The 230686-nt window shown below is 51.1% G+C and carries 220 protein-coding genes, 2 tRNA genes, 1 other RNA gene, 9 pseudogenes and 2 riboswitches (2 of these 234 cut by a window edge); of the genes and pseudogenes, 103 read left to right on the top strand and 129 right to left on the bottom strand.

Annotation, left to right across the window (positions count from 1 at the left end):
• Positions 1–163, top strand: partial view of a flavodoxin FldB gene (gene fldB / locus NMD08_RS05030; protein WP_151218318.1) — the end only. Its footprint begins 359 nt before the window's first position; 163 of the gene's 522 nt are visible here — the last part of the coding sequence; the start codon falls outside the window, past its left edge; it ends in the stop codon at positions 161–163.
• Between the two features lie 44 nt (positions 164–207).
• Here fldB and NMD08_RS05025 read toward each other — a convergent pair whose 3' ends face one another.
• The gene (locus NMD08_RS05025; protein ID WP_151218319.1) at positions 208–615 is read right to left on the bottom strand and encodes a protein YgfX; all 408 of its coding nucleotides are present in this window, start codon (positions 613–615) and stop codon (positions 208–210) included.
• The gene (gene sdhE, locus NMD08_RS05020) at positions 596–862 is read right to left on the bottom strand and encodes an FAD assembly factor SdhE (RefSeq protein WP_016154349.1); all 267 of its coding nucleotides are present in this window, start codon (positions 860–862) and stop codon (positions 596–598) included. The genes NMD08_RS05025 and sdhE overlap by 20 nt, the downstream gene beginning before the upstream one ends.
• A 256-nt stretch (positions 863–1118) precedes the next feature.
• Here sdhE and ygfZ point away from each other — a divergent pair, with 256 nt between their 5' ends.
• Positions 1119–2099, top strand: a complete 981-nt coding sequence (gene ygfZ, locus NMD08_RS05015; protein ID WP_370619666.1) for a tRNA-modifying protein YgfZ — start codon at positions 1119–1121, stop codon at positions 2097–2099.
• 93 nt (positions 2100–2192) lie between these two features.
• Here the strand turns inward: ygfZ and NMD08_RS05010 are convergent, their stop codons facing one another.
• A complete protein-coding gene (locus NMD08_RS05010; protein ID WP_187253170.1) occupies positions 2193–2852 on the bottom strand; it encodes a hemolysin III family protein in 660 nt (219 codons plus the stop codon).
• Positions 2853–3015: 163 nt separating this feature from the next.
• The gene (gene yqfB, locus NMD08_RS05005; RefSeq protein ID WP_003026949.1) at positions 3016–3327 is read right to left on the bottom strand and encodes a N(4)-acetylcytidine aminohydrolase; all 312 of its coding nucleotides are present in this window, start codon (positions 3325–3327) and stop codon (positions 3016–3018) included.
• A 52-nt stretch (positions 3328–3379) separates the two neighbouring features.
• Between yqfB and NMD08_RS05000 the strand changes: the two genes are divergently transcribed.
• Together NMD08_RS05000 and bglA are read left to right on the top strand one after the other, a co-directional pair.
• Positions 3380–4108 (top strand): MurR/RpiR family transcriptional regulator, encoded by a 729-nt coding sequence (locus NMD08_RS05000; protein ID WP_187253347.1) that lies wholly within the window; start codon positions 3380–3382, stop codon positions 4106–4108.
• Between the two features lie 120 nt (positions 4109–4228).
• The gene (gene bglA / locus NMD08_RS04995; protein ID WP_187253171.1) at positions 4229–5662 is read left to right on the top strand and encodes a 6-phospho-beta-glucosidase BglA; all 1434 of its coding nucleotides are present in this window, start codon (positions 4229–4231) and stop codon (positions 5660–5662) included.
• 41 nt (positions 5663–5703) lie between these two features.
• On the opposite strand, the gene NMD08_RS04990 is transcribed toward bglA, so the two are convergent.
• The 8 genes from NMD08_RS04990 to NMD08_RS04955 all read right to left on the bottom strand — a co-directional run bounded on the left by NMD08_RS04990 (position 5704) and on the right by NMD08_RS04955 (position 15990).
• Complete coding sequence (locus tag NMD08_RS04990; protein WP_187258971.1) at positions 5704–6447, bottom strand: SDR family oxidoreductase; 744 nt, start codon at positions 6445–6447, stop codon at positions 5704–5706.
• Between the two features lie 61 nt (positions 6448–6508).
• Positions 6509–9382: an aminomethyl-transferring glycine dehydrogenase gene (gene gcvP / locus NMD08_RS04985; RefSeq protein WP_278238372.1), complete on the bottom strand. Its 2874-nt coding sequence runs from the start codon at positions 9380–9382 to the stop codon at positions 6509–6511.
• A gap of 124 nt (positions 9383–9506) precedes the next feature.
• Positions 9507–9896 (bottom strand): glycine cleavage system protein GcvH, encoded by a 390-nt coding sequence (gcvH, locus tag NMD08_RS04980; protein ID WP_005123344.1) that lies wholly within the window; start codon positions 9894–9896, stop codon positions 9507–9509.
• A gap of 25 nt (positions 9897–9921) precedes the next feature.
• Positions 9922–11016 carry a glycine cleavage system aminomethyltransferase GcvT gene (gene gcvT, locus NMD08_RS04975; RefSeq protein WP_278238373.1) on the bottom strand — a complete coding sequence of 365 codons (1095 nt, stop codon included), beginning with the start codon at positions 11014–11016 and terminating at the stop codon, positions 9922–9924.
• A gap of 452 nt (positions 11017–11468) precedes the next feature.
• Complete coding sequence (ubiI, locus tag NMD08_RS04970) at positions 11469–12671, bottom strand: FAD-dependent 2-octaprenylphenol hydroxylase (protein WP_370619664.1); 1203 nt, start codon at positions 12669–12671, stop codon at positions 11469–11471.
• A 215-nt stretch (positions 12672–12886) separates the two neighbouring features.
• Positions 12887–14065, bottom strand: coding sequence for a 2-octaprenyl-6-methoxyphenyl hydroxylase (ubiH, locus tag NMD08_RS04965; protein WP_151218323.1), 1179 nt, complete (start codon positions 14063–14065; stop codon positions 12887–12889).
• Entirely contained in the window at positions 14062–15387 is a 1326-nt protein-coding gene (gene pepP / locus NMD08_RS04960) for a Xaa-Pro aminopeptidase (RefSeq protein WP_187258974.1), read from the bottom strand. The genes ubiH and pepP overlap by 4 nt, the downstream gene beginning before the upstream one ends.
• Before the next feature lie 24 nt (positions 15388–15411).
• Complete coding sequence (locus NMD08_RS04955; protein WP_086523442.1) at positions 15412–15990, bottom strand: YecA family protein; 579 nt, start codon at positions 15988–15990, stop codon at positions 15412–15414.
• 167 nt (positions 15991–16157) lie between these two features.
• Here NMD08_RS04955 and zapA point away from each other — a divergent pair, with 167 nt between their 5' ends.
• The 3 genes from zapA (at position 16158) to NMD08_RS04940 (ending at position 17328) form a co-directional block, all read left to right on the top strand.
• Entirely contained in the window at positions 16158–16487 is a 330-nt protein-coding gene (zapA, locus tag NMD08_RS04950) for a cell division protein ZapA (protein WP_003026980.1), read from the top strand.
• 41 nt (positions 16488–16528) lie between these two features.
• A non-coding RNA gene (ssrS, locus tag NMD08_RS04945) (6S RNA) lies at positions 16529–16712 on the top strand.
• 19 nt (positions 16713–16731) lie between these two features.
• On the top strand, positions 16732–17328 hold the full coding sequence (locus NMD08_RS04940; RefSeq protein ID WP_151218325.1) for a 5-formyltetrahydrofolate cyclo-ligase: 597 nt from the start codon (positions 16732–16734) through the stop codon (positions 17326–17328).
• Between the two features lie 51 nt (positions 17329–17379).
• Here NMD08_RS04940 and serA read toward each other — a convergent pair whose 3' ends face one another.
• Together serA and rpiA are read right to left on the bottom strand one after the other, a co-directional pair.
• On the bottom strand, positions 17380–18612 hold the full coding sequence (gene serA / locus NMD08_RS04935) for a phosphoglycerate dehydrogenase (RefSeq protein ID WP_151218326.1): 1233 nt from the start codon (positions 18610–18612) through the stop codon (positions 17380–17382).
• Positions 18613–18882: 270 nt separating this feature from the next.
• Entirely contained in the window at positions 18883–19542 is a 660-nt protein-coding gene (rpiA, locus tag NMD08_RS04930) for a ribose-5-phosphate isomerase RpiA (RefSeq protein ID WP_016154364.1), read from the bottom strand.
• A 170-nt stretch (positions 19543–19712) separates the two neighbouring features.
• On the opposite strand from rpiA, the gene argP reads away from it, so the two are divergent.
• The 5 genes from argP (at position 19713) to NMD08_RS04905 (ending at position 26258) form a co-directional block, all read left to right on the top strand.
• Positions 19713–20606 carry a DNA-binding transcriptional regulator ArgP gene (gene argP, locus NMD08_RS04925; protein ID WP_003026988.1) on the top strand — a complete coding sequence of 298 codons (894 nt, stop codon included), beginning with the start codon at positions 19713–19715 and terminating at the stop codon, positions 20604–20606.
• Positions 20607–20838: 232 nt separating this feature from the next.
• The gene (scpA, locus tag NMD08_RS04920; RefSeq protein WP_151218327.1) at positions 20839–22983 is read left to right on the top strand and encodes a methylmalonyl-CoA mutase; all 2145 of its coding nucleotides are present in this window, start codon (positions 20839–20841) and stop codon (positions 22981–22983) included.
• Entirely contained in the window at positions 22976–23971 is a 996-nt protein-coding gene (gene meaB, locus NMD08_RS04915; RefSeq protein WP_151218328.1) for a methylmalonyl Co-A mutase-associated GTPase MeaB, read from the top strand. The genes scpA and meaB overlap by 8 nt, the downstream gene beginning before the upstream one ends.
• 10 nt (positions 23972–23981) lie before the next feature.
• Complete coding sequence (gene scpB, locus NMD08_RS04910) at positions 23982–24767, top strand: methylmalonyl-CoA decarboxylase (RefSeq protein ID WP_005123332.1); 786 nt, start codon at positions 23982–23984, stop codon at positions 24765–24767.
• A 24-nt stretch (positions 24768–24791) separates the two neighbouring features.
• Entirely contained in the window at positions 24792–26258 is a 1467-nt protein-coding gene (locus NMD08_RS04905; protein WP_187253176.1) for an acetyl-CoA hydrolase/transferase family protein, read from the top strand.
• On the opposite strand, the gene NMD08_RS04900 is transcribed toward NMD08_RS04905, so the two are convergent.
• The 7 genes from NMD08_RS04900 to epd all read right to left on the bottom strand — a co-directional run bounded on the left by NMD08_RS04900 (position 26255) and on the right by epd (position 33345).
• Positions 26255–27151 carry a LysR family transcriptional regulator gene (locus NMD08_RS04900; protein ID WP_151218329.1) on the bottom strand — a complete coding sequence of 299 codons (897 nt, stop codon included), beginning with the start codon at positions 27149–27151 and terminating at the stop codon, positions 26255–26257. The genes NMD08_RS04905 and NMD08_RS04900 overlap by 4 nt on opposite strands.
• Before the next feature lie 123 nt (positions 27152–27274).
• Positions 27275–28021, bottom strand: a complete 747-nt coding sequence (locus NMD08_RS04895; RefSeq protein WP_151218330.1) for an oxidative stress defense protein — start codon at positions 28019–28021, stop codon at positions 27275–27277.
• A gap of 93 nt (positions 28022–28114) precedes the next feature.
• The gene (argO, locus tag NMD08_RS04890; RefSeq protein WP_003027005.1) at positions 28115–28750 is read right to left on the bottom strand and encodes an arginine exporter ArgO; all 636 of its coding nucleotides are present in this window, start codon (positions 28748–28750) and stop codon (positions 28115–28117) included.
• 149 nt (positions 28751–28899) lie between these two features.
• Positions 28900–29760: a small-conductance mechanosensitive channel MscS gene (locus NMD08_RS04885; protein WP_151218331.1), complete on the bottom strand. Its 861-nt coding sequence runs from the start codon at positions 29758–29760 to the stop codon at positions 28900–28902.
• A 185-nt stretch (positions 29761–29945) separates the two neighbouring features.
• Positions 29946–31025, bottom strand: coding sequence for a class II fructose-bisphosphate aldolase (gene fbaA / locus NMD08_RS04880; RefSeq protein ID WP_252838618.1), 1080 nt, complete (start codon positions 31023–31025; stop codon positions 29946–29948).
• Positions 31026–31113: 88 nt separating this feature from the next.
• Positions 31114–32277, bottom strand: a complete 1164-nt coding sequence (pgk, locus tag NMD08_RS04875; protein ID WP_003027032.1) for a phosphoglycerate kinase — start codon at positions 32275–32277, stop codon at positions 31114–31116.
• A 39-nt stretch (positions 32278–32316) separates the two neighbouring features.
• A complete protein-coding gene (epd, locus tag NMD08_RS04870) occupies positions 32317–33345 on the bottom strand; it encodes an erythrose-4-phosphate dehydrogenase (protein WP_003027035.1) in 1029 nt (342 codons plus the stop codon).
• 374 nt (positions 33346–33719) lie between these two features.
• Here epd and NMD08_RS04865 point away from each other — a divergent pair, with 374 nt between their 5' ends.
• The 5 genes from NMD08_RS04865 to NMD08_RS04845 are packed head-to-tail and all read left to right on the top strand — an operon-like array spanning position 33720 to position 36798.
• Entirely contained in the window at positions 33720–34145 is a 426-nt protein-coding gene (locus NMD08_RS04865) for a PPC domain-containing DNA-binding protein (protein ID WP_187253178.1), read from the top strand.
• A 24-nt stretch (positions 34146–34169) separates the two neighbouring features.
• Positions 34170–34748 carry an ECF transporter S component gene (locus NMD08_RS04860; protein ID WP_003027040.1) on the top strand — a complete coding sequence of 193 codons (579 nt, stop codon included), beginning with the start codon at positions 34170–34172 and terminating at the stop codon, positions 34746–34748.
• A complete protein-coding gene (locus tag NMD08_RS04855) occupies positions 34749–35456 on the top strand; it encodes an energy-coupling factor transporter transmembrane component T (protein ID WP_151218339.1) in 708 nt (235 codons plus the stop codon).
• Positions 35444–36121 (top strand): ABC transporter ATP-binding protein, encoded by a 678-nt coding sequence (locus tag NMD08_RS04850; protein ID WP_151224310.1) that lies wholly within the window; start codon positions 35444–35446, stop codon positions 36119–36121. Before NMD08_RS04855 ends, NMD08_RS04850 begins: the two co-directional genes overlap by 13 nt.
• The gene (locus NMD08_RS04845) at positions 36115–36798 is read left to right on the top strand and encodes an ABC transporter ATP-binding protein (protein WP_252838617.1); all 684 of its coding nucleotides are present in this window, start codon (positions 36115–36117) and stop codon (positions 36796–36798) included. Before NMD08_RS04850 ends, NMD08_RS04845 begins: the two co-directional genes overlap by 7 nt.
• On the opposite strand, the gene NMD08_RS04840 is transcribed toward NMD08_RS04845, so the two are convergent.
• From NMD08_RS04840 to tkt, 7 genes and pseudogenes are all read right to left on the bottom strand, one after another.
• Positions 36755–37465: a nucleoside/nucleotide kinase family protein gene (locus tag NMD08_RS04840; protein ID WP_151218342.1), complete on the bottom strand. Its 711-nt coding sequence runs from the start codon at positions 37463–37465 to the stop codon at positions 36755–36757. The genes NMD08_RS04845 and NMD08_RS04840 overlap by 44 nt on opposite strands.
• Positions 37462–37971, bottom strand: coding sequence for an MltR family transcriptional regulator (locus NMD08_RS04835; RefSeq protein ID WP_016154381.1), 510 nt, complete (start codon positions 37969–37971; stop codon positions 37462–37464). The genes NMD08_RS04840 and NMD08_RS04835 overlap by 4 nt, the downstream gene beginning before the upstream one ends.
• A gap of 15 nt (positions 37972–37986) precedes the next feature.
• Positions 37987–38956, bottom strand: a pseudogene (gene glpX / locus NMD08_RS04830) (class II fructose-bisphosphatase).
• Positions 38953–40230 carry a zinc-binding dehydrogenase gene (locus tag NMD08_RS04825; RefSeq protein ID WP_370619660.1) on the bottom strand — a complete coding sequence of 426 codons (1278 nt, stop codon included), beginning with the start codon at positions 40228–40230 and terminating at the stop codon, positions 38953–38955. The pseudogene glpX and the gene NMD08_RS04825 overlap by 4 nt, the downstream one beginning before the upstream one ends.
• Before the next feature lie 24 nt (positions 40231–40254).
• A complete protein-coding gene (locus NMD08_RS04820; protein ID WP_151218345.1) occupies positions 40255–41634 on the bottom strand; it encodes a PTS mannitol transporter subunit IICB in 1380 nt (459 codons plus the stop codon).
• A gap of 27 nt (positions 41635–41661) precedes the next feature.
• Complete coding sequence (gene cmtB / locus NMD08_RS04815; RefSeq protein ID WP_151218346.1) at positions 41662–42105, bottom strand: PTS mannitol transporter subunit IIA; 444 nt, start codon at positions 42103–42105, stop codon at positions 41662–41664.
• Between the two features lie 315 nt (positions 42106–42420).
• Positions 42421–44412: a transketolase gene (gene tkt, locus NMD08_RS04810; RefSeq protein ID WP_370619658.1), complete on the bottom strand. Its 1992-nt coding sequence runs from the start codon at positions 44410–44412 to the stop codon at positions 42421–42423.
• Positions 44413–44691: 279 nt separating this feature from the next.
• Here tkt and NMD08_RS04805 point away from each other — a divergent pair, with 279 nt between their 5' ends.
• Positions 44692–45450, top strand: coding sequence for a M48 family metallopeptidase (locus NMD08_RS04805; protein WP_151218347.1), 759 nt, complete (start codon positions 44692–44694; stop codon positions 45448–45450).
• Between the two features lie 54 nt (positions 45451–45504).
• Here NMD08_RS04805 and speB read toward each other — a convergent pair whose 3' ends face one another.
• The 4 genes and pseudogenes from speB to NMD08_RS04785 all read right to left on the bottom strand — a co-directional run.
• Positions 45505–46425 carry an agmatinase gene (gene speB, locus NMD08_RS04800; RefSeq protein ID WP_003027056.1) on the bottom strand — a complete coding sequence of 307 codons (921 nt, stop codon included), beginning with the start codon at positions 46423–46425 and terminating at the stop codon, positions 45505–45507.
• Positions 46426–46662: 237 nt separating this feature from the next.
• The gene (speA, locus tag NMD08_RS04795; RefSeq protein WP_151224317.1) at positions 46663–48639 is read right to left on the bottom strand and encodes a biosynthetic arginine decarboxylase; all 1977 of its coding nucleotides are present in this window, start codon (positions 48637–48639) and stop codon (positions 46663–46665) included.
• 8 nt (positions 48640–48647) lie between these two features.
• Positions 48648–48779 (bottom strand): acid stress response protein YqgB, encoded by a 132-nt coding sequence (gene yqgB, locus NMD08_RS04790; RefSeq protein WP_151218349.1) that lies wholly within the window; start codon positions 48777–48779, stop codon positions 48648–48650.
• A gap of 258 nt (positions 48780–49037) precedes the next feature.
• Positions 49038–49139: pseudogene (locus tag NMD08_RS04785) on the bottom strand (hypothetical protein); the annotation flags it as partial.
• A 419-nt stretch (positions 49140–49558) separates the two neighbouring features.
• On the opposite strand from NMD08_RS04785, the gene metK reads away from it, so the two are divergent.
• The 8 genes from metK to ruvX all read left to right on the top strand — a co-directional run bounded on the left by metK (position 49559) and on the right by ruvX (position 56739).
• The gene (gene metK, locus NMD08_RS04780) at positions 49559–50713 is read left to right on the top strand and encodes a methionine adenosyltransferase (protein ID WP_151218350.1); all 1155 of its coding nucleotides are present in this window, start codon (positions 49559–49561) and stop codon (positions 50711–50713) included.
• A 399-nt stretch (positions 50714–51112) separates the two neighbouring features.
• Complete coding sequence (gene galP / locus NMD08_RS04775; protein WP_069324803.1) at positions 51113–52507, top strand: galactose/proton symporter; 1395 nt, start codon at positions 51113–51115, stop codon at positions 52505–52507.
• 75 nt (positions 52508–52582) lie between these two features.
• Positions 52583–53080 carry a SprT family zinc-dependent metalloprotease gene (locus NMD08_RS04770; protein ID WP_151218352.1) on the top strand — a complete coding sequence of 166 codons (498 nt, stop codon included), beginning with the start codon at positions 52583–52585 and terminating at the stop codon, positions 53078–53080.
• Between the two features lie 94 nt (positions 53081–53174).
• Positions 53175–53882, top strand: a complete 708-nt coding sequence (endA, locus tag NMD08_RS04765; protein WP_151218353.1) for a deoxyribonuclease I — start codon at positions 53175–53177, stop codon at positions 53880–53882.
• Positions 53883–53956: 74 nt separating this feature from the next.
• Entirely contained in the window at positions 53957–54688 is a 732-nt protein-coding gene (rsmE, locus tag NMD08_RS04760) for a 16S rRNA (uracil(1498)-N(3))-methyltransferase (RefSeq protein ID WP_187253186.1), read from the top strand.
• Between the two features lie 12 nt (positions 54689–54700).
• Entirely contained in the window at positions 54701–55648 is a 948-nt protein-coding gene (gene gshB / locus NMD08_RS04755; protein ID WP_003027083.1) for a glutathione synthase, read from the top strand.
• A 111-nt stretch (positions 55649–55759) separates the two neighbouring features.
• Positions 55760–56323: a YqgE/AlgH family protein gene (locus tag NMD08_RS04750; protein ID WP_003027086.1), complete on the top strand. Its 564-nt coding sequence runs from the start codon at positions 55760–55762 to the stop codon at positions 56321–56323.
• Positions 56323–56739, top strand: a complete 417-nt coding sequence (ruvX, locus tag NMD08_RS04745) for a Holliday junction resolvase RuvX (RefSeq protein WP_006686843.1) — start codon at positions 56323–56325, stop codon at positions 56737–56739. The genes NMD08_RS04750 and ruvX overlap by 1 nt, the downstream gene beginning before the upstream one ends.
• Here the strand turns inward: ruvX and NMD08_RS04740 are convergent.
• Complete coding sequence (locus NMD08_RS04740; protein WP_151218354.1) at positions 56736–57716, bottom strand: type IV pilus twitching motility protein PilT; 981 nt, start codon at positions 57714–57716, stop codon at positions 56736–56738. The two genes, ruvX and NMD08_RS04740, sit on opposite strands and share 4 nt — an antisense overlap.
• A 17-nt stretch (positions 57717–57733) precedes the next feature.
• On the opposite strand from NMD08_RS04740, the gene NMD08_RS04735 reads away from it, so the two are divergent.
• The 8 genes from NMD08_RS04735 (at position 57734) to NMD08_RS04700 (ending at position 64188) form a co-directional block, all read left to right on the top strand.
• The gene (locus NMD08_RS04735; RefSeq protein ID WP_151218355.1) at positions 57734–58438 is read left to right on the top strand and encodes a YggS family pyridoxal phosphate-dependent enzyme; all 705 of its coding nucleotides are present in this window, start codon (positions 57734–57736) and stop codon (positions 58436–58438) included.
• A gap of 18 nt (positions 58439–58456) precedes the next feature.
• A complete protein-coding gene (locus NMD08_RS04730) occupies positions 58457–59023 on the top strand; it encodes a YggT family protein (protein WP_003027097.1) in 567 nt (188 codons plus the stop codon).
• Positions 59020–59310 carry a DUF167 family protein YggU gene (yggU, locus tag NMD08_RS04725; protein ID WP_005123286.1) on the top strand — a complete coding sequence of 97 codons (291 nt, stop codon included), beginning with the start codon at positions 59020–59022 and terminating at the stop codon, positions 59308–59310. Before NMD08_RS04730 ends, yggU begins: the two co-directional genes overlap by 4 nt.
• 7 nt (positions 59311–59317) lie before the next feature.
• The gene (locus NMD08_RS04720) at positions 59318–59911 is read left to right on the top strand and encodes an XTP/dITP diphosphatase (protein ID WP_370619656.1); all 594 of its coding nucleotides are present in this window, start codon (positions 59318–59320) and stop codon (positions 59909–59911) included.
• The gene (hemW, locus tag NMD08_RS04715) at positions 59904–61040 is read left to right on the top strand and encodes a radical SAM family heme chaperone HemW (protein WP_151224320.1); all 1137 of its coding nucleotides are present in this window, start codon (positions 59904–59906) and stop codon (positions 61038–61040) included. The genes NMD08_RS04720 and hemW overlap by 8 nt, the downstream gene beginning before the upstream one ends.
• A 312-nt stretch (positions 61041–61352) precedes the next feature.
• Complete coding sequence (locus NMD08_RS04710; protein WP_151218358.1) at positions 61353–62339, top strand: TRAP transporter substrate-binding protein; 987 nt, start codon at positions 61353–61355, stop codon at positions 62337–62339.
• Positions 62340–62383: 44 nt separating this feature from the next.
• Positions 62384–62887 (top strand): TRAP transporter small permease, encoded by a 504-nt coding sequence (locus NMD08_RS04705; protein ID WP_151218399.1) that lies wholly within the window; start codon positions 62384–62386, stop codon positions 62885–62887.
• Positions 62887–64188 (top strand): TRAP transporter large permease, encoded by a 1302-nt coding sequence (locus tag NMD08_RS04700; protein WP_151218359.1) that lies wholly within the window; start codon positions 62887–62889, stop codon positions 64186–64188. Before NMD08_RS04705 ends, NMD08_RS04700 begins: the two co-directional genes overlap by 1 nt.
• A gap of 73 nt (positions 64189–64261) precedes the next feature.
• Here NMD08_RS04700 and ansB read toward each other — a convergent pair whose 3' ends face one another.
• From ansB to trmB, 4 genes are all read right to left on the bottom strand, one after another.
• The gene (ansB, locus tag NMD08_RS04695) at positions 64262–65308 is read right to left on the bottom strand and encodes an L-asparaginase 2 (RefSeq protein WP_286543945.1); all 1047 of its coding nucleotides are present in this window, start codon (positions 65306–65308) and stop codon (positions 64262–64264) included.
• A gap of 188 nt (positions 65309–65496) precedes the next feature.
• Positions 65497–66216, bottom strand: coding sequence for a DUF2884 domain-containing protein (locus tag NMD08_RS04690; RefSeq protein ID WP_370619653.1), 720 nt, complete (start codon positions 66214–66216; stop codon positions 65497–65499).
• Between the two features lie 49 nt (positions 66217–66265).
• Positions 66266–66592: a YggL family protein gene (locus tag NMD08_RS04685; protein ID WP_016154406.1), complete on the bottom strand. Its 327-nt coding sequence runs from the start codon at positions 66590–66592 to the stop codon at positions 66266–66268.
• Positions 66592–67311, bottom strand: coding sequence for a tRNA (guanosine(46)-N7)-methyltransferase TrmB (gene trmB / locus NMD08_RS04680; RefSeq protein WP_151218360.1), 720 nt, complete (start codon positions 67309–67311; stop codon positions 66592–66594). Before trmB ends, NMD08_RS04685 begins: the two co-directional genes overlap by 1 nt.
• A 160-nt stretch (positions 67312–67471) precedes the next feature.
• Between trmB and mutY the strand changes: the two genes are divergently transcribed.
• The 4 genes from mutY to NMD08_RS04660 all read left to right on the top strand — a co-directional run bounded on the left by mutY (position 67472) and on the right by NMD08_RS04660 (position 71460).
• Entirely contained in the window at positions 67472–68524 is a 1053-nt protein-coding gene (gene mutY / locus NMD08_RS04675) for an A/G-specific adenine glycosylase (protein ID WP_187253190.1), read from the top strand.
• A gap of 27 nt (positions 68525–68551) precedes the next feature.
• Positions 68552–68821: an oxidative damage protection protein gene (locus NMD08_RS04670; protein WP_003027126.1), complete on the top strand. Its 270-nt coding sequence runs from the start codon at positions 68552–68554 to the stop codon at positions 68819–68821.
• 86 nt (positions 68822–68907) lie between these two features.
• Positions 68908–69993 carry a membrane-bound lytic murein transglycosylase MltC gene (gene mltC, locus NMD08_RS04665; protein ID WP_187253191.1) on the top strand — a complete coding sequence of 362 codons (1086 nt, stop codon included), beginning with the start codon at positions 68908–68910 and terminating at the stop codon, positions 69991–69993.
• A gap of 210 nt (positions 69994–70203) precedes the next feature.
• Entirely contained in the window at positions 70204–71460 is a 1257-nt protein-coding gene (locus NMD08_RS04660) for a nucleoside permease (protein WP_003027130.1), read from the top strand.
• Positions 71461–71512: 52 nt separating this feature from the next.
• Here NMD08_RS04660 and NMD08_RS04655 read toward each other — a convergent pair whose 3' ends face one another.
• Entirely contained in the window at positions 71513–73648 is a 2136-nt protein-coding gene (locus tag NMD08_RS04655) for an ornithine decarboxylase (protein WP_151224323.1), read from the bottom strand.
• A 468-nt stretch (positions 73649–74116) separates the two neighbouring features.
• Between NMD08_RS04655 and NMD08_RS04650 the strand changes: the two genes are divergently transcribed.
• The 3 genes from NMD08_RS04650 to NMD08_RS04640 all read left to right on the top strand — a co-directional run bounded on the left by NMD08_RS04650 (position 74117) and on the right by NMD08_RS04640 (position 76428).
• Positions 74117–74824: a DUF554 domain-containing protein gene (locus NMD08_RS04650; protein ID WP_370619651.1), complete on the top strand. Its 708-nt coding sequence runs from the start codon at positions 74117–74119 to the stop codon at positions 74822–74824.
• Positions 74825–74929: 105 nt separating this feature from the next.
• Positions 74930–75005, top strand: a tRNA-Phe gene (locus NMD08_RS04645).
• Between the two features lie 163 nt (positions 75006–75168).
• Positions 75169–76428, top strand: a complete 1260-nt coding sequence (locus NMD08_RS04640) for a tyrosine-type recombinase/integrase (RefSeq protein ID WP_370619649.1) — start codon at positions 75169–75171, stop codon at positions 76426–76428.
• A 180-nt stretch (positions 76429–76608) separates the two neighbouring features.
• Here the strand turns inward: NMD08_RS04640 and NMD08_RS04635 are convergent, their stop codons facing one another.
• From NMD08_RS04635 to NMD08_RS04625, 3 genes are all read right to left on the bottom strand, one after another.
• Positions 76609–77490: an integrase domain-containing protein gene (locus NMD08_RS04635; RefSeq protein WP_370619647.1), complete on the bottom strand. Its 882-nt coding sequence runs from the start codon at positions 77488–77490 to the stop codon at positions 76609–76611.
• 934 nt (positions 77491–78424) lie between these two features.
• On the bottom strand, positions 78425–78640 hold the full coding sequence (locus tag NMD08_RS04630; RefSeq protein WP_370619645.1) for a helix-turn-helix domain-containing protein: 216 nt from the start codon (positions 78638–78640) through the stop codon (positions 78425–78427).
• Positions 78637–79098, bottom strand: coding sequence for a hypothetical protein (locus tag NMD08_RS04625; RefSeq protein WP_370619643.1), 462 nt, complete (start codon positions 79096–79098; stop codon positions 78637–78639). Before NMD08_RS04625 ends, NMD08_RS04630 begins: the two co-directional genes overlap by 4 nt.
• A gap of 379 nt (positions 79099–79477) precedes the next feature.
• Between NMD08_RS04625 and NMD08_RS04620 the strand changes: the two genes are divergently transcribed.
• Positions 79478–79804 (top strand): hypothetical protein, encoded by a 327-nt coding sequence (locus NMD08_RS04620; RefSeq protein ID WP_370619640.1) that lies wholly within the window; start codon positions 79478–79480, stop codon positions 79802–79804.
• 17 nt (positions 79805–79821) lie between these two features.
• Positions 79822–83127: a hypothetical protein gene (locus NMD08_RS04615; protein ID WP_370619638.1), complete on the top strand. Its 3306-nt coding sequence runs from the start codon at positions 79822–79824 to the stop codon at positions 83125–83127.
• 114 nt (positions 83128–83241) lie between these two features.
• Here the strand turns inward: NMD08_RS04615 and NMD08_RS04610 are convergent, their stop codons facing one another.
• Positions 83242–84384: a Fic family protein gene (locus NMD08_RS04610; protein WP_370619636.1), complete on the bottom strand. Its 1143-nt coding sequence runs from the start codon at positions 84382–84384 to the stop codon at positions 83242–83244.
• An 874-nt stretch (positions 84385–85258) separates the two neighbouring features.
• Between NMD08_RS04610 and NMD08_RS04605 the strand changes: the two genes are divergently transcribed.
• From NMD08_RS04605 to NMD08_RS04570, 8 genes and pseudogenes are all read left to right on the top strand, one after another.
• The gene (locus NMD08_RS04605) at positions 85259–86185 is read left to right on the top strand and encodes a PAAR domain-containing protein (RefSeq protein WP_370619635.1); all 927 of its coding nucleotides are present in this window, start codon (positions 85259–85261) and stop codon (positions 86183–86185) included.
• Complete coding sequence (locus tag NMD08_RS04600; RefSeq protein ID WP_370620200.1) at positions 86186–86938, top strand: S-type pyocin domain-containing protein; 753 nt, start codon at positions 86186–86188, stop codon at positions 86936–86938.
• A 35-nt stretch (positions 86939–86973) separates the two neighbouring features.
• On the top strand, positions 86974–87402 hold the full coding sequence (locus NMD08_RS04595) for a DUF6392 family protein (protein ID WP_370619633.1): 429 nt from the start codon (positions 86974–86976) through the stop codon (positions 87400–87402).
• Positions 87403–87501: 99 nt separating this feature from the next.
• Positions 87502–87795 (top strand): JAB domain-containing protein, encoded by a 294-nt coding sequence (locus tag NMD08_RS04590; RefSeq protein WP_370619631.1) that lies wholly within the window; start codon positions 87502–87504, stop codon positions 87793–87795.
• A gap of 321 nt (positions 87796–88116) precedes the next feature.
• Positions 88117–88192: riboswitch (Fluoride riboswitch) on the top strand.
• Positions 88193–88234: 42 nt separating this feature from the next.
• Positions 88235–89197: a DHHA2 domain-containing protein gene (locus tag NMD08_RS04585; RefSeq protein WP_151218363.1), complete on the top strand. Its 963-nt coding sequence runs from the start codon at positions 88235–88237 to the stop codon at positions 89195–89197.
• Between the two features lie 3 nt (positions 89198–89200).
• Positions 89201–89629, top strand: a complete 429-nt coding sequence (locus NMD08_RS04580) for a universal stress protein (protein ID WP_151218364.1) — start codon at positions 89201–89203, stop codon at positions 89627–89629.
• A gap of 15 nt (positions 89630–89644) precedes the next feature.
• Complete coding sequence (eno, locus tag NMD08_RS04575) at positions 89645–90931, top strand: phosphopyruvate hydratase (RefSeq protein WP_151218365.1); 1287 nt, start codon at positions 89645–89647, stop codon at positions 90929–90931.
• Positions 90932–91305: 374 nt separating this feature from the next.
• Positions 91306–91398 (top strand): annotated as a pseudogene (locus NMD08_RS04570) (restriction endonuclease subunit M); the annotation flags it as partial.
• Positions 91399–91486: 88 nt separating this feature from the next.
• Here NMD08_RS04570 and NMD08_RS04565 read toward each other — a convergent pair.
• The 6 genes from NMD08_RS04565 to NMD08_RS04540 form a co-directional block, all read right to left on the bottom strand.
• Positions 91487–92083 carry a hypothetical protein gene (locus tag NMD08_RS04565; protein WP_286543948.1) on the bottom strand — a complete coding sequence of 199 codons (597 nt, stop codon included), beginning with the start codon at positions 92081–92083 and terminating at the stop codon, positions 91487–91489.
• A 97-nt stretch (positions 92084–92180) separates the two neighbouring features.
• Positions 92181–92630 (bottom strand): AfaD family invasin, encoded by a 450-nt coding sequence (gene afaD / locus NMD08_RS04560; protein ID WP_151218367.1) that lies wholly within the window; start codon positions 92628–92630, stop codon positions 92181–92183.
• Positions 92627–95215 (bottom strand): fimbria/pilus outer membrane usher protein, encoded by a 2589-nt coding sequence (locus NMD08_RS04555; RefSeq protein ID WP_370619629.1) that lies wholly within the window; start codon positions 95213–95215, stop codon positions 92627–92629. Before NMD08_RS04555 ends, afaD begins: the two co-directional genes overlap by 4 nt.
• A gap of 14 nt (positions 95216–95229) precedes the next feature.
• Positions 95230–96081, bottom strand: a complete 852-nt coding sequence (locus NMD08_RS04550; protein WP_370619627.1) for a fimbria/pilus periplasmic chaperone — start codon at positions 96079–96081, stop codon at positions 95230–95232.
• A gap of 140 nt (positions 96082–96221) precedes the next feature.
• Positions 96222–96923: a sigma factor-like helix-turn-helix DNA-binding protein gene (locus NMD08_RS04545; protein WP_151218370.1), complete on the bottom strand. Its 702-nt coding sequence runs from the start codon at positions 96921–96923 to the stop codon at positions 96222–96224.
• Between the two features lie 1018 nt (positions 96924–97941).
• Positions 97942–98139 (bottom strand): hypothetical protein, encoded by a 198-nt coding sequence (locus tag NMD08_RS04540; RefSeq protein WP_151218371.1) that lies wholly within the window; start codon positions 98137–98139, stop codon positions 97942–97944.
• A gap of 138 nt (positions 98140–98277) precedes the next feature.
• On the opposite strand from NMD08_RS04540, the gene NMD08_RS04535 reads away from it, so the two are divergent.
• The gene (locus NMD08_RS04535; RefSeq protein WP_370607973.1) at positions 98278–99057 is read left to right on the top strand and encodes a YoaK family protein; all 780 of its coding nucleotides are present in this window, start codon (positions 98278–98280) and stop codon (positions 99055–99057) included.
• Positions 99058–99550: 493 nt separating this feature from the next.
• Here the strand turns inward: NMD08_RS04535 and NMD08_RS04530 are convergent, their stop codons facing one another.
• The 4 genes from NMD08_RS04530 to NMD08_RS04515 form a co-directional block, all read right to left on the bottom strand.
• Positions 99551–99832, bottom strand: coding sequence for a hypothetical protein (locus NMD08_RS04530; protein ID WP_151218372.1), 282 nt, complete (start codon positions 99830–99832; stop codon positions 99551–99553).
• A 56-nt stretch (positions 99833–99888) separates the two neighbouring features.
• A complete protein-coding gene (locus NMD08_RS04525; RefSeq protein WP_151218373.1) occupies positions 99889–100827 on the bottom strand; it encodes a LysR family transcriptional regulator in 939 nt (312 codons plus the stop codon).
• A gap of 28 nt (positions 100828–100855) precedes the next feature.
• Positions 100856–101995 carry a cyclopropane fatty acyl phospholipid synthase gene (cfa, locus tag NMD08_RS04520; RefSeq protein WP_187253229.1) on the bottom strand — a complete coding sequence of 380 codons (1140 nt, stop codon included), beginning with the start codon at positions 101993–101995 and terminating at the stop codon, positions 100856–100858.
• Between the two features lie 463 nt (positions 101996–102458).
• Entirely contained in the window at positions 102459–102581 is a 123-nt protein-coding gene (locus tag NMD08_RS04515; protein WP_255588854.1) for a hypothetical protein, read from the bottom strand.
• Between the two features lie 39 nt (positions 102582–102620).
• Here NMD08_RS04515 and NMD08_RS04510 point away from each other — a divergent pair.
• The 3 genes and pseudogenes from NMD08_RS04510 to NMD08_RS04500 form a co-directional block, all read left to right on the top strand.
• Positions 102621–102889, top strand: a pseudogene (locus NMD08_RS04510) (DUF4942 domain-containing protein); the annotation flags it as partial.
• 600 nt (positions 102890–103489) lie between these two features.
• The gene (locus tag NMD08_RS04505) at positions 103490–104164 is read left to right on the top strand and encodes a methyl-accepting chemotaxis protein (protein ID WP_370619625.1); all 675 of its coding nucleotides are present in this window, start codon (positions 103490–103492) and stop codon (positions 104162–104164) included.
• Positions 104161–104565 (top strand): CZB domain-containing protein, encoded by a 405-nt coding sequence (locus NMD08_RS04500; RefSeq protein WP_370619623.1) that lies wholly within the window; start codon positions 104161–104163, stop codon positions 104563–104565. Before NMD08_RS04505 ends, NMD08_RS04500 begins: the two co-directional genes overlap by 4 nt.
• Positions 104566–104741: 176 nt before the next feature.
• Here NMD08_RS04500 and NMD08_RS04495 read toward each other — a convergent pair whose 3' ends face one another.
• The 29 genes and pseudogenes from NMD08_RS04495 to NMD08_RS04355 all read right to left on the bottom strand — a co-directional run bounded on the left by NMD08_RS04495 (position 104742) and on the right by NMD08_RS04355 (position 139330).
• On the bottom strand, positions 104742–105329 hold the full coding sequence (locus tag NMD08_RS04495) for a VasL domain-containing protein (RefSeq protein WP_370619621.1): 588 nt from the start codon (positions 105327–105329) through the stop codon (positions 104742–104744).
• A pseudogene (gene tssF, locus NMD08_RS04490) lies at positions 105329–106120 on the bottom strand (type VI secretion system baseplate subunit TssF); the annotation flags it as partial. The gene NMD08_RS04495 and the pseudogene tssF, both read right to left, overlap by 1 nt.
• 22 nt (positions 106121–106142) lie before the next feature.
• On the bottom strand, positions 106143–109181 hold the full coding sequence (gene tssA / locus NMD08_RS04485) for a type VI secretion system protein TssA (protein ID WP_370619619.1): 3039 nt from the start codon (positions 109179–109181) through the stop codon (positions 106143–106145).
• Positions 109153–109431, bottom strand: coding sequence for a hypothetical protein (locus tag NMD08_RS04480; protein WP_370619617.1), 279 nt, complete (start codon positions 109429–109431; stop codon positions 109153–109155). The genes tssA and NMD08_RS04480 overlap by 29 nt, the downstream gene beginning before the upstream one ends.
• A complete protein-coding gene (locus NMD08_RS04475; RefSeq protein ID WP_370619615.1) occupies positions 109413–110336 on the bottom strand; it encodes a type VI secretion protein in 924 nt (307 codons plus the stop codon). Before NMD08_RS04475 ends, NMD08_RS04480 begins: the two co-directional genes overlap by 19 nt.
• Before the next feature lie 4 nt (positions 110337–110340).
• Positions 110341–110607 carry a PAAR domain-containing protein gene (locus NMD08_RS04470; protein ID WP_151218381.1) on the bottom strand — a complete coding sequence of 89 codons (267 nt, stop codon included), beginning with the start codon at positions 110605–110607 and terminating at the stop codon, positions 110341–110343.
• 446 nt (positions 110608–111053) lie between these two features.
• Positions 111054–111344: a DUF6392 family protein gene (locus NMD08_RS04465; RefSeq protein WP_370619613.1), complete on the bottom strand. Its 291-nt coding sequence runs from the start codon at positions 111342–111344 to the stop codon at positions 111054–111056.
• A pseudogene (locus NMD08_RS04460) lies at positions 111341–111850 on the bottom strand (DUF6392 family protein). Before NMD08_RS04460 ends, NMD08_RS04465 begins: the two are co-directional and overlap by 4 nt.
• Before the next feature lie 23 nt (positions 111851–111873).
• A complete protein-coding gene (locus NMD08_RS04455) occupies positions 111874–112272 on the bottom strand; it encodes an SUMF1/EgtB/PvdO family nonheme iron enzyme (RefSeq protein ID WP_370619611.1) in 399 nt (132 codons plus the stop codon).
• Positions 112269–113156, bottom strand: a complete 888-nt coding sequence (locus NMD08_RS04450) for a formylglycine-generating enzyme family protein (RefSeq protein ID WP_370619609.1) — start codon at positions 113154–113156, stop codon at positions 112269–112271. The genes NMD08_RS04455 and NMD08_RS04450 overlap by 4 nt, the downstream gene beginning before the upstream one ends.
• Positions 113153–114040, bottom strand: coding sequence for a formylglycine-generating enzyme family protein (locus NMD08_RS04445; protein ID WP_370619607.1), 888 nt, complete (start codon positions 114038–114040; stop codon positions 113153–113155). Before NMD08_RS04445 ends, NMD08_RS04450 begins: the two co-directional genes overlap by 4 nt.
• Positions 114040–114918, bottom strand: a complete 879-nt coding sequence (locus NMD08_RS04440; RefSeq protein WP_370619605.1) for a formylglycine-generating enzyme family protein — start codon at positions 114916–114918, stop codon at positions 114040–114042. Before NMD08_RS04440 ends, NMD08_RS04445 begins: the two co-directional genes overlap by 1 nt.
• A 14-nt stretch (positions 114919–114932) precedes the next feature.
• Complete coding sequence (locus NMD08_RS04435; protein ID WP_370619603.1) at positions 114933–117212, bottom strand: hypothetical protein; 2280 nt, start codon at positions 117210–117212, stop codon at positions 114933–114935.
• A gap of 28 nt (positions 117213–117240) precedes the next feature.
• Positions 117241–119727: a type VI secretion system Vgr family protein gene (locus NMD08_RS04430; protein ID WP_370619601.1), complete on the bottom strand. Its 2487-nt coding sequence runs from the start codon at positions 119725–119727 to the stop codon at positions 117241–117243.
• A 600-nt stretch (positions 119728–120327) separates the two neighbouring features.
• On the bottom strand, positions 120328–121080 hold the full coding sequence (locus tag NMD08_RS04425; protein WP_151218386.1) for a hypothetical protein: 753 nt from the start codon (positions 121078–121080) through the stop codon (positions 120328–120330).
• A gap of 113 nt (positions 121081–121193) precedes the next feature.
• A complete protein-coding gene (locus NMD08_RS04420) occupies positions 121194–121946 on the bottom strand; it encodes a hypothetical protein (protein WP_210905357.1) in 753 nt (250 codons plus the stop codon).
• Complete coding sequence (locus NMD08_RS04415; RefSeq protein ID WP_370619599.1) at positions 121943–122542, bottom strand: hypothetical protein; 600 nt, start codon at positions 122540–122542, stop codon at positions 121943–121945. The genes NMD08_RS04420 and NMD08_RS04415 overlap by 4 nt, the downstream gene beginning before the upstream one ends.
• Positions 122543–122613: 71 nt before the next feature.
• Positions 122614–124347, bottom strand: a pseudogene (locus NMD08_RS04410) (type VI secretion system Vgr family protein); the annotation flags it as partial.
• A gap of 54 nt (positions 124348–124401) precedes the next feature.
• The gene (locus NMD08_RS04405) at positions 124402–124803 is read right to left on the bottom strand and encodes a hypothetical protein (protein WP_210905361.1); all 402 of its coding nucleotides are present in this window, start codon (positions 124801–124803) and stop codon (positions 124402–124404) included.
• A gap of 6 nt (positions 124804–124809) precedes the next feature.
• Positions 124810–125502: a hypothetical protein gene (locus tag NMD08_RS04400; protein ID WP_151217907.1), complete on the bottom strand. Its 693-nt coding sequence runs from the start codon at positions 125500–125502 to the stop codon at positions 124810–124812.
• Positions 125495–128119, bottom strand: a complete 2625-nt coding sequence (gene tssH, locus NMD08_RS04395) for a type VI secretion system ATPase TssH (protein WP_370619597.1) — start codon at positions 128117–128119, stop codon at positions 125495–125497. Before tssH ends, NMD08_RS04400 begins: the two co-directional genes overlap by 8 nt.
• 162 nt (positions 128120–128281) lie before the next feature.
• Positions 128282–128773, bottom strand: a complete 492-nt coding sequence (gene tssD, locus NMD08_RS04390; RefSeq protein WP_003024437.1) for a type VI secretion system tube protein TssD — start codon at positions 128771–128773, stop codon at positions 128282–128284.
• 16 nt (positions 128774–128789) lie between these two features.
• Positions 128790–130454, bottom strand: coding sequence for an OmpA family protein (locus NMD08_RS04385; RefSeq protein WP_370619595.1), 1665 nt, complete (start codon positions 130452–130454; stop codon positions 128790–128792).
• A gap of 3 nt (positions 130455–130457) precedes the next feature.
• Positions 130458–131099 (bottom strand): type VI secretion system protein TssL, short form, encoded by a 642-nt coding sequence (gene tssL / locus NMD08_RS04380; protein WP_151217704.1) that lies wholly within the window; start codon positions 131097–131099, stop codon positions 130458–130460.
• A 5-nt stretch (positions 131100–131104) separates the two neighbouring features.
• Positions 131105–132442, bottom strand: a complete 1338-nt coding sequence (gene tssK / locus NMD08_RS04375) for a type VI secretion system baseplate subunit TssK (protein WP_252838761.1) — start codon at positions 132440–132442, stop codon at positions 131105–131107.
• Between the two features lie 23 nt (positions 132443–132465).
• The gene (gene tssC / locus NMD08_RS04370; RefSeq protein ID WP_187253245.1) at positions 132466–133995 is read right to left on the bottom strand and encodes a type VI secretion system contractile sheath large subunit; all 1530 of its coding nucleotides are present in this window, start codon (positions 133993–133995) and stop codon (positions 132466–132468) included.
• A 65-nt stretch (positions 133996–134060) separates the two neighbouring features.
• Entirely contained in the window at positions 134061–134558 is a 498-nt protein-coding gene (gene tssB, locus NMD08_RS04365) for a type VI secretion system contractile sheath small subunit (protein WP_151217707.1), read from the bottom strand.
• 467 nt (positions 134559–135025) lie between these two features.
• The gene (gene gss, locus NMD08_RS04360) at positions 135026–136888 is read right to left on the bottom strand and encodes a bifunctional glutathionylspermidine amidase/synthase (protein WP_151217708.1); all 1863 of its coding nucleotides are present in this window, start codon (positions 136886–136888) and stop codon (positions 135026–135028) included.
• A gap of 153 nt (positions 136889–137041) precedes the next feature.
• Positions 137042–139330, bottom strand: coding sequence for an FdhF/YdeP family oxidoreductase (locus NMD08_RS04355; protein ID WP_370619592.1), 2289 nt, complete (start codon positions 139328–139330; stop codon positions 137042–137044).
• A 217-nt stretch (positions 139331–139547) separates the two neighbouring features.
• Here NMD08_RS04355 and yghU point away from each other — a divergent pair, with 217 nt between their 5' ends.
• Entirely contained in the window at positions 139548–140414 is an 867-nt protein-coding gene (gene yghU, locus NMD08_RS04350; protein ID WP_278238336.1) for a glutathione-dependent disulfide-bond oxidoreductase, read from the top strand.
• 94 nt (positions 140415–140508) lie between these two features.
• Here the strand turns inward: yghU and hybG are convergent, their stop codons facing one another.
• The 11 genes and pseudogenes from hybG to NMD08_RS04295 all read right to left on the bottom strand — a co-directional run.
• Positions 140509–140757 (bottom strand): hydrogenase maturation factor HybG, encoded by a 249-nt coding sequence (gene hybG / locus NMD08_RS04345; protein ID WP_003024459.1) that lies wholly within the window; start codon positions 140755–140757, stop codon positions 140509–140511.
• A 30-nt stretch (positions 140758–140787) separates the two neighbouring features.
• On the bottom strand, positions 140788–141129 hold the full coding sequence (hypA, locus tag NMD08_RS04340) for a hydrogenase maturation nickel metallochaperone HypA (protein ID WP_003024462.1): 342 nt from the start codon (positions 141127–141129) through the stop codon (positions 140788–140790).
• On the bottom strand, positions 141122–141610 hold the full coding sequence (hybE, locus tag NMD08_RS04335; RefSeq protein ID WP_151217711.1) for a hydrogenase-2 assembly chaperone: 489 nt from the start codon (positions 141608–141610) through the stop codon (positions 141122–141124). The genes hypA and hybE overlap by 8 nt, the downstream gene beginning before the upstream one ends.
• Positions 141603–142097 (bottom strand): HyaD/HybD family hydrogenase maturation endopeptidase, encoded by a 495-nt coding sequence (locus NMD08_RS04330; RefSeq protein WP_003024473.1) that lies wholly within the window; start codon positions 142095–142097, stop codon positions 141603–141605. Before NMD08_RS04330 ends, hybE begins: the two co-directional genes overlap by 8 nt.
• The gene (gene hybC / locus NMD08_RS04325) at positions 142097–143800 is read right to left on the bottom strand and encodes a hydrogenase 2 large subunit (protein ID WP_003024476.1); all 1704 of its coding nucleotides are present in this window, start codon (positions 143798–143800) and stop codon (positions 142097–142099) included. Before hybC ends, NMD08_RS04330 begins: the two co-directional genes overlap by 1 nt.
• Complete coding sequence (gene hybB, locus NMD08_RS04320; RefSeq protein ID WP_003024479.1) at positions 143797–144975, bottom strand: Ni/Fe-hydrogenase cytochrome b subunit; 1179 nt, start codon at positions 144973–144975, stop codon at positions 143797–143799. The genes hybC and hybB overlap by 4 nt, the downstream gene beginning before the upstream one ends.
• On the bottom strand, positions 144965–145951 hold the full coding sequence (gene hybA / locus NMD08_RS04315; RefSeq protein WP_187253248.1) for a hydrogenase 2 operon protein HybA: 987 nt from the start codon (positions 145949–145951) through the stop codon (positions 144965–144967). Before hybA ends, hybB begins: the two co-directional genes overlap by 11 nt.
• 2 nt (positions 145952–145953) lie before the next feature.
• On the bottom strand, positions 145954–147072 hold the full coding sequence (gene hybO, locus NMD08_RS04310) for a hydrogenase 2 small subunit (protein ID WP_040233985.1): 1119 nt from the start codon (positions 147070–147072) through the stop codon (positions 145954–145956).
• Between the two features lie 190 nt (positions 147073–147262).
• Positions 147263–147550: a DUF2623 family protein gene (locus tag NMD08_RS04305; RefSeq protein WP_151224347.1), complete on the bottom strand. Its 288-nt coding sequence runs from the start codon at positions 147548–147550 to the stop codon at positions 147263–147265.
• An 85-nt stretch (positions 147551–147635) separates the two neighbouring features.
• Positions 147636–149276, bottom strand: a complete 1641-nt coding sequence (locus NMD08_RS04300; protein ID WP_187253249.1) for a methyl-accepting chemotaxis protein — start codon at positions 149274–149276, stop codon at positions 147636–147638.
• Between the two features lie 197 nt (positions 149277–149473).
• Positions 149474–149659, bottom strand: a pseudogene (locus NMD08_RS04295) (dienelactone hydrolase family protein); the annotation flags it as partial.
• Positions 149660–149890: 231 nt separating this feature from the next.
• Between NMD08_RS04295 and NMD08_RS04290 the strand changes: the two are divergent.
• Positions 149891–150931, top strand: coding sequence for an aldo/keto reductase (locus NMD08_RS04290; RefSeq protein ID WP_187253250.1), 1041 nt, complete (start codon positions 149891–149893; stop codon positions 150929–150931).
• Between the two features lie 69 nt (positions 150932–151000).
• Here the strand turns inward: NMD08_RS04290 and NMD08_RS04285 are convergent, their stop codons facing one another.
• Positions 151001–151504, bottom strand: coding sequence for an ESA_00282 family adhesion-associated protein (locus NMD08_RS04285; protein WP_151217713.1), 504 nt, complete (start codon positions 151502–151504; stop codon positions 151001–151003).
• 104 nt (positions 151505–151608) lie between these two features.
• Between NMD08_RS04285 and NMD08_RS04280 the strand changes: the two genes are divergently transcribed.
• Both NMD08_RS04280 and NMD08_RS04275 read left to right on the top strand, forming a co-directional pair.
• Entirely contained in the window at positions 151609–152013 is a 405-nt protein-coding gene (locus NMD08_RS04280; RefSeq protein WP_187253251.1) for a hypothetical protein, read from the top strand.
• Position 152014: 1 nt separating this feature from the next.
• The gene (locus NMD08_RS04275; RefSeq protein ID WP_187259009.1) at positions 152015–152422 is read left to right on the top strand and encodes a cytoplasmic protein; all 408 of its coding nucleotides are present in this window, start codon (positions 152015–152017) and stop codon (positions 152420–152422) included.
• A gap of 69 nt (positions 152423–152491) precedes the next feature.
• On the opposite strand, the gene exbD is transcribed toward NMD08_RS04275, so the two are convergent.
• Positions 152492–152917 carry a TonB system transport protein ExbD gene (exbD, locus tag NMD08_RS04270; RefSeq protein ID WP_151217715.1) on the bottom strand — a complete coding sequence of 142 codons (426 nt, stop codon included), beginning with the start codon at positions 152915–152917 and terminating at the stop codon, positions 152492–152494.
• Positions 152918–152923: 6 nt separating this feature from the next.
• Positions 152924–153658, bottom strand: coding sequence for a tol-pal system-associated acyl-CoA thioesterase (exbB, locus tag NMD08_RS04265; protein WP_151217716.1), 735 nt, complete (start codon positions 153656–153658; stop codon positions 152924–152926).
• Positions 153659–153908: 250 nt separating this feature from the next.
• On the opposite strand from exbB, the gene metC reads away from it, so the two are divergent.
• Entirely contained in the window at positions 153909–155096 is a 1188-nt protein-coding gene (gene metC, locus NMD08_RS04260) for a cystathionine beta-lyase (RefSeq protein WP_252838758.1), read from the top strand.
• Positions 155097–155227: 131 nt separating this feature from the next.
• Positions 155228–155887 (top strand): DedA family general envelope maintenance protein YghB, encoded by a 660-nt coding sequence (gene yghB / locus NMD08_RS04255; RefSeq protein ID WP_187253254.1) that lies wholly within the window; start codon positions 155228–155230, stop codon positions 155885–155887.
• Between the two features lie 90 nt (positions 155888–155977).
• Here yghB and NMD08_RS04250 read toward each other — a convergent pair whose 3' ends face one another.
• Positions 155978–156877, bottom strand: coding sequence for an AraC family transcriptional regulator (locus NMD08_RS04250; protein WP_029139662.1), 900 nt, complete (start codon positions 156875–156877; stop codon positions 155978–155980).
• A 193-nt stretch (positions 156878–157070) separates the two neighbouring features.
• Here NMD08_RS04250 and yqhD point away from each other — a divergent pair, with 193 nt between their 5' ends.
• From yqhD to NMD08_RS04230, 4 genes are all read left to right on the top strand, one after another.
• Entirely contained in the window at positions 157071–158234 is a 1164-nt protein-coding gene (gene yqhD, locus NMD08_RS04245; protein ID WP_151217719.1) for an alcohol dehydrogenase, read from the top strand.
• A 103-nt stretch (positions 158235–158337) separates the two neighbouring features.
• Positions 158338–159165, top strand: coding sequence for a 2,5-didehydrogluconate reductase DkgA (dkgA, locus tag NMD08_RS04240; protein WP_151217720.1), 828 nt, complete (start codon positions 158338–158340; stop codon positions 159163–159165).
• Positions 159166–159353: 188 nt separating this feature from the next.
• On the top strand, positions 159354–160808 hold the full coding sequence (locus NMD08_RS04235; RefSeq protein ID WP_370619589.1) for a DASS family sodium-coupled anion symporter: 1455 nt from the start codon (positions 159354–159356) through the stop codon (positions 160806–160808).
• A 43-nt stretch (positions 160809–160851) separates the two neighbouring features.
• A complete protein-coding gene (locus NMD08_RS04230; protein ID WP_151217721.1) occupies positions 160852–161307 on the top strand; it encodes an HIT family protein in 456 nt (151 codons plus the stop codon).
• Positions 161308–161364: 57 nt separating this feature from the next.
• Here the strand turns inward: NMD08_RS04230 and NMD08_RS04225 are convergent, their stop codons facing one another.
• Complete coding sequence (locus NMD08_RS04225) at positions 161365–163536, bottom strand: YgiQ family radical SAM protein (protein ID WP_370619587.1); 2172 nt, start codon at positions 163534–163536, stop codon at positions 161365–161367.
• A gap of 199 nt (positions 163537–163735) precedes the next feature.
• Here NMD08_RS04225 and NMD08_RS04220 point away from each other — a divergent pair, with 199 nt between their 5' ends.
• Positions 163736–165211 carry a TrkH family potassium uptake protein gene (locus NMD08_RS04220; RefSeq protein ID WP_151224351.1) on the top strand — a complete coding sequence of 492 codons (1476 nt, stop codon included), beginning with the start codon at positions 163736–163738 and terminating at the stop codon, positions 165209–165211.
• Positions 165212–165227: 16 nt separating this feature from the next.
• Here the strand turns inward: NMD08_RS04220 and ftsP are convergent, their stop codons facing one another.
• The 4 genes from ftsP to NMD08_RS04200 all read right to left on the bottom strand — a co-directional run bounded on the left by ftsP (position 165228) and on the right by NMD08_RS04200 (position 170419).
• Positions 165228–166640, bottom strand: a complete 1413-nt coding sequence (gene ftsP / locus NMD08_RS04215; protein WP_151217723.1) for a cell division protein FtsP — start codon at positions 166638–166640, stop codon at positions 165228–165230.
• A gap of 71 nt (positions 166641–166711) precedes the next feature.
• Entirely contained in the window at positions 166712–167449 is a 738-nt protein-coding gene (gene plsC / locus NMD08_RS04210) for a 1-acylglycerol-3-phosphate O-acyltransferase (protein WP_060854968.1), read from the bottom strand.
• A 197-nt stretch (positions 167450–167646) separates the two neighbouring features.
• Positions 167647–169905, bottom strand: coding sequence for a DNA topoisomerase IV subunit A (parC, locus tag NMD08_RS04205; RefSeq protein ID WP_370607925.1), 2259 nt, complete (start codon positions 169903–169905; stop codon positions 167647–167649).
• Between the two features lie 118 nt (positions 169906–170023).
• Positions 170024–170419 (bottom strand): YgiW/YdeI family stress tolerance OB fold protein, encoded by a 396-nt coding sequence (locus tag NMD08_RS04200; protein WP_005123105.1) that lies wholly within the window; start codon positions 170417–170419, stop codon positions 170024–170026.
• Positions 170420–170571: 152 nt separating this feature from the next.
• Here NMD08_RS04200 and qseB point away from each other — a divergent pair, with 152 nt between their 5' ends.
• The 4 genes from qseB to NMD08_RS04180 all read left to right on the top strand — a co-directional run bounded on the left by qseB (position 170572) and on the right by NMD08_RS04180 (position 173613).
• Positions 170572–171231, top strand: a complete 660-nt coding sequence (gene qseB / locus NMD08_RS04195) for a quorum sensing response regulator transcription factor QseB (protein WP_187253258.1) — start codon at positions 170572–170574, stop codon at positions 171229–171231.
• Positions 171228–172577: a quorum sensing histidine kinase QseC gene (gene qseC, locus NMD08_RS04190; protein WP_187253259.1), complete on the top strand. Its 1350-nt coding sequence runs from the start codon at positions 171228–171230 to the stop codon at positions 172575–172577. Before qseB ends, qseC begins: the two co-directional genes overlap by 4 nt.
• Positions 172578–172686: 109 nt before the next feature.
• Positions 172687–173268 (top strand): NAD(P)H-dependent oxidoreductase, encoded by a 582-nt coding sequence (locus tag NMD08_RS04185; RefSeq protein WP_151217727.1) that lies wholly within the window; start codon positions 172687–172689, stop codon positions 173266–173268.
• A 30-nt stretch (positions 173269–173298) separates the two neighbouring features.
• On the top strand, positions 173299–173613 hold the full coding sequence (locus NMD08_RS04180) for a putative quinol monooxygenase (RefSeq protein ID WP_003024557.1): 315 nt from the start codon (positions 173299–173301) through the stop codon (positions 173611–173613).
• 72 nt (positions 173614–173685) lie between these two features.
• Here NMD08_RS04180 and NMD08_RS04175 read toward each other — a convergent pair whose 3' ends face one another.
• Genes NMD08_RS04175 through NMD08_RS04165 form a run of 3 tightly spaced genes read right to left on the bottom strand, consistent with a single transcriptional unit; the run spans position 173686 to position 177999 of the window.
• Positions 173686–174876, bottom strand: a complete 1191-nt coding sequence (locus NMD08_RS04175) for a glycoside hydrolase family 88 protein (protein WP_187253260.1) — start codon at positions 174874–174876, stop codon at positions 173686–173688.
• Positions 174877–174899: 23 nt separating this feature from the next.
• Positions 174900–176168: an oligosaccharide MFS transporter gene (locus tag NMD08_RS04170; RefSeq protein WP_151217729.1), complete on the bottom strand. Its 1269-nt coding sequence runs from the start codon at positions 176166–176168 to the stop codon at positions 174900–174902.
• A 10-nt stretch (positions 176169–176178) separates the two neighbouring features.
• The gene (locus tag NMD08_RS04165) at positions 176179–177999 is read right to left on the bottom strand and encodes a DUF2264 domain-containing protein (RefSeq protein ID WP_187253261.1); all 1821 of its coding nucleotides are present in this window, start codon (positions 177997–177999) and stop codon (positions 176179–176181) included.
• Between the two features lie 165 nt (positions 178000–178164).
• Between NMD08_RS04165 and NMD08_RS04160 the strand changes: the two genes are divergently transcribed.
• A complete protein-coding gene (locus tag NMD08_RS04160; protein WP_151217731.1) occupies positions 178165–179016 on the top strand; it encodes an AraC family transcriptional regulator in 852 nt (283 codons plus the stop codon).
• 40 nt (positions 179017–179056) lie between these two features.
• Here NMD08_RS04160 and parE read toward each other — a convergent pair whose 3' ends face one another.
• The 5 genes from parE to nudF are packed head-to-tail and all read right to left on the bottom strand — an operon-like array spanning position 179057 to position 183462.
• Positions 179057–180949, bottom strand: coding sequence for a DNA topoisomerase IV subunit B (gene parE, locus NMD08_RS04155; RefSeq protein ID WP_003024571.1), 1893 nt, complete (start codon positions 180947–180949; stop codon positions 179057–179059).
• 28 nt (positions 180950–180977) lie between these two features.
• Positions 180978–181559: an esterase YqiA gene (gene yqiA, locus NMD08_RS04150; protein WP_003024575.1), complete on the bottom strand. Its 582-nt coding sequence runs from the start codon at positions 181557–181559 to the stop codon at positions 180978–180980.
• Entirely contained in the window at positions 181559–182386 is an 828-nt protein-coding gene (gene cpdA, locus NMD08_RS04145) for a 3',5'-cyclic-AMP phosphodiesterase (RefSeq protein ID WP_286543440.1), read from the bottom strand. Before cpdA ends, yqiA begins: the two co-directional genes overlap by 1 nt.
• Positions 182387–182410: 24 nt before the next feature.
• Entirely contained in the window at positions 182411–182833 is a 423-nt protein-coding gene (locus NMD08_RS04140) for a DUF1249 family protein (protein WP_151217734.1), read from the bottom strand.
• Complete coding sequence (nudF, locus tag NMD08_RS04135; protein WP_151217735.1) at positions 182830–183462, bottom strand: ADP-ribose diphosphatase; 633 nt, start codon at positions 183460–183462, stop codon at positions 182830–182832. Before nudF ends, NMD08_RS04140 begins: the two co-directional genes overlap by 4 nt.
• Before the next feature lie 205 nt (positions 183463–183667).
• On the opposite strand from nudF, the gene tolC reads away from it, so the two are divergent.
• The 3 genes from tolC to NMD08_RS04120 all read left to right on the top strand — a co-directional run bounded on the left by tolC (position 183668) and on the right by NMD08_RS04120 (position 187150).
• Positions 183668–185149, top strand: coding sequence for an outer membrane channel protein TolC (gene tolC / locus NMD08_RS04130; protein ID WP_151217736.1), 1482 nt, complete (start codon positions 183668–183670; stop codon positions 185147–185149).
• Between the two features lie 157 nt (positions 185150–185306).
• A complete protein-coding gene (locus NMD08_RS04125) occupies positions 185307–185984 on the top strand; it encodes a DUF1190 family protein (RefSeq protein WP_003024591.1) in 678 nt (225 codons plus the stop codon).
• A gap of 5 nt (positions 185985–185989) precedes the next feature.
• Entirely contained in the window at positions 185990–187150 is a 1161-nt protein-coding gene (locus NMD08_RS04120; protein ID WP_151217737.1) for a glutathionylspermidine synthase family protein, read from the top strand.
• 43 nt (positions 187151–187193) lie between these two features.
• Here NMD08_RS04120 and ygiD read toward each other — a convergent pair whose 3' ends face one another.
• Positions 187194–187982: a 4,5-DOPA dioxygenase extradiol gene (gene ygiD / locus NMD08_RS04115; RefSeq protein WP_370619583.1), complete on the bottom strand. Its 789-nt coding sequence runs from the start codon at positions 187980–187982 to the stop codon at positions 187194–187196.
• Positions 187983–188129: 147 nt separating this feature from the next.
• Here ygiD and zupT point away from each other — a divergent pair, with 147 nt between their 5' ends.
• The 9 genes and pseudogenes from zupT to NMD08_RS04080 all read left to right on the top strand — a co-directional run bounded on the left by zupT (position 188130) and on the right by NMD08_RS04080 (position 196661).
• Entirely contained in the window at positions 188130–188903 is a 774-nt protein-coding gene (gene zupT / locus NMD08_RS04110) for a zinc transporter ZupT (protein ID WP_151217739.1), read from the top strand.
• A 650-nt stretch (positions 188904–189553) separates the two neighbouring features.
• On the top strand, positions 189554–190249 hold the full coding sequence (locus NMD08_RS28345) for an aryl-sulfate sulfotransferase N-terminal domain-containing protein (RefSeq protein WP_373276873.1): 696 nt from the start codon (positions 189554–189556) through the stop codon (positions 190247–190249).
• Positions 190138–190692 (top strand): aryl-sulfate sulfotransferase, encoded by a 555-nt coding sequence (locus tag NMD08_RS28340; RefSeq protein WP_373276872.1) that lies wholly within the window; start codon positions 190138–190140, stop codon positions 190690–190692. The genes NMD08_RS28345 and NMD08_RS28340 overlap by 112 nt, the downstream gene beginning before the upstream one ends.
• Positions 190679–191233 (top strand): aryl-sulfate sulfotransferase, encoded by a 555-nt coding sequence (locus NMD08_RS28335; RefSeq protein ID WP_373276871.1) that lies wholly within the window; start codon positions 190679–190681, stop codon positions 191231–191233. The genes NMD08_RS28340 and NMD08_RS28335 overlap by 14 nt, the downstream gene beginning before the upstream one ends.
• A pseudogene (locus tag NMD08_RS04100) lies at positions 191173–191331 on the top strand (disulfide bond formation protein B); the annotation flags it as partial. The gene NMD08_RS28335 and the pseudogene NMD08_RS04100, both read left to right, overlap by 61 nt.
• 436 nt (positions 191332–191767) lie before the next feature.
• Positions 191768–192331: a fimbrial protein gene (locus tag NMD08_RS04095; protein ID WP_151217740.1), complete on the top strand. Its 564-nt coding sequence runs from the start codon at positions 191768–191770 to the stop codon at positions 192329–192331.
• A gap of 67 nt (positions 192332–192398) precedes the next feature.
• On the top strand, positions 192399–194846 hold the full coding sequence (locus NMD08_RS04090; protein WP_370619581.1) for a fimbria/pilus outer membrane usher protein: 2448 nt from the start codon (positions 192399–192401) through the stop codon (positions 194844–194846).
• Positions 194847–194859: 13 nt separating this feature from the next.
• Complete coding sequence (locus NMD08_RS04085) at positions 194860–195591, top strand: molecular chaperone (protein ID WP_278238324.1); 732 nt, start codon at positions 194860–194862, stop codon at positions 195589–195591.
• Positions 195588–196661, top strand: a complete 1074-nt coding sequence (locus NMD08_RS04080) for a type 1 fimbrial protein (protein WP_187259018.1) — start codon at positions 195588–195590, stop codon at positions 196659–196661. The genes NMD08_RS04085 and NMD08_RS04080 overlap by 4 nt, the downstream gene beginning before the upstream one ends.
• Positions 196662–196721: 60 nt before the next feature.
• On the opposite strand, the gene ribB is transcribed toward NMD08_RS04080, so the two are convergent.
• Positions 196722–197375, bottom strand: coding sequence for a 3,4-dihydroxy-2-butanone-4-phosphate synthase (gene ribB / locus NMD08_RS04075; protein ID WP_370619579.1), 654 nt, complete (start codon positions 197373–197375; stop codon positions 196722–196724).
• 105 nt (positions 197376–197480) lie between these two features.
• Positions 197481–197630, bottom strand: a riboswitch (FMN riboswitch).
• Positions 197631–197762: 132 nt separating this feature from the next.
• Here ribB and ubiK point away from each other — a divergent pair.
• Positions 197763–198059, top strand: coding sequence for a ubiquinone biosynthesis accessory factor UbiK (gene ubiK, locus NMD08_RS04070; protein ID WP_151217743.1), 297 nt, complete (start codon positions 197763–197765; stop codon positions 198057–198059).
• A 32-nt stretch (positions 198060–198091) separates the two neighbouring features.
• Here the strand turns inward: ubiK and glgS are convergent, their stop codons facing one another.
• A complete protein-coding gene (gene glgS / locus NMD08_RS04065) occupies positions 198092–198298 on the bottom strand; it encodes a cell surface composition regulator GlgS (protein WP_086523459.1) in 207 nt (68 codons plus the stop codon).
• Between the two features lie 261 nt (positions 198299–198559).
• On the opposite strand from glgS, the gene NMD08_RS04060 reads away from it, so the two are divergent.
• The gene (locus tag NMD08_RS04060) at positions 198560–199189 is read left to right on the top strand and encodes an OB-fold-containig protein (RefSeq protein WP_151224363.1); all 630 of its coding nucleotides are present in this window, start codon (positions 198560–198562) and stop codon (positions 199187–199189) included.
• A 24-nt stretch (positions 199190–199213) separates the two neighbouring features.
• Entirely contained in the window at positions 199214–200875 is a 1662-nt protein-coding gene (locus tag NMD08_RS04055) for a flotillin family protein (protein WP_151217745.1), read from the top strand.
• Positions 200876–200923: 48 nt separating this feature from the next.
• On the opposite strand, the gene hldE is transcribed toward NMD08_RS04055, so the two are convergent.
• From hldE to NMD08_RS04040, 3 genes are read right to left on the bottom strand one after another with little or no spacing between them, the layout of a single operon-like run.
• Positions 200924–202357, bottom strand: coding sequence for a bifunctional D-glycero-beta-D-manno-heptose-7-phosphate kinase/D-glycero-beta-D-manno-heptose 1-phosphate adenylyltransferase HldE (hldE, locus tag NMD08_RS04050; RefSeq protein ID WP_187259021.1), 1434 nt, complete (start codon positions 202355–202357; stop codon positions 200924–200926).
• 59 nt (positions 202358–202416) lie between these two features.
• The gene (gene glnE, locus NMD08_RS04045; RefSeq protein WP_370607921.1) at positions 202417–205257 is read right to left on the bottom strand and encodes a bifunctional [glutamate--ammonia ligase]-adenylyl-L-tyrosine phosphorylase/[glutamate--ammonia-ligase] adenylyltransferase; all 2841 of its coding nucleotides are present in this window, start codon (positions 205255–205257) and stop codon (positions 202417–202419) included.
• A 39-nt stretch (positions 205258–205296) separates the two neighbouring features.
• Positions 205297–206598: an inorganic triphosphatase gene (locus NMD08_RS04040; protein WP_151217748.1), complete on the bottom strand. Its 1302-nt coding sequence runs from the start codon at positions 206596–206598 to the stop codon at positions 205297–205299.
• Positions 206599–206839: 241 nt separating this feature from the next.
• Here NMD08_RS04040 and NMD08_RS04035 point away from each other — a divergent pair, with 241 nt between their 5' ends.
• Both NMD08_RS04035 and NMD08_RS04030 read left to right on the top strand, forming a co-directional pair.
• Positions 206840–207460: a TIGR04211 family SH3 domain-containing protein gene (locus NMD08_RS04035; RefSeq protein ID WP_048232822.1), complete on the top strand. Its 621-nt coding sequence runs from the start codon at positions 206840–206842 to the stop codon at positions 207458–207460.
• Between the two features lie 61 nt (positions 207461–207521).
• Positions 207522–208763, top strand: a complete 1242-nt coding sequence (locus NMD08_RS04030; protein ID WP_370619577.1) for a multifunctional CCA addition/repair protein — start codon at positions 207522–207524, stop codon at positions 208761–208763.
• A gap of 60 nt (positions 208764–208823) precedes the next feature.
• Here the strand turns inward: NMD08_RS04030 and bacA are convergent, their stop codons facing one another.
• The gene (gene bacA, locus NMD08_RS04025; RefSeq protein ID WP_151224367.1) at positions 208824–209642 is read right to left on the bottom strand and encodes an undecaprenyl-diphosphate phosphatase; all 819 of its coding nucleotides are present in this window, start codon (positions 209640–209642) and stop codon (positions 208824–208826) included.
• A gap of 86 nt (positions 209643–209728) precedes the next feature.
• Positions 209729–210097: a bifunctional dihydroneopterin aldolase/7,8-dihydroneopterin epimerase gene (gene folB, locus NMD08_RS04020; RefSeq protein ID WP_151217750.1), complete on the bottom strand. Its 369-nt coding sequence runs from the start codon at positions 210095–210097 to the stop codon at positions 209729–209731.
• A gap of 106 nt (positions 210098–210203) precedes the next feature.
• Here folB and plsY point away from each other — a divergent pair, with 106 nt between their 5' ends.
• The gene (gene plsY, locus NMD08_RS04015; RefSeq protein WP_151217751.1) at positions 210204–210821 is read left to right on the top strand and encodes a glycerol-3-phosphate 1-O-acyltransferase PlsY; all 618 of its coding nucleotides are present in this window, start codon (positions 210204–210206) and stop codon (positions 210819–210821) included.
• 31 nt (positions 210822–210852) lie between these two features.
• Here the strand turns inward: plsY and NMD08_RS04010 are convergent, their stop codons facing one another.
• Positions 210853–211794 carry a LysR family transcriptional regulator gene (locus NMD08_RS04010; protein ID WP_151217752.1) on the bottom strand — a complete coding sequence of 314 codons (942 nt, stop codon included), beginning with the start codon at positions 211792–211794 and terminating at the stop codon, positions 210853–210855.
• Between the two features lie 212 nt (positions 211795–212006).
• Here NMD08_RS04010 and ttdA point away from each other — a divergent pair, with 212 nt between their 5' ends.
• The 10 genes from ttdA (at position 212007) to ureG (ending at position 220082) form a co-directional block, all read left to right on the top strand.
• Positions 212007–212915 (top strand): L(+)-tartrate dehydratase subunit alpha, encoded by a 909-nt coding sequence (ttdA, locus tag NMD08_RS04005; RefSeq protein WP_187253269.1) that lies wholly within the window; start codon positions 212007–212009, stop codon positions 212913–212915.
• On the top strand, positions 212912–213517 hold the full coding sequence (gene ttdB, locus NMD08_RS04000; RefSeq protein WP_187253270.1) for a L(+)-tartrate dehydratase subunit beta: 606 nt from the start codon (positions 212912–212914) through the stop codon (positions 213515–213517). The genes ttdA and ttdB overlap by 4 nt, the downstream gene beginning before the upstream one ends.
• 48 nt (positions 213518–213565) lie before the next feature.
• Positions 213566–215029 (top strand): anion permease, encoded by a 1464-nt coding sequence (locus tag NMD08_RS03995; RefSeq protein ID WP_151224372.1) that lies wholly within the window; start codon positions 213566–213568, stop codon positions 215027–215029.
• Between the two features lie 123 nt (positions 215030–215152).
• Positions 215153–215977: an urease accessory protein UreD gene (locus tag NMD08_RS03990; RefSeq protein WP_222841024.1), complete on the top strand. Its 825-nt coding sequence runs from the start codon at positions 215153–215155 to the stop codon at positions 215975–215977.
• A gap of 10 nt (positions 215978–215987) precedes the next feature.
• Positions 215988–216290 (top strand): urease subunit gamma, encoded by a 303-nt coding sequence (locus NMD08_RS03985; RefSeq protein ID WP_003024678.1) that lies wholly within the window; start codon positions 215988–215990, stop codon positions 216288–216290.
• 9 nt (positions 216291–216299) lie between these two features.
• Positions 216300–216620 (top strand): urease subunit beta, encoded by a 321-nt coding sequence (locus tag NMD08_RS03980; RefSeq protein ID WP_187253272.1) that lies wholly within the window; start codon positions 216300–216302, stop codon positions 216618–216620.
• A complete protein-coding gene (gene ureC / locus NMD08_RS03975) occupies positions 216613–218316 on the top strand; it encodes an urease subunit alpha (RefSeq protein WP_370619573.1) in 1704 nt (567 codons plus the stop codon). The genes NMD08_RS03980 and ureC overlap by 8 nt, the downstream gene beginning before the upstream one ends.
• A gap of 9 nt (positions 218317–218325) precedes the next feature.
• Entirely contained in the window at positions 218326–218784 is a 459-nt protein-coding gene (gene ureE / locus NMD08_RS03970; RefSeq protein ID WP_187253274.1) for an urease accessory protein UreE, read from the top strand.
• Complete coding sequence (locus tag NMD08_RS03965) at positions 218784–219455, top strand: urease accessory protein UreF (protein WP_187253275.1); 672 nt, start codon at positions 218784–218786, stop codon at positions 219453–219455. Before ureE ends, NMD08_RS03965 begins: the two co-directional genes overlap by 1 nt.
• A gap of 9 nt (positions 219456–219464) precedes the next feature.
• Complete coding sequence (gene ureG / locus NMD08_RS03960; protein ID WP_151217758.1) at positions 219465–220082, top strand: urease accessory protein UreG; 618 nt, start codon at positions 219465–219467, stop codon at positions 220080–220082.
• A gap of 71 nt (positions 220083–220153) precedes the next feature.
• Here ureG and tsaD read toward each other — a convergent pair whose 3' ends face one another.
• Positions 220154–221167 carry a tRNA (adenosine(37)-N6)-threonylcarbamoyltransferase complex transferase subunit TsaD gene (gene tsaD / locus NMD08_RS03955; protein ID WP_370619571.1) on the bottom strand — a complete coding sequence of 338 codons (1014 nt, stop codon included), beginning with the start codon at positions 221165–221167 and terminating at the stop codon, positions 220154–220156.
• Between the two features lie 236 nt (positions 221168–221403).
• Between tsaD and rpsU the strand changes: the two genes are divergently transcribed.
• The 3 genes from rpsU to rpoD all read left to right on the top strand — a co-directional run bounded on the left by rpsU (position 221404) and on the right by rpoD (position 225590).
• Positions 221404–221619, top strand: a complete 216-nt coding sequence (rpsU, locus tag NMD08_RS03950; protein ID WP_001144069.1) for a 30S ribosomal protein S21 — start codon at positions 221404–221406, stop codon at positions 221617–221619.
• A gap of 234 nt (positions 221620–221853) precedes the next feature.
• Positions 221854–223596, top strand: a complete 1743-nt coding sequence (dnaG, locus tag NMD08_RS03945; protein ID WP_151217759.1) for a DNA primase — start codon at positions 221854–221856, stop codon at positions 223594–223596.
• 149 nt (positions 223597–223745) lie between these two features.
• The gene (gene rpoD, locus NMD08_RS03940) at positions 223746–225590 is read left to right on the top strand and encodes an RNA polymerase sigma factor RpoD (protein WP_151217760.1); all 1845 of its coding nucleotides are present in this window, start codon (positions 223746–223748) and stop codon (positions 225588–225590) included.
• A gap of 45 nt (positions 225591–225635) precedes the next feature.
• On the opposite strand, the gene mug is transcribed toward rpoD, so the two are convergent.
• Entirely contained in the window at positions 225636–226142 is a 507-nt protein-coding gene (gene mug / locus NMD08_RS03935; RefSeq protein ID WP_187259032.1) for a G/U mismatch-specific DNA glycosylase, read from the bottom strand.
• A 125-nt stretch (positions 226143–226267) separates the two neighbouring features.
• Between mug and NMD08_RS03930 the strand changes: the two genes are divergently transcribed.
• A tRNA-Ile gene (locus NMD08_RS03930) sits at positions 226268–226343 on the top strand.
• A gap of 102 nt (positions 226344–226445) precedes the next feature.
• On the opposite strand, the gene NMD08_RS03925 is transcribed toward NMD08_RS03930, so the two are convergent.
• The 9 genes from NMD08_RS03925 to NMD08_RS03885 all read right to left on the bottom strand — a co-directional run.
• Positions 226446–227291 carry a DUF4942 domain-containing protein gene (locus NMD08_RS03925; protein ID WP_025799009.1) on the bottom strand — a complete coding sequence of 282 codons (846 nt, stop codon included), beginning with the start codon at positions 227289–227291 and terminating at the stop codon, positions 226446–226448.
• An 81-nt stretch (positions 227292–227372) separates the two neighbouring features.
• Positions 227373–227576, bottom strand: a complete 204-nt coding sequence (locus tag NMD08_RS03920; protein ID WP_025799007.1) for a DUF957 domain-containing protein — start codon at positions 227574–227576, stop codon at positions 227373–227375.
• Between the two features lie 28 nt (positions 227577–227604).
• The gene (locus NMD08_RS03915) at positions 227605–228096 is read right to left on the bottom strand and encodes a DUF5983 family protein (RefSeq protein ID WP_045888216.1); all 492 of its coding nucleotides are present in this window, start codon (positions 228094–228096) and stop codon (positions 227605–227607) included.
• Positions 228093–228470 (bottom strand): TA system toxin CbtA family protein, encoded by a 378-nt coding sequence (locus NMD08_RS03910; protein WP_025799003.1) that lies wholly within the window; start codon positions 228468–228470, stop codon positions 228093–228095. Before NMD08_RS03910 ends, NMD08_RS03915 begins: the two co-directional genes overlap by 4 nt.
• A 49-nt stretch (positions 228471–228519) precedes the next feature.
• Positions 228520–228879 carry a type IV toxin-antitoxin system YeeU family antitoxin gene (locus tag NMD08_RS03905; RefSeq protein ID WP_025799001.1) on the bottom strand — a complete coding sequence of 120 codons (360 nt, stop codon included), beginning with the start codon at positions 228877–228879 and terminating at the stop codon, positions 228520–228522.
• A gap of 23 nt (positions 228880–228902) precedes the next feature.
• Complete coding sequence (locus tag NMD08_RS03900) at positions 228903–229124, bottom strand: DUF987 domain-containing protein (protein ID WP_045888217.1); 222 nt, start codon at positions 229122–229124, stop codon at positions 228903–228905.
• Positions 229125–229137: 13 nt separating this feature from the next.
• Positions 229138–229617, bottom strand: a complete 480-nt coding sequence (gene radC, locus NMD08_RS03895; protein ID WP_025798999.1) for a DNA repair protein RadC — start codon at positions 229615–229617, stop codon at positions 229138–229140.
• An 11-nt stretch (positions 229618–229628) separates the two neighbouring features.
• Entirely contained in the window at positions 229629–230093 is a 465-nt protein-coding gene (locus NMD08_RS03890) for an antirestriction protein (RefSeq protein WP_025798997.1), read from the bottom strand.
• A gap of 189 nt (positions 230094–230282) precedes the next feature.
• Positions 230283–230686: the 3' portion of an AIDA repeat-containing protein gene (locus NMD08_RS03885; RefSeq protein WP_049015608.1), read on the bottom strand. Its footprint extends 2749 nt past the window's final position; only the last 404 of its 3153 coding nucleotides appear in the window; its start codon lies off the right edge, out of view — the gene reads right to left on this strand; the stop codon is at positions 230283–230285.

Here is a 230686-nt window from a genome sequence, read left to right as displayed (position 1 = left end):
AACTGAAGGCTATGAATTCACCAGCGATAAACCCGTCATTGCCGATGGACAGCTGTTTGTTGGTCTGGCGCTGGATGAAACGAACCAGTACGACCTCAGCGATGAACGCATTCAGGCCTGGTGCGAGCAAATTCTTGGTGAAATGGCCGAGCACTGGTCCTGAGTTGCTGCCGACTGACGGTTAAGGTCGCAACCTTACCGTCAGTGCTACATCTGCTTCGCCTGTTGCAGTATTAACCGCCGTAAATCCCGCCATTCTGCGTCATCCATACTGTCTGCCGCCAGCCATAGATGCTGACGTTTTCCGGTATCGGAACGCAAACGCAGCATCATGCCTGTTTTTACCATCCAGGGGGCGCTAACGATAGACCACTCTTGCCCCTGCCAGCGCAGACGACCGTTCATCAACAGCCGAATCTCGCCCTGACAGGCGTTAATTCGGCGCTGGCTTCGTACGCTATCGAACACCACCAAAGACAGCAAAACCAGCCATAATGGGGTGTAACTCAATGGCCAGGGCATCAATAAAATAAATACCGCGACCAGCCCATGAATGAGCAGTGAAAGCCATTGCGCGCGCCATGAAACGCGTAAATCAGATTGCCACTGGACCACGTTCCCGATTCCGTGTCTGGATAAGTCGCACCATCTGCTCCAGCTGAGCATCAGCTGGTTTCCCATGATTCATCAACCAGTTAAACAAATCTGGATCATCACATTCTAGCAGACGAATAAAGATACGTTTTTCTTCGTCACTTAAGCTGTCGTATTCATGTTCGAAAAACGGCATGATCGAGATGTCCAGCTCGCGCATACCACGGCGGCATGCCCAATGAATACGTGCTTTGTTGTTAATATCCATGTTCTTCTCCCTGTCTCGCGAAAACGAAGTATCCGGCTATTGTAACGTGTTTTTCCCGCGCATTGACGGGAATATCAGTAATCGGAAGCTTGTTCGCGAAATAAAACCGCATTAAGTCAAAGGATTCAGCATTTTTGGATGTCTCCTCGCAAAGCTTAATATATGGCACAAATAGCCTGTTTAAACCGCTTGCAATGGGCCATAGCTCTTTTACCATTAGTCATTATCACTGCGTTAAGCAAATCAGGACATTATTATGGCTTTTACATCTTTTCCTCCTCGCCAGCCTTTCGCGTCAACGCGTTTGCCTCTGACGCTAATGACGCTCGATGACTGGGCGCTCGCCACCATCACCGGTGTCGACAGTGAGAAGTATATTCAGGGTCAGGTCACGGCGGATGTCAGCCAGATGACTGAACATCAGCACGTGTTGGCGGCACATTGTGACGCCAAAGGTAAAATGTGGAGCACCCTGCGTCTGTTCCGCCAGGGTGACGGTTTTGCCTGGGTTGAGCGCCGTAGCCTGCGCGATGCGCAGCTTACTGAACTGAAAAAATACGCGGTCTTTTCGAAAGTGGCGATTGCCCAGGACGACGAGCGCGTCCTGCTGGGCGTAGCGGGATTCCAGGCTCGTGCGGCACTGGCCAATCTTTTTAGCGAATTACCGGGCAGTGATAAGCAGGTTATTACCGAAGGCTCTTCCACAATATTGTGGTTTGAACACCCAGCCGAACGCTTCTTACTAGTGACCGATACTGCCACAGCGGAAACGCTGGCAGAGAAACTGCGTGGTGAAGCGGAGTTAAATAACAGCCAACAGTGGCTGGCGCTGGATATCGAAGCGGGTATTCCTGTTATTGATTCTGCCAACAGCGCGCAGTTTATTCCGCAAGCCACCAATCTGCAGGCATTAGGCGGCATCAGCTTTAAAAAAGGGTGCTATACCGGTCAGGAAATGGTTGCCCGCGCAAAATTCCGCGGAGCCAACAAACGCGCCATGTGGACTCTGGCAGGAGCGGCCAGTCGCGTACCGGAAGCGGGTGAAGACCTGGAGCTGAAAATGGGTGAGAACTGGCGTCGTACCGGCACCATACTCGCCGCAGTGCAGCTGGCTGATGGGCAAGTGCTGGTGCAGGTTGTGATGAATAACGATATGGAAGTCGACAGCGTGTTCCGCGTTCGAGACGACGCAAAAACGCTGCATATCGTACCGCAGCCGTATTCGCTGGAAGAGTAAATGAATAATGCCTGATTGCGATGCGTCTATCAGGCATGCTGGCTTTTGTTTTGTAGGCCGGATAAGGCGCTAGCCGCCATCCGGCATCAATGATTACGCCTGACCAACGTACAGATAGATTGCCAGGAAGTGGCAAACGCTGCCGCCCAGCACAAAGCCGTGCCAGATCGCGTGGTTGTAAGGAATACGCTTACAGACGTAGAAAATAACACCCAGCGAATAGACTACGCCGCCAACGGCCAGCAGCGTCACCCCCCCCACCGCCAGCTTAACCGCCAGTTGATACACCACAATCAGCGATAGCCAGCCCATTGTCAGGTAGGTCACCAGCGACAGAACCTTAAAGCGGTGCGCAATAGTCAGTTTGAATAAAATACCGATTAGCGCCAGGCTCCAGATAACAATCATCAGTCCGCGTGCCAGCGGCGAATCCAGCCCCACCAGCAGGAATGGCGTGTAGGTCCCGGCAATCAGCAGATAAATCGCGCAGTGGTCGAATTTTTTCAGCCAGACTTTCGCTCTCTGATGGGGGATCGCATGATACAAGGTTGAGGCAAGGAACAGCAGGATCATGCTGCCACCGTACAGGCTGTAGCTAGTAATGGCCATAGCGCTGGCGTTGGTATCCACTGCCTGAACCAGTAACAACACCAGTCCGACAATCCCAAACACCAGCCCGATACCATGGCTGATGCTGTTGGCTATTTCCTCTGCCAGCGAATATCCCTGCGCGATTAATGGCTTCTGAACCATAAGTTACTCCCCAGAAACGAACACTTTCGTTATTGCGCCTCTAGCGTAACTGAGAATGGTTCCAGTGAACACCTGTTAGCTAAAATAAATATCACATTAAGATTAATCATTTAAAATCATGACGTTGCAACTATTTTTTTCAACTAACAGATGTTTCTTTAAATCAAAGGCATTTAAAATCAATCACATAAAATTGCGTCTGATTCGGGTAAATCTCGGCAATCACATGTTTAAGTTCTTCAAGCGTCATGTTTTCCTGCTGGGCATGTTTATCCGTTAGCGTATCCAAAGTAACAGTTGAGGTGCCAACAACCTCAATCGTGCAGAAGTAACCGTCATCTTCGAAGCGCCCAACCCGTAAAATGTCCCCGGCTTTGAAGTGTGATTCGGACTCGTCACGAATGGTGATGGTTTTGCGTCCGGCCAGAATGTCATCCTGGAAACGCTGAAAAAAAGTGATGTCATTTGGCTGCATGTTATTATTCCTTGTAGATGAAGTCTGATGAGTGAGTTTTGCCATTGTGAGTATGTTCTCCCACGCTGCCATCGCCAGTCTCAACAATCTTGAGATGCTGGTCTACAACTATGTCATCAAAAACCGTGACAAAGTCATGTACATGACCATTCGCGAGCTGGCTGATGCCGTGGGCGTTTCCACCACTACCGTACTGCGCTTTTGCCGCAAGCTTAAGTGTGAAGGTTACTCAGAATTCCGCGTACGCTTCAAATTATATTTAGAGCAGAATGAACCACAACAGGCTAATTTCGGTGCCAGCGAAATTATTAGTTTCTTTAAAGGCGTCAATAACGACGAGTTCGATAAACTGCTCGATCAGGCTGTTGATATTATATTATCTTCCGAGCGTATTATATTCGTTGGGGCGGGAACGTCTGGAGCTCTGGCGAAATATGGCGCACGTTTTTTCTCAAACGTCGGTAAATTCAGTAATCACATTGATGATCCTTATTTCCCGGTAACTAACGATATGGCCAGAAACGCGCTGGCGATCGTGCTTTCCGTGTCTGGTGAAACAGAAGAGATCCTGCGCTTTGCCAGCCAGTTTAGTCTGCACAACTGTAAGGTTCTGTCGGTCACCAGCCATGAACACTCTCGCCTGGCGAAGCTGGCAGACTTTAATATCTCCTGGCACGTTCCACAAACACGTATTGCCGGGGTATACGATATAACCACGCAGATCCCCGTTATTTATATTCTGGAATCACTCGGGCGCAAGCTGGCGAAAATAATAGCGTAAAAAAACAATGTGTTTTTTTGATGTAACAAATCACATTTACGCTATTTTGTTATACCGTGACATTTATCTTTCCTTTGTTAGACTCAAAATCAGATTGTATTAATTTGAGACTGAGCGCAGATGAAAAAACTTACCTTACCAAACGATTTTTTATGGGGCGGCGCTGTGGCGGCGCATCAGGTTGAAGGCGGCTGGAACAAAGGTGGCAAAGGTCCCAGCATTTGCGACGTCCTGACCGGTGGGGCTCACGGCGTTCCGCGAGAAATTACTCAGGACGTCGTGCAGGGTAAATACTATCCCAACCACGAAGCAGTCGATTTTTACGGTCATTACAAAGAAGACATTAAGCTGTTTGCCGAGATGGGTTTCAAATGCTTCCGTACGTCAATTGCCTGGACCCGCATCTTCCCGAAAGGAGACGAAACCCAGCCAAATGAAGAAGGATTAAAATTCTACGACGACATGTTTGATGAACTGCTGAAGTACAACATCGAACCGGTCATCACCCTCTCCCACTTCGAAATGCCACTGCATTTGGTTCAACAGTACGGTAGCTGGACCAATCGTAAAGTCGTCGATTTCTTTGTCCGTTTTGCTGAAGTCGTTTTTGAGCGCTACAAGCACAAGGTCAAATACTGGATGACCTTCAACGAGATCAACAACCAGCGTAACTGGCGCGCACCGCTGTTTGGCTATTGCTGCTCGGGCGTGGTGTATACCGAGCATGAAAACCCGGAAGAGACCATGTACCAAGTGTTGCATCACCAGTTTGTCGCCAGCGCACTGGCGGTAAAAGCGGCACGTCGCATCAATCCTGACATGAAAGTCGGCTGCATGCTGGCGATGGTCCCGCTGTATCCCTTCTCTTGTAAGCCTGAAGATATGATGTTTGCGCAAGAATCGATGCGTGAGCGCTACGTCTTCACCGATGTCCAGTTGCGCGGTTACTACCCCTCTTATGTTCTGAATGAGTGGGAGCGTCGTGAATTCAACATCAAAATGGAAGCAAACGACGAACAGATCCTGCGCGAAGGTACCTGTGACTATCTCGGTTTCAGCTACTACATGACCAACGCCGTTAAAGCGGAAGGTGGCAGCGGTGATGCGATTTCCGGCTTTGAGGGCAGCGTACCGAACCCGCACGTCAAAGCATCCGACTGGGGCTGGCAGATTGACCCCGTCGGTCTGCGCTATGCCTTATGTGAGCTGTATGAACGCTACCAGAAGCCGCTGTTTATCGTTGAAAACGGGTTTGGCGCTTATGACAAAGTAGAAGAAGACGGTAGCATCAACGACGACTATCGCATCGACTATCTGCGCGCCCACGTCGAAGAGATGATGAAAGCGGTAACGTATGATGGCGTAGACCTGATGGGCTATACGCCCTGGGGCTGCATCGACTGCGTGTCGTTTACCACCGGTCAGTACAGCAAACGCTACGGGTTTATCTACGTAAACAAACACGACGACGGCACCGGCGATATGTCGCGTTCGCGGAAGAAGAGTTTTGAGTGGTATAAAGCAGTGATTGCCAGCAACGGCGAGAACCTGTGATTTTTTGCCGGATGGCGCAGCGCCATCCGGCAATCAAGTCCCTACTTACCGCCTGCCAGCTCCAGAAAACTCCCCGTAACGTAAGATGCTTTCTCGCTCAACAGCCAGGTAATCGCCTGCGCGACCTCCTCCGGTTGTCCACCGCGCTGCATAGGTAACAGCGATTTCACGCGATCGACTCTTCCCGGCTCGCCGCCTGATGCATGCATTTCAGTGTAAATCAGACCCGGCCGCACACAGTTCACGCGGATCCCCTGCGCTGCAACCTCCAGCGCCAGACCGGTAGTGAGCGTGTCCACCGCGCCTTTTGAGGCGGCGTAATCAACGTACTCGAAAGGGGCGCCTAGCCGTGAGGCCGCTGAAGAGACATTCACAATCGCCCCGCCATGACCACCATGCTTAAACGACATGCGCTTTACCGCTTCTCTACAGCACAGAAAATAGCCAGTAACATTGGTCGCCAGAACACGATTAATTCTTTCAGCGGTTAGGCTTTCCACCGTGCTCTGTTCAAACAAAATCCCGGCATTATTCACCAGGGCAGTCAGCGGCTCGCCTGCACGGTCAATAGACTCAAACATTGCTACCACCTGGCTTTCATCGCTGATATCTGCCCGTAAAGCAAACGCCTTCCCTCCAGCAGCGGCGATGCTGTTCACCACCTCCGTTGCCGCACGAATATTGTGATGAAAGTTCAACGCGACCGTGTAGCCCTCTTGCGCCAGTTGCAGTGCGGTTGCTCGACCAATGCCACGACTGCCGCCCGTCACCAATGCTATAGCCATAACGTTTCTCCCAAAAAATAAAGGCGCCGAAGCGCCTTTAAAAGATAGTCGAATCAGCAGATTACTGATATTCGCTCATCGGTACGCAGGAGCAGAACAGGTTACGGTCACCGTAAACATCATCAAGACGCTTCACGGTTGGCCAGTATTTGTTCGCCACACCCGCCGGGAAGACGGCGATTTCGCGGCTATAACCGTGGTTCCACTCCGCGACCAGCTCGTTTTGCGTGTGCGGTGAGTTAACCAGTGGGTTATCTTCCAGTGACCATTCACCCGCTTTCACACGGTCGATCTCCGCGCGAATTGCCAGCATCGCATTGATAAAGCGATCCAGTTCCACCTTGCTTTCAGATTCAGTCGGTTCCACCATCAGCGTACCCGCTACCGGGAACGACATGGTCGGTGCATGGAAACCGTAATCGATCAGACGCTTGGCAATATCCAGTTCGCTGATGCCGGTCTCTTCTTTCAGTGGGCGAATGTCGAGAATACATTCATGCGCCACGCGACCATCACGACCGGTATACAGCACCGGATAGGCATCTTTCAGACGGCTGGCAATATAGTTAGCGTTCAGGATCGCCACCTGGCTTGCCTGCTTCAGACCTTCTGCGCCCATCATACGGATGTACATCCAGCTGATTGGCAGAATAGATGCGCTACCAAACGGAGCGGCAGAAACTGCGCCCTGACGGGTCAGCATCCCTTCAATCTGTACCACGCTGTGGCCCGGCACAAACGGTGCCAGATGCGATTTCACGCCGATCGGCCCCATACCCGGGCCGCCGCCGCCGTGCGGAATGCAGAATGTTTTATGCAGGTTGAGATGTGATACGTCCGCGCCGATAAAGCCCGGCGTGGTGATCCCAACCTGAGCGTTCATGTTCGCGCCATCAAGGTAAACCTGACCGCCAAACTGGTGCACAACGTCGCACACTTCACGGATTGTTTCTTCATATACGCCGTGCGTGGATGGGTAGGTCACCATGATGCAAGAGAGGTTGTCGGCATGTTGTTCTGCTTTTGCACGCAGATCGTCTAAGTCGATGTTACCGTTCTTATCACAAGCGACCACCACCACCTGCATACCCGCCATCTGAGCGGAAGCCGGGTTAGTACCGTGGGCAGAGGCGGGGATCAGGCAGATATCACGATGGCCTTCGTTACGGCTTTCGTGATAATGGCGAATCGCCAGCAGCCCCGCATACTCCCCCTGTGCGCCGGAGTTCGGCTGCATGCAGACTGCGTCATAACCGGTCAGTTTTACCAGCCACTCGGAAAGTTGGCCGATCATCTGGTGGTAACCTTCCGCCTGCTCTGGAGGACAGAACGGATGAAGCTCAGCGAATTCCGGCCAGGTGATCGGGATCATCTCGGCCGCCGCGTTCAGCTTCATGGTGCAGGATCCCAGCGGGATCATCGCCTGGTTCAGCGCCAGATCTTTGCGCTCCAGCGAGTGCATGTAACGCATCATCTCGGTTTCGCTATGGTAGCGGTTGAACACCGGATGGCTGAGGATCGCATCGTCACGCAGCATACTGTCCTGAATGGAACGGCTGTCGAGCGCCACGTCTTTATCCAGCGTATCAATGTTCAGGCCGTGGCTGTCGCCCAGCAGAATATTGAACAATTGCACAACATTTTCACGGGTAGTGGTTTCGTCGAGGGTAATACCTACCGCGTTATGAATATCGCTACGCAGATTGATTTCTGCCGCTTCGGCACGCGCCAGTACTGCAGCTTTATCGGCTACTTCAACGCACAGGGTGTCGAAGTAATGCGCATGACGCAGCTTCAATCCTTTCTGTTGCAGGCCGACTGCCAGGATATCGGTCAGGCGGTGGATGCGATTAGCAATGCGTTTCAGGCCAACCGGACCATGATAAACGGCATACAGACTGGCGATGTTGGCCAGCAGTACCTGCGAGGTACAAATGTTGGAGTTCGCTTTCTCGCGGCGGATATGCTGCTCACGAGTCTGCATCGCCATGCGCAGTGCGGTATTGCCCGCCGCATCTTTGGAGACGCCGATAATACGGCCTGGCATAGAGCGTTTGAATTCGTCTTTAGCAGCAAAAAATGCCGCGTGTGGACCGCCGTAGCCCATCGGTACGCCGAAGCGTTGTGCAGAGCCGAAAACGATGTCCGCCCCCTGTTTGCCCGGCGCAGTCAGCAGTACCAGCGCCATAAAATCGGCCGCGACGCTGACCACAACTTTGCGGGATTTCAGCTCAGTAATCAGTGCGCTGTAGTCGTGCACTTCACCGGTAGTGCCAACCTGCTGCAACAGCACGCCGAACACATCCTGATGATCCAGCGCTTTTGCCGCATCATCGACAATGACGTCAAAACCAAAGGTTTCTGCACGGGTGCGCACAACATCCAGCGTTTGCGGATGGACATCTGCGGCCACAAAGAAGCGGTTGGCGTTTTTCAGTTTGCTGACGCGTTTTGCCATCGCCATTGCTTCAGCCGCTGCGGTGGCTTCATCCAGCAGAGAGGCAGAGGCCATGTCCAGACCGGTCAGATCCAGCGTCACCTGCTGGAAGTTGAGCAGCGCTTCCAGGCGACCCTGAGACACTTCTGGCTGATACGGCGTATACGCAGTGTACCAGCCCGGGTTTTCCAGCATGTTGCGCAGGATAACCGGTGGCAACTGCACGGCGGTGTAGCCCATGCCAATGTAGGACGTGAAGCGCTTGTTACGCCCGGCGATGGCTTTTAATTCAGCCAGCGCAGCGTATTCGGTCGCCGCCTCGCCCACCTGCGGCGGGGTTGCGAGCTGAATGTCTTTCGGCACAATCTGGCCGATCAGCGCGTTTAACGACTCGGCGCCAACCGCATTTAGCATCTCTCGCTGCTGCGCGGCGTCCGGTCCGATGTGGCGTTCAATAAAAGCGCCGCTGTTTTCAAGCTGGCTTAACGTCTGTGTCATGGGCGATGGTTCCTGAAACGTGCAGTGAATCGTAGGTGTCTCTACTACCTGAATACGCGAAATAATTCGCGTTGCAGGTATGCGGGCAAGCCAACACACCTGCAACGTGAAAAATGAAGCGTATTTACTCGTCTTCTAACAATGCTTCGTATGCGGTCGCATCCAGCAGCGATTCAATTTCGCTTTCATCGCTGGCTTTGATTTTGAAAATCCAGCCACCCGCATACGGCTCGCTGTTAACCAGTTCCGGAGAGTCGCTGAGCGCGTCGTTGACCGCAACAATCTCACCGCCTACTGGCGCATAGATATCGGAAGCCGCTTTTACGGACTCCGCAACAGCGCAGTCATCGCCCGCGCTGACGGTTGAGCCAACTTCAGGCAGGTCAACGAAAACCATGTCACCTAACAGCTCCTGAGCGTGTTCGGTGATACCAACGGTGTAGGAACCGTCAGCTTCTTTGCGCAGCCATTCGTGTTCTTTGCTGTATTTCAGTTCTGCAGGTACGTTGCTCATCAATCAATCTCCAAAAAAGGATGAATTACGCGACGGCTTTGCCGTTACGCACAAAAACAGGTTTAGTCACTTTTACCGGCATTTCGCGGTTACGAATCTGAACGATTGCGGTCTCACCAATACCCGCAGGGACACGTGCCAGCGCGATGCTGTAACCCAGAGTTGGGGAGAATGTCCCGCTGGTGATAATGCCTTCCTGCTGGTTGCCGGAAGCATCAGTGAAACGCACCGGCAGTTCATTACGCAGCACGCCCTTCTCTGTCATCACCAGCCCGACCAGCTGTTCGTGGCCTTTTTCACGCTGCATTTCCAGCGCATCCCGACCGATAAAGTCGCGATCGGTCGGTTCCCACGCGATGGTCCAACCCATGTTAGCCGCCAGCGGTGAAATGCCTTCGTCCATCTCCTGACCGTACAGGTTCATGCCCGCTTCCAGACGCAGCGTGTCACGCGCCCCCAAACCACAAGGTTTTACGCCTGCTTGTACCAGCGCACGCCAGAAATCTGCCGCCTTTTCATTCGGCATAGCAATTTCATAACCTGCTTCGCCGGTATAACCGGTGGTTGCGATGAACAAGTCACCCGCCTGAACGCCGAAGAACGGCTTCATGCCTTCTACCGCATGGCGCTGCTCGTCAGTAAACAGGGTAGCGGCTTTTTCCTGCGCGTTTGGCCCCTGTACCGCAATCAGCGACAGGTCGTCACGAACGGTGATGTCGATGGCGTAAGGTTCAGCGTGTTGGGTAATCCAGGAGAGGTCTTTTTCGCGGGTGGCGGAGTTTACAACGAGGCGGAAGAAATCTTCAGTGAAGTAATAAACAATCAGGTCATCTATCACGCCGCCCGAAGCGTTGAGCATACCGGAGTAGAGGGCTTTGCCCGTCTTCGTTAGCTTCGCGACGTCGTTTGCCAGCAGATAACGCAAGAACTCCCGGGTGCGGCTACCGCGCAGGTCGACGATGGTCATATGCGACACATCAAACATTCCGGCATCGGTGCGAACAGCATGGTGTTCATCAAGCTGAGAACCGTAGTGCAGTGGCATCATCCAGCCATGAAAATCGACCATGCGCGCGCCACATAGCGTGTGTTGTTCGTACAAAGGAGTCTGTTGAGCCATCTTTTCCTCGTTGAATAAGCGGGGCTATCAACTCTTTCGCGGTGAATTCTTCACCACGAAACCCAGCACCGCAGCCGCTCCAGGGGCTACGACGCAAACGTTCTCTTTGTCCTGAACTTACCACCGAAACAGACGCTAAACCATAAGGCAAAATTAACCATCACATTAGCTTATGACCAAAAATCGCCAAATCGTCGGCAGAATAAAAACCCAAAATCATAGCGACAAATTAGAATAACAAACAAAGATAAGCTGAAATTCGCCGCATTAATCAACATTAAATGTGGAAAAAATGTCAAAAATGGCGTTATGAAAAAAACGTAATATAAAAAAAACTAATGCGAAAAAAGGCGTGGAATTAGATTATTTCAAATGAGAGAAGCATCCCGGCGCGCAGGCCGGGAGAGGAAAGTGTGACGGGTCTCAAACTCTTAAGATTGTCCTTACGGACGCTAGCGCAACCATTCAGGAAGATCGTTCAGTCCCATCGCCTGGCGGATGAGCTGTGGTTTTACGCCTGGCAGGGTATCAGCCAGTTTCAGACCAATATCACGCAGCAGTTTTTTTGCCGGATTCTCGCCAGCAAACAGTTCACGAAAACCCTGCATACCAGCCAGCATCATCGCTGCACTGTGCTTACGGCTGCGCTCGTAACGGCGTAGATAGAGATACTGACCAATATCTTTGCCCTGACGCTGTAGCCGCTTAAGCTCGTCGATCAGCTCTGCCGCATCCATAAAGCCAAGGTTAACCCCCTGCCCCGCCAGCGGATGGATGGTATGCGCCGCATCCCCCACCAGCGCCAGGCGATGGGCAGCAAACTGCCGTGCGTAGCGTCCCGTCAGCGGAAACGCCTGACGTTCGCTTTCAAGGCTGCACAGCCCCAGACGATTATCAAAAGCGATATTCAGCGCCTGATTGAATTCGTCTTCGCTTGCCTGCTGCATACGTTCAGCTTCCTGCGGCGAGAGCGACCAGACGATAGAACACAGGTGCGGGTCATTGAGCGGCAGAAATGCCAGGATACCCTCACCATGAAACGCCTGACGCGCAACCGCACCGTGGGCTTCCTGCGTACGGATAGTCGCCACCAGCGCATGATGGCGGTAATCCCAGAAGGTGAGCGGAATATCCGCTTTGTTGCGCAGCCAGGAGTTAGCGCCATCGGCGCCGACTACCAGACGAGCCGTCAGCATCGCACCATCTTTCAGGGTCAGAAACGCCTCGTTCTCACCCCAGGCCACCTGCTGTAATTCAGCAGGTGCCAGCAACGTAATATCCGCTGAACGCTGCGCCTTTTGCCACAGCGCGTAATGAATCTCTGCGTTTTCGACAATGTGCCCCAAATGGCTGTAGCCCATACTCTGGTCATCAAACACAATACGGCCAAAGCTGTCTTTGTCCCAGACTTCCATGCCGTGGTAGCAGCAAGCGCGACGGGCTACAATATCGGACCAGACGCCAAGACGGGTAAGCAGTTTTTCACTGGCGGCATTAATAGCCGATACGCGAAGCTGAGGAGGTGAATCCGCCGCCAAAGGCTGCGGAACATGTTGTTCCAACACCGCAACGCGCAACCCGCTGCCCTGCAAGCCGCAGGCAACCGCCAGTCCCACCATGCCGCCACCCACAATTGCTACATCAACACTTTGCACAATCCACTCCTGATGCCTGGCTCAGCAGGCGTAATTGTTGCAGCCAGTTTGGACACGGACAGCGCGGAACAACCGAAGCGTACACGCAGTACGTGAGGATGATTCGCTTTGCTCCCCCTTCGGGCCGCCCTGAAGGGCGTTCAAAACTCTGTCGAGTTTTGTGTGAGCACTGCCCTGGTCCAAAGTGGCAAATAAAATAGCCTGCTGTGACAGGACTATCGCGCAACCCAACCGAGGGTTCGCTCCGCCAGCGCATCGCGCGCAGGGGTAAATAATTCCATCGCCATCAGCCCGACATTTCGTCCAACAACCAGCGGGGTCCAGCGATTGGCAAACAGATACACCAAATTGTTAGTCACGCCAATCGTCGTTTCGCGATCGCGTTCGCGGCGCTGCTGATAGCGTGCCAGCACCGCATAATCACCAACATCTTCCCCGCTGCTCTGCGCCTGGGTCAAGGTTTCAGCCAGGCTCATCACATCACGCAAACCAAGGTTGAAACCTTGTCCGGCAATAGGATGCAGCGTCTGGGCTGCGTTCCCTACCAGCACGGTACGATGGGTAATCGCTTTTTGCGCCGAGGTTAACGAAAGCGGATAGGCGTTGCGTTTACCCGCCTTGATAATACGCCCCAAGCGCCAGCCAAACGCGGTTTGCAGTTCACGACAAAACCGTTCGTCGGACCAGGCCAGAATCTCATCGCGCCGTTCCAGCGGATGACACCACACCAGCGAACAGCGACCGTCAGACATGGGCAACATTGCCAGCGGGCCATATTGCGTGAAACGTTCAAACGCTCGCCCGTCGTGCACAATGGAGGTCGTGACGTTGGCAATCACCGCCAGTTGCTCATAGGGCTGTTGCTGCCAGTCAACGCCGCAAGCGGTAGCCAGTGCGGAGCGCGTACCGTCGGCGGCCACCAACAGGCGACCATCAATCATCTCACCATTTTCCAGCGTTACTTCTACGCGCTCCTGCGTGCGTGACACGCTGGCTACGCGGTCGGGGCAGTGCAGCGTTACACCCGGCGCTTTACGCAGCAGCGCAAACAGACGCAGCCCGACATCGTGCAGCTCTACGACCTGCCCCAGCGCCGGAATACGGTATTCCTGCGCATCCAGCGTTACAAATCCGGCATGGCCGCGATCGCTGACATGAACGGTTTTGATCGCCGTTGCACAATCGGCAATCGCCTGCCATATGCCAATTCGCGCCAGCTGTTGGCAGGTCCCTGCCGCCAGCGCGATCGCCCGGGCATCAAACCCTGGATGGCGATCAGTGTCGGGTGCGCTCGCTTCTATCAGATGTACCGGCAGAGTTCCATGGCTAAGCTGAGAAATGGCCAACGCCAGCGTCGCGCCAACCATACCACCGCCGACGATAATCACACTCATTGCAGTCTCGCCGCGGCCATTAAGGCTTCAATGTCATCCGCTTTCTTCACTACGCTGGCGGTCAGGTTTTCATTGCCGTCTTCGGTGATGAGGATGTCATCTTCAATACGAATGCCGATACCACGATAAGCAGGCGGTACATCGGCGTCCGGCGCGATATAGAGTCCCGGTTCAACAGTAAGCACCATTCCCGGCTCGAGAATGCGTGAGCGGTCCTGACCATAAACGCCAACGTCATGTACATCCAGACCCAGCCAATGGCTAAGACCATGCATAAAGAATGGGCGATGCGCATTTTCGGTGATCAGTTGGTCGACCTCACCGCGCAGAATGCCAAGCCTTACCAGGCCCGTAATCATGATACGCACCACTTCGCCGGTGACTTCCTGGATGGACGTCCCGGGACGATACAGGCGCAGGCTGGTCTCTAAAGATTCCAGTACGATGTCGTAGATTTCACGCTGGGCAGGAGTAAATTTGCCGTTTACCGGGAAGGTACGCGTAATGTCGCCCGCATAGCCTTTGTATTCACATCCGGCGTCAATCAGCACCAGATCGCCATCGCGCATTACACTTTCATTTTCAGTGTAATGCAGGATACAGCCGTTTTCACCGCTGCCGACAATCGTGTTATAGGATGGGTAACGCGCGCCATGGCGGGTAAATTCGTGGTGAATCTCACCTTCCAGCTGGTATTCAAACATTCCCGGACGGCATTTTTCCATCGCCCGGGTATGCGCCAGCGCGGTGATCTCTCCGGCACGGCGCATGACCGCAATTTCTTCCGCTGATTTGAACAGGCGCATTTCATGCACCATTGGGCGCCAGTCGATAATTGCGGCGGGCGCATGCAGATTTTGTCTGGAGCCTTTACGCAGTTTATCCAGTGCCGTACACACAATCTCGTCTGCCCAGGCATATTCGCCCTGTGCGTGATACACCGCGTCCAGGCCATTGAGTAACAGGTGAAGCTGTTGGTTGATTTCGCTGAAGGCCAGCGCCCGATCAACGCCGAGTTTTGCCGGTGCGGCATCCTGGCCCAGACGACGACCAAACCAGATCTCCGCCGTCAGATCGCGAACCCGATTGAACAAAACGCTATGGTTATGAGTGTCATCGCTTTTAATCAGCACCAGCACGGCTTCAGGTTCGTTAAAACCGGTGAAGTACCAGAAATCACTGCTTTGGCGGTACGGATATTCACTGTCCGCGCTGCGCGTCGCTTCAGGCGCGGCAAAAATCAGCGCGGCGCTGCCGGGCTGCATTTGTGCCAGAAAAGCCTGGCGGCGGCGCTGGAATTCTTGCTGAGATATTTCGCTCATCACACTCTCCTTGGCGTTTTGTTCTTAATGCAGGGTCGGTTTACGGACTTCCGGCGCGGTCGGCTGCTGACGCGTAAATGTGTCATGACACAGCAAGGCGGCTACGCGCACGTATTCGATGATCTCTTCGAGCGACATTTCCAACTCTTCCTGATCTTCGTCTTCGTCATATCCCAACTGAGCGATATTGCGCAAGTCGTCAATCGCTTCCCCGGTTTCGCCTGTCACTTTGTCGAGCTTCGGCTGGGTAACGCCAAGCCCCAGCAAAAAGTGGTTTACCCACCCCGCCAGCGCATCGGCGCGATCAAACACACTGACGTCATCGCCTTCAGGCAGATAAAGCTGAAAAAGGAAGCCATCGTCCTCGAGAGCATCGCTGGTGGCAGAGTGCATTTTCAGCAGTGCCTGAGCCAGCTCGTGACCAAAGGCCAGACCTTCGTTCGTCAGATCGTGCAGCAGCGGCTGCCATGAGCTGTCGTTGTTGCCACCGCAAATCATTCCGCTGATTAAGCCGTGCATTTCGGCCGGGGTTAATCCAGCCCCTTGTTGGTTCAAAAACTGGCTAACGTCGTTGTAGCCAGGCATTTCGTTCTGTATAGACATAAGCATTCGTCATCAAAGGGAGGAATATTCATGGTATGCTACCACTTTGGACCCTGGTGAACCAGAAAAGGGCTTGTATCTTAATACCAGGGTAGCTATAGTGTCGCCCCTTCGCGGACCCAAGGTCTGGAGACGAAGGCAGCGCAGTCAATCAGCAGGAAGGTGGCATGTCTGCACAACCCGTCGATATCCAAATATTTGGCCGTTCACTGCGAGTGAATTGCCCGCCTGAACAAAGGGATGCGTTGAATCAGGCTGCGGACGATCTTAATCAGCGATTGCAAGATCTGAAAGTTCGCACTAGAGTCACAAATACTGAGCAGTTGGTTTTCATCGCCGCGTTGAACATCAGCTATGAATTAACTCAGGAAAAAGCGAAGACGCGTGAGTACGCGGCGAGCATGGAACAACGTATTCGGATGCTACAACAGACCATCGAACAGGCGTTGCTTGATCAGGGTCGCATAACCGAAAAAACGGGCCAAAACTTTGAATAACACTTTTCGGTTTACTGTGGTAGAGTGACCGTGAAGACAAAATTTCTCTGAGATGTTTGCAAGCGGGCCAGTCCCCTGAGCCGATATTTCATACCACAAGAATGTGGCGCTCCATGGTTGGTGAGCATGCTCGGCCCGTCCGAGAAGCCTTAAAACTGTGACGACACATTCACCTTGAACCAAGGGTTCAAGGGTTACAGCCTGCGGCGGCATCTCGGAGATTCCCTTCTACCTGGCAACAGCCATGACGCTACTATCTGAACTCCCTTTATCCCGGCAAGAAATTCGTCAACTGATTCGTCAGCGTCGACGTGCGCTTACCTCTGAGCAGCAACGACAATACGGTCAGCAAGCCGCGACCCGAATGCTCAGTTATCCCCCTGTTGTACTCGCGCATACCGTGGCGGTGTTTCTCTCGTTTGATGGCGAACTCGATACCCAGCCGCTAATAGATCAGCTGTGGCGAGCGGGCAAGCGTGTCTATCTTCCGGTGCTTCATCCCTTCAGCCCCGGTAATTTACTCTTCCTGCACTATCATCCGCACAGCGACCTGGTGACTAATCGCTTAAAAATTCAGGAACCGCGGCTTGATGTACGCGACGTATTGCCGCTATCAAAGCTGGATGTGCTGATTACACCGTTAGTGGCGTTTGATGAATACGGGCAACGCCTGGGCATGGGCGGCGGATTTTATGACCGTACGCTACAAAACTGGCAGCAGCATAAGATCCAACCCGTGGGTTACGCGCATGACTGCCAGTTAGTCGAGAAGTTGCCAGTTGAAGAGTGGGATATCCCGCTGCCAGCGGTGGTGACGCCTTCCAAAATTTGGGCGTGGTAGGAAAACCGGGAACATGCCGGGCAGGCCAGCAGCCTGCCCGTTAAAAGGAAATCAGTACAGCAGACGAGCGCGAATGGTTCCCGGAAGAGCTTTCATCGCCTGCAGCGCTTTCTCCGCCACATCTTCATCCGCTTCAATATCGATAACAACGTAACCTACCTGCGCGGAAGTCTGCAGATACTGCGCGGCAATGTTGACGCCCTGCTCGGCAAAAATCTGGTTCAGCGCCGTCAGTACGCCGGGACGATTTTCGTGAATGTGCATCAGACGACGGCCACCGTGCAGCGGCAGCGATACTTCCGGGAAGTTCACCGCAGACAGCGTAGAACCGTTGTCGGAATACTTGGTCAACTTACCAGCTACTTCCAGACCGATATTTTCCTGTGCTTCTAACGTTGAACCACCAATGTGCGGCGTCAGGATCACGTTGTCGAAATCACACAGCGGCGAAGTGAAAGGATCGCTGTTGGTTGCCGGTTCGGTTGGGAATACGTCGATTGCCGCCCCCGCCAGATGCTTGGTCGCTAGCGCGTCACACAGCGCAGGAATATCAACCACCGTCCCACGCGCGGCGTTAATCAGTAGCGCGCCCGGTTTCATCAGTGAAATCTCATGCGCGCCCATCAAGTTTTTGGTGGATGCATTTTCCGGCACGTGCAAACTCACCACATCGCTCATATTGAGCAGATCGGAAAGATGCTGGACCTGCGTGGCATTACCTAACGGCAGTTTATTTTCAATATCATAGAAGTAAACATGCATCCCCAGCGATTCCGCCAGAATGCCCAACTGAGTGCCAATATGGCCATAGCCGATGATCCCCAGTTTTTTGCCACGCGCTTCAAAAGAACCGGTAGCCAGTTTATTCCACACGCCGCGATGTGCTTTGGCGTTCGCTTCGGGTACGCCGCGTAGCAGTAGTAGCAGTTCGCCAATCACCAGTTCAGCAACGGAACGCGTGTTAGAGAATGGCGCGTTAAACACAGGGATCCCGCGCTTTGCCGCAGCAGTCAGATCCACCTGGTTGGTGCCGATGCAGAAGCAGCCAATCGCAACCAGTTTCTCTGCGGCGGCAATCACATCTTCAGTCAGATGGGTACGGGATCGCAGGCCAATGAAGTGGGCATCACGGATGGACTCTTTGAGTTGTTCAGTGTCCAGAGCACCTTTGTGAAACTCGATGTTGGTATAACCTGCTGCACGAAGGCTTTCGAGCGCTTTTTGATGCACGCCTTCAACCAGCAGAAATTTAATCTTCTCTTTCTCCAGTGATACCTTTGCCATTTCCCCGACCCTGTCTTTTTTGTTCAAACTAATGTGTTGTGTGTGGGATTTTCATCCTCCTCTTCAACATATCAAAAAATAATATTGCGGCAATATGAACGTTTGCGTCGCCGTGCTGAGGAAATGTCATTCAAAGGGGATTGTCAGAGGAATATACTGGCGATAACTTTTTCTTTGGAGAGATCGGCAGGACAATATTATAAACGTGACACAAGTCACCAAATTTGCCCTGCCAAAATTTTTTTAACCGGAGAAGACGCTCCCGTCAGATCATTTTACGATAGTTTTCACGCCGTCTGGCGTGCCGATCAGCGCAACATCCGCACCACGGTTGGCAAACAGGCCTACGGTTACCACACCTGGAATCGCATTGATGGCGTTTTCCAGCGCGATGGCGTCGAGGATTTCCAGACCGTGCACATCGAGGATTACGTTGCCGTTGTCCGTCACCACGCCCTGACGATATTCAGGACGACCGCCCAGCTTCACCAACTGGCGAGCCACTGCGCTGCGCGCCATTGGGATCACTTCAACCGGCAGTGGGAAGTTACCCAGAATATCGACTTCTTTGGACGCATCCGCAATGCAGATAAATTTCTTCGCCACCGAAGCAATGATTTTTTCACGGGTCAGCGCTGCGCCGCCGCCTTTAATCATCTGCATGTGGCCGTTGATTTCATCCGCGCCGTCGACGTATACCCCAAGGCTGTCCACTTCGTTAAGATCGAACACGTGGATGCCAAGGCTTTTGAGTTTTTCGGTCGAGGCATCCGAACTGGACACCGCGCCTTCAATCTGACCTTTCATTGTGCCCAGCGCATCAATAAAGTGTGCGGCTGTTGAACCTGTACCTACGCCCACAATGGTACCGGGCTGTACATACTGAAGTGCCGCCCATCCTACTGCTTTTTTCAGTTCATCCTGCGTCATGATCGTTTCGCCTGTGGTGTGAATATGGTGGGAAAATTCACGCGCATTATAGAACATTGTGCAGAAAAATGTCCCCACACCCGCTCCCAAGCGGCGGATTTCGTCTTTACCCAACCTAAATTTGTGTCATAGTGCAGAACAAGCAAAAATTTCAGGAGTGCGTCAAAGCAATGAAACGTCCGGACTACAGAACACTACAAGCACTGGATGCGGTTATTCGTGAACGGGGATTTGAGCGCGCGGCGCAAAAGCTGTGCATTACGCAATCCGCAGTTTCACAACGCATAAAACAGCTTGAAAATATGTTCGGACAACCGCTGCTGGTGCGTACCGTACCACCACGCCCTACCGAACAGGGGCAGAAACTGCTGGCGCTTTTGCGTCAGGTTGAACTGCTGGAAGACGAGTGGTTGGGCGATGAACAAACCGGCTCGACGCCGCTGCTGCTCTCGCTGGCGGTGAACGCCGACAGTCTGGCGACCTGGTTACTTCCGGCGTTAGCCCCGGTACTGGCCAATTCACCGATTCGCCTGAACCTGCAAGTTGAGGATGAAACGCGCACCCAGGAACGTCTGCGTCGCGGTGAAGTGGTCGGTGCGGTGAGTATCCAACATCAGGCACTGCCAAGCTGTCTGGTGGATAAACTTGGCGCGCTGGACTACCTGTTTGTTGGCTCCAAACCTTTCGCCGAGCGTTATTTCCCTAACGGCGTCACCCGCTCCGCCCTGCTGAAAGCCCCGGCGGTAGCGTTTGACCATCTTGATGATATGCACCAGGCGTTCTTGCAACAAAACTTCGACCTGCCGCCGGGAAGCGTGCCGTGCCACATCGTTAACTCGTCTGAAGCCTTCGTGCAGTTGGCGCGTCAGGGCACCACCTGCTGCATGATCCCGCACTTACAGATTGAGAAAGAGCTGGAAAGCGGCGAGCTGATCGACTTAACGCCAGGTCTGTTCCAGCGTCGGATGCTGTACTGGCACCGTTTTGCACCGGAAAGCCGCATGATGCGCAACGTTACCGACGCGCTGCTGGAATACGGGCACAAGGTGTTGCGTCAGGATTAAACCGTTTATTGCGCCAGAGTGCCGGATGGCGGCGTAACGCCTTATCCGGCCCACAAGCCTTTACCCTCTATTCATGCTATTCCGGCCACTTCTTTGAAATACATCACAAAATAAAATATTCCACGCGGCAAAAAACGACGCCCTGTTGGCTATTTTTTGCTGGCGACAAGCCAAATGAAAAAGCACACCGTATTCGCAAAGATTCAACTTATTGCGTAATACGGAGCAGAAAATGGCAAACGTGCAGGAGTGGCAAACACTCGCCAACAAAGAACTCAGTCGACGGGAAAAAACCGTTGAGTCCCTGGAAAAACAGACGGCGGAAGGGATTGCCATCAAGCCGCTGTACACCGAAGCGGACCTCGATAATCTGGAAGTAACAGGCACCCTCCCCGGTCTGCCGCCTTACGTGCGCGGTCCACGCGCCACCATGTATACCGCGCAGCCGTGGACCATTCGCCAATACGCCGGTTTCTCTACCGCCAAAGAATCCAACGCTTTTTACCGCCGCAACCTCGCCGCCGGGCAGAAAGGGCTTTCCGTCGCCTTTGACCTTGCCACCCATCGTGGTTATGACTCAGACAACCCGCGCGTGGCGGGTGACGTCGGCAAAGCGGGTGTGGCGATCGATACCGTCGAGGATATGAAGGTACTGTTCGACCAGATCCCGCTGGATAAGATGTCGGTATCAATGACCATGAACGGCGCTGTGCTGCCGGTGCTGGCGTTTTATATCGTCGCTGCTGAAGAACAAGGTGTAACGCCGGAACAGCTCACCGGGACCATTCAGAACGATATTCTGAAAGAGTACTTGTGCCGCAACACCTATATTTATCCGCCAAAGCCCTCCATGCGCATTATCGCCGACATCATCGCCTGGTGTTCCAGCAATATGCCGCGCTATAACACCATCAGCATCAGCGGTTATCACATGGGCGAAGCCGGGGCAAACTGCGTACAGCAAGTGGCGTTTACACTGGCTGACGGTATTGAATACATCAAGGCCGCACTTTCCGCCGGGCTGAAAATTGATGACTTCGCACCGCGTCTGTCGTTTTTCTTCGGCATCGGCATGGATCTGTTTATGAACGTCGCCATGCTGCGCGCGGCGCGATATTTGTGGAGCGAAGCAGTCAGCAGTTTTGGTGCCACCAACCCGAAATCTCTCGCTCTGCGTACCCACTGCCAGACGTCCGGCTGGAGCCTGACTGAGCAGGACCCCTACAACAACGTGGTGCGAACCACCATTGAAGCGCTCGGCGCCACGCTTGGCGGTACTCAGTCCCTGCATACCAACGCCTTTGATGAAGCGCTCGGTCTGCCCACCGATTTCTCCGCCCGTATTGCGCGTAATACGCAGATCATCATTCAGGAAGAGTCAGAGATCTGCCGCACTGTTGATCCACTGGCCGGATCGTATTACGTCGAATCTCTGACCGACCAAATCGTGAAGCAAGCGCGCACGATCATCAGGCAGATAGATGAGGCTGGCGGCATGGCGAAGGCGATCGAAGCCGGATTGCCTAAACGGATGATCGAAGAAGCCTCCGCACGTGAACAGTCGCTGATCGACCAGGGTAAGCGCGTCATCGTCGGGGTGAATAAGTACAAACTGGATAAAGAAGACGAGACGTCGGTGCTGGAGATCGACAACGTGAAGGTGCGCAACGAGCAAATTGCCTCGCTGCAGCATATCCGCGCTACCCGCGACAATAATGCCGTTAACGCCGCACTGTCCGCGCTAACCCACGCCGCGCAGCATAATGAAAACCTGCTGGCAGCCGCCGTCAACGCCGCCCGCGTTCGCGCCACGCTCGGTGAAATCTCCGACGCGCTGGAAGCCGCCTTTGACCGATATCTGGTTCCCAGCCAGTGCGTCACTGGAGTGATTGCGCAAAGCTACCACCAGTCCGACAAATCCGCCGATGAGTTCGATGCCATTGTTGCGCAAACAGAACAGTTTCTCGCAGAAAATGGCCGCCGCCCGCGCATTCTGATCGCCAAGATGGGGCAAGATGGTCACGATCGCGGCGCGAAAGTGATCGCCAGCGCCTACTCCGATCTCGGCTTCGATGTCGATCTCAGCCCGATGTTCTCCACACCAGAAGAGATCGCCCGCCTGGCGGTAGAAAACGATGTACATGTAGTTGGCGCCTCATCGCTGGCGGCGGGTCATAAAACATTAATCCCGGAACTGGTCACCGCGCTCAAAGGTTGGGGACGCGAGGATATATGCGTCGTCGCCGGAGGGGTAATTCCACCACAGGATTACGCTTTCCTGCACGAGCATGGCGTGGCCGCAATTTATGGCCCCGGCACACCAATGCTCGACAGCGTTCGTGATGTGTTAACCCGAATCAGTCAGCATCATGATTAACGCCGCCACGCTTGAGGATACCGTCCGCCGCTTGCGACTTGGCGAACGGGCTACGCTCGCCCAGGCAATGACGCTGGTCGAAAGTAGTCACCCGCGCCACCAACCGCTGAGTACGCAATTGCTGGATGCGATTATGCCGTTCACCGGTAACGCCCTGCGCTTAGGGATCACCGGCACGCCGGGTGCGGGTAAAAGTACCTTTCTGGAAGCCTTCGGCATGCTATTAATTCGCCGGGGGTTACGCGTGGCGGTGATCGCCGTGGATCCCAGTAGCCCGGTCAGCGGCGGCAGTATTCTCGGTGATAAAACCCGCATGACGGAACTGGCCCGCGCAGAATCTGCGTTTATTCGCCCGGTTCCGTCCAGCGGGCATTTAGGTGGCGCCAGCCAGCGTGCCCGTGAATTAATGCTGCTGTGCGAAGCGGCTGGCTTCGACGTGGTGATTGTGGAAACCGTCGGCGTTGGGCAGTCAGAAACCGAAGTCGCAGGCATGGTGGATTGCTTTATCTCACTGCAAATTGCCGGCGGTGGAGACGATTTGCAGGGCATCAAAAAAGGCCTGATGGAGATGGCGGATCTGATTGTCATCAACAAAGACGACGGTGATAACCGTACCAGCGTTGCCATCGCCCGTCATATGTACGAATCCGCCCTGCATATTCTGCGCCGCAAATATGACGAGTGGCGGCCACAGGTTCTGACCTGTAGCGCCCTGGAAAAACGCGGTATTGAGGAGGTCTGGCAGGCGATAACCGACTTTAAAACATGCATTACCGCCAGCGGTCGACTGGAAAAAGTCCGCCAGCAGCAGGCGGTGGACTGGTTACACCATCAGGCTGAAGAAGAAGCACTGCATCTGCTGTTTGCCCGTACTGATTTTGACCGCTATTTCCAGCAGACGCTACAGGCCGTCAAAAATAACGATCTGTCGCCGCGCACCGGTCTGCGGCATATCAGCGAATTTATCCAGCATCATTACTTTCACTAAAGAGAACATTATGTCTTATCAATACGTCAACGTGGTCATCATCCAGAAAGTCGCGGTTATTGAGTTCAACTACGCCCGCAAGCTCAATGCCCTGAGCAAAGTGTTTATTGACGATCTGATGCAGGCGCTGAGCGACCTCAATCGTGCGGAAATTCGCTGCATCATTCTGCGCGCACCGAGCGGGGCTAAGGTGTTCTCTGCCGGACATGATATTCATGAACTCCCCACCGGACGTCGCGATCCGCTGTCTTATGATGATCCGTTGCGTCAGATCACCCGCATGATCCAAAAATATCCGAAGCCGGTGATCTCTATGGTCGAAGGCAGCGTCTGGGGCGGCGCGTTTGAAATGATCATGAGTTCCGATCTGATCATCGCTGCTGAAACCTCCACCTTCTCGATGACTCCGGTCAACCTCGGTGTGCCGTATAACCTGGTAGGCATTCACAACCTGACGCGCGACGCCGGTTTTCACATCGTTAAAGAGCTGATTTTTACCGCTTCGCCCATCACCGCTCAACGCGCCATGGCGGTCGGGATCCTCAACCATGTTGTTCCCGCCGAGGAACTGGAAGATTTCACCCTGCAAATGGCGCACCACATCTCGGAAAAAGCGCCGCTGGCAATCGCCGTCATCAAAGAAGAACTGCGCGTGCTGGGGGAAGCGCACACCATGAACTCAGACGAATTTGAGCGTATTCAGGGCATGCGCCGCGCGGTGTACGACAGCGAGGATTATCAGGAAGGGATGAACGCGTTTATGGAAAAACGTAAACCTAATTTTGTCGGCCATTAATCACGTCCGAGGAAGGAGACGGCCATGAAACGGATGAGCGCAGAACAAGCGGCAGAAATTATCCAGCACGATGATATGGTGGCGTTCAGCGGCTTTACCCCCGCGGGTTCGCCAAAAGCGTTACCCACCGCAATTGCCCAACGCGCCTGTGAGCAACATCAGACCGGGCAGCCTTTTCAGATCCGCCTGCTGACCGGAGCATCAATTGGTGCCGCTGCTGATGATGCCCTGTCTGCGGCGGATGCCGTTTCCTGGCGTGCGCCTTATCAAACATCCTCTGGCCTGCGAGAGAAAATTAACCAGGGCCAGGTGAGGTTTGTCGATCTCCATTTGAGCGAGGTCGCACAGATGGTTAATTACGGCTTTTTTGGCGAGATCGACGTTGCCGTTATTGAAGCCTCCGCTATTGCGCCAGACGGCCGGATTTGGCTTTCCAGCGGTATTGGTAACGCGCCCACGTGGCTTCTGCAGGCCAAAAAGGTGATTATCGAGCTGAATCATTACCATAATCCGCGCGTGGCAGAGTTTGCCGACATCGTAATACCCGGCGCACCGCCGCGGCGTAACAGCGTGCCCATTTTTCATACCATGGATCGCGTGGGTAGCCAGTGCGTGCAGATAGACCCCAGGAAAGTGGTTGCGGTGGTGGATACCGAACTGCCCGATGCCGGAAAAGCGTCAGATAAAACCAATCCGGTCAGCCAACAAATTGCCGATAACGTGGTCACTTTTCTGTTGGCAGAAATGGCGCACAAACGCATTCCAGCTGAGTTTCTGCCCTTACAAAGCGGCGTGGGTAATATCAACAACGCGGTGATGGCGCGACTGGGGGAGAATCCGGATATCCCGCCCTTTATGATGTATTCGGAGGTGTTGCAGGAGTCGGTGGTACATCTGCTGGAAACAGGCAAGATAACCGGCGCCAGCGCTTCCAGTCTGACCATTTCAGCCCCGTCGCTACAGAAGATTTACGACAACATGGACTTCTTCGCCAGCCGAATTGTGCTGCGCCCGCAGGAGATTTCCAATAACCCGGAAATCATTCGTCGACTGGGGGTCATTGCGCTCAACGTTGGCCTGGAGTTTGATATCTACGGCCATGCCAATTCCACGCACGTTGCGGGCGTGAACCTGATGAACGGCATCGGTGGTAGCGGGGATTTCGAGCGCAACGCCTACCTTTCTATCTTTATGGCGCCGTCGATTGCCAAGGGTGGGAAAATCTCAACCATCGTACCGATGTGTAGTCATGTCGACCACAGCGAACATAGCGTTAAGGTGATTGTGACCGAACAAGGGATTGCCGATCTGCGCGGGTTATCTCCGATGCAGCGGGCGCACACGATTATTGATAACTGTGCGCATCCGCTTTACAGAGATTATTTGCACCGCTATCTGGAAAAAGCGCCCGGCGGGCATATCCATCACGATCTCAGCCATGCGTTCGATCTGCATCGCAACCTTCTGGAAACAGGCTCAATGCTCGGTTAGCTTGCCGTACCGTCACGATCTTCAGCAATATGCTGGAGCATGGTGGCGGTATAGCGATGATTTTTCAGCGAATAAAGAAACTCCTGCATGTACATTGGGTTACCTGGCGCATCGAAATATTTCAGCGTAGACGGGTTCACCAGGCGCCAGGCGAAATGCGGGATCACCGTCAAAAACTGCCCACGCTCCACCGCGCTAATCTTGGCCATGAAGCTGTACGGACGGTAGATAATCGTCGGGTTGATCCCACAGGGTCGCATGTAAGCATCCAGCATCGCCTCAAAGTTGGCGCGATTCTGGAAGCGCATTTGCAGCCAGGGAAGCTCGCGAAGTAGGTCCTGCGGCTGTTTTTCTTCGTAGCGCCGGGAAACGAGGAACCCCAGACGCAGCGGAGACAGTTCGCTGATCGCCAGATTTTCCAGCTCCTGCACGCGCGGAGAAACATGCTGCGGTGAGATAATAAAATCCAGTTTACGGTCGAACAAGTTATCAATTACCCCATTCTCGCTGAATTCAACGGCCTGGGCCGTCACGCCATCATACTTATCGCCAAGGCTGATCAACTGGTCAAAAATAATCGTCGGGTAGGTATTGTCGATGCCGATGACGATTTCCCGCGAGCGGCGAGAAGCGTTATGGATTTCGTTATCAATGGCAGAAAGGCGCTGATAAACGGGAAACAGCTTCTGATACAGCTCCTGTCCGGCTTTATTCAGGCTGATGTTGTTGTCTTTGCGGGTAAACAGCGTATAGCCGATTTGATCTTCCAGTGCGGCAATGCTTTTACCGAAAGGTGATGCGGTCATATGTATTTTTTCTGCCGCTCTGGCGATGTTATTGGTTTGCGCCAGCAGAATGAAATTACGCATCTTTTTTGAGATAAAAATATCCATAGCATCCCCTTAAAAATCGCTATGGCCTATCCTCATTACGGCGAAAAAAAAGACCGGATGTGAAGTCTCATTTTTACAGTTGCTCACAGAAAAAACCCGGCTGGAAAGCCGGGTCTGGAACGATTACTGAGTTTTAGCAGGCGTTGAGGCTGGCTGCCCCGCCGTCGGCTCAATCTGGAAGACGACATCAACCTGATCGTCAAACTGAATAACCGGCTGTTCGTAAGTTTCCTGAGCAGAGACAGCAGGCGCGGCATCGGCTTTCATCATCCGAACCATTGGGCTCGGCTGATAATTGGAAACGTGGTAGCGTACGCTGTAAACGGGACCCAGTTTGCTGTTAAAGCCCGCAGCCAGCTGTTCAGCCTGGTGAATTGCATCATCAATTGCCGCTTTACGCGCTTTATCTTTGTAAGCATCCGGTTGGGCAACGCCCAGCGATACCGAACGGATCTCATTCAAACCTGCTTTCAGCGCGCCATCGAGCAGAGCGTTGAGCTTGTCCAGTTGGCGCAGTGTGACTTCAACGGTACGCACCGCACGATACCCTTTGAGAATACTTTTACCATTCTGGTAGTCGTAGTCCGGCTGGGTACGCAGGTTGGCCGCGCTAATATCTTTCTTCGCTATCTGGTTCTGTTCAAGGAAGGACAGATATTGCGCCACGCGCTCATCGGCCTGCTTCTTCGCTGAAGCCGCATCCTTGGCGGCAACATTCACTTCAATTGCCAGCGTGGCGATGTCTGGGGTCGCATCCACGCTTGCCGTTCCGGAAGTCACGATGTGCGGTCCATTTGGCAACTCATTTGCCTGTACCGATAGTGCGCTGAATCCGACTAATGCCGCCAGGGCCATTATTTTGAACTTCACGGTCGTTCCTCCATGTTTCATTAATTACCCCGAAACTCAGGGCACATGCAGGCAAGCTTAGCCGATCTCGCCGCGTTGTCCATCAGACAACACTTAGTTGAACAACGCATGAACGTGCGCAACACCTTCTTTTGCCAGTTGAAAAGCGATAAACCACATCACTAATCCTACCAGCGTATTGATGATGCGCTGCGCTTTAGCAGTACGCAGACGCGGAGCCAGCCAGGCCGCCAGCAATGCCAGACCGAAGAACCACAGGAAAGATGCGCTAACGGTACCCAGCGCAAACCAGCGCTTTGGCTCCACGTCCAGTTGCCCCCCCAGACTCCCCAGCACCACAAAAGTATCCAGATAAACGTGTGGGTTGAGCCAGGTCACCGCCAGCATGGTGGCGATGATTTTCCAACGCCCCTGCTTCATTACTTCGGCGCTGGCCAGTTCCAGATTACTGCTCATCGCCGTTTTTAGCGCACCAAAACCATACCAGAGCAGAAACGCCACACCGCCCCAAGTGACCAGCGCCATCAGCCACGGCGACTGCATCAGCAAGGCGCTACCGCCAAAGATCCCCGCACAAATCAGCACTAAATCGCTTATAGCGCAGAGTAAAGCAATCATGATGTGATACTGGCGACGAATCCCTTGGTTCATCACGAAAGCATTTTGCGGACCAAGCGGAAGTATCATGGCCGCACCAAGCGCAAGCCCTTGAAAGTAATACGATAACACGTTAATTATCCCGAACTATTTCTCTTAGGAGCAGACTATAGCGCGAGAAAATCATTAGCGGAAATTGATAATTTTAATCGGAGATTAGGGAAATTAATGGAAAGGAAGTTTTGTCGGCCCGGAAAGCGAAAGCGCCTCCGGGCGCGTAATTACTCTACAGCGCTCTCTTTCACGCGTTTGAAATTCACATCCATCTGCGGATACGGGAAGCTGATACCATTGGCATCGAACTCGCGCTTAATGCGTTCCAGCACGTCCCAGTAGACGCTTTGCAGATCGCTGCTGTTGCTCCAGACGCGTACGACAAAGTTAATTGAGGAAGCCCCCAGCTCATTCAGGCGAACCGTCATTTCACGGTCTTTAAGAATGCGATCTTCCGACTGGATGATATCGGTGAGAATTTTTTTCACCTGATCGATATCGGAGTCGTAAGCCACGCCGATAATAAATTCGTTACGACGAACCGGCTCGCGAGAGAAGTTAATGATGTTCCCGGCAATAATTTTACCATTCGGGATCACTACAATCTTACCGTCAACAGTACGCATGGTGGTGGAGAAAATCTGCACGTTGAGCACGGTTCCCGCTACGCCGCCGAGATCGACATACTCACCCGCACGGAACGGACGGAACATCACCAGCAGCACGCCTGCAGCGAGGTTGGACAGCGAACCTTGCAACGCCAGACCGACGGCTAAACCTGCGGCACCGAGAACGGCTATCACCGAGGCAGTTTGCACCCCAACACGGCCCAAAGCGGCAATCAGCGTGAAAGCGATAATACCGTAACGCACCAGTGCAGAAAGGAAGTCGGCAACGGTGGCATCAATTTTACGCGCCAGCATCAGGCGGTTAACGGTATTTGATACAATGCGTGCCACGATCATACCGATAATGACAATCGCGATAGCCGCAACGATGTTGACGGCATAGCTCAACAGCAGTTCCTGGTTCCGCACCAGCCAGGTGCCCGCACCGTTTATGCTGTCGACAACATTCAAATCTTCCATTTACTATTCCTTTTTTGCTTACCCAAACGGGAGAAATAAAGCCGCCCTGACGGGACTGGCAACCTGACAAGGGTAAACAATAAACTCGGATTTTGCCAAACAGATCACAGAATCCTCTGCCAGCAGCACATTGAAATAAAAAAGGCCCGCATTTGCGGGCCTCATGTCACGTGGAACGGCGTAAATTACAGAACGTCAACCGCGTTCAGTTCTTTGAAAGCCTGTTCCAGACGGATGATCATGGTTGCCTGACCAGCACGCAGCCATACGCGCGGATCGTAGTATTTCTTGTTCGGCTGATCTTCGCCTTTCGGGTTGCCCAACTGGCCCTGCAGGTAAGCTTCGTTTGCTTTGTAGTAGTTCAGAACGCCTTCCCAGGTAGCCCATTGGGTATCGGTGTCGATGTTCATTTTCACTACGCCGTAGCTTACGGAGTCTTTAATTTCCTGAGCAGTAGAACCGGAACCGCCGTGGAAGACGAAGTTCAGGCTGTTGTGCGGCAGGTTATGTTTCTTAGAAACATAGTCCTGAGAGTCGCGCAGGATGGTCGGGGTCAGAACGACGTTACCTGGCTTGTAAACGCCGTGTACGTTACCGAAGGACGCAGCGATGGTGAAACGCGGGCTGATTTTGCTCAGCTCAGTGTACGCGTAATCAACGTCTTCCGGCTGGGTGTACAGTGCAGAAGCGTCCATGTGGCTGTTATCCACACCGTCTTCTTCACCACCGGTGCAACCCAGTTCGATTTCCAGAGTCATGCCCATTTTGGACATGCGTGCCAGATATTTGGAGCAGATTTCGATGTTCTCTTCCAGAGACTCTTCAGACAGGTCGATCATATGAGAAGAGAACAGCGGTTTGCCGGTTGCTGCGAAGTGTTTTTCACCCGCGTCCAGCAGACCGTCGATCCACGGCAGCAGTTTCTTCGCGCAGTGGTCAGTGTGCAGGATAACCGGAACACCGTAGTGCTCAGCCATCTGGTGAACGTGATGCGCGCCAGAGATAGCACCCAGGATTGCAGCACCCTGAGGAATGTCGGACTTCACGCCTTTACCCGCGATGAAAGAAGCACCACCGTTGGAGAATTGTACGATTACCGGCGCTTTAACTTTTGCAGCAGTTTCCAAAACGGCGTTGATGGAGTCGGTACCCACGCAGTTAACAGCTGGCAGAGCAAAGTTGTTTTCTTTAGCTACCTGGAAAACTTTCTGTACGTCATCACCAGTGATTACGCCTGGTTTTACGAAATCAAAAATTTTAGACATTTTACGAGTCCTGTATCTTCGGCCTTGGAAAGGGCGCGCGCCCTAAAGCGCGCTAAAATAAGGGCAGGTTTCCCTGCCCATTAAATTCTTACTTTTTAGCACGCTCTTCGAGCATGGCTACTGCTGGCAGTACTTTACCTTCGACGAATTCGAGGAATGCGCCGCCGCCAGTAGAGATGTAGGAGATTTTGTCAGCAATGCCGAACAGGTCGATTGCTGCCAGGGTGTCACCGCCGCCTGCGATAGAGAACGCTTCGCTGTCTGCGATGGCATTAGCAACGATTTCAGTACCTTTGCGGAAGTTCGGGAATTCGAACACGCCAACCGGGCCGTTCCACAGAATGGTTTTCGCATTCTTCAGGATGTCAGCCAACTGCTGTGCAGAAGCGTCGCCGATGTCCAGGATCTGTTCGTCTTCTTTAACGTCGCTAACGGATTTCAGAGTAGCCGGTGCGGTTTCAGAGAATTCAGTCGCTACGCGAACGTCGGTCGGAACCGGAATGTCGCAAGTGGTCAGCAGACGCTTAGCTTCGTCAACGAGATCTGCTTCGTACAGAGATTTGCCCACGTTGTGGCCTTGAGCAGCAACGAAGGTGTTCGCGATACCACCGCCAACAATCAGCTGGTCAGCGATTTTTGACAGGGAGTCCAGAACGGTCAGTTTGGTAGAAACTTTAGAACCACCAACGATAGCAACCATCGGACGAGCAGGTTCTTTCAGCGCTTTACCCAGTGCATCCAGCTCGGCAGCCAACAGCGGACCTGCACAAGCTACATCGGCGAATTTACCGATACCGTGAGTAGACGCCTGCGCACGGTGAGCGGTACCGAAAGCATCCATAACGAATACGTCGCACAGAGCAGCATATTTTTTGGACAGCGCTTCGTCGTCTTTCTTCTCGCCTTTGTTAAAGCGAACGTTTTCCAGAACAACCAGTTCACCGGCAGCGACTTCAACGCCGTCCAGGTAATCTTTTACCAGGCGAACCGGAGCAGACAGTTTGTCTTTCAGGTAGTTAACAACCGGCAGCAGAGAGAATTCTTCGTTGTACTCGCCTTCGGTAGGACGACCCAGGTGGGAAGTTACCATCACTTTAGCACCCTGTTTCAGGGCCAGTTCGATGGTCGGCAGGGAAGCACGAATACGTGCATCGCTGGTTACTTTCCCTTCTTTAACTGGTACGTTCAGGTCCGCACGGATAAAAACGCGTTTACCAGCCAGATCCAGATCGGTCATCTTAATTACAGACATGGTGAATCCTCTCGTTGATTCATAAAGTTTTGTCGACGCTCAAGCGTCGAGCCTGAAACCAATAGCAGCCATCGCTAACGTCGTGTCGAGCATACGGTTAGCAAAGCCCCATTCATTATCACACCAGACCAGCGTTTTGATCAGGTGAGCGCCACTCACGCGCGTTTGCGTACCATCAACGATGGCGCTGTGCGGGTCGTGGTTAAAATCTACAGAGACCAACGGTAATTCCGTATAGTCAACTATACCATGAAATGCACCCTGTGCTGCTTTTTGCAGCAACTGGTTGACTTCACTGGCTTTTACTGGTTTTTTCACCGTCACGCTTAAGTCGATCGCCGTCACATTTATGGTTGGTACACGCACCGCAATCGCTTCAAAACGATCGTTAAACTGCGGGAAAATTCTCGTGATGCCCGCCGCCAGTTTAGTATCAACCGGAATGATCGACTGACTGGCCGCTCGTGTGCGACGCAAGTCAGGATGATAAGCATCAATAACCTGCTGATCGTGCATCGCGGAGTGGATCGTGGTGACGGTACCAGACTCAATGCCGTAAGCATCATCCAGCAATTTAATGACGGGTATTATACAATTCGTAGTGCAGGAGGCATTGGAAACGATCCGGTGCTCAGCGCGCAGCTGATCCTGATTAACGCCAAACACAACGGTTGCGTCGATGTCGTGACTACCAGGATGTGAAAAGAGCACTTTCTTTGCGCCGGCGGCAATATGCGCCTCTCCGTGTTCGCGACTGCCGAAGACCCCCGTACAATCCAGCACAACGTCGACACCCAGTTCGCGCCATGGAAGCGCATCGAGCGTTCGCTCATGCAGAATGCGGATCGCATCATCGCCAACGATGAGCTGGTCTCGTTCCTGACGAACATCCCAGGCAAAACGCCCATGGCTGGTGTCATATTTCAACAAATGCGCCATGCCTGCAGCATCCGCCAGTTCGTTGATTGCCACCACGGTGATTTCCGCCCGACGCCCGGATTCATACAAAGCACGAACCACGTTGCGTCCGATGCGACCGAAACCATTAATCGCTACGCGTACGGTCATAGGTCTCCTGCAAGGATTTCTCAGAAACGATGTGGCAGACAGAGTAATGCAGCAAATCGCTCAGGGAAACCTTACCTGTCGCAAACTGCGACTAATTGGTTAATTGTCGAACATTTAATCGACTGAAACGCTTCAGCTAGAATAAGCGAAACGCGGAATAAAAGGAATGATTGTCCAGCAACAGAACACAGTTATCTGACTTACGTCACATTTTAACGTCCTTCAACGCGACTTTTATTCCATATTCCAGAATTACGAATAACCGTAGCAAGATTATTTCATTGCCATGTCACAAATCCTGATTTATATCAGAAAGCGCCTTAACCCGCGTCTATATTATCAGCGCTACGTCCGAGTCTCGGAGTTCCTCAACTATGACAACATTCTATTCCCAACCATCTGAAGCTCGCTTTCATGCGCTGCGTTTACTACCCGGCGAGGAAGTCTTTTCAGCGCTACATGCGTTTATCCAGCAACATCAACTACAGGCAGCCTGGATAGCGGGTTGCACCGGCAGTTTGACCAACGTTGCTCTGCGCTTCGCCGGATGTGAAGAAACCACCTTACACACGGGGACGTGGGAAATTATCTCTCTGAACGGCACGCTGGAACTTACCGGCGAGCATCTCCATCTGGCGATTGCCGACCAGCACGGCGCGATGCTGGGCGGACACATGATGCCGGGTTGTACCGTGCGAACCACGCTGGAACTGGTGATTGGCGAGTTGGCGTCTCTGGCATTCAGCCGACAGCCCTGCGCCGTCTCCGGTTATGACGAACTGGTTATTTCATCCCGCTAACGCTTCACTTATTCGAGGTCTTCTATGGCGCGTCGCCAATTTTCCAGCCAGTCTCTGGTACTTATTGTCATTGCTATCGCCATCAACATGGTCGGCGGGCAACTCATCAGCATGTTGAAATTGCCTATTTTTCTCGACTCGATTGGCACGTTGATCAGCGCGGTGCTGTTAGGCCCGGTCGTGGGGATGCTAACCGGATTACTCACTAACCTGTTATGGGGGCTTTTGACCGATCCTATTGCCGCCGCCTTCGCGCCTGTGGCGATGGTTATTGGACTGGTTGCCGGTTGGCTGGCACGGGCTGGATGGTTTCGCACCTTACCCAAAGTCGTGGTCAGCGGCGTGATCATCACACTTGCAGTGACCCTCGTTGCCGTGCCGATTCGCACGACCCTGTTTGGCGGCGTCACTGGCAGCGGTGCCGATCTTTTTGTTGCCTGGATGCACTCGGTCGGTCAGAACCTGGTGGAGTCCGTCGCCATCACCGTCATCGGAGCGAATCTGGTCGATAAAATCCTCACGGCAATCATCGTCTGGGTGCTGCTGCGACAACTTCCGCTGCGCACCACGCGTCATTTCCCTACGATGTCTGCCGTGCGCTAAATGCATCCGTTTACGTCGTTAACTCTGTGGGCGCTTGCCGCCTGCTCCACGCTCCTGCTGCCAGCCGGAGTGCCGCTCAGCTTGTACGGCGCCGCGACGTTCGTCAGTTTGTTATGTATGAAGGCTACGCGGTCGCGAGCGAAATACGTACTTTGGCTGATGATCCCCTTAGGGCTGGGGCTATGGCTGGTACACGGCGGATGGCTTACCGAGTGGATTAGCGGACAGCCACGCACGCCAGAGCGCTGGGCCAATGCCGTTACGCTCTGGCTGAGGATCCTGGCCATTGTGTCGACATCGCAGATATGGATGCAGTACGTACCGGTTTCGCGCTTTATGCGTGCCCTGTTCGCTTCCCGTCTGCCACCAGGCGTTGCCTACCTGTTTGCTGGCCCGCTGCTGGTGGTTGAACAACTCAAACGACAGCTGGCAATAATTCATGAGGCTCAGCGCGCACGCGGCGTACCGCTGGATGAGTCCTGGTACCAGCGTTTACGCGCCATGCCGGCATTGATTGTGCCGCTTACCCATAACGCGCTCAATGACCTGGCCGTTCGCGGTGCAGCGCTCGATATGCGGGGATTTCGCCTGCATCGCACTCGCACCACGCTTTGGGCGCCGCCAGACAGCACCTTACAACGTCTGGCCCGCTACGGCATGGCAGTTCTGATGGCGGTTGAGACCGGAGTCTGGATATGGTTACGTTAGAGCAGTTTCGCTATATTCCAACGCACGCTATGCGGCTATCCGTCTGTTACGACTTCCATTACGCCAGACCGGGTATGGTGGCTGTTTTTGGCGAGAACGGCAGCGGGAAAAGCACACTGGCGCAGCTGATGGCTGGCTGGTACCCCGATTTCCTTCCGGGAGATATTGAAGGCACAGGCACGCTCCTAGGTAATCCCATCGGGCAACTGTCGCTGGTCGAGCAGTCGAGTACCATCCAGCTTGTGCAGCAGTCACCTTACCTGCAGCTTTCAGGTTGTACTTTCAGCGTGGAGGAAGAAGTGGCATTTGGCCCGGAAAATCTCTGCCTTACTGAGGTTGAAATTATGCAGCGCATAGATGCCGCCCTGACGCTGACAGAATGTCAGCCCCTGCGCCATCGTCATCCCGGTACCCTTTCCGGCGGGGAAACCCAACGGGTAGTCATTGCCAGCGCACTCGCCATGCAGCCGAAAATATTGATTCTGGATGAAGCGTTCAGCCGCCTGACGGCGCAAGCCACGGCAATGCTGCTGGCGCGACTGCAACAATGGGCACAGGAACGACATGCTTTGGTAATACTTTTCGAACGCAACCCTTCACCTTTTCTCAGCTACTGTCAGCAGGCATGGCAGCTGCGCGACGGAGCATTGTCACCACTATGCTAACGCTAGACCAGGTCAGTTTTCGCTGGCCGAACGCCGCCGATGACTGCTTACACAATATTTCGCTGGAACTCCAGGAGGGTGAATGGCTGGCGCTAACGGGCGATAATGGGGCAGGAAAATCCACGCTTATGCGCATCATGGCCGGGCTACTGACGCCTTCATCCGGCACAATAACCGTGCAGAATCGCGCGATTGCGCAACTGAAAAATCGGGAGCGTGCCAGGGTGCTCGGCGTATTGTTTCAGGAGGCGGAGAATCAAATTTTTCACAGCAAGGTTGCAGAGGAAGTCGCATTCGGATTACGGCTACAGAAGCTTCCGGCGACTGAAATTGCGCAACGCACAATGGCGGCGCTGCGATTATGTCAGTTAGAGGATGTCGCCGGCGTGCACCCGCTCGATCTGCATACTGCACAACGACGCATGGTTGCCGTCGCCAGCCTGGAAGCCCTCGCCCCCACTATTCTAATGCTGGATGAGCCCAGCCGGGACTTTGATGCGCACTGGCTTGGCGCCTTCGAAAACTGGCTGGCAGTGTGTCGTGCGCGTGGTGCCAGCGTTGTAGCGATCAGTCATGACGCTGCATTTACGCAGCGCCATTTTTCGCGCGTAGTACGGCTACACAACAAAAATCTCACGCCGTCCGATATGCGCCCTCAAGCGACATCTCCAGCATAAGATCTGCTGGCAGGCTATCTTCCAGCACCCGACGAACATTCGGTCCGTCGGTACGCTCATAAAATGCCTCAGCGTCAGCTTGTGAGAGTCCGCCAGCCAGTTTACGGCCTACCAGTCGCGTACGCAGCGCATTGGCTGGAGCGCGAATAAACAACGAGTAATCACAAAACTCGGCTAACGCTCGCCATCTGTCATCATTGCGCAATAACCAGTTTCCCTCCACAATCACCATCGGCGCAGTCACCCGTATGGCCTCTTCGACCGGATCGTGCTTTTGCCTATCGTATTGCGGCCAGAAGCCTTCCCCTTCCCTTATCTGGCGTAGATTCTGCGCAAGCTTATCCACATCAAAGGTTTCCGGCGCACCTTTGTATGCCCGCAGGTTATGGGCATCCAGCCAGCTGTTGTAGTGATGGAAGCCATCCATCGGCAGCGTCTGGATCTCCGGCAGACAAGGATCCTGAGCGCAGAGATATTCCCAGAAGGTGGTCAGCGTCGATTTACCCGTACCCGGTGGCGCGCAGAGAAAAACTATCGTACGTCGCTGCGGATTAGCGGCCTGTATTTTTGCCAGTTGCTGTAATAACGGTTTGTGGACGTTCTCTATCTCATCATCATGGTAATGTGCTTCAACCTGGAGCCCATTCACCGTTAGTTCGATTTTCACGGCGTTAATTCCTTTAAAATCGCCGTCACCGCCAGCGTCATTGCCGTCTTGACCATTGCGCTAAAGCGCACCTCGGACCACGCAGCAAAGTCGGCAAATTTCATTGACTCCAGCGCGCCGTACAGCGTTGCGTTGCGGGTAATACTGTTCACGTTGCTGACAAAATCCCAGGTGATGTCATCGGCAAAACCGGGAATATTATCCTGCTCGTTCAGGTACTGATAAAACTGGGAAAAATGGGTGATGTCGGCATAAAGCCATTTATCCATTTTTCCCAGCGCATAAATCAGACGTAACGCAACGTCGATATCGTCAAGCGGTCCACTCTGAGCGAGCAACGGCTTCACTGCATATTCCACGATCTCTTCATCGTTATTAACGAACAGCGACGGCAGAAAGCGCTTAATGCCCTGGAGCAAAATGTTATGTGCCGTCGTCATAAACGAAAGTAAATTATTTTGAGCATCCAGTTGCTCAAGCACATCGTCTTCTGTCAGCGTCGTCATTAGTTATCCGATAAATCACCATGAATGCAGAGAGTCTATTATATTACACGTTCGATCCGCGCCGCCGATCAGTAAAGTTTGCGTGCGCACACCATTCGCAACCTGTTGGATCCCTTTCACAAGATCGCCGCCCGTGACCCCCGTCGCGCTGAAGAGGATCTTATTTCCCCCTACCAGTTCGTCGAGCGCATAGATACGGTTAATCTCGACGCCCATTTCCATGCAGCGCTGACGTTCCTGTGCCGCAATCAGACGATTATCTGCGCTATCTCCTTTCGCCGCGCAAAAATCAATCAGTTCAGCCTGCATGTCGCCCCCAGCGCTTTAACTGCACAAGCTGAAATAACCCCTTCAGGTGCCCCCCAATGGTATACATCAGGTCATAGGGATTTTCCTGCATACAGGCCAACACGCTTGCGGCTACATCGCCGTCGGGCAGCGCAAAGACTTTGACGCCAAGTCTTGTCGCTTCGGCAATCGCCGGTTGAAGACGCGGTTTATCCAGCGTCACCATCCGCAGTCGCTCCAGCGGTTTATCCAACACCTCAGCCACATTGCGCAGATTGTCTGCCAACGGCAGCGCCAGATTAATCGCCCCTTTTGCATACCGATTAACAACCAGTTTTTTCATGTACATATCAGGGGCGTGTAACAAACTGCCGCGAGGGGCAAACGCCATGACAGCCAGCGCATTGCATTGCCCCATCGCCACCATTCGCGTGCCTTCAATAGGATCGACGGCAATATCGACCTCAGGTCCAGCGCCAGTTCCCACTTCCTCACCAATCCACAGCATCGGGGCGCGATCAATCTCCCCTTCGCCAATGACGATTCGTCCGCGGATGGCAACACTGTTCAATGCTTCGCGCATTGCCGTCACGGCCAGACCATCAATCTTGTTTTTATCGCCGCACCCGGTTTGCGGCCAGGCTGCCAGCGCAGCCTGCTCCGTGATACGAAATAGCGGCCATGCCAGCGACATCATATCGCCGCCTCCCCGATATCAACGCCGAAGTGTGCCAGCAGGTATTTTTCTGCCTTTTCGTTCCAGATGCCGTGCGTTTCCTCCACCAGCAGCGCCAGCTCTTTGAATAATGGGTCAGTTTTCCCTTTCTCGGCAAAATCAGCAATGGCGGTTAGCGGCATGGTTACGCCGTTATATATCAGCTTTTTACCGCCAGGAATTGCCGGTAAATTCAATACGGTTTCCGGAACCGCATCAAGGCCGCCAATGTGCGTCACCATAAACGAGGGTTGTAGCTGGCCGGTTGCACTGAGCGCAATAGCCTCCTTCATATCATCCGTTGAACCACCAGAGGTTCCGACAACGTGAGTGCTGTTGTAGTGCACGTTGTAAAAATTAAACGGCACTTTAAAGTTGCTGTCCGTCGGACCAGCAAAGAAATTCAGGCAGCCATCTTCCGCGAGTAAATCATCGGCCATTTCAATGACTGCAGGTACTGCCGCATATACAAAGACATCATCAAAACCTTCGTCATGAGTTAACGCACGCAGCATCGTGGTCGGAGAATCCATGCCGGTCGTGTTCACATAGATAAGTTCAATCCCTTTTTCTGCCGCCAGCTCAACCGGCAACAGTTTTTTAGCCTGCGCCAGTCGTGCTTCATCAATATCGACCACCACCACACGTGACGGCTGAATACTGCCGTTAATGGCATAATCAATTGCGCCGATACCCATCGGCCCGGCGCAGGCCAGAAGCGCAATGCTTCCGCCTGGCTTAATCCCCATGCGATGCTCATAAACGTAAGGTGTGGTGTGAAAATTCGCGTTATACGCGCCAATAATGCAGCACATTGGTTCTGCCAATGAGGCGGCGGCAAAATAAGAGCCGTGGTAAGGTAAAACGCATCCCAGATTAATCGCTACTTCCGGGATAATCATATATGTCGCATTACCGCCAAAATATTCGTAGCTGTATCCCGCGGAATATCCACTTGGCAATCCCATCGCGGGTTGCAACACAAAACGCTGACCTTTCTTATATTTATCCGTCAGTTTTTTTCCTACCTCAACAATGATACCTGCACATTCATGTCCGGTAATAACCGGATGATTTTCCAGATCGTCCGGCACGCGTTTATGCTCGCTCCCCAAAGCCGCCGCTTTCCATGTGGATAAACAAACGCTATCGGATATTACGTTTACTAACAATTCGTTATCTGTAATTGCAGGCAACTCAAATTCGCGGATCCGAATATCCTGCTTACCATATATGGCAGCCACTTTCGTTTTCATACTTACTCCAAAAATAGAAGAAGGCTAGTTCGCAGTAATGCGTTTAAATAAATCGTCCAACAGAGGATCACCAATATAGTTTTTAATCAGCACTAATGGCTTTTCACTCACACGTTTAACACGACCTTCAAGACTGGCATGGGTTACAATAATATCTGCATCTTGCGGAACGTTTTCGATAGCATAGTGCGTTACATTAATATTCAATCCCGCTTTCTCCAGACGCTTACGAAACGTTGTAGCCCCCATCGCGCTGGAACCCATTCCCGCATCACAGACGAAAGCAACGCGTTTAATATTTTTATAAGAGAACTTACCTTCCTGTTTCATCGCCTTGACGGTTCTGGCTGATTCAGCGAAGTCATCTTCAGTTTCTGTTTCTACACTCTTTTCCATTTTCAGGATTACAGAGGTAATCACAAAAGTAACAATGGTTCCCGCTGTAACGCCTGCAATGGTCGCGAGGAAAGAACCTTTTGGCGTTAATGCCAGATAGGCAAATATTGATCCTGGGCTCGGCCCTGCAACCAACCCACCGTCCAACAGGTGGAATACCCACGTCCCGCTCATTCCCCCGGCAATCATCGCAATCAGGGTTAAAGGCTTCATCAGCACATACGGGAAATACAGTTCATGAATACCACCAAGGAAGTGGATAATCATGGCGCCTGGCGCGGATTTTTTACTCATCCCTTTACCAAAAATGGCAAAGCTGAGTAACAGGCCTAACCCCGGCCCAGGGTTGGATGCCACCATGAAGAAAATCGATTTTCCCGTTTCAGAAGCTTGCTGCATTCCCAACGGATAATAGACACCCTGATCGATAGCATTATTCAAAAAGAGGATTTTCGCGGGCTCATTGATTACAGACAGCAACGGCAGGTAACCCGCATGAACCAACGCTTCAATACATTCCTTCACAAAATTGTTGGCAATGAGAACCGCCGGGCCAATAACTTCGAATCCCAGCAAACATAAGAGCATTCCCGCAATACCCAGAGAGAAGTTATTGATAACCATCTCGAAACCAGCGGGGATGCGTTTTTCCAGCAGGCGGTCGATATGCTTAATCACCCAACCGCCAAGCGGCCCCATCACCATCGCGCCAAGGAACATCGGGATATCCGCGCCAACAATAACGCCAATAGAACCAATGCCTCCCATTACCGCGCCACGTTTCCCACCAACCAGATGCCCACCGGTGGAGCCAATCATGACGGGCAGTAAATAAGTAATCATCGGGCCGACAATTTTGGCGAAATGCTCATTCGGCATCCAACCAGTAGGAATAAACAATGCGGTTATAAAACCCCAGGCAATAAATGCGCCGATGTTGGGAATGACCATTGCAGTCAAAAACCCACCAAAAGCCTGGACTTTGGCACGAGCAGACTTGTTTTCCATAATAATATCCTGAAAGGAAACGATGAATTATGCGAAGGCGATAATATCCGCCAGTTGTTTTTCTGATTTAGCCGCTAACAAAGCGGTTAGCGCTTCCTCTTCACATAATAATTCACTTAAAGCCTGAATAGCGCCAATGTGAGAGTCAGCATTTGCCGCCGACAATCCGATTAATAATCTGATGCCTTCATCTTCTTCGGAAAATTTCACTTCCTGTTTGAGAAGCGTTAATGACATTCCGGTTTTTAACGCACCACATTCCGGACGAGCGTGTGGCATAGCGACACCAGGCGCTAAAATATAATAAGGACCATTGTTAATCGTTGAGTCTTTGATCGCCTGAATATAATTTGAATTGACATAATGATTGGCGAGCAAGGACGACATAGAAAAGTCAATTGCCTCCTGCCAGTTCTTTGCTGAATCTTTTATTGAAATAGATGATTCGGGAAAGTAATCAATCAGCCGCATACATTTTCCTTATTTTATTTTTAGGGTACGAGTTAACGTTAAAAATAAAATACGCGTACGGCAAAATGAAATCAATCGAGGGGGAAAATACGTGCAGCGCGGAATGTCTTTTTGTGAAGCCTTTAAAAACAGTTAGTTGAGAATATAAAAACAAAATGCAACATTAATTATGTGATATGCATTGCAAATTCCAAATAACACTAAATATCATATTTGTGACTCAGATCCACAACGGGGAGTTGCACAGAGGAAATTAAATTTAATCCGATTAAAAAACGGGCCGCCTGAGCGTCCCGTTTTCACCTGTAATCGAAGTTACAGCAGTTCTTTTGCTTTCGCGACCACGTTGTCTACGGTGAAGCCGAATTCTTCAAACAGCAGTTCTGCCGGTGCAGACTCACCAAAAGTGGTCATCCCGACGATGGCACCGTTCAGACCCACGTATTTGAACCAGTAGTCCGCAATGCCAGCCTCGATAGCGACGCGAGCAGAAACGGCTTTCGGCAGTACGGATTCGCGGTAGGCGGCATCCTGTTTGTCGAACGCATCGGTAGACGGCATGGAGACCACACGCGCCTTCACACCTTCGGCAGTCAGTTTCTCCCATGCCGCAACAGCCAGTTCAACTTCAGAACCGGTGGCGATGAAGATCAGCTCCGGCTGGCCCGCGCAATCTTTCAGCACGTAGCCACCGTGAGCGATATTCGCCAGTTGCTCTGCGGTACGTTCCTGCTGTGCCAGGTTCTGGCGGGAGAGGATCAGCGCGGTCGGGCCGTCCTGACGCTCAACGCCGTATTTCCACGCCACTGCGGATTCAACCTGATCACACGGACGCCATGTGCTCATGTTCGGAGTCACACGCAGAGAAGCAACCTGCTCTACCGGCTGGTGAGTCGGGCCATCTTCACCCAGACCGATGGAGTCGTGGGTGTAGACCATCACCTGACGCTGTTTCATCAGCGCAGCCATACGCACCGCGTTACGAGCATATTCCACGAACATCAGGAAGGTGGAGGTGTACGGCAGGAAACCACCGTGCAGGGAAATGCCGTTTGCGATAGCGGTCATACCGAATTCACGTACACCGTAATGGATGTAGTTACCGGCGGTATCTTCGTTGATGGCCTTAGAACCAGACCACAGAGTCAGGTTAGATGGCGCGAGGTCAGCGGAGCCGCCGAGGAATTCAGGAAGCCATGGACCGAAGGCTTCAATCGCGTTCTGAGACGCTTTACGGCTGGCGATTTTCGCCGGGTTAGCCTGCAGCTTAGCAATGAACTCGTTGGCTTTCGCGTCGAAATCAGACGGCATTTCACCTTTCATACGACGGGTGAATTCAGCAGCTTCCTGCGGGAAAGCTTTGGCATAAGCAGCGAACTTCTCGTTCCATGCGGCTTCTTTTGCCTGGCCGGCTTCTTTCGCATCCCACTGCGCGTAGATTTCAGACGGGATTTCGAACGGCGCGTATTTCCAGCCCAGCTGTTCGCGGGTCAGCGCGATTTCTGCATCACCCAGCGGCGCACCGTGAGAGTCGTGAGTACCGGCTTTGTTCGGGGAACCGAAACCGATGATGGTTTTGCACATCAGCAGGGATGGTTTGTCGGTTACTGCGCGAGCTTCTTCAACTGCGCGTTTAATCGCGTCAGCATCGTGACCATCTACGCCACGAACCACGTGCCAGCCGTAAGCTTCGAAACGCTTCGCGGTGTCATCGGTGAACCAGCCTTCAACGTGACCATCGATAGAGATGCCGTTGTCATCATAGAACGCAACCAGTTTACCCAGCTTCAGCGTACCAGCCAGGGAACATACCTCGTGAGAGATACCTTCCATCATGCAGCCGTCGCCCATGAAAGCATAAGTGAAGTGATCAACGATGTCGTGACCAGGACGGTTAAACTGCGCCGCCAGCGTTTTTTCAGCGATAGCCATACCCACTGCATTCGCAATGCCCTGACCCAGAGGACCGGTCGTGGTTTCAACACCCGCGGTGTAGCCCACTTCCGGGTGGCCCGGCGTTTTGGAGTGCAGCTGACGGAAGTTCTGCAGCTCGGACATCGGCAGATCGTAGCCGGTGAGGTGCAGCAGGCTGTAAATCAGCATTGAGCCGTGGCCGTTAGACAGCACGAAGCGGTCACGGTCAGCCCAGGACGGGTTAGTCGGGTTGTGGTTCAGGAAATCACGCCACAGGACTTCGGCAATGTCAGCCATACCCATCGGGGCACCCGGGTGACCGGATTTGGCTTTCTGTACTGCGTCCATGCTCAGCGCACGAATAGCATTGGCAAGCTCTTTACGTGAGGACATTTTGACTCCAGATCGGATAATGAAGGCCACGCCCTAAACGACTTGACGACAGCGCGTTTTGGGCTACGCCGGAAAAAAGTGCCAACAATGTAACCCAAGCCGCGTGTCATGTACATGGAGCATCCTTTTACCGCTTCAGAAATCTCTGGATCATGCGTGAAAGTTGCGCAATCTTCTCGCCCGCTTATTGTTCTTTTCTTTATACTTAGGCCGAGCGTCGGTTCACCTGTAAACGACGCATTTTTTAGAATAATCCTGACCTTGTGCGGAAGAGAAAAAATGAAAATTCGCGCTTTACTGCTTGCTACGAGCATGGCAGCGGCTTTGACCGGCTGCCAGAACATGGACTCAAACGGGCTGCTTTCTTCGGGCGCGGAGGCTTTTCAGGCCTACAGTCTGAGCGATGCTCAGGTAAAAGCGCTGAGCGATCAGGCCTGTAAAGATATGGACAGCAAGGCTACTATCGCTCCGAGCGGCAGCGAGTACGCTACGCGTCTTGGCAAAATAGCCGCCGCGCTTGGCGATAACATTAACGGTCAGCCGGTGAACTACAAAGTGTATATGGCGAAAGATGTGAATGCCTTTGCCATGGCGAACGGCTGTATCCGCGTATACAGCGGCCTGATGGATATGATGACCGACAACGAAGTCGAAGCGGTGATCGGCCACGAAATGGGCCACGTTGCGCTGGGTCACGTGAAAAAAGGGATGCAGGTTGCGCTGGGTACGAACGCCGTGCGGGCAGCAGCGGCTTCCGCTGGCGGTATTGTCGGCAGCCTGTCGCAGTCGCAATTGGGCGATATCGGCGAAAAGCTGGTGAACTCACAGTTCTCCCAGCGCCAGGAGTCCGAAGCGGATGATTACTCGTATGATTTGTTGCGCAAACGTGGGATCAATCCAGCCGGCTTAGCCACCAGCTTTGAGAAACTGGCAAAACTGGAAGCAGGACGCCAAAGCTCAATGTTTGACGATCACCCGGCATCCGCAGAACGTGCGCAACATATTCGCGATCGCATGAGCGCAGACGGGATCAAATAATCTGTTAACAGTGCCGGATGGCGGCGCAAACGCCGCCATCCGGCAAAAAACAGCTTACTCGCCTTTTTTCGCCGCCTGGATATACAGCATCTCCAACGCTAACGTAGCAGCCGCCAGTGCGGTGATCTCTGACTGGTCGTAGGCCGGAGCCACTTCAACAACATCCATCCCGACGATGTTCAGATCTTTCAGACCACGTACCAGTTTAATTGCACGATCGGAAGTCAGACCACCGATCACTGGCGTACCGGTTCCGGGTGCAAACGCCGGATCCAGGCAGTCGATATCAAAAGTCAGATACACTGGCATATCACCGACAATCTGCTTAACCTGGGCGATAATGTCATCAACGCTGCGGTCGTTAACCTGGCACGCATCCAGCACGGTAAAACCATTATCTTTGTCGAACTCGGTACGAATACCGATCTGCACAGAGTGATTCGGATCGATCAGACCTTCGTTAGGCGCAGTGTAGAACATCGTGCCGTGGTCGAATTCGCAGCCGTTCGCGTAGGTGTCGGTGTGGGCATCAAAGTGTACCAGCGCCATTTTACCAAAGTGCTTGGCGTGCGCGCGCAGCAGCGGCAGCGTGACAAAGTGGTCGCCGCCAAAGGAGAGCATACGCTTACCGGCAGACAGCAGCTTCTCAGCATGCGCCTGCAATTTTTCACTCATTTCACGCGCATCCCCGAACGCATAAACCAGATCGCCGCAGTCCACCACGTTCAGGCGCTCGCGCATATCAAAGTTCCACGGGAAGCGGTTGTGCTCCCAGGCCAGGTTGGTGGAAACCTGACGGATTGCCGCCGGACCATGACGCCCGCCCGCACGACCAGACGTTGCCATATCAAACGGTACACCGGTGATCACCCAGTCGGCGTCGCTATCGTACGGCATGAAGTTCATCGGCAGACGTAAAAAACCAAAGGCGTTAGAAACCAGGGAGTTGTCGTATTGATGACCTAAGGTGCTCATGTACTGACCTCTTTAAAAATCGATGAAAAAAAATCCCCTCCGCGTCGTTAAGCCCGACGAGGAAGGGATTGATTTGGTAACTGCATATTTACGGCAAATTATCGCCGTTATTTTGTACGGATTCAAGTGAGTGCCACAAATGCTGCCCCCGCGGATTCCGACTGCCGGATGGCGGCTTCGCCTTATCCGGCCTACTTTCGTAGGAACGGTAAGCGCAGCGCCACCTGACATTTATCGTTACTCATCTTCCAGATAAGTATAACCGTACAGACCGGCTTCAAACTCTTCGAGGAACTGCTGTTGCAGCTCAGCGTCCAGATCGGTGTTTTTCACCTGGTCACGGAACTGCGTCAGCAGGGTGTTCGGATCCAGCTGCACGTATTGCAACATATCTGCCACGGTATCGCCTTCATCAGAAAGCTCAACTTCCACACTGCCGTCAGGGAAGACGAACACGTCAACCGCTTCGGTATCACCGAACAGGTTGTGCATGTTGCCGAGGATCTCCTGGTACGCACCCACCATAAAGAAGCCCAGCATCGGCGGATTTTCCGGGTCGTATTCCGGCATCGGCATGGTCGTGGCAATACCGTCACCATCGACGTAGTGGTCGATAGCGCCGTCGGAGTCACAAGTAATATCCAATAGCACCGCACGGCGCTCTGGCACCTGATTCAGTCCTTCGAGCGGCAGTACTGGGAACAGCTGATCGATCCCCCATGCATCCGGCATCGACTGGAACAGAGAAAAGTTGACGTAAATCTTATCCGCCATACGCTCCTGCAGCTCGTCGATAATCGGACGATGCGCGCGGTTGCTCGGGTCGAGCTGTTTCTGCACGTCATGGCACATGTTCAGATACAGCTGCTCTGCCCACGCACGCTCCTGCAAGCTGAAGGTGCCAGAAGAGTAGCCCACGTGAATATCATGCAGATCCATCTGGCTGTCGTGTAGCCATTCGCGTAGCGAACGGCGAGTCCCCGGCTCATGCATCTCTTGCCAGGTTTCCCACATGCTTTGCAGGGCGCGCGGCGCATCGTCAGCCGGCGGCGTGGCTTCGGAGTGTTCGCTACGCTCAACACCGATAATGTTAGACACCAGCACGGTATGGTGCGCGGTAACCGCACGACCAGACTCGGTGATGACCGTCGGATGCGGCAGACCATGCTCTTCACAGGCATCGCCAATGGCCCAAATGATATTGTTCGCGTATTCGTTCAGACCGTAGTTTACGGAGCAGTCAGACTGCGAACGAGTACCTTCGTAGTCCACGCCCAGACCACCGCCGACGTCGAAGCACTGGATATTCACGCCCAGCTTGTGCAGCTCAACGTAGAAACGCGCTGATTCACGTACGCCGGTGGCGATATCACGAATGTTCGCCATCTGGGAGCCGAGGTGGAAGTGCAGCAACTGAATGCTGTCCAGACGACCGCGCTCGCGCAGAATTTCCACCAACTGCAGCACCTGGTTTGCCGCCAGGCCGAATTTTGATTTTTCGCCGCCAGAGGACTGCCACTTGCCGGATCCCTGCGACGCCAGACGCGCACGCACGCCCAGACGCGGAACCACATTCAGACGTTCAGCTTCATCCAGCACGATAGCGATTTCAGACATCTTCTCGATGACCAGATAGACCTTATGGCCCATCTTCTCGCCAATCAACGCCAGACGGATGTATTCGCGGTCTTTATAACCGTTACACACGATCACGCTACGGGTCATTCCGGCATGGGCCAGAACGGCCATCAGTTCAGCTTTGGAACCAGCCTCCAGCCCCAGCGGTTCACCGGAGTGGATCAGCGATTCAATCACGCGACGGTGCTGGTTGACCTTGATCGGGTAAACGAGAAAATAGTCGCCGTTGTAGCCATAAGATTCACGGGCGCGTTTAAACGCCGCGTTAATCGAACGCAGACGGTGTTGCAGGATCTGCGGGAAGCAGAATAATGCAGGCAGACGCTGCCCCTGCGCTTCACGGGCTTTCACCAACTCAGCAAGGTCAACGCGCGCTTCTGGTACGTCCGGATCCGGGCACACGCTGATGTGGCCCAGCTCATTGACGTCATAGTAGTTATTACCCCACCAGGCAATATTGTAAGTACGCAGCATCTTGCTGGCTTCCTCGGAACTCATTGCAACCTCCTGCATGGAGCGTAGTACACCGTGTTCGCCTGCTGACGAAGGCGAACCCAAAGAAATGTCGTCAGACATAGCGAACCTCAAATTTTATTAACAAGTGTAAAACAGTTGACTACTATCGCAATCCATAGACGCGATAACAACCCAAATACAGGCAGAATTTGCAGCAGATAGTGCTGACGCTCCGACTGTGCGACCGGTTTCTTTTTCATATCAATGTAAACACGTAACCGAACTTAATGCTGACGGTTCGGCGAAACCACGAGAAAACTCTTGTTTACCAAGAGCGCCCTTGTTCAGTTCTTAGTGACCGTAGCCGGCTCTTGAGTCCTGAGATACGCCGAGATGGGTATACACTTCATCCTTCATGCAGCCTCTTTGTTGGCTACGCTCATTCGCCCCAGTCACGTACTACTCGTACGTTCAGGGGACTCATTCACTTGCCGCCTCGACGCAACATGAATGATTTTGTGTATATAACATCGACAGGTATGCAAAGCAGAGATGCAGATTGCGGGGAACATATGTACACCAGAACGGTGCGACAGATTCAGCAGAATACAACGGTTCATTATCTCGTATCACCTCCACGGTTGCTCCTGACGGAACGAACCCACAAGCCAAAGCTAACGTCTTAACCCGGCTGGAAGTGGCAACACGATGAAAACGTCGTGTGCTTTTTGTATGAGCCGCGCGCCGCGTTTTATACCGATATGGAACATAAAAAGCAAAAGATAAATACGCACATTGCCAGCACCGTCAGGAAAAATTTCCAGTTACATTTTCAGTACAATGCGACCTCAATCAAAAAAAGCTGGAAATCAGACGAAGAACTGTCCTAAAATAGCCGTCCAGATGTTAATCCATCTATACCGATTAACACTCAGACTGCCAGTGTCCGTCATCTGCAGACTCATGGTAGAATCTTCTACACATGGCTATTCCACTCGACAGTTTGAGCTAACCAAATTCTCCTTAGGTGAAATTAAATATGGCAAAACACCTTTTTACGTCCGAGTCCGTATCAGAAGGGCATCCTGACAAAATCGCTGACCAAATCTCTGATGCCGTGCTGGACGCAATCCTCGAGCAGGATCCGAAAGCACGCGTTGCCTGCGAAACCTACGTCAAAACCGGTATGGTTTTAGTTGGCGGTGAGATCACCACCAGCGCATGGGTTGATATCGAAGAGATCACCCGTAACACGGTTCGCGAAATTGGCTATGTGCATTCCGACATGGGCTTTGACGCCAACTCTTGTGCGGTACTGAGCGCGATTGGTAAACAGTCTCCGGACATCAACCAGGGTGTTGACCGTGCCGATCCGCTGGAGCAGGGTGCAGGCGACCAGGGTCTGATGTTTGGTTATGCAACCAATGAAACCGATGTACTGATGCCAGCCCCTATTACCTATGCTCACCGTCTGGTGCAGCGTCAGGCTGAAGTGCGTAAAAACGGCACCTTATCCTGGCTGCGTCCGGATGCAAAAAGTCAGGTTACCTTCCAGTATGACGATGGCAAAATCGTCGGTATTGATGCGGTTGTTCTGTCGACTCAGCACTCTGAAGACATCGATCAGAAATCGCTGCAAGAAGCCGTTATGGAAGAGATCATCAAGCCGGTACTGCCGACTGAATGGCTGACCGCATCGACCAAGTTCTTCATCAACCCAACTGGTCGTTTCGTTATCGGCGGTCCAATGGGCGACTGTGGCCTGACAGGTCGTAAAATCATCGTTGATACCTACGGCGGCATGGCGCGCCATGGCGGCGGCGCATTCTCTGGTAAGGATCCGTCTAAAGTTGACCGTTCCGCAGCCTATGCAGCCCGTTACGTCGCGAAAAACATTGTCGCCGCAGGTCTGGCTGACCGCTGCGAGATTCAAGTTTCTTACGCAATCGGCGTGGCTGAACCGACTTCGATCATGGTAGAAACGTTCGGTACTGAAAAAGTGCCTTCTGAGCAACTGACCCTGCTGGTTCGCGAGTTCTTCGACCTGCGTCCGTATGGCCTGATTCAGATGCTGGATCTGCTGCACCCGATTTACAAAGAAACTGCCGCTTACGGCCACTTTGGTCGCGAACATTTCCCATGGGAAAAAACCGACAAGGCGCAGTTGCTGCGTGAAGCTGCTGGTCTAAAATAATTTCCCCACAGTTCAACGCTTATGAAGACCAGCCTCGCGCTGGTCTTTTTTATGTCCTTTTCTTTTCCATACCCCATCGCCAGAACAATGCTAAGCTCCCTTGTTTTAAACAACAAATGAAAGCGATTACATACCGCAGAATTTCAATCCAAACTGAATAAACATCTCCTTGTGACTATGATTGCATCGTCGTTACATTACAATTCAGCATTGTCTTAAATTTAGGCAATTAACTACATTCCGGCAAAATAAATAGCGTTATTTTTCAGATATATAAACAAAAACCCATATAAATATTAGTGTAACCGATTACACTAATGTGATGTGATTCGCATTTTTTTACTCCGTACTCACCTACCCTTAACATCAACAAAACTAGCTACCCAACCGGAGGGCATCATGCCTGACAATAAAAAAACGGGGCGTTCCAACAAAGCCATGACATTTTTTGTCTGCTTTCTTGCAGCCCTGGCTGGATTACTTTTTGGCCTGGATATCGGTGTTATTGCTGGAGCTTTGCCATTCATCACCGACGAGTTCCAAATTACCCCACACACTCAGGAATGGGTGGTGAGTTCTATGATGTTCGGTGCTGCTGTGGGTGCCGTCGGCAGCGGTTGGCTCTCCTTCAAACTGGGGCGCAAAAAGAGCCTGATGATCGGCGCAATTCTGTTTGTTGCCGGTTCACTGTTCTCCGCCGCAGCGCCAAACGTTGAAGTACTGCTGGTTTCCCGCGTGCTGCTCGGTCTTGCGGTAGGCGTTGCGTCTTATACCGCGCCGTTGTACCTGTCTGAAATCGCCCCGGAAAAAATTCGCGGCAGCATGATCTCTATGTATCAGTTGATGATCACCATCGGTATTTTAGGTGCGTATCTTTCCGATACGGCGTTTAGCTACAGCGGCGCATGGCGCTGGATGCTGGGCGTAATCATCATCCCTGCCCTGCTGCTGCTAATTGGCGTCATCTTCCTGCCAGACAGTCCACGCTGGTTTGCGGCTAAACGTCGTTTTGTTGATGCTGAACGTGTTCTATTGCGTCTGCGTGATACCAGCGCAGAAGCCAAACGCGAGCTGGATGAAATTCGTGAAAGCCTGCAGGTGAAGCAGAGCGGCTGGGCGCTGTTTAAAGAAAACAGCAACTTCCGCCGCGCGGTATTCCTTGGCGTTCTGTTGCAGGTGATGCAGCAGTTCACCGGGATGAACGTCATTATGTATTACGCGCCAAAAATCTTTGAACTGGCGGGTTACACCAACACCACCGAGCAGATGTGGGGGACGGTTATTGTCGGTCTGACCAACGTGCTGGCCACCTTTATCGCCATTGGCCTGGTTGACCGCTGGGGCCGTAAACCAACACTGATCCTCGGCTTTATCGTCATGGCCGTCGGTATGGGCGTGCTGGGTACAATGATGCACGTGGGCATTCACTCGGCGGCCGCGCAATACTTCGCTGTACTGATGCTGCTGATGTTTATCGTTGGCTTTGCCATGAGCGCCGGTCCGCTGATTTGGGTGCTGTGCTCTGAAATCCAACCGCTGAAAGGCCGCGATTTCGGTATCACCTGCTCTACTGCAACCAACTGGATTGCCAATATGATCGTCGGTGCAACCTTCCTGACGATGCTGAACTCGCTGGGCAGTGCCAACACTTTCTGGGTCTACGGTGGTCTGAACGTCCTGTTCATCTTCCTGACTCTGTGGCTGATCCCTGAAACGAAAAATGTCTCTCTGGAACACATTGAACGTAACCTGATGAAAGGCCGTAAACTGCGCGAAATTGGCGCACACGACTAATCACTAAGGCTTCCTCCCCACGGGGGGAAGCCTTCCTCTTGCAGTCCCTTCCCTGTCGCACTATCCTCTGGCGTTATGAAAACCTCCCGTCTCCCTATCGCCATCCAGCAAGCCGTTATGCGCAGCCTGCGGGAAAAACTCGCTCAGGCCAATCTCAAGCTCGAACGCAATTACCCGGAGCCAAAGCTGGTTTACCAACAGCGCGGAACCGCTGCGGGCACCGCGTGGCTACAAACCTACGAAATTCGTCTGAATCCCGTCCTGCTGATGGAGAACGTTGATGCGTTCGTTAACGAAGTGGTGCCCCATGAACTGGCGCATTTACTGGTGTGGAAGTATTTTGGCCGCGTGCCGCCGCACGGGAAAGAGTGGAAATGGATGATGGAGAGCGTACTGGGCGTACCTGCCCGGCGTACGCATCAGTTCGAACTGCAATCCGTGCAGCGTAAGACCTATACTTACCGCTGTAAGTGTCAGGAACACCAACTGACCATCCGCCGCCACAACCGCGTGGTACGCGGTGAAGCCACCTACCGCTGCGTTCACTGCGGCGAACCGCTGGTTGCAGAATAATCTTCAGAATTATCAGGAACTTTTCTGATCTAACTGATTGCATACAGGAATGACTTTCGCTACGTTGCGGGCTCGTTTTGACACGGAGTTCGTGATGTACCGTAATCTTTCTTTTGCAGCCGCCCTGTTAGCCGCTGCGTTTTCAGGCCCGGTTTTAGCCGAAGGTATCAACAGCTTTTCTCAGGCAAAAGCGGCGGGCGTCAAAGTTAACGCCGATGCGCCTGGCGATTTCTATTGTGGCTGTAAAATTAACTGGCAAGGCAAAAAAGGGGTCGTTGACCTCGAATCCTGCGGCTATAAAGTGCGAAAAAACGAAAACCGCGCCAGTCGAATTGAATGGGAACACGTTGTCCCCGCCTGGCAGTTTGGTCATCAGCGTCAGTGCTGGCAGGACGGAGGACGTAAAAACTGCGCTAAAGATCCGGTCTATCGCAAAATGGAAAGCGATATGCATAACCTGCAGCCTGCGGTAGGTGAAGTGAATGGCGATCGCGCAAACTTTATGTACAGCCAGTGGAACGGTGGCGAAGGCCAGTATGGGCAGTGCGCGATGAAGGTTGATTTCAAAGAGAAAGTTGCCGAACCGCCTGCCCGCGCCCGTGGCGCCATCGCGCGTACCTATTTTTATATGCGCGACCAATACAACCTGACGCTCTCCCGCCAGCAAACCCAGCTTTTTAACGCCTGGAATAAGCAGTATCCGGTCACCGACTGGGAGTGTGAGCGCGACGAACGCATCGCGAAGGTACAGGGGAATCATAACCCCTATGTGCAACGCGCTTGCCAGGCGCAAAAGAGCTAACCTACACTAGCGGCAATATTTTTAACCATGCCCTGGCTTGTTGCAGCCCAGGGCCATGACGCGGATGTTTAACTATGCGCATTCCTCGCATTTATCACCCAGAGCCACTCACTTCCGGTAGCCAAATTTCACTGTGTGAAGATGCTGCCAACCATATCGGCCGCGTACTACGTATGGGGCCAGGCCAGCCGTTACAGCTGTTTGATGGCAGCAATCAGGTATTCGACGCCGAAATTACCCACGCCAGTAAAAAAAGCGTGGAGGTGAAGGTGCTTAACGCAGAACTCGACGATCGGGAATCACCGTTGCATATCCACCTGGGTCAGGTGATGTCGCGCGGTGAAAAAATGGAATTTACTATCCAGAAATCGATCGAACTGGGTGTAAGCCTCATTACGCCACTTTTTTCTGAGCGTTGCGGCGTTAAACTGGACAGTGAACGCCTGAACAAGAAGCTCCAGCAGTGGCAAAAAATCGCCATTGCCGCCTGCGAACAGTGCGGTCGTAATCGGGTGCCTGAAATTCGCCCGGCAATGGATCTGGAAGCATGGTGCGCAGAACAGGACGCAGGACTGAAACTCAATCTACATCCTCGCGCCAGCGCCAGTATCAACACGCTGCCGCTCCCGGTAGAGCGCATCCGCTTGCTGATTGGCCCGGAAGGTGGGTTGTCGGCAGATGAAATTGCCATGACCGCACGGTATCAGTTTACTGATATTCTGTTAGGACCTCGCGTTCTGCGTACTGAGACAACTGCGCTCACCGCCATTACCGCGCTACAGGTGCGTTTTGGCGATCTGGGCTAACGGAGAAAAACAATGATCAAGCTCGGCATCGTGATGGATCCCATCGCAAGCATCAACATCAAGAAAGATTCCAGCTTCGCTATGCTGCTGGAAGCACAACGTCGCGGTTACGAAATTCATTATATGGAGATGGCCGATCTTTATCTGATTAACGGTGAGGCCCGCGCCCATACGCGTACCCTGAGCGTAGAGCAGAACTACGACAAATGGTATGAGTTCAAAAGCGAGCAGGATCTCCCGTTGGCAGACCTGGACGTTATTCTGATGCGTAAGGATCCGCCGTTTGATACCGAGTTCATCTACGCAACCTATATTCTGGAACGTGCAGAAGAGAAAGGAACACTGATCGTCAACAAGCCGCAGAGCCTGCGCGATTGCAACGAAAAGTTGTTCACAGCATGGTTTGCCGACCTGACGCCGGAAACACTGGTCACGCGTAATAAAGCGCAGTTGAAAGCCTTCTGGCAAAAACACAGCGACATCATACTTAAGCCGCTGGACGGCATGGGCGGGGCCTCTATTTTCCGCGTGAAGGAAGGCGATCCGAACCTTGGCGTTATTGCGGAAACGCTGACTGAGCACGGTACCCGCTACTGCATGGCGCAGAACTATCTGCCGGCCATTAAAGATGGCGATAAACGCGTCCTGGTGGTCGATGGCGAACCTGTTCCATATTGCCTGGCGCGTATTCCACAGGGTGGAGAAACCCGAGGCAACCTGGCTGCAGGTGGTCGTGGCGAGCCGCGTCCCTTAACCGACAGTGACTGGGAAATCGCCCGTCGCATTGGGCCAACGCTGAAAGCGAAAGGTTTGATTTTTGTCGGTCTGGATATCATTGGCGATCGTCTGACGGAAATTAACGTCACCAGCCCAACTTGTATTCGCGAGATTGAAGCGGAGTTCCCGGTTTCGATTACCGGTATGCTGATGGACGCTATTGAAGCTCGTCTGCAAAAATAAAAAAATTCGCCGGTAGAAGGGACCCTACCAATACTCATAGTGACAGCGCTCCTGTTTGTACGCATACTGGGCGCTGTTGCTTTTTTGAACCAGGAAACAGAACCTCTGACAATGAATTTACAGCATCACTTTCTAATTGCCATGCCTGCTCTCCAGGATCCAATTTTCCGCCGTTCCGTGGTGTATATCTGCGAACACAATGAGAACGGTGCAATGGGGATTATCGTCAATAAGCCTCTGGAAAACTTACAAATTGAAGGGATTCTGGAAAAGCTGAAGATTACTCCAGAAGAACGCGATCCGGCCATTCGTCTGGATAAGCCCGTGATGCTCGGCGGCCCGCTGGCAGAAGATCGTGGATTTATTCTTCATACCCCACCGTCGCGATTTGCGTCCAGTATTCGCATCTCTGATAACACCATCATTACGACTTCCCGCGATGTATTAGAAACGCTGGGCACGCAGGAGCAACCGTCCGAAGTGCTGGTGGCATTAGGCTATTCATCATGGGAAAAGGGCCAGCTGGAACAAGAGTTACTGGATAACGCCTGGCTCACCGCCCCCGCCGACCTCAACATTCTGTTTAAAACGCCGATTGCCGACCGCTGGCGCGACGCAGCCAAACTTATCGGGATAGATATTCAGACCATGCCCGGCGTGGCGGGACACGCATGATGAGCGGAACATTACTCTCTTTTGATTTTGGTACAAAAAGCATCGGCGTCGCGGTGGGTCAGCGTATTACCGGTACGGCCAGGCCATTGCCCGCCATCAAAGCACAGGACGGTACGCCAGACTGGAATTTGATTGAACGCCTGCTGAAAGAGTGGCAACCGGATGAAATCATTGTCGGCCTGCCGCTCAACATGGATGGCACCGAACAGCCCCTTACCGCGCGCGCGCGTAAATTCGCTAACCGCATTCATGGTCGCTTTGGCGTAACCGTAACGCTGCACGATGAACGTTTGAGCACCGTCGAAGCCCGCTCAGGCCTGTTTGAGCAAGGCGGTTATCGGGCATTGAATAAAGGCAAAGTGGACTCCGCTTCTGCCGTTATTATCCTGGAAAGCTATTTCGAGCAGGGCTACTAAAGCCGCCCCAGCGCCTGCCGCTGCTGCTTGCTTTGTGCAAACGACTGCATACCTGTCTGCTGCCCGGTTTGAATCACGCTGGGTAGCTGATGTGTTTTCCCTTCGCGGATCAAATTGCCCACGGCGGGCGTGTTGACGAGCAGCTCGAATAGCGCCACGCGTCCCCCCTGCTTATCCTCCTCCAGCTTTTGCGAAAGAACCGCCTTTAGGCTGTCTGCCAGCTGGTTACGCACCGGATCTTTCTCTGTTGCTGCAAAGGAATCCACCAGCCGTGCGATAGCCTGCACCGCCCCGCGCGTATGTAACGTTGCCAGCACCAGATGTCCGGTCTCCGCCGCCGTTAATGCCAGCCGAATGGTTTCCACGTCGCGCAGCTCGCCCAGCAAAATGACGTCAGGATCTTCGCGTAACGCACCGCGCAAACCGGCGGCAAAAGAGGTGCAGTGTACGCCCACCTCCCGCTGTTGAATCAGACAACGTCGACTGGTGTAGCGATATTCAATAGGATCTTCCAGCGTCAGAATGTGTCCCTCACTATGCTGATTAAGATACTCCACCATCGCCGCCAGGGTCGTAGATTTACCGCTGCCGGTGGCGCCCGTCACCAGAATTAATCCATTTTCACTGTGCAGCAGTTCAGGTATGACCGTGGGGGTCTGGAGATCGTCTAAATGAGGACAATCCAGCGGTAGCAGTCTTAACGCCAGCGACGTTCCCTGTTGATGGGCAAATGCGCTGACGCGCAGCCGCCGGGAGTCTGTCAGAGTAACGGCAAAATCAATCTGCCCCTGCTCCTGCAACTGTACCTGTTGTTGCTCACTGAGCCAGCACATCAGCAGATTCTCTACGTCAGGCGCGGTAAATGGCGCACTTTCGACTTTTCCACGCCTGCGCCAACGCGCAGGCCATGCATTGCACAGGTGTAGATCCGACACGTTATGCTTTACACTAAGGGCCACTATTTCTTCCATATTCATATGAACATCCTCGGAAAATGAACGATATCGCGCATAACCTGGCACATGTCCGGGACAAAATCTCAGCCGCCGCGACGCGTTGCGGGCGGTCTTCAGAAGAAGTTATGTTGCTTGCAGTCAGCAAAACCAAACCTGCGAGCGCCATCGAAGAAGCCATTACCGCGGGGCAGCGTGCCTTCGGTGAAAACTATGTTCAGGAAGGGGTGGATAAAATCCGCTACTTCCAGGAAAAAGGCGTCAACGATCTGCAGTGGCACTTTATCGGCCCGCTGCAGTCCAACAAAAGTCGTCTGGTCGCTGAACATTTTGACTGGTGCCATACGATTGATCGTCTGCGCATCGCTGCCCGCCTGAGCGAACAGCGCCCAGAAGGCCTGCCGCCGCTGAATGTGCTGATCCAGATTAATATCAGCGATGAGAACAGTAAGTCGGGGATTCCGTTGGCAGAGCTTGATGCCCTGGCCGCTGAAGTCGCCGCGCTGCCGCGCATTACCCTGCGAGGTTTGATGGCTATTCCGGCGCCAGAGTCAGATTATGTAAGGCAGTTTGAAGTTGCACAGCAAATGGCGGTAGCATTTGCCGGGTTGAAAACACGCTACCCAAATATCGATACGCTCTCACTGGGGATGTCTGATGATATGGATGCCGCTATCGCGGCGGGTAGCACAATGGTGCGCATCGGCACTGCCATTTTTGGTGCTCGTGATTACACTAAAAAATAAGGAAAACTAAGGAACACCATGAATACGTTGACCTTCCTGCTCTCAACGGTAATTGAGCTGTATACCATGGCGCTTCTGCTGCGCGTGTGGATGCAATGGTCTCGCTGCGATTTCTACAACCCGTTCTCGCAGTTTATTGTGAAAATCACTCAGCCCATTATCGGCCCGTTACGCCGTATTATTCCGCCGATGGGGCCAATTGACAGCGCATCAGCATTGGTTGCACTCGTTCTCAGCTTTATCAAAGCCATCGTGCTGTTTAAGGTGGTCACGTTCCAGCCGATCATCTGGATCGCCGCCGTACTCATTGTCCTGAAGACCATTGGGCTGCTGATTTTCTGGGTGCTGCTGGTGATGGCGATTATGAGCTGGGTCAGCCAGGGTCGCAGCCCGGTGGAGTACGTGCTGATTCAACTGGCGGATCCACTGTTGCGTCCTATTCGTCGTATCCTTCCAGGTATGGGCGGGATCGATTTCTCTCCGATGATCCTGGTTCTGCTGCTCTATGTCATCAACATGGGGATCGCGGAAGTATTACAAGCGACAGGCAACATACTGCTGCCGGGGCTGTGGATGGCGCTATGAGTGCCGTAACACCCTGCGATGACGGTCTGGTTTTACGGCTCTACATTCAGCCGAAAGCCAGCCGTGACAGTATTGTGGGTTTACATGGCGACGAGCTAAAAGTCGCCATTACCGCCCCACCGGTTGATGGACAAGCCAACAGTCATCTGGTGAAGTTTCTCGGCAAACAGTTCCGCGTAGCGAAAAGCCAGGTCGTCATTGAGAAGGGCGAGCTTGGCCGCCATAAACAGGTTAAAATTATTCATCCGCAACAAATCCCGCCCGAAATTGCGGCACTAACTGATTAGGTATCCCATGCAAAAAGTTGTCCTTGCGACCGGCAATGCCGGTAAAGTGCGTGAACTCGCCTCTCTTCTGAGTGATTTCGGTCTTGATGTTGTTGCCCAAACGGATCTGGGTGTTGATTCTGCAGAAGAGACCGGGCTGACGTTTATTGAGAACGCCATTCTGAAGGCGCGTCATGCCGCACAAATTACAGGTTTGCCAGCCATTGCTGATGACTCCGGCCTGGCGGTTAATGCCCTTGGCGGCGCGCCTGGCATCTATTCGGCCCGCTATTCCGGTGAGGATGCGACTGACAGACAGAACCTGGAAAAACTGCTGCACACCCTGCGGGATGTCCCGGATGACCAGCGTCAGGCGCAATTCCACTGCGTGCTAGTGTATATGCGCCATGCGGACGATCCCACGCCTTTAGTGTGCCACGGAAGCTGGCCGGGCATGATTACCCGTGAACCGGCCGGAAACGGTGGTTTTGGTTACGACCCAATCTTTTTTGTGCCGTCCGAAGGAAAAACAGCTGCAGAGCTAACCCGCGAAGAAAAAAGTGCGATTTCTCACCGCGGGCAGGCGCTGAAGCTGCTGCTGGATGCCCTGCGTAATGGTTAAGCTTCCGCCGCTAAGTCTTTATATTCACATCCCGTGGTGCGTGCAGAAATGCCCGTATTGCGACTTTAACTCGCATGCGCTCAAGGGCGAGGTTCCTCATGACGACTATGTTCAGCACCTGCTGAGCGATCTCGATTCTGAGGTGGCCCACGCCCAGGGACGTGAAGTAAAGACGATTTTTATCGGTGGTGGTACGCCGAGCCTGCTTTCTGGCCCGGCAATGCAAACGCTGCTCGACGGCGTGCGCGCACGGCTGAATCTGGCCGCAGATGCAGAAATCACCATGGAGGCGAATCCCGGGACGGTGGAAGCCGCTCGCTTTGTTGATTATCAACGCGCTGGCGTAAATCGTATCTCGATTGGCGTACAGAGCTTTAGCTCCACCAAGCTCGAACGTCTGGGACGTATTCACGGGCCGGAAGAAGCCAAACGCGCAGCGCACCTGGCGAGTGGTCTGGGACTACGCAGCTTTAACCTCGACCTGATGCATGGTTTACCGGATCAGACGCTGGAAGAGGCGCTGGGTGATTTGCAGCAGGCCATCGCGCTCAATCCGCCGCATCTTTCCTGGTATCAGTTGACCATCGAACCCAACACGCTGTTCGGGTCCCGACCGCCGGTATTACCGGACGACGACGCGCTGTGGGATATTTTTGAGCAAGGCCACCAGTTGCTGACCGCCGCCGGGTATCAGCAGTACGAAACCTCAGCCTATGCGAAGCCGGGCTATCAGTGTCAGCACAATCTTAATTACTGGCGTTTTGGCGACTATCTTGGCATTGGCTGTGGCGCCCATGGCAAAGTCACGTTCCCTGACGGTCGCATTCTGCGCACCACTAAAACGCGGCATCCGCGCGGGTACATGCAGGGGCGTTATCTGGAAAGTCAGCGTGATGTCGCCGAGGCCGATAAACCATTCGAGTTCTTTATGAACCGTTTCCGGCTACTGGAAGCCGCGCCTCGCGCGGAGTTCACGCAATATACCGGGCTTACCGAAGACGTTATTCGTCAACAGATCGATGAAGCTATCGCCCTGGGCTACCTGAGTGAATGCGATGAATACTGGCAGATTACCCAACACGGTAAGCTGTTTTTGAACTCCCTCCTTGAATTGTTCCTCGCAGAATAATCACCGATGCGCCTGCGGGCGCATATTTATTTCGCCCTATAAAACCATAAACTCGGTAAAACCGAATATATCAGAAGTTATTTCTGAACAATACCTGCATTAATTATTTTATGTTGTTCAAATACCCCCCCACTCAAAAGTAAATATATTGAACACAGCGCACAAAATAAGATCAAACTACTGCCATGTGAAAGGTATCTGATTAAGATAGCGAATAGATGTCTGACAACTATGAAGACTTATCATACAGAAACAGTTTGGGCATTATGAGATGTCAACCAATTACTGTACCTTAAAGCACGGAGCTTACTTATGAAAATCAGAACCTTTTCCCGCTCGTTGGTCTGTGCGTCCTTACTGACGTTGCTTAGCGCTGGCGTAAATGCTGCTGAGAAAGTTACCCTTAAACTGGCACACAACCTGGAACGAAGCCATGTTGTCCACCAGGCCTTTGAAGAGATGGCCAAAGAGGTGAAACAACTGTCCGACGGCAAAATGACTGTGCGAATTTATCCCAGCAGCCAAATGGGTAATGCTCGTGAAACAATGGAGCTATTGCAAAATGGTGCGCTGGATATGACCAAAGGTTCTGCCAGTGATTTAGAGTCTTTTGATAATATTTACGCTATTTATAATTTACCTTTCTTATTTAAAGATCAAAATCATTTCAACAAGGTTGTATTTGGTGAGGTTGGTAAAGAAATTATGGAATCCACTAAAGAGAAAGGATTCTTTGCTTTGTCTGCCTATGTTGCCGGTACGCGTAGTTTTTATGCTAAACAGCCAATTACCAAGCCAGACGATCTAAAAGGTCTAAAAGTCCGTGTTCAGCCGAGCCCAACAACCATTAAAATGATTGAGTTGATGGGGGGATCACCTACGCCAATTTCCTTTGGCGAAGTTTATACAGCGATGCAGCAAGGCGTAGTGGATGGCGCGGAGAACAACGTCCCGTCATGGGTACAAACCCGCCATATTGAAATTGCCAAGGTGTTCTCCGAAGACGAGCATGCCTCTATTCCAGATTTTCTGGTTATCTCGACCAAAACATGGAACAAATTGACGCCAGAGCAACAACAAATACTCGCCCAGGCTGCTAAAAACTCCGAAGCTTATCAACAAAAATTGTGGGATAAAATCGATGCCGATACCCGTGCTCAGGCAAAAGCCATGGGTGGCGAAATCGTGAAAGTAGAAAAAGCCCCTTTCCGTGCTGCCGTTCAGCCACTGTTTGATGATTTCAAAAAAGACCCAAAACAAGCCGCCCTGCTGGCGAAGTTTGAAGACGCTGCACAATAACCTTAAGGGCCAGTAACTGGCCCCGTTTCACCAGGATCCTAATGATGATATTTAACCGCCTTAAACTTGCGGTAGACCGCGTCATTGCTACATTTTCGGTCACCGTAATGATTGCGCTGGTTGTCTGCGTAGTCTGGCAGGTTTTTAGCCGCTACGTACTCAATCAGCCCAGTACCTTAACTGACGAACTGGCGCGCTTCTTAATGATCTGGGTCGGATTATTAGGTGCAGCCTATACCGTAGGTGCCCAACGCCACCTGTCCATCGATCTACTGGCCATGTCGATCAATAAACGTAAACAGGCTTTGTTGAGCATATTCATTAATCTGCTGATTTTCGGCTTTGCTGGCTCAGTCATCGTCACTGGCGGTATCAAGCTGATTAATAAAACACTGGCAACGGCACAAGTTTCTGCGGCCATGCAAATACCGATGGGCTATGTGTATATCATCCTGCCGCTAAGCGGCGCAGTCATGATGTTCTACGCCCTGTGGTTTATTCACCAAAATGTTCAGCAATTGAAAAAATCTTCTCTGGGAGCAATTTGATGGACGGTTATATCGCACTTACCCTATTCGGCTGCTTCTTTGCTCTGGTATTTATTGGCGTACCTATCTCTTTCTCTATTGGCATTGCCACCGTGGCCTCCATGCTGCTGATGTTTCCCTGGGATGTTGCCGTTATCACCGTCTCTCAGCGCCTGGCAAATGGATTAGATAATTTTGCCCTACTGGCTATCCCATTTTTCATCTTCGCAGGTACGCTGATGAACAGCGGTGGGATCGCCATCCGGCTAATTAACCTGGCGCAGGTGATGGTTGGACGAGTTCCTGGTTCACTTGGTCATGTCAACGTGCTGGCAAACATGATGTTTGGTTCGATTTCCGGCTCTGCCGTTGCCGCTGCTGCTGCCGTTGGCGGTACACTTAATCCTATTCAGACAAAGCAAGGATACGATCCAACCTTCTCTACAGCCGTTAACGTTTCCTCCTGTATTACCGGGCTGTTAATCCCACCATCAAATGTGTTAATTGTGTTTTCTCTCACTGCCGGCGGTGTTTCGGTTGCCTCGTTGTTTATGGCGGGTTATTTACCTGGGATCCTGATGGGGCTTTCTATCATGGTGGTATGCGCGATTATCGCCAAACGCCGTGGTTATCCCCTGTCGGAAAGACCAACCTGCGCACAGGCAGTAAAAGCGCTTCTGGATGCGCTACCGAGTCTGTTACTGGTCATTATTGTGATGGGCGGTATTTTGGGTGGGATCTTTACCGCAACAGAAGCCTCAGCGATTGCTGTCATCTACACCTTCATTCTCTCGGTGCTGATTTATCGGGAAGTTAAATGGCGTGATTTACCAAAACTGATCCTGGAATCAGTCGTGATGACCTCTATTGTACTGTTACTGATCGGCTTCTCTGTCGGCATGTCCTGGGCAATGACCAATGCCGATATTCCTTATATGATCAGTGATACATTAATGGGTATTTCCGATAATCCACTGATTATTCTACTATTAATCAATATTGTATTGCTGGTTGTTGGGATCTTTATGGATATGACCCCGGCAGTACTGATCTTTACCCCCATTTTCTTGCCAATCGCTCAAGAGCTGGGTATGGATCCGGTACATTTCGGCATCATGATGGTCGCCAACCTGTGTATTGGTTTGCTGACACCACCTGTAGGAAGTGCATTGTTTGTGGGTTGTTCAATCTCAGGCGTGAAGATTCAGCAATTGATCAAACCCCTGCTGCCATTTTACGCCGCATTGCTGGTCGCACTTATGATGATCATATACATTCCACAGATCTCTCTGTTTATTCCACAGATGCTGGGGTTGATGTAAATACGAAGAGTTACAGAGACAAGCTATCTCTGGAGAATGCCCCAACGTTACGGTTGGGGCATTTTTTATGCAATTAGTACTTATTAAACATTTCCTGGATCTGCTTAGGATCCTTGGTCTGCGTCAGCGCCAGCTGCAGCAGCACGCGGGCTTTTTGCGGATTCAGCGAGCCTGAAGCCACAAAGCCGTACTTCGCATCATCAACTTCAGCATCCTGGGTGGTGGCGCCCGTTGGTACACGGGATGAACGCACCACAACGGTACCTTTATGCGCGGCAGTTGCCAGCGTATCGAAAATGGTTTTATACAGGTTACCGTTACCTACACCCGCACTGACGATCCCGGCGTACCCCGCGTCCACCAATGCTTTGGCTGGCAGGTCGGAGGCGTTAGCGTAGTTATAAACAATCCCAACTTTCGGCAGCTCGGTCAGCTTAGAAACATCGAACGGCGTGGATGTGGTGTGCTTACGCGCAGGCGTACGCTGGTAGTCGATTTTACCGTTATGGATATAGCCCAAAGGACCATAGTTAACGGATTTGAAGGTAGCGACATCCGTAGTGTTGGTTTTGGTCACGTCGCGACCATCCATAACGGTGTCGTTCATCACCACGAGCACACCGCGGTTGGCAGAGGCTTTATCTGCGGCGGTTACCACGGCGTTATATAAGTTGAACGGGCCATCAGCGCTCATACCCGTAGACGGACGCATAGCACCTACCAGCACCACAGGCTTGTTGCATTTGACAGTCAGATCGAGGAAATAGGCGGTTTCTTCCATGGTATCCGTACCATGTGTTACCACGAAGCCGTCTGTTTTATCACACTCGGTATTAATCTTTTTCGCCAGCGTTAACCAGACGTCGTCATTCATATCCTGGGAGCCGATGTTCACCACCTGCTCGCCTTTAACCACGGCGATATCTTTCAACTGAGGTACGGCTTCAACCAGATTTTCTACGCCGACCTTGCCTGCAGTGTAGTTAGATTTTGTCGCGGAATCACCACCGCCGGCAATCGTCCCACCGGTCGCTAAAATAGTGATATTTGGCAGTGCAAGCGCCGCACCGCTGAAACCCATAACCAGTGCGGCAAGTGCCGTTCTCTTGAAAAACTCCATGTTATTTCTCCAGTTACTTGAATTTGCAGCATTATGTCTATCTCACAGATGAATAATGTGACGCCATCCAATTAACCAGATTTATATCTCCATCAAATTGTCATTCTTAGAGATGGATATCAAAAAAACAGAAATATACAAAATAAAACGGCACAGAATGTTTCTGTGCCGTTAAAAAGAGGTGAAGATTATTTCAGAGTGCTAACCAGCGTTTTACGATCGTTTTCCAGCGTCACGACGCGGGCACAAACATCTTTGCCAAATTGCTGGAAGTCTTGTTCCTGATTCTTCCATTCATTTTGAATTGAAGTCTGCAAACCACCGAGGCTTCCGAGTACGCCCTGCAGCGGATTACCGCCGCCTTTCAGCACGGCTTTGGCGCCCATTTCGTTGATACTGTCCTGCAAAATACCGCCCATCGCCTGATTCACCAGTTGCTGTCCGTCCGTGCGAACCTGGTCAATCGCCTTATAATGGAAGGTCAGACCGTCAGTACGATGCTCAATGATCCGGTTCATCTGCTCTTTCAGTTGCGCATCGAGCTTGGTTAAACGCCCGCGCATATTGCTGCTTTCACCGACTTCTTTGGCAATGATTTTATCCAGCGCTACGCGACCTTTCTCAACACGCTCTCTGGCACCGTCGTCAATCCACGGCAGGCTGCTACGCAACGCCGCATGATAATCTTTGGCCTGCTCACGCTGTGCGGCGCTCAGGGTGTACTGTTTACCATTGAAGGTGATATCTCCGGCCTGAGTAATCACCAGGTCGCCGTTCTCTCCCTTCACCTGAACCGTTTGTGGGCTCAAAATCACATCGTCACGCGGGGTGACGCTGCACTTATAATCTGCATGTGCGGCCATCGCCGTAAACGTCAGAACTGCCGCCAGCAGCGTTTTGCGCATCATATCTTTCCCTCAAGACAAATCGGGCCGGCATTTGCCGACCCTGTGCTACTTAGTCCCACCAAATATCGAAAAGTTCGCTGGTACGCACTTCTTCGAGCTTGTGCTCTTCCAGCCACTTACGCACGATTGCCTGATGTTCTTCGGTGCATTTGCCGATTTCCTGCAGACAGATCAAACCTTCCCAGGCCAGATAGCCGCTGCCATCAAAAGCCAGCTTGTTCGGTTCAATAACTTCATTGATAAAGTCATCAACGATTTGATCGACCTGCTCTCCAGATGTACCTTCCGGGAAACGCCATGCAACCGAAAATCCTACTTCCTGGAATTCGTCGATGTGCATCTTTTTACGCAGACGACGGCTACGGTTCTTTGCCATTATTTCACCCTCTCGAACATTAAGTCCCATACGCCGTGGCCAAGACGATGACCACGTTGTTCAAATTTGGTTACCGGGCGCGATTGTGGGCGCGGTACATAATCGTTACTCTCTGACTGGTTTTTATACCCGTCAATGGAGGACATCACTTCCAGCATGTGTTCCGCATAAGCTTCCCAGTCGGTTGCCATGTGGAATACGCCACCCAGCTTCAGCTTGCTTAAGATGTGCTCAGCAAACGGTACCTGAACGATACGGCGTTTATTATGACGTGCTTTATGCCACGGGTCAGGGAAAAACAGCTGAACCATAGATAAAGAATTGTCAGGAATCATTTTATGCAGGACTTCAACGGCATCATGGCACATGACGCGCAGGTTTTCGACGCCCTCTTCATGCGCTGAAGCCAGACACGCGCCAACACCCGGGGAGTGAACCTCAATACCGAGGAAATTTTGCTCCGGACGCGCTTTCGCCATCGCCACCAGCGAAGCCCCCATACCAAAACCAATTTCAAGAGTGACTGGCGCATCACGACCAAACAGTTCAGCGAAATCCACGGGCTCTTCGCTGAACTCAACGCCCATCACCGGCCAGTAGTTTTCCAGCGCGTGTTCCTGCCCTTTGGTCAGTCGCCCCTGGCGACGAACAAAACTACGAATCCGGCGCAGAGGGCGGCCGTTTTCATCAAATTCCGGTGAAATGACGTCGTTCTTCATAAAAGTTTAGTCTGCTGTGTTTGAGTACTGAAAACGGGCATTATCCAAAGTTAGTTGCCGGATGCAAGTAAAGGAAGAAAGTGAGCAGCGGAAAGTTCCGGTTTACACCCCGTTGCCGCTGTGCTGCAATCTTGCCCCCGGCAATAATGAAACGGTAATCATGCAAGCGTCTCAATTCTCGGCTCAGGTGTTGAGCTGGTACGACAAATACGGGCGGAAAACGCTACCCTGGCAAATTGACAAGACGCCTTACAAAGTATGGCTCTCTGAGGTGATGCTGCAACAAACCCAGGTTGCGACCGTAATCCCCTATTTTGAGCGTTTTATGGCGCGCTTCCCAACGGTAACAGATTTAGCCCATGCGCCGCTGGATGAAGTCCTGCATTTATGGACCGGGCTGGGCTATTACGCCCGAGCGCGTAATCTGCATAAAGCCGCGCAGCAGGTTGTCACGCTACATGGCGGCACATTCCCGCAAACCTTTGATGAGGTGGCTGCTCTGCCAGGCGTCGGACGTTCAACCGCAGGCGCGATCCTTTCTCTTTCTCTGGGTCAGCATTTTCCGATTCTCGACGGTAACGTCAAACGCGTGCTGGCTCGCTGTTATGCTGTAAGCGGCTGGCCGGGTAAAAAAGAGGTCGAAAAGAAGCTGTGGGAGTTGAGCGAGCAGGTGACGCCCGCCCATGGCGTTGAGCGATTTAATCAGGCGATGATGGATTTAGGCGCCATGGTCTGTACGCGATCCAAGCCTAAATGTTCTCTGTGTCCGTTGGATAATGGCTGTGTGGCCAGCGCCAATGCAAGCTGGGCGCTTTACCCGGGTAAAAAGCCCAAACAAACGCTGCCGGAACGGACGGGCTATTTTTTACTGATGCAGCATAATGACGAAGTATTGCTCGCGCAGCGCCCCCCCAGCGGCTTATGGGGTGGTTTATACTGTTTTCCGCAGTTTGACGATGAAAACGGGCTGCGCAACTGGCTGGCGCAACGGCAAATTAACGCAGATAATCTGACCCAACTTAATGCGTTTCGCCATACCTTTAGCCATTTCCACTTAGATATTGTGCCTATGTGGCTTCCCGTGTCTTCGTTCAGCTCATGCATGGATGAAGGCAACGCGCTCTGGTATAACTTAGCGCAACCGCCGTCGGTCGGACTGGCGGCCCCCGTGGAGCGTTTGTTACAGCAATTACGTGCCGGTACACACGTTTAACGTACCGGTCGATAGAGAGGATTTTTTATGAGCAGAACAATTTTTTGCACTTTCCTGCAACGCGAAGCCGAAGGCCAGGATTTTCAGCTGTACCCGGGCGATCTGGGGAAACGCATCTATAACGAAATTTCTAAAGAAGCATGGGCGCAATGGCAGCATAAGCAAACCATGCTGATTAACGAGAAGAAGCTTAATATGATGAACGTTGAGCACCGTAAACTGCTTGAGCAGGAGATGATCAATTTCCTGTTTGAAGGCAAAGATGTGCATATTGAAGGCTATACACCAGAGTCATAAGAGCCGTTGCCGGATGACGCTGTGCTTATCCGGCCTACGATTTAATCTGGTCCTTGCAAATAACAAACACAACACGCACTCCCGGAATGATGAAAAAATTTCTCGCGCTTGCCGTTATTGCGCCGTTGCTCATCTCCTGTTCCAGTTCGACCAAAAAAGGCGATTCCTATAACGAAGCCTGGGTCAAGGATACCAACGGTTTTGATATTCTGATGGGGCAATTTGCCCATAACATTGAGAATCTGTGGGGGTTTAAGGAAGTGCTGATTGCGGGTCCAAAGGACTACGTAAAGTATACCGATCAGTATCAAACCCGCAGCCATATCAACTTTGATGACGGCACGATAACCGTCGAGACCATTGCCGGGACAGATCCCGCCGGACACCTGCGTCGGGCGATTATCAAGACATTGCTGATGGGCGATGATCCGGGATCTATCGACCTCTATTCCGATGTCGACGACATTAAGATTTCCAAAGAGCCGTTCCTGTACGGGCAAGTGGTCGATAATACTGGCCAGCCAATTCGTTGGGAGGGCCGCGCCACCAATTTCGCTGACTATCTGCTGAAAACGCGCCTGAAAAGCCGCAGCAACGGTATTCGCATCATCTATAGCGTGACAATCAATCTGGTACCGAACCACCTTGATAAGCGCGCGCATAAATACGTCGGCTTGGTGCGTCAGGCTTCGCGTAAGTATGGCGTCGATGAGTCACTGATTCTGGCCATCATGCAAACCGAATCCTCATTTAACCCGTATGCGGTCAGCCATGCCGATGCGCTGGGGCTGATGCAGGTGGTGCAACACAGCGCCGGGAAAGATGTATTTCGTTCGCAGGGGCGCTCCGGCACGCCGAGCCGTAGCTTCCTGTTTGACCCGGCCAGCAACATTGATACCGGTACCGCTTATCTGGCAATGCTCAATAATGTCTATTTAGGCGGCATTGATAATCCAACCTCCCGTCGCTATGCGGTGATCACCGCGTATAACGGCGGTGCGGGCAGCGTGCTACGCGTTTTCTCGAACGATAAAATTCAGGCCGCAAATATTATCAACAGCATGACCCCGGGGGACGTTTATCAAACGCTGACCACCCGACATCCGTCTGCTGAATCACGCCGATACCTTTACAAGGTCAATTCCGCACAAAAATCATATCGACGCCGCTAATATATCCCCTCTCCTGCCCCGGAAAACGGGGCCAGAAGAGGGTAAAGTGTTAACTCCATCACTCTTTTGCTTTGCAATCAGAAATTGTTTGCAAATATTTGTCACAGGTAACAAAAAAAGAGTGTCTCTCGTTGATAGAATCACATCATCAAGCCCCGGCAAATGTGCCTTTTAAAACATTCATCCGCATTACGGTGTGAGGAAATTAACATGAATCTTAAGCTGCAGCTGAAAGTGCTCTCGTTTCTGCAGTTCTGCTTATGGGGTAGTTGGCTCACTACCCTCGGCTCCTATATGTTTGTCACCCTAAAATTCGATGGTGCATCCATTGGCGCAGTGTATAGCTCGCTGGGGATCGCCGCCGTGTTTATGCCTACCCTGTTAGGGATCGTGGCCGACAAATGGATCAGTGCGAAATGGGTGTACGCCATTTGTCACCTGGTCGGCGCAGCCACGCTGTTCGCCGCAGCCGAAGTCACCACCCCTGGTGCCATGTTCTTTGTGATCTTGCTTAACTCCCTGGCCTATATGCCAACGCTGGGGTTAATCAACACCATTTCTTACTATCGCCTGCAGTCAGCCGGGATGGATATCGTTACAGACTTCCCGCCAATTCGTATTTGGGGCACCATCGGCTTTATTATGGCGATGTGGGGAGTAAGCTTCTCCGGCTTCGAGCTGAGTCATATGCAGCTGTATATCGGTGCCACGCTGTCCGTTGTTTTGGCGCTGTTCACGCTGACGCTGCCGCATATTCCGGTTGCTAACCAGCAGAAAAACCAGAGCTGGTCGTCCATGCTGGGCCTGGATGCTTTCGCGCTGTTTAAAAACAAGCGCATGGCGATTTTCTTCATCTTCTCAATGATGCTGGGCGCTGAGCTGCAAATTACCAATATGTTCGGTAATACCTTCCTGCACAGCTTCGATAACAACCCGCTGTTCTCCGGTAGCTTCATCGTTGAACACGCCTCGGTGATGATGTCGATCTCGCAGATTTCCGAGACGCTGTTTATCCTGACCATCCCATTCTTCTTGAGCCGTTACGGTATTAAGAATGTAATGCTGATCAGTATTGTGGCGTGGATGTTGCGCTTCGGCCTGTTTGCCTACGGCGATCCAACGCCGTTCGGTACCGTGCTGCTGGTTCTGTCGATGATTGTTTACGGCTGCGCCTTCGACTTCTTCAACATCTCTGGCTCGGTGTTCGTAGAGAAAGAAGTTCGCCCTGAAATCCGCGCCAGCGCACAGGGTATGTTCCTGATGATGACCAACGGCTTCGGCTGTATTCTTGGCGGTCTGGTGAGCGGTAAAGTGGTTGAACACTATACGCTGAACGGTATTACCGACTGGCAGACCGTATGGCTGATCTTCGCTGGCTACTCGCTGGTACTGGCTTTTGCCTTCGTGGCGCTGTTTAAATACAAACACGTACGCGTTCCGGCTGGCACCCAAACTATCGCGCACTAACGTTTACGCAGAGAAAAGCGGGTTACCAAAAGGTAACCCGCTTTTTTTGTGCTTACTTCACAACATATCCATACAGACGCTTAATACCGTCTGCATCCGTTTCACTGTAAACGCCTTGCAGCTCCGGCGAAAAGCCCGGCAGCAGGTTTATGCCCTCTTCCAGCGCCAGGAAATAACGTTGCACTGCCCCGCCCCAGACTTCACCCGGTACCACGCACAGCACGCCCGGAGGATAAGGCAGCGCACCTTCTGCAGCAACGCGACCTGCGGCATCACAAATACGCACCAGTTCAACATCACCACGGATAAAGGCGCTGTTGGCATCCTGCGGGTTCATCGCCACGGCAGGTAAACTCTCCTGGCGGAACATCGCTTTTTGCAGATCCTTCACATCAAAGCTGACGTATAAATCGTGCATCTCCTGACACAGTTCACGCAGCGTGTAATCCCGGTAACGTACCGGATACTTGTTGAAGATGGAGGGCAGCACGTCTGCCAGCGGCGTATCGTCCTCAATATGCTGCTCAAACTGCGCCAACATCGCCACCAGTTGCGCCAGTTTCTCGGGGCTTTCTGCCGGGGTCAGCAGGAACAAAATCGAGTTAAGGTCGCATTTCTCCGGCACGATACCGTTTTCACGCAGGTAATGCGCCAGAATCGTCGCCGGAATACCAAACTCAGTATATTGTCCTGTTTGCGCATTAATGCCTGGAGTGGTTAACAACAGCTTGCAGGGATCAACGAAATACTGGTCGCGCGCATAGCCGGAAAAACCATGCCATTTAGCGCCCGGTTCAAAGCTAAAGAAGCGGCGCTCGCTGGCGATCACCGGCGTTGGATAGCTTTCCCACGGTTTGCCATCAACTACCGGAGGAATAAACGGCTGAATCATCTTACAGCAGGCAATAATCGCTTTACGGGCCTCGATCCCCAGCGCCACACACTCCGCCCATAGCCGACGACCGCTCTCGCCTTCATGGATTTTGGCGTTCACATCCAGCGCCGCAAACAGCGGGTAAAACGGACTGGTGGAAGCATGCAGCATAAACGCATTATTCAGACGCTTATGCGGGCAGAATCGCGCCTGACCACGAATATGGTTATCCTTTTTGTGGATCTGCGAGGTTTGCGAGAATCCGGCCTGCTGTTTGTGTACCGACTGGGTGACAAAGATCCCCGGATCGTCAGCATTGAGCTCCAGTAGCAGCGGTGACCCATCGGCCATCATCGGGATAAATTGCTCGTAGCCAACCCAGGCAGAATCAAACAGGATGTAATCGCACAGACTACCGATCTTGTCGATCACTTGTCGGGCGTTGTAGATCGTACCATCATAGGTACCCAGTTGAATGATCGCCAGACGGAACGGACGCGGCTGGTCAGCCTTGTGCGGCGCAACTTCGCGCAGTTGCTGGCGCAGATACGCCTCATCAAAGCAGTGCTCATCAATACCGCCAATAAAACCAAATGGATTACGCGCCGCTTCCAGATAAACCGGCGTCGCACCCGCCTGGATCAGCGCGCCGTGGTGGTTGGACTTATGGTTGTTGCGGTCAAACAACACCAGATCGCCGCGTGTCAGCAGCGCATTGGTCACCACTTTATTCGCCGCAGAAGTCCCATTCAGCACAAAGTAGGTTTTATCCGCATGGAAAACTTTCGCGGCAAATTTCTGCGCATGTTTCGCTGATCCCTCATGAATCAGCAGATCGCCCAGTTTAACGTCAGCGTTGCACATATCCGCGCGGAACAGGTTCTCGCCAAAGAACTCGTAGAAATGTCGTCCCGCCGGATGCTTTTTAAAAAACTCACCGTGCTGGTGCCCCGGACAAGCAAACGTGCTGTTCCCCATCTCGACATACTGGGTGAGCGTGTCATAGAACGGCGGCAGCAATGCTTCCTCATACTGACAGGCAGCAGACTCCAGCTCCAGCCAGTCCTGAGGCTGACCGTGAATCACCACGTTAACGCCCGCAGGCACATCGACATCAGACTCTGCGAACAAAAACACCGGTATATGAAAACCGGTACGTTTCAGCAAGGCCAGGATCCCACTGCGGCTGTCCGCAACGGTAATGACGACTGCCGCAACGTCAGTAAAATCGGTGCTGTCCAGTGAAACCACCTGGCGATGGCTGGAAAGACGAGAAGCCAGTTCACCACTGGCGGCAATTTTCATTGATTTCATAAGCGCAATAACCCGTTTCGGGAAAATCAAAAGTCCCGGACAAAGCCGCATTGCTTTGCCCACGAAATGACGGGTCAAACTGGTTACCAGCCCCGACCGCCAGACATCAGTAAAAGCAGATAGCCTCTGATTTTACTGTTATCCTGCAGTGAGCGTACGCTGCCCTCACCGCATGGTGAGAGCGTGAAGATAAGTCGCAGAAAGGGGCAAACGTCGCGCAAAAAGGCGATGTTGAAGGCGATGTAGGGGAAGTAATATCATCCCAGGCAGCCCCATTCAGACAGGATAAAATTCGCGCAATCATGGCACCTTTCACCTACAGGCGCAAGATAAAATCCTGTGCTTAAACCTCACAGATAAACAAGCATTTCGTCTTAAAATAGCGGCATAATAATTTAATCTGAAACATAATTTCACCCAGCTAATTGCCTTTAGCATCAAGACGATAATGGGTATGCAGGAGCTAATGTGGTAATCGGACCGTTTATTAATGCCAGCGCCATTTTATTTGGTGGCGTTCTCGGCGCGCTGCTCAGCCAGCACTTACCCGAACGTATTCGGATCTCAATGACCTCAATATTCGGGTTGTGTTCGTTGGGAATTGGTATCTTGTTGGTTATCAAATGCGTTAACTTGCCGGTGATGGTTCTGGCAACGTTGGTCGGCGCATTAATTGGCGAATTCTGCCATCTGGAAAAAGGAATCAATGCCGCAGTAGCCAAAGCGCAACAGCTTTTCACCCGCTCGGACACCAACGTTACACACGAATCCTTTATCCAAAACTATGTGGCGATCATCGTGCTGTTTTGCGCCAGCGGGACCGGGATATTCGGGGCGATCCATGAAGGGATTACTGGCGATCCTAATATTTTAATCGCCAAGTCATTTCTCGATTTCTTCACCGCTATTATCTTCGCCTGCTCGCTAGGGATCGCCGTGTCTGCCATTTTCATACCGATGCTGGCAATTCAGTTGACGCTTGCCACCTGTGCTGCACTAATTTTGCCTCTGACGACGCCCGCCATGATGGCTGATTTCAGCGCTGTAGGCGGACTGTTGCTACTGGCAACCGGTTTGCGGATTTGCGGCATCAAAATGTTTGCGGTTGTGAATATGCTTCCTGCCCTGCTGCTGGCAATGCCGCTTTCCGCCGCGTGGACAGCATTTTTTGCCTGAGAATGCGTGCAATACCAGCAATGTGGTGATAGATTGTGCAGTCTGCATTGATTTGAAGAAATTTCGTTGACGAAGCGAAGCGAATCGGGTTTAATGCGCCTCGTTGCCCGGATAGCTCAGTCGGTAGAGCAGGGGATTGAAAATCCCCGTGTCCTTGGTTCGATTCCGAGTCCGGGCACCAAAATTTAGTTTCATGATGTACCTATACGTCCTGAAACGTTAAAAAATCAGTAAGTTAAAGAAACCTGATGGTGCTGAAAAGTCCCGTCAGGTTTTTTGACATCCAGAGTTTTTGGGGGCTTAATTGGGGGCCTGTTGGTTCGATAAACTCTGGAGCCCCCGCTATGCCACTCACCGATACCGCTATTCGTAACGCCAAGCCACTCGATAAACCTTACAAGCTCAGCGATGCGCAGGGTCTGTACCTACTGATTAAGCCCAACGGCTCTAAACTCTGGCAACTCAAGTACCGCTTTGGCGGCAAGGAGAAGAAGCTGGCGTTTGGCGCTTACCCGACCGTGACGCTGGCGAATGCGCGTAAGCTGCGTGAAGAAGCTCGTGCGGTACTCTGTGCAGGCGACGATCCGGGCTTGAAAAAACAACAGGAGAAGCAGGCGAAGAAAAGCGGCAATACCTTCGAGGAAGTCGCCCGCAAGTGGCTGGCGGGGAATATCCGCTGGACGGAGAACCACGCGGCGAAGATCCTGCGTTCGCTGGAACTGCACGTTTTCCCGCTGATCGGCAAATTCCCCGTCGCTGACCTGAAAACCGCCGATCTGCTGATCCCGCTGCGAGTGGCGGAGAGAAAAGGCAATCTGGAGACCGCCGCACGCATTCAGCAGCGCACCACGGCGATCATGCGCTACGCGGTACAGGAGAGCCTGATCGCCAGCAACCCAGCCAACGATCTGACCGGTGCCATCGCGCCGCCACCGAAAAACCACTACCCCGCCCTGCCGCTGGAAAAGATGCCGGAGTTGCTGGAGCGGCTGGAAAGCTATTCCGGCAGATTACTGACCCGGCTGGCGGTACAGCTTAACCTGCTGATCTTTATCCGTTCCAGCGAGCTGCGCTTTGCCCGCTGGACGGAGATCGATCTGGATGGCGCAATGTGGACTATCCCCGCGCAGCGTGAGCCTATTCCGGGTGTGCGCTATTCGGAGCGTGGCGCAAAGATGAAAACACCACATCTGGTGCCACTGTCAAAGCAGGCGGTGACGGTGCTGAAGCAGCTAAAACTGCTGTCCGGCAACAGTGAACTGCTGTTTCCCGGCGACCACGATCCGCGCAAACCAATGAGCGAAAACACCATCAACAAGGCGCTGCGGGTGATGGGCTATGACACGAAGGTGGACGTCTGCGGCCATGGCTTTCGCACAATGGCCTGTAGCGCGCTGATCGAGTCCGGGCGCTGGTCGAAGGATGCCGTGGAGCGTCAGATGAGCCATCAGGAGCGTAACAACGTGCGGGCGGCGTATATCCACAAGGCGGAGCACCTCGACGAGCGCACGCAGATGATGCAGTGGTGGTCGGATTATCTCGATGCCTGTCGGCAGAAGTTTGTTGCGCCGTACCGGTACGACAGGCAGGTTCAGGTGGCCTGAACCCATTAACGCGCCACGCCGGAAAGCAGATCTCGCGGATCTGCTTTTTTATTTGCACCAGCACCAAAATCCATTTAGCTGCGCCAGTTCTGGCCCTTTTGGCCTTTTCCGGTCAGGTGCTGTTACCCTTAGCTAGCCCTTACCCTTTCGGCCTTTTCATGATTGCACCAGAGCAGGAAATTATTCCTCTTCATGCCGCCCGTAGACCTGCGCCACATATCGCCCGCGTCCGTCGCCGTGACCCAAATCCATTGAGGTCAGCGCCAGCGCTTCTTTGTCGCTGAATCCCTGCGCCAGATAGTGACGGATGGCATCCTGCGCCCACGCATAGCGCAGTGAGTGCGGGGTATAATTCCCCGTCAATCCGGCTTCAGCGAGCGCTCCCCGCCAGTAATTCATGGCCTTCTGGAGGCTGGGCTGATCAATCAGTCTGCCGTTACGCAACTCTGCGACAGATAAGGCGTTATCCAGCGCTTTTTTCACTGCGCCAGTATCCTGAATAATAGTTTCACGGGGACGATGCCCCTTGGTGCCAAACACCACCGTCAGCCGGGTTTCGCCGCGATCCATCGCCTGCCTCCACGTTTTCAGTGACTGACAGCTCTGAACCGCTTCCTGCGAACGCAGCCCCATCAGCCTTGCCAGTTCCAGCGTTACCGCCAGCCCTGCGTCTTCATCGCGGGCGGCTGCCAGTACCTTGCTGTAATACTCCGGCGTGATGGCCCGGTTGGTGCCGTTACGCGATGCACCAGCCAGCCCTAATGCTTTATTGGTCAGTCGCTCATGCTCTGCCACCTGCTTACGTCCGGCCTGTTGCAGTACGCCGCGCAGTGCGGCCATTTCATTTTGCAGCGTCCGTTTACCGATTTCCTGCGCCAGCCGCGCCTGAATGTAGCATTCGATATGACGAACCTTGATCTGCTCCACCCGCTGGATCTGGATATTCTGAGAGCGTAAATGGCGGCTGAACCGCTGCACAATATGAATGCGGTCATCCACCGTTTTAAAACTGCCGCCCGCCCTTTTCGCCAGCGCCTTCATTTCACCACCTAATTTGCCCATAGCTACCCCTTGCCGCTGTTAAAAAGCACAATCTGGCCCCGGCGTATGCTTTGTGGCTGCGCCAGAACGATACCTTCACGCCGGGGTGGCAGGTTGTTGAGGTGTAGGGAGTTTCAGACTGTACGCGGTACAGGCTGCCTGCGTGAGCAGGAGGTTCTCCGGGGCATCGTGCCCCCTCGGTATCGATCTTTTTCTCCTTTTCTGAACCGACAGCGGCCTGAAAACGGCGTATCAGTGTGGGGGATTAAGGGCGCGGGCCAGATTTGCTGTGGCTCACGTCGGCGTGGTGGAACGGCGTCACTTGCGTCCGTGATACGGGACTCAAGTGACGCCCGGTCAGGTGTCGTGCTCTGGAAGAGCCAATTCTGGTGCAGGTTTACGGTCACGCGGCCGCAAAGCCTTGCGGCAATGCAGGCCGCAGCCCGTAAGAGTAAAGGCGCTGGTGTGGCAGCAGGTGCTGGATTTACCGGAAAGTTTCCGGCGCGGTGAAACATCGGCCAGTGGACTGGTGCAGGTAAAAGGCGCTGAAATTCAACAGGTGTAAGCGAGCCGTGAAATCGGGTGATTTCCGGTTGTGTGGAATGACAGCCGATGAACTGGCGCAGTTAAAGAATGCATCGTGTATGAACTTCAGGCCTCCGCCGCGATGTTCTGCGACCCGGTGTTTGCAGAGGTCTGCACCGGTAAAGGGATCAACCGTCCTGATAACAGGTGCTTCTTTCAGGTTTTGAAGCAAAGGGAGCTGTCGACGACAGCATATTGCAGGAGGGAGATTACACCCGGTTTATGAGGATGAAAAGGGGAAATCTTTTTTCTGGAAATTGAGTTGTTTGTGGATTTTTTCGTCATTTTGTGAATGACGGACTGCCGCGCCTCGCTTGCTTTCTCCCGATCTTCCGCCAGCAGAGCTGACAAAAGATCAGGAGAATCTGTTTTAACGCGATCTGAGATAGCGCGAAGGCCAGATTTGCTCTGGCGCAATGCCCAGCGCTTCGGCGATCAATCTTTCACCTTTGGGCCAGTGTCTGATCAGCGCATTTGCCAGCGTGGAGGATGCCAGCCCTGAGCTGCGGGAAACGGCGGACAGCGACGTCCCCTGCTTTTTCAGCGCTGCAATAATGTCGGCGGAATGCCAGTCCGGTTGCATCATGCCGCCACCCCGTCAATAAACTTTACGCCGTCAGGTGTACGCAGCCAACGCGGGGCTTTCATTTCTGCCGCAAAGTAATTGATCAGGTCATACAGCAACCAGCTAAGGAATTTCTCCGTTTCAGAGGAAAATCCCTGCCCCGCCAGCGTCTGCGTCAGGGCAATGCAGTAGTTACATAGTTCTGTACATTCAGGCCCAAACTGAGGGGCGTTTGCGGGGAGGGTGTCAACGGTCAGGCTTTCAACAAGATGTGGCGGGACGGGGTCTAACAGCGTGGGCTGGAGCAGCGTCAGAGCTGTGTTGAGTCTGCCGCAGAGCGCCATTTTTAACGCGATATCTTTACTTTCAATCAGGGTTTCAGCGAAGTTTTCGCAGTGGCTGGCAAGGACGGTGAAATCCGTGGCGGCATTGAAGGGAACGGAAAGTAACGGGTGTGTTTGAGTGGGGATCGTAGCCATAGTGGCAGCCTCCTGTAACGGTTTTATATTTCCGCCACCGGAGAGGTCAATCCCACGGGTGGCGGAACCGGACGAGGTTGACCTTACCGGCGTTACAGGAAACCGGCGCACCTTGCGGTGCCCCCGCCCGGCCCGCCATAGAGGTGTAGCCGTTCGCACGACATAAAAAAAGACGCGGGCGCGTCGTATGTCGCCTGTAACAGTTTTCAGGAGGTCAAGCCCGGCACCTGATTTTGCAGATGCATACGAACGGTACCGCGTTTGGTTAGTTGCAGCAAGAACTTATCTCATCCACACTTTTTGTATGGTCAAGATCTGGTATTCGAAGATACACTTCAGGTATAGTTTATCTATATGATTTAACTACAGAGAAATAACTATGGATTTTCTAACAAGTACCATTTTGTCGGGATTGCTTTATGACGGATTAAAGACTGGCGCAACGATAAGCGCGGTCTGGTTAAAAGATACTCTCAGAAACTGGCTGATTGACGATAATACTGCGAAAATAATGGCGCATAAAATTACTCAACTAGACATAAATGATGATCTAAGTGGAAAAGCAATAAAAACCAAAATTGATAACGATCCTGAGTTACTGAGATTATTGATGGAAATTAAAACGGTACCGCAGACTATTAACCATGTTAGTACTCATCATGGCAGCGGCGATATTGTGCATGGTAATAAAATCATCAACAACTAAAAGCAGGGCCATCAGGAATGAATAGCGAATTGCACCCTTCACATCACGGTTCTGGTGACATTGTTCTTGGTGATAAGATAATATACCCATCAGAGCTTACTCCCGAAAATCTATTCCCTATTGCAGAGGATATTTTTAGAAATATACGTAACAGCGATATAGCCACCGCCAAGACCATTATAGACACTATAGAAAAATTACCTGCCACACCAGTCGCCCGAAAATTTGTAGATGTATTGAATACAGCAGTCCTTGCATCAGAAAATGCTTTAACCTCAGGATTTGATGAACTTTATACTCTTGCCAAAGATGATGAGTTATCAGATAAACTAAGAGATGTTGTTTTTTCTGTTATTATGCTTATAGAGTTTAAAAACAACAATCATGAAAATGCTATAGCCATATACTCACAGTCTCCAAAGAAAAAATACTCACACATGTTTTATCTTCAATGCCTTGCTACTGAAAATGAAATTAATGAGTTCTGGAGCCAAAACCGGCCTCTCATTAGTGAGGATGAACTTTATGCAATATCGGTGGGTGCTAGTCGGGTAGAGAACCAAGTATCAGCAAAAAAATTTGCAACACTCTTAGCTGAAAAATCATCTACACCCACAAATTCAATTCTTCTTAATTATATTTCCGCGCTAGAGCTTACAGAAAAATATCATAATACAGATTTACTTTCTCTGGATAAAGATATCTATGATGAAATAATAAACTGTATTAATGATACACTCTCATTCACAGAAACATATCCAGATAACAAATGGTTGCTTTACTCTTTAAGTAATTTAGTTATGCTAGTAAAAGCAAATCATCACCAACTTATTCAAAAAACAGTTAAATATAAAGATAAAATATCAGCTATTAACTCATCTGTTGCTGACTTTGTTGATATGTTATTCTCAATCGATGATACTACGCCTCTCTCTATACGAGACATTAAAGAAGATGATGAGTTAACATCAAATTCCTTGATTGTATTGCTAGAGTCCGCAGAAAAAGGAATGTATATTAAGGAAAATATAAAGCAGCTTATTCTGAATGCTGATTTAAAACAAGAAGATCATATTAAAAACCTGCCTTTTAACTACCAACTCATATCGTTGAAAGCTAAGTTATTATTAAATGATAGTAATGATCACATTAACAAAAAAAGAATCAAAGAAGATCTTGTTATTTTCACCTCATTAGCACATAAAGATAAAACATCTCTTTCCGGCAATGGACTAGTTAATTTATGCGATGATCTACTCTGGTTAGATCTTGCTAAAGAATGTTGTGATCTTCTTGAGCCTCGTTTACCTGCAAACTTATGGCCGTCACGCTTAGTTATAGCCTATTTCGAGTCCCTTATTCGTGCAGAAAAGCTAACTACATTAACAGAATGCCTGAGCAGGCTAGATAAAACATTATGGGATCACTACACATGGATCTTTCAGGCCAGAATAGATATTGCATATAATAGTTGGCCTCAGGCAATAATAGCTCTGGAAGAGGCTATTAAGAAAGACTCTGATAATTCATACCCTTGGCTGCTACTGATTCGTTGTACTTTAAAAACGGCTCCAGCGACAACCATTACTATTCTGGACAGAATACCGAAAACTGTTTTCTTATCTTTCGATACGTATACCTTGTCATTGTTGAGACTTATCTCGAATAAGGTAGATCCTCATTTTTCAGAAAAAATCGTTTCAGAGAAATTCATTAGCTCGCCTCAAAAATTTGCATCTATTCTTCTACAAACACACTTTTCATCTCTAGTTGGTCATCAAGCTAAGAAAGCAAATGAATTAAACACACAATATCCAGATAAAGTTATCAGAGCTATAAAACTGAGCCGCAATGGAGAGGAAGAAGAGAAAGTTATTGTTGATATAGAACCTGATAAAGAACAGGGTGCCTTATTATCTGCTCACACTGAATATGGAGATCTTCTTGCTAATTTAGCTATAGGTGAGGAAGTTGTTTATGTCATGGATAGAGTAAAAATAATAGAAGAATTAAATCCTTACCACGTTATATTCAGATATGCACTAAATATTACTTCTGAAAAACCTGACATAAGCTTCCCGATAAAAAGGATTGAAGTTCCCTCAGACCCAGAGCTAATGTTTAAAAAAATAAAAGATGAATTCTCACAATATGATATTCAATCAAGAGAAGAACATATTATCAATTGTCAGAATGTACCTTTATACCTTAAAGCTAATGAGCTTGATAAAGGAAAACCTGCAAAATCTATTTTGCAGCTATTAACTTCTCAGATAGTCAATAAATCTATATCTTTCCCTGAAGGAGAAGTAGAGCATCCAGAAAAATTCATTACGGATATTCATGGCATCATTTATCTCGCTCTAACTCGTGCAGACATAACATTATGCAAAAGCAGATACAAGCTAATAATTACAAATGAGACTAAAGCTTGTATTGATAATTGGCTAACTGAAGTTGAAAATCCTTCTTATCTATCTATCGGTGTGCGTGACGATCATCTTTTTAGGATAACGGCAGAAGACATTCAAAGCTCAACAGCGTCCATTCGCGAAGCTCTGAATAACTTACTCAGATACAGCGAAGTTCACCCAGTACCGGTAGATAATACGCCAGATATCTTATTAAATGTAAAAGAGTTTTTAGACACATCAGTCTATTCTACAATTAAATATGTTCTTTTCACAAAAACACCATATTTTATTATTGATGATGCCTTTAGTGCCTTGACAAAATCTTTAGATGCTGAAATAAAAATAGTAAATGCGATACTATTCACATCCCATCTCCTGGAGCATCTACCGCTATCTATTAAATTGAACAATTTCCAATTCCATGTAGAAACTTACCTTCCTATGCATATAAGTTACAAGGATTGTATCGCACTGGCAAATTCAGATGATGAAAAACATGTCACCTTAGTAACAAAAATATTTCAAATGCACTCTAACCCATTCAATAACTTTAATCGTTTGTGTTCATTTTTTACCCATGCCATTTCTTTACCATTATTTTTAGTTTATACCAATCATAATAATGGAAGGCGATCATTATCTCTGGATAATGTTATAATTGTACTATTTAATACTTGTTGCCAATGTATTATTAATGCTTCTGATGGCCGTACCGCAGAGGAACGATTAGTAGCATTTACTAAGCTTATTATTGATGACCATCTATATCCTCAAGGGTTTATCTCATTTATTTTTTCAATTTTCAGCTCATTTGCACAGGGTCATTTTCTTGATATTAATTACATGAACCTACTGGTGAATAACGTTGACACAACAACAGAACCACTTGAAAATAATTTAATTGAGTAACTGTAAGCTCTAAAAAATAAGACCATAGGCATAGCAGCTATATTAGCAGCTGCTATTTTTCTCAAAGCATAATGATAGGGAAACCGTTAATAATCTATTTAGATATTTCTGGCATTATAAATCAGGAATAAACCCTTCTTCCCGCAGAACCTTAATCACCCCACGTATCAGATACGAATTAGAAAACTTCGCCGTATAGGTACGCGCCCCTTCTTCTACTGGCTGGAGCAACCCCCGCTCAATCAGCTTACCAAGCTGATAAGTCACCTGCGTCGGCTTCAGGTCAGGTAAAACGGCACGCAGATCGCCCGCTTTTATCGTTCCTAACTCAACAGAACGTTTTAGAACCTTCGATTCCAGCGGATTTATCAGCCCTCTCTCCGATGAAAAATCGATAGCCGGATATAGGATCTTTTCACTCAGGAAAGCATGGTTTGTCAGTTGATCGACTTTCTTCAGCTCAGAGGAGATCCCCGAAAGCACATATAAGCACCACTCTTCCAGCCCCTGCTCTGTTCCCTGATCAGCTAACGAAAGCATGGCGTAATAGCGTTCACGATCGTTACAGAATACCGCTGTCGGATTGAGAACCCGGCCACCTGCCTGAACATTAAAGCCATATTTGATAAGCAACGCGTAGGTCAGCAATCTGACGGTTCTGCCATTACCGTTGCCAAAGGGATGTATCCAGCCAAAGCGATGATGCACCAGAGCAATCTTCATCAGATCGTACTTTGGCTTATCGGTACGGTTAATAAAGGCGGTCAGTTCCGCCATATAATCAGGAACGCGGATATGGTCCGGCGGTAAATGGTCAGACTGAGCAATGCTGACGTTATGTTGCCGATATGCGCCGGGCGTTCTGTCGCCTTCCTGTTGCAGCCCGACTACCGCCAGACTATGCAACTCGCGGATAAAATATTCCGTTATGTCATCACCATTACTCAGGTATTCGTCAATGAACTCCATCGCGGCTTCAATGTTGTTGATTTCTTTGAGCTGGTCCGTCGAATTCTGCGTTCCTTCCACCTTGCTTTCAACATAGTCGGCAAGCGTGGTGTGGTTTCCTTCAATCCTTGCAGAGCCAAGACTCTCCAGCATGTGGAAAACGGCCTTTAACTGCGAAAAAAGGATGGGGTGAACGTCGGTTTCCAGTCGCAGATGCCGGAGGATCTCCAGTTCCGTCAACGCGTCGACCAATGGGGAGTCAAAGCTGGGGTTCAGAAGCGAGAGTTCAAAGTGATTAAATTGAGCCATGATGTTTAGTTATCTCAACTGGTGCATGACGGTATCTCAAAAGTATAGCAAAAATACTAATAGAATCTATCAATTAGAAAACACACCAATTTTGATTATCTCAAAAAACGTTGTTCCAACATATCAAATGTAAGTTTGGAAGATGTTCAACGCGAAGGGGGATGGAGCTTTGCCTGCGTAATGCAGCATGGATTATTTAGCGCCGCTATGTGTGGAGTACCGGACATTATATGTGGACCTCGAACCGTTATGTGCCGCTATATGTGGACCTTAAGCCGTTATGTGTGGACCTGACTCCACACATAACGAAGCCCCTACCCTTTAACAACGATTTTTCGTGATAATCATCACAAAAATAAAGCGATTTTTTATGGGGGCCTTAGTGGGGGTGCTGTTTGTAAGAAATATCAACAAAACCAATAACAAACAGCATGTTAATCATGGATATGATTCCGAGTCCGGCACCACTATTTAGAAAAACCAGCCTTAGGGCTGGTTTTTTGCGTTTGGGGTTCCGGTAGATATCTGGTCGAGATGCCCGCTGATGCTCCTGCCCTGCTTCTACCATCCAGCATGAGCATTTCTCTTGAGCAGCTACCAGCCCCTCTGGTCGCTATAGCCCTGTCTGTCAGACTTCAAATCCCCAATCGACACTATATTTCACATGAGTACCTGGCTGACAGATTCATTACTGCACGGCTATATCCGGTCTTTGTCCGGTCTGAAGTCAAACGCGAACCACCAGCACTAACTCTACCCCCAGCTCTCAACAACAATCCCTATATCAAGCCGAACATTTTTCACTCTGATTGATTTAGCTTTAGTCATCTTTTGGGTGTTATGCCTACGATATCAATATGATTCATGAGGGATTATGACCAGAGCTCTGGTAAGGCTTGGAGACAAAACCACGAGCGGCGGTGAAGTGATTTCAGCTTCCTCGACGATTATTGAAGAACGGAATATTGCCCTGAATGGCGATATGGCATGGTGCCCAAAAGAAACCTGCAACGGGCCATTTCAGATCAATGGCACTGCGTATTACTTCGCCGAAGACAAACCCTGCGTAGCCACAGGCGATCAGGTACTTTGTAACTGCAAAAACAATCAGGTGCTGGGCAGTACGACAATTTGGGTGGAAGATAGCCCGAGCGATCCTTTTGAGGAGCATCGCAAGCGGGCAGCGGAATGGCCCATTAACAAAATAGCTGCCGCCGCCGCTGTAGTCGCTATTCCTGTGTTCGCAAAGTCTGTCCTGCGTGGTACTGGCAATACTGACGCCGGAACGGCAGAAGAGCCGCAGGACAACATCGGGGAAATGAGTTTCTATCAGTCCACTCCATCGCAGCCCGCCCCGGAACCGGAACAGCGCGCTCAGGCCGCGAAGAAAAAGAAAACTGCACCGCCACCAGAGCCACCGAAGAAATCACTCTTCGATAAAGTTACAGGCTTTTTCTTTGGTGAAGCGAAAGCGATGCACCTCCCCCCGCAGCCAGTCATGGCTGGGACCGCCGAAGCCGGGATGACTGCCTCTGCGGGAGGAGCAACCGCAAAAGCCAGTCAGGATGCCGCTACAGCTTTAACCCACTCCATGAAACGCCTCTCCGGCCCCGAAGTCTGGAGCGGGCGGCTGGCGATGAACCTGCCGTTCGTGGTCATGGGGGCTATCGCTCAGTCACAGCTAAAGGGTGAGAAGAGCGACCTGCTGACGCCTCTGAACCTGCTGGAAGTGGCTCACAGCAAGGGCACCGTCCCTACCCGCGTCCGCTATAACTGGATCACCGACGAGGAAAGTGGGTGACTGAAAGCGGTTGGCTATCACACCACTGCCGCCAGTGGCCGCGATCAGGTGCGAGTCAGAATGCTGGAGAAGCAGACCGATGGCAGCTATGAATTCTGGGGCGACGAGCAAAGCGATAAACCGTTAATCACTTGGACACCAGCAAACACGCCGGGGGCACAAAATGGCTGGAACACAGGGAATAACAGTCCACAGGCAGGAACCGTGACGATACCGGGGCTTGAGCACCCGGATATTCAGAGCGTGACCATCACCACCACGCCACCGCCAGAAGAAAAGGACTTCCGGGATTACATTCTGGTGTTTCCGGGCAACCTCCACCCGCCGATCTACATTTACCTCAGCAAGCCCCCGGTGGAATTCCTTGAGGTCAAGTTATACAGTGATTTTGATGGCAGATCGCGACAAGGTGAGTTAGAAGTGGACCACATTCCATCTGCTGCCGCAGTAAAAGCTCACTACAAGGGATTACACCCTGAACTAAGCCCAAAAGAGTTGAAAAAGCTCTCTAAAAGAGTAGCTGCTATCGGTGTTCCTAAGGAAGTACATCGAAATGATAGCGAAACTTACGGGGGGCGAAACACTCCTGAAAAGATAATTGCCCACAGCTATGATCTTCGTGCCGCAGCAGATCAGAACTTTGACGCTGAAAAACCAGCACTCAAAGAGTACGGGGCTACAGATGAACAATTAGAAGAAGCAAGAGCAAAGCTGCATCAGATTAATGAGAGCGTGGGGTTATATAAAAAATGACAGTTAATGTAGAGGCATTACTAAGAAGCATCGGTATGACCTATCAAGATATTTTCGAAAAAGGCTTGATCCCTTACAAAACTAAGCCAACAGGTGATTCTGGCGATCCCGTTCTTGAGCTAGACATGGTCAAGGAAGGCGTTTATCTCGCATTCCATCGAATATCCCGGAAACTATTCTGTGTGACACTCACGCTTTTGGACGAGGATAAACCCTCAATGCGATTCCCAAATGAATTGCCTTCACCACTACAAAAAGAAATGAGTCTTAGCTGGATGCATGAGCAATTTGACGCACCGGATAAGTCGGTTCCCCCGAAAATAATCGGCGGCCTTCAGTTTGGAATGAAAGAACGCTACACCCTTGAAGGCTTCCACATCCCACTATCAATGCAAGTAGCCTATACTGCAAACCATCTTGTGGAATCGCTTACGTTTATGCCACTCGCTGATACCAGTTGGTAATTCCACACATCACCACAACGGCTCCTTTCGGGGCCGTTTCCAACATCCCCAGCCTCTCCCGGTTCAAGAAACGTGCAAATCACCACAGGAGGCTGAATCATGCACGATGACATCATTAATCAAGCCCGCGAAATCCTCACTCAACGGCTCTATCGTACCGACACACTGGCTTCACCGCAGGACACCGCAAGCTATCTGGCACTAAAGCTCAACGCCGCCGCCATAATCTGCTCCCATAACCACCCATCCGGATACGCCGAGCCATCCGTTCAGGATAAAGCGATAACGTTGAACATTCAGAAAGCTATGGAGCTAATCGACATCCGACTCGTGGATCACATCGTCGTTGGCGGTGGTCAGACGCTTTCATTCGCGGAGAGGGGCTGGCTATGAACTGGAAAGCATTACTCGTCGAAGCCCTGATATAGTCTGATTCAATAACTCTCTGTATCCTCAAATCACTCAGCAACACTGTTATCGCACTGGCTGACGCAAAAATCCGGACCGCAAAACCGACGTAAAACCCTATAAAATTCCCGACAACGGGAACATATTTTTACTCATCCATCTCAATGGTTCTCGCTCCTGGGCACCTCTCTTTAAGTCATCTTAAATGACTCTGAGGTGTCTGTTAAACCCGTGGCGATTCAGAATGACCACAAAATCAGAGCGCAACAATTAATATTGATTTAATACAAAGCCCCATATAAGATGGTTTTACAAGGTGATGGTGTTCCACCTTTCCCAACCGCCGGTGTTTTCAATACCGGATGATGACGCCTGATATACAGTTAAATTAGTCCTATTACGGGCATGTATGTCAGGTATCGCTATGCAAAATAAAACCATATTACCGCTTACCGCAAAATCTCTCTCTTCTCAAAGAGAGAATTCAATCTATGTCTTCGGTCATAAAAATCCTGACAGTGATGCTGTCTGCAGCGCGCTGGTTGTGGCTGACTGGCTTAATTACACAGGTCGTCCTGCAACCCCATGGCGTCTTGGAGAGATCACCCCAGAGACCCAATATATCCTAAACGTCGCAGGTGTTTCACAGCCCGATTTACTCACCGCCGACCTGACTGATAAAACCGTATGGCTGGTTGATTTTACAGATGCGGAGCAAGGGCCCTCTTCGCTGATGGACAGCAACGTCATCGGCATCATTGACCATCATCGTATTGGCACCCTCATTACTCACAATCCACCGGATGTCTGGGTGCGGGCGGTAGGATGCTGCGCAACCGTGATTCTCTCGATCCTTCAGCATGGCATTCCGATGCCGGTGACGGCCGCTCAGGCTGTGCTACTGATGGGGGCGATCCTCAGTGATACCGTTGCGCTGACCAGCCCCACAACCACCATCCAGGATCAGGAAGCCGTAGCTGTTTTGCGGGAAATCGCCGACATCGATTATGGCCAGTTTGTGGCCGGACTGCTGCGTGCCAAAACAGATATAGCCGGGCAATCCGCATTAGCATTACTCAACCGTGACGCCAAAAATTACCGGATCCATGATGTGCCGCTGTTGTTGTCACAAATTGAGGTACGCAACATGGCTGATATCACTCCCCTGTTACCTGCGCTGCTGCAGGAAATAGATAAAACCAGCAAGAACAGTGCGCAGGAAATGGTGATCCTGATGGTGACAGACATCACCAGCCGGAACTCCGTGTTGTTTTTTTCAGACAGCAGCCTGACAGGTTCCCGCCAGGAGTCACTGCCCGGCATGACAAGCCGGAAAAAAGAAATCCTCCCCTGGCTGACCGACCGCATCGCTTCTTATAAGAGGTGATTTATGCAAATTTATCGGCATGCATTGTTACTTGTAGAAAATGAAACTGACGGCCTGCTGTTGCTTGAGCAGGCAGAAGGTCTGGCAAAAGAGATGGGGACCCGTATTACTGTCGGCCATCTCAGCGCTGACTACCGAGAGCTGGATTACACCAGTGATTCATTAATCAAAGATCGTCAATCCCAAGACGTTATTGATGCAAAAGCAATGCTGAGCCGCCTGGTGGAGTCCAGCAGTGTTGATATCGAAGTCAGGTCCATCGTCAGCATTCATCGTTTCCGTGACGTCGAAGCCGTTGTGCAGCACGAAGATATCGACCTGGTCATGCTGGGGCATAAAAATCACCTGTTCGGTTTTTTTTCCTCCTTTTCTTTTGAATTCATCAATCACCTTTCTGTTGATGTTCTGATTAAACATATTCCAACCCCTTAAAAGAAGGTCAAACTTATGAATTTTGAAATTGAACGTATTGTCGCAAGAGAGATTCTGGATTCCCGTGGCAACCCAACCGTAGAGGTTGAAGTGACGTCTGTGGGTGGCTGTATGGCACGGGCCTCCGTTCCTTCCGGTGCCAGCACCGGCTCCCGTGAAGCCATCGAGCATCGCGATGGTGACAAGACCCGTTTTGGCGGTAAAGGCGTCCAGGATGCGGTCCGCTGTATCAATACCGAAATTAACGATGCTCTGCAGGGCTACGATGTACGCCGCCAGAAGGAAATTGACAACTGCCTGATCGCCCTTGACGGCACAGAAAACAAAGGCCGCCTGGGCGCCAATGCGATCCTTGGCGTGTCGCTGGCAGTATCCCGCCTGGCGGCTCAACTCTCCTCGACCCCGCTCTACCGCTATCTGGGTGGCGTCGGCGCGAATCTGCTGCCAGTTCCCTGTATGAATATCATTAACGGCGGGGTTCATGCTCGCTGGCAAGGTGCAGATTTTCAGGAGTTTATGATTGCACCGTGGGGGGCGTCTTCCATACGTGAAGCTATTCGCTGGGGTAGCGAGGTTTACCAGGCCCTGCGTCAGGTTCTGCTGGAAAAAGGTTTATCCACCGGTGTGGGCGATGAAGGAGGATTTGCACCGGCTGTTTCCTCAAATCGCCAGCCGCTGGAGCTTATCGTGGAAGCAATTAACAAGGCGGGATACCGCCCGGGCGAAGATATCGTTATTTGTATGGATCCGGCTTCCAGTGAATTCTACACCGATGGAAAATATATCCTGCGTACCGAAAATGCCCGGCTCAGCGCCGACGAAATGACCCGCTACTATGAGCAATTGGTGAATGATTTCCCGATTGTCCTGATTGAAGATGGCCTGGCGGAAGACGACTGGGCTGGCTGGCAGATCCTGCACCGCGCGCTCGGCGATAAAGTTGAGCTGGTTGGGGATGATATCTTTGTGACCAACGTGAAATATATCCAGCGAGGTATCGATGAAAACCTGGCCAATGCCGCATTGATAAAACTGAACCAGATAGGCACCCTGAGTGAAACTATTGAAGCTGTCCAGTTGTGTCAGGATAACAACTGGGGAACCTTTATTTCGCACCGGAGCGGAGAAACTGTGGACAGCTTCATTGCGGATATGACTGTCGGCCTGCGAGCCGGTCATCTGAAAACCGGCGCCCCCAGCCGCGGGGAACGCATTGAGAAATACAATCAACTGATGCGTATTGAAGATGAATTAGGTGACGCCGCTATCTTTGCCGGTAAAACCGCCTTCAAAAAACGCTGATTCCGTCATCCTTCCCGTATGCTCAGATACGGGAAGGGCTAAGGTGGTCCTGCGAACTGAAAAATACTCATACTATCAACAGCAATGGGAATCCTGGCAACATGTCTGGTATTCCCGATCGCTGATGTCTTTTTTAACGTACTGCCGGATGATACCAGTGCCGTTGTAATTGCTCTGTTCATCGGAAGCCGCCCCCATCCCCTGATACGTCACCTCCTTGACCGGGAGCCAGGTAAATTCGGGGAATCATTACCAACAAATGAATGGCTCCAGGTCCTTCAGGTTCAGTCGCTGTGGGTAACAGGCAAATAACAGTTTATGGGAAAAACTATTTTACTCCGCCATGGCAAAAGTCAATGGAATCAGCAAAATCGTTTTACCGGATGAGCCGGGATTGCAAAAGTAATAGCCCGTGTAAATTTGGAAAGAAGATCATCGTAAGCAGGCTGGTCAAATACGACCAGTGGTATATTCCTGTTGATGGCCCGGTAAAGGATGCTTATCCCGGACCATCAGGACAAATGCCCGACAGACTGACAATCAGCTAACTCGGGATCAGGCCTTGTTTGCACTGACGTCGAGTTTCAGAACGAAACTCTTTGATTTGACTTTATCGATATTCGTAATCATCTTAGGACTAGAACCTGACATGTCATACAGCATTCCCGATATGCTTCCTGCTTCATCTTTATTGAAAATTGTCTCGACCCCATCTCCGGTTTTCGCTTTGGACCACTCGTGTGCTTTACCGCCTCCAGTCGGTGCCCATATCAGTATCATAGCTTCGTCGGATGACTGCCCTGTCCCGTCAGGCATGGTATAACCCACTGCATAAGGGTTTACGTTACCACCGGGGAAAGTTGTATACGTCTGTCCTTTCGCAGTAGCCACAACCGCCTGAGGACCATTTGTGTAGTTACCAACGCCGCCGGTTCCCAGATTAACTACTCCAGCAATGTCCACACTCACAATATCGCTGGGGGTTACCGTAAAGGAGAAAGCGATCGGTTTATTAACTACCCATAATACTGACTGTTCTCCACCTTTGACTTGGTTCCAGGTAACTGCAGACGAGGTCGCGGCGCTCGAAATACCGCTCATCAGACCTGCTGACAGAAGTGCAACGACCATGACTGTTTTTTGTATTTTCATCTCTGTTTTCCTTACGTTGTATGCTTACTGTTTTCTACGTTATTTGACGGGATGAACGCGCTGACTATTGCCAGCCCTCGCACGCCCGTCACGTGCCTTATTCCTGGCGCAGATCGCCTTTTACTTGGATCACATACGTGTCCGCAGGAATCGTCTGATCAACAGACGAAACCAGTATGAAGCTGGCCTGCTTGTCGCTGCCTGGGTACACCCATCGCTGCTCCGGACTGATATCTCCGGCGTACCACCCGTCACCCGACAGGCACACGCGCACGACATGAGCTCTCTTTGTCTTTCCCGTCAGCCGGTAACATCCCGGTCGGTCGCCGTCCGTTTCATTATCCAGCCACAGCGCATACCCGCTGTGCGTGACACTACTGCGGATTTCTCCCCGCCCCAGTACTGTCCCTGCCCGCACCGGGCCAGCCACGGTATGACGGGTCATCTGCAGTACCACTCTTACCGTTTCAGCGCGAACTGGCAGCATCGCCAGCAGCAGCGCGGTCAGTAACCCCCAGGCGACCAGTTGGCCTGTCGCGAATCTCATTTCTGCCCTCCCGTTATTGCCTTTTGGTCACTCTCTCGACATACCGCCTTTAGCCGGTACACTCCGCCACCACCCGGTTTTTCTGGTAACTGATACAATGCCTCACAGGCATGTGTTCCCATGCTCGCTGTTAGTCTCCCTGATGGCGGTAATCCACTCATGTACACTGTCCCGCCGTCACCCGTGATACCGCTCTCTACTGTCGCTGTCCCCGCCAGGGAAACCAATGCACCAAATGGCACCGCCATTCCGTCAGTTCGGGTCAGTGTTATCAGTGCGCGGGCGCCTATCCGTGGATCAAAATGCGCTCGAATCACCGCCCCACGGGTCGGCACCACCTTCACATCCGTCTGTCCCACCTCCGCATCTTCCGGCAACGTCGACACGTCCAGACTGACTGTATTTATCTGGTACGGCGCAAGGGTGTTCTCTGTGGTGTAACCGAAGAGGTCTGTCTGCACGCCAGGCATATAGCCAACCGATACCCCGGCGACTCCTGGGATTTCTATTAACCCGGTCGTGTCTCCAGGCGTCTGCCCCAGCGTGATACCGTGGCGGTGTATCAACATTCCGCCGTCTAGCTCTGCACTCATGTAACGCTGGCTGCGACTGTAGCTGTAACTTCCCGAGACACTGCCGTATCCACCTGTCCAACCCGCACTGAGGCCCCGGACCGCATCTTGCGTGCGCTCCCCACCAGAGTACATCTGCTGGCTCAGACCCCAGTTCAGACGACTGTCATATCCGCTCCCGCTGATACCCACCGAATGGATCACTTGTCCATCTCCGGAACGGACCTGATAATTCGCCGAAGGCGACCCTCCCAGCCAATGTGATAACGGCACGCTCATTGACAGCGCCATCATCTTCTCCCTCCGGTTACGGGTACTCACATAGTTGACGCTCAGATTCATGCTGATGTACCGCCAGCTGTAGCTATAGCCATACCCGGTATTCAACGTGTCCTCATGTTCCCCGTCCTGCCATTGTGTTCGACTTCCAGACGCATATATTGTCCCTAGTTCGCCCAACGTCTGGCTAACTTGCATGGTGGTTGCATAACGCCGCCCCTGAAGGTCACGCGGGGAAAAGTGCTGTGGCGTCCACCCAAAATCGTCATCAAACGGCGACAGGTCCCCCCGGGTATCGTCCATCACTTCTGAAAGCGTGTGATATCGACCGGTCGGATACCACTCACTGCTAGCCGACAGACCTGTTCCTGTGGCCTCCAGATATTTGTTGTAACGCACCCGTATTGCAGTTCCCTCTTCACGCCGTCCGTCACGGAATCGTCCCCGGGTGGCTGTGATATCTGCAGATACCGCGCCCAGATAACTCAGCATCAGCCCCGCGCCAAGGGATGCGGACTGGTACCGTTCTCCGCCTAGCATCCCGCCATACAAGGTTACGTTCGACGGCAGGCCATACATCAGCGTCGCCAGGCCCAGAGATGAACGCCCGCTATCTCCTCCCGCCGTTTCTGCTGAGGAGCGGTATTGACCCGCCATCACGCTGTATTTCATATAGCCAGCACGCAGCGCCACTGGTGGTACGGTATAGGGCACAGTGAACCGCTGCGTCGGCCCCTGGGATTCCACCACTGTGACCTGCAAGTCACCACTGCCCATCATTCCGGGCAAGTCTGTGACGGCAAATGGCCCAGCAGCAACATGTCGGCTGTACAACAGATACCCGTTTTGGCGAATCTCCAACTGCGCCGGACTCCGGGCTATCCCGCGCACAGCTGGCGCAAACTCTCGCAGGGCACTCGGTATCATCGCCTCATCCGTTGCGAGCATCACGCCGCGAAACGGCACACTGTCAAACACATCCGACGGGGTAGCGCTTTCTCCCAGCGTCAGTCGACTCTTCAACCGAATTATTCCTCTCTCTACGTAGCTCTGCTGCCGCTCCCAGCGTCCAGGGCTTTGCCCGTTTCGCTGCCAGTTGAGGATGTTCCGTAGCCGCCAGGGGCCCAGGTTGGCTCCGGGGGTCAGCCGCAAATAAGCCGAATCCATATGGCTGCCTGCGCCCGTGGTCTGCTGTGACCGGTTGACGCTAACCTGGTAACCGCTCATCAGCGCAGGAATACCGTCGTCCCACATCGACTCCGGGGCGATCCCGTCAAAACGGGGTCGTAGGGCTGCCTGCGGAACGCTGATAATCAGTTGCTGGCGGAAAAAAGCGAACGTCATACTGCCCTGTGGGATAGCGTTTATTCGTGCACACTGCACGCCACCTTCTTCTCCTCCTCCTGTCGCCAGACCTAGATATTTCTCCGTGCGAATGCCATACCGCGATAACTGTTCCACCGTCAGACAGGGTTGCAGGGAACGCTTTCCGTCAGGCTCGCGCTGAAGATGAAAGGCCAGGTTCCGACGATCTACTATCTCTTCGCCAAGCACGATATTGACCGGATAGATGCCGGGCATCTGTGCCCCCTCTTCAAACAAAGAGAGGTCAACCATTGAGTTACCACCGTCCAGCATTGACGGATCAAAGGTATACGGTACTGCAAGGAGCTGACCGGACCAGATACCTGACAGAGATAGCGCCACCACACAGGACAGACGGAAATGCAGCATGTCCGGAACTCCTGTCAGTTAATGGCGGCATCATAAGTTGGTCCCTGACCACCGTTGTCAGTGATAATCTGCCATTGCACCCGTTTCACTCTGGCCACTCCGGCCGGCACGCTGAACGTTTGCGCGCCGTAAGGGGAGATATAGTGCGGCTGTAACACTTCTGCGCCGTTTAATTTCAGTGAAATCAGGTTGATATAAAAAGGACTGTCATTCCGGGCGCGGATCTGATTACCCACACGTTGCCATTTCAAACCACCGGCCACATCTAGCGGTGTGGCATGCAGGCTAGCTGGTCGGGTTAGTAACTTAATGCAATTGTTCAGCGAAACCTGAATTCCCACCGCGGGCATGGTTGGTTCGCCAGCTTTCTTATTCTCCTTCAACCAGGCATCACCGCCTGACGGTGGAATGGCCTTAACACACAACCACTGCAGGCTCTCCCGGTCAGACGGAAACTCCCCACCCGTACGTACAATGCGCAGGCGACCTCGCTGATTACCGTCAAGGCGGAACAACGGCGGTGTCACCACAAAGGGAGCACTTTCTTTCTGGTTTTCATCAAGTGTTCTGGACTGGACTAGCATCGGGTAATCCTGACTGTTTTCTATCCACAACTCAGCCCCGCGGCTATCCGGGTCGTATATCACCCGTGTCGCTCCCAGCGTCACCTTATAATCACGGATTTGGGGTTTTATCCTGACAGCTTGTCCCTCAATAGGCAGAGCTGCCCGAGCGTCTCCGAAAAAAGGATTTGACCAAAAGACCATAACGACCAGCCCTAAATAGGCGGTAAAGATCCCCCGGTTGGTCAAGGCAACCGGGCGTAAAGACAGTAAACTGCAACGGGAAAACACCCTTATGCTCATGCGATAAATATCCTCGTAAATACGCTGCCAACGGCCTGCTGTCTGAAAAAAGGCTGCACAAATCCCTTTCGCGACGCGGCGCGAAAAAAGGGAATGAAATTACATAAACTCAGCCGGAAATATTCTGGCCGAGCGAAGGCTCAGAAAACACCTGATGCCAGTTTCAAGGGGTAGACCCGCCCCTGAGGATGATCCGGTACGGACTGTTCCTGCATATCCGGGAAGCCCGCATCATTCAGTCCAGCAGTACTGAGTTCCATCAGTGTCAGGTGGCTGGCTGGATTACGGGTAACGGGTGTCAACATTGCTGTCGGCATAACACGCCCAGGCATCCCCAGCTTGTCCAGCGCATGGCGTACGCGTTGACGTACAGCAGAGGTTGTCACACCGTAATGGCGTGCAATCTCACCCAGACCCATTCCACACATCGCCTGTTTCAGGGATAACCACTCCGCTTCGCTAAGTGAGGTCAACGGACTGTCTACTGGCTCTGCGCCTCCGGTGACATAGGCATTCAATGTCAGAGCAATATGAGGGAAACTGCTGGCAGCATTCACAATCTCGCAGCCTAATATCCGGGCAAACCAGCGACGTCCCTCATCAGCCGGATCCATAAGGGCGGCAAACAATACAGGTGGCGGCTGACGACGACGCAGGGCCATCATTCGGTGCAAAGTCAACTCCGTCAGTGGTTCCTGCAGATGTAGGAAAATAAGGTCATCGTGCGTAAAGCGGTTTGTCAGTCGGTAATAGTAGTCGGTGTATTTCACCGTAAGCCCCGGAAAGAGTCGTTGCAGGTCCTGCGCGAAACTCCGCCGGTACTGATGACGGGAGGTATCCATAGGCCGTCGGTCCCCTTTTTATGTAAATAAAAGTCCTTTCCGCGCCGGGGGCGGAAAAAGCAATAAACTCCGTTGAGGTTGTTAATACCCAGTATAGAGATCTGCCAAATCAATTTAAAACAGATCTATGATCTACATTTCTTTCATATTCAGCAGAAAATAAAATAAATTCTCAATATTGATACGAATGTCAGATCTATGATCTATGAAACAATATGAAATCAGATGATAAGATCGATAATACAAATATGACAAAATAATCACCAATTAACAAAAAAGTGACTTAAATCACAAAACATTTTCGTTGCCCTAATCGGCATAAAAATATACTGGTAATTAAGGTGGTTAAATATAAGATGGACTGAGGGAGTGGTTTAGAAGGAAGATGAATTGAAATGGTGATTATTTTAAAAAGATTCTCAGGGCTCTCCTTATATATGGCATTGAAACAAAATGACACAAATTGCGAGAAAAGTTATGCGGACACTTGGCGTAAATTGAGATAATCTGCTGTATGCAATACAAGCAAATCTATAGTTCCCATTATAATTATCTTACTTTTTATCCGGCTCCCGTGCCGGATTTTTTTTTGCTTGAAATACATCTGGAAGGTATTTTTTCAGTCCTGGCGGCCCACAATATATGCAGGGGGTATTATATTCTGCTAGCTGATACGAATATTCCCATGAAAAAAAATAGCGATGATGTCGTCATTATGGCTTGTTTAACTATCCACCATATTAATTAAATCAATAGCATAAAAATATTTTTGTGGTTGTTGAGAGGCCAGTGATAAAACCTCTCAATGAATATACGGAAACTAATGATATCAACCGTCTGGTTAAGACTATCAAGGGGGGAATAATAAACATCAACATTTATACTCATCTCATAAAAATAAGATGAATAAATTTTTAAAATACTACAAAAAAGCTATGAAAGATAAATTTCACATCATTGACCAAAGCAAACAATAAATTTATTATACAAGAATACATCACAGGATAATAAATCTTATCTAGCCCTTGTGGAAAGATGGTGTGTATTTAACCCAAAAGTCTTTTCCATGAAGGACGCTTTTTTTGTAAACTCTATAACCTAACGAAAATGCCCATAATGCTGCTGTTTCAGAATCATCAAATGATTTCATAATTGAGTGTTCTATTAGAACACTGGCTTTGTCATTATCTTCTACAATATATGCTGTTTTGATCATATTCCGACACCTCTACACAGTATTGATTTTCTACAACCTGACGCTACCACTAAAGCAGGTATTGGAACAAGGAATATTAATATTCCACCATTTATAAAACAAATGATATAATTAATATCATTCCGGAGTTATCATTAGATGATTTTTTATGAAGTTAAGAATATCAAGTATTTGGTGAGGAATATGAATATCAAAATATATCGTTCAACAAACCATGAGATCCACTATTTGATGTCATACATAGGTGGTTGTATGGAAGTTATGAGCTTCATATATCTATATAAAGCTTTGATAGGGTTTATGACATCAAACATGGTTTTTGGAATAACTTCACTCGTAAAATTTAACTTTGACTTTGAATCTGTTTATCATATTTTAATTATTGTCATATGGGTTTTGATAAGTGCGATCCATCAAGTTATCGAATATAAATACATCAGCAAAATAAAAAGTCAGTGGCATGTTTATGCTATAAGCCTTACGTTAAATTGTTTTTTGATGATTACATTCATACTTCTGGGAAATTATATGATTGTAAATAATTTATTTTTAAGTCATCCGACTATTAACGTAATGCCATTAGTTACAATTGGCCTTGTCTTTATGTACATTCAAAATTTCATCATTAAAAACGGTGGTACCAAATTTCCAACATCAACTTCTGTTGTGACATCAGTTTACATACTAATGATAACGAAATTATGTCAATCTCTTCTGATAAATAAAAGCAAAGAAAAAACAAATTTAAAATTTGAAAGTTTACATTACTTCCTGGTAATCTTACATTTTTTTATTGGTGCTTTTATTACTGCAATATTGAATAAATATATTGGTTTTTATGCTCTCGTAGTTCCATTAGTGATATTAATTGCGTTTTGCGTTAAAATCTGGTCGTTACATATATCCCAATCTTCATGATATCGCAGTAGTGAGCATTATTGTGATGAAGTAAAGTGGGAATGCTATATCACTGTGTAAGTTGCAAAGGGTAAGAATATATGAGAGTGACTCTGAAGTGCCTGGTGGCAGTTTACATCGCGCAATTATTTACTGGGGAAGAGTTACCTTTATGCTCAGAAGACAAACCTGAGAGTCGGAATGATTGCATATATGCATAATATGGTTGTTAACACATTAATATAACAGCAGCCAGTGCATACATGAGTATTCACTGGCCGCCGAAACAGAAGCATCTATAAAATATTCAGGGAACCTTATTACCTTTCTAAACAAAAACAAACTCAATTCATCCTAATATTATCAACCTATAGGATATGTTATCTAATCCAAAAATGAATAACGCCTATCCATTTTAATATCAGGAGCGATGACTGGCTGTTTATTTTAAATAATAGCAAACTCATAATATGAGAAGCTATAATGATTATATTATAACAGAAAACAATGATAACTATTTGATTCGTGTAAATATAAGGGTGTAGGGATTTTTATTTTCATCGAGCCATATAATTTCCGAACTATCACCAACAAACATTTCTGCATATATTGCGCGTGAGCGTAAATAAGAAATATTTTTCCCCAAGAATTTAGAAAAAGTACTGAGACTACTAAAAGATATCACATTACCCGTAGGTTCAATAACTTTAAGAGAATAGGCTCTTTGCCTCATTGCTCCAAGTATTGAAGGATTAAATGGAGAAAAGGTTCTATATCCACTGATTGTTAATGGCATACTATACCCTCTAGAAAATGATTTCCAACATCAATTTAAAATTGACATTGTATTTATTAATGCTCCAGGTCTATATTACCATTCATATTTACTATGGCTGCGCGAATCAGAGTATGCACGGGATCTTTTGTCGACCTTTCATGCCACATAAGATTATACGCATAAGATGATGTTGCATTATTTAATTTGATCTCTCGGTATTCTCCTTCTTTCAGTAATTCTTCACCTGTCGTTCTGAGTGTAACTAAGATTACATCGTCGTCCGTTAGTTGCGAAATCCATTGTCTAAAGTTATTTGTCACCGTCATAAGAATATTTAACGTATTTTTGTTTATTCCATTTTTCTCAATAAAACTATTGAATAAATAGGGGCTAATGTTGTATACCAGAAGTGGTGCAGAGCATATCTTTTCAAGATCGATTTCACTCGCATACAGGCTGTTATTTTTCTTACATAGAAAAATCAATTCCGAGAAACCAAGAATGTTAGAGTGAAAACCTGCTGGTATATCATGAAAGAAATGACAGACGGCAACATCTATCTTTCCTTGTTTCAAATTCTCAAGAATTTCTTTAGAACCAGAGATATAGGGTGGGTAGAAGTTCAGTGAAATATCAGTATAGTTTGTTCTAATCTTTTGCAATAACGTAGGAGCTTCGTACAAATTAAACCAATGTGGTAAAATTATATTATATGATTTTTTAACTCCATTCTTTAATTGCTCTAAGATTGACTGGTTTGCATAGATAGTATTTTTTACGAGTGAGCACAATACTTCACCCACTGGCGTCAATGTGTAAACGTTATTTGATTTAATATATAATAAATCATTGAATTCCTTTCTCATCTCCATTAATAACTTACTCATTGATGGCTGACTTATACCAAGTGCAAACGCAGCAAAGCTGACACTCTGCTCATCAAAAAGCGTCGCTAACGCCACCATCCCTTGGTATGAGTTGTTAAACATTGAACGATAATAAGTATTATTCATATTAACCTTGTATTACATCTGATTCAATCTATCGAGCTACACGAAGTCCGCCTCTGACTCCATTCTTACTAAATAATACTTGCCACAACTGAATTTCTCTGGCTCTAAATGCACCAGCACAAGAACAAAGATAATAATGGAACATCCTTAAAAATCTTTCATCATAATCTTTTTTGTTATACTCCCAGTTATCAAGAAAGTTTTTGTCCCATGCCATCAATGTCATATCATAGTCTGCACCGAAATTATGCCAGTCTTCCATTATAAAACGTCCTTCGGTACATGATACGATTTCTTGTATGGAAGGCAGACGTCCATTAGGAAAAATGTAGCGATTTATCCATGGATCTACCCCACCTCCAGACTGATTGCTACCAATGCAATGTAATAAAAATAATCCATCATCTGTTAAGATGTCATGCATTTTTTTGAAAAATATATCATAGTTTTTCAATCCAACATGCTCAAACATACCTACAGATACAATCCTGTCGAACTTTCCTTGTAACTCCCGATAATCGGTGAGTTCTATCACGACATCTAATCCATCACATCTGTCTTCAGCGAGTTTCTTTTGTTCGTCCGAAATCGTTATTCCTGTTACAGAAACATTATATTTCTTAGCTATAAATGAAGCTAACCCGCCCCACCCACAACCAACATCTAAAACCTTCATCCCTGGTTTTAACATTAATTTATCACAAATTAACGATAACTTTTTAACCTGTGCTTGTTCGAGATTATAAGCATCTTTCCAATATGCACAAGAATATTGCATCCATGGGTCAAGCATCGATTCGAAGAGATTATTGCCAAGATTATAATGTACTCTGGCTACTTTTCGGGAACGTGAAATAGACTGTAAATTAATTATCCTGGAAACAACATAATAAACCGCATCATGGAAGTTCCCCGTAACTTTGCTATCGATTCGCTTGTTTAATAATTTATAAAAAAATGAGTCAAGATACTCGCAGTCCCACCATCCATCCATGTAGGATTCGCCTAATCCCATTGAACCTTCTTTTAAAACACGTTTAAAAAACTGGGGGTTATGGACTTTTATATCGCCAGGTTTATCGCCATTTATAATGATGTCACATTGATATAACAATGAGTCTACAATTTTACGGCTGCGGGTAATATTGGTTAATTTTGTGCTGCTCATTACATCTCCTTAAAATACAGTAAAGAATGTTATGCAACTGACCTCACAAAAATCAACGAATATAAATATTCCAATACGGAATACTTCCGCTTTGAGTATCGAAAAATATGCTTATCGTTTTCTCGTTTGCTTAAAAAATAACAACATATTATTTGTTCAATGACAGAATATCTCAAAGACTAAAATCGACATGCTAATGCTTTATTTAGCATAATAATTTTAAATTGCGATAAAACCTGAAACATAAGAAAACATTTTTTCATTTGTAAGATTACTTAAAAATATTATTATCAGCGCACGCTGTTAGTCTGACCTGTGTATCATCCGTCGCCCTCGCCGGGCATACGGGTTCACGATAATGCCAAGACTACGGGTTAACGTCACACCATATCAGCCGCACTAATAATGAACCTGTGGCGGCAAACGCAGCGAAAGTGTTATACCAACTTGTATCGCATCAAAATCAAGCGGCGCCAGGCACAGTTTTATCCAGATAGACCACTTGCAGTGGCAAAATGGTGCCGCGTTCAAAAAGCTTGTTCAGTTTAATCAGCAGGCGATTTTGTCCAGCACGAAGGGACTGCATGGCCTGCATTTTCTGAAACTGTTTTCGGGTAAAAGGCATAAATCCGGCATGCTCAGTGTGATGGATGCAGCTGTCTGTGAATAGTGGTACAACAGTCTGGAAAAAGACGATATACCATCAGTCAGTGAAGAGAATATCCTGAGCACGTTTGAGCAACTGCATCAGAGCAAAGGTGAGGTATTTGAACGTGGCGTAATCAATGTCTTCAGGGGGAAGCTGGAACTACGGGACCAATAACCCCTGTGAAAATAATTGTCAGCGGGTTGATCAAATTGGACAGGTGGGGTTTTGGTCTTAACCAGTGCTGGTGCTCACTACGAGTCCGTAAACGGTCAGCCACCAGAAATAATTAAAATGGACGTAAAAACATCCGTTCAACCGTTAAATTTTGATGCTATGCAAACGAGGCCTTATTAGGGTGTTTTTATTTTATGAAACAAAATCCCTCCATGATTACCACTGTGATTGCACATCAAAGTCTATTACTAGTCAGGATTTCAACATTATTATAAACACATTAATAATATTGAAGTTTAACGCGCAGTTATCAAATTTCAATTTTGCGTATGTAATCGTTCTATATCGTCACATCTGGCTACTTCCCGCGTTCTTTCAATTTATAAAAAAATGCTGCAATCCATCTTCATAGCCAGACTACGTAGATATATTGAAAGAATATTTTGGTTAAGATGAAAGATAACACTTATATTAATAGAGCAAAATTTAAATTTAGAATTAGGACGACCAAATACAATCCCACTCCGTACAGTAATTTAACAAAATAAACATCAAGAGATTATGATATATTAAATAAAATTAACCAAAAACATATTGACGAAAGCTATAACCCAAGCGATAAACGGATAAAATCATTGCCCCCTAAAAATATTATTAAAAGGATTGATGATATGATCAGGAAAATCATCGCTAAGATTGCCAAAAGAAATAATAGCTATAATTACAACAAATCCTCCAACATCATCGAAGCTGAGACCTCGCTCGCTGAACAAAAAACAGAAAATTATAGTAAAATTATCTGCCATCATTTCACTTCTGGCATATCGACACTGAACCTGATAAGAACCTCGTTAATTTCAACTTATGAACAATTAAATACAGAAAAAGATAAAATAATCGAATTAAACGAACAGAATAATAAAGCCATGCATTCTCTTGAATCACTCGTGATTGAGTTCAACGAGGCAGGCAAAGAATCATCAGAAATTAAAAAACAAATGACTCATCTAAAGTCATCACTGGTTGAAATTAATGATGCAATTAAAGACATACAAAAATTTGCCAATCATACAAACTTAATTGCAATAAATTCAGCGATTGAAGCCGCTAGAGTGGGTGAGGCAGGAAGAGGATTCAGCGTTATCTCTAAAGAAGTTAGACAATTGGCTGAAAATGTCAAAACATGCACTAACCATATATTTTTGCAAACAGAAACTCTCCAGAACAATGGATCCACGGTTGATATATCTATCGAAGCGCAATTAGCAATAATCACAAGAATAACTGAACATATAAACGAAGTTGTTTGCTCTATTAAAGGCGTAATTGAAAATCAGCCGCAATGAAATCTATTATTGATTACATATCAAATTTACTATTTTTAAGTATCATTAAAATGGACCATGTTATATGGAAAATAGATCTATATAAAAAACTTACAGAGAATAAATTAGATGAAGCGTTGACATCATACAGTCAATGCAGACTGGGGAAATGGTATTACGGCGATAACGGAAAATGTTACGCACATTTGCCCGGATATAAAAACCTCGAGGAACCTCATCAAATGTTACATAACTCCGGCGTTCTGGCAGTCGAGTATTCTGTTTCGGGCGATCACGAGCATATGTCCCTGGCATTAAAAAGAATGGAACTGGCCAGTGATGAGGTGATGAATCAGCTTGAGATTCTTGGCAGTGAAATATTCAGGGAGATTGTAAAATTTACGCCCAGTGATAATCCCTGACGAAATTTCTCGGTTGAATGCTCATATCAAGCAAGTATGCAAAGAACTGCATAGCTCAGGACTTGATGGATACTGCCCCAACCTTCTGAATCGCCGGGAATCTTTCTCATGCCATCAGCCAGAATCAGTGAAAGCGCTGATTCTTTTAATGATATTTAGATAGCTGATTTCCAGTGCTATCTCCCTCGGATAGCATCTTGTTTCAGCAGCGCATAGCGATTAAGAAGCTGATTAAGCCGCATATCGAGCTGCTGATACAACGTAGGTGATACACTCCCCTGCAGGCTTAATTCCTCATCGATTTGACGTAATAACTCTTCTGTAGGCGGTGCCTGGTCAAGCTGGCGGCGAATAGTGAAAATGGCTGATTTCAGCTCAGACCCCGTCAGATATTTCCCTTTGCGCTCGTCGAGTGCATTTAGCTGAGCGGTTAACGCTTCCAGTCCCTGCTGGGCTTGATGCCAGTTTTGCAGTGCGCTTTCCGGCAACGCTTCCGTGGTTAACTGTTTTTGTAATCTGCTTGTGAATTCCGTAGTCTGCGATTCTTCCGGCCACAGGGTGGCTAACTGCTGTGCTAATGATGCAGCATATTCCCTCGACCACAGAGGTGACTGGCGGGATATAACATCCAATTGCCCTTGCGCAGCGGCGAAAAATTCCTGTTTCCGCTCTCCCAAATCTGAGGATTGCTTCAATGTGGACAATTGTTCAGGCGTCAACACCTGCGGCAATGGCTTGATCAGCGCGTATTCGTCAGATCGCATATCTTTTCCAGGCCGTTAAGATGGACGAACATAAATTTTTCGCGAAACGTAAAATACTCAAGTAATAATTGCCAGCCGCCAAACGCTGTATCGCCTTTTGGCCATAAACTGTCTTCTCCGGCAAATCCGCCCGGAGAAAAGAAACCCTCCAGTCGAATACGTTCTACGCTTTTGGGGAATCTCAAATAAAGAGAGGCCAGACGCTTTGTCAAAGCAAGGTGCAGCGCGTGGGTCACCGGCGCGTCACCGCTCAGATAAAGGCTGAGACGCGTCAGATCGGTTTGCGACCAGTCCATCTGTGGATTGCACTTTATTCGCATACGGATGACCGAGCGTCCGTCAGGTTCGGCATCGATATTCACCGCCGTAACAGACAGTGGGCTGAGCGTGACGGGCTGGGTAGTACGATACTGACATACCGTTTTTTTAGGACCGACGGGCTGGGACAATACGCCAAACCCCGCATTAATCCGTTCACTCATTTTCAGCACATCAGTATCCGGTAAAAGTTCGACAATGCTTAAGGAGGGAATAGTGCGTAAATAATGTGGCCATAGCAGACTCATCAAGCCTTCGGTAAATTCAGGAAGATGATCGTCTATTTTTGCGCGCAACCGCCCCATCGAAAATGCAAAACCTTCGAACAGCCGCTCCACATAGGGATCGGCGATACCGGCTTTGTCCAGATCCAGCATGGCGGCACGATCCGGATGCGCCTGCGCAAACTCTTTTGCCGCTTCCCTTAAATAACGCATTTCCGCGTCATAATAACGCAGAGTTAAATCTTCCATTTTACAGTTCGCTTATTTGGTTTTAGCCGCACAAGACGGCGGCTCTGGCGGGATCAATGGCGACCAAACCGGACAATAGTGAGTCCATCTCTGCCGTCAGACGCGCTTTGTCACTTTCACTACGGTTGGCTTTTAAACGCAGAAGCTTTAGCCGTCGCGCTTTGACTTCAAACAGCAGTTCAGGCTCCCACTGTTTGAGAGTGAGAGAGTGCGCAGTCGTATTCGACTCGCCAAGCAAATGCAGCGCGAGATCGTTGCGCCCACACTGTTCCGTCAGACGGGCCATCAACAGCTGGCGTAACCAACGCTGTCGACATGAAATAATACCAGGTCGAGCCTGAAGCCAGGCGAGCGCTGCTTCAATGCCTTCGCTGTCCGCGAGCGTCAGGGCCTCGCTTTCAAGCAGCAGGATATCGTCATCCTCTCCGACGCAGGCCGCCGCGATTTTATCCGTCTGCCAGTCGCTTTCCTGCAACACGTCACGGGCTATCCATTCACGCGTGACGTCATCAGCAAAGGGCGTTCCGTCATTAAATGCCAGCGTTTCCAGACCCGGCATCCGATGCAGCAGCATTTTCAAATCGCTGATGATAATGGCGGCATGTTTATCCCATGGCGATCCCGCCCTGGTTAACGCCTGATGAAGATACCACTGCACGTCCAGCCAGAAATGATTCACTCCCTCAGCAAATAAGCTGTCAGTTAGCTCAATCAGTTCAGTCCAGCTTTGCTGTAAATACAGACGCTTGAGCTGGGCGCGGTAATCACTTTTAGGGGGTACCAGGCGTGTACGTCCGGCGCCATCTGGCGGTGGAAGTTGGTTAACCGTATCGAGCCGCACGCTTTTCATCAAATGATGCGCCGCCAGCCAGCCGTCCGGCTGATCGCTCAGGTATTTCGCCAGTACCCGTGCCTGCTCCAGCAGCTCACGACCAGAGGCAATACTTTTTAGGACGGGAGTTTCTGCGCTGTGCCGACCGGCTTGCGGACTGACATTTTGTGGAACCAGCGCCTGAGCGCCGCCAGACTGTGCCAGACGATTCTCCAGCGCACTATACAGTGCCCCAAGCCCGGGACGAATGCTCTCCTCTCGCTGACTAAACTGCTGCTCCAGCAGCATCAGCGCACCGGCGATCCGCTGTGTGTCAGGCCGTGAAACTTCGGGGAAACGTGCCAGACTATCCAGCATCCGCCCGCCTGCCAGCCATTCAAGGGCGGCCTTATCGCCGGTCATGTCTTCCAGACGAAGTTCGGTGTAATGCGGAGTCACCTGTTCAATGATTTTCTGATACAGAGCAGCTTCGCCATTGCGGATCCCCATCTGACGAATTAACAGCGTTCGCACCTGGTTAATAAGATTTTTATCCGCTGTTATTTTCCATTCAGGATGCGCCTGAAGGTGTTCTCCCCAGAATTGCCAGAGTCCTGGCCCAACGCCCTGCCATGATGCGCGCGAAATACCCGCGCGATCCGGCCAGTCTTGCATCAGCGCCTGACTAAAAAATGATGCATCCATCTGCTCAGGCCGGGAGAGCATCAGATACATTTTCAGCTGGTTGTAGGCGATCTTTGCCCGAGCGACAAACTGTGAGCTGTCTGGAGCCAGTCGAGTTAACGCCGTTAATTCCTGAGTGAGATGTTGCGCGGCTTCATCACGCAGGAGCGGAATAGCGATACGCGTATAACGCGGCCATAGCGCATCCAACAGAGCATCATTTTGGCTTAAGCCGAAGCGGTAGTACCACGGTGCCCCATTCAGCTGACGCCAGCGAAGCATGCCTGGGGTTTGCTGAAGCGCGGACAGCGCCGTAAGACGCTCGGCGAGCGGTTCATCCGCACCACCTGCCAGCCTGGCCTGATCCAGACTTGCGCCGATCAGATTGCGATTCGCCAGAAAAGAGACCACCATTCCTGCGCCCCATAGCAGCATCAAACCAGCGGTACCGACTGCCAGCACTCGCATCCCTGAACGGCCTGTGCGCTGTGCCTTTAGCTCAGCAGGTAACGCAGGGAGCGAATCAAGCAGCGCGCGCCAGCACTCATCACGCATCCAGGCATGCGCCACGCGCGATGAAGTATTTGCCGCATACTGGCTCATGATTACCGCCGCCAGCGGTAGAGGCCGATGCGGGCTGAAAAAAGTGGACAACGATTCGCTGATGGTTTCTGCGTTTTGCGTGAACGCATTCGCCATTTTCAGTAAGAAGTTATCACGGATATTGCGCGTAACCTGCTGCGTACCCTGCTCCGCCATCTGCATTGCCAACGAGGTCAACTGCGAACGACATAAAGCCGTGGTGCATCCTGCAGGGAACAAACATGTCGCAGAGTGCAAGGTTACGTCATCCCGGACGAATTGAGCGCCATGCAGCGACCAGAGGTATAACGGCACTCGCCAGCGAAGCGTGGTAAAAACAGCCTGAAGATGGCGGGCAGCATTATCTATTTGTTCTGCGGTTAAAGAGACAACAGGTGCCGATTGAACCAATGAATCCTGGTGCTGAAAAGTGGGGGTTACCCATACAATCCCATCCAGCGGGCGCCGATGCAGCTTGCGTATCGCATCAAACAACGAAACATCTGGCGGTTCAGTGAGCGTACCTCCCCAGATTAACACCACGCCATCCCCTTCAACCCAGCGCAGAGAGGTGAGTTTTGGCACCAGTAGCTCAACCTGAATGACATCCCCCATTACCAGCAGGATATGCGTTTTGGCGCGCCAGCGATAACTGTAATTTGCCTTGAGTACATCACGAATTTCTCCTATCAGCATATTCCCGGAGGGCGGTTCCTCTATTCGGGACTCTTTGTCCGGAAAAACTCCATCGTTTTCCTCTTTTACCCGAAAAAGGTGCTCCTTGGCATAAATGTTGATAAGTGGATACCAGCGAACAGCAATAATCAAAATTACCGTCAATATACCTAAGATAACTTTTTTCGTAAGTGAATCAGCCCCCAGGAGATCACCATAGCGCCTAACCAGCCATGTCAGCACCGCCAAAAATGCCACAATTAAAACAAGCAGACTTCCCCTACGCCACAGATGGCTTGTCGTATTCATTATTGCTCCAGGGTAAAACGGTGCAGATATATGGTTGTTCTTCCTGAACAGAAACGACTAAATATGACTCTAAGTTATGCTTTGACATATCAGCCGCCACGCCAACGCATAGCCAACCGGAAAATGGACCGGGGATCCCCATAAATCTTTCAAGAATAATTTTGTTTTCAACCTGCCAATGAGCGCCATGATTGTGACCAATTGGGTAGAGTTGTGCACTCAACAAATCAATTAACTGGCCATCAGACACAATGTTTTTGTATTTATCGCGCTTACCTGAGTAGTAAAAAAGGTGGTTAAATCTTGAGGTAAACACGCTTTATCCAGAGGCATTGGACGTAGAAAATGGCACTTACCGTTGAGCCCATAAATACGCGCTACGTCATCACTGGTTAAAAGAAAGACAGCCATTCCATCAGAATAATTCTGATAACCGTTAAATTGTAAAACCAGAACAAGATCGCTCCTGACTTCTGCATTTTTCAGGTTCGCTTCCAGTCGATAAAAAGGAAATTCCATTTCTACTCGTACAGAGGAAGGTTGTGGCCTGCCTGGGAAACTTGTCTGCCAGATGCTATGAAAGTTATTTTGCAGTAAATGCCGTTCTTCCGTTGAACCATCGGTGATGAGTGTTACATGCAAAGGAATGGCTATCGGTAATATACTCAGAGATTCAGCAATACTGTTCAGCAAAACAGTCACTGCATTGTCTTGATTTTTGACATTAGGTAAATAGTCAATACGATGAGCTAAACCACATTTATTCTCAATATTTGTGGGATTACCTGCAATAAACGAAACGGTAATTTTCTCTGGTAACACTACGCAGCTATTCATCACGACAAGTGAGCGCTGCCCCCAGGACTGCCATTCACGCTGAGAAATCAATATTTCTTTTTGCAAAAATTCATAATATTCAAGCGCCCGCCCATATAAATATGCTCTAATACTGGCAATTATTAACCACAGGAACGTTGGAAAGAGTGAAACCAGCCAGATGTTGACATCATTAATAAAGAATAGATGTTCTGTTGCATGCAATACAAAAAGTAAGATACTTATTATTACTGATAATATACCAGCCAGTGCCCATCGCCAGAGAGAAAGAGGTTCAGGCGCTACGGGCGTGATAATTCTATGGCGTTCCCAGCCCATGATTTCACCCTATTAATGCTTCTGGCGCACTTGAAATAACCTGACATCCACACAGACTATGGCATCCATCGACAACTATCGGTACACCATCAGAAAACCATTCTGGCGAACCTTCAATAATAGGATTAATACCATGGAATGGTATCGGACAACTAACCATATCCCCCAGAAGTACTACTTTTCGTCCCTGGACAAACATCGTGGAAGACGCAGATATTACACTTCCACCATGAGTCGTTTTATCACCAAGCAAAACAAAACCTTTTGACATAATTAACCTCTTAATAAGATAAGCATTTAAAATTTATAAAGTTATTCATAATGATTAGACAACCACACCAATCATTCAAGATAAGAATTGTATTTGGGGCGAATATAAAAATTGAGGGACTAGCAATGTCTGGCATCATCCCAAGTTAAATTTATTATTACACTTTTTTACCAATAGTCTCTACTGAGTGCTAATGCTAGTTTACTGCTACCTGGCGTTCACGGCTGATTTTCTGCAGCCGTTCGAAACTGGTAAAAGGGTTGCCGTATTCGACATAGCCATCCGGATAAACCAGTTTTACCTGTTCACCAAGTTCTATTAAAATCAAATATAACCATAATCAATTTTAATTTTTGAAACCCAGTGAATGATACCCTTCTCCCCACTGCGTTCACACCTCTTCCATGAGGTAGTATTTTCTATGTTAATAACTTTTATATAATATATTAACTTCCCGATAACCTTATTCTTTCGAGGGACGCCTGAATTTCTTTTGCATGTTCTATAGAATAGAAAGTAATGCTAACAACAAAAAGATCAGAATTATAAACAAATAAAACAGCTATATTTTGGTACCTGTTGATTTTGTTTGGTTGGTTTTGCTTTGCTTTGCTTTGCTTTGCTTTGCTTTGCTTTGCTTTGCTTTGCTTTGCTTTATAGGGAATTAAACCTTGATCATAAATATTCTGATATGATTCTCCAATTTTATTTATCAGCTTTTCAAAATTTACAATCATTTCCCACCAAGTCGTTTTTTCTCCAGTGCCACCTGGATTTCTTTGGCGCGTTCCAGTGGGTAAAACGTCACACTTTCCACAAAGAACTCTTTATTATAACTAAATGAAGCGACTATATTTTGGTCAGAAACTAATAATGAATAAAATTCCTTTACCCCCCTATAGAGAGTCATTACGACTTTCGCATCAACATAAATCATTGGCATCCCAAAACGTGCACGAACCCACTCCTGGGTCATCACAGACTCCAAACCAAATGGCATTCAATTAGGGAAAACCCAGTCGGTTTTCCCTTCATCCTCTAATTTTAGCGATATTTCTCTAAACTCCATATCAGGTTTATTAGCAAAGACCAAAAATAGTCCTTCACGTTTCATTTTCAATATAGCCTCATCATCATCAATAGCACCATATGGTTTAGTCTTATAGGGAATTAAATCCTTTTCAAAAATATTCAAGTACGGCTTACCTAACTGTTTTATCAATTTTTCAACGTTAATATTCATTTAATATAGCCCCGTTTGTCGGTTTAGCTCATGGCCATCTGCCAGGGGATGCTGACGGGAACGTCATCCGCCAGTAACTTCCCACCAAATACATAGGTAAGCTTTTTTCCATGAGTGATTTTTATATACTCATTATAATCTTTATAGGTGACCTTATATTTGCCAATCATAAAGTCATTCAGCCTGACCTTATGCAGGTATTTATCATCCTGGTTCGAGCTGAAGGGCAGCTTTTCCCCAATCAGCGGACCGAAGTCCCCCATTAAAAACTCACCGCCCGCGACGGGAACCATATTATCCAGCGAGCGTTTCACCAGCGCCTGGGTGAGCTGCTGGTTTTCCGCACTGGAGCTGTTATCACAGCCGGTCAGCGCCAGCAAAAATATCCCCGGGGTGAGAAGTTTCAGAATATGCGTCATCATCCGTTATTCACCACGCAGCGAAGGCCAAAATTGGGAAGGAATTCGTTATCTTCTGCTATATGACCGTCAAAAAGTGGGGAAGGGAGATTCGACTTACGAAACATGGTCAGGGCATATTGATAATCTCCTCCTGAATATCCTCTCATAACCTTCCTGTCGCCGCTCTTCGGTCCCTGTGGGTTATCAACCGGCGAGTGCGTATAGTAGTCCGCCGCATACCAGTCATTAGCCCATTCATCACCGCTTAGCCCCATGTCATACAACCCCAGTGGATTGGGGGGATATTTCCCGACCGGGTAAATCGATATCCCTACATCGTTCATTTTTGCTCTTTCATCAAAGGTGGGAACATTGACTCCGCGCTCTATTTTTCCGTTACTGGTGGCATAGGGCAAATACTGTCCCCGGGAGCGGGCCGCGTATTCCCACTGCGCCTCGGTGGGTAAATCCACCCGTTTACCCGACATTTTACCCAGCCACAGGCAGTAGTCTTTGGCCATCTGCCAGGGGATGCTGACGGGAACGTCATCCGCCAGTAACTTCCCACCAAATACATAGGTAAGCTTTTTTCCATGGGTGATTTTTATATACTCATTATAATCTTTATGCGTGACCTTATATTTGCCGATCATAAAGTCACTCAGTCTGACCTTATGCAGGTATTTATCATCCTGGTTCGAGCTGAAGGGCAGCTTTTCCCCAATCAGCGGACCGAAGTCCCCCATTAAAAACTCACCTCCCGCAACCGGGACCATATTATCCAGCGAGCGCTTCACCAGCGCCTGGGTGAGCTGCTGGTTTTCCGCACTGGTGCTGTTATCACAGCCGGTCAGCGCCAGCAAAAATATCCCCGGGGTGAGAAGTTTCAGAATATGCACCGTCATCCGTTATTCACCACGCAGCGAAGGCCAAAATTGGGAAGGAATTCGTTATCTTCTGCTATATGACCGTCAAAAAGTGGGGAAGGGAGATTCGACTTACGAAACATGGTCAGGGCATATTGATAATCTCCTCCTGAATATCCTCTCATAACCTTCCTGTCGCCGCTCTCCGGTCCCTGTGGGTTATCAACCGGCGAGTGCGTATAGTAGTCCGCCGCATACCAGTCATTAGCCCATTCATCACCGCTTAGCCCCATGTCATACAACCCCAGTGGATTGGGGGGATATTTCCCGACCGGGTAAATCGATATCCCTACATCGTTCATTTTTGCTATTGCATCAAAGGCGGGGACATTGCGTCCCTCTTCTATTTTTCCGTTACTGGTGGCATAGGGCAAATACTGTCCCCGGGAGCGGGCCGCGTATTCCCACTGCGCCTCGGTGGGTAAATCCATCCGTTTACCCGACATTTTACCCAGCCACAGGCAGTAGTCTTTGGCCATCTGCCAGGGGATGCTGACGGGAACGTCATCCGCCAGTAACTTCCCACCAAATACATAGGTAAGCTTTTTGCCATGAGTGATTTTTATATACTCATTATAATCTTTATAGGTGACCTTATATTTGCCAATCATAAAGTCACTCAGCCTGACCTTATGCAGGTATTTATCATCCTGGTTCGAGCTGAAGGGCAGCTTTTCCCCAATCAGCGGGCCGAAGTCCCCCATTAAAAACTCACCGCCCGCGACGGGAACCATATTATCCAGCGAGCGCTTCACCAGCGCCTGAGTGAGCTGCTGGTTTTCCGCACTGGAGCTGTTATCACAGCCAGTCAGCGCCAGCAAAAATATCCCCGGGGTGAGAAGTTTCAGAATATGCGCCGTCATCAGTTATTCACCACGCAGCGAAAAACATATTTAGGGGAAAATCTATGATCTTCTGCCTTACGCCCGTCAAAAAGCGGAGAAGGGAAATCTGACTCTCGAAACATGGTCAGGGCATACTGATAATCCCCGCCCGGATAGCCCCTCTGTACCTTCCTGTCGCCGCTCTCCGGTCCCTGCGGGTTATCAACCGGCGAGTGCGCATAGTAGTCCGCCGCATACCAGTCATTAGCCCACTCCTGGCCACTTAGTCCCATGTCATACAATCCCAGTGGATTGGGGGGATATTTCCCGACCGGGTAAATCGATATCCCTACATCGTTCATTTTTGCTCTTTCATCAAAGGTGGGAACATTGACTCCGCGCTCTATTTTTCCGTTACTGGTGGCATAGGGCAAATACTGTCCCCGGGAGCGGGCCGCGTATTCCCACTGCGCCTCGGTGGGTAAATCCATCCGTTTACCCGACATTTTACCCAGCCACAGGCAGTAGTCTTTGGCCATCTGCCAGGGGATGCTGACGGGAACGTCATCCGCCAGTAACTTCCCACCAAATACATAGGTAAGCTTTTTGCCATGAGTGATTTTTATATACTCATTATAATCTTTATAGGTGACCTTATATTTGCCAATCATAAAGTCATTCAGCCTGACCTTATGCAGGTATTTATCATCCTGGTTCGAGCTGAAGGGCAGCTTTTCCCCAATCAGCGGGCCGAAGTCCCCCATTAAAAACTCACCGCCCGCGACGGGAACCATATTATCCAGCGAGCGCTTCACCAGCGCCTGAGTGAGCTGCTGGTTTTCCGCACTGGAGCTGTTATCACAGCCATTACAAAATGCTATTGTTACTAATAGCGCGGCGCAGTATTGCTTATTCATTTTGATATCCTTAATTAAACCGTTCTGGTCTGTCCATTATCACTCATGGGGTCATATGTCTGCTGCTGGTCAATCAACGCTAAATACCGATCCATTAATTCATCGGGTATAGGTTTAAACGGTTTTTCTGGTGAAACCCTCTCCGGAAGATTGTTATATAACTCAGGTAGCTTCTTACCGTAATGGGCAAAAAATACAGAATCATTCTCACCGTCGGAAAGGAATGTAATTACCGTCTGTTCATTTTTATTACGGTCACCTTTTCCCTTGCCAGGACTTTTAGTAACATGCTGCATAACATTGTCGTAATCGGCTTTACTCTGCACCCATTTCAACGCCAGGAAGATGGCCTGCTTACGGCGTTTCATTGGCCCTAATTTCCAGGAATTAAACGTGAGCGGGTTATTGTTTTGGTTTCGCGGGTCGAGAGGGTCCGCCCAATTGATATCCATTAACTGTGCAATCAGTGCGCCTTTGGTTTCCGGTGGCGAGTATTTAAACTGGTCCGGGTTATTCAGCACACTTTCCATCAGCTTAACCCGGTTATTTTCCTCTATTAGATCATTTCCTAATTGGGTAATGATATCCATTGCCTCATCGGCCATAGCGACCGCCGCCTGGACACCACGGGCCGCCATAATTAAGGGGATGGCGCACAATGCCTGAAAGGCGTCTAATTCCATCATGTCGACTAACTTCTGATAATCAACGTTGCGCAGCATGTACATAAAGCTTTTCATAAAGGCAAAATAGCAGCCGCCATCAACCTCAAACCCCAGACTCCCCTTTGCTCCGGCTCCCCAGCAAAATGCCGCTTTGCAATAAATACGAAAACGCCCCTGGATGTAGGTAACGTAAAAAACCGCGCTTCCCCCAGCCCCCGCCTGTAGCGATACGCCCATTTCCAGCTTCGCAATTGCCGCAAATTTCCGTTCTTTACTAACGATGGTTTTATCGTCCGTCTTCTCGACGTTAGCGGGAGGCGTGTCGTCAGGATGTGGGTCGAACCATTCTATGGCGCCGCTGATATTGCCCCCGAACTGGGCACCCACAAAAGCGCCAATTTCCCCGCCGCCCTGCGCTTCAGGTGCTTCCGGCATATGTAAATTAATTTTTCGTTTGCCCGGCAACGGCGGCGGGGGAAGCTCCGCTGGACGGCCTTTAATACCGTAACCTTTGCCCATTTCACCGCTCCAGTCGAGCGTCGCGCCAACCTCAACGGCCACACTGGCTCCGACACTGCCGGACAACACCATTTTCAGGGCAAAACGTAGCGCCCCCATATTACAGATACCGCCTGGCGTTTGCGGTGTATCGGCTTTCGCCGGAAACAGCAGACTGATGCCTAACCTGTCCGGAACATATAAAGTGCTTTCTGCTTTCGCTTCACCTAACGCAAAACTGGCGTGCCCCTCTAATTTCCCTTCTACCTTACCCTGAAGTGGATTAAATTCCGCGGATAACCCTGCGCCATGGCTGAATCGCATGAGCTGGGCCTGAGCGCTAATATCAACATACTGATGATAGACGAACTCATCAGCATTCCCCCCCTTCGGCCAGGACAGCGATTTATTCATCTCTTTTGCCCAATCGCTGACAATAATGTTGCTATCTTCACAAATATCAAATTTGAATTTAACAGAGGCCTCTTTCAGCTGTTTTTTAAGTTCCTGGGGGTCTATTTTTGCCTGGCGCACCGTTTTATTAACAGCTTTACCATTCTCATCTTGTACGGTGATAGTTTTGTCATGGTACTTAATAAAGCTGGCTTCACCTGTTTTTTTATCAACATTACTCAGCTTATATCTGCGCCAACCTTCTTTGATCTTATCAGAACGAATATAAGTTTTCTTGAATCCAGTGACAGAGCTTTTATTAAGGGGAATTAACTCCATGATGCCAATGGCATTCTCCTTCATTTTTTCATCCAAAAGTTCCCCTTCAGGGGCATTGGCCGTGAGAGTCATTAATTCCTGACGAAATGCTTTGTTGGCTTTATTGAGTGCGGCGTATGCTTCTGTTACCTTACTCTGAAGTTGTCTTTCTGGTACGGTATTAGCCTGTAAAATTGCCGCATAATTGGCTTCATCAAGATCTTTCTGTGCCTGTAACTGTTTTTCCAATAATCCTGATAAAAAGTAGTGCTCTTCCTGAATTGTTTTTTCAGCGCCTGCATCAACACAGAGTATGGTCGCGCTGCCTGGGTGGAGATAAAGTTCTGGATCGTACTTACCTTTAACAACTTTTCCAGAGCCTTGCGCAGAAGTTTTAGTTTGTTCTTCACCTGTTGCCATAAACACCTCCCTGTTTATAGTTTAAAGATCAAAGTAATTCGATATCTAAAGATTCAGGCTGTGCGGTATATACGGTAATGGTTTTGCCTTCAGCATCCGTGACCCCCTCATATACGTTTCCCTCTCCTGTTTTAATTCGATAAGGTACGAAAGGCATAATCTCTCCGGAATCCTCATCTTTGGCGATAAAGAAATCATTAAACCCTTTCGGTAGATCTGGTTTTGGCAGGTCATAATCAGCAGCCATTAATTTCTGCACGCTGATAGATTTGAGCAGAATATTTTTCGGACAGCCGATCTCCACATTACCGCCGCTGAGTCTGATATAAGCTCCGCCGCAGTTCAGCACCAGTTCGTCGGCTGCCGTCACTAACACTTTGCCCTCCACGCTTGTGATGGAAATGTCCTTTTTCGCCACCGCGTCTATGCCGTCATCCTGAGCCTGTATCTCAACCTTCCCTTTTGCAGCAAATAAACGTATACCCAGCTTCAGGGCCAGCAGACTGATGGCTTCCCCCGCCACGGCAGTAAATTTCTTCATCACGCTGATATCGGTATTTCCCCCCGCGACCAGCCCCACGCTTTCACTGCCGGACGACAGACGCACCGACTTCGGACTGCTGATGCTGATGTGCTCCGGGGCATTGAGCACAATCCCGGGCTGAGTAAGATTGTTTAACGCTGTATTCAGTGCCTTTGCTGTATCTGAATCTGCCGGCCAGGCCTGTGCGATATCGGCAGCATTCGCCAGGGCATCACTCACAGACAGCGCCTGAGCCATTTGCGCGGCAGCATTTTTCATCTCCAGCATCGTGCCTGCAGCCTCACACTGCCTGTCCGAGGTGATAAAAACCCCTTTCCCGCCGCGTACCGCCACCCAGTCGTCCGTGCGCAGCTCAGCTCCCTCGCCCCGCAGCGCACGCTGTGCATCCACGTTATGCCCCAGGTTCAGCTGCGTCTTGCCGCCGTACTCGGTGCTGAGCTTGACGTGCTCCTCGCCCCGTTTGTCTTCCATGCGCAGCTTATTATTCGCGGGTGTGCGAATGACGTTGCGGGTGTGGTTTGCCTGTGTCACGTGGTCCGGATGCCGGGAGTCGTGCAGCGCATGCGCGATATAGGGGCGGTCCGGGTCCCCTTCATGGAACGCCACCGCCACTTCTGTGCCCTGTATCAGCGGGAAGTGAATCCCATAAGTGTCGCCGCCGTAGGGTCTGGCCAGGCGCAGCAGCATACTCTCGTAACCCTGCTGTTTGCTGTCCTGGTCGGCATCGAACTTCACCCGGTACAGCCCCTCCGCCGTCTGATGCGCGTAGATGTCCCCGCTCTTCGGGCTGCTGACCCGTGCCGTCAGCGTGCCGCTAACCTTTGGTCTCGCCTTCAGTGCCGGACGCCAGCACTGCGTCTCACTGTACGGCACCGCCGCCAGCGACACTTTCAGCGCATCTTTCCTGCTGCCGCTGAACCCCGCCCGGACCACCACCACCGGCTGCTGCAGCACGCCCGGCAGCGTCGACGGCACGCTGTTGTCGGTTATCGTCAGCACCTGTCCCGGACGTAACCCCGCATCCGTGCTGAAACCCGTTATCAGCGTCTGCTCCGCCAGAAAACGCTCGTGGTCCAGTCGCGCCCAGAAGTTCCCGGTTTCCACCGCCGGATCGAATGCATCCCCGGTTTCAAGATGGCGCGGTTTGTAGTGATACACCTCGCCATAGCGCATTTCCTCGCCTTCGCCGCCGGTGATATCCGCCCTCGCCGACTGCAGCACCTTCTGCGCTTCGCGGTGGTTATAGTCTTTTGTCGTCACTCCCGCCGGTGCCACCTGGTGCAGGATGTTCAGCCCCCAGACGGAATCCGCCCCGCTGTCGCTCATTCCTGACGGGCTGTTCAGCGTCAGCCGTTTATCAAACTCATAGGCACTCTGCTGGTCTGCAAAATGCACCACTTCCGTCCGGGTATCCGGCTGCAGCGTGAAGAAGTAAAATATCCCCACTTCCGCCAGCAGACGCTCAATGAACGCCAGGTCGCTCTCCTGGTACTGATTTATCTGCTCACGCTTCGGATAACTCTGCGTCAGCGTGAAGTCATACTCCCAGCCGTGCAGGGCGTGTTCCTGCAGGATTTCACCCACCACTTCCGGGACCGATTTGTTTATGAAGAAACGGTGCGTGCGGAACTGTTTATCCAGCAGGGAGAGATAAGGCTCAATGATGATTTCATGGCTGACCTGGTCGCGCGACTCCGTCAGACGCCGGAAATGAGTCACGACGCCGTGGACGAATTTCACGGGCAGGGCATGCAGTAATTCCCCGCCTTTCATGGTCAGCAAAGCCGGCTGGTTCAGGAACATACCGGCAGTCAGCTCTGAAGCGCTGCAGGTAAAACGGACTGAATAATGGTAACGGACGCTTAACTGCTCCAGCCCCTCAAAACGTTCCACATCCAGTTCATGCGGGCATGAAGAAACCGATAAACTGTAGCGGGGAAGCGTGGGCCCTGATGTTATTTCCATATTCATAGCGTTAACTCCGTTTAATAAAGAGAATTCCATCTAACATACTTAATTAGCACATCAAAAATTATTAATACCTGATGTTAATAAAACATCTCAGCACACTCACTCATTCCCATCCAACCGTTTTCCTGCGCAGTGTGAATTCCTTTGGCATGTTCCAATAAACAAAAAGTCATTATTTATACAAATGAATATTATAATCAAATGAAGCCGTAGTATTTTGTTCTGGAGCTGGTAATATGTAAGCTACAGCCACTCCTATAAGCCTTAGCTATAAATTTCTCGATACGGCTTACCAAGTTTCTTCACTAATATCCCCACATCAATATTCATCTAATATAACCCCGCCAGCACGACCAGTTCTTCAAGTACATGGTTCTCCCATCATGACCCATTGGGTATCTTCTGGTGGAGATAATGTCCGGTTCCGCTCTGAAACACAACCCGATAAGATTACCAGTGGAGCGAAAAATAAATATTTCCATATCATCTACCAATCCCTCGACAAAGTTTTAATCCATAAACAGATAGTTAACTTAAAACGGTTGAAATGAAAAAAGAGAACTATACTTATGACAATATAATCGATTTATCTGTCCTTCATCATTTTATAAATTGCTTCAATACGTCAATGTCAGGGAAGGTCTCTGTTTTCGGAACAGTCGTACCGTCAGGATAAATCAACGTCCCGTAAACTCCTTTCTCTTTCTTTTTCGGGCCTATGCTCCGGACTAATTTATCTGAATGTAACAGGGGATAAAATATAATAGAATTGATATTTAACGCAGAGTACCCCTCGTCCATTTCGCCATTGTATATCCATATGTTTTTTTCATAACCACCAATAAAACCCTCAGTTAAATATGGAAAATAATCTTTCGAGATTAAACCATCGCTGTTGATTCTTTGATCACCACCACCTTGATTCGCCGCAAGGTAATCAAATTCCAACCTGATGCTACTTTCTACCGACTCTACATCCTGACCAAACTGTAGAGTATTTTTGTATTGCAACCGTATATTAGCCACAGACAGATGCCATTGACAACGCCCCCCGCCATGCCGGGCAAGTTTCACATCATAGAAGTTCTTTGTACTATCTTTTTGGGATAACGGAAATTCCATTGAGTTATACCCGGGAACTTCATAAGCTTCCCCGGACGAATTATGCCGGGTGTGCTTACATATTTCTGAACGATAAATCACCTTCAATGGAAGCACAACCAGTTCTGCAGGTATTTTTACGCCCACCGTGACCCATTGGGTATCTTCTGGTGGAGATAATGTCCGGTTCCGCTCTGAAACACAACCCGATAAGATTACCAGTGGAGCGAAAAATAAATATTTCCATATCATCTACCAATCCCTCGACAAAGTTTTAATCCATAAACAGATAGTTAACTTAAAACGGTTGAAATGAAAAAAGAGAACTATACTTATGACAATATAATCGATTTATCTGTCCTTCATCATTTTATAAATTGCTTCAATACGTCAATGTCAGGGAAGGTCTCTGTTTTCGGAACAGTCGTACCGTCAGGATAAATCAACGTCCCGTAAACTCCTTTCTCTTTCTTTTTCGGGCCTATGCTCCGGACTAATTTATCTGAATGTAACAGGGGATAAAATATAATAGAATTGATATTTAATGCGGAGTACCGCTCGTTCATTTCGCCATCATATATCCATATGTTTTTTTCATAACCACCAATAAAACCCTCACTTAAATATGGAAAATAATCTTTTGAAATTAAACCATCGCTGTTGATTCTTTGATGACCACCACCTTGATTCACCGCAAGGTAATCAAATGCCAGCCTGATGCGTTTTAACACCGACTCCGTACCCTGGCCAAACTGTACGGTATTTTTGTATTGCAACCGTATATCAGCCACAGACAGGTGCCATTGACAACGCCCCCCGCCTTGCCGGGCAAGTTTCACATCAAAGAAATTCTCTGTACTATCTTTTGGGGATAACGGAAATTCCATTGAGTTATACCCGGGAACTTCATAAGCTTCTCCGGATGAATTATGTCGGGTGCGTTTACATATTTCTGAACGATAAATTACCTTCAATGGGAGCACGAGCAGTTCGGCAGGTATTTTTACGCCCACTGTAACCCATTGGGTATCTTCTGGTGGAGATAATGTCCGGTTCCGCTCTGAAACGCAACCCGATAAGATAATCACCAAGGTTAAAATAAAATATTTCTCAATCATAGTTCAAACTCCTCAAGGTTAAGTGGTTTTATATATTCCAGAGCTTCATTTCCTCCCTTAACCCCACGCGTCATATCCAGCGTCGATGCGACTACATCATGAATTTCAATGAAAGCACTATTTCTTGTAAACTCTTCCACTGGGGAACTATTTTCATACGTTTTCATTTGCTTTAAAAATCTCTCTCTTTTTATTTTCCTCATCATGATCAACGTTGGCTGAGTACATTCTTTAAGTTGGTTATTAAGATAACTCAAATATTGATCTGGCATGGAATGTCTGCCAAGGTTCGTTGCATGATCTAAATCAGGGTTAGTATAGGGAGGAAACCAGTCTTCTTTATCTATCTTTGTTAATAACTGCGTAAATCTTTTTTGTGCTTCATTCGCCTTTTGGCTGGCCTCTAAAATAAGTTCAGGAACCAAATACAATCTGGTCTGAACAGGAAGTCGTTTACGGATCCTGCGGCATGAAGAAGGGTTGTTGGGTACTTTACACTCCTTCCATTCCGTCGTTTGGGTGGTGTTAAAAAATACGGCAATACTTCCATGATGCCAAAAACATTCCCAAAACTTCAACCCTAGCGCTTGAGGCATGAGTTCTATTACCGACCAGAAAAAACCCAGCGTGCCACCTACCGGCCCCCATAAGTCATAAAACCAGTCTCCAGCATCCGGTCCACGGCTTCCGCCTGCATCTCTGCGGTTATCAGAACCCCTTTCCCGCCGCGTACCGCCACCCAGTCATCCGTGCGCAACTCGGCCCCCTCGCCCCGCAGCGCACGCTGTGCATCCACGTTATGCCCCAGGTTCAGCTGCGTCTTGCCGCCGTACTCGGTGCTGAGCTTGACGTGCTCCTCGCCCCGTTTGTCTTCCATGCGCAGCTTGTTGTTCGCGGGCGTGCGGATGACGTTGCGGGTGTGGTTTGCCTGTGTCACGTGGTCCGGATGCCGGGAGTCGTGCAGCGCATGCGCGATATAGGGCCGGTCCGGGTCCCCTTCATGGAACGCCACCGCCACTTCTGTGCCCTGTATCAGCGGGAAGTGAATCCCGTAAGTGTCGCCTCCGTAGGGTCTGGCCAGACGAACTGGCATGCTCTCGTAACCCTGCTGTTTATCATCGCGATCCGCATCAAACTTAACCCAATAAAGCCCGCTCTGATTTAAATGAGCATATTGATCATTCTTTTTCGGGCTTGTAACACGTGCCATTAGCGTGCCGCTAATCACTGGCCGAGGTTTTAGCGGTGGTCTCCAGCAGCGGGTTTCACTGTAAACGGTCGCCATCAACACCACCTGTAGCGCTTCCTTTCGGCTTGCGCTGAATGAAACCGCCGTAACCAGCAAGTTGTTACGCACACTGGCAGGAAGCGTTGGGACAGATGTGGATTCCGTAATATTCAGGACCTGAGCCGGGCTGAGGCTAACATCGGTCGATAATCCCGTGATTGTCGCTTGTGAGGAGAGGTAACGTTCATGTTCCAGACGCGCCCAAAAATTCCCTGTCTCAGGCGATGGCGAAACCTTATCACCCGTTTCAAGATGACGTGGACGATAGTGGTAAACATCCCCGTAAGTCACCCCGTCACCTTCACCGTAAGTCATATCAGTTTGTGCAGAAAATAATATTTTCTGAGCCTGGCGATGGTTATAGTCCCCGGCAGTAACCGATGCCTGCACCGTAGACTGTTGGAACTGAATATCCCAGACTGAGTCGATGCCATTGTCATTCATTCCGGAAGGGCTATTCAGCGGTAATGTTTTGCCAAACTCCCATGCGCTTTGTTTGTCAGCAAAATAGATGACCTCAGTGCCAGCATCAGGTTGAAGCCTGAAGAAGAAGAAAATTCCAACTTCAGAAAGCAGACGTTCAATAAAAACCAGATCGCTCTCTTGATACTGATTAATTTGTTCTCTTTTGGGATATTCCATTACCAAATCAAAATTATACTCCCAGTCTTTTAAACCATGTTCTTGTAAAATTTTAGTAACAACTTCAGGAACTGACATATTAATAAAGAAGCGGTGTGTGCGAAATTGGTTTTTCAACAACGCGACAAAAGGTTCAATGATTATCTGATAGATTGCCTGGTCTTTTGAACCACTGATACGATGGAAAGATGTCACAATACCATGTACCATTTTGCGGGCAGTTAACTCACTTAACTTCCCCATTCCCATGGTCAATGCCGTTGATTTTCCAAGTATCGATTCGGCCGCAATGTCTTTATCCTGGCTGGAAAAATGTACTACATATCGATACAGCGAACTCATTTCCTCTGTACCATTAAAGTTAATAACATCCAGCACTGACTTGCATGAAGGGATATACAATTGATAACGATTCAACGTATTTTCAGATATAAATGACATCCCACCGCCAAGTGATTCATCCATTCCCATATATTTAACCCCTGTAATTTTATAAAGAGTCACTTCCAGAACGAAAACTTACCCTCAACGCATTATCTTTATTAAACTGACTAAATCTTTTTTCTTGTTAGTGACAATGGAAAAAGTAAATCGACGGTTGTCATTTGATATCCAAAGCTCTTCTCTTCCATTATCAATATAATCATAGTGATGAAAGCCAAGACCTGTCAGATAATCACGAATAATGCCCGCATCACCACCGTAAAAAATAATAAGATTTGTTTCCCGTGTACTTCCATCAGGAGAAATATATTCAAAGTAATAATTATTTGATATCCTTGGAGCCTGCTTGATGTCCACATCAGTATAGAAATAGTAATCAAAAAAATCGCTTTCCCGATATTCTAATTTATCTGGCCAAGGTATTAACAGCGGTGACAAGGAAATAAAAACAATCGTCACCAGTATTATTTTACAGTAGTTCATTACCATTCACCTTGACAAGAATGAATAATAACCGCCATCCCCGGTGATAATTTCTACCCGACCCGAAGTGAAATCACTCCACGGTTGCACCCATGTCATAAATGAAGGCAGGCTTCCTTTATAGGGTTTATGGACAGCACAGTTATCCAGGGGATCTGGAAACAGTAATGGTAAAAATCCTTTATTCTTATATTTACCTATCGGCCCATAAAAATCCCATCTACTCAGTGCCCGCTCTTTACTGACTAAGCTCAGTCTTGACTGGTAGTTTGAGGGAAGGATTGCCCGGTAGAAGCCTAAAAGATCGGATGTAAGATCCTCACCGCTAAATCCACTGTCGGTATACCAACTAAAACACCAATTAGATTGCAAACTTTCAAACAAGCGCGCCGTCATCATCATCATAGCTAACGCAACGCTGCTTTTCTCACATGCAGATAAACCTTGTTTGATACGCCACTTAACAAATTTTCCTGTACCAAACTGGCGATGATATACAAACATCTTTTGGCTATAGGTGACTTCATAATAACCATCACGACTTGATTCACCTCGTTTTATATCTAACAGTAGGTTTTTAATATCGCTTCCCTGCGCATGGCCTATATCTATCCATCCCAATATTTCGCTATAAACGAGCCCCGTTTTACGATCCGATGTCCACTCGTAAGGTTCAATAATATCGTTACGTTTACTCATCATTAAATTCCAGCATAATTCCCTCTTCATCACGCCAACTTAAAGTAAGTTGCTGAGGTTTTTGCTGCCGGGAAAGATACTTTAACAACTGCTGGCTAAGCACAGGCAAGATTTGTTGGTTGAGCAGACTATCAATATTCCTCGCCCCCGTATCCGGTAGCAGACAAGCGGCTGTCAGGGCATCAAAAAGGTTCTCGGATATCGTCGTGGTGATACCGTAGTGGCGCTGCAATCGCTGGCTAACCTGATCCAGCTTCATTTGTACAATCGTACGTAACGCTGGTTCACCGAGCGGGTGGTAGATAATCGTCTGGAAGCGAGCCAGTAGTGCTGGCTGAAAATGGTCGCGCAAAAGTGGGCGCAGCAGTTCGTGCAACTCAGACTCTGTGGTTTCCGGCTGTTCTTCCAGCAGTTGCATCACTGCGTCGCCGCCAAGATTGGAGGTCATCAGAATAACGGTATTGCGAAAATCAATTTCACGACCTTCGCCGTCACGCATGAAGCCACGGTCAAATACCTGGTAAAACAGGTTCATGACATCACGATGCGCTTTTTCTACTTCATCCAGCAGCACCACGCTATAGGGACGTTTTCGCACGGCTTCGGTCAGGATCCCTCCCTGACCATAACCCACATATCCCGGAGGCGAGCCCTTGAGCTGACTCACGGTGTGCGGCTCCTGATATTCAGACAGATTAATAGTGATCAGCGATTTTTCACCGCCAAACAGAATGTCGGCCAGGGCCAGTGCCGTCTCCGTTTTGCCGGTTCCACTTGGTCCGGTAAGCAGAAACACACCCTGCGGGCCGTTTTCCGGCGTAAGACCCGTTTTTGATGCGCGCAGTCGTTGCGCGATGGCATTAAGCGCATAATCCTGTCCGACAACGCGTTTTCCCATCTGAGTTTCAAGCGTCAGCAAGTCTGCCTGGGAGTCCTTCATTAGTGAAGACAACGGTATACCGGTCCAGTCGGCGATCACCGTTGCGACAGTGCGCGCGTCTACCTCCGGAAACAGTAAAGGATGCCCCTGCTGAAGCACACTAAGCTGCTGCTGCAATTCAACCGTTTCCGCCTGACGGGAAATATCACGGCGGCTGGCCAGCAGTTGCTCGGTGAGCGATAATTCCTGGTCATACTGGGTTTCGCGTTCATCCAGCTCGACAAGCAGACGATTTTCCTGCTGTTCAATGCTCGCCAGCCTTTCACCATGCTGACCATTTCCTAGCGCGAGATCGGCAAGCAACGCCTGCTTTTCAATTTCAAGCGCGGTGATCTCCAACCTCAAACGCGTCAGTGGTTCCGGAACGGTATCAAGGCTCATCCGCACTCTTGCACCTGCGGTGTCCAGCAGGTCGACGGCTTTGTCCGGCAACTGCCGCCCGGTAAGGTAGCGGCGGGAGAGCGTAACAGCGGTTTTAACCGCGTCGTCAGTGATGTGAACGCCATGGTGTTCCGCATAGTGTGATTTCAGACCGCGCAGCATCAAACAAGCAGTGTCATCATCCGGCTCATCCACTTTAACCATCTGAAAACGCCGCTCCAGCGCAGCATCACGCTCAAAATACTGTTTATATTCGCTCCATGTGGTCGCCGCGATGGTTCGTAATTCACCTCTGGCCAGAGCGGGTTTTAGCAGATTGGCTGCGTCAGCGCCCCCCGCCTGATTACCGGCCCCAATGATGGTGTGTGCTTCATCGATAAAGAGCAGAATCGGTATTGGCGATTGTTGAACGGCATCAATGATATTTTTCAACCGCTGCTCAAACTCACCTTTCACCCCTGCGCCAGCTTGTAACAGCCCAAGATCCAGCGTGCGTAACGTCACCGCTTTCAGGCTATCCGGCACGTTACCTTCCGCAATACGCAGCGCCAGCCCCTCCACCAGAGCGGTCTTGCCGACGCCGGGTTCTCCGACCAGAATGGGATTGTTTTTTCGCCGACGGGACAGCACATCCACCATTTGACGAATTTCATTATCGCGACCAAATACCGGGTCGATATCGCCGGCACGCGCTTTCGCAGTGACGTCCTGCGTAAATTTATCGAGCACGCCTTGTAATGCTGGCGACAACGTCGACTGAGCCAGGCCAGGACGCGATTCATCATCAGGAGAAATCTGCGCCAGAGCGGCTTCCTGCTGTCTTTCCGGCCGCTCATCCGACTGGACATTTAATAGCGGCAGGAGTCGTTCCAGTTGAGTATGTCCGGCGCTCAGAAGAGGCCACAGGCCATCACACTTCAGTAGTGAAGGCTTGCCTACCAGTGCCATCAGCAGATGCACACCCCGTATCTGCGAATTTTCATCCGTTGCGGCGCAAAGCCACGCTTGTTGCATTAAAGAAAGAAGCGCATCAGACAACTGTGGACGGCTTTTCACGGAACGAGGCTGATCATCCAGATGCGCCAGCAGCGACTGCCAGAGATTGTCGATATCCCATTCATAGCGACGAGCGATGACGGTAATATCGCCCTCCCCCTGCTCAAGCAACTTCAGTAACCAGTGTTCAGGCGTGATTTCTGCATGCGCGCGCGTCTGGCATAACGATGCTGCCGCTTCAAGCGCCTGAGCACAGTAAGGATTGAGACGACGTAATAACACTGCTGACTGGTGTTCCATTTGGTTCCTGACTCCCTGTATTCAGGCACGCTACCGCCCGTAGCCTTAATCCAATGCCCATAAGGTAATAAGTGACGTTGATACTCTCTGCCTAACCCTCACGCCGGACGCTCAGCAGAGGGCATAAAAAAACGGATGAGGAAATCCTCATCCGTTAGTGCATTACGCGGTGGTACGCTCGTTCCAGGCGTCAGAATGAATAATGTTGCCATCCTTATACGTCCAGACGATCTTCTCGTAGCGCAGTTCAATCTGCTCCAGGTGGTTGTGCTTCTCTTTAGCCGGATCCTTGATGTCGTACATCACTGGGTTTACTTTCACCACTTTCACGTTGTGCAGCGTGGTGTTGAAGTATTCCACTTCCTGACCCGCATCATTAATGCGATACCATTTGAACTCTGCCTGGCGCAGGGTCTGACCGGTCGTTACAGCCTTGTACAGATACGGGCTGGAGGCGTCGATTTCCTTCGTGAAAAGGAATGGGGTATGGATACGCGTCCCGGTCAACTTACCGGTGTTGTTATCGGTAGGGATGTACAGGTTATGTTCCTGAGCCACTACTTCGATACTGCCCACACGGTCTTTCACGTCAACAGAGCCTTTGATATCCGCACCGCCGTCGTCTTTCAGCCAAAGGTAGACTGGAATTGCCATAACTCTTTCTCCATTTTTACTTCGCTAATGCGTCACCGCCTTCCGGTGACGGTTCCTTCATTCCCGGTACCCGACAGGCATCAGCCTGCGGAACCAGACTGATCTCTACACGGCGGTTGGCAGCCCGACCCTCCAGCGTATCGTTGGTTTTGTAGGGATGTGATTCACCGTAACCCTGAACGGCAAAGCAGCTCTCTGCGACGTCACCGGTATCACGCATCCAGTCGCGAACAGATTCCGCACGTTTGAGAGAGAGCTGCTGATTAGATTTATCGTCACCCACATCATCGGTATGCCCGGCAATGACTATCAGCCAACCGGGTCTGGCTTTGATATTGACCAAAGCTCGAATGAGTACTTTTGTTGAACCCGCTTTTAGCGCCCATTTGCCCGTATCAAACAGCGACATGCTGTCGAGACGCACGGTTTGCGGGAAGGTCGCTTTTGGTTTTTCAGGTGGCAACCAGTCGCTGATTGCGGCCTGCAAAGGTGGGATCAATCTCATCCCCTGGTACAATCCCATTGAAAGAGAAAGGGGTTCGCCACGCTGATACCAGCGATCAAGCCGCTGCGCATCCCGACGAAGCTGATCCTGGGCCTGAATCTTTGGCTCGACAGGATTGCCGCTAAGATGGCGGTATAACGTCAGATGATCGTTTGTGACCCTGATGAGATGCTGGTTATTGATAAAGCTGCATGCCATCGCCAGTCCGACAAAAATGCCGCATAGCAGACCACTTATACCCACCGTTCGTTGCAATGCTGTCAGCGCCCGGCGGCGGGATAAAAAAGGCAATGCTAAATCAGGAAAAGGCAGCAGCTCGGACCCTGCAGAAGCCGCAGGAGAAATCGTTGTCTGATCGGTAATATGCCGTTGCCACAGATTATTTTCACAGACCGCTAATGAGGTGAAACACGTAACCCGTAAAGCAGAGAAAAGTGGCGGAACATGGCGCCCTGCGTCGCCTTGTACCCTCTTCAGCCAACCCAGTAAGGTATCTAACCATACGGCATGTGTAAGATGAGAATGGCGAGCCGAGTGCTCTTGCAATGAGAAAGGAACACAATCATCTAATCCTGTAGCCGACTGCACTTCAGCATCCTGAGGAGTGCGAATAAACCAACGTACAGTCTCATTGCATTGAGGAGAATTCAGCCAACAACACAGCCAAAATGGCGGTATACCTGATAACCAACGCCGACTCTGGGTCACCACCCGCCGCCAACTGAGTAGCATGTGCTTAAGCGCATCTTCATCATTATGCCATTCCGGGATTAACGCCAGCATCACGGAAACGCGCATAAGAAGCCCCGGACGCTGCACAGCTATCCGACGAACCAGAGCACTATAATGCTCCGGGGATTGAACAGATAAATACCACCCCTGTGAACTCTCGCAGGAATCGCCACGTCCGGCAAATAAGGGGGCAGTATCGCCACATACCAGCACAACAGGCCCACTGAAACTCTCTGGAGGGAGCGGAATGTCATGAGCAGAATGCGCAGACGTCAACCGACCATACTGGCGCCAGCCATAAATGATTCCAGGAATGGAAAGCAGTAAAATAAAGACGGTAAGACCACTGCGAACACTCGCACTTAACGGACTGAATCCCCAGACCAGCAACAAAGCCAGCACGGTCGCCAGTACATAGTTCACGATCCCTCGCAACTGAGCCATGTCTTAACCCTGCCCAATAAGCTGAGCAATCTGCCCTTGTAAGACATGAGAAAATGTGAGCCATAAAGCACCTAACGCCAGCGCGCCGACAAGCCATGCCAGCCACCAGCGGCGCTTACCGCCAGAGAAGCCGGAAGCCCGCATGATGACTGGCGCATCGTGCTTTAATTTAAAAGGCATCGCCTGAGTCGCCAGCGCTTCAAGAACATCTTCACGACGTTCGTCACCTTGCTCACGATAGCGCCCCACAAAACCGAGTGTGATTGCGCGATAAAAACAGGTTAATACGGCGGTGTCAGGAACGGGCTCGCGCAGAACGGTACGGATGCGCTCCCAAAGTTCTTCCCCGGCATTGGTGGTGTTGAAATAGCGGGCCTGTAAAGGTGTCGCAAGCCAGGTGATATAACCGCTATCCTGACGGTTGCGGTTCAACACGCTTTCATCCAGTAATGCACATTGCGTATAGAGCATGTGCTCAACGCTGTGTTCGCTGTATCCCATGTCACGCAATGCTTCACGTGCAGAATCAATCCATTGGCAGGCCCGGCGATAGAAAGCAGCACCATCGTCGACTTCCGACCCATCGCGTAATTGGCTTACAGCAAGCCAGGTTGGCCAGAACACCTGATCAATATCCTTATTCATTTATTTCAATCCCTTAATACTGCAAATAGCTCAAGTTGAATCTCTCCCAACGTTCCCGGCACATAGAAAGCGCAATTACCGGCGTCCAGCATGGACTGGGCGGCTGGATGATTAATCTCAAGAGCAAAATATTGATTTTCCAGTCGTAGTGGGATAGCGGCGGGTACATGCGTCAGCGGTTTTAATGGAATGCCGCTGAGTGCCACATTGACGACATCTGACACATCAGCCCGACTCCCGGCTTTACACAGTTGTGGAAACTGTGTCAGGAGGACATGCGCTGGAAGAGCCGAACGAACGGACAGATAAAAATCAGCGCCTTCACGCAGTCGGGCATCCGACAGAGCGCCATACCAGAACTGTCGCTCCTGCGTCAGTTCAATCGCGACAACGCGAGATGGCAGGCTGGCTTCCAGTAGTTCCACCAGCAGTGCAAACAGTGGCGGGAATACCTGCTGCGGATTTGCGTGCTGGTATGGAGGTACAACGCTGACATCATTTTCTAATGAAAAGGTCAGCAGGCTGCCGGCTAACCGCGCCAGCTCACGCCACAAAAGCTCGGGGTGACGGCCTGGGTTTTGCAGCATTTCTTTCAGAACAGGCTCCGAGCTATTAAGCGCATTCAGCAGCCAAAATAATGAAACGTCTGCTACCGCAAAATCCGCCATTCGTTCATTACTTTCACGGCGCAAGGCCATCAGGCGGCGACAACGGGCCTGGATACGGTGTACCAAATCACCGAGCGAATTGATTAATGAGGGGCTCGCTGAGAGTGAAAGCGAGGGGGGTAAAAAATCGCGTGCCAGCTCCCATTGCCCCTGAGCATTACGAATAAGGCAAGCTACCGGACAGGTCAGATAAGCGCTGTTATCGTCGTGGGCATACCGAAGGGTAATAGCATGCCGCAGCACCGCCATATCAGTCCTTTCCTGGCCTGCAAGATCCTGCACTGGCAGCCATTCCTGCTGCCAGCGACACGGGCGGCTAACGCCGTTGCCTGATGAAAGATTACCGCCATTAGCCGAAAGCAGTGGCAATGCCAGCACGATATCAACGCTGTTGTAACCAGCAAGGTGCGATAAATCACACGCCGGAGGCAGGTTATCTGAAATACCTGTATCCACTAACGTTCCGTCAGGAAAGCGCACCACCAGATTAACGGGATTCAAACGGGAAACCGTTAGCGCACTTTCGTCAAACTCCGCGCTGATGACACCCCATGGTGAGGAAAGTGACATGTGTGCCACTACGTCAGCGACATAGGCATCCCAACGTGTCTGCTGCTGAAACTGCTGGGGAGCCAGAAAGGCCCCCTCGCTCCATAACGGACGGTAGATCTTCATCGCACCTCCTGTGCGCTGCGTCGTTAAGATTTCGACTTAGGCATTTGTGAAACTAACGACAGACTGACGTCCATACCTTCAACCTGGAAATGCGGAATGGCATACAGGCGCACACGGAAGAAACCGGGGTTATCCTCAATATCCTCTACCACGACACGCCCATCACGCAGCGGGTGTGATGCCTGCAAGTCATCGCCAGGATCGGTCATTTCGGTTACCAGACTGCGCAGCCAGTTATTAAGTTCAAGCTCAAGCAGACGGCGATCTTTAGTCGTGCCAATATTTTCCCGCTGCAGGATTTTCAGGTAGTGAGCGATACGAGAAAGCAGGAAGATATATGGCAGACGTGAGTTAATCCGGCTGTTAGCCGTCGCTTCCGGAGTATCAAACTGCGCAGGTTTTTGAGCCGAGTTAGCAGAAAAGAAGCAGGCGTAATCACGATTTTTATAATATGAAAGCGGAATAAAGCCGAGATTAGCGAATTCAAACTCACGGGTTTCCGGAATCATTACCTCAGACGGGATTTTCACCTGATTACCTGTACCCAGATCGTACAAATGGATAGGCAAATCTTTAACCGCACCGCCCGCCTGTGGCCCACGGATCTGGACGCACCAGCCATTCTTGATAAAACTTTTCACCATGTTCACAGCGAAAGAGAAAGAGGCGCTGGTCCACAGATATTTTTCGTGATCCGGCCCCTTAACTTCTTCAACATAGTTAAAACTACGTACCGGCACGGTATCAGGGCCATACGGCAGACGCCCCAGTACACGCGGCATAGTCAGCCCGATATAGCGTGAATCGTCGCTATCACGAAATGCTTTCCACTTGATGTATTCAGCACGTTCGAAATAATCATTGATATCTTTTATGGCCGCGACTTCTTCCATATTTTCTTTCAGGAAGAATTTAGGCCCCACGGAACCAATAAACGGCATATGACAGGCAGCCGAGACGCCAGAAATATTGCGCAGCAGTGCAATATCCTGCGGGCTGTTATCAAATTCGTACGCTGAAATCATTGCCGCAATGGGTTCGCCGCCTGGTTGGTCATATTCTTCAATATAAACATGACGGTATAACCCACTCTGAATAAGCTCCGGCGCGTCGTCAAAATCATCACGTAGCGCATCCTTGCTGATATCCATCATTTCTACACGGACATTTCGGCGAAAATCGATGCCGGTAATCATCGAATGCAAACCACGCCAGAGCGATTCTTGTTTTTGAAATTCTACATGATGCATAACTTCATTAACCTGGTCGCTAATCTGCTTATCCAGGCGAGCAATCTGCTCATCGAGCAGCGTTTTATCCAGACGTTCCAGGGGCTGCGCAGCATCCGCCAGACATGAGACCAGAACCTGAATCGCAGCGGTCACGCGTTCAGCCGGCGCGGCATCAGATAGCGCTTCATCGCTCTGCCACGCATCGATATTTTTTAATGTCGAAACCGGGGCAAGATTAATTTTGTCAAAGAGAGACTGATAAACGCTGCGTTCACTGGTCGTGGTGGTCGCGACTGAAGAAGTATGTTCCTGAACAGACATCAGCATATTCCTTTTATGATCCTTTACTATTCCTGCCGATTAAGCGGAGGAAACCCTGTATAGCGTTAAATCTCTTTCGGCATCATGGTTGCCAGTTCTTCACGCAGTTCCTGACTCAGGGCTGGATCTTTAAGGATGATTTCCAGCTCGCGACGAAAAGCGGCGTTATCGAGTAAGTTAGATTTCAGGTCACGCAATAAGTTACGCATAGCTAACAAAACGCGTAATTGTGGGATATTCCTTGCGACCTGTTCGGGTTCAAAATCGCGGATATTTTTAAAGGTAAGGTTAATATCGTCTTTTCTGTCATCGCCAGCCAACGTATTTTTAACACTCAGATTAACTACTGGTGAGAACTTAGCCAACACATCGTTAAAATTATTCTTATTAATATCAACCTTTTCGCGCTCCGATAATGGTCGTTGTTCTCTACCATTACTGAAATCCCCCACGGTCAAAAGCTTTAACGGCAATTCAACCTTTTTTTGCACGCCTCCGGTATGTAAATCTAACTTAATATTAACGCGTGCCGTCGGCACTTCATTCTGAAAACTGTCACCCATACGTCCCTCTCAGACCGGCGATTCCTGCCGATGTTTTGCGTTTCCTGACGGAGCACTTTTCCAATTGCTCAACGTGTTTCTTACAACGTCATTTCTGTGGGCAGTCAACAATTACCGTTAATGACAATTAATGATTATAATTAGTATGTCGATGTAATCCGATATATTCCACGCGGGAAAACATGATCGGCATCACTAATCAACCAAATAACATATTAGTGATATTTATTTAAAATCAAAATCAATAAAACATTTATTTAATACAAGCAGCAGGAATTAATCATCGTTAAAAGCATTCATCAACCAAATGCATTTAAGCTATAAAATATTACCCAAGAAAATACTTATGAATTTATATATACACTACGTAACTTATTTAAATATAATCAGCACCAAGTTAACTGTAAATTAAAAAAGCCGGAGATAGACTCCGGCTTTCGTATTGCAATCAGAAACATGCCAAAAGATTACTCTTCCTTTACCACAATCAGCGGTTCGATATCGCTCTCTTTTTTAATCACCAGCGACTCATCGCCGCGCAAGCAGGTCCCGCCGTAGTTACCGCCTACGGTGAAAGTACAAACCTGAATATATTTACCGGCAATGTTTGGCAGACACCAAAGCTGCTGATAAATGTTCTTCTGCTCGGCAAACTTACCGCTGGTTTTATCCAGCAATTCTTCCTGATGACTCACCAGATCGATGTTGCTGCCACAGCGTCCTGCAATAGGTTTCACCGCATAACCGGTTTGCGCCAGCTCTTCATTAACCGTGAAATCGGTATCAAGCAAATAGCGGTGATGCGGAAAAAGCTGCCAGAGGATCGGCAAAATCGCTTTGTTGCCTGGGATCACCGTCCAAAGAGGTTCGAAGACCAGCACCTCCGGGCGCAGCAGCACGTCGATTAAACGCACTTCCTGATTGGTATGCCCGGTACGAATTGGCACCGCGGCGTACTCCGTTTCGCTAACCTCTCGCACCTGCTCTATCGCAGTTTCCCACGCCCAGGTTTTCCAGACACAGTTCACCAGGCGACCGTCACCGTCAATCAGTTGACCGGCATCATCCCAACATAGCTCATCGAGTCCATGCAGAATTTTGCTGTCAAACCCAGCCTGACGCAGCGCCTGCTGCATAAACTGTGCATGGTAATTTTCCTCTATATCTTTGTCCTGCATGATGTGGACAAAAGGACGCGCGCGGCTGTGCTTCCAGGCACCCGCCAGTTCGTTGATCAACCCTTCAGCCGGGTTGTGTCCCTGCCCTGTGTAGCCCCGCTCAGCCCATCTTTCGAGGATCAAACCGGCTTCGGTATGGCACGATGCGGAATCGGCGTTGTACTCATACACCTTCAGCCCGCGTTCATCCATACAGAAATCCATACGCCCCGTAATCATATGATGCCGACGACGCTGCCAGGAAAGGCGCAGTCGCGGCCAGAGGATTTTCGGAATATCGAACAGCGCCAACAGGTTGTCGTCTTTCAGTACCTTGTCGGTCGCGTGCAGGTACATCAGGTGCAACTCGTTCGTGGCTTTGATCAGCTCCTGCTCGGCACTCTCGGTAATGGTGAAGTACTGATGCGGATCCTGATTAATGACGTGGCCGTTGGCCAGCACGTAGGCTTTTTGCAGCGGATCCTGCTCATCCAGCCATTTACCGTCAAATTGTCCGTTATCTTCCAGTCGCGCACCGCCAATTTTCAGCGAGTCATTGGCGATTTCCGGCTGCGGCAGGCTGTAACGAGTATCCTCGGTCTGGATCATCCAGCCAAGGATGGTGGTGTCGTCAAAGGTATCCCGCAGAGTGTAGCAACCGTTTTCAACCACCATCTCCAGCTCGCGGGTCCACTGCTGTCCGGGAGGCAGCGGCGTATGGAGCACGTTCTGTTCGGCAATACGGATTTTGTTTTCCAGCAACTGGGTGACGACCGCCACATGGCCGGTATCTTTAAATTCGCCGCCTTTTTGCCAGATAAGCAACGCGCCTGCTACCGGTGCGCGGGGTGAACCATTGGGAAATGCCTGTAACGGCAAGATATTGTCATTCACCACTTCACGCAGGAAGCGTAAGGAGAAGATCTCCCAGGCCATGCCTACATCGGTGAAGACCACACCATAGTTAAGGAAGAGAAAGCGGCGTGCGAACTCTACGCACTGCCATTTGTGGCCCATGTATTCGTCGTCGATATAGCTGCGAAATGCCGCATCATCGTCGTAGTCCCGTGGGTCAAGGGAGCTGTAATCTGAAGAGTAGATTGCTACGCCGCCTGGGGCGTAGCCCAATAATGTCCCGAATGGGGCATCCTGACTGGTCGTTCCTTTGCTCATGCACCTTACCTCAAAACAATACAGCCTGAGCAGGTTGGCGTGAATTTTTCGCTCTGATTGCCTGCTCTGCGACACTAACCGGACAGAGGTCGACACCATCATACACCTCAACGCAGCGGCTGGCGCTCAGAGGCGAAAAATTCACAGCAGGATCTACGCCTGGGTAAGGATTACCGGCACGCTTTTATAGGCCGGAGTCAAACTTTGTGTATCCACCGCGTCCAACGAGAGCAGGACATTCGCTTCAGGCAGATACGCGCCAATTGAGCCCTCCGCCATGTTGTAAATCACCACCGTTAAACCGTACATGATGCGATCCGCACACGGCTGACCGTTGTCGTCCAGCGCCTGAACGTTAACCACATCACCCTGGCTCAGACCACGAGCCGCCGCTTCCTGGGCGCTTAAAAACACCACATCCCGACGACCAGTAATGCCACGATAGCGATCGTTCAGACCATAAATCGTGGTGTTGTACTGATCGTGGCTGCGTAGCGTCGCCAGCACAAGCGCAGCAGCAGGCTGGTTCTCCCGCTCTACCGCCCGCTGATGGCTGACGATAAAGTTGGCTTTGCCATTTACCGTTCGCCATTCACGGCGCGATGCAGGGGTATCCATACGAAACCCGCCCGGTTCAGCAATACGGGCGTTGTAGTCGTGGAACGCCGGGATCACGGCTTCAATGGCATTACGGATCAGCGCGTAGTCCCCGGTCAACGCTTCCCAGTTTACCGGCGAAAGCGGCAGCGTGGCGCGCGCCATGCCCGCCACAATCGCGGGCTCTGATTTTAGCCAGCGGGAAGCCGGTTTCAGCGCGCCACAGGACGCGTGAACCATCGACATCGAGTCTTCGACGGTCACCGACTGAATGCCCGTCGCCTGCATGTCGCGCTCGGTTCTGCCCAACGCGGGGAGCAGGTAGTTATGTTTTGCCAGCAGCAAATGCGATCTGTTAAGTTTGGTCGCAACGTGAACCTGCAGATCCAACTTTTTCATCGCCGCAAAGGTACGCTGCGGCTGCGGCATCGCCACCGCCAGATTACCACCCATGCAGATAAGCGCTTTTACGTCTCCGCGCTCAATGGCGCGAATACTCTCCACGCTGGAGCGGCCATGTTTGCGCGGAACGCGGATAGAGAAATGCATCTCAAGGCGTTGCAGGAATTCTTCGGACGCCGCTTCGTTAATACCCACGGAACGATCGCCCTGCACGTTAGAGTGACCGCGCAACGGGCAGATCCCCGCCCCCGGCTTACCTATATTGCCTTTCAGCAGCAGCAGGTTTACCAGTTGCTGGACGTTCTCAGTGCCGTTTTTATGCTGGGTGATGCCCAGACCATAACAAACGATAGTGGCACTGGATTTACTGTAGCTGTGCGCCAGATCTTCCATCTGACTGCGCGTCAGGCCTGAGTCCTGTTCCAGTTCCGCCCAGCTACGCTGGCGTAAGTCATCATACAACGCGGCATATCCGGCAGTGTGATCATCGATAAACGCATGATCGAGCGTCGGTTGTTGATCCAGTAAGATCCGTGCCTCATCCATTTCGATCAGCGCCTTCATGATGCCTTTGAGCAGCGAGGCGTCACCGCCCATTTTTACCTGGTAGTAGTCGTGGCTCAGCGCCGTCGCCTGACCGGTGAACATCTCTTTCGGACTTTGCGGGAAGCTAAAGCGCTCAAGCCCCCTTTCGTTCAGCGGATTAATGGAGATAATTTTAGCCCCGCGTTTGGCAACGTCGCGTAAGGTGGTCAGCATGCGCGGATGGTTAGTGCCTGGGTTATGACCGATACAAATCACCAGATCGCAGTGGTCAAAATCCTCAAGTTCAACGGTCCCTTTTCCAAGGCCGATAGCCGGCGTTAGCCCTGCGCTGGTCGGTCCGTGGCACATGTTTGAGCAATCAGGGAAGTTGCTGCTGCCATATTCGCGGGCAAACAGTTGATACAGGAACGCCGCCTCATTTGACGTTCTGCCGGAGGTGTAAAACTCAACCTGCTGGGCTGAATCATAACTGCGCAGACGCTCGCCGATTTCCTGAAATGCGATATCCCAATCCACCGCTCGCCAGGTATCTGATGCGGCATCGTATTTCATGGGATGCGTCAAACGACCGATATTTTCCAGCTCATAATCGCTGTAGTGCCAGAGTGCGGAAACCGGGTGACGGCTGAAAAATTCCGGTGACGCTTTCTTGTTGGTTGTCTCCCAGGAGACCGCCTTAACGCCATTTTCGCACAACTCCATTGGCGCCCGATGCTCTGGGTCCGGCCACGCACAGCCTGGACAGTCGAACCCTTTAACCTGGTTCATTTTGAACATCGCGATAATGTCGCGGGCGACAGCCTTTTGCGAAAACAGCGAAGCAGTAACGGCTTTTACCGCGCCCCACCCACCCGACGGGCCCTGATAACCGCTTACTCCTGGAACACCTTTTTTCATTATTACTGCTTATTCACCACCAATTTTTGATGGTGAATACGGTAGCAATTTCCGTGCAACATTGATTTCCTCTTCATGGAGTACAGGCCAGGTACAATGAACGGGTTAGATTTATCTTCCCCTTTCAGCACAAAACGGCATAAAGTCCCAATCTGTTAAATTGAGTTCTACCTGGCTGCTACACTGCATCAAACAACCACTCAGAAGGCAGATCACTATGTCAGACAATACCTATCAGCCCGCGAAAGTCTGGACGTGGGAAAAATCGAACGGCGGCGCGTTCGCCAATATCAACCGCCCTGTTTCCGGCGCCACCCACGAGAAAACGCTGCCGGTTGGCAAACATCCGCTGCAGCTCTATTCGTTGGGAACGCCAAATGGGCAGAAAGTGACGATTATGCTGGAGGAGTTGTTAGCACAGGGCGTGAAGGGCGCGGAATACGATGCCTGGCTCATCCGCATTGGCGATGGCGATCAGTTTTCCAGCGGCTTTGTGGAGGTGAATCCGAACTCGAAGATCCCGGCGCTACGCGATCACTCGCAAAACCCACCGGTTCGCGTATTCGAATCTGGCGCAATCCTACTCTATCTGGCGGAAAAATATGGTTATTTCCTGCCGCAGGATTTGGCTAAGCGTACAGAAACGCTGAACTGGTTGTTCTGGTTACAAGGCGCTGCCCCGTTCCTTGGCGGTGGCTTTGGTCACTTCTATAATTATGCGCCGGTTAAAATTGAATACGCGATTAATCGCTTCACCATGGAAGCCAAGCGCTTACTCGACGTGTTGGATAAACAGCTAGCGCAGCATCAGTTTGTCGCCGGAGATGAATACACCATTGCCGATATGGCGGTCTGGCCATGGTTTGGTAATGTGGTTCTGGGCAACGTGTACGACGCGGCAGAGTTCCTTGACACCGGAAGCTACAAGCACGTACAGCGCTGGGCAAAAGAGGTGGCAGCGCGTCCGGCGGTTAAACGTGGTCGGATTGTAAACCGCACTAACGGACCGCTGAACGAGCAGCTTCATGAGCGCCATGACGCCAGCGACTTCGACACCAGCACCGAAGATAAGCGCCAGGGCTAACGCAAGATGCCGGATGGCGGCATAAATGCCTTATCGGGCCTACATCTAAGGCATAGGCCCGATAAGCGCAGCACTATGAGGCACAAACCGGTTGTCACGCGCTGGTGACGTCGTACTCCATGCGGCGAAGTGCGTCTAACGTGGCTTTAGCTTCATCTTCATCAATGATGCTCATGGCGAACCCTACGTGCACCAGCACCCATTGCCCGACCAGCTCAGCCGTATCACCTTCACAAATCAGGGCAATATTGACATCACGTTTGATGCCGCACACTTCAACCTGCGCAAGTTGGTGAATATCTTCACCAACGGCCAGAACCTGACCAGGGACTCCAATACACATATCTGACTCCGCCCCATAGCAACCTATGGGTTATTCGACTTCAATACTTTTCACTTTCAGTGAATCGCCCGCATCAACTCGCAGACGATCCCCCTGACAATGTGGGCACTGCGCATCATGCTGGGTGATTTCCACAACCTGACTGCAATCCCAGCACCATGCCTGGGCTGGCTTGTAATCAATATGCAGCTCACACCCTTGCGCCAGCGTCCCCTGACAGACGATGTCGAAACTGAAACGCACGGCGCTCTCTTCAACGCAGGAGAGCGCCCCGATTTCCAGCCAAACGCCGGTTACTCGTTTGACACCGTGCTGCTCTGCCTGCTGTTGAACAATCTCAACCGCGCTCTGACAAAGGGACAGCTCATGCATTTTCGCAGTTCCGACGACCCAGCAGCAGCGCGCGGCGATTGAGCTGCGGCGCATTTGGATCGCTCACCGGCAGCGATAACAGCATTCGCGCGCAATCGTCAGTCAAGCGTACGCCTTCCTGCGCCGACATATTGTGCGAAAGCGGTGACATCAGTGAACAGGAAAGGTATTGCGATACGCCCTCCAGTTCACCAACGGTAAAGGTCATCTCGCCATACGGCAGACGCAGCCCGATTTTTTCGCTGACTTTACGTACCGGCCAGATCTGGTCTGGTCCAGGGAAAATCAGTGCGCTGAGCATCCAGGGTGTGATAACACACCCCGTCCACTGCCCTTCAAACAGCGTAAAATCAGAGACATATACCGGCATGTTCGGATGCAGAAAAGAAAGATCGTGCATCGAGCGCCGGGCAACCTCTTCAAACGCTGCCTGAATCTGCATCTTCGGGGCCGTCTGAAAACCGACAAACTCCTCAGACATGAGCCGCCTCCCGAGGGATCGCTTCAACGCCTGATTCGCGAAGCGCGGCAAGAACCTGCTCAAGCGCAGGTTCAATCATCGCTTCGACCGTTGGCGTTAGCCCGATATGCGGCTCCAGCGATTCCGGAATAATGCCGACTAACGTCAGCTTTTTCGGAAACTCGCCGGTGAAACGCAGGGCCGACAAAACGTCGGCCAGGCCAAGCTGGTGCGGTGAGATTTTGTTGGTAAACAACGCCGGGATCTCTTCATCCCGCAGGACCATCATCGTTCCTGGCGTGTTTTTCTTCGACACAATAGCGTCAGCAATGATCAGATGATCTCTGTTCGCCATATCGCCGAGAAGCTCCATCCCAGCCGTACCACCGTCCAGAACATCAACAAAGTCTGGCAGGATGTACCGTTGCTCTAATGCCTCAACGATACGTACCCCGATGGCTTCGTCGGTCAGCAAAATATTGCCGACCCCTAAGACTAATATCCGCATTACAGAACCTTAACTGAGACCACTTCGTTCCCGTCAACGTCCACCACATGCACCGCACATGACATACAAGGGTCGAAGGAGTGAATGGTACGAACCACTTCCAGCGGTTTGTTTGGATCGGCAATCGGCGTTCCTACCAGCGAGCGCTCATACGGTCCCACTTCATCATTAAAGTTACGTGGGCCAGAGTTCCAGGTTGACGGTACAACCGCCTGGTAGTTGCTGATAATGCCATCTTTAATCACCATCCAGTGAGACAGCATACCGCGCGGCGCTTCGAGGAAACCAACACCTTTGAATTCGCCCGTTGCCGGAATATCCGGTTTCACGAAGGTGGTGTGGTCGCCTTTACCGATGTTCACGATCAGCGCGTTGTACTGATCCTGCAGAACGTTCTGCAGTTCACAGCAGTGAACGGTACGACCAATAATACGGCCCAGCGTAGAGTGCAACTGCGACACTTCGATAGTTTTACCGGTCAGCTTGGTGTAAATCGCGATGATTTCATTCAGCTTGGCATGAGTAGACTCGCGTTTGGCCGCCAGTTTACACAACATGTTGGCCAGCGGCCCCACTTCAACCGTTTTACCGTAGAAGGTCGGCGCTTTAACCCAGGAGTACTTACCGTCATCTGACCAACCGGTGTAATCAGGAACCGTTGTACCTTCCCACGGAGCCTGCGGCGCTTCGTCTTTGTACCACGCGTGTTTCGCACTCTCCTGAATCCCTTTGATCAGGTACTCATCGGAGTGAGAGGTGATCGGACGATAGGTCGACAGATCTTCATTGGTGATGTAACCCCCCGGGAACAGGAAGCTGCCGTTTTTACCGTCAGTCGGGAATTCCGGTGCGCTCAGATAGTTAACCGCACCCTGACCACGTTCCAGCCACTCAGGATAGAACGCCGCAATAACCGCAGTATCTACCTTGTAAACCTGCTCAACGAAGTCGCTCAGCTTATCAATGAAAGACTTGATGTACATCAGGCGTTCAAGGTTCAGCACGCCAAGACCGTCGAGGTTAATTGGGTTAGCAACCCCCCCTACTGCCAGGTTCTGGATGTGCGGCGTTTTACCGCCCAACAGCGCCACAACGCGGTTGGCATCACGCTGGCATTCCAGTGCCTGCAGGTAGTGAGCGACCGCAATCAGGTTCACTTCCGGCGGCAGTTGCATTGCCGGGTGACCCCAGCAACCGTTGGCAAAAATACCTAACTGACCGCTGGCAACAAGGTCTTTAATCTTGTTCTGAACCTTAGTGAACTCTTCTGCGCTGTTCAGGTGCCAGGAGGACACACCGTTCAGCATGGCAGACGCTTTCGCTGGATCGGCCTTCAGCGCAGAGGTGATATCCACCCAGTCCAGCGCTGAGAGCTGATAGAAGTGAACAATATGGTCATGCGTGGTGTGCGCGGCCAGAATGATGTTACGGATATACTGTGCGTTTACCGGAACATCAATATTCAGCGCGCTTTCTGCAGCACGAACGGAAGAGATAGCGTGAGTGGTCGTACAAACGCCACAGATACGCTGCACAATCATCCAGGCATCGCGCGGATCGCGGTTTTTCACAATTTCTTCCATGCCGCGCCACATGGTACCGGAAGCCCATGCTTTAGATACCACGCCATTTTCGATTTCGCAGTCGATGCGTAAATGACCCTCAATACGGGTTACCGGATCAATAGTAATTCTCTGGCTCATGCTTTGCTCGCCTCATGACGATTTTGATCGTTTTGTTTTAAAGGAGGAAGTATCGGCAGTAGACGAATGAGTACGATGTATGCACAAATCTCAATAGCCACAAAACCAATAGAAATCAACAGTTCTTCCCAGGTCGGGAAGTAGTGGTAGCCACCACCAGGATTGAACGCCACCAGCGAATAGGACAGACGCCATGTCGCACAACCCAGCAATGCGCTCAGCGCAGACAGATACAGCATGCGCGAGTCGTTACGCAGCTTAGTGACGCGCAGCACCACCAGTGGGAAGACCATCAGCACAACCTCAAGCCAGAACATGGCTGAGTAGAAATCGCCTGCAAACGCATACGACAGCTTGTCGCGATAGATCAGTTCGCCAAAGCGCAGAACCACGAAAATCGCCAACAGCACGCTGATGGTGTTCGTCAGCTTGATGAACAAACTTTTCTCGTCAGGGCCGTTACCTTTCAGACCAGCTTGTACTAACGAGCCTTCAAAGATGACGATCGAGAAGCCCATTATAAAGGCGGTTAATACCGAGAAAAGCGGCAACATTTCATAAGCTTGCCAGAGCGGATGCACCTTATAACCCGCAGAAATCATCAATGAACCCATTGAAGACTGGTGCATGGTTGGCAGCAGCGCGCCGAGGGCAATAACAAAGAACATCACTTTATTCAAACGCTTGAGAGAAACTTTCCACCCAAGACGTTCAAACAGAGCCGGAGCAAATTCCAGCGCCATGATGCCGATATAGATGGTCATACAGACCGCCGTTTCGAACAGTACCGAGTTCACATTGAAATGACCCGGAATGTAGAAATACGGCAGGTTCCAGTAACGACCGACGTCAATGGTGATCGACAGACCGCCCAGCGAGTAGCCAAACAGGCTCGCCAGCAGCGCCGGACGTACCAGCGGATGGTATTGTCCTCTGTTGAAAACATACACCGCCCACGCCAGCGCCCAACCGCCGCACGCAAAGCCAGTACCAATCAACAGGTCAAATGCAATCCATACACCCCATGGGAAACCGCCGTTCAGATCGGAGACTGAACCCAATCCGAAGACCAGACGTTTCACGATCAGGAGCATGCACAGGACGATAAGCGGCCCAAAAATAATGACCGGTTTGCTGATTATTTTTCCGCCCAGCGGTTTAGGATCATGACTCATGATCGTCTCCTCCATCGTGATGGTCGTTTTTCGTGTTACGACGAACCAGCACGGTTAAGCCCGCCAGCGCAGCCAGGGGTAGTATCATGCCCTTGTACAGGGAATGTTGAACATGTTCGGAACGCGCACCGGTTGAAAGATCATCCAGTTTCGGCAGATCCAAATCCTCGTAAGGAACACCCGTCAGCACCATAACCTGCGTACCACCCCCCTCATTCTCACCGTACAGATGGGGGTAATACTTCGGTACCGTATGCAGGTAGGTATCGCCTGCTTTCACCGTTTGACGCGGATAGTGGTATTCGCTGCCAGGCTTCAGCGCGAGACGTTTTTTCGCCTCAGCCATCAGCTCTTCACGGGTACCAAAAATCACCGCACCGGCAGGACACACTTCAACACAACCCGGTAAACCGCCTTTGTCCAGACGCTCAACGCCTTTCTGGTTACACAGTTCACATTTGTGAAGCGCACCAAACGGGTTGTTGTAGTCGTACTTAGGCACGTTGTACGGGCAGGCAACCATGCAGTAACGACAGCCTGTACAGACATCTTTGTCATAGTGGACGATGCCGGTTTTCGGATCTTTCTTCAGCGCGGAGACCGGGCAAACGGAGACGCAGTTCGGATCGACACAGTGCATGCACTGTTTCTTAATATATGCGTAGCCATTTTCTTCCTGGTCTTTGTTCACACCTGTTCCGCTACGCCACACCTGGATGATGTTATTGGTATACGGAGACAGTTTGTCGTTGTTCGACCAGGTCTGCTCGCCTTCCGGGTTACGCGCCGGGAAGTTGATATCCTGACACTTGGTGACACAGGCCTGGCAGCCTACGCACAGCGTCGAGTCATAGAGCATCCCCAAAGAACCAGGGATCGGCGGACGGTTTTCTGCAGCCGCATGGCTGATGGACGGCGCGGCGCCCAACAGCAATGCCCCGCTGGAGGCTGCTTTAATAAAGTTACGTCTGTTCACGGTTATTCTCCCCGTGAGTCAGCGTTATCTTTCTTCTGCTGACGCCCCAGTTCACGAACCGCCATCACGCTGACACCGGCAACCAGTCCTACTACGCCGCCAAGCAGCCCAATCGCTCCGGCAGAAACATTGCCGCCTTCTTTCATATTGACGTCAGGTTTCTCGGAACGTGGCGTTTGGTTTTCTACATGAGCAAGCTGGTGAATACCTTTATGGAAACCGACGCCTTCTTCGTTACAGCCGTAGCAAGGGTGACCGATAGCCACCGGCCACACGCCACCAACATCGCAGAATTGCAGCGTTGAACAGTTACCGTAGGTTTCTGGTCCTTTACAGCCCAGATGGTAGAGGCACCAACCTTCACGGTGGCCTTCATCGCCAAACTCTTTCGCAAAACGGCCAGCATCGAAGTGCGGGCGACGTTCGCAGTGTTCGTGAATCAAACGGCCATAGGCGAATGTCGGACGGTTTTTGGTATCCAGCTTCGGCGGCTTACCGTAAGTGATGATATGCGCGACCGTTGCAAGGAAGTTATGTGGGTTCGGCGGACAGCCGGGGATGTTGATAATGGTTTTGCCTGGCAGAACTTCCTGCAAGCCGACTGCACCCGTTGGGTTAACGCCAGCGGCAGCAACACCACCCCACGCGGCGCAAGAGCCGATGGCAATGATAGCGGCAGCGCCTTCAGCGGCCCGGCGGATGTGATCCACGATCGGCTCACCGGCAACCATGCAGTAAATACCATTATCTTTTAGTGGGATAGAACCATCTACAACCAAAACATATTGCCCTTTGTACTTCTCCAGAGCGTTATGTTTATTCTCTTCAACCTGGTGGCCGAAGGCGGCAGAGAGTACCTCATGGTATTCGAGAGAGATGGTCTCCAGAACGAGGTTTTCCACTGTAGGGTGTGTCGCGCGAAGCAGCGATTCAGTACAACCCGTACACTCCTGAGCACCAATCCAGATAACTGGTGGGCGCTGAGGACGAGAAACTGATTCGGCCATTTCTGCGGCGGCTTTGCTACTGAGCCCCATGGTAGCGGCCAGTGCTGCACAAAGCTTCATGAAATCACGGCGATTGATGCCGTTCGAATTGATGAGAGAGTTATCTCCAGTCATTTTATAGTTATTCCGTTGCGAAGACCTGGCTTTTTATTTTGCACCATTCGCATGTTGCATATTGCGATCGGCGCGCCATTTACCACACTTTTTATATGGTTATGTGCGATATATTACTTCGACGGAGCAACAAAACGAAGGTGTTGGTCAATAGTGTAATTAATTAAAGCAACGGAATACCCCTTTCGGATCAAGCTTCGAGCCGATAGCCAGCCATGAAAAACCGAATTGTCGTACTGGACTGGTTCTCTTTAAAGAAATCCATCACCATCTCTTTATCCAGGCCATAGCGGCGCGTGAGGATGCCCGCCTCCCACGCGCTAAGCTGCCGATCGCCCGTTTTTTCAAACATACGATGTGAAAATCCCAGTATAAAACCGCGTTTATAATCAGCACAAAAATTGGCCACCATACGGGCGCTATCCGCGCTTGACGCGTTTAATCCGGCCATCAGACCTTTTCCAAAATGATTGTCCATGCGTAACCCCCAATCGCTATATAATAAATTATATAGCGATTTTTTAAGCAAAGGCCAGAGGTTTCACGTACTTTTTTGCGCCTGCTTAAAAGGACACCCACTCGTCCGTTTTGGCGGCCGCAGACGTTTTGCTGTCTGCTGAAGGGGAAGTGGTATTCGCAGCAGCGTATTGCACATCATTCGCAGACAGGCGGAACTGTTGCACCGAGCGTTGCAGCTCTTCCGTTTGTCGTTCCAGCGCCACAGCCGCGGCAGAGACTTGCTCAACCAATGCAGCGTTCTGTTGCGTGACGCTATCCATCTGGGTGATCGCCACACTCACCTGCGAGATGCCCTTGTTCTGTTCTTCCGAGGCAGAGGCAATTTGTTTCATGATAACGGTCACTTCGGTGGCACCGCGGAGAATTGCCTCCATGGTTAATCCCGTCTCTTTAACCAGACGAGCGCCCTGATCGACACGACGCGACGATTCGCCAATCAGCGTCTCAATTTCTTTCGCCGCTCCGGCGCTCCGGCTGGCAAGGTTACGTACTTCACCAGCAACGACGGCAAAACCACGTCCCTGCTCGCCCGCTCTGGCAGCTTCAACTGCGGCGTTAAGCGCCAGAATGTTGGTCTGGAAAGCAATACTGTTAATAACAGACGTAATTTCGGCGATCTGTTTCGAGCTGGCGGCAATGCCATCCATCGTCTCAACCACTTCAGAAACCAGCGTGCTGCCTTTACCTGCCGTCTCTGTCGCCGTATCGGCAAGCTGGCTGGCCTCACGCGCATTTTCGGCGTTAAGTTTTACCGTGGCGGTCAGTTGCTCCATGCTGGCAGCGGTCTCTTCCAGCGCCGCAGCCTGCTCTTCAGTACGTGAGGAGAGATCGTTATTACCGGTGGAAATTTCCGTAGCTCCTCGCCAGATGTTGTCACTACCTGAACGAATGGTACTGACGGCTTCGCGCAGGCTGTCCTGCATCGCGCATAGTAACGGCACCAGTTGGCCCACGCAGTTACGCCCAAAATCTTCAATAGGATGGCTGAGATCGCCCTGCGCAATCTGTTGGAACTGCTGACGGATGCGTCCCAGAGGTTTCACCATCATGGCGACGAGGTAACGGTCGGTAAAGAACAGTAGGGCAATACCGAGGATCACGGCAGTAATAATTAACGTCCGGATGATAGACGTTTTGCCATCGACCATAACACGGGTGGTATCAAGCCGCTCTCCTGCCGTGGCGTTAAAACGTTCGGCACTGGCGCCAAATTCACGGCTCAGCGCTGGCGTTATGGTGCTGGCATGTTCCGCAAAGGCCGTGAGCGTGCCCTGCTTTGCCAGCTGCATTTGCGGGATCACGCCATTGTCCAGCAGCGCCTGCCACTTCGTCAGTACCGCCGCGGCAACTTCCGGATCCATGGGGCCTGGAGACAATGTTTTCATCTCCTGGAGTTTTTTGCTCATGTTCTCAAGGGACTGCTGCGCCGGCGCAAAATCAGGCGTTCCGCCACTCATTTTGACGTCCATGGCGCGACTTAACCGCGTAACGAAGCGAAAGTACTGATCGTTCCCCTGACTGAGCACCGTCATCTGATGGACGAGATGACGGTCAATATCATTGCCTTCAGATATTTTTGATAAAGAATGAAGACTGAATAAACCCACGCCCGACCAGAGCAGGCAAAAAAGTCCCAGTATTGCCAACATGACAATACGAATAGTGAAGTTTTTCAGCAAACGCATAATAATTTCCTTGCCATTGATGAGGAATTCGCCATCAGGCGATACTTATCCTTGTTATCGGCAGGCAACAGAGAAGATATAATGCGTTCTTTATTTTTTTACTTTCTTAAGTACATTCAATATCTATTTACACTATATCAACATGAATGCTAATGAAATTAGCTAGCATTACTATTCAGATGATTAGCCTGAATCATTTAATAATCCTTTGTTTTATATCGTAAATATTCATTAAACCATGTAAGAGTGCGTTTCCAGGATAAATCAGCAGCAGTCTTATCATAACGTGGTGTCGAATCATTATGAAAACCATGATTAACGCCGGGATAGATATATGCCTCATAGACTCTCTTATTGGCCTTGAGTGCCTCCTCATAAGCAGGCCCCCTCATTAATTTGGATACCGTCATAGTAATCGAGCAACTCTTGTGGAAAGTCTTTCGCAGTTAAACGCGGCATGGCAGCGCTCCTGATTGATGTTTTTATACGCAAAACACAGTGGTCTGTTTTTACCCAGTTTTTCATCCCAGTGTGACCTGGTGAACGGGATCTTCAGCGGGAACCCGCTAGAATAGAAACGTTGTTTCGAAATTCACCTGCACTAAGGAGATCTCATGGCCTGGTTTGCCAATCCTGAACGTTACGAGCAGATGCTCTATCGTTACTGTGGGCGCAGCGGTTTGCGTTTACCCGCGCTATCGCTGGGTTTATGGCACAGTTTTGGGCACGTTCAGGCGCTGGATTCACAGCGCGCCCTGCTGCGTAAAGCATTTGATTTAGGCATCACGCATTTTGATTTAGCCAATAACTATGGACCGCCTCCGGGCAGCGCAGAAGAGAATTTTGGCCGATTACTGCGCGAGGATTTTGCACAATATCGTGATGAGCTGATCATCTCCAGCAAAGCAGGCTATGACATGTGGCCAGGTCCATACGGTTCTGGCGGTTCGCGCAAATACCTGCTCGCCAGCCTCGACCAGAGCCTGAAACGCATGGGCCTCGACTATGTCGATATCTTCTACTCACACCGCGTTGACGAAAATACGCCAATGGAAGAGACCGCCTCAGCCCTGGCCCATGCGGTGCAAAGCGGTAAAGCGCTGTATGTCGGTATCTCATCCTATTCCCCGGAGCGTACGCAGAAAATGGCCGAGCTGATGCGGGAGTGGAAAATTCCGTTGCTGATCCACCAGCCTTCTTACAACCTGCTTAACCGCTGGGTAGACAGTAGCGGTTTGCTGGATACACTGGAATCCAACGGCATGGGCTGTATCGCATTTACGCCGTTGGCCCAGGGGCTGCTGACGGGGAAATACCTCAACGGCATTCCGGAAGGTTCACGCATGCAACGTGAAGGGAAAAAAGCCCGTGGGCTGACGGAAAACATGCTGACGGAAGAAAATCTTACCAGCCTGCGTTTGCTCAATGAGATGGCGCAACAGCGAGGACAGTCGATGGCGCAAATGGCCTTAAGCTGGCTGCTGAAAGACAACCGGGTGACTTCGGTATTAATTGGCGCCAGCCGGCCGGAGCAACTGGAGGAAAACGTTCAGGCGTTGGCGAACCTGACGTTCAGTGCCGAAGAACTGGCGCAGATCGATAAGCACGTCGCAGACGGTAAGCTGAACCTGTGGCAGGCCTCATCGGACAAATAGCTGTTTATCACTCCGTGCCGGAAGGTGTCGTTAACCTCCCCGGCACGTAATGCAGACCCGACAGTCCCCTCACACTTCTTCCGCGTTGATCTCCGGGCGTTGATACTCCGGCCAGACCAGCGCGACAAGTGCAGGATAAGCCTCAAGACTGAACTCCCTGAAGCACTGACGCAGGTTGAGCACGTCCAGGTCAGCATGCGGGACCTTCTCACCGCTCAAACAGCGTTTTTTAATATTGTCGTAATATTTATACACCGCAGAGTTGAGGTCGCTGCAACGCCGCTGTGCATCAAATAATCCAGGAATCTCATTCAACTCCACCATTGTCATCCGTTTGATCGTGGAGTGGATAAAATCGATATATTCGTGATTAACGCGCCAATACCAGACTGGGGTAATCGAATTCATCAATACCGAGAAATGGTCCTCGCCTTCTTCTTTACTCAGCATTTCCGGCTGGTTTTCAGAATGTCCATTTTCTGCATATCGGTTTTTATTTGCACTGCGCATTAAAAAAAGCACCCCGCAGGTCAGCAATAGCAGGGTTATAACAGAATAAAATATACTGTTCATATACTGGCTCCATTTTTTTTGATTTTAAAATTACGCCATGCTATTGTCAACGCGGCCTGATTTATTTAAAACAACATATCATTGGCATCAAAGGATATTTCAACATGCTTCCCGAGCATCTTGTTCCCTCGCATTTTCACTTATCCAGTCCATCTACCAATACTGAACCCGTAGATAATAGTGAAAATTTGAATCAGGGAAAGAGAACGTTAAGCGATTACGAACCCGATATTTTGATTAGTGCTACAGCTACCGGTCAGGCACGCAATATGTTATTTGAAGAGTGCGATCGTCATTTAAAAGAGCGTTTGTTTCGTGCCGCGAAAATTGAGTCATTCACTCGCTTGCTCAATTCACTACAAGCAGAAGGCGACATTAACGCTCAAGAATTAAGTAAAATTTTGTCCACAAAAACAGCTATCATAAATGAGCAAGGTAATAAAATTTGGCTTAATTTAATCACACGTGAAACCAGCGATCCTATTTTTTATTCTCTGGAAAAGAAATAAAATGAAAGATATTGAGGATAATAATGTTTATTTGGCTTTAGATGACCATAAAAGCGATGAGTTTGTCTTAAAGCAAAATTTAGCCGTGTTGATTGCCAATAAAAACGCGACGCTGGAAAGCGTCGCTCAGGAGATTGTTTCTATCCCCGCCGCGCTGGTACGAATGAAATGGCAAAATCGCCGTGAGATTTATGCGCTACAAGCTAAAGAAGAGATCTACGGCGCCGCCATTGAGGCCATTATGGAGCAGCAACCGGAACTGCGGGACAAAATAATGACCCGGCTGGAAAGCGCATATCAGCATATTCTCAGGCGAGAAACAGCCACCCTTCGCCTGACGCGTAAACTGTCTGAAGGCAACTACGAGCCAACCAGGATAACGACAGTCGCCCTGGATGAAGACAGATAAGGGCGAGTGGAGAACGTTGAATCAGGAGCTGCAGGCCGGGTAAGGCGCCCCCCCACCCGGCAATGAGGATTACTTCGCTTTTACAGTCTCTTCACCAACCAGACCAATCTTCAGGAACCCCGCCTGATGCAAAGCATCCATAACCTTCATCATGGTTTCATAATCGACGGTTTTATCCGCACGGAAGAAGATCGTAGTGTCTTTCTTGCCATCAGTCAGCGTATTTAACTCGCTAATCATGGTATCGTCCGTCACCTGGTTGTTGCCAATAAACATACTCTTATCGGCTTTCACAGACAGGTAAACCGGTTTTTCCGGACGCGGTTGCGGTGTGCTGGTGGAAGCAGGGAGATTCACCTTCACATCCACCGTTGCCAACGGCGCAGCCACCATAAAGATGATCAATAAAACCAACATAACGTCGATAAACGGCGTCACGTTTATTTCATGCATTTCACCGTTATCGTCCAGGTTTTCATTAAAGCTCATTGCCATGGAACATTATCCTACACGTAATTTCTGCGCAGCACGTACCGGATGCGCGGATGCGCTAGCGTTCAGGTCGAGATCGCGACTTTGCAGCAACAGCACCTGCGCCGCGACATCGCCCAGCATCGCTTTATAGCTGCCAATCTGACGTGCGAAAACGTTATAGATAACAACTGCAGGAATTGCTGCAACCAGACCAATCGCGGTGGCTAACAGCGCTTCTGCGATACCCGGCGCAACAACGGCCAGGTTGGTCGTTTGGGTTTGCGCGATCCCGATGAAGCTATTCATGATGCCCCATACCGTACCGAACAGCCCGACGAACGGAGAGATAGCCCCGATGGTCGCCAGGTATCCGTTACCGCGCCCCATATGACGCCCTACCGCCGCGACACGACGCTCCAGACGGAAACCAGTACGTTCTTTAATACCTTCGTTGTCGTCGCTACCTTCAGACAGTTCCAGCTCATTCTGCGCCTCGTTAATCAACAGCGCGCCCAGGCTTTTGCCATCGAATCCTGCGGCAATCTCACTTGCCTGGTCTAAAGAGCGAGCATCCACCAGCAGTTGCTGCTCGCGCTTAAGGCGGCGTTTCTGAGTAAAGAACTCAAGGCTCTTACTAAAGAAAATTGCCCAGGTGACCACTGACGCCAAAATCAGCCCAATCATCACGCACTTAACCACGATATCGGCGTGCTGATACATACCCCAGACGGAAAGGTCCGTCTGCATCAAATTATTACCCACTCTGTATCTCCAGGACGCAAGTCACAAAATCTGTGCGTAATGATATCAAAACGACGTCGAATTGATAGTCGTTCTCATTACTATTTACATAGTGCCGCACCTTTGGTTTCTTTTCCTTGCGCTTACGCAGTAAAAAAGTCACCAGACGCAGTTTGAGATTATTTTCTACTGTATGCCTGTTCTGCGGGATGCGTCATCTTTGATTCATGGTAGTTTAGACATCCAGACGTATAAAAACAGGTCAAACAACATGGCAGATAAACAACTTGAAACCAAACTTGTGCATGCAGGGCGCAGTAAAAAGTACACGCTGGGCTCGGTAAATAGCGTGATCCAGCGCGCTTCTTCGCTGGTTTTTGACACCTTAGAGGCCAAAAAACAGGCTACCCATAACCGGGCTAACGGCGCACTTTTTTACGGACGTCGCGGAACCCTGACGCATTTCTCCCTGCAGGAGGCGATGTGTGAACTGGAAGGCGGGGCAGGTTGCGCCTTATTCCCCTGCGGCGCGGCAGCCGTGGCAAACACCATCCTCGCTTTTGTGGAGCAAGGCGATCATGTGCTGATGACCAACACCGCCTATGAACCCAGCCAGGATTTCTGCACAAAAATTCTCGGCAAGCTTGGCGTGTCCACCGGCTGGTTCGATCCGCTGGTTGGCGCCGATATAGTGAAGCACATGCAGCCGAACACCAAAGTCGTATTTTTGGAATCGCCCGGCTCTGTCACCATGGAAGTGCATGATGTTCCGGCTATTGTTGCCGCCGTCAGAAGCGTTGCACCTGACGCGATCATCATGATTGATAACACCTGGGCTGCCGGGGTGCTGTTCAAAGCGCTGGATTTTGGCATCGATGTTTCTATTCAGGCTGGCACCAAATATCTGATTGGTCATTCCGATGGCATGGTCGGCACGGCGGTATCCAATGCCCGCTGCTGGGATCAACTGCGCGAAAATGCGTATCTGATGGGACAAATGTTGGATGCCGATACTGCCTATATGACCAGCCGTGGACTGCGTACGCTGAGCGTACGCCTGCGTCAGCATCATGAAAGCAGCGTAAAGGTTGCCGAATGGCTGGCCAGCCATCCGCAGGTCGCCCGCGTGAACCACCCAGCGCTGCCCGGCAGTAAGGGTCACGAATTCTGGAAGCGTGATTTCACCGGCAGCAGCGGTCTGTTCTCGTTCGTATTGAATAAGAAACTCAATCATGAGGAGCTGAGCGCGTATATGGATCACTTCAACCTGTTCAGCATGGCTTACTCCTGGGGCGGCTTTGAGTCGTTGATTCTCGCTAATCAGCCGGAGCACATTGCGGCAATTCGTCCACAAGGCGAGGTGGACTTCAGTGGAACGCTCATCCGTCTGCATATCGGTTTAGAGAATGTTGACGATCTGATTGCCGATTTAGCCGCAGGATTTGCCCGAATCGAGTAAAATTGCCATAGATGGACATATATGCAGACACTTCTGGTGGAAAAGTCTGCAATTGTTGCGTCCGGGATCAAGGCATCCCGGACAATTCAGGAGTACAATCCACACATAAACGCTGTTCCACAGGAAAGTCCATGGTAGTCATTCAAGATATTGTCTCCGCGCTCTGGCAACACGATTTTGCCGCGCTGGCGGATCCACACGTTGTGAGCGTGGTGTACTTCGTTATGTTCGCCACACTGTTTTTAGAAAATGGCCTGCTGCCCGCCTCCTTTTTACCCGGAGACAGCCTGTTATTGCTGGCAGGTGCACTGATCGCTCAGGACGTGATGAGTTTTTTACCTACCATAGCTATTCTGACCGCCGCAGCCAGTCTGGGCTGCTGGCTGAGCTACATTCAGGGACGATGGCTGGGCAACACGCGGACGGTAAAAGGCTGGCTGGCGCAATTACCTGAAAAGTATCATCAGCGTGCCACTTGTATGTTTGATCAACATGGGTTGATGGCGCTGCTGGCCGGACGCTTTCTGGCATTCGTTCGTACCCTGCTGCCAACAATGGCGGGTATTTCAGGGCTTCCTAATCGTCGATTCCAGTTTTTTAACTGGCTGAGCGGACTGCTGTGGGTCACGGTCGTCACCGGCTTCGGCTATGCGCTGAGCATGATCCCGTTCGTCAAACGCCATGAAGATCAGGTGATGACCTTTTTAATGATCCTGCCGATTGCCCTGTTAACCGCAGGTCTGTTGGGAACGCTGTTCGTGGTGATTAAAAAAAAATACTGTAGCGCCTGAATCGCATCCGTAGGCCGGATAATCTCCGGCATTTCGCCTTATAGCACGCAGCTTTAAGGCGTACGGTGTACCTGTCAGGCCGACAAGAAGTCAACTCCCCTGCATCATTCTTATTCTGGCCGCATCCTCTCCCGGCGTTACGCCAAAGAAACGTTTAAACTCACGACTGAATTGCGATGCGCTCTCATAGCCGACACGCATGGCGGCCGCGCTGGCCTTCATTCCGTCGTGGATCATCATCATCCGTGCTTTATGCAGCCGATAACTCTTGAGATATTGCAGCGGCGATGTGCTGGTCACCGCTTTAAAATTATGATGAAACGCCGACACGCTCATGTTCGCTTCTGCCGCCAGCTGTTCTACATTGAGGTTTTCGGTGTATTTGGTTTCAATTCGCTTCAACACCCGGCTTATCAAACTGAAATGCGTCTGGCGACTAACCAGCGCAAGTAACGCGCCGCCACGCGGCCCGGTCAGCACATGGTAGAGGATCTCGCGAATGATCTGTTTTCCCAGAATACGCGCATCCAGCGGCCGTTCCATCACATCCAGCAGACGCTCAGCGGCACAGAGAATTTCGTCAGAGAGCGTCGCGGAGTTGATCCCGCTGGCCGCCATGGCGGGCTGGAACAGCTCGTCTTCCCCAATGTCCATCAACAGCTCCTGCAATTGCAGAATATCGACATTCAGGTAAATACCGGCCAGTGGAACCTCCGGCGTCGCATACGTTTCACATTCAAAGGGTAAAGGTACTGTCAGCAACAGATATTCGTTGGCGTCATAACGAAATACGCGTTCATTGATATAACCAATTTTATGCCCCGAAAAGAGAAATATGATGCCAGGCTGATACATCACCGGTGTACGCGCCGCTGGCTCAGTACCGTGGAGCAGACGAACATCTGGCAGCAGTTCGCTGAGTTTATTTTCATTATTTTTCAACTGCTTAATTTTATCTGTCAGCAGAAGGCAGATCTCATCACGGTTCATAGAGCACCAGTTCATCATCGGTTTGTAACTCTGCCATAATGCGCAGATTTATACTTTTTCTCCAGTCGTCTGTAGAAATGGGCAAGACATCGGCAGAAATGAGCATTGAGAGCTACGCGACTGACGACCACAATGTTCATCATCCGGCAGATACTCTCCTGCCCTCTTTTTTACCCACATAAGGGAACGAGCAATGAACAATTTTAATCTCCATACCCCAACCCGCATTCTGTTTGGTAAAGGCGCAATTGCACAGTTGCGCGATCAAATCCCTCAGGACGCTCGCGTACTGGTTACCTACGGCGGCGGCAGCGTGAAAAAAACCGGCGTTCTGGCACAGGTTCAGGACGCGCTAAAAGGTCTGGACGTGATTGAGTTTGGCGGTATTGAGCCGAACCCGTCTTATGAAACGCTAATGAACGCGGTAAAAATCGTACGTGATGAGAAAGTGACGTTCCTGCTGGCGGTGGGCGGTGGTTCAGTGCTGGATGGCACCAAATTCATCGCGGCTGCGGCACAGTACGCGGACGGCGTTGATCCATGGCGTATTCTGGAAACCCACGGTAATGACGTAAAAAGCGCCATCCCGATGGGCTCCGTATTAACCCTGCCAGCTACCGGCTCTGAATCTAACTCCGGTGCGGTAATTTCACGTAAAACAACTGGCGATAAACTGGCCTTTATGACCCCGTTTGTGCAGCCGGTATTTGCCGTGCTGGATCCGGTTTACACCTATACACTGCCGCCGCGTCAGGTTGCTAACGGTGTCGTGGATGCGTTCGTTCATACCGTTGAGCAGTATGTGACCTATCCGGTCGACGGGAAAATTCAGGATCGCTTTGCCGAAGGCATTCTGCTGACGCTTATCGAAGAAGGCCCGAAAGCATTGCAGGAGCCGGAAAATTACAACGTCCGTGCAAACGTCATGTGGGCGGCAACCCAGGCACTCAACGGCCTGATTGGTGCAGGCGTACCACAGGACTGGGCAACGCATATGCTGGGTCACGAACTGACCGCAATGCATGGTCTCGATCATGCCCAAACGTTGGCCATCGTTCTGCCTGCGCTGTGGAATGAAAAACGCGATGCCAAGCGCGCCAAATTGCTGCAGTATGCTGAACGCGTGTGGAATATCACCGAAGGAAGCGATGACCAGCGCATCGATGCCGCCATTGCAGCAACCCGCGCTTTCTTCGAGCAAATGGGCGTACCGACTCGCCTGTCTGACTACGGTCTGGACGGCAGTTCTATCCCGGCGTTACTGGAAAAACTGGAAGCCCATGGGAATACGAAACTGGGAGAACATCAGGACATTACGCTCGACGTCAGCCGTCGGATTTACGAAGCTGCCCGCTAAGGTTTTTTGACCTCCACCTTTCGTTTTTGGGTATTTATACCAGGCTTAAGTCACACCTATGTCACCGGAGTATGTTCCGGTGACAGACATTAAGGGGGGAATTATGACCACTCCAACCATTATAAAACTACAGGATGGCAACGTCATGCCACAACTGGGCCTGGGGGTCTGGAAGGCAAGCAACGAAGAAGTCATCACCGCCATTCATAAAGCGCTGGAAGTGGGGTATCGCTCAATCGATACCGCGGCAGCGTACAAAAATGAAGAAGGTGTCGGCAAAGCAATACGCGATGCAGGCGTGCCGCGGGAAGCGTTATTCATTACCACTAAGCTGTGGAATGATGACCAGAAACGCCCCCGGGAAGCCTTACTCGAAAGCATGGAGAAACTCCAGCTTGATTACCTCGATCTGTATCTGATGCATTGGCCCGTTCCGGCGATCGACCACTACGTTGAAGCGTGGGAAAGCATGATAGACCTGCAAAAAGAAGGGCTGATTAAGAGCATCGGCGTGTGCAACTTTCAGATAAACCATCTCCAGCGGCTAATGGATGAAACCGGCGTACCTCCGGTGATTAATCAGATAGAACTTCACCCGCTCATGCAACAACGCCAACTGCACGCCTGGAACGCCACACATAAAATCCAGACCGAATCCTGGAGTCCACTGGCGCAGGGCGGCAAAGATGTCTTCGATCAAAAGATAATCCGTGACCTCGCAGAGAAATATGGCAAATCACCCGCGCAGATTGTCATCCGCTGGCATCTGGATAGCGGCCTGGTGGTGATTCCGAAATCGGTCACTCCTGCGCGTATCGTAGAAAACTTTAACGTCTGGGACTTCCGCCTGGATAAAGATGAATTAGGCGAAATCGCGAAACTCGATCAGGGTAAACGTCTGGGACCCGATCCAGACCAGTTCGGCGGTTAACCCCTTCCTTCCAGCCCGACACTCTCGTCGGGCCTTTTCTGATTTGAAATATCAGGAAACAATTCACACACATATATTGATGTATTTCTTGCAATCCCTGGAGCAGCATTACGCAACATAACCTGTTAATTATTCAGTAAATATATTCATGATATGAATATATTTATAACACCTATAGGTGCGTAACCGTGACTAATAAAAAAAGCAATAGTGTCAAATGGCTCCCATTGATTCTTATAACACTCATTTCCGCTGGACTGTGGCAGCTTACCCCGCCGACAGGGCTAAGTACGCCAGCCTGGCATTCAGCAATTATCTTCGTCGCCACCATCGCCTCTATCGTGGCGAAAGTGTTACCCATCGGCGCAGTCGGCATTATTGGAATTACGGTTTTTGCACTCGCCTATGCTGCCGGAGATAAAACCGCCAGCGGCGCTATCACCACAGCGCTAAGCGAACTGAACAGTTCGCTTATCTGGCTTATCGTCGTCGCTTTTATGATTGCCCGCGGGTTTATCAAAACAGGCCTCGGACGACGTATTGCGCTGCAGATGATCCGTTTGCTTGGCAAACGCACTCTCGGACTCGCCTACGGTCTGGCCTTTGCCGATCTGATTCTATCCCCCGCAATGCCGAGCAATACGGCACGCTGCGGCGGCGTCATCTACCCCATTGCCGACTCCCTGGCGCGCAGTTTTCATTCTAATCCGGAAGATGAGTCCCGCAGTAAAATCGGTACCTTTCTTATCACCTGTATTGGCAACGTCAACGACGTTACTGCCGCACTATTTATGACCGGCTACACTGGCAATCTGTTAGCGGTGAAGCTGGCGGCCAATGCGGGCGTCACGCTGACCTGGGGCGGCTGGTTCATGGCGGCGCTGCTGCCTTGCCTGGTCTCCTTACTGCTGGTTCCATTGCTGGTCTACTGGATTGTACGCCCGGAAATTAAACACACACCAGATGCCCCGAATCTGGCGCGTAAAGAGCTGGTGGAAATGGGTCGGATGTCTCGTGGGGAATGGCTGATGCTGGCTACCGTCGGCGTGCTGCTGGTGCTGTGGATTTTTGGCGATACGTTAGGCGTCGACGCCACCACTGCCTCGTTCGTGGGACTGTCTATTTTATTACTAAGCGGTGTTCTGAGCTGGGAAGACGTCAAAAGTGAAAAAGGCGCTTGGGACACACTGATTTGGTTTGCCGCGCTGCTGATGATGGCAAACCAGCTGAAAAAACTGGGTTTTACCACCTGGTTTGGCAATCTGATCGGTGACAGCCTGAGCAGCACCATGCACGGTACCAGTTGGGTAATCGTCCTGCTGCTGCTGAACGCCGCCTATTTCTATACTCACTACTTTTTTGCCAGCGGCAATGCACAGATTGCCGCGCTGTACGCCGTTTTCCTCGGCGTAGGTCTGCATTTGAACATCCCCGCTGCCCCCACGGCGCTAATGCTGGCCTTCACCAGCAGTTTGTACTGCTCGCTCACCCAGTACACCCACGCTCGCGGTCCAATCCTGTTTGGCGCCGGGTACGTTCCAACGGGCGTCTGGTGGCGCACAGGCTTTATCATCAGCCTGTTTAACCAGGCGGTGTTTATCACCGTGGGGTTGATGTGGTGGAAGGTATTGGGTCTGTACTAAACTGACTGCGTCCTGACGACATACCTTACTGCGGAGAAAAGGAATGACCTGTATTTTCTGTCAAATAGTTGAAGGCAAAGCCCCCTGCCATAAGGTCTGGGAAGACGAGCACCATCTGGCTTTTCTGTCTATTTTCCCGAACACTGACGGTTTTACCGTGGTGATCCCGAAAAAGCATTACCCCAGCTATGCCTTCGATATGCCGCCGCAGGCGTTGGCTGACCTGATGATGGCAACCCAAAAAGTGGCTAAGAAACTGGATAAGGCTTTCCCGGATGTCAGTCGTACGGGGATGTTCTTCGAAGGTTTCGGCGTAGACCATGTGCACAGCAAATTAAGCCCTATGCACGGTACTGGCGACCTCCCCCACTGGAAACCGATTGAGTCGCGGCAGACCAAATTTTTCGAGCAGTATGAAGGCTATCTGTCATCACACGACCACGAACGAGCGGATGATGCAAAACTGGCCGCATTAGCGGCCAGAATTCGTGAGGCATAACGTTGGATGTGATTGCCGGGTAAAGCATTTGTACCTTATCCGGCATTCAATCTGGCATTAACGCCCCGCAACTTTGCCGCGTTTTTTGTTCGCGGCAGGCGTCTGGCGCTGATGAGCCACTGGCGTATGCTTGGTCAACGCAGGACGGGTATGACGGTTCTGGCGACGTGCTTCACGCATCTCTTCCAGCGTAGGCGCCGGAACCAGACATTCACGACGACCGCCGATCAGATGCTTTTTACCCATGTCTTCCAGCGCCAGGCGGATTAACGGCCAGTTAGCTGGATCGTGGTAACGCAGCAGGGCTTTATGCAAACGGCGCTGCTTATCGCCTTTCGGCACCACCACGTCTTCACTCTTATAACCAATTTTACCCAGCGGGTTTTTCCCGGTGTAATACATGGTTGTGGAGTTCGCCAGCGGCGATGGATAGAAGTTCTGCACCTGATCCAGACGGAAACGACGTTGTTTCAGCCACAGCGCCAGATTCACCATATCCTCGTCACGCGTACCCGGGTGCGCGGAGATGAAGTATGGGATCAGGTATTGCTCTTTACCCGCCTGTTTAGAGTAGGTATCGAACAGCTCCTTAAAGCGATCGTAGCTGCCCATCCCCGGCTTCATCATCTTCGACAGCGGGCCTTCTTCAGTATGCTCTGGCGCAATCTTCAGATAGCCGCCAACGTGGTGGGTCGCCAGCTCTTTGATATAGCGCGGATCTTCAACCGCGATGTCATAGCGCACACCGGAAGCAATGAGGATCTTTTTAATGCCTTTCAAATCACGCGCCCGGCGATAAAGGTTAATCGTCGGTTCGTGGTTGGTATCCATATGCGGACAGATATCCGGGTAAACGCAGGACAGACGACGGCAGGTCTGCTCAGCACGCGGTGACTTACAGCGCAACATATACATGTTCGCCGTTGGACCACCGAGATCGGAAATCACGCCGGTAAAGCCCGGAACGGTGTCGCGAATGGCTTCGATCTCATTGATTATCGAATCTTCAGAGCGGCTCTGGATGATGCGGCCTTCGTGCTCAGTGATCGAACAGAACGAACAGCCGCCAAAGCAGCCACGCATAATGTTGATCGAGAAACGGATCATCTCGTAGGCCGGAATGCGGCTATCGCCATACGCCGGGTGCGGCACGCGCTTGTACGGCAGCGCAAAGACGCTGTCCATCTCTTCGGTAGAAAGCGGAATAGCTGGCGGGTTAATCCAGATGTAGCGATCGCCATGCTTTTGCATCAGCGCACGCGCGCAGCCTGGGTTGGTTTCGTGGTGCAGGATACGCGACGCATGCGCATACAGCACTTTGTCACCCTTCACTTTTTCGAAAGAGGGCAGCAGCACGTAGGTTTTTTCCCACGGTTTCGGGCGCGGCGGCTGTACCGTTACCGCTTTCGCTTCCTGCTTTTTCGGGGCGACCGGTTTGTTGTCGGCACACGGCAGATCTTCGCCGTACGGATGCGGGATCGGGTCAATTTTGCCCGGCGTGTCGAGGCGCGTGGAATCCACCCCACTCCAGCCCGGTAGTGCTTCTTTAACCATAATCGCAGTGTTACGCACGTCGCGGATCTGATCGATGGTTTCCCCCATCGCCAGACGATGCGCCACTTCCACCAGCGGGCGCTCACCGTTACCAAACATCAGCATGTCGGCTTTTGAATCCACCAGCACGGAGCGACGAACGGTATCAGACCAGTAGTCGTAGTGCGCGGTACGGCGCAGACTGGCCTCAATACCACCGAGAATAACCGGCACATCTTTCCATGCTTCTTTACAGCGCTGGGTATAGACCAGCGTGGCACGGTCCGGGCGTTTGCCCGCCACGTTGTCTGGCGTATAGGCATCGTCATGGCGCAGTCGGCGATCGGCCGTATAACGGTTGATCATCGAGTCCATATTGCCTGCGGTTACACCAAAGAACAGGTTCGGTTTACCCAAACGCATAAAATCGTCTTTGTTGTTCCACTCCGGCTGGGCGATAATCCCAACACGAAAGCCCTGAGCTTCCAGCATACGGCCGCAAATTGCCATGCCAAAGCTGGGGTGATCGACGTAGGCATCGCCGGTAACCAGAATGATGTCGCAGCTATCCCAGCCAAGTTGGTCCATTTCGTCGCGTGACATCGGCAAAAACGGTGCCGGGCCAAAACAGGCAGCCCAGTACTGCGGCCAGGAGAAAAGGTCTCTGTCCGGCTGGAGCAGGGATATTGCGCTCATAGTGCTTCCAAAAATGGTAAAAAAATAATCAAAGGCCGGGGATTATACGCTGTATGTCGGCAAGAAATGAAGTGGAGTCTGAACCAGACGAGTAGAAAGATTTATAAATTGTTAAATTTTACGCAGCCCATTTTGATCCATCATTATTAACGCCATGCCGACCAGCTGAGGTCACTCTTTTTTGGCGGGGGATTTTTCATTGCGACTCAACGATTCACTGCATATTTCCCAGTTACGGGTGGTTGTTCACCTGTGCGGATTTCTGGTTCTTCTCTACAGCTTCTCCATGCTGCCACCGATGACCATTGCTTTGTTAAACAAAGAGCGGAGCTTTTTCGCTTTTTTCAGCACGTTTATGACCTTCTTTACCCTCGGCGGCGGCGCATGGCTGGCAACCAAGCATGCGGGTATTCAACTACGAACTCGGGATGGCTTCGTCATTATCGTTCTGTTCTGGCTGCTGTTTTCGTTTATCAGCGCGATGCCGATGTGGATGGACGACGGCTTAAATCTCTCTTTTGCCGATGCCCTGTTTGAAGGGGTTTCCGGTATAACCACCACGGGTGCAACGGTGATTCACGACGTCAGCGCGTTGCCGAAATCGTATCTCTACTATCGGGCCCAGCTCAATTTTATTGGCGGACTGGGGGTTATTGTCCTCGCCGTGGCGGTATTACCGCTTTTGGGTATCGGCGGCATGAAGCTGTATCAGTCTGAAATGCCGGGGCCCTTTAAAGAAGAACGCCTCACGCCAAGACTTGCCGATACTGCACGTACGCTGTGGCTGACCTATGTCATTTTGGGTCTAATCTGTACTCTGGCCTACTGGGCAGCCGGGATGTCGTTTTTCGACGCCTTGTGCCATGGGCTGTCGACGGTCTCCCTCGGCGGTTTTTCCACGCGCAGTGAGAGTATCGGCTTCTATGACAGCCATGCGATTGAGCTGGTCGCTGGGGTGTTTTCCCTGTTGTCTGCTTTTAACTTCACCCTCTGGTACGTGGCTATTGCGAAACGTACCTTCAAACCCTTTCGTCGCAATGCCGAACTGCGTTTCTTTCTGCTTATTGCGCTGGTTGTCACCGTGATCGCCACCTGGCAGGTCTGGCGGGCGGGCATGTATGGGATAACGGACAGTCTGGTGCATGCCTTTTTTCTCGCCAGCTCCATGCTGACGGATAATGGCCTGTCCACGGCGGATTACGCGCAGTGGCCCTCGCATACCATCTTTATGCTGCTCAGCGCCAGTTTCTTCGGCGGTTGCGTGGGCTCGACCTGCGGTGGGATTAAGGTGCTGCGCTTTTTAATTATGTTCAAGCAGTGCCGTCAGGAGCTACACCAACTCGCACATCCTCGCGCTTTACTGAATATCAAAGTGGGTAATAGCGTGGTAAGCGACCGCGTGGTGCGTTCGGTATGGAGCTTCTTCTTTCTTTACGTTTTGTTCACCAGCTTTTTTATCTGGGCGCTCAATCTGATGGGCTACGATCTTTTCTCCTCTTTTGCCACCGTCGCCGCCTGCATCAACAACATGGGTCTGGGATTTGGCGTCACCGCAACGACATTTGGTACTTTGAACGATGAAGCAAAACTGCTGATGTGCGCGGCCATGATCCTGGGGCGTCTGGAGATTTACCCCATTCTAATCCTGTTCTCGCGCATGTTCTGGCGGGCGTAACGGAAACCCCGGCGCATTACGGCGCCGGGTTCACCAACATCTGTCCGATCGAACCACGGTCCGCCATTTCCAGCGTCTGACTGTTAAAGTAAAACGGGAAATGGGCCCAGGAAGGTTGTCCGTAGTAGACCAGTAATTCAACCTGGCCGTCGACCCAAACGGTATCTTTCCAGCCTCTGTCTTCCGGGAACGGCATCGCGCCATTCACATTACGGATCAGGAACGAGACGCCTTCAATATGGAAAGACTGAGGCATATCCGCCCGCACCGTCCAACGCTCCCAGGAGCCTTGCTGAGCGGTAATATCCATGCGATTGACGTCCCACAGCTGACCATTGATACCAGGATCATCATCCAGGCTGATGTCACGACTGCGAATCGGCGAACCGCTGAGGATTTCCGTTGGCAACAGGCGCATTGGCAGGCTGTCGGTCACCAGCGGCAGGAGGCCAGTCGGACGCAGCGTCAATACCAGCGTGGAGATAAGAATACTGGAAGGCTCAAAGAATCCGCGGATCCTGTCGACAATGCTGGCCGCCTCACCGCAGGTGATAGAGACCTCATTACCGTTAGTCATATCCACCAGAATTTCACGGCGCTCGCCAGGCGCCAGCGAGAGCTGCTTCACCGAAACGGGCGCAGGTAAAAAGCCCTGATCGCTGGAAATCACATGCAGCGCACGGCCATCGCTCATTTGCAACTGGTAACGGCGCGAGTTTGAGGCGTTGAGCAAGCGCAAGCGCACCCAGCCGCGAGAAACCTCGACATACGGACTTTGCACCCCGTTGACCAACAGCGTATCCCCAACAAAACCACCGCTGCCGGGTTCGCTGTATTCCGGCGCACCAAAGTTGTCCAGACGCTTGTCCTGGATAATGATCGGAAAATCATCCACCCCGTAGTGATTGGGAATAGACAGCGATTTACTCACTTCATCCTCAACCAGCCACATCCCGGCAAGGCCATTATAGACCTGCTGGGCTGTACGATTTGGTGTATTGGCGTGATACCACAACGTGGCGGCATTCTGCCGAATCGGCAGCACTGGCGCCCAATCCGCATTAGGAGACATCATGCGTGCCGGGCCGCCCATTAGCGGGCCAGGTACCTGTAAACCGGCGACAGTCATCGAGACATTTTCAGTCAAACGGTTGCTGTAGATAAGCTTGACGTCATCCCCTTTCCAGACGCGGATTGTCGGTCCCAGGTAGCGACCGTTAATTCCCCAGACAGGTGCGCGCGTGCCTTGCGTGAAGGACCAGTGCGCGCGCTGCAGCGTCATAAATAGCGGCTGCCCCCGACGGGACTCCAGCAGCGGAGGTACGGGTAACGGTTGTTGCTGACCGGCAGCATTAGCCTTCAGCGGAACAGCACCTGCACACAGTGCGATCCCCGATGCCTGAATGAACTGACGCCGACTGAATGACATATAAACTCCATGAAAAACTGGCGATTAACACACAGGAAATCTTTTCCTGTAAAAAACCCGAATAGCACGGATTAAACCTTACCGGCGGCTTCCCGTTCAGCAACTTCTTTATCGAGTTCTGCGATTTTTTGTTCCATCAGCGTACGGCAATGCGCTGCCAGTTCACGAACCTGATCTTTCCCAAAGTGGCTAATATCCACCGGCGGCAACATCTCGACAATCGCCAGACCATTATTGAGGCGATTTAAATTTATCTTGTTCGAGGTTGTTGAAACGCACACCGGAATAACCGGGACACCTGCCGCAATCGCCGCGTGAAACGCACCGGTTTTAAACGGCAACAAACCGCGACCGCGGCTGCGTGTTCCTTCCGGGAACATCCAGATAGAAATGCGACGTTTTTTGAAATGGTTAACCACGGCTGCAATGGTGCTGTGCGCTTTTGCGCGGTTGTTTCTGTCAATCAGCAGGTTACCGGTTAGCCAGTAAAGTTGGCCAAAGAACGGGATCCACAGCAGGCTTTTTTTACCTACCGTTACCGTCGGCGGCTGAACGATATTCGCAGCGGTAACCATGTCGTAGTTGTTCTGATGGTTACAAATATAGATAGCATTACCATAGTTCTGCGCGTCTGCCGGCATGCGGCATTCGACCTTCAGACCATAAAGGGGAGCCAGGCGGCCAAACATGTGGCCAAACGTGGCGACGTGTTTAGGATTTCGTGGGCTGAACAGACAGTATATGCACCCGAAGATACAGACCAGAACGCAGTAAATAACAGTAATGATGACACGAAAAATATATAGCATAACAACCTCTAAAGGCCTAAGAACCTGACGTTTTACGTCACCGGATGCACAACTCGGCATCAGGTTAGGGCTTTGTTAAGAACGGCTCTTAAGGAAAAGCGTATTGTTAATCGCAACGCTCGAATAAACAACGGTTTCACGGGAATTTTTAACGTTGGCTCTCCCTGCGCGAAAACAGGGAGAGCTGGACGGTAGCGTTATTCTTCGCTGTCGCCGTGACTGGCGCGTCGAGGCGAATCAATGTCAATGCGATCGATACGCTGCAGGCCGCGCATTAGCGTACCGCGACGACCACGCTCGCCGGTCACTTTTTGCAACTCTTCAGGACGCAGTTTAATTTTGCGCTTGCCGACGTGGATAGTCAGCGTGCTTTGCGGCGGTAACACATAGAGCAGCGCCAGACCATCTTCGCCTTTTGCCGCTTCCGCTGCGGGGATGTTGATAATCTTGTTCCCTTTGCCCTTCGACAACTGCGGTAAATCGCTTACCGGGAACATCAACATGCGACCGGCCTGAGTAATCGCCAGCAGCATATCGGTTTCATCTTCAATCACTACCGGCTGCATAACGCGCGCATTTTCTGGCAGCGTAATCAATGCTTTACCCGCACGGTTACGTGCTACCAGGTCATTGAAGGTGCAGACAAAACCATAGCCCGCGTCGGATGCCATCAGCAGTTTCTGGTCGTCGCCTTCCATCAGCATGTGCTCAACCGTCGCGCCTGGCGGCAGCGTGAGCTTCCCGGTCAACGGCTCACCCTGACCACGCGCCGACGGCAGCGTAATCGGGTCGATGGCGTAGCTGCGTCCGGTCGAGTCAACGAACACTACCGGTTGGTTGCTCTTACCCTTCACCGCCGACTTAAAGCTGTCGCCCGCTTTATAGCTTAATCCTGGCGCATCGATGTCGTGGCCTTTCGCGCTACGCACCCAGCCACTCTGGGACAGCACAATAGTCACCGGCTCAGACGGCAGCATGTCATGCTCGCTCATCGCCTTCGCTTCTTCACGCTCCTGCAGCGGAGAACGACGATCGTCACCATAGGCCTCGGCGTCAGCCTGCAGCTCTTTCTTCAGCAGGTTACTCATTTTACGCTCGGAGGCCAGAATGCCCTGCAACTGATCGCGCTCTTTCGCCAGCTCATCCTGCTCACCGCGGATTTTCATCTCTTCGAGTTTGGCAAGATGGCGTAATTTCAGCTCGAGGATGGCTTCAGCCTGGGTTTCAGAAATGCCAAACCGCGACATCAGCTCCGGCTTTGGTTCATCCTCATGACGAATAATTTCGATCACTTCATCAATGTTGAGGAACGCCACCAGCAAACCTTCGAGGATGTGCAGGCGTTTAAGCACTTTTTCCAGACGATAGTTGAGGCGACGACGCACGGTATCGCGGCGGAACGCCAGCCATTCAGTGAGGATCTCCAACAGGTTTTTCACCGCCGGACGCCCATCAAGCCCGATCATGTTCAGGTTGATGCGGTAACTTTTTTCCAGATCGGTGGTCGCAAACAGGTGGTTCATCACCTGTTCCATATCCACGCGATTGGAGCGTGGGACAATCACCAGACGGGTCGGGTTTTCGTGATCCGATTCGTCGCGCAAGTCGTCGACCATCGGCAGCTTTTTATTGCGCATTTGAGCGGCGATCTGCTCCAGCACTTTAGCCCCGGAAACCTGATGCGGCAGCGCGGAAATCACCACCGCGCCGTCTTCTTTAGACCATACCGCACGCATACGTACGGAGCCGCGTCCGTTTTCGTAAATCTTACGAATCTCCGCACGCGACGTAATGATCTCTGCTTCGGTCGGATAATCCGGCCCCTGCACGATATCCAACAATTGATCCAGCGTCGTTTTCGGCTGCTCAATCAGGGTGATCGCTGCTTTAGCCACTTCACGCAGGTTGTGCGGCGGAATGTCCGTCGCCATACCAACGGCGATACCGGTAGTGCCGTTTAACAGAATATTCGGCAGACGCGCAGGCAACATCTTCGGCTCCTGCATGGTGCCATCGAAGTTAGGCACCCAATCCGACGTGCCCTGGCCGAGTTCACCCAGCAGGACTTCCGCATATTTAGACAGGCGGGATTCGGTATAACGCATTGCCGCGAAGGATTTCGGATCGTCCGGTGCCCCCCAGTTCCCCTGCCCGTCAACCAGCGGATAACGGTAAGAAAACGGCTGCGCCATCAGCACCATCGCTTCATAGCAAGCAATGTCGCCGTGGGGGTGGTATTTACCCAGTACGTCACCGACGGTACGGGCGGATTTTTTAAATTTGGCGCTGGCATTCAGCCCCAGCTCGGACATCGCGTACACGATGCGACGCTGAACGGGTTTCAAACCATCGCCGATAAACGGCAACGCCCTGTCCATGATGACGTACATGGAGTAGTTCAGATAGGCGTTTTCCGTGAATTCATGCAGCGCCAGGCGCTCTGCCATATCGCTCATTAATCGTGGTTCCTCAACTTTGTACCCCTTTATTGAAGGGCAATATTGCCGCAGATACTACCCTATCTGGCGTGTTGAGTCACAAAGAAAAGGGCCACGAATGCGGCCCTGATGGGGATTATTTGGCAACTTTGGTAATCTGTTTCACGTCTATTTCAACGGAGTTCCAGTCTTTATCCACTTCACCCTGGATTTCAACCACATCCTGCGGCGTGACGGTTACGCCGTTCCAACGCTTGTGGTCGATATCGACATTCACTGTGCCAGTCGCATCTTTAAACACATACAGGTCGTCGGAAATGCGCTCTACAATGTTCCCGCGTAGGGTAACCCAGGTGTCATCACGCAGCGATTTGGCGCTTTCTACCGTCGTGCTGCTGCCGTTAGGGCCAACAAAGCCGCCGTTTTGGCTTTGTGTAGTCGTTGTCGGTCCAGAGAAGCCGCCCTGCTGCGCGGCCAGAACAGGTGCGGAACACAGTGCCATTACGGCAACCATTGCAGCTAATTTTTTCATCGTCATGTCTCCCTTTCATGTTGGTTTACGACTATTAAATAAGTTAATCCTTAACAAGTTCTTAAGGCAAAAAAAGATACTTTTTTTGCTGTACAGAGGCTGTAGCCACAGGTTTACTTGACGGTAATGAGAGCGACCGCAGGGAAGAGCATATGCGTATTTTACTGGTAGAAGATGACACGTTGATTGGCGACGGCCTGAAAACAGGTCTGAGTAAAATGGGTTTCAGCATCGACTGGTTTACTGAGGGTCATCAGGGAAAAGAAGCGCTCTACAGCGCCCCTTATGATGCGGTGATCCTCGACCTGACGCTGCCAGGCATAGATGGGCGGGACATCTTGCGCGAATGGCGAGCCAACGGGAAGCAAGAGCCGGTGCTGATTCTGACCGCCCGTGACGCGCTGGCGGAACGCGTGGAAGGTCTGCGCCTCGGCGCGGATGACTATCTGTGTAAACCCTTTGCGCTGATCGAAGTTGCCGCAAGGCTGGAGGCGTTGGTGCGCCGTGCCAGCGGCCAGGCCACCAGCGAACTGCGCCACGGTCAGGTGACGCTTAACCCCGGCGCGCTGGTCGCCACGTTCGCAGATGAGCCATTATCACTCAAGCCAAAAGAGTTCGCACTGCTGGAACTACTGATGCGCAACAAAGGGCGCGTACTCCCCCGCAAACATATTGAAGAAAAACTGTATAACTGGGATGAAAACGTCTCCAGTAATGCGGTTGAGGTACACGTCCATCACCTACGCCGTAAACTCGGCAGCGACTTTATCCGTACCGTGCATGGCATTGGTTATACCCTGGGTGACGCATGAAACTCACACAACGCCTCAGCCTGCGCATCAGGCTAACACTGATTTTTCTGATTCTTGCATCTGCGACCTGGGCCGTTTCCAGCTTTGTGGCCTGGAAGCAGACCACCGATAATGTCGATGAGCTGTTTGATACGCAGTTGATGCTGTTCGCCAAGCGTCTCAGCACGCTGGATATCAGCGACGTTACTACGTCTCATAATATGGCCCGCACGCCGAAGAAGCTGAAGCACGGCCATATTGATGATGACGCGCTGGCGTTTGCCATCTATTCCACCGACGGCAAAATGGTCTTGCACGATGGCGATAAAGGCCAGGATATTCCCTACAGCTACAGCCGGGAAGGCTTTAGTGATGGCCAACTCAATGGCGACAACGATCCGTGGCGCTTTCTGTGGCTAAATTCCGCAGACGGTAAATACCGCATCGTGGTGGGTCAGGAATGGGAGTATCGGGAGGATATGGCGCTGTCGATCGTCACCGCTCAGCTAACACCCTGGCTGATTGCGCTGCCGCTCATGTTGCTGATCCTGGTGGTCATGCTGAGCCGCGAACTCAGGCCGTTAAAAAAACTGGCGCAGGCTCTGCACTGGCGTTCACCGGAATCGGAAGAGCCGCTCGACCCGAAAGGTGTGCCAAGCGAAGTACGCCCACTGGTTGAATCGCTCAATCAACTTTTTACACGTATTCATACCACCATGGTACGCGAGCGGCGCTTTACCTCAGATGCCGCCCACGAACTGCGCAGCCCGTTGACCGCGCTGAAAGTACAGACCGAAGTGGTGCAGCTGTCCGACGATGATCCGCAGGCACGACAAAAAGCGTTAATGCAGATGCAAACGGGAATTGACCGCGCCACGCGTCTGGTCGATCAGCTACTGACGCTTTCGCGCCTCGACTCCCTCGATAATCTTCAGGATGTGGCGGAAATCTCGCTGGAGCAGCTCCTGCAATCTGCAGTGATGGACATCTACCATCCGGCGCAGCAGGCCCACATCGATGTGCGTTTGCAGATTAACGCGCACGACATTACACGCACCGGGCAACCACTGTTGCTCAGCCTGATGGTCCGCAATCTCCTGGATAATGCGGTTCGCTACAGCCCGCGGGGAAGCATTGTGGAAGTGACGCTCAACGCCCGAAATTTCAGCATTAAAGATAACGGGCCAGGCGTTGCGCCGGAAGTCCTGACGCACATCGGTGAACGCTTTTATCGTCCCCCGGGACAAAGCGTGACCGGCAGCGGCCTCGGCCTGTCAATCGTCCGTCGTATTGCGACGCTGCATGGAATGTCAGCCTCGTTTAGCAATGCGCCGGAAGGTGGGTTTGAAGCGAAAGTCAGTTGGTAATTGCATTATTGTTGCTCACGTAGCAAAAGACTTTGCACATTTTGCTAATTTCACCGCAGTGCTGGTAGGGGTAAAATCGCCCTCAAACGTTATTCTTTGAGGACACAACATGAGCAACATTCTGATTATCAATGGTGCGAAAAAATTCGGCCATTCCAATGGCCAACTAAATGACACCCTGACCGAGGTCGCGGACGGCTTCCTGCGCGACCTCGGGCATGATGTTAAAGTCGTACGCGCAGACAGCGACTATGACGCACAAACAGAAGTGCAGAATTTTGTTTGGGCAGATACGGTTATCTGGCAAATGCCTGGCTGGTGGATGGGCGCGCCGTGGACGGTGAAAAAATACATTGATGATGTATTCACCGCAGGGCACGGCACGCTGTACGCCAGCGATGGCCGCACACGTTCAGATGCGTCTAAAAAATACGGATCCGGCGGGCTGATTCAGGGCAAAACCTACATGCTGTCTCTGACCTGGAACGCACCGATGGAAGCCTTCACTGAAAAAGACCAGTTCTTCCATGGCGTTGGCGTTGATGGCGTTTATCTCCCGTTCCATAAAGCAAACCAGTTCCTGGGAATGGAAGCGCTGCCGACCTTTATCACCAATGACGTGATTAAAATGCCAGACGTCCCGCGTTATATCGCAGAATATCGCAAGCATCTGAACGAAATTTTTGGTTAACTGGTAACCTGGAATTAGAAGGAGTTAACCATGCTTACCGTTATTGCAGAAATCCGTACACGTCCAGGTCAACATCACCGCCAGGCGGTACTTGACCAGTTCGCTAAAATCGTTCCGACCGTACTGAAAGAAGAAGGTTGTCACGGCTACGCGCCGATGGTCGATCATGCTGCTGGCGTCAGTTTTCAGACCACGGCACCGGACTCAATCGTGATGGTTGAACAGTGGGAAAGCATTGCGCACCTTGAAGCGCATTTGCAAACACCGCATATGAAAGCCTATAGCGAAGCAGTGAAAGGCGATGTGCTGGACATGAATATCCGTATTCTGGAGTCAGGCATTTAAGATTGCCGAGTTGCCGGATGAGGCGTTTTAGGCCACCATCCGGCATTCAACCGCAGCGCCACCGGGCACTCCTTACCAGTAGAGCTTCCAGCTCTGAGTGAAGCGCATTAACGCTTCAACGTAGAAATAATCCCCCCAACTTGCACACTCATCGACCCCTTTGTTGCTCGACAGGTGATACACCGAGTGTTTCAGTAGCCCGTTCCCCTGTTCATCTTTACCCATCAGATAATGCCTGGTCAGCGAAGACATGATCCCCATCGCCCACTGTTGATAGCGCTCGCGATCCGGATCGGTCACCGGCAGATGTTTAATCAGCTCCAGCAGACCACAGACGGTAATCGCCGCCGAAGATGAATCGCGCAGCGCATCGGTTCCGACTAATGCCAGATCCCAGTGGCAAACGGCATCTTCCGGCAGGCGATTAAGAAAGTAGTTGGCCAGCTTTTTCGACAACTGCACCATTTGTTTATCGCCAGTGTAAATATAGCTCAGCAGAAAGCCATAAATCCCCCATGCCTGCCCACGCGACCAGCAAGAATCATCAGCATAGCCCTGCTGGGTATTACCGTAACGCGGCGCGCCGGTTTGCACGTCCATATAGTAGGTGTGGAAGGTCGATGCATCCTGGCGGATCAGATATTTGGCTGCCTGCGCAACGTGGGCCTTCGCCGCATTCGCAAAACGCGGATCGCCCGTTTGCTCGCTCGCCCAGTACAGCAGCGGCAGATTCATATTGCAGTCAATGATCATCCGTCCGGCCTGATCGGGATCGCGAAGATCGCCCCACGCCTGGATGATCTGCGCCTTTTCATGAAAACGCTCCAACAGCGCTTCAGCCGCCATCAGGGAAAAACCTCGAGCATCGCGATTGCCCGTCAACCGCCAGGCCGCCACACAGGAAAGCGTGTAGAGGAATCCCAGGTCGTGGGTGTTGGTATCGTGGCGTCCGGCAATACGCAGGCCAAACGAACGCACATGCTTCTCCGCCATCTCACGAAATTTGCTCTCACCACTCATTTCCCACGCCAGCCATAACTGCCCGGTCCAGAAGCTGGTCGTCCATTCCACATTCTCTGTCAGTGGGTAATAACCTTGCACACAGGTTTCGGCAGGGAATTGTTCACCGAATTCCGTTAAATGACGGCTAATCAATTCGAGGACATGTTCTCGGGCGCAACTTATTTGATCCTGAAAACTGCCGGGATTAACCGGACTGCCAGGAAATGTGCGCAACGATTCCTCAACAATATGATTTAACATATTTCGGTTCCTTATGACGTAAATTATTTTGCAGGGTTATTTTCAGCAATATCGAGAGCGATATTTTTGCCTCGTTTACTCTGACAGGCAGATAAAGTAAATGCCGATATCAATGTAAAAGTCAGCGCCACAATGCCCATAATGATATATGTCTTCTCAAAGCCTATCCGGTCGTACATTAATCCGGCGGGAGAGGAAACTACCACGTTACCGACATACAGCATGGCCTGATAACCCAGTAAATACATGGTCGCATTGACACGTTTATCAAAATGCTCGGCAATATATTTAAAGACAGAAACCAGTAATAAACAGATCTCCAGACCGTATAGTGGCTTCAGCACAGAAATGAGCAGGTGGGAGTCGCACAGGCCTGAGATAACCAGTCGTGCGCCCACCAGCGTCCCAACAATCAGCAGGCCACGCTTCGCACCAACATAATTGACGAATAGCGGAATGACCATGTACATGAAAAATTCCATTCCCGATTGTACGGTGCCCAGATAACCAAAGACGGCGTTCCCTTCATGTACATCGGCAAAGAAAGTAACGAAGTACCGGGAGAACTGCTGCTCCGCGATAAACATCATCCACGCCACGCCCGCAACATACAGGCAGAATGCCCAAAATTTGCGATTACGCAGCAGGGCGTAAACATCCGCGGGTGCGATCTTCTCTTTGGTTAGCACCTCCGAGGCATTGGCCGCATTGACATTGACTTTCAGACTCACCAGAACAACCAGCATCACCACTGACGCCAGGCTGCCGAGCATAAAGTTATAGGCCGGTGAGAGGTTAAACAGCAGGCCAGAGAACGATGACGCCACCGCCCAGCCAAGCGACCCCCACATACGGATCTGCCCAAACTCCATGCCGTTCAGACGGCTGTAGCGGTCAGAATAAGATTCACAGGCAGCCACCCCGGCATACCATGCAAAGCTCAAGTAAATCGCGCCAACAATAATACCCAGCATGGTATTGGAGAGTAATAATGGCTGATAGACATAAATAAAAAATGGTGCCATTAACGCTGACATCACCACGACGAAATAGAGCAGATATTTACTCATACCTATTTTATCGAGGATATAGCCATAAATAGGTTTCAGAATAACCGAGAATATACCATTCACAGCAAATACGGTGCCGATCACCGTACCGCTCAACTGCGCCTTTTGCCCCAACCAGATAGCCAACAAGCCAATACTTGCGGACCAGGTAAAGAAATAGAGGAATATAAAACTGCTTATTTTATAATATTCAGTCCGATTTCCCGTTGAATTATTTTTCATACCACCCTCGCTATAAAAAGAACGACAACTGGCGTGCATTTTCAGGCTGCTGAATAACAACCTGGTTATTGTTGATAGATAGCTGCGGAACGGTGGCGTACTGTCTTTGCTGCCCGCTGGCGCTCACGGCGCAGCAAAGCCAGCTTTGGCCCTGCGGGATTTCGCTGGTCAACACAGGAATCGACGCGCATTCAGGGAACATGATGCTACTGTTCGGTGGCGTGACCACGCTATCTGGTTGACGAAATATGGACGGCGACAGATCAACGATAACGCTGGTTCCGTTGCATGCCGCAAGGAGACATCCACGCTCACGTAACCGAGGCTCGGCTTTCATCACCGCAAATCCTCCCTCCACCGTTTGCAGCGTTCGCGCACTGTTAATACGGTGCAGGCGAAGATGCCATTCGCCAAACGGAATCAGCCAGGTCTCAATCATGACGTCATGCCAGGGAGACCAGCGGGACCAGATATAATTCTCATCGACCTGAACCTCGTCGCACTGACGGCGGCCACGATAGTAGCCATCACCGTCCGCCAACAGCAGCATAGAGTCACAGGCTGCATGCTTGATGCCGTAACGGCCACGCTCAATGGTGAAACCAAAGCGGCTGGAGTAAGCAAATTTGGTGTATTTGGCTTCGGTATTAACGTAGTTGTTCAGTTCAAGCTGGCCTGAGGTCAGCATCATGACATGCTCAGAATGCTCACTATGCTGCAGGATCTGCGCAGCATGGGGGATAACGCATTTTTCAGCGAGTCGCGGTAGCGCCAGCTCTTCAGCCTGCCAGAATGGATGATCCTCCGGCAGTGCAAGAATCAAAAAGACCTTCAATGCCCAATAAGGCGATCCCGGCGAGTTGTAGTCTTCACACATCGCCAGATTCGGGTAGGCAAACCCCAGCGTCAGAATGCCATCACGATCGAAAATCGGCTGCTTCTGCCACCAGCGCAAATGACGCAGGATCACTCCTTTGATTATGCCTGGCGAAAGAACATCCAGTTCGGCAAACGCCACCGCGCTCCAGAAGGCAACCATGGCAAAACGGTAGGTCAGGCTGCGACCAAATGGCACCGATGCGCCGTCAGCGGCGGACAGGTAAATAAAATCTTCTGCAAACAAGCGCGAACGTTCACGCAGAACGACAGCGCGTTCGGTATCATCCGGGCTGAGGGTGGCATACAACAGGCCGTAGAAGTGAAAAGCCATTGAGATGTAGTAATCTTTCGGTCGACCGGGACCATCGGAATACCAACCGTCGCCAAGATAGTAGGCTTCCATCAACTCAAAGCGGCGATCGATAGCCGCCTGATCGTAAGGCAGACCCGCACGCTTGAAACCAAGCTGAACGATAATCGCAAAATAGTTCCAGTTGCTGTCCGGCATTTGCGAGTCGGTTATCTGATTCAGCCAGCGGTGCAGATTCTCGCGTTCGCTCAGGGAGAAATGCTCCGTTAATTGCGTCTGTAACAATGCCAGACCCAGGCCATAAGCCGCCATCTCAACCAGACGCTGATCGTAAGGACCGGTATCTCCCCAGTAATGTGGGCTTTGTGGGTCAGTACCGAGTTTTATCGCCTGAATGTACTTTTCGGCAAACGGCACTTTAGCCCCGCCAGCCATCAGCGGAAATAGCCCCCACAACGCCCGGGAAAGCCCTTCCATACAGGCAATATCCGCGCTGTAGTGAGCACAGGTATTGCCAAGAGAAAACTGAGCCTGCCCCGCCGGAAACTGCCGATCCAGCGCACGTAAAATGGCGTTAACCGCACACATTACGTCTTTGCGTGATGACAATGGATTTGATTTTTCTTCAGTTGCTGACCACATACTCTGCCCCTCTGAATTAAGTGGCTAAAGAATAGTGAATCGCAGACCAGCAGAAATGTTACGTCAATCACACCACCAGAATTAAAGTAAAACAGTGATTGAGAAAATTTAAAAATAGGGTTTATAAATTACCATTCGGCGGCAAAAATTTAAATTTATTGCACTATGACTTTATCCTCACCGCAAGAACGTCTGGAGCTGATCGCCCTCAATGATACGGTTGCGTCGTTCAGTCGTTTATTCGCTAATACCGTGCGTTATCACCACTGGCATCAGTGTCTGGAAGTGCTGTATGTGGAAGAAGGCTTTGGCGTGGTCACGGTTGACCATAAGCAGTTCACCATGCGACCGGGACGCATGTTCTTTTTCCCACCGTTTACTCTACACAAGATCTGGGTCGATGAGCAGGCACGGGATAGTTATCGGCGTACCATCATTCATCTCGATCAACATGCGGTGCTGAAGGTGCTTCGCGACTTGCCACACACTCAGCAGCATCTGCAAAATCTGAGCATTCGCGGCAGTGAAGCATGGGTCGTCGACGCGGCGGATGTTCATCCGCATGTTGATTTTCTCTTCAGCCGTTATGAAAAAATGGTCACTCAGAAACCGCTAAATACAGAACAGGTTGCTTGTTTGTTAGTCAACTTACTCGGCCTGTTACCCGACGATAATGGCAATATGCCGGAAATTAGCAGCGGTATTGCCAGTCAGGTGATGTTCTGGCTGGATGAGCATTACACTCACAAATTTAGTCTGGCAGCGCTGGCGCAGGAGCTGAATAAATCAAAAAGCTATGTTTCCCGACGCTTCCAGATGGAAACGGGCGAGAGCATTCTTGACTATCTCAATACGCTGCGACTGCGAAAAGCCTGTGAAGCGCTGTTACACAGTGAAATCAGCGTGCGGGAAGTTGCTCAAAAGGTGGGATTTTCGGAGGTAACGTACTTTATCAGCGCCTTCGGCAAAGGCATTGGCGAGACGCCGTTGCAGTATCGCAAGCGGCATAAACAATAACGCCGGAAAGCACATTGCTTTTCCGGCATTCAACGGTCAATTAACCTTCAAGATCCGCCAGGTCGCCCTTCTCCTGCAACCAGTTACGACGATCTTCAGAACGCTTCTTGGCCAGCAGCATATCCATCATGGCGTTGGTACGCTGATCGTCTTCATCATCGATGATGAGCTGTACCAGGCGACGGGTGTTCGGATCCAGCGTCGTTTCGCGCAGCTGCATCGGGTTCATTTCACCCAGACCTTTAAAGCGCTGGACGTTCGGCTTGCCTTTCTTGCGCTTTAACTGCTCCAGTACGCCCGCTTTCTCTTCTTCCGTTAGCGCGTAATACACCTCTTTACCCAGGTCGATACGGTATAAAGGCGGAAGCGCCACGTAAACGTGTCCGTGTTTCACCAGCGTACGGAAATGCTTCACAAACAATGCGCACAGCAGCGTGGCAATATGCAGGCCATCGGAGTCCGCATCCGCCAGAATACAGATCTTACCGTAGCGCAGCTGGCTCAGATCGTCGCTGTCCGGATCGATGCCGATCGCCACCGAAATATCGTGAACTTCCTGTGAGGCCAGCACTTCATCGGAAGAGACTTCCCAGGTGTTAAGGATCTTACCTTTAAGCGGCATGATCGCCTGATATTCACGATCGCGCGCCTGTTTGGCCGAGCCACCCGCCGAGTCACCTTCGACGAGGAACAATTCAGTGCGATTGAGATCCTGTGCGGTACAGTCCGCCAGTTTCCCCGGCAACGCCGGACCGCTGGTCAGCTTTTTACGTACCACTTTTTTCGCCGCGCGCAGACGACGCTGGGCGCTGGAAATCGCCATCTCAGCCAGCAGCTCGGCTGACTGCACGTTCTGGTTCAGCCACAGGCTAAAGGCATCTTTCACCACGCCAGAAACAAACGCCGCACACTGACGTGAAGACAGACGTTCTTTGGTTTGACCGGCAAACTGTGGATCCTGCATTTTCACAGACAAAACGTACGCGCAGCGATCCCAGATATCTTCCGCCGACAGCTTCACGCCGCGCGGCAGGATATTGCGGTATTCGCAGAACTCGCGCATCGCATCCAGCAGGCCCTGACGCAGGCCGTTGACGTGCGTCCCGCCCTGCATGGTTGGGATCAGGTTCACATAGCTTTCGGTCAGCAGCTCGCCGCCTTCCGGCAGCCAGAGCAGCGCCCAGTCCACGGTTTCTGTTTCACCGCTGAAATTACCGATAAACGGTTTTTCCGGCAGCGTCGGCAGGCCATTCACCGCTTCGCTCAGATAGTCATTCAGACCATCCTGGTAGCACCAGCGCTGTTCGCTGTTGTTGACCTCATCCTTAAAGGTGATCTCAACGCCCGGGCACAGTACCGCTTTGGCTTTCAGTACGTGCGTTAAGCGCGAAACGGAAAAGCGCGGGCTGTCAAAGAAGCTTTCATCCGGCCAGAAGTGCACGCTGGTTCCGGTATTGCGTTTACCGCAGGTACCGACTACCTGTAAATCCTGCACCTTATCACCGTTCTCAAACGCGATGTTGTACACCTGCCCGTCGCGGCGCACGTTCACTTCGACACGCTTCGACAGGGCGTTGACCACGGAGATCCCTACCCCATGCAGGCCGCCAGAGAACTGGTAGTTCTTATTGGAGAACTTACCACCCGCGTGCAGACGACAGAGGATCAGCTCTACCGCCGGAACGCCTTCTTCAGGGTGAATGTCTACCGGCATGCCGCGGCCATCATCAATGACTTCCAGAGACTGGTCGGCATGTAAGATCACGTCCACGCGTTTCGCGTGGCCCGCCAGTGCTTCATCCACACTGTTATCAATCACTTCCTGTCCAAGATGGTTCGGACGGGTTGTATCGGTGTACATCCCTGGGCGACGGCGTACCGGCTCAAGCCCAGTGAGTACCTCAATGGCATCAGCGTTATAAGTTTGCGTCATGGTTTAAATAAGCAATTCGAATTGATCGTCAGAAACTGTGCAGTCCAAGGAAATCGACAATCGGGTTGAAATAATCTTCGAAGCCCGTGAATGCGTGGTTTCCGCCCTCAATAACTGTCTGACGGCAGGAGGCGTAATACGCCACCGCCTGGCGGTAGTCCAACACTTCATCGCCCGTTTGTTGAAGCAGCCAGATCAAATCCGGCGCTTCCAGCGGGTCAATCTGCATGACTTTAAGATCGTAAATATGGCGTGACTCTAGCACATATTGCTGCCCCGTGTAGGGGTTCTCGTTTTGACCGAGATAGTCGACCAGTAGTTCATAAGGCCGTACAGCGGGGTTCACCACCACGGCTGGCAGCATAAAACATTGCGACAGCCAGGTGGCGTAATAGCCGCCCAACGAAGAGCCGACAATACCCAACGACTCTCCGCCATGTTCAAGAATGATCGATTCCAGCATCTCTGCAGCCTGGGCCGGATACGGTGGTAGCTGCGGCACGATCATCTCTACGTGCGGATGATGCTCCGCCAGCCAGTTTTTCAGTAAGCACGCCTTCGCCGAACGAGGAGAACTGTTAAATCCGTGAAGATAGAGAAGCGTAGACATCAGTAGCCTTCTGAAGCGGTATCAGGGTGGAAACGATTACCCTGCAGACGGCGAACCTGAGTCTGCAACGTCCCGTCAGCAAAAAGCTCCAACGTCCGCCAGCCGGGGCTGATGGTATCTAACGTGAAGTTGGAACAATGCGGCTTAAACTGCACGCAGGTCGACGGCGTCGCCATCAGACGGCGTCCGTTCCAGTCCAGGTCCAGTTCCTGATGAATATGCCCGCACAGCAGATATTTCACGCGCGGATAGTTCACCAGTACGTTATCCAGCTCCGCGGCATTGCGCAGGCTATGCTGATCGAGCCAGCTGCAGCCCGCGGGCAGAGGATGGTGATGCAGAAGCAGCAAGGTATTGCGCTCAGGCGCATCGGCAAGTTTACGTTCCAACCATTCGAGCTGAAATTCGCTTAATTCACCGTGGGGAACGCCGAACACCTGGCTGTCGAGCAATAATATTTGCCACTGTTCGCCGATGAAAACGCGCTTGGCCGGAGAAATGCCCGCGTCCTGAAGCGCGCTGTACATTGCCGGCTGAAAATCATGATTACCCGGTAACCAAACGCAGGGCGCACAAAAGCTTGCGATGCCCTCAGCAAAATGCTGATAAGCCGCAGCGGATTGATCCTGCGCCAAATCCCCCGTCGCGACGATCAGATCGTACTCAGGCGACTCTGCATGTATGGCATCCAGTACGGATTGATAGCTGTCCCAGGTGTTCACACCCAGCAGCGTTTCATGCTTTTCGGCAAACAGGTGAGTGTCTGTAATTTGTAAGATCCTGACTCTGGCCTCACCAGCCAAAGGAAGGGTTAACAGGCTTTCCAAATGGTGTCCTTAGGTTTCACGACGCTAATAAACCGGAATCGCCATCGCTCCATGTGCTAAACAGTACCGTAACCAGTCGGCCAGAAACTGATTAATTTGATGCTTTTCGTCGCGTTGATGCAACTTTTTATTTGGATAATCATACCGCGCTTTGAAGCGAAAGATCTGCTGACTTGAACACACTTCAGCCACCCTCGCGTCATGATACAGGCGCACGGTTAATGACGGCAGGCTCCAGTAAGTGACAGCCGGTGCCGTTTGTTCGATCGTGACAAGCGTAGTGTATCGGGTCGATTCCACGATCGTTAACCGATATTGTGCGTTTGCTACCTGATAGCTCACTGTTTCACCGGCTGCGTCATTACGCGGCAGCAGGCGGCGCAATTGCGAATAATTGGTTTCGCACAGGCGCATCATTTCAGGGAAGTCAGGTGTGTAACGCTTCATTTTTTCCACTCAGTTTTTAACTCTTGATAGTGCAGCTGTAACCATTGCAAGGCGATGACAGAAGCCGCGTTGTCGATTCTCCCCTCTTCTACCCATTGATAAGCCTGCTCCCGGCTCACCACATGAACACGAATATCTTCGTTTTCATCAGCCAGACCATGAATTCCGCTCGCGGTCGTGGCGTCCACTTCGCCAACTAAAATAGACAGGCGCTCACTGGTACCACCTGGGCTTGCCAGATAGCTCAGAACGGGTTTCGTGCGTTTAACTTCCAGCCCGGCTTCTTCCATCGCTTCACGACGGGCCACATCCTCAACGGTTTCGCCCTCTTCGATCATGCCGGCCACCATTTCCAGTAGCCACGGGCTTTCGCTGGTATCAAACGCCGCAATACGGATCTGCTCGACCAGTACAACTTCGTCCCGCTCAGGGTCAAAGGGTAGCAAGACTGCCGCGTGTCCGCGCTCAAAAATTTCGCGCTTTACTTCACCGCTCATACCGCCGTTAAACAGGCGATGACGGAACCGATAAAGATCCAGTGAAAAAAAACCGCGGTATAGCGTTTCTCGTGCAATAATTTCTACATCATTTTTAGTGAAAGTCATTGGCAAGTTGTCTGGTTTACGCATTGTTCTGTCCTGAAACCAATAGTGATTAAAATGTGAATTTCAAGGTAGTTTGACTGATGTTTGAACGCCCTTGTGTTAAATTGATGCAAATTAACGCCGTATGGCACGTAACGCCAACTTTTTGCAGTGGCAGATTCTGCTAGAATCAGCAAATATTTTTATAATTTGATCAGCGCTAAATACTGCTTCACAACAAGGAATGCAAATGAAGAAATTGCTCCCCATCCTTATCGGCCTGAGCCTGTCGGGGTTCAGTACTTTGAGCCAGGCAGAAAACCTGATGCAGGTTTATCAGCAAGCACGCCTGAGCAACCCGGAATTGCGTAAATCGGCCGCCGATCGCGATGCTGCATTCGAAAAAATTAACGAAGCGCGTAGCCCATTACTGCCGCAACTGGGTTTAGGTGCCGATTACACCTACAGCAATGGCTACCGTGATGCAAACGGCGTCAACTCCAACGCTACCAGCGCGTCATTACAATTGACTCAGACGCTGTTCGACATGTCTAAATGGCGTGCCCTGACGCTGCAAGAAAAATCAGCGGGCATCCAGGACGTGACGTACCAGACCGATCAGCAAACGCTGATCCTGAATACCGCCACCGCTTATTTTAACGTACTGAACGCGATTGACGTGCTGTCGTACACCCAGGCACAGAAAGATGCGGTTTATCGTCAGTTAGATCAGACCACTCAGCGTTTTAACGTTGGCCTGGTCGCCATCACTGACGTACAAAACGCCCGCTCACAATACGATACCGTATTAGCGAATGAAGTGACTGCACGTAACAATCTGGATAACGCGGTAGAACAGCTGCGTCAGGTGACCGGTAACTACTACCCGGAACTGGCTTCGCTGAACGTTGATGGCTTTAAAACCAACAAACCGCAGGCGGTGAATGCGCTACTGAAAGAAGCGGAAAACCGCAACCTGACCTTATTGCAGGCACGTTTGAGCCAGGATCTGGCGCGCGAACAGATTCGTCAGGCGCAGGACGGTCATTTACCAACGCTGGATTTAACCGCCTCTACCGGCGTGTCTGACACCTCTTATAGTGGATCTAAAACCCGTGGTGCAACCGGCTCCCAGTATGACGACAGCAACATGGGTCAGAACAAAATCGGCCTGAGTTTCTCGCTGCCACTGTACCAGGGCGGAATGGTTAACTCGCAGGTGAAACAAGCGCAGTACAACTTTGTTGGCGCGAGTGAACAACTGGAAAGCGCGCACCGTAGCGTGGTGCAGACCGTTCGTTCTTCATTCAACAACATTAATGCCTCCATTAGTAGCATTAACGCGTACAAACAAGCGGTTGTCTCTGCCCAAAGCTCATTGGATGCGATGGAAGCCGGTTATTCCGTAGGTACACGTACCATTGTAGATGTGTTGGATGCCACCACCACGCTGTACAACGCCAAACAACAATTGGCTAATGCGCGTTATACCTATCTTATCAACCAGCTAAACGTCAAATCTGCGCTCGGTACGCTGAACGAGCAGGATCTGGTGGCGCTGAACAATACGCTGGGTAAACCGGTATCCACAACGCCGGATACCGTGGCACCGCAAAATCCTCAACAAGATGCCGCCGTGAATGACTATAACGGCACTGGCAATCTGCCTGCGGCTCAGCCGACGGCTGCACGTTCAACCAGCAGCAACGGTAACAACCCGTTCCGTAATTGATGCTGAAGACGGGGCTTCGGCCCCGTCTGAACGTAAGGCAACGTAAAGATCCGCCTCTTCCTGCGCATTCTCGCCTCTTCCCGCTTCAATTTCGACCAGTCATCCTCTATCCTGAGCATTATTTACTGTGTTTACCACTGGGTCCTGGAAGACAAAAATGAAACGGACAAAATCGATACATCACGCCTCGTTCCGCAAAAGCTGGAGCGCGCGCCACCTGACTCCTGTCGCCCTGGCAGTTACCGCAGTGTTTATGCTCGCGGGCTGTGAAAAGAGTGACGAAACGGTTTCGCTTTATCAAAATGCGGACGACTGCTCTGCGGCTAATCCGGGTAAAAGCGCTGAATGTACCACCGCGTTTAACAACGCGCTGAAAGAAGCCGAACGCACCGCGCCAAAATACGCCACTCGCGAAGACTGTATTGCTGAATTCGGCGAAGGCCAGTGCCAGCAGGCACCTGCGCAAGCAGGCATGGCGCCGACCGGTGAAGGCCAGGCTCAGGCGCAGAACCAAAGCAGCGGCAGCTTCTGGATGCCGCTGATGGCCGGCTACATGATGGGCCGACTGATGGGCGGCGGAATGGGCGCTCAGCAACCGCTGTTCAGCTCGAAAAACCCAGCCAGCCCTGCATACGGCAAATATACTGACGCCAGCGGCAAAAACTACGGTGCAGCAACGCCGGGTCGCACCATGACCGTACCCAAAACTGCCATGGCGCCGAAACCAGCCACCACCTCTACCGTAACCCGCGGCGGATTTGGTGAATCAGTCGCTAAACAAAGCACCATGCAGCGTAGCGCAAGCGGTACTACCACACGTTCAATGGGTGGCTGATCGTCATGGAAAGAGTCAGTATTGTCGAGCGCCCGGACTGGCGCGATAAGGCCACCGAATACGGTTTCAACTTTCACACCATGTACGGCGAGCCGTACTGGTGTGAAGACGCATACTATAAGCTGACGCTTGCTCAGGTCGAAAAGCTGGAAGAGGTCACCGCTGAGCTGCATCAGATGTGCCTCAAGGTGGTTGAAAAGGTCATTGCCAGCGACGAGCTGATGACCAAATTTCGCATTCCGAAGCATACCTGGGGCTTTGTCCGTCAGTCCTGGCTGACACAGCAACCGTCGCTCTATTCCCGCCTCGATCTGGCGTGGGATGGAACCGGTGAACCTAAGCTTTTAGAAAACAACGCCGATACGCCCACCTCGCTGTACGAAGCTGCATTTTTCCAATGGATTTGGCTGGAAGATCAGCTCAATGCAGGCAATTTGCCGGAAGGCAGCGATCAGTTCAACAGTCTGCAGGAAAAGCTGATCGAGCGCTTCACCGCACTGCGTGAGCAATATGGTTTTCAGTTGCTACATCTGACCTGTTGTCGCGATACCGTTGAAGATCGCGGAACGATCCAGTATCTGCAGGATTGCGCTGCCGAAGCAGAAATCGCCACTGAATTCCTTTATGTTGAAGATATTGGTCTTGGTGAAAAAGGTCAGTTCACGGATTTAGAGGATCAGGTGATTGCCAACCTGTTTAAGCTCTATCCGTGGGAATTTATGCTGCGCGAGATGTTCTCCACTAAGCTGGAAGATGCTGGCGTCCGCTGGCTGGAACCGGCCTGGAAGAGCATTATCTCCAACAAAGCGTTGTTACCGCTGCTGTGGGAAATGTTCCCGAACCATCCGAATCTTCTGCCGGCGTACTTCGCCGAAGACGACTATCCGCAGATGGAGAAATTCGTCGTGAAACCGATCTTCTCGCGTGAAGGCGCTAACGTGTCGATCGTTGAGAACGGTAAAACGATCGAAGCGGTGGAAGGTCCGTACGGTGAAGAGGGAATGATCGTGCAGCAGTTCCATCAGCTACCGAAGTTCGGCGACAGCTACATGCTGATCGGCAGTTGGCTAATCAACGATCAACCTGCAGGTATCGGCATTCGCGAAGACCGCGCGCTGATCACACAGGATCTTTCCCGTTTCTATCCGCATATTTTTGTCGAGTAATTCGCTGTGCCCGGTATCGCTAATGCATACCGGGCCTATGTTTTTATCCCACCTGCACTGACAACATACTCAGGCTACCCATCTCAATCCCATCAACAGGAATAGTCACTGGCTCTTTGCCATCCCACGCGCCGAGTACATACAGCAGCGGCAGATAGTGGTCCGCCGTTGGATTCGACAGCGATCCACCTTCATGATCGAGATAGTTCACCAGCGGGTGCTGTTCAACCGGTCCCTGCCATGTCAGGTTTGCCTTAACATAATCGTTGAATGAGGTCGCCCACGGATACGGTGTATTCTCGCCGTGCCAGCGTGCTGTGCGCAGGTTATGCACCACGTTACCGCTGGCCACCAGCATAATACCTTCATCGCGCAGCGCTGCCAGCTTACGACCCATTTCGAAATGCCAGGCCGCCGGTTTTGTACTATCAATGCTTAACTGCACCATCGGGATGTCGGCATTCGGGTACATCTTGATCAGCACGCCCCATGAACCGTGGTCAAAACCCCACGCCTCTTTGTCTAACGCGACGGGCACAGGAGCAAGTAAATCAACCAGGTGCTGCGCAAGTTCTGGCGAGCCCGATGCCGGGTAATGTGTGTCATACAGCGCCTGCGGAAAACCACCGAAATCGTGGATCGTTTTAGGTGCTTCCATCGCGGTTACACCAGTGCCGCGCGTAAACCAGTGCGCTGAGACTACCACGATGGCTTTCGGACGTGGCAACGTTTCCCCCAGTTGCTGCCAGGCACGGGTATAAACGTTATCTTCCAGAACATTCATCGGGCTGCCGTGGCCCAAAAACAATGCTGGCATACGAGTTGAAGACATGATGATATCCTTACTGAGGGAGTCATTTTGATACCATCACAATACGCTTATTCGGTTGATGAAGAACTCAGATAACCATGATGAAGATCATCAGTTATTTTGACGATCTGGCCCGAAAGGTAGATTGATAAGGAGTTTGATTTGTCGATGTCAGTACCTTTACTTCTGACTTTACTGGCAGGTGCCGCTACGTTTATTGGCGCATTTCTCGGTGTGTTAGGGCAAAAGCCCTCCAACCGCGTTCTCGCCTTTTCTTTAGGCTTCGCCGCCGGGATAATGTTACTGATCTCCCTGATGGAGATGCTACCCGCCGCTCTGGCTGCTGAAGGCATGTCGCCAGTTTTGGGCTACGGGATGTTTATCTTTGGCTTGCTGGGCTATTTTGGCCTGGATCGTCTATTGCCACACGCCCACCCTCAGGATCTGGTACAGAAAACAAAGCAACCTCTACCCAGCTCCATTAAACGTACCGCTATTTTACTTACGCTCGGCATTAGCCTGCACAATTTCCCGGAAGGGATTGCGACTTTTGTTACCGCCAGCAGCAACCTCGAACTGGGGTTTGGCATTGCGCTTGCTGTCGCATTACATAATATACCTGAAGGTTTAGCCGTTGCCGGGCCCGTTTATGCCGCCACGGGTTCAAAACGTACCGCGATATTCTGGGCAGGGATCTCGGGAATGGCGGAAATACTGGGCGGCGTGCTGGCGTGGTTAATTCTGGGAAGTCTGATTTCACCGGTGGTAATGGCGGCAATAATGGCGGCGGTCGCCGGAATCATGGTGGCGCTGTCAGTCGATGAATTGATGCCACTGGCAAAAGAGATCGACCCAAATAATAATCCCAGCTATGGGGTCCTGTGCGGAATGTCGGTGATGGGGTTAAGTCTCGTCATCCTCCAGTCCATGGGAATCGGATAATCCAGAGGGCGGATGCCACCCTGCTATTTTACAGCATCCGCTCATCCATAGCAGAACGTGAAGGACTATTCCTGTTCCTTAATCACGCTGTTATCTTCTCCAGAACGACGGAAGAGTTTATTTCGCGCCTCAAGCAATGCGTCTCTGTCCTGTCGGAATGCCCGACAATAACGCTTCATATGGCAATAATAACCCAATGCAACGAGTGCAATTAATACGATCCAATACCAGGCAATAAACATTCTTTTACCCTTAACATTTAACATCATTAAACATTTAACGTTAAAATTTTACATAAGCTTATTCTGACATACCCCTATAGTGGCATATTTCAGAAACAAATATATGATTTCGATCATATAAACCAGCAGCTATGCCAATAGCGAAAATAGTTATAAAAAATAAAACTCTGTCGACGAGATCACACTAAGCAATAATAAACATTGTCCTTAAAATACCTCACTCATACTATCCAGAAAACAATAAAAATTAGATCTTGTAAAATAATACACTTCATCAATATTTATATACCCACAATAAAAGTGACATCAGTAGTACCTTTTTCATTTTTAGCCATACCTTAAAAACATAATATATTCATTGAGATTATTTTTATAGGTAATATAAGGAGATATATCCATGTTTAGGCAATATCGAAAAACACTTCTCGCAGGCACTCTGGCACTGACGTTTGGATTAACAGTTGGAAATTCCTTTGCCGCGGGTTTTCAATCCGCCAACCCGCAGGGAATCTGGGCGCAATAGTCGTTGATCTTTATGGAAACGCCCCACTTACCGCACTGGTTGAATTAGACAGTCACGTTATTTCAGATGTTAAAGTCACCGTTCATGGCAAAGGCGAGAAAGGAGTTCCTGTTACTTATACTGTTTGCAAAGAATCATTAGCAACCTATGACGGCGTGCCTATTTTTGGTCTTTATCAAAAGTTTGCTAATAAGGTCACCGTAGAATATAAAGAAAATGGCAAAGCCATGAAGGATGATTATGTGGTGCAAACGTCCGCCATCGTTAATCACTACATGGATAATCGTTCTGTTTCCGATTTACAGCAAACGAAAGTTATTAAGGTAGCGCCTGGTTTTAAAGATCGTCTCTATCTGGTGAATACCCATACCTTCACGGCACAAGGGGCGGAATTCCACTGGCATGGCGAAAAAGATAAAAATGCCGGCATTCTGGATGCGGGTCCTGCGGGCGGGCATTACCCTTTGACATTGCCCCCTTCACCTTTATCGTCGATACGGAAGGTGAATATCGTTGGTGGCTGGATCAAGATACCTTTTACAATGGCCATGACATGGATATCAATAAGCGCGGTTACTTGATGGGTATCCGGGAAACGCCGCGCGGCACCTTCACAGCCGTTCAGGGTCAGCATTGGTACGAATTCGATATGATGGGGCAGATTCTGGCCGATCATAAGCTACCGCGCGGCTTCCTCGGCGCGTCGCATGAATCGCTCGAAACAATCAACGACACCATGTTGCTTCGCGCGGGCAAACGCGATTATCGCAAAGAAGATGGCATCCATGTGCAAACTATCCGCGATCAGATAATTGAAGTAGACAAGTCAGGTCGTGTGGTTGACGTATGGGATCTGACAAAAATACTCGATCCGATGCGTGATGCGCTTCTGGGTGCACTGGACGCAAGCGCGGTAGCGTCAACGTTGACCTCGCTCATGCCGGTCAACAGGCGAAACTTGAGCCAGATACTCCTTACGGTGACGCCCTCGGAGTGGGTGCGGGTCGTAACTGGCGCACGTTAACTCCATTGCCTATGATGCCAAAGATGACTCCATTATTATCTCTTCCCGCCATCAGGGCGTCGTCAAAATCGGTCGCGATAAACAGGTGAAATGGATCCTCGCTCCGTCGAAAGGCTGGAATAAGGCGCTGGCAAGCAAGCTGTCAAAACCGATTGATAGTAAAGGCAATGCGCTAAAATGTGACGAAAACGGCAAGTGTGAAAACACCGATTTCGATTTTACTTATACACAGCACACCGCATGGCTCTCGAGCAAAGGAACATTAACCATCTTTGACAACGGCGATGGTCGTGGGCTCGAACAACCGGCATTGCCGACGATGAAATACTCTCGTTTCGTCGAATATAAAGTTGACGAGAAAAAAGGTACCGTTCAGCAAATCTGGGAATACGGCAAAGAGCGCAGTTACGATTTCTATAGTCCCATCACCTCGGTTATCGAATATCAGAAAGACCGTGACACTATGGTACGCAAACGTGATTTATCGATCTATACCAACAGTCTGAAGGCTGGTATCTGCTTCCACCGTGGCATTTTATGAACATGGCACAGGCTTGCTTACTGGCCTTTGGCCTATGTTTGCTGCTGTTGGTGATAATGAGCTGTGCCTGGACTTTAAAAATGACCAGAATCAAATAATTAGAATGCTAATACTAAAGCAGAGGTCTGCATCCAGACTTCTGCTTTTCTCACATTAGCTATACAATTCAATTGGTATTACCCCTTTCGAATTAAAAACATTCCAAATTTATCTTCTCTTAACATCAATGATAATTTTTCCATATTGATATATTCTGATTTTAAGAAAAATAGTGCATTCAGCTCACAGTTTTAAAGAAATATCTTTCTGCTTCTGGTACAAGAAAACATAATAAAACCTCACACATTCCGATTTTTAGCACTAAAGCAAATATAATATTAAATTTATATATATTTAAATTTAATTAGTGGCGGGGCAAATTCTGAATTCAGTGCAAGCACGAACATCCAGGGAATACCTGATGATATAATTTTAAAAAAGGCGGCGTGCTTTGACTTGTATATCAAGGATATTTTCACCACTAAAGGAATGTATATGAAATCAGTAAATAAGGCGTTATTGGCTCTTACTATTGCCACATTAACCTCCAGCTATGCCTTCGCCGATGTTGACGGCGGTAGCGGCAAAATCACCTTCACCGGTACCGTTATCAACGCGCCATGCGCTATTCAACCTGACGATATTGATAAGCAGGTCGAATTGGGTGAAGTGCCTGCCTCCTACATTAATACTAACGGGCATTCTGATGCGGTAGATTCAAGCCTGCATTTGATCAATTGCAATCTGCCAAACTCGAACAATGGCAGCGACGTACCCGTGAGTAAAGTCGAAGTCACCTTCAACAGCGACAGCGTTACAACGGAAGACACCAGCCTGTTGAGCAATACCTTCGCCAGCGGCGCGCAGAATGTTGGCGTACGTCTGTTGGACAAATCAAGTACAAATATTACTCTGGGAACAGCCAAAAGCATTGATTTAATCTCCACCTCCGCAACCCAAATCCTTCCCTTTATGGCCTATATGCAAAAAATTGGCTCAACGGATGTCACCGTAGGTGCTGTCGCCGCAACGGCAACCTACAGACTCACTTATAAGTAGTCACGCAATGGTGGCCGGATGGCCACCATTTAACACTTGTAACGCTTGGGTATAGGTAAGGATTGCCATGAATACCTGCAAGATTGCGGCCTGCGGATGTGGGTTGCTGTTGTCATTTTCAGCTATGGCCGTCGAATTCAACCTGAACGTGCTGGATAAATCCATGCGTAACAGTGTTGATCTCTCGCTATTAAAAGATGATTCCGCAATAGCGCCAGGGAGCTACTTTGTTACCGTCGCTGTGAATAAAAACCAAATATCATCAGGCCGCCAGTTGACCTGGAAAAAACATGGCGAGAGCGTTGCCGTCTGCATTCCTTCTGACCTCGCCAGGCAACTGGGGTTGAAAGAAAAGATTTTAAATTCACTGCCAGTACACCACGATTGCATAGATTTTGCCGAATACAACGATATTGCCTTCAACTTAGATATGGCAAATCAACGCCTGGATATCAGTGTCCCCCAGGTTTTATTGGCATGGAAGTCAGAAAGCTGGATGCCCCCCTCAAGCTGGGATCATGGTGTGAACGGTCTGCTGTTCGACTACAACCTATTCGCCAGCACCTATCGCCCCGACACAGGTGGAAGCACAGAAAATCTAAACTCCTATGGCACCGCGGGCCTGAACATGGGTGCCTGGCGCTTACGCAGCGATTATCAGGTCAGCCAAAATCGCAGCGACGAAAATATCCAAACGACGCGAAGTATTTCGCGTACCTATCTTTTTCGCCCCCTCCCTACAATAGGAGCGAAACTCACGCTGGGCGAGACAGATTTAAGCTCCAATATCTTTGATGGCTTTTCCTATAATGGCGCATCTCTGGCCAGCGACGACCGTATGCTGCCGTGGGAATTACGTGGTTATGCCCCACAAATCAGCGGCATCGCGCAAACCAATGCCACAGTCACCGTTAGCCATTCCGGTCGCGTAATTTATCAAACCAAAGTTGCCCCTGGTCCCTTTGTTATTACCGATCTCAATCAATCGGTACAGGGAACGCTGGACGTGAAAATCACCGAAGAAGACGGCCGAACCAATACATTTCAGGTTTCTGCAGCCTCCACACCTTTCCTGACCCGCGAAGGGCAAGTTCGCTACAAAATCGCCGCGGGTCGTGCACGCCCGGACATCTCGCATCACGTGATTGATGACTCCTTCGTGAGTAGCGAAGCTTCATGGGGAATGCTGTCGAACACATCTCTCTATGGCGGGATCCTCGCTGCGGGCAACGATTATCGCTCAGCGGCAGTGGGTATTGGACAAAACATGCTTTGGCTGGGCGCGCTCTCATTTGACGTTACGCACTCCCGCAGTACTTTCGAGGACGGTCATGAAGAAAGTGGTCTCAGCTATCGTCTGAACTACAGTAAACGTTTTGATGCAACGAACAGCCAGATCTCACTCGCCGCCTACCGTTTTTCCGAACGTGAATTTCATAGTTATGCCAACTTTGTCGCCCATCAGTACAATGAAGCTGATACTCAGGACGAAAAGCAGACCGTAAGCATCGCCTTCAATCAGCCAATTGATCCTCTGCGGATGAATCTGTACGTCAGCGCACTGCGTCAGCAATGGTGGGATGGCGACAGCTCCACTACCGCATCGGTTACCGCCGGGTTTAATTTCGATATTGGCGACTGGAAAGGTTTATCACTGTCAACATCCTTCAGCACAACGCACTACGAGGAGAGTGATAACGATAAGCAAGTTTACGTTTCGCTCTCCGCTCCCTTCGACTTTGGTCGACGGTTGAATTATGACATGCGTAACAGTAGCAATACGACTAACACGCTCTCATGGAATGATTCATCCGATCCGTATAATACCTGGGGCGTATCCGCAGGAACCGCAACCGACAGGCCACATAACGGCGCGCAATTCAGAGGCAACTACCAGCATGTCACCCCCGCTGGCGAACTACAGTTCTCCGGAAGCTACGCGGCCAGCGACTATACTTCCGCCAGCGCAAGCTGGAGCGGTTCAATGACCGCAACAGGCAGCGGAATCGCGTTGCATCGTCGTAGCTTTGGCAATGAGCCCAGGGTCATGGTCGGGGCCGATGGCGTGGCCGACATTCCTGTACAGGGAGATAGCAACCGCACCAACAGTTTGGGCTATGCGGTGGTGCCAATGGTTTCCAGCTACCAGCCCTCAACCATCGCGGTCAATATGAACGATCTCCCTGACGGCGTGACCGTTGATGAAACGATCACCCGCCAAACCTGGACCGAAGGTGCCATTGGCTACAAAGGGCTGATATCCCGCGCTGGCAAAAATATTACCGTCGGCATCAGAATGGAAAATGGCGACTTCCCGCCGCTCGGCGCGATCGTGCGGCAGATTGAAAGCAATACCGAAGTGGGAATGGTCAGCGAAGATGGCCATGCGTGGCTTGGTGGTGTCGACAGTAGGCAGCAATTTACCTTGCAGTGGGGTGACAAACAGACCTGCACCATCGCATTACCGGACTCGCTGGATATCTCCATGCAAGGTCTGATTTTACCTTGTCATTAATTAAGGATGAAAAATGACATTATTCAAAGGATTAACAATAGTACTACTCGCCTTATCACTCACCTGCCAGGCGGCAATTCAGCCCGACAGAACGCGGATAATATTTAACGGCAACGAAAAAGCCAGCAGCCTGAAGCTCGAAAATCAGAGCAAGCAGTTGCCTTATCTGGCTTACTCATGGATTGAAGATGAAAAAGGAAATAAAGATGACACTTTTTTAGTTGCTCTACCACCAATCCAGCGGTTAAATCCCGGCGCAATTTCACAAGTGAGGATCGTTAAGCAGGATAAAGCGCGTTCACTGCCTCAGGATCGGGAATCGTTGTTTTATTTTAATGTCCGGGAAATTCCACCTGAGCCAGAAAATAAAGGTAGCAATGCCGTAGTACAAATGGCATTGCAATCCCGCATGAAATTGTTCTGGCGACCCGCGGCATTAAAGAAAAAACCGGGAGTCGAAGTCGAACATCAGCTTAAAATAAGTCAGCAGGGAAATACGCTGTTGGTCAATAATCCTACCGCCTACTACATTACGTTGGCTTTTTTTGGCAAAGACAGCAAAAGCCAATTGTCGGGCTTTAGCAGTAAGATGATTCCCCCTTTTTCCTCTGCCACATTAAATGCCGGCGGTTATAACGGAAATACATTCGCACTGGGATATATGGATGATTATGGCGGACTGCGCATGCTGAACGTGAAATGCTATGGTCAGTGCGATCTTATCGTGCCGGAGGCCAGAAAATGATCCGCACGCTACGGTTATTTCTGTTGTTAATATTCATCGCTATCCCTTTTCGTTCCGCGCTGGCGGTTCACTGCTATCTGGGAGCCTCCGGTGGTCCTGTTGAAGGTTATACCGCTATCGAGCCGTTTGCAGTCCCTAACAACGCTAAACCCGGGGACAAAATCTGGGAAAGCAACGATATAAAAATCCCCGTCTACTGCGATAACGCAACCTCCGAAAATGCTTATAGCAGCGAAAACGTCTACGCATGGGTCAACCCCTACACCTCAGTCAACGATACCTATTATCAACTGGGCGTCACCTATGAAGGCATTGATTATGACGCCACGCAAGGTGCGGTCAGCATTGATACGCACCAGTGCATTGATAATCAGAAGCTTAAGATCTATACCCCAGCGCAAATCAGAGCCAGTGGTTGGGAGCACTACCTTTGCTCAGGAAACGCGGACGATACGCACTACTCGAGAACGTTTGTGGCCCGTATGCGTCTGTACGTAAAAATCATATCCATGCCTCCCCACGACTACACCAGCAGTATCGGCGATTATATTCTGGTGCAGTTTGATGGCGTTGGCGGTATTAACGTTAGCCCGGATGCTGCCAATCTCAAATATCATGTTACGGGATTAGATCAAATCCGCGTACTGGACTGCAGCGTAAAATTCAACATTTTTCCGGAAAACCAAACCATCGATTTTGGCACCTTTAATAATATGGAAATTAACGCCAAAACCTTGACCAAAAGCTTTTCCATTAAGACAACCAAGAATCAGGGTGCAGAAAGCGGGTGTACCGACACGTTTAAAGTTTCGTCCTCATTTTATACGACAGAAGAATTGGCTGAGGATGATAAATCGTTAAGAATCGGTAATGGTTTGCAGTTAAAAATACGCAATATGGAAGATAATACCTTATCCACCTTTAACGCATACTCTGAATATGCCGAGTTTGACACAGAATTACTGACCAGAGAGAAAAGCTATCAGGCTGAATTAAGTCAGGTCACCGGCGACACCGTGAAGACTGGGCCATTTGAAACAGTAGTTTTATTTAAAATTAACTACAACTAAGCGTAAAAAAGCCGATGGCGTTGCATCGGCTTTTTGCTATTTCACCAGTTCGTCTTACAATTAGCTGGCTTTACGCTCGTGCGCTTGACGATAAGCCACTAAATCTTCGATAGTGACTACAGCCATATTGTGCTTGCCGGCAAACTCAATGCACTGTGGCGCACGCGCCATGGTGCCATCATCATTAGTCAATTCGCACAGCACACCTGCCGGTTTAAACCCTGCCAGCGTCATCAGGTCGATGGTCGCTTCAGTATGACCACCGCGGGTTAACACGCCACCAGCCTGAGCACGCAGCGGGAACACGTGCCCCGGACGGTTCAGGTCGGACGGTTTTGCACACTCTTTAACTGCCGCGCGAACCGTTGTAACACGGTCTGCAGCGGAAACGCCGGTGGTCACGCCTTCAGCGGCTTCAATGGTCACGGTAAAGCCGGTACCGTAAGCACTGGTGTTATTTTCAACCATCATTGGCAGATCGAGCTGTTTACGGCGGTCTTCGGTGATGCACAGGCAAACAATACCGCTTCCGTGACGGATGGTCAGCGCCATCTGTTCAACGGTCATGGTCTCTGCCGGGAAAATCATATCGCCTTCGTTTTCACGATCTTCGTCGTCAAGCACCATCACACCGCGTCCTTCACGCAGCGCAGACAGCGCATGTTCAACACGTTCGAAAGGCGTACCAAAAGAGGAAAGTAGCGTCTGATTCATGGTAAAAAAACCTCACTAAAATTATGGTTACCAGAATCAGGGCAGTCTTAGGAGTACCGTCTAAGCGGCAAAAAATAACGTGAGCGGGTCCATGCCCGACTGGATCGTTACTCTCTCCCATCCGGACTTTAACCGTCGGCCCCGGAATTACACCGGATCTGCTGACCTTTGAGTTTGCACTCAAAGCGCTCGCGGGCTTTCAACATCAGTTGATTTACCGCCGGTGGGGAATTTCGCCCCGCCCTGAGAATAAGCGCGTTAACTATAACGCTATTGATTACCTTCATCAACGCCTTTGCTCGGCTTAGCTTCACACAATTCTGGTTTATGCTTGTGCCAGTTCGCACTACAATATGCAGCAACACGTACCAGTTCAGGGAAACCACAATGATTGACCCGAAAAAAATTGAGCAGATTGCTCGTCAGGTTCATGAGTCGATGCCGAAAGGGATCCGCGAGTTTGGCGAAGACGTTGAGAAGAAAATTCGTCAAACGCTTCAGTCACAGCTGACCCGTCTGGATCTGGTAAGCCGTGAAGAGTTTGATGTACAGACTCAGGTTTTGCTGCGTACCCGTGAAAAGCTGGCGCTGCTTGAGCAACGTCTGACCGAGCTGGAATCGCGTGAAACAACGGCAGAAACTAAGCCTGCCCCCGCGATCCCGTCAGTCGATCCGCAAGAGTAAAAACGACAACGGGCCGCAAGGCCCGTTTTCTGTTAGTGTTCCAGTTCCAGCTTCCTGGCCTCCGTCGCCTGCTGGCAGTACAGCGCATAGCGTTTGCAAAACCAGCTACGGTGTTCTTCATCCATATTCCCAGTTATCGCCTGGATATCAACGGGATGGCCCTCAGCCTGCATCCTGGCAAAACTGCGGGCCAGGAAATCGAAATTGTTCATTGAATACATACTACTGTTCATGAGCATACCCTCCAGTTATTGAATATCTGCTAAGGCCATATGCTTTTTCTGATTTCAGTATTTCCCTGGATGCGAAGTTATTCTGCACATATTGTGCGCAAAAAAACCACCAGCTTCACAGTTTCCTACGAAATCTAAGAGGGGGGATGTGCCTCTTTTCGGATTCAAGACAAGGAGAACGCATGTTATTGTAACGTCATGTAAAAGTAAGAGGTAAAACCATTACTTTTGACACTATCAGGGAACGCGGTCGCAGGAGGAAGAAAGTTGGTTTTATTCACGGATTATAACGCCCCCTACCTGTTTGCTATTTCATTTGTCCTGCTGATTGGCTTACTGGAAGTCATCTCTCTTATTTTCGGGCATTTCCTTTCGGGTGCGCTTGATGCACATCTTGAACATTACGATGCCCTGACTTCCGGCAATATCGGCCAGGCGCTGCACTATTTGAATATCGGACGTATTCCCGCACTTATCGTGCTGTGTTTACTCGCAGGGTTCTTCGGACTCTTCGGCATCCTTCTTCAACATGGTTCGATCACGCTATGGCAAGTACCGCTCAGCAACCTACTGCTTGCTCCGGTGAGTTTTATTCTTGCCGTCTTTGCCGTGCATTACAGCGGAAAAATCATTGCTCCCTGGCTGCCGCGGGATGAAACCACCGCCCTCGCAGAAGATGAGTTTATCGGCTGCATGGCGATTATTACTGGACATTCCGCAAGTGCAGGAACCCCCTGCGAAGGCAAATTTACCGATAAGTTCGGGCAGACTCACTATGTGCTGCTGGAGCCTGAAGCAGGCCAAGAATTCAAAAAAGGAGACAAGGTGCTGATTATCTGCCGACTCTCCGCAACGCGTTACCTGGCCGAGCTAAACCCCTGGCCAAATGTTTTGTAATTTTTACTTTAAGGGAATAACACAATGGATGATGTTTTTGGCATGTTACCTTCATGGATGTTTACCGCCATTGTGGCGGTGGTCGTCTTATTAATTATCGGGATTATCTTTGCCCGCCTGTATCGCCGCGCGTCTGCTGAACAGGCGTTTGTACGTACCGGACTTGGCGGGCAAAAAGTGGTGATGAGCGGCGGCGCAATTGTCATGCCCATCTTCCACGAAATTATTCCTATCAACATGAACACCCTCAAACTTGAGGTGAGCCGTTCGACTGTCGACAGCCTCATCACCAAAGACCGTATGCGCGTGGATGTCGTCGTCGCCTTTTTCGTGCGTGTAAAACCGTCTGTTGAAGGGATTGCTACCGCCGCACAGACGCTGGGACAGCGAACGCTGTCACCAGAGGATTTACGTGTGCTAATAGAAGATAAGTTTGTCGATGCCCTGCGTGCCACTGCGTCGCAGATGACCATGCATGAACTGCAGGATACGCGTGAAAACTTCGTTCAGGGCGTACAAAATACCGTCGCGGAAGACCTGTCCAAAAACGGCCTGGAACTCGAGAGCGTTTCACTCACCAACTTTAACCAGACCGAAAAAGTCCATTTCAACCCGAATAACGCCTTTGATGCCGAGGGTCTGACCAAGCTGACCCAGGAAACAGAACGCCGTCGCCGCGAACGTAACGAAGTCGAGCAGGACGTTGAAGTTGCGGTGCGCGAGAAAAACCGTGATGCGCTGGCGCGCAAGCTGGAGATCGAGCAGCAGGAAGCCTTCATGACGCTTGAGCAGGAGCAGCAGGTGAAGACCCGCACGGCCGAGCAAAACGCCAAAATTGCCGCATTCGAAGCTGAACGTCATCGTGAAGCTGAGCAGACACGCATTCTTGCCGAACGCCAGATTCAGGAAACGGAAATCGAGCGCGAACAGGCGGTGCGATCAAGAAAAGTCGAGGCCGAGCGTGAAGTTCGCATCAAAGAGATCGAACAGCAGCAGGCAACGGAGATCGCCAACCAAACCAAGTCCATCGCTATTGCCGCCAAGTCCGAACAGCAGTCTCAGGCCGAAGCGCGTGCTAACGATGCCCTGGCCGAAGCGGTTCGCGCCCAGCAGAACGTAGAAACCACCCGCCAGACCGCAGAAGCGGATCGAGCCAAACAGGTTGCGCTGATCGCCGCTGCGCAGGATGCAGAAACCCAGGCGGTTGAACTGACCGTCCGGGCAAAAGCCGAAAAAGAAGCCGCAGAATTGCAGGCGGCAGCAATTGTTGAACTGGCCGAAGCGACGCGGAAAAAAGGTCTGGCGGAAGCCGAAGCCCAGCGTGCGCTCAACGATGCCATCAACGTGCTTTCCGACGAACAGACCAGCCTGAAATTTAAGCTGGCTCTGCTGCAGTCTCTGCCAGCGGTTATTGAGAAATCCGTTGAGCCAATGAAGTCTATCGACGGAATCAAGATTATTCAGGTTGATGGCCTGAATCGTGGCGGCGCCGTCGGTGAAGTAAGCGCAGGTAACGTAAGCAGTGGAAATTTGGCTGAGCAGGCATTATCAGCAGCTCTTGCCTATCGTACACAAGCGCCGCTGATTGATTCGCTGTTAAATGAAATTGGCTTATCCGGCGGTTCACTGTCGGCACTGGCCGAGCCGCTGAAATCTGTGGAAAGCAACGCTGTGACTCAGGAATAAACCGTAATAATGCCGGATAGTGTCGCTATCCGGCTATCAGGTCAGAGCTCACTTATCGCTGTCTTTCTGGATCTTCTTGATGATATTGGTCGTTGAGCAGCCATCTTCGAAGTTCAGCACCAGCACTTCACCGCCGTTTGCCCATACCTCTTTGCTACCCGCAATATCTTCCGGCTTATAGTCACCGCCTTTAACCAGCAGATCCGGCAGGATGCCGGCGATCAGACGCTGCGGTGTATCTTCTTCAAACGAGACCACCCAGTCGACGGATTCCAGCGCGCCCAACACGATCATGCGCTGTTCCAGCGGGTTGACTGGACGCGTTTCGCCTTTCAGACGTTTGGTCGATGCATCGCTGTTTACCGCCACGATCAGGCGATCGCCCAGCTTGCGCGCATTCGCCAGATAAGAAACGTGGCCCGCATGCAGGATGTCGAACACGCCGTTGGTCATCACCACTTTCTCACCACGCTTGCGCGCGCTGGCAACGGCCTGTTTCAGCTCAGATTCGTTCATCACGCCAAAACCAGTATCAGCCCGGCCACGCACAGCGTTTTCGAGTTCAATCGGAGAAACGGTGGAGGTTCCCAGTTTACCGACCACAACACCGGCTGCAGCGTTAGCAAAATAGCACGCCTCTTCCAGTGAATTACCCGCCGCCAGCGTCGCCGCCAGCACACCGATTACCGTATCGCCCGCACCGGTCACGTCATACACTTCCTGCGCCTGCGTCGGCATATGCAGTGGCGATTTGCCCGGTTGCAGCAACGTCATACCCTGTTCTGAACGGGTAATCAGCAGTGCGGAAAGGTCGAAATCAGCAATCAATTTCATGCCGCGCTCAACCAGTTCATCTTCGCTTTTGCATTTACCGACTACCGCTTCAAACTCAGACAGGTTGGGCGTCAGCAGCGTTGCGCCGCGGTAACGTTCAAAATCGGTCCCTTTCGGATCGATAAGTACCGGCACGCCAGCCTTACGCGCCAGCGCAATCATCTGCTGCACGCTTGCCAGCGCGCCTTTGGCGTAATCGGAAAGCACCAGAGCGCCAATAGAGCCCAGCGCCTGATTAATACGCTCGTGCAGCGGTTGCGGATCCACGCCTTCAAAACCCTCTTCGAAATCCAGGCGAATCAACTGCTGGTTGCGGGAGAGCACGCGCAGTTTGGTGATTGTCGGATGCGTCGGCACGGAAACGAAATCGCATTTTACGTTCACATCCGCCAGTGTTTTGCTCAGCGCCCGCGCCGCGTCGTCAATACCGGTCAAACCCACCAGACGGGAATTTGCACCCAGAGAGGCAATGTTCATCGCCACGTTTGCTGCGCCACCGGGACGTTCTTCGATGGTATCGACCTTCACCACCGGAACCGGCGCTTCAGGTGAAATACGGTTGGTAGGACCGTACCAGTAGCGATCCAGCATCACATCACCGACAACCATGACTCCTGCACGTTCAAACTCTGGCAGCGTTACTTTCATTCCTGTCTCCTGAGAGATTCTCTGAGGGTCTTAAAATTTGCGCGCGATAATAGCACACTTCACTCGGCAACCAGCCACTTCTGCCAGCTGTCATGCACCAGCGTACGTTCAGCGTTGAAGTGTTCCGGCGCTACATGGCCTGGAAGTTCCTGCAACGCAAGATGGTGCAGTTCGTCGCGCAGCGTTGTATAAGCGCGGGTAAGTGCCAGCGCTTCCTGCTCATCCATAATGTCGTTTTGTGCCAGTAATTCCAGAATGCGCACGTTATCCGACCAGCGCGTCAGCTTCGGTTTTTCATGCGCATAGCGCAGCACTAAATATTGCGTAATAAACTCAATGTCGGTAATGCCACCTTCGTCAGCTTTAATATCAAAGCGATCGCGATGCTTATTGCCCAAATGGGCGCGCATTTTCTCACGCATTTCACGCACGTCGGTCTGCAAGGTTTTTCCATCACGGACGAGGGTCATGATATCGCGACGAATCGCATCAAACTGAGAGGTCAACTGCGGGTCGCCGTATACCACGCGAGCACGCACCAGCGCCTGATGCTCCCACGTCCACGCTTCGTTGCGTTGGTAATCGGCGAAAGCGTCGATTGATGTCACCAGCATTCCCGCCGCGCCGGATGGACGCAGCCGCGCATCCACTTCGTACAAAATACCAGACGAGGTGCGGGTGCTGAAAAGGTGCATAATGCGCTGCGACAAACGCAGATAGAACTGTCGCCCGTCAATCTCACGCTCACCGTCCGTCATTACGTCCATCGGACAATCATGCAGGAAGATCAAATCAAGATCCGAACTGTAGCCCAGTTCCCAGCCGCCCAGTTTGCCATAGCCAACGACGGCAAAACCGCGCCCCTCACGCTCGTCAAGATGGGTAGGTTGCCCGTAGCGGGCGACCATTTGCGTCCACGCCTGCTGGACTACCGCATCGATCATGGCTTCCGCCAGCCAGGTTAAGTGGTCGCTCACCTTCATCACTGGCAGCGTACCGGCAATATCAGCCGCGGCAATTCGCAAAAGCTGCGTTTGCTTAAACTGTCGCAGCGCTTCCAGTTGCTGTTCTTCGTCATCTTCCGGTACGCGCAGCAAATACTGGCGCAGCTCATCACGGTAGGCATCCGTCGCGGTGGGTTGATACAGGGTGTTCGGATCCAGCAGTTCATCGAGCAACAGCGGATACCGCGCCAGCTGGCTGGCAATCATCGGCGAGGCGGCACAGAGTGAAATCAGGTGCTTAAGCGCTCCCGGGAATTCGCTCAGCAGCTCCAGATAGGTGGTGCGGGTCACAATGCCGACCAGCAGCGGAGTGATGCGCGACAGCGGTATTGAGGCGTCGTCACGCGTACAGACATCGCTCAACAGATGCGGCATTAAATGATCCAGCACCTGGCGTCCACGTGGGCCAATAGTGCGTTTATCCAGCTCTTTGCGGAAATCAGCAATCAGAGACAGCACGCGCCGGCGATCGTCATCTGCCAGATGCGTCAGCACCGGCGTGGTATCATCTTCCTGTAATGCGTCCTGCCACAGTTCGCGCCACTGCTCAGAGAGCGACTCTTCCTGGGTTTCAGCTTCGTCATCGCCAATCAGCTCGTTGAATACCCGGCGCACATTGTCCATATGATTGACCAGCACATCGGTTAACTGCTGCCAGTCATCAACGTTCATCCCCCACGCCAGTCGCGCGCGATTCAGTTCATCGCCCGGCAGCGTCTGGGTCTGCTCATCATTGATACTTTGCAGCAGATTTTCCAGGCGGCGCAAATAGAGATAGGCTGCGCGCAGTTGTTCCGCGTCGGTATCAGACAGCAGGTGCAATTCATTGATGGCGCTGAGCGTCGGTAACAGCGATCGGGATTGCAGAGACGGCTCGCGCCCACCGCGAATAAGCTGGAATACCTGCACGATAAATTCGATTTCACGAATACCGCCCGCCCCCAGCTTAATGTTGTCTTTCAGGCCTCGGCGGCGCACTTCACGGGCAATCATCCCTTTCATGTTTCGCAGAGACTGGATCACGCTGAAATCAATATAGCGGCGGAAGACAAATGGCCGCAGCATCGCGCGAAGTTCACTGACGTAGGTACCGTCGGAATCGCCCATAATGCGGGCTTTGACCATCGCATAACGTTCCCAGTCGCGCCCTTGTTCCTGGTAATAATCTTCCAGCGCAGAGAAACTCAGCACCAGCGGGCCGCTGTCGCCAAACGGGCGTAAACGCATGTCCACCCGATAGACAAAACCATCCATTGTGGGCTGATCCAGCACCTTGATGAGCCGCTGCCCCATGCGAGTAAAGAACTGCGCGTTATCCAGCTCGCGACGCCCGCCCTGCGTACTGCCGTGCTCCGGCCAGGCAAAAATCAGGTCAATATCAGAGGAAAAATTCAGCTCGCCGCCGCCGAGTTTTCCCATACCTAAAATCAGCAGCGGCTGCGCAACACCTTCAGGATTACAGGGCGTTCCCCACTCGCGACAGCAGGCGGCGTATAACCAGTCACGCGCGGCGACGATCAACGTTTCAGCCAGATGACTTAGCTGCTGCAAAATACTCTCTTCGGTCACCAGCGACAGTGTCTGCGCCCAGGCGATACGCACCATGATACGACGGCGAAACAAGCGCAGCTCACGCATCAGCGTGTTTTCGTCGCTGACATCGACCAATGCTTGCTGTAACCACTCGGCATAATGTTGCCATTCATCCGCCTGAGGTGGCGTACTTTCCAGCTCAGACAGCCATTCGGGATGGGCAATCATGCTGTCGCGGACAAAATCACTGAATGTAAGCACTGACTTCGCCTGCACGCTAAGCGAGGACTCAGAGATTGCTGCTGGCAGCCGCTCAACAACGGTCGGCCAGTACTGCTGTAACGGTGAAGAGAGCTGCTTCATGTATGGGACATCCTTTGCGTATTGAGGCCTCAACCCTAATTATCGTTTTCCGCTGTGCAGCCAGAACGGTTCCAGCGCGATCGCCTCGTTGCGGAAGTGTTCAATTTCAATATATTGGTTGGCCGCAATGGCGTGACGTAAGCCCTGCCAGTTGGCGATCCATACCGATGCGACATTTTCGTCGTAGTATCCCGCCAGCATCAGCATGCTATCAATATTGCGCGTCAGGCGCGGCAGCTGATCGACGTACTTATCGCCCAACGGCTGAGCGAAAGTGGTTTTCAGTTCAGCGGCATGGCGTGAGAGATGCGTATCCGAGAAACGCTTAAAGGAGTCGGCAATTTTACCCTGCGCCTTCGCATCAAGGAACGGCTGCCACCCTTTGGTCACCAGCCATTCGGTTAACGCCAGTTTGGCCATCGCCGTTTGGGTGCTGTAAACCGCCGAAACGGCAGACACATCAGACGCGATGATCGCTTCCGACTGGGTCAACAAATCACGTAAGTGAGCGCTCGCTTTTCGTGGCACGCAGCCACCAAACAGCATCAGAATGTGGCGTACCAGCCCCATTGCAGCCAAAACCTCGGCTTTCGCCCCTTTGACGCCGCGTACCCACAGCTCTTCATGGTACTGCCACTGTGATAATGCCAGCTCCAGCGCCGCTTCCATCCCCTGCTCAATACTCGCCTTCGCCGGAACCTGCAAAATACGCGTCGGTTTGAGTTCACGCGGCGCATTCCCCTGAGCCAGATGATAGCCGCGCGCCGCTTTGCTCAGGCTGCCCTGGCGTAGACCGGCTTGCGAAACCAGCTGGTTTGCCAGCTTCAGTACCGCCCGGGTATCGCCGCTTAGCAGCTCAAGTTCAAGCTCACAGAGAGGTTCAGCACATTCGCCCGCTTTTACTTCCCCGAGATCGAGGGCGATTTCAATACGGCTGCCGTCAACATCCAGGCACCATTTCTCACGATAAAAATCGGTGCTGAACAGTGGTTGCACCTGAGAGGCAAGTTCAGCAGGCAGTTCGCCATCTGGCCAGACTTCCGTTGGGAACAAGGCGAGATCCAGCTCAGGCGCGCTCAGCGCAACGTTAAATTCCGGTCGCTGATGCAGGCCGCCCGTTACGCGTCCGGCAATTTTCATGGTCATTTCGTAATGACCGTTTTCACCGCGAATACGCAGCCCCATATCGTGATTACGCAACCACGCATCCGGCGTTTCGTAGTAAATATTCAGCAACTGGCTGGGCGCATGATGCTCTCCCCCCAGCGTATTCAGACATTCACGCAGCGCATCTACAGCGTCACTATTGACGATAAATTTTAATTCGATTTCCTGGGCCATGGTCTTGTACTTATGGGTTATGTCACAGTTGAGAAAACTGACTGCGAACTAAGTTCGTTCTTTATGGTCAGTAGATAGTATTTTGCGCCAAATTGCCATGCAACGAGCAATTTGACGGGCGTAAAAGTTTCGGGTGGTGGCAAAAAGGACACAGATGATTCCGATTGATGTCGAATGCTTTGCGTAGAGACACTGATGCCACTACTATCGTTCCACTTTCTATGACAATAACGACAGCCTGATGCCAAAATTACGCCTGATTGGATTAACTTTACTCGCACTTAGCGCCACTGCAGTCTCTCATGCCGAAGAAAAGCGCTATGTCTCTGACGAACTGAACACCTGGGTCCGCAGCGGTCCGGGAGATAATTATCGCCTCGTGGGTACGGTTAACGCCGGCGAGGAAGTCACGCTATTACAGACCGATGCCAACACCAACTACGCCCAGGTGAAAGACAGCACCGGACGTACCGCCTGGATCCCACTGAAAGAGCTGAACAGTACGCCGAGCCTGCGTACCCGCGTTCCCGACCTGGAAAACCAGGTTAAGACCTTGACCGATAAGCTCAATAATATCGATACCACATGGAATCAGCGTACCGCCGACATGCAGCAAAAGGTAGCACAAAGCGACAGCGTGATTGACGGGCTGAAACAAGAAAACCAGAAGCTGAAGAACGAACTTATCGTGGCGCAAAAGAAGGTGAGCGCAGCCAACCTTCAGCTTGATGACAAGCAGCGTACTATCATCATGCAATGGTTTATGTATGGCGGCGGCGTGCTGGGTCTTGGTCTACTGCTCGGTCTGGTTCTGCCACACATGATCCCAAGCCGTAAACGCAAAGATCGCTGGATGAACTGAATCGCCTTCTCCGCCACACTGACATATGATTAAGGAATGTTTTTTTCAAAAGGAAAGTGGCGTGAAGATTTATCTGGTCGGTGGTGCAGTTCGGGATGCGTTATTAGGGCTACCGATTAAAGATAAAGATTGGGTCGTAGTCGGCGCCACGCCGCAAGGAATGCTCAACGCGGGTTACCAGCAGGTAGGTCGCGATTTTCCCGTGTTTCTGCACCCGCAAACCCGGGAAGAGTATGCGCTGGCACGTACTGAACGTAAATCAGGCTCAGGATATACCGGATTCACCTGCTACGCCGCGCCAGATGTGACGCTGGAGGCCGATCTTCAGCGTCGCGACCTGACCATCAACGCAATGGCCCGCGATGACGACGGGGAGATTATCGACCCGTATAATGGACTCGACGATCTGGAAAACCGCCTGCTGCGCCATGTTTCCCCTGCTTTTAGCGAAGATCCGCTACGCGTGTTGCGCGTGGCGCGCTTTGCTGCCCGTTATGCACACCTCGGCTTTCGTATTGCCGACGAAACCATGACGCTGATGCGCGAGATGAACGCCGCTGGCGAGCTGGAACACCTGACGCCAGAGCGCGTGTGGAAAGAAACGGAAGGCGCCTTAACCACCCGTAATCCACACGTTTTTTTTCAGGTCCTGCGCGACTGTGGCGCACTGCGCGGTCTGTTTCCTGAAGTGGATGCCCTGTTCGGCGTCCCTGCGCCCGCGCAATGGCACCCGGAAATTGATACCGGCATTCACACGCTGATGACGCTGTCGATGGCAGCCATGTTAAGCCCGGAGGTCGACGTGCGTTTCGCCACGCTGTGCCACGATCTTGGCAAAGCATTAACGCCTAAAGCGCTATGGCCGCGCCATCACGGCCACGGTCCGGCGGGCGTTAAGCTGGTCGAGCAACTGTGTCAGCGCCTGCGCGTGCCGAATGACATCCGTGATTTAGCCAAACTGGTGGCTGAGTTCCACGACCTGATTCATACCTTCCCGATCCTGCAGCCGAAAACCATCGTTAAGCTGTTTGATTCCATCGATGCCTGGCGTAAACCGCAGCGCGTGGAGCAAATCGCCCTGACCAGCGAGGCCGACGTGCGTGGGCGAACCGGTTTTGAAGCGGCGGATTACCCGCAAGGCAGGTTGTTGCGCGAGGCCTGGCAGGTTGCGCAGGCGGTACCCACGAAAGATGTCGTGGAAGCGGGATTCAAAGGTCAGGCAATTCGTGAAGAACTGACCCGACGTCGCATCGCAGCGGTGGCTAACTGGAAGAAGAAGCGGTGTCCTAAACCCACCGCCTGAACGGATATCACCCCCAGGCCGGATAAGGCGGAACGCCGCCATCCGGCACCAGGTTAGTCATCAGAAGAACACGACGTAAACGGCAGCGGCCACAATAAAGCGGTAAATCGCAAACGGAATGAACGAAATGCGCTTAATCAGCTGCAGGAAGGTTTTGATCGCGACCAGCGCCACAATAAATGCCGTCACGAAGCCAACTGCAAACATCGGTATATCTGATGCGCTGAGGAACGACCAGCTTTTGTAAAGATCCAGCGCCGTGGCGCCCATCATCATCGGTACCGCCAGCAGGAATGAAAACTCAGAAGCCGCGTAACGGCTCACGCCCATCAGCATACCGCCAGAAATCGTCGCACCGGAACGAGAAAAGCCCGGCCACAGCGCCAGACACTGAAAACAGCCAATCATAAACGCCTGACGATAGGTCATATCATCCAGACCCGGCGCGCGCGGCTCTTTCGGCTTCAGGCATTCTGCGGCAATCAGCAGCACGCCCCCAACCACCAGCGCATACATCACGTTGATCGGGTTAAACAGCGACTTGATGGTGTCGTGGAACACCAGTCCCAGTACAACGGCCGGAATCATCCCCAACAGAATATGTCCCAGCGTCAGCCGACCTTTGCCTGTCCCTTCATGTGGGTCCTTGCCGAAGTGAATGCCGATCAGGCCAAACAAACGTCGCCAGAACATCACCACCACTGCCAGAATAGACCCCAACTGGATCACCACCTCGAATGTTTTTGCGGTATCACCCTCAAAACCCAACAGGTGGCCAACAATAATCATATGGCCGGTACTGGAAACGGGTAAAAATTCCGTCAATCCTTCGACCACACCCAAAATTGCCGCCACCAGCAGCGAGTGCATATCACTCATTAATAAACCCCTAGATAGAGAAACCACGGCAAAAAAGAGCCGACGAAAGGACTCTTTTATACCCGTTTGATTTAGAAATTATTAAATTAATTATTTTCTTTCAGATTATTGCCACGCTCAATGACGACCCCGACGTTTGCCGCACGGGCTACCGCACCAGGTTTACTGAGTTTGATCCGCACCCACGGTGAATTAAAGCGGCTAAGTAGCATATCCGCCACCTCTTCCGCCACACGTTCTACCAGCGCAAAACGCCCACCTTCCACATGGTTAACAACCGTTTGTGCAATATCAGCATAGCTCAGGCAATCAGCCACATCATCGCTTTTAGCCGCTTTGCGGTTATCCCACGCCATTTCGATATCGAACACCAACTGCTGTTCAATCGTTTGTTCCCAGTCGTAAACACCGATAGTGGTGATTACGGAAAGTTGCTCTATAAATACAATATCCATCACGACCTGCCTGCTTTTTGGCTAACCCGGATACCACTTCCGGCGAAATATGCGTATTATCCACAGAAGTAGCGTTTTACACGACATTTTCAAAACGGAACAGCTTATGAGTGCAATCGCGCCTGGAATGATTATCTTCGCGTACCTCTGTGGCTCAATTTCCAGTGCTATTCTGGTATGCCGCCTTGCTGGATTGCCGGACCCGCGGGACAGTGGTTCTGGGAATCCGGGCGCGACGAATGTATTGCGAATCGGTGGCAAGGGAGCCGCCGTCGCGGTGCTGATTTTCGACGTCCTGAAAGGTATGTTACCCGTCTGGGGTGCCTATGCGCTAGGCATCAGCCCCTTCTGGCTGGGATTGATCGCAATCGCCGCCTGTCTGGGACACATTTGGCCGGTATTCTTCGGTTTTAAAGGTGGGAAAGGCGTTGCCACCGCCTTTGGCGCAATTGCGCCGATTGGCTGGGATTTAACCGGCGTGATGGCCGGAACCTGGCTGCTAACCGTCCTGTTAAGCGGCTATTCGTCGTTAGGCGCTATTGTCAGCGCGCTGATTGCCCCTTTTTACGTCTGGTGGTTCAATCCCCAGTTCACTTTCCCGGTGTCCATGTTGTCGTGCTTAATTCTGCTTCGTCACCATGACAACATTCAGCGCCTGTGGCGTCGTCAGGAACCGAAGATCTGGACCAAGTTGAAGAAAAAACGCGAAAAAGACCCCGAGTGATTTTATTGTCGGATAGTGACGCGTCGGCGTCTTATCCGGCCTCGGGGATGTGATACCCTTCCACCGGCTTGCCTAATCGACGCTGACACCACGTCGCCAGAAACTCCACGCACACGCGAAGCTTCACGCTGCGATACAGCGGCTCCTGATAAACCGCCCAGATATTGGCGCTTTGCGCATAGTCCGGCAGCACCCGCACCAGTTCCCCGCTAGCCAGAAATGGCTGCAGGTCCCATTCGGAACGCAACATAATCCCTTTTCCCTGCAACGCCCACTGCAGCACAATCTCACCACTGTTAGAAGAAAGATGTCCCGCCACCTTAACCGACTTTTTCTCCTGGCCGTTATCCAGTTCCCACACCCCGTGAGTCATATCCCGTTCTTTGGTGACCAGGCAATCATGTCGAATTAATTCTGGTAACGTCATCGGCTCACCGTATTTCTGTAAATACGTCGGTGCCGCGCATAATATCCTTTTGTTTTTCGTTAACAAATGCGCAATATAATAATCAGGAATCTCATCATTGATGCGAATATCCAAATCGATATTATCCTGCGCCAAATCAATTTGCCGATCGTAAAGTTCGAAATGTACCTGTAATTCAGGATAGCTGTGCATCAATTCTGTAATTGCCGGTGCAATATAACTGCGCCCAAAACCAAAGCTACAGCCGATACGAATCATCCCTGCCGGACGCGTTTTGAGTTGCGTAACGTCATCGACCAAATGCTGATAGCTTGCGAGGATCGCCTGCGCGTGTTCATAGCAACGTTGACCACTCTCCGTTAGCGCCACGCCGCGTGCCGAGCGGCTTAGCAACGTAGCCCCTAGCGTAGACTCAAGGATCTGAATGCGCTTCGTCACAAACGCAGGCGTCTGGCCCAGCGTCGCGGCGGCGGCGCTAAAGCTGCCGCTATGAACAATTTCAACCAGCACCTGCAGGTCTTTCGCCAGGGGATACGTGTTCAGCATGATCGGTAATCCGTAATGTGATTAACCGCAGTGTAATTCTCTCATGCGTATTAAACCCTGCTCTGCCGCAATTTTTATTGCCTTATCTGGACATCATTCACGAACTGTTAATTGGATATTCACAGTGCCAAATAATATAAATCCACATTTTTAGTGTTAATTTGTGGCGGAGAGTTTATTTCCAGATAAATAAAAGAACTGGAGTTAATAAGATGAGCAATCAAAATAACCAACATGCGATAACTACGCTGACGAACATTGTCGCCGACTTTACCGCCATGATTTCTACCCGCATGCCTGACGACGTTGTGGATAAATTAAAGCAACTGCGTGAAGGCGAAACCTCGCCGATGGGTAAAATCATCTACCACACCATGTTTGACAACATGCAGAAGGCAATCGACCTGAATCGTCCAGCCTGCCAGGACACCGGTGAGATCATGTTTTTTGTGAAGGTTGGTTCCCGTTTCCCGCTCCTCGGCGAACTGCAAAGCATTCTGAAACAGGCCGTTGAAGACGCTACGGTAAAAGCGCCGCTGCGCCATAACGCGGTTGAGATTTTTGACGAAGTGAATACCGGAAAAAATACCGGTACCGGTGTGCCGTGGGTCACCTGGGACATCACCCCTGATAATGATGACGCGGAAATCGAAGTCTACATGGCAGGCGGCGGCTGTACGCTGCCAGGGCGCTCAAAAGTGTTAATGCCTTCTGAAGGCTATGAAGGCGTGGTGAAATTTGTCTTCGAAAATATCTCCACGCTGGCTGTTAACGCCTGTCCGCCGGTATTGGTAGGTGTGGGTATAGCCACCTCTGTAGAAACCGCTGCCGTGCTTTCTCGTAAAGCGGTGCTACGCCCTATCGGATCACGCCATCCAAACCCAAAAGCGGCTGAGCTGGAACTGCGTCTGGAAGAAGGGCTTAACCGTCTGGGCATTGGGCCGCAAGGGTTGACCGGGAATAGCTCGGTGATGGGCGTACATGTCGAATCCGCCGCGCGCCACCCGTCGACTATCGGCGTTGCCGTCTCTACCGGCTGCTGGGCGCACCGTCGCGGCACGCTGTTGGTTCATGCCGACCTCTCCTTCGAAAACCTGTCTCACACCCGGAGCGCGTTATGAAAAAGATCCTCACAACCCCGATCAAAGCCGAAGATCTGGCAGACATTCGCGTTGGCGATGTCATTTACCTGAGCGGCACGCTGGTGACCTGCCGTGACGTTTGCCACCGCCGCCTGATCGAATTGAAGCGCCCGATTCCTTATGACCTGAACGGCAAAGCCATTTTCCATGCGGGCCCGATCGTCCGTAAGAACGGTGATAAATGGGAGATGGTCTCCGTTGGCCCAACTACCAGCATGCGTATGGAAGCGTTTGAGAAAGACTTTATCGAGCAGACGGGCGTCAAGCTGGTGGTCGGCAAGGGCGGCATGGGACCGCTGACGGAAGAAGGCTGTAAGCAGTTCAAAGCGCTGCACGTCATCTTCCCGGCAGGCTGTGCGGTCGTGGCGGCAACTCAGGTTGAAGAAATTGAAGAGGTACACTGGACCGAACTCGGCATGCCGGAATCTCTGTGGGTATGCCGGGTAAAAGAGTTTGGCCCGCTGATCGTTTCCATCGATACCCACGGCAATAACCTGATTGCCGAAAACAAAAAGCTGTTCGCTGAACGTCGCGATCCTATCGTCGATGAAATCTGCGAGCACGTGCACTACATCAAATAACCCTCCCGGAGGGGCGTAACGCCTCTCCCTCTTCGCAGGGGTACAACAATGGCACCTTTAGCTGGTTGGTGGCGATACCTGGCTCCGCTGGTGGTCATCGCCATTATTGCTGTTCTTCCCGTCCCCACCGGTCTTGAGAGTCATACATGGCTCTATTTTGCCGTCTTTACCGGTGTGATTGTCGGGCTTATTCTGGAACCTGTACCGGGCGCGGTAGTGGCGATGATTGGCATTTCGATCATCGCCGTCCTTTCACCGTGGCTGCTGTTCAGCCCGGAGCAACTCGCGCAGGACGGTTTTAAATTTACCGCCAAATCACTGTCGTGGGCGGTATCTGGCTTTTCAAACTCGGTTATCTGGCTGATCTTCGCGGCCTTTATGTTTGGTACCGGCTATGAGAAAACCGGACTCGGTCGGCGTATCGCGCTGATGCTGGTGAAAAAGATGGGGCACCGGACGCTGTTTCTCGGCTATGCGGTGATGTTCTCTGAGCTTATCCTCGCCCCCGTCACACCTTCCAACTCCGCGCGCGGAGCCGGAATAATCTACCCGATTATCCGCAACCTGCCGCCGCTGTATAACTCACAGCCCAATAGTACCAGTTCACGCTCCATTGGCTCATACATCATGTGGATGGGCATTGTCGCCGACTGCGTCACCAGCGCCATTTTCTTAACGGCGATGGCACCGAACCTGCTGTTGATCGGCCTGATGAAAGGTGCGTCCCACACGGCGCTGAGCTGGGGCGACTGGTTCTTAGGCATGCTGCCGCTGAGCATTTTGCTGGTGTTGACCGTGCCGTGGTTGGCGTATGTGTTGTACCCACCGGTACTGAAATCCGGCGATCAGGTTCCACGCTGGGCGGATACAGAGCTAAAAGCGATGGGACCGCTCTGCGCTCGCGAGAAAAAGATGCTGGTGCTGATGGTCGGCGCGCTGGTGCTGTGGATCTTCGGCGGCGATTTTATTGACGCCGCGATGGTCGGATACAGCGTAGTGGCCTTGATGCTGGTTTTGCGCATCATCAGTTGGGATGACATCGTCAGTAATAAAGCCGCGTGGAACGTCTTTTTCTGGCTGGCCTCGCTGATCACGCTCGCCACCGGACTGAACAACACCGGCTTTATCTCCTGGTTTGGCAAACTGCTGGCGGGAGGACTGAGCGGCTATTCGCCGATGATGGTGATGGTGGCGCTCATCGTGGTGTTCTACCTGCTACGCTACTTCTTTGCCAGCGCCACGGCGTATACCTCTGCCCTGGCGCCAATGATGATTGCCGCCGCGCTGGCGATGCCGGAAATCCCATTACCGGTCTTCTGCCTGATGGTTGGTGCCGCCATTGGTCTGGGCAGCATTCTGACCCCTTACGCCACCGGTCCTAGCCCTATCTACTACGGCAGCGGCTATTTGCCGACGGTGGATTACTGGCGGCTCGGCGCTATTTTTGGCCTGATTTTTCTCGTTCTGCTGGTGATCACCGGTCTGGTCTGGATGCCCCTCGTTTTACTGTAAAACCCTGGTGGGGCGGCGTATTGTCGCCCCTTAATCCATAAGCTTCTCATATGATCGATTTCCCGATGCGCTGAGGCATACTTTTTTGTATGCAAACACCCTCATGCTGATAAGAGAAACGCTCTGGACACGGTTGCGCACGAGACACTCACAAGGGGCTGGCTGGCCGAACTGGATCTGCATTTTACCCGCACCGGGCACAAAACGGTGCTCGCCTCGGCGCGTCATCATGGTCCATTGACGGTTCAGCGTCCGTTTTACCCGGAAGAGGACGTCTGTCACCTCTATTTGCTTCATCCACCGGCGGGGATCGTTGGCGGAGATGAGCTTCATATTGCCGTCACACTCGACGAAAACAGCCATGCGTTAATCACCCAGCCCGGCGCGGGCAAGTTTTATCGCAGTCGTGGGCCACAAGCGTTGCTGCACCAGCATTTCACGCTCGCTTCGTATGCCACGCTGGAGTGGCTGCCGCAGGATACGATCCTCTTTCCCGGCGCCAACGCTGTTATTCAGTCCGTCTTTCACATCGCATCAGAGAGTCGCTTGCTGGCCTGGGATCTACTGTGTCTCGGGCGACCGGTTATGCAAGAAATCTTCAGCCACGGCGTGCTGCAAAACCGTCTGGAAGTGTGGCGGGATGGCCAGCCGCTGCTGATAGAACGCTTGCAGTTGCAGGAGGGAGACCTGAGTGGCGTTGCGCATCATCCCTGGGTCGGCACGTTGCTGTGTTATCCGGCCAGCGAACACATGCTGGAGGGCACGCGCGAACGGCTTACATCACTTGGCAATTACGCCGGGGCAACGCTTAATGACTCGCTGCTGACAATCCGCTTTCTTGCCGACGACAACCTGATTGTACAGCGCGTTATGCGTGACATCTGGCAATTCCTGCGCCCGCTGCTGACACATAAAACGCCTGTACTACCGCGAATCTGGCACACCTAAGAGAACCCTTATGGAACTGACTCCCAGAGAAAAAGATAAGTTGTTGCTGTTTACCGCCGCACTGGTAGCGGAACGTCGTCTGGCCCGCGGGCTGAAGCTGAACTACCCGGAATCGGTGGCGCTGATTAGCGCTTTCATCATGGAAGGCGCGCGCGACGGGCAAACCGTGGCCGCACTGATGGAAGACGGACGTCACGTGCTGCGTCGCGATCAGGTGATGGAAGGCGTACCGGAAATGATCCCGGATATTCAGGTTGAAGCCACGTTTCCGGACGGCTCGAAGCTGGTCACCGTCCACAACCCGATCGTCTAAGGAGCGGTAATGATCCCAGGTGAATATCAAATCGTAAAAGGCAATATCGCGCTCAACCAAGGGCGGGAGACCTGCACGATCGTGGTGGAAAATCATGGCGACAGACCCATCCAGGTGGGATCGCACTATCACTTTTCTGAAGTGAACCCGGCACTGCGCTTTGACAGGCTGGCCGCACGCGGCTTTCGTCTGAACATTGCGGCGGGCACGGCGGTACGTTTTGAGCCGGGACAAAAACGCGAAGTCGAACTGGTGCGCGTCGCTGGCGCACAAAGGATCGTCGGGTTTCGCAGCGAAGTGATGGGCGCGCTGGAGGCAGATAATGAGTGAAATTTCCCGGCAGGCGTACGCCGACATGTTTGGCCCAACCACCGGCGATAAAGTGCGCCTGGCGGATACCGACCTGTGGATCGAGGTGGAAAAAGACTTCATCACCTACGGCGAAGAGGTCAAATTCGGCGGCGGAAAAGTGATCCGCGACGGTATGGGCCAGGGACAAATGCGCGCCCAGGCGTGTGTGGATCTGGTGATAACCAACGCGCTGATCGTTGATCACTGGGGGATCGTGAAAGCGGATATCGGCATCAAAGCTGGCAGGATCTTCGCCATCGGCAAAGCGGGCAACCCTGATATTCAGCCCAACGTCACGATCCCGATAGGTGTGGGAACTGAAGTCATCGCCGGGGAAGGTAAGATCGTCACCGCGGGCGGCGTGGATACGCATATTCACTGGATCTGCCCGCAGCAGGCGCAAGAAGCGCTGGTTTCCGGCGTGACGACGATGATCGGCGGTGGCACCGGTCCGGCCGCCGGAACTCACGCCACCACCTGCACGCCGGGCCCGTGGTACATCGCCCGTATGCTGCAGGCGGCAGACGCGTTGCCGGTTAATATTGGTTTGCTGGGCAAGGGTAACGGCTCAAACCCTGACGCCCTGCGCGAGCAAATCACGGCCGGTGCCATTGGCCTGAAGATCCACGAAGACTGGGGCGCCACACCTGCCGCTATCGACTGCGCTCTGACCGTGGCCGACGAGATGGACATCCAGGTGGCACTCCACAGCGACACGCTCAATGAATCCGGTTTCGTGGAAGATACGCTGGCGGCGATTGGCGATCGTACCATTCATACCTTCCATACCGAAGGCGCGGGCGGCGGCCATGCGCCGGATATCATTACCGCCTGCGCACATCCGAATATTTTGCCCTCCTCCACCAACCCGACGCTGCCTTATACCGTCAACACCATCGACGAGCATCTCGACATGCTGATGGTTTGCCACCATCTCGATCCAGATATCGCCGAAGACGTGGCCTTTGCCGAATCACGCATTCGCCGGGAAACGATCGCTGCCGAAGATGTGCTGCATGACATTGGCGCGTTTTCCCTGACCTCGTCCGATTCACAGGCAATGGGGCGCGTGGGCGAAGTGATCCTGCGCACCTGGCAGGTGGCACACCGTATGAAGGCGCAGCGTGGCCCACTGGCTGAAGAAACCGGCGACAACGACAACCTGCGCGTTAAACGCTACGTCGCCAAATACACCATCAATCCGGCGCTAACCCACGGTATCGCCCATGAAGTCGGCTCCGTTGAACCTGGCAAACTGGCCGATCTGGTGCTGTGGTCACCGGCATTCTTTGGCGTAAAACCGGCGACGATCGTTAAAGGCGGGATGATCGCCTGTGCGCCGATGGGCGACATCAATGCCTCGATTCCCACCCCGCAGCCGGTGCATTACCGCATGATGTTTGGCGCACTTGGTGCAGCGCGGCATCACACCCGGTTGACCTTTATTTCGCAGGCCGCTGACGCGCAAAACATCCCGCAGCAGCTCAACCTGCAAAGCGCCATCGCCGTTGTCAAAGGGTGCAGAACGGTGAAAAAGGCCGACATGATCCACAACGACCTGCAACCCAATATCACTGTCGATGCTCAGACCTACGAGGTGCGTATTGATGGCGAACTGATTACCAGCGAACCGGCAAACGTTTTGCCGATGGCGCAACGCTATTTTCTGTTTTGAGGAGTGACGATGATCTACCTGACCCAACGCCTTGACCACGCCCACCGCGTCACCGCAAGCGTCACGCTACCCATTGATGTTCGGGTAAAAAGCCGCGCCAGAGTAGCGCTGAACGACGGTCGCGAAGCCGGGCTGATGCTACCGCGCGGTTTGCTGTTACGCGGTGGCGACCTGCTGGCCACCGAAGATGGCAGCGAGGTGATCGAAGTGATCGCCGCGCCGGAGTCGGTTTCCGTGGTGCACTGCGTCGATCCTTTCCTGCTCGCCAAAGCCTGTTATCACCTCGGCAATCGCCACGTTCCGCTGCAAATTCTGCCCGATGAGCTGCGCTACCACCACGATCACGTGCTGGACGCCATGCTGCGCCAGTTCAACCTCGAGGTGACGTTCGCTCAGCTACCGTTTGAACCGGAAGCAGGCGCTTATGCCAGTGAATCCCACGGGCATCATCACGGGCATGCACACTGATGCATAACACCCAACAGCTACGTCTGATGCAGCTCGCCAGCAGCGCGCTCCCGGTGGGGTCGTTTACCTGGTCCCAGGGCCTGGAATGGGCGGTGGAAATCGGCTGGGTGAAAAGCGTCGATGACTTCTCTGACTGGCAAATTCAGCAGATGGAGCAGAACTTTTTTACCGTCGACCTACCGCTGCTGGCGAGGCTGTATCGCGCCTGCGAGCAGGGCGATCTCACCGCAGCGCGCCGCTGGACCGCTTACCTGTTGGCCTGCCGGGAAACCCGCGAACTGCGGGATGAAGAACGCTGTCGGGGCGCAGCGTTTACGCGACTGGTCACCGATTGGGAAGCAGATTGCTCGCGGGAGTGGCGAACGCTCTTTGTCGACAGCCAGCTTTGCGGCATGGCCTGGCTGGGTGTGCGCTGGAAAATCCCCCTGACCGAACTGGCGTTAAGCCTCGGCTACAGCTGGATTGAGAGCGCAGTGATGGCTGGCGTCAAACTGGTTCCCTTTGGTCAACAGGCAGCCCAGCGTTTGATTATTGCGCTATGCGATCGCTATGCGCAGGGCCTGGCACAGGCGCTGGCGTGTCCTGATGCCAGTCTCGGCTCCGCAACGCCGCTGGCTGCAATCGCATCTGCCCGGCATGAAACGCAATATTCCCGATTATTCCGCTCCTGAGGAGAAAAAATGAGTAACAGCAAGCATCCCCTGCGCGTAGGCGTTGGCGGCCCGGTCGGTTCGGGCAAAACGGCGCTGCTGGAAGCGTTATGTAAAACCATGCGCAGCAGCTATCAACTGGCAGTAGTCACCAACGATATCTACACCAAAGAAGATCAGCGCATTCTCACCGAAGCGGGCGCACTGGAGCCAGACAGGATCGTCGGTGTGGAAACCGGCGGCTGCCCGCATACCGCTATCCGCGAAGATGCATCGATGAATCTGGCTGCCGTAGAGGCATTAAGCGAGAAATTCGGCAATCTGGATCTGATTTTTGTAGAAAGCGGCGGCGATAACCTGAGCGCCACCTTCAGTCCGGAATTAGCAGATCTGACGATCTATGTGATCGACGTTGCCGAAGGCGAGAAGATCCCACGCAAAGGTGGTCCGGGGATCACTAAATCCGATTTTCTGGTGATCAATAAAACCGATTTGGCCCCATACGTCGGTGCCTCGCTGGAGGTGATGGAACGCGATACCCTGCGTATGCGCGGCGAGCGTCCGTGGACGTTCAGTAATTTAAAATCCGGAGAGGGTCTGGAAAAAATTATCGCGTTTCTTGAAGAGAAAGGGATGCTGCGGATGTAGTGCAGTTTATCACCGGGGGGCAGCCCGCGGTTTTGTCTGCCCGGTAAGCGAAGCCGCCACCGGGCAAAAAATCACGCCGCCGGTAATTCCGCCAGCGGCCAGCGTGGACGCACGGTCACGCCAAGATCTGCCGTTGCGCCCGCTTTAAAACGCACCATGCCCGCGTAGGCGATCATCGCCCCGTTATCAGTACAAAATTCCGGACGCGCGTAAAATACTTCACCACGACGTTTTTGCATCATCTCGGCCAATTTTGCGCGTAGCGTACGGTTTGCGCTCACGCCCCCTGCCATCACCAGACGTTTAAAACCGGTTTGATCCAGCGCGCGTTTGCACTTGATCATCAGCGTATCAACTACCGCATCTTCAAACGCACGAGCGATATCTGCGCGCGTCTGATCGTCATTTTCGTTATTACGAATGGTATTCGCGGCAAAGGTTTTCAGGCCGGAGAAGCTGAAATCCAGCCCCGGACGGTCGGTCATCGGGCGCGGAAAGACAAAACGTTTTTCAACGCCTTGCGAGGCAAGCTTTGACAGCATTGGGCCGCCTGGATAATCCAGCCCCAGTAGCTTGGCCGTTTTATCGAACGCTTCGCCAGCGGCATCATCAATTGATTCGCCCAGCAATTCATACTGACCGATACCGGTGACGCTAATCAGTTGCGTGTGCCCGCCGGAAACCAGCAGCGCGACGAACGGAAAAGCAGGAGGATTATCTTCCAGCATCGGTGCCAACAGATGCCCTTCCATATGGTGTACAGGAATTGCCGGCACGCCCCAGGCAAACGCCAAGGAGCGTCCTACGGTAGCGCCGACCAACAGCGCGCCAACCAGACCAGGACCTGCGGTATACGCCACCGCATCAATCTCTGTTGCCGTCAGTCCCGCCTCTTTCAGCGCGGCCTGGATCAGCGGTACGGTTTTACGTACGTGATCGCGCGAGGCCAGTTCTGGCACTACGCCGCCGTAGTCAGCGTGTAATTTCACCTGACTATACAATTGGTTGGCTAAAAGACCTTTTTCATCGTCGTAAATGGCGATGCCGGTTTCATCGCAGGATGTTTCAATACCCAGTACACGCATGACTTGTTTTACCTCGCTTTATTACCGCGCAGTGTAGGACCAATGCGGGTTGATGTAAAACTTTGTTCGCCCCAGGTGTTTCGCTCGTGTATACTCCTTGTCCTTATAAAAGTCCCTTTCAAAATCGCGTCGGTGCTTTACAAAGCAGCAGCAATTGCAGTAAAATTCCGCACCATTTTGAAATAAGCTGGCGTTGATGCCAGCGGCAAACCGAATTTATTAAAGGTGAGAGTTACATGCCGGTAATTAAAGTACGTGAAAACGAGCCGTTCGACGTAGCACTGCGTCGCTTCAAGCGTTCATGCGAAAAAGCAGGTGTTCTGGCGGAAGTTCGTCGTCGTGAGTTCTATGAAAAACCGACTACCGAACGTAAGCGCGCTAAAGCTTCTGCTGTGAAACGTCACGCGAAGAAACTGGCTCGCGAAAACGCACGCCGTACTCGTCTGTACTAATCTATTGAGAGCCAAAGCTCTCAATTCAGACTGAGTTGTAGTTGTAAGGCCGTGCTTCCGGAAGGAATGCGCGGCTTGTTTTCGTTTATACATCAGCAATTACACAAAATCATTCACACTGTATCAAGGCGGCAAGCGAGTGAATCCCCGGAGCTTACTTAAGTAAGTGACAGGGGTGAGCGAGTGCAGTCAACGCAGAGACAGTTTGAAGGATGAAGTGTAATAACGGGGCATATGGCTGGACGAATCCCACGTGTATTTATCAATGACCTGCTGGCAAGAACCGACATCGTCGATCTCATCGACGCGCGGGTAAAGCTGAAAAAGCAGGGCAAAAATTATCACGCGTGCTGTCCGTTCCATAACGAAAAAACCCCCTCTTTCACTGTAAACGGTGAAAAACAGTTTTATCACTGCTTTGGGTGTGGCGCGCATGGCAACGCCGTCGACTTTCTCATGAACTATGACAAGCTCGAGTTTGTGGAAACCGTCGAAGAACTGGCCGCAATGCACAACCTTGAAGTGCCTTATGAAGCCGGAACAGGTCTTAGCCAGATAGAGCGTCACCAGCGTCAGAATCTCTATCAGCTAATGGAAGGGTTAAATGATTTTTATCAGCAATCCTTCGCCCAACCCATCGCCGAGCCAGCACGCCAGTATCTGGAGCAACGCGGTCTGAGTGCCGAGATTGTCCAGCAGTTTGCTATTGGTTTTGCGCCGCCGGGATGGGATAACGCCTTAAAACGTTTCGGCGGAAATGTCGACAACAGGAAGCTGCTGCTCGATGCCGGAATGCTGGTCAATAACGACCAGGGAAGAACCTACGACCGTTTCCGCAATCGCGTGATGTTCCCGATTCGCGATAAACGAGGCCGGGTGATTGGTTTTGGTGGCCGCGTACTCGGTAACGATACGCCAAAATACCTCAACTCCCCGGAAACCGATATTTTCCATAAAGGCCGTCAGTTGTATGGCCTTTATGAAGCCCAGCAGCACAACGCTGAACCACCGCGTCTGCTGGTTGTCGAAGGGTATATGGATGTTGTCGCGCTGGCGCAATACGGTATCAACTACGCCGTCGCCTCGCTGGGTACGTCGACCACGGCGGACCACATTCATATGTTATTCCGTGCGACAAACAACGTGATTTGCTGTTACGACGGTGACCGCGCCGGCCGCGACGCCGCATGGCGTGCGCTGGAAACCGCGATGCCGTACATGACCGACGGTCGTCAGCTACGCTTTATGTTCCTGCCCGAAGGTGAAGATCCGGACACGCTGGTACGTAAAGAGGGTAAAGAGGCCTTTGAAGCACGGATGGAGCACGCACAACCGCTCTCCGTCTTCTTATTTAACAGTCTCTTACCGCAGGTTGATCTCAGTTCACCGGACGGCAGCACGCAGCTCGCCGCGCTGGCCCTGCCGCTGATAAGCCAGGTGCCAGGTGACGCGCACCGGATTCAGCTGCGCCAGACGCTGGGACTGAAGCTGGGCATCTTTGACGATGCGGCGCTTGATCGTTTAATGCCAAAACAGGCAGAAAGTGGCGTGGTACGCCCGCCTCAGCAGATAAAACAGACGCCTATGCGTATACTTATAGGACTACTGGTGCAAAACCCAAATCTGGCACCACTTGTACCACCTATGCATGGGCTGGCTCAGGCAAAGCTACCGGGGCTCAACCTGTTCAGCGAACTGGTCAACCTGTGTGTGGCGCAACCCGGCCTGACAACGGGTCAACTGTTAGAGAATTATCGCGGAGCAAGTGAATACGCAACACTTGAAAAACTCTCAACCTGGAACGATATAAAGGATGAGAATGTTGAAAAAATGTTCACCGACACGCTAAACCGAATTTTTGATTCAATGCTTGAACAGCGACAGGAAGAGTTGATAGCTCGTGATCGCACGCACGGTTTGAGCAGTGAAGAGCGCAGGGAGTTCTGGGAAATCAGACAGGCCCTGGAAAAAAAATGAATTTAACGGCTTAACTGCCGAATACCTATCGGGAAGCCCCCGACAGCCGCACGGAGAGGCAGCGGCAAAATATAAGTATGCCCTCGTTTTGCCGTTGGCGGTTTTACCGCCCAACACCAATCAAACGAATTAAGTGTGGATACCGTCTTATGGAGCAAAACCCGCAGTCACAGCTGAAGCTTCTTGTCCAACGTGGTAAGGAGCAAGGCTATCTGACCTATGCCGAGGTCAATGACCATCTGCCGGAAGATATCGTCGATTCAGATCAAATCGAAGACATCATCCAAATGATCAATGACATGGGTATTCAGGTGATGGAAGAAGCACCTGATGCCGATGATCTGCTGCTTGCTGAAACCTCCAACAGCACCGATGAAGACGCAGAAGAAGCGGCTGCCCAGGTTCTGTCCAGCGTTGAGTCTGAAATAGGTCGTACAACGGACCCGGTCCGTATGTACATGCGTGAAATGGGTACCGTTGAACTGTTAACCCGTGAAGGCGAAATCGACATCGCTAAACGCATCGAAGACGGGATTAACCAGGTTCAATGCTCTGTTGCCGAATACCCGGAAGCCATCACCTACCTGCTTGAGCAATACGATCGCGTAGAAGCTGAAGAAGCACGTCTTTCCGATCTGATCACCGGCTTTGTCGATCCGAACGCGGAAGAAGACATGGCGCCAACGGCGACACACGTCGGTTCTGAACTCTCTCAGGAAGAGATGGACGACGATGAAGACGAAGATGAAGAAGAGGACGACGACAGCAGCGATGATGACAACAGCATCGACCCTGAATTAGCGCGTGAAAAATTCGGTGAACTGCGTACTCAGTACGAAATCACTCGCGACACTATCAAAGCGAAAGGCCGCAGCCATGCAGCCGCGCAGGAAGAAATTCAGAAGCTGTCTGAAGTGTTCAAACAGTTCCGCCTGGTGCCGAAGCAGTTCGACTACCTGGTAAACAGCATGCGCGTCATGATGGACCGCGTGCGTACTCAGGAACGTCTGATCATGAAGCTCTGCGTTGAGCAGTGCAAAATGCCGAAGAAAAACTTCATCACTCTGTTCACTGGCAATGAAACCAGCGAAACCTGGTTCAACGCAGCAATCGCGATGAACAAGCCGTGGTCTGAAAAACTGCACGATGTGGCAGATGACGTTCAGCGCGGCCTGCAGAAACTGCAGCAGATTGAAGAAGAAACTGGCCTGACCATCGAGCAGGTTAAAGATATCAACCGTCGTATGTCCATCGGTGAAGCGAAAGCCCGCCGTGCGAAAAAAGAGATGGTTGAAGCGAACTTACGTCTGGTTATCTCTATCGCCAAGAAATACACCAACCGTGGTCTGCAGTTCCTGGATCTGATTCAGGAAGGCAACATCGGTCTGATGAAAGCGGTTGATAAGTTTGAATACCGTCGTGGTTATAAGTTCTCCACCTATGCAACCTGGTGGATCCGTCAGGCGATCACCCGTTCTATCGCGGATCAGGCGCGTACCATTCGTATCCCGGTGCATATGATTGAGACCATTAACAAGCTCAACCGTATTTCCCGTCAGATGCTGCAAGAGATGGGCCGCGAGCCGACGCCGGAAGAGCTGGCTGAACGCATGCTGATGCCGGAAGACAAGATCCGTAAAGTGCTGAAGATCGCTAAAGAGCCTATCTCCATGGAAACGCCGATCGGCGATGATGAAGATTCGCATCTGGGTGATTTCATCGAGGATACCACCCTCGAGCTGCCGCTGGACTCTGCGACTACCGAGAGCCTGCGTGCCGCAACGCACGACGTTCTGGCTGGCCTGACCGCTCGTGAAGCGAAAGTTCTGCGTATGCGTTTTGGTATCGATATGAACACCGACCACACGCTGGAAGAAGTCGGTAAACAGTTCGACGTTACCCGCGAACGTATCCGTCAGATCGAAGCGAAAGCGCTGCGTAAACTGCGCCACCCGAGCCGCTCTGAAGTACTGCGTAGCTTCCTCGACGATTAATCTCGCCGCTTAAGCATAAACGCCACCGCAAGGTGGCGTTTTTCTTTATAGTCCCCGCCTGAGCAGGGCGTCGTTCACTTCCCGATACGCTTCCACCAGTTTATCCAGCGTGATCCGGCTTAACCCGCTGGGATTCGGCAATACCCATATTTGCGTCGCGCCAATGGTCAACGTCTGTTTCCCCCACTGTGCCCCACGCTGGCTAAGGCCCTGCTCAAATGCCTGCTTACCGAGGATTGCGAGTGCGGCGGGCTGATACTCTTCTATTTTCTCAATGAGCAGACGACCGCCATTGCGCATCTCCAGGAGCTTCACTTCATTGGCTTGTACCGTCGGCCTGTCGACAAATTTCGTCACGCCGCAGCGGAAGTCCAGCAGGTGTTGCGCCTCTTCGGGCTTAAGCTGACGATCGGTAAATCCCGCCTGATGAATGACTTTCCAGAAGCGATTCGCGGGATGCGCAAAGGGAAATCCTGTACCCGCAGAAGAGAGCCCCGGATTGATGCCACAAAATACCACCCGCAGCCCCGGTGCCAGTATGTCCTTAACCATAATTACTCCGAACAATACATCAGAGGAACAAGTATAACGGACTGAAAATACATTGTTTATAAAAACAGCATCCGTACGCTTATGTCTGGATTGCAACGCGGAGTTACTTTATAATCCATCGTCACGGCCCCTTAGCTCAGTGGTTAGAGCAGGCGACTCATAATCGCTTGGTCACTGGTTCAAGTCCAGTAGGGGCCACCAAATAAAACAAGGAGTTAGATGAGAAATCGTCTGACTCCTTTTTCGTTTTATACGAATCGGGTCAGGTAATGGGTCAGGTAAGGAATTACCTCCCTGCCCTCTTCATCTCGCTGCCAGCATCCCCGGATAGTGCTTCGCCACGATATCATTCATCTTTTCTGTCAGGTCGATCCGTTTAAAAGTGATGTGTACTGTTCCCTTCTGAAAGTAACGGATACTGAAGAAATCATCTTCGTAAATATCCTTCGAAGGGTTGTCCCGAATATGCTCCATCAATCGAGTAGTAACATCGCCACGGTTGTCGGGTATCGGTTTACCATCAAGCAGAAACAGCATTCGTTCCAGGTCCGCTAATTGATCCCGCCGCCAGCCCCAGTTTAAGCTAAAGCCCCAGCGGCTATGCGCCACCAGATTGTTGACGATGATCTTTTTACCAAAGCTGCAGGGACTATTGGTTTTGTAATCCCACGATAGCCCTTTGAAGACGTTGATGACCCCACGTTCGAAGACATCTATTTTGTTGAGATGCAGTTGCTCAAACGTGCTCAGGATATTCGCTTCGCTGACCACCGGAATATCCTCCTTTTCCAGGCTGTTGTACCACTGATCACGGGCCTGTGCGTCCATGATGGAAAGCATGCCCGACTTTTTCATTAAATCCCGCCATATACCGCGATCAAGATTGCGTGTAATGGCTTTCATCGCCGTTTCTCTTTTTTCTATCAACCAGCAGCCACAGCGGAAGTCCTGCTTCATAGCCCAGTCCAGAGCGGTTTTTCCCCCGATACTGCGGGTCAGTATTGAGATATCGTCGAGTTGCTGAATGAGCGCTTCAATCTGCGCCAGTGCGGCATTACGTCCGGTGATGATGCGCTCAATGCTGGTGGAGCAAATTATGTCGGTGTGGCCGGTTAACACTTCGGGTCCGGTGAGAGTAAGTTCTGACATCAGTCATTTCCTTTATATAAAGCAAAACGCCAGCCGGTGAGGGCTGGCGCTTATGAGTAAGTGATGAGTACGGTTCGGTGGTTAATCTGTACTGGCCTGTTGCAAAAGCTGAAGATGGTGGAGATCGCGAACGTCCTGAAGCGTACGTTCAATCCAGGGTAACAGCACTGCTGAATCGGTATTGTCTTCGTCGTTATCGAAGATAATTTCGCTGCCACAATCGATGTTGTCCTGCAGCCAGCCAATCAGAATGTTGAGAGCCGCTTCGGTGGTTAATTCCGGCATGTGAAACCTTGTGGTGATTGAGGTTGGATTACCAGTCGAAAATGTCAAAGCCCGGCAATACCTCACCAAAGGCATCAAGGTGAACAATACCAACAGAGTAGTGACGCATAAGGGTCACCACCAGGCGACGACAGGCTTTCGACAGACCGAGATGTTTAAGCCGTAATACCGGAAACGACCACGCATCCAGACGCAACAAATAGCCGGAGCCGGTGTACGTAATCCATTCGCTTTCGCCAAAGTCTTCATGCTGATGCGAAAGAGTGAACAGCAGGTTGTTGTCAGCTTCGGAGATATGGGCGGTACTGCACTGAATGCCGTTCAGCCGGGCGGCAGACGGGAGTGGATCTTCCACAACCAGCCTCCCAGGTTCGTCAGCAACGCGAAGCGAATAACCGTTATCACAGACCACATCAATCAGGTCGGCCAGTTCAATACCGTCGATATCAACAGCGATCCGCCCCATGTTGAGGGCCTGCATAGTGACGGCATCGGCTTCCACGGTCATGGAGAGTTTCATCGAGTCACCTCGCTGTATTTGCCGGTGGTGATATCGGTCACCAGTCTGTAGCCATTGCGTGCCATCAGTCCACAGGCCTTACGGGCGCGAAGGATATCAATACTGCTGATGAGTGGGGACTGTGTTTCTGCGCTGAAACCGTGACGATCGGTGCGTATCAGGGCGTATTTCTCCACGATAAAATTCACCGCGTCGCACAGTGAGATACCGGCGTCGATATGCTCCTGGATCACACCATCATTGCAAAATGGCGTGTCGTTTAACGTCAGACCGTAGTGACGGTCCAGCAGGTGACTCAAAAGGCGGAGCCAGATCTCCACTGGTGACGGGCGTGGTGAAGCCTCCTGTGTCGGGGGAACAGGTTGTGTTTGCATAATGGAAACCTTTATTGGTTAGTTAAATGAAGCAAAAATGCCGGGAGGTTTATTCTGTTGTTGCAGGTGTCGGGTAAATCGCTATATAGACATATCCGCAACTGCCGAGTGTATCCGCGTTGCAGGTCAGCCCTTTTGCGTAGAGCGTGACGCCGTGCTGATGGCGGGGATTGAGTTCACCGCTGGTGAGCATCAGTTCAAGCTGTTTGAGCAGCAGCGGAAATGCCTGGTCCAGATGGCGTAAATCCGCGTCGCTGAACTGCCCGGTGATACTGGCGCGGTCGGCGAGATAGTGCAGCCGGTTGCCCTCCTGCACCAGGCGAGCGCCAAAACAGGGTGTGATATCGCGTTTAAGCCCCCACCAGGGTTCGGCGATATTGTGGTTTACAGGCGGTATTTTATTCGACAATTTTAGCCTTCCTTAAATGTGAATTAATTCAGGGTAACGCTGCGCAATACGACATAGGGACCGTTACGGTCCTGACGGCGTTCAGCAAATACGGCCAGCACACCGTTGATGTCCTGTACCTCCCGACCGGCATAGTGGCAGATACTGCCGGACCACTTATATTTGCCGGTACAGAAGCGAAACAACCTGGACTGAGGATGCTGGCGGTATATCGCCATCGCCTGACGCTTGCTGATGATTTTCACTGACCCTTCCCCCTCACAGCAGACCATGTTCGGCGAAGGAGAATATCTGCCTGCCGCCGACAATCAGGTGGTCGGGCACCCGGATCTCCACCAGCATCAACGCCTGTACCAGTCGCTGGGTAATGGCTTTGTCTGCCTGACTTGGATTCACCTCCCCGGATGGGTGGTTATGGGCAAATATCACTGCTGCCGCGTTAAAGTACAGGGCGCGTTTCACCACCTCGCGGGGATGAACTTCAGTGTGACTGAGGGTGCCGGTAAAAAGCATTTCGTGGGCAAGCAGCTGGTTCTGGTTATTGAGGTACAGCACGACAAACTCTTCGCGCTCAAGGGTTCCCATCTTCAGCCTGAGCCAGTCGCGAGCAGCCTGCGTGGAAGTAAACGCCACACCCGGTTCGCGCAGGTGCTGGTCAAGCAGACTCAGGGCTCGTTTGATGGTGCGCAGCGAGGTCAATGGCAGTTCCGGTGTAAAGAGAGTCAGTTGTTTCTCCATAGCAAAACTCCTTAATCAATGATGGCAAAAATGGCATGGGATTCAGGGTGCTGTAGGGCGTAATCACGCAGTCGGAAATAATGCTCTGTCATGGCATCGCACTCCGTACGACAGGCGTGATGGCTGTACTCAATCAGACACACGGCAATGCCTGCGGCTTCCGCACTCATTTCTGCGCCATTGCCATTCATGTTGTTGAGCAGCCTCCATTTCTCATCAATGTCAGCTTCGGGGGCCATAAACGCGCCACCGTTGCTGAGTATGTGGAAATGCCAGATACCGCCGCTGTAGTCTTCACAGAAGCGGTCCATCCAGCCAAAGATACGGGTCTCGATAAAAATCCACTGCGGGATACGCCCGAAGTGCAGCGGCCAGAAACCCAGGCGCTGTTCATCGGGTACCAGGCTGGCCGTAATGAGGGTAGACATGTGTGAATCACTCATCGGCGAGTGGGCTGTATCAGTTTGTGTGGTCATGGAGTTGCTCCGTAATAGAAAAGCCAGCCGCTAGGGGCTGGCGTGATGTAGTTGATAAAAATCGGGATAAAGCGGGTGAGTCTAAAGAGAGAAAACGGTGTTGCGATTGAATGCAAAAGGCCCCTGCTGCGAGAACAACAGGGGCCTAGAGTGGTTATGTGATGCCCCGTAAATGGGACAGATGCGTTATCAGAAAGCGACTTTCAGCGTTGCCTGACCGTTGTAGCCAGCAGCACTGTTGCCGCTGACGCTGCGGGTATAACCGCCCTGTACACCCAGCGTCACGTTCTGGCGGACACGCGCTTCAATACCCGCCTGCAGGTCAAGCGAGGTACCATCCTGAGACGGGGTGAAGCTGACATTGCTGCCTGCAGTCGCAGTGCCCATGCTCATATCGCCGTCTGAACTGAAAGTGCGGATAACCGACGGACGCACCCACCAGTTCATCGGCATTTCGCTTGTGCTGTGCTTCATGCTGTCAGTCAAACCCGCAACCGTGGAGGTACCCTGACCGAAGTCCATTTCAGACGAACTGCCGAAACGAAGCCCGGCGCGGACATGCTGCGCACTACCGTCACCAAAGTTCACGTAAC

It is taken from the genome of Citrobacter meridianamericanus, from assembly GCF_041320245.1.
In the GTDB taxonomy this organism is placed as follows: Bacteria; Pseudomonadota; Gammaproteobacteria; order Enterobacterales; family Enterobacteriaceae; genus Citrobacter; species Citrobacter meridianamericanus.
This window is presented reverse-complemented; position numbering and strand designations above follow the sequence as displayed.

Coding starts and splice junctions, on each gene's coding strand:
- sdhE (WP_016154349.1), bottom strand. CDS start 862: ATGGATATTAACAACAAAGCACGTATTCATTGGGCATGCCGCCGTGGT.
- ygfZ (WP_370619666.1), top strand. CDS start 1,119: ATGGCTTTTACATCTTTTCCTCCTCGCCAGCCTTTCGCGTCAACGCGT.
- NMD08_RS05010 (WP_187253170.1), bottom strand. CDS start 2,852: ATGGTTCAGAAGCCATTAATCGCGCAGGGATATTCGCTGGCAGAGGAA.
- yqfB (WP_003026949.1), bottom strand. CDS start 3,327: ATGCAGCCAAATGACATCACTTTTTTTCAGCGTTTCCAGGATGACATT.
- NMD08_RS05000 (WP_187253347.1), top strand. CDS start 3,380: ATGTTCTCCCACGCTGCCATCGCCAGTCTCAACAATCTTGAGATGCTG.
- bglA (WP_187253171.1), top strand. CDS start 4,229: ATGAAAAAACTTACCTTACCAAACGATTTTTTATGGGGCGGCGCTGTG.
- NMD08_RS04990 (WP_187258971.1), bottom strand. CDS start 6,447: ATGGCTATAGCATTGGTGACGGGCGGCAGTCGTGGCATTGGTCGAGCA.
- gcvP (WP_278238372.1), bottom strand. CDS start 9,382: ATGACACAGACGTTAAGCCAGCTTGAAAACAGCGGCGCTTTTATTGAA.
- gcvH (WP_005123344.1), bottom strand. CDS start 9,896: ATGAGCAACGTACCTGCAGAACTGAAATACAGCAAAGAACACGAATGG.
- gcvT (WP_278238373.1), bottom strand. CDS start 11,016: ATGGCTCAACAGACTCCTTTGTACGAACAACACACGCTATGTGGCGCG.
- ubiH (WP_151218323.1), bottom strand. CDS start 14,065: ATGAGTGTGATTATCGTCGGCGGTGGTATGGTTGGCGCGACGCTGGCG.
- pepP (WP_187258974.1), bottom strand. CDS start 15,387: ATGAGCGAAATATCTCAGCAAGAATTCCAGCGCCGCCGCCAGGCTTTT.
- NMD08_RS04955 (WP_086523442.1), bottom strand. CDS start 15,990: ATGTCTATACAGAACGAAATGCCTGGCTACAACGACGTTAGCCAGTTT.
- zapA (WP_003026980.1), top strand. CDS start 16,158: ATGTCTGCACAACCCGTCGATATCCAAATATTTGGCCGTTCACTGCGA.
- NMD08_RS04940 (WP_151218325.1), top strand. CDS start 16,732: ATGACGCTACTATCTGAACTCCCTTTATCCCGGCAAGAAATTCGTCAA.
- serA (WP_151218326.1), bottom strand. CDS start 18,612: ATGGCAAAGGTATCACTGGAGAAAGAGAAGATTAAATTTCTGCTGGTT.
- rpiA (WP_016154364.1), bottom strand. CDS start 19,542: ATGACGCAGGATGAACTGAAAAAAGCAGTAGGATGGGCGGCACTTCAG.
- argP (WP_003026988.1), top strand. CDS start 19,713: ATGAAACGTCCGGACTACAGAACACTACAAGCACTGGATGCGGTTATT.
- scpA (WP_151218327.1), top strand. CDS start 20,839: ATGGCAAACGTGCAGGAGTGGCAAACACTCGCCAACAAAGAACTCAGT.
- meaB (WP_151218328.1), top strand. CDS start 22,976: ATGATTAACGCCGCCACGCTTGAGGATACCGTCCGCCGCTTGCGACTT.
- scpB (WP_005123332.1), top strand. CDS start 23,982: ATGTCTTATCAATACGTCAACGTGGTCATCATCCAGAAAGTCGCGGTT.
- NMD08_RS04905 (WP_187253176.1), top strand. CDS start 24,792: ATGAAACGGATGAGCGCAGAACAAGCGGCAGAAATTATCCAGCACGAT.
- NMD08_RS04900 (WP_151218329.1), bottom strand. CDS start 27,151: ATGGATATTTTTATCTCAAAAAAGATGCGTAATTTCATTCTGCTGGCG.
- NMD08_RS04885 (WP_151218331.1), bottom strand. CDS start 29,760: ATGGAAGATTTGAATGTTGTCGACAGCATAAACGGTGCGGGCACCTGG.
- fbaA (WP_252838618.1), bottom strand. CDS start 31,025: ATGTCTAAAATTTTTGATTTCGTAAAACCAGGCGTAATCACTGGTGAT.
- pgk (WP_003027032.1), bottom strand. CDS start 32,277: ATGTCTGTAATTAAGATGACCGATCTGGATCTGGCTGGTAAACGCGTT.
- epd (WP_003027035.1), bottom strand. CDS start 33,345: ATGACCGTACGCGTAGCGATTAATGGTTTCGGTCGCATCGGACGCAAC.
- NMD08_RS04865 (WP_187253178.1), top strand. CDS start 33,720: ATGACAACATTCTATTCCCAACCATCTGAAGCTCGCTTTCATGCGCTG.
- NMD08_RS04860 (WP_003027040.1), top strand. CDS start 34,170: ATGGCGCGTCGCCAATTTTCCAGCCAGTCTCTGGTACTTATTGTCATT.
- NMD08_RS04855 (WP_151218339.1), top strand. CDS start 34,749: ATGCATCCGTTTACGTCGTTAACTCTGTGGGCGCTTGCCGCCTGCTCC.
- NMD08_RS04850 (WP_151224310.1), top strand. CDS start 35,444: ATGGTTACGTTAGAGCAGTTTCGCTATATTCCAACGCACGCTATGCGG.
- NMD08_RS04845 (WP_252838617.1), top strand. CDS start 36,115: ATGCTAACGCTAGACCAGGTCAGTTTTCGCTGGCCGAACGCCGCCGAT.
- NMD08_RS04835 (WP_016154381.1), bottom strand. CDS start 37,971: ATGACGACGCTGACAGAAGACGATGTGCTTGAGCAACTGGATGCTCAA.
- NMD08_RS04825 (WP_370619660.1), bottom strand. CDS start 40,230: ATGAAAACGAAAGTGGCTGCCATATATGGTAAGCAGGATATTCGGATC.
- NMD08_RS04820 (WP_151218345.1), bottom strand. CDS start 41,634: ATGGAAAACAAGTCTGCTCGTGCCAAAGTCCAGGCTTTTGGTGGGTTT.
- cmtB (WP_151218346.1), bottom strand. CDS start 42,105: ATGCGGCTGATTGATTACTTTCCCGAATCATCTATTTCAATAAAAGAT.
- tkt (WP_370619658.1), bottom strand. CDS start 44,412: ATGTCCTCACGTAAAGAGCTTGCCAATGCTATTCGTGCGCTGAGCATG.
- NMD08_RS04805 (WP_151218347.1), top strand. CDS start 44,692: ATGAAAATTCGCGCTTTACTGCTTGCTACGAGCATGGCAGCGGCTTTG.
- speB (WP_003027056.1), bottom strand. CDS start 46,425: ATGAGCACCTTAGGTCATCAATACGACAACTCCCTGGTTTCTAACGCC.
- speA (WP_151224317.1), bottom strand. CDS start 48,639: ATGTCTGACGACATTTCTTTGGGTTCGCCTTCGTCAGCAGGCGAACAC.
- yqgB (WP_151218349.1), bottom strand. CDS start 48,779: ATGAAAAAGAAACCGGTCGCACAGTCGGAGCGTCAGCACTATCTGCTG.
- metK (WP_151218350.1), top strand. CDS start 49,559: ATGGCAAAACACCTTTTTACGTCCGAGTCCGTATCAGAAGGGCATCCT.
- galP (WP_069324803.1), top strand. CDS start 51,113: ATGCCTGACAATAAAAAAACGGGGCGTTCCAACAAAGCCATGACATTT.
- NMD08_RS04770 (WP_151218352.1), top strand. CDS start 52,583: ATGAAAACCTCCCGTCTCCCTATCGCCATCCAGCAAGCCGTTATGCGC.
- endA (WP_151218353.1), top strand. CDS start 53,175: ATGTACCGTAATCTTTCTTTTGCAGCCGCCCTGTTAGCCGCTGCGTTT.
- rsmE (WP_187253186.1), top strand. CDS start 53,957: ATGCGCATTCCTCGCATTTATCACCCAGAGCCACTCACTTCCGGTAGC.
- gshB (WP_003027083.1), top strand. CDS start 54,701: ATGATCAAGCTCGGCATCGTGATGGATCCCATCGCAAGCATCAACATC.
- NMD08_RS04750 (WP_003027086.1), top strand. CDS start 55,760: ATGAATTTACAGCATCACTTTCTAATTGCCATGCCTGCTCTCCAGGAT.
- ruvX (WP_006686843.1), top strand. CDS start 56,323: ATGAGCGGAACATTACTCTCTTTTGATTTTGGTACAAAAAGCATCGGC.
- NMD08_RS04740 (WP_151218354.1), bottom strand. CDS start 57,716: ATGAATATGGAAGAAATAGTGGCCCTTAGTGTAAAGCATAACGTGTCG.
- NMD08_RS04735 (WP_151218355.1), top strand. CDS start 57,734: ATGAACGATATCGCGCATAACCTGGCACATGTCCGGGACAAAATCTCA.
- NMD08_RS04730 (WP_003027097.1), top strand. CDS start 58,457: ATGAATACGTTGACCTTCCTGCTCTCAACGGTAATTGAGCTGTATACC.
- yggU (WP_005123286.1), top strand. CDS start 59,020: ATGAGTGCCGTAACACCCTGCGATGACGGTCTGGTTTTACGGCTCTAC.
- NMD08_RS04720 (WP_370619656.1), top strand. CDS start 59,318: ATGCAAAAAGTTGTCCTTGCGACCGGCAATGCCGGTAAAGTGCGTGAA.
- hemW (WP_151224320.1), top strand. CDS start 59,904: ATGGTTAAGCTTCCGCCGCTAAGTCTTTATATTCACATCCCGTGGTGC.
- NMD08_RS04710 (WP_151218358.1), top strand. CDS start 61,353: ATGAAAATCAGAACCTTTTCCCGCTCGTTGGTCTGTGCGTCCTTACTG.
- NMD08_RS04705 (WP_151218399.1), top strand. CDS start 62,384: ATGATATTTAACCGCCTTAAACTTGCGGTAGACCGCGTCATTGCTACA.
- NMD08_RS04700 (WP_151218359.1), top strand. CDS start 62,887: ATGGACGGTTATATCGCACTTACCCTATTCGGCTGCTTCTTTGCTCTG.
- ansB (WP_286543945.1), bottom strand. CDS start 65,308: ATGGAGTTTTTCAAGAGAACGGCACTTGCCGCACTGGTTATGGGTTTC.
- NMD08_RS04690 (WP_370619653.1), bottom strand. CDS start 66,216: ATGATGCGCAAAACGCTGCTGGCGGCAGTTCTGACGTTTACGGCGATG.
- NMD08_RS04685 (WP_016154406.1), bottom strand. CDS start 66,592: ATGGCAAAGAACCGTAGCCGTCGTCTGCGTAAAAAGATGCACATCGAC.
- trmB (WP_151218360.1), bottom strand. CDS start 67,311: ATGAAGAACGACGTCATTTCACCGGAATTTGATGAAAACGGCCGCCCT.
- mutY (WP_187253190.1), top strand. CDS start 67,472: ATGCAAGCGTCTCAATTCTCGGCTCAGGTGTTGAGCTGGTACGACAAA.
- NMD08_RS04670 (WP_003027126.1), top strand. CDS start 68,552: ATGAGCAGAACAATTTTTTGCACTTTCCTGCAACGCGAAGCCGAAGGC.
- mltC (WP_187253191.1), top strand. CDS start 68,908: ATGATGAAAAAATTTCTCGCGCTTGCCGTTATTGCGCCGTTGCTCATC.
- NMD08_RS04660 (WP_003027130.1), top strand. CDS start 70,204: ATGAATCTTAAGCTGCAGCTGAAAGTGCTCTCGTTTCTGCAGTTCTGC.
- NMD08_RS04655 (WP_151224323.1), bottom strand. CDS start 73,648: ATGAAATCAATGAAAATTGCCGCCAGTGGTGAACTGGCTTCTCGTCTT.
- NMD08_RS04640 (WP_370619649.1), top strand. CDS start 75,169: ATGCCACTCACCGATACCGCTATTCGTAACGCCAAGCCACTCGATAAA.
- NMD08_RS04635 (WP_370619647.1), bottom strand. CDS start 77,490: ATGGGCAAATTAGGTGGTGAAATGAAGGCGCTGGCGAAAAGGGCGGGC.
- NMD08_RS04630 (WP_370619645.1), bottom strand. CDS start 78,640: ATGATGCAACCGGACTGGCATTCCGCCGACATTATTGCAGCGCTGAAA.
- NMD08_RS04625 (WP_370619643.1), bottom strand. CDS start 79,098: ATGGCTACGATCCCCACTCAAACACACCCGTTACTTTCCGTTCCCTTC.
- NMD08_RS04620 (WP_370619640.1), top strand. CDS start 79,478: ATGGATTTTCTAACAAGTACCATTTTGTCGGGATTGCTTTATGACGGA.
- NMD08_RS04615 (WP_370619638.1), top strand. CDS start 79,822: ATGAATAGCGAATTGCACCCTTCACATCACGGTTCTGGTGACATTGTT.
- NMD08_RS04610 (WP_370619636.1), bottom strand. CDS start 84,384: ATGGCTCAATTTAATCACTTTGAACTCTCGCTTCTGAACCCCAGCTTT.
- NMD08_RS04605 (WP_370619635.1), top strand. CDS start 85,259: ATGACCAGAGCTCTGGTAAGGCTTGGAGACAAAACCACGAGCGGCGGT.
- NMD08_RS04595 (WP_370619633.1), top strand. CDS start 86,974: ATGACCTATCAAGATATTTTCGAAAAAGGCTTGATCCCTTACAAAACT.
- NMD08_RS04590 (WP_370619631.1), top strand. CDS start 87,502: ATGCACGATGACATCATTAATCAAGCCCGCGAAATCCTCACTCAACGG.
- NMD08_RS04585 (WP_151218363.1), top strand. CDS start 88,235: ATGCAAAATAAAACCATATTACCGCTTACCGCAAAATCTCTCTCTTCT.
- NMD08_RS04580 (WP_151218364.1), top strand. CDS start 89,201: ATGCAAATTTATCGGCATGCATTGTTACTTGTAGAAAATGAAACTGAC.
- eno (WP_151218365.1), top strand. CDS start 89,645: ATGAATTTTGAAATTGAACGTATTGTCGCAAGAGAGATTCTGGATTCC.
- NMD08_RS04565 (WP_286543948.1), bottom strand. CDS start 92,083: ATGAAAATACAAAAAACAGTCATGGTCGTTGCACTTCTGTCAGCAGGT.
- afaD (WP_151218367.1), bottom strand. CDS start 92,630: ATGAGATTCGCGACAGGCCAACTGGTCGCCTGGGGGTTACTGACCGCG.
- NMD08_RS04555 (WP_370619629.1), bottom strand. CDS start 95,215: ATGCTGCATTTCCGTCTGTCCTGTGTGGTGGCGCTATCTCTGTCAGGT.
- NMD08_RS04550 (WP_370619627.1), bottom strand. CDS start 96,081: ATGAGCATAAGGGTGTTTTCCCGTTGCAGTTTACTGTCTTTACGCCCG.
- NMD08_RS04545 (WP_151218370.1), bottom strand. CDS start 96,923: ATGGATACCTCCCGTCATCAGTACCGGCGGAGTTTCGCGCAGGACCTG.
- NMD08_RS04540 (WP_151218371.1), bottom strand. CDS start 98,139: ATGATCAAAACAGCATATATTGTAGAAGATAATGACAAAGCCAGTGTT.
- NMD08_RS04535 (WP_370607973.1), top strand. CDS start 98,278: ATGATTTTTTATGAAGTTAAGAATATCAAGTATTTGGTGAGGAATATG.
- NMD08_RS04530 (WP_151218372.1), bottom strand. CDS start 99,832: ATGCCATTAACAATCAGTGGATATAGAACCTTTTCTCCATTTAATCCT.
- NMD08_RS04525 (WP_151218373.1), bottom strand. CDS start 100,827: ATGAATAATACTTATTATCGTTCAATGTTTAACAACTCATACCAAGGG.
- cfa (WP_187253229.1), bottom strand. CDS start 101,995: ATGAGCAGCACAAAATTAACCAATATTACCCGCAGCCGTAAAATTGTA.
- NMD08_RS04515 (WP_255588854.1), bottom strand. CDS start 102,581: ATGCAGTCCCTTCGTGCTGGACAAAATCGCCTGCTGATTAAACTGAAC.
- NMD08_RS04505 (WP_370619625.1), top strand. CDS start 103,490: ATGATCAGGAAAATCATCGCTAAGATTGCCAAAAGAAATAATAGCTAT.
- NMD08_RS04500 (WP_370619623.1), top strand. CDS start 104,161: ATGAAATCTATTATTGATTACATATCAAATTTACTATTTTTAAGTATC.
- NMD08_RS04495 (WP_370619621.1), bottom strand. CDS start 105,329: ATGCGATCTGACGAATACGCGCTGATCAAGCCATTGCCGCAGGTGTTG.
- tssA (WP_370619619.1), bottom strand. CDS start 109,181: ATGAATACGACAAGCCATCTGTGGCGTAGGGGAAGTCTGCTTGTTTTA.
- NMD08_RS04475 (WP_370619615.1), bottom strand. CDS start 110,336: ATGGGCTGGGAACGCCATAGAATTATCACGCCCGTAGCGCCTGAACCT.
- NMD08_RS04470 (WP_151218381.1), bottom strand. CDS start 110,607: ATGTCAAAAGGTTTTGTTTTGCTTGGTGATAAAACGACTCATGGTGGA.
- NMD08_RS04465 (WP_370619613.1), bottom strand. CDS start 111,344: ATGATTGTAAATTTTGAAAAGCTGATAAATAAAATTGGAGAATCATAT.
- NMD08_RS04455 (WP_370619611.1), bottom strand. CDS start 112,272: ATGATGACGCATATTCTGAAACTTCTCACCCCGGGGATATTTTTGCTG.
- NMD08_RS04450 (WP_370619609.1), bottom strand. CDS start 113,156: ATGACGGTGCATATTCTGAAACTTCTCACCCCGGGGATATTTTTGCTG.
- NMD08_RS04445 (WP_370619607.1), bottom strand. CDS start 114,040: ATGACGGCGCATATTCTGAAACTTCTCACCCCGGGGATATTTTTGCTG.
- NMD08_RS04440 (WP_370619605.1), bottom strand. CDS start 114,918: ATGAATAAGCAATACTGCGCCGCGCTATTAGTAACAATAGCATTTTGT.
- NMD08_RS04435 (WP_370619603.1), bottom strand. CDS start 117,212: ATGGCAACAGGTGAAGAACAAACTAAAACTTCTGCGCAAGGCTCTGGA.
- NMD08_RS04430 (WP_370619601.1), bottom strand. CDS start 119,727: ATGAATATGGAAATAACATCAGGGCCCACGCTTCCCCGCTACAGTTTA.
- NMD08_RS04425 (WP_151218386.1), bottom strand. CDS start 121,080: ATGATATGGAAATATTTATTTTTCGCTCCACTGGTAATCTTATCGGGT.
- NMD08_RS04420 (WP_210905357.1), bottom strand. CDS start 121,946: ATGATTGAGAAATATTTTATTTTAACCTTGGTGATTATCTTATCGGGT.
- NMD08_RS04415 (WP_370619599.1), bottom strand. CDS start 122,542: ATGCCTCAAGCGCTAGGGTTGAAGTTTTGGGAATGTTTTTGGCATCAT.
- NMD08_RS04405 (WP_210905361.1), bottom strand. CDS start 124,803: ATGAACTACTGTAAAATAATACTGGTGACGATTGTTTTTATTTCCTTG.
- NMD08_RS04400 (WP_151217907.1), bottom strand. CDS start 125,502: ATGAGTAAACGTAACGATATTATTGAACCTTACGAGTGGACATCGGAT.
- tssH (WP_370619597.1), bottom strand. CDS start 128,119: ATGGAACACCAGTCAGCAGTGTTATTACGTCGTCTCAATCCTTACTGT.
- tssD (WP_003024437.1), bottom strand. CDS start 128,773: ATGGCAATTCCAGTCTACCTTTGGCTGAAAGACGACGGCGGTGCGGAT.
- NMD08_RS04385 (WP_370619595.1), bottom strand. CDS start 130,454: ATGGCTCAGTTGCGAGGGATCGTGAACTATGTACTGGCGACCGTGCTG.
- tssL (WP_151217704.1), bottom strand. CDS start 131,099: ATGAATAAGGATATTGATCAGGTGTTCTGGCCAACCTGGCTTGCTGTA.
- tssK (WP_252838761.1), bottom strand. CDS start 132,442: ATGAAGATCTACCGTCCGTTATGGAGCGAGGGGGCCTTTCTGGCTCCC.
- tssC (WP_187253245.1), bottom strand. CDS start 133,995: ATGTCTGTTCAGGAACATACTTCTTCAGTCGCGACCACCACGACCAGT.
- tssB (WP_151217707.1), bottom strand. CDS start 134,558: ATGGGTGACAGTTTTCAGAATGAAGTGCCGACGGCACGCGTTAATATT.
- gss (WP_151217708.1), bottom strand. CDS start 136,888: ATGAGCAAAGGAACGACCAGTCAGGATGCCCCATTCGGGACATTATTG.
- NMD08_RS04355 (WP_370619592.1), bottom strand. CDS start 139,330: ATGAAAAAAGGTGTTCCAGGAGTAAGCGGTTATCAGGGCCCGTCGGGT.
- yghU (WP_278238336.1), top strand. CDS start 139,548: ATGTCAGACAATACCTATCAGCCCGCGAAAGTCTGGACGTGGGAAAAA.
- hybG (WP_003024459.1), bottom strand. CDS start 140,757: ATGTGTATTGGAGTCCCTGGTCAGGTTCTGGCCGTTGGTGAAGATATT.
- hypA (WP_003024462.1), bottom strand. CDS start 141,129: ATGCATGAGCTGTCCCTTTGTCAGAGCGCGGTTGAGATTGTTCAACAG.
- hybE (WP_151217711.1), bottom strand. CDS start 141,610: ATGTCTGAGGAGTTTGTCGGTTTTCAGACGGCCCCGAAGATGCAGATT.
- NMD08_RS04330 (WP_003024473.1), bottom strand. CDS start 142,097: ATGCGGATATTAGTCTTAGGGGTCGGCAATATTTTGCTGACCGACGAA.
- hybC (WP_003024476.1), bottom strand. CDS start 143,800: ATGAGCCAGAGAATTACTATTGATCCGGTAACCCGTATTGAGGGTCAT.
- hybB (WP_003024479.1), bottom strand. CDS start 144,975: ATGAGTCATGATCCTAAACCGCTGGGCGGAAAAATAATCAGCAAACCG.
- hybO (WP_040233985.1), bottom strand. CDS start 147,072: ATGACTGGAGATAACTCTCTCATCAATTCGAACGGCATCAATCGCCGT.
- NMD08_RS04305 (WP_151224347.1), bottom strand. CDS start 147,550: ATGGACAATCATTTTGGAAAAGGTCTGATGGCCGGATTAAACGCGTCA.
- NMD08_RS04300 (WP_187253249.1), bottom strand. CDS start 149,276: ATGCGTTTGCTGAAAAACTTCACTATTCGTATTGTCATGTTGGCAATA.
- NMD08_RS04290 (WP_187253250.1), top strand. CDS start 149,891: ATGGCCTGGTTTGCCAATCCTGAACGTTACGAGCAGATGCTCTATCGT.
- NMD08_RS04285 (WP_151217713.1), bottom strand. CDS start 151,504: ATGAACAGTATATTTTATTCTGTTATAACCCTGCTATTGCTGACCTGC.
- NMD08_RS04280 (WP_187253251.1), top strand. CDS start 151,609: ATGCTTCCCGAGCATCTTGTTCCCTCGCATTTTCACTTATCCAGTCCA.
- NMD08_RS04275 (WP_187259009.1), top strand. CDS start 152,015: ATGAAAGATATTGAGGATAATAATGTTTATTTGGCTTTAGATGACCAT.
- exbD (WP_151217715.1), bottom strand. CDS start 152,917: ATGGCAATGAGCTTTAATGAAAACCTGGACGATAACGGTGAAATGCAT.
- metC (WP_252838758.1), top strand. CDS start 153,909: ATGGCAGATAAACAACTTGAAACCAAACTTGTGCATGCAGGGCGCAGT.
- yghB (WP_187253254.1), top strand. CDS start 155,228: ATGGTAGTCATTCAAGATATTGTCTCCGCGCTCTGGCAACACGATTTT.
- NMD08_RS04250 (WP_029139662.1), bottom strand. CDS start 156,877: ATGAACCGTGATGAGATCTGCCTTCTGCTGACAGATAAAATTAAGCAG.
- yqhD (WP_151217719.1), top strand. CDS start 157,071: ATGAACAATTTTAATCTCCATACCCCAACCCGCATTCTGTTTGGTAAA.
- dkgA (WP_151217720.1), top strand. CDS start 158,338: ATGACCACTCCAACCATTATAAAACTACAGGATGGCAACGTCATGCCA.
- NMD08_RS04230 (WP_151217721.1), top strand. CDS start 160,852: ATGACCTGTATTTTCTGTCAAATAGTTGAAGGCAAAGCCCCCTGCCAT.
- NMD08_RS04225 (WP_370619587.1), bottom strand. CDS start 163,536: ATGAGCGCAATATCCCTGCTCCAGCCGGACAGAGACCTTTTCTCCTGG.
- ftsP (WP_151217723.1), bottom strand. CDS start 166,640: ATGTCATTCAGTCGGCGTCAGTTCATTCAGGCATCGGGGATCGCACTG.
- plsC (WP_060854968.1), bottom strand. CDS start 167,449: ATGCTATATATTTTTCGTGTCATCATTACTGTTATTTACTGCGTTCTG.
- parC (WP_370607925.1), bottom strand. CDS start 169,905: ATGAGCGATATGGCAGAGCGCCTGGCGCTGCATGAATTCACGGAAAAC.
- NMD08_RS04200 (WP_005123105.1), bottom strand. CDS start 170,419: ATGAAAAAATTAGCTGCAATGGTTGCCGTAATGGCACTGTGTTCCGCA.
- qseB (WP_187253258.1), top strand. CDS start 170,572: ATGCGTATTTTACTGGTAGAAGATGACACGTTGATTGGCGACGGCCTG.
- qseC (WP_187253259.1), top strand. CDS start 171,228: ATGAAACTCACACAACGCCTCAGCCTGCGCATCAGGCTAACACTGATT.
- NMD08_RS04185 (WP_151217727.1), top strand. CDS start 172,687: ATGAGCAACATTCTGATTATCAATGGTGCGAAAAAATTCGGCCATTCC.
- NMD08_RS04180 (WP_003024557.1), top strand. CDS start 173,299: ATGCTTACCGTTATTGCAGAAATCCGTACACGTCCAGGTCAACATCAC.
- NMD08_RS04175 (WP_187253260.1), bottom strand. CDS start 174,876: ATGTTAAATCATATTGTTGAGGAATCGTTGCGCACATTTCCTGGCAGT.
- NMD08_RS04170 (WP_151217729.1), bottom strand. CDS start 176,168: ATGAAAAATAATTCAACGGGAAATCGGACTGAATATTATAAAATAAGC.
- NMD08_RS04165 (WP_187253261.1), bottom strand. CDS start 177,999: ATGTGGTCAGCAACTGAAGAAAAATCAAATCCATTGTCATCACGCAAA.
- NMD08_RS04160 (WP_151217731.1), top strand. CDS start 178,165: ATGACTTTATCCTCACCGCAAGAACGTCTGGAGCTGATCGCCCTCAAT.
- parE (WP_003024571.1), bottom strand. CDS start 180,949: ATGACGCAAACTTATAACGCTGATGCCATTGAGGTACTCACTGGGCTT.
- yqiA (WP_003024575.1), bottom strand. CDS start 181,559: ATGTCTACGCTTCTCTATCTTCACGGATTTAACAGTTCTCCTCGTTCG.
- NMD08_RS04140 (WP_151217734.1), bottom strand. CDS start 182,833: ATGAAGCGTTACACACCTGACTTCCCTGAAATGATGCGCCTGTGCGAA.
- nudF (WP_151217735.1), bottom strand. CDS start 183,462: ATGCGTAAACCAGACAACTTGCCAATGACTTTCACTAAAAATGATGTA.
- tolC (WP_151217736.1), top strand. CDS start 183,668: ATGAAGAAATTGCTCCCCATCCTTATCGGCCTGAGCCTGTCGGGGTTC.
- NMD08_RS04125 (WP_003024591.1), top strand. CDS start 185,307: ATGAAACGGACAAAATCGATACATCACGCCTCGTTCCGCAAAAGCTGG.
- NMD08_RS04120 (WP_151217737.1), top strand. CDS start 185,990: ATGGAAAGAGTCAGTATTGTCGAGCGCCCGGACTGGCGCGATAAGGCC.
- ygiD (WP_370619583.1), bottom strand. CDS start 187,982: ATGTCTTCAACTCGTATGCCAGCATTGTTTTTGGGCCACGGCAGCCCG.
- zupT (WP_151217739.1), top strand. CDS start 188,130: ATGTCAGTACCTTTACTTCTGACTTTACTGGCAGGTGCCGCTACGTTT.
- NMD08_RS04095 (WP_151217740.1), top strand. CDS start 191,768: ATGAAATCAGTAAATAAGGCGTTATTGGCTCTTACTATTGCCACATTA.
- NMD08_RS04090 (WP_370619581.1), top strand. CDS start 192,399: ATGAATACCTGCAAGATTGCGGCCTGCGGATGTGGGTTGCTGTTGTCA.
- NMD08_RS04085 (WP_278238324.1), top strand. CDS start 194,860: ATGACATTATTCAAAGGATTAACAATAGTACTACTCGCCTTATCACTC.
- NMD08_RS04080 (WP_187259018.1), top strand. CDS start 195,588: ATGATCCGCACGCTACGGTTATTTCTGTTGTTAATATTCATCGCTATC.
- ribB (WP_370619579.1), bottom strand. CDS start 197,375: ATGAATCAGACGCTACTTTCCTCTTTTGGTACGCCTTTCGAACGTGTT.
- ubiK (WP_151217743.1), top strand. CDS start 197,763: ATGATTGACCCGAAAAAAATTGAGCAGATTGCTCGTCAGGTTCATGAG.
- glgS (WP_086523459.1), bottom strand. CDS start 198,298: ATGCTCATGAACAGTAGTATGTATTCAATGAACAATTTCGATTTCCTG.
- NMD08_RS04055 (WP_151217745.1), top strand. CDS start 199,214: ATGGATGATGTTTTTGGCATGTTACCTTCATGGATGTTTACCGCCATT.
- hldE (WP_187259021.1), bottom strand. CDS start 202,357: ATGAAAGTAACGCTGCCAGAGTTTGAACGTGCAGGAGTCATGGTTGTC.
- glnE (WP_370607921.1), bottom strand. CDS start 205,257: ATGAAGCAGCTCTCTTCACCGTTACAGCAGTACTGGCCGACCGTTGTT.
- NMD08_RS04040 (WP_151217748.1), bottom strand. CDS start 206,598: ATGGCCCAGGAAATCGAATTAAAATTTATCGTCAATAGTGACGCTGTA.
- NMD08_RS04035 (WP_048232822.1), top strand. CDS start 206,840: ATGCCAAAATTACGCCTGATTGGATTAACTTTACTCGCACTTAGCGCC.
- bacA (WP_151224367.1), bottom strand. CDS start 209,642: ATGAGTGATATGCACTCGCTGCTGGTGGCGGCAATTTTGGGTGTGGTC.
- folB (WP_151217750.1), bottom strand. CDS start 210,097: ATGGATATTGTATTTATAGAGCAACTTTCCGTAATCACCACTATCGGT.
- plsY (WP_151217751.1), top strand. CDS start 210,204: ATGAGTGCAATCGCGCCTGGAATGATTATCTTCGCGTACCTCTGTGGC.
- NMD08_RS04010 (WP_151217752.1), bottom strand. CDS start 211,794: ATGCTGAACACGTATCCCCTGGCGAAAGACCTGCAGGTGCTGGTTGAA.
- ttdA (WP_187253269.1), top strand. CDS start 212,007: ATGAGCAATCAAAATAACCAACATGCGATAACTACGCTGACGAACATT.
- ttdB (WP_187253270.1), top strand. CDS start 212,912: ATGAAAAAGATCCTCACAACCCCGATCAAAGCCGAAGATCTGGCAGAC.
- NMD08_RS03995 (WP_151224372.1), top strand. CDS start 213,566: ATGGCACCTTTAGCTGGTTGGTGGCGATACCTGGCTCCGCTGGTGGTC.
- NMD08_RS03985 (WP_003024678.1), top strand. CDS start 215,988: ATGGAACTGACTCCCAGAGAAAAAGATAAGTTGTTGCTGTTTACCGCC.
- NMD08_RS03980 (WP_187253272.1), top strand. CDS start 216,300: ATGATCCCAGGTGAATATCAAATCGTAAAAGGCAATATCGCGCTCAAC.
- ureC (WP_370619573.1), top strand. CDS start 216,613: ATGAGTGAAATTTCCCGGCAGGCGTACGCCGACATGTTTGGCCCAACC.
- ureE (WP_187253274.1), top strand. CDS start 218,326: ATGATCTACCTGACCCAACGCCTTGACCACGCCCACCGCGTCACCGCA.
- NMD08_RS03965 (WP_187253275.1), top strand. CDS start 218,784: ATGCATAACACCCAACAGCTACGTCTGATGCAGCTCGCCAGCAGCGCG.
- ureG (WP_151217758.1), top strand. CDS start 219,465: ATGAGTAACAGCAAGCATCCCCTGCGCGTAGGCGTTGGCGGCCCGGTC.
- tsaD (WP_370619571.1), bottom strand. CDS start 221,167: ATGCGTGTACTGGGTATTGAAACATCCTGCGATGAAACCGGCATCGCC.
- rpsU (WP_001144069.1), top strand. CDS start 221,404: ATGCCGGTAATTAAAGTACGTGAAAACGAGCCGTTCGACGTAGCACTG.
- dnaG (WP_151217759.1), top strand. CDS start 221,854: ATGGCTGGACGAATCCCACGTGTATTTATCAATGACCTGCTGGCAAGA.
- rpoD (WP_151217760.1), top strand. CDS start 223,746: ATGGAGCAAAACCCGCAGTCACAGCTGAAGCTTCTTGTCCAACGTGGT.
- mug (WP_187259032.1), bottom strand. CDS start 226,142: ATGGTTAAGGACATACTGGCACCGGGGCTGCGGGTGGTATTTTGTGGC.
- NMD08_RS03925 (WP_025799009.1), bottom strand. CDS start 227,291: ATGTCAGAACTTACTCTCACCGGACCCGAAGTGTTAACCGGCCACACC.
- NMD08_RS03920 (WP_025799007.1), bottom strand. CDS start 227,576: ATGCCGGAATTAACCACCGAAGCGGCTCTCAACATTCTGATTGGCTGG.
- NMD08_RS03915 (WP_045888216.1), bottom strand. CDS start 228,096: ATGAAACTCTCCATGACCGTGGAAGCCGATGCCGTCACTATGCAGGCC.
- NMD08_RS03910 (WP_025799003.1), bottom strand. CDS start 228,470: ATGCAAACACAACCTGTTCCCCCGACACAGGAGGCTTCACCACGCCCG.
- radC (WP_025798999.1), bottom strand. CDS start 229,617: ATGGAGAAACAACTGACTCTCTTTACACCGGAACTGCCATTGACCTCG.
- NMD08_RS03890 (WP_025798997.1), bottom strand. CDS start 230,093: ATGACCACACAAACTGATACAGCCCACTCGCCGATGAGTGATTCACAC.